The 230,686-nt window shown below is 53.5% G+C and carries 197 protein-coding genes, 2 tRNA genes and 1 pseudogene (2 of these 200 cut by a window edge); 114 read left to right on the plus strand and 86 right to left on the minus strand.

Annotated elements, in window-relative coordinates:
- Positions 1 to 1,614 carry the 5' portion of a glycerol-3-phosphate 1-O-acyltransferase PlsB gene (plsB, locus tag Q0824_RS10050; protein WP_298449983.1) on the minus strand. Its footprint begins 855 nt before the window's first position, so only the first 1,614 of its 2,469 coding nucleotides appear in the window; its start codon is at positions 1,612 to 1,614; its stop codon lies beyond the left edge, outside the window.
- Positions 1,615 to 1,755: 141 nt separating this feature from the next.
- Here plsB and nudC point away from each other — a divergent pair, with 141 nt between their 5' ends.
- Together nudC and murI are read left to right on the plus strand one after the other, a co-directional pair.
- Complete coding sequence (gene nudC, locus Q0824_RS10055) at positions 1,756 to 2,586, plus strand: NAD(+) diphosphatase (RefSeq protein WP_298449985.1); 831 nt, start codon at positions 1,756 to 1,758, stop codon at positions 2,584 to 2,586.
- Positions 2,579 to 3,412 (plus strand): glutamate racemase, encoded by an 834-nt coding sequence (murI, locus tag Q0824_RS10060; protein ID WP_298449987.1) that lies wholly within the window; start codon positions 2,579 to 2,581, stop codon positions 3,410 to 3,412. Before nudC ends, murI begins: the two co-directional genes overlap by 8 nt.
- Here the strand turns inward: murI and Q0824_RS10065 are convergent.
- From Q0824_RS10065 to Q0824_RS10080, 4 genes are all read right to left on the minus strand, one after another.
- Positions 3,407 to 4,414: a DUF2156 domain-containing protein gene (locus Q0824_RS10065; protein WP_298449989.1), complete on the minus strand. Its 1,008-nt coding sequence runs from the start codon at positions 4,412 to 4,414 to the stop codon at positions 3,407 to 3,409. The genes murI and Q0824_RS10065 overlap by 6 nt on opposite strands.
- A gap of 40 nt (positions 4,415 to 4,454) precedes the next feature.
- The gene (locus Q0824_RS10070; protein ID WP_298449991.1) at positions 4,455 to 5,108 is read right to left on the minus strand and encodes a class I SAM-dependent methyltransferase; all 654 of its coding nucleotides are present in this window, start codon (positions 5,106 to 5,108) and stop codon (positions 4,455 to 4,457) included.
- 241 nt (positions 5,109 to 5,349) lie between these two features.
- Positions 5,350 to 7,530, minus strand: coding sequence for an EAL domain-containing protein (locus Q0824_RS10075; protein ID WP_298449993.1), 2,181 nt, complete (start codon positions 7,528 to 7,530; stop codon positions 5,350 to 5,352).
- A gap of 23 nt (positions 7,531 to 7,553) precedes the next feature.
- Positions 7,554 to 9,536 (minus strand): HDOD domain-containing protein, encoded by a 1,983-nt coding sequence (locus Q0824_RS10080; RefSeq protein ID WP_298449995.1) that lies wholly within the window; start codon positions 9,534 to 9,536, stop codon positions 7,554 to 7,556.
- 208 nt (positions 9,537 to 9,744) lie between these two features.
- Between Q0824_RS10080 and Q0824_RS10085 the strand changes: the two genes are divergently transcribed.
- The 4 genes from Q0824_RS10085 to Q0824_RS10100 all read left to right on the plus strand — a co-directional run bounded on the left by Q0824_RS10085 (position 9,745) and on the right by Q0824_RS10100 (position 15,722).
- The gene (locus Q0824_RS10085; protein ID WP_298449997.1) at positions 9,745 to 11,061 is read left to right on the plus strand and encodes an AAA family ATPase; all 1,317 of its coding nucleotides are present in this window, start codon (positions 9,745 to 9,747) and stop codon (positions 11,059 to 11,061) included.
- Positions 11,062 to 11,277: 216 nt separating this feature from the next.
- Entirely contained in the window at positions 11,278 to 12,789 is a 1,512-nt protein-coding gene (locus Q0824_RS10090; protein ID WP_298449999.1) for a fatty acyl-CoA reductase, read from the plus strand.
- Positions 12,790 to 13,066: 277 nt separating this feature from the next.
- The gene (acs, locus tag Q0824_RS10095; protein WP_298450001.1) at positions 13,067 to 15,016 is read left to right on the plus strand and encodes an acetate--CoA ligase; all 1,950 of its coding nucleotides are present in this window, start codon (positions 13,067 to 13,069) and stop codon (positions 15,014 to 15,016) included.
- 40 nt (positions 15,017 to 15,056) lie between these two features.
- On the plus strand, positions 15,057 to 15,722 hold the full coding sequence (locus Q0824_RS10100) for a response regulator transcription factor (protein WP_100639981.1): 666 nt from the start codon (positions 15,057 to 15,059) through the stop codon (positions 15,720 to 15,722).
- Positions 15,723 to 15,786: 64 nt separating this feature from the next.
- Here the strand turns inward: Q0824_RS10100 and Q0824_RS10105 are convergent, their stop codons facing one another.
- Positions 15,787 to 16,770: a D-2-hydroxyacid dehydrogenase gene (locus tag Q0824_RS10105; protein ID WP_298450003.1), complete on the minus strand. Its 984-nt coding sequence runs from the start codon at positions 16,768 to 16,770 to the stop codon at positions 15,787 to 15,789.
- Positions 16,771 to 17,036: 266 nt separating this feature from the next.
- On the opposite strand from Q0824_RS10105, the gene Q0824_RS10110 reads away from it, so the two are divergent.
- The 3 genes from Q0824_RS10110 to Q0824_RS10120 all read left to right on the plus strand — a co-directional run bounded on the left by Q0824_RS10110 (position 17,037) and on the right by Q0824_RS10120 (position 19,131).
- Positions 17,037 to 18,263 (plus strand): pyridoxal phosphate-dependent aminotransferase, encoded by a 1,227-nt coding sequence (locus Q0824_RS10110; RefSeq protein WP_298450005.1) that lies wholly within the window; start codon positions 17,037 to 17,039, stop codon positions 18,261 to 18,263.
- Between the two features lie 9 nt (positions 18,264 to 18,272).
- Positions 18,273 to 18,464 carry a CPXCG motif-containing cysteine-rich protein gene (locus Q0824_RS10115; RefSeq protein WP_298450007.1) on the plus strand — a complete coding sequence of 64 codons (192 nt, stop codon included), beginning with the start codon at positions 18,273 to 18,275 and terminating at the stop codon, positions 18,462 to 18,464.
- 94 nt (positions 18,465 to 18,558) lie between these two features.
- Positions 18,559 to 19,131 carry a DUF1439 domain-containing protein gene (locus Q0824_RS10120; RefSeq protein WP_298450009.1) on the plus strand — a complete coding sequence of 191 codons (573 nt, stop codon included), beginning with the start codon at positions 18,559 to 18,561 and terminating at the stop codon, positions 19,129 to 19,131.
- 57 nt (positions 19,132 to 19,188) lie between these two features.
- Here the strand turns inward: Q0824_RS10120 and Q0824_RS10125 are convergent, their stop codons facing one another.
- A complete protein-coding gene (locus Q0824_RS10125; RefSeq protein WP_298450011.1) occupies positions 19,189 to 20,343 on the minus strand; it encodes an isocitrate/isopropylmalate dehydrogenase family protein in 1,155 nt (384 codons plus the stop codon).
- A gap of 183 nt (positions 20,344 to 20,526) precedes the next feature.
- Here Q0824_RS10125 and Q0824_RS10130 point away from each other — a divergent pair, with 183 nt between their 5' ends.
- On the plus strand, positions 20,527 to 20,883 hold the full coding sequence (locus Q0824_RS10130) for a hypothetical protein (RefSeq protein WP_298450013.1): 357 nt from the start codon (positions 20,527 to 20,529) through the stop codon (positions 20,881 to 20,883).
- Here the strand turns inward: Q0824_RS10130 and Q0824_RS10135 are convergent.
- Positions 20,877 to 21,770: a LysR family transcriptional regulator gene (locus Q0824_RS10135; RefSeq protein ID WP_298450015.1), complete on the minus strand. Its 894-nt coding sequence runs from the start codon at positions 21,768 to 21,770 to the stop codon at positions 20,877 to 20,879. The two genes, Q0824_RS10130 and Q0824_RS10135, sit on opposite strands and share 7 nt — an antisense overlap.
- A gap of 167 nt (positions 21,771 to 21,937) precedes the next feature.
- Between Q0824_RS10135 and Q0824_RS10140 the strand changes: the two genes are divergently transcribed.
- The 5 genes from Q0824_RS10140 (at position 21,938) to Q0824_RS10160 (ending at position 26,729) form a co-directional block, all read left to right on the plus strand.
- A complete protein-coding gene (locus tag Q0824_RS10140; RefSeq protein ID WP_298450017.1) occupies positions 21,938 to 23,149 on the plus strand; it encodes an acyl-CoA dehydrogenase family protein in 1,212 nt (403 codons plus the stop codon).
- Between the two features lie 185 nt (positions 23,150 to 23,334).
- The gene (locus Q0824_RS10145) at positions 23,335 to 24,156 is read left to right on the plus strand and encodes an SDR family oxidoreductase (RefSeq protein WP_298450019.1); all 822 of its coding nucleotides are present in this window, start codon (positions 23,335 to 23,337) and stop codon (positions 24,154 to 24,156) included.
- 31 nt (positions 24,157 to 24,187) lie between these two features.
- A complete protein-coding gene (locus Q0824_RS10150; protein ID WP_298450021.1) occupies positions 24,188 to 25,252 on the plus strand; it encodes a phosphotransferase family protein in 1,065 nt (354 codons plus the stop codon).
- A complete protein-coding gene (locus tag Q0824_RS10155; protein WP_298450022.1) occupies positions 25,252 to 25,941 on the plus strand; it encodes a histidine phosphatase family protein in 690 nt (229 codons plus the stop codon). Before Q0824_RS10150 ends, Q0824_RS10155 begins: the two co-directional genes overlap by 1 nt.
- A gap of 17 nt (positions 25,942 to 25,958) precedes the next feature.
- On the plus strand, positions 25,959 to 26,729 hold the full coding sequence (locus Q0824_RS10160; RefSeq protein ID WP_298450023.1) for an SDR family oxidoreductase: 771 nt from the start codon (positions 25,959 to 25,961) through the stop codon (positions 26,727 to 26,729).
- Here Q0824_RS10160 and Q0824_RS10165 read toward each other — a convergent pair whose 3' ends face one another.
- The gene (locus tag Q0824_RS10165) at positions 26,730 to 27,572 is read right to left on the minus strand and encodes a DUF6279 family lipoprotein (RefSeq protein ID WP_298450024.1); all 843 of its coding nucleotides are present in this window, start codon (positions 27,570 to 27,572) and stop codon (positions 26,730 to 26,732) included. It abuts the gene before it with no gap.
- A gap of 209 nt (positions 27,573 to 27,781) precedes the next feature.
- Here Q0824_RS10165 and Q0824_RS10170 point away from each other — a divergent pair, with 209 nt between their 5' ends.
- Positions 27,782 to 28,039, plus strand: coding sequence for a DUF2798 domain-containing protein (locus Q0824_RS10170; protein ID WP_298450026.1), 258 nt, complete (start codon positions 27,782 to 27,784; stop codon positions 28,037 to 28,039).
- Between the two features lie 33 nt (positions 28,040 to 28,072).
- Here the strand turns inward: Q0824_RS10170 and dacB are convergent, their stop codons facing one another.
- Positions 28,073 to 29,641 (minus strand): D-alanyl-D-alanine carboxypeptidase/D-alanyl-D-alanine-endopeptidase, encoded by a 1,569-nt coding sequence (gene dacB, locus Q0824_RS10175; protein WP_298450028.1) that lies wholly within the window; start codon positions 29,639 to 29,641, stop codon positions 28,073 to 28,075.
- Between the two features lie 257 nt (positions 29,642 to 29,898).
- Between dacB and Q0824_RS10180 the strand changes: the two genes are divergently transcribed.
- Both Q0824_RS10180 and Q0824_RS10185 read left to right on the plus strand, forming a co-directional pair.
- Complete coding sequence (locus Q0824_RS10180; RefSeq protein ID WP_298450030.1) at positions 29,899 to 30,672, plus strand: glutathione S-transferase N-terminal domain-containing protein; 774 nt, start codon at positions 29,899 to 29,901, stop codon at positions 30,670 to 30,672.
- Between the two features lie 115 nt (positions 30,673 to 30,787).
- A complete protein-coding gene (locus Q0824_RS10185; protein ID WP_366521655.1) occupies positions 30,788 to 31,201 on the plus strand; it encodes a GFA family protein in 414 nt (137 codons plus the stop codon).
- On the opposite strand, the gene Q0824_RS10190 is transcribed toward Q0824_RS10185, so the two are convergent.
- Together Q0824_RS10190 and Q0824_RS10195 are read right to left on the minus strand one after the other, a co-directional pair.
- The gene (locus Q0824_RS10190) at positions 31,195 to 32,319 is read right to left on the minus strand and encodes a PQQ-dependent sugar dehydrogenase (protein WP_298450034.1); all 1,125 of its coding nucleotides are present in this window, start codon (positions 32,317 to 32,319) and stop codon (positions 31,195 to 31,197) included. The genes Q0824_RS10185 and Q0824_RS10190 overlap by 7 nt on opposite strands.
- A 188-nt stretch (positions 32,320 to 32,507) precedes the next feature.
- Positions 32,508 to 32,969: a YaiI/YqxD family protein gene (locus Q0824_RS10195; protein ID WP_298450036.1), complete on the minus strand. Its 462-nt coding sequence runs from the start codon at positions 32,967 to 32,969 to the stop codon at positions 32,508 to 32,510.
- Positions 32,970 to 33,126: 157 nt separating this feature from the next.
- On the opposite strand from Q0824_RS10195, the gene Q0824_RS10200 reads away from it, so the two are divergent.
- Positions 33,127 to 33,465, plus strand: a complete 339-nt coding sequence (locus Q0824_RS10200; RefSeq protein ID WP_200201850.1) for a zinc ribbon domain-containing protein YjdM — start codon at positions 33,127 to 33,129, stop codon at positions 33,463 to 33,465.
- A gap of 17 nt (positions 33,466 to 33,482) precedes the next feature.
- Here the strand turns inward: Q0824_RS10200 and Q0824_RS10205 are convergent, their stop codons facing one another.
- Entirely contained in the window at positions 33,483 to 33,689 is a 207-nt protein-coding gene (locus Q0824_RS10205; RefSeq protein WP_298450040.1) for a hypothetical protein, read from the minus strand.
- A gap of 16 nt (positions 33,690 to 33,705) precedes the next feature.
- Here Q0824_RS10205 and Q0824_RS10210 point away from each other — a divergent pair, with 16 nt between their 5' ends.
- On the plus strand, positions 33,706 to 34,128 hold the full coding sequence (locus Q0824_RS10210) for a copper chaperone PCu(A)C (RefSeq protein WP_298450042.1): 423 nt from the start codon (positions 33,706 to 33,708) through the stop codon (positions 34,126 to 34,128).
- Between the two features lie 90 nt (positions 34,129 to 34,218).
- Here Q0824_RS10210 and Q0824_RS10215 read toward each other — a convergent pair whose 3' ends face one another.
- Entirely contained in the window at positions 34,219 to 34,395 is a 177-nt protein-coding gene (locus Q0824_RS10215; RefSeq protein WP_298450044.1) for a CCGSCS motif protein, read from the minus strand.
- A gap of 273 nt (positions 34,396 to 34,668) precedes the next feature.
- On the opposite strand from Q0824_RS10215, the gene Q0824_RS10220 reads away from it, so the two are divergent.
- Complete coding sequence (locus Q0824_RS10220) at positions 34,669 to 35,739, plus strand: GGDEF domain-containing protein (RefSeq protein WP_298450045.1); 1,071 nt, start codon at positions 34,669 to 34,671, stop codon at positions 35,737 to 35,739.
- Positions 35,740 to 35,827: 88 nt separating this feature from the next.
- On the opposite strand, the gene Q0824_RS10225 is transcribed toward Q0824_RS10220, so the two are convergent.
- Entirely contained in the window at positions 35,828 to 36,034 is a 207-nt protein-coding gene (locus Q0824_RS10225) for a cold-shock protein (RefSeq protein ID WP_071266268.1), read from the minus strand.
- Between the two features lie 294 nt (positions 36,035 to 36,328).
- Here Q0824_RS10225 and Q0824_RS10230 point away from each other — a divergent pair, with 294 nt between their 5' ends.
- A complete protein-coding gene (locus Q0824_RS10230) occupies positions 36,329 to 37,183 on the plus strand; it encodes a crotonase/enoyl-CoA hydratase family protein (RefSeq protein ID WP_298450046.1) in 855 nt (284 codons plus the stop codon).
- A gap of 6 nt (positions 37,184 to 37,189) precedes the next feature.
- On the plus strand, positions 37,190 to 37,786 hold the full coding sequence (locus Q0824_RS10235) for a CPBP family intramembrane glutamic endopeptidase (RefSeq protein WP_298450047.1): 597 nt from the start codon (positions 37,190 to 37,192) through the stop codon (positions 37,784 to 37,786).
- Here Q0824_RS10235 and Q0824_RS10240 read toward each other — a convergent pair.
- Positions 37,783 to 38,649, minus strand: coding sequence for a LysR family transcriptional regulator ArgP (locus Q0824_RS10240; RefSeq protein ID WP_298450048.1), 867 nt, complete (start codon positions 38,647 to 38,649; stop codon positions 37,783 to 37,785). The two genes, Q0824_RS10235 and Q0824_RS10240, sit on opposite strands and share 4 nt — an antisense overlap.
- A 92-nt stretch (positions 38,650 to 38,741) precedes the next feature.
- Here Q0824_RS10240 and Q0824_RS10245 point away from each other — a divergent pair, with 92 nt between their 5' ends.
- Positions 38,742 to 39,356, plus strand: coding sequence for a LysE/ArgO family amino acid transporter (locus Q0824_RS10245; protein WP_298450050.1), 615 nt, complete (start codon positions 38,742 to 38,744; stop codon positions 39,354 to 39,356).
- 9 nt (positions 39,357 to 39,365) lie between these two features.
- Here the strand turns inward: Q0824_RS10245 and Q0824_RS10250 are convergent, their stop codons facing one another.
- The gene (locus Q0824_RS10250; RefSeq protein WP_298450051.1) at positions 39,366 to 39,866 is read right to left on the minus strand and encodes an NlpC/P60 family protein; all 501 of its coding nucleotides are present in this window, start codon (positions 39,864 to 39,866) and stop codon (positions 39,366 to 39,368) included.
- Positions 39,867 to 39,959: 93 nt separating this feature from the next.
- On the opposite strand from Q0824_RS10250, the gene arfB reads away from it, so the two are divergent.
- On the plus strand, positions 39,960 to 40,373 hold the full coding sequence (gene arfB, locus Q0824_RS10255; RefSeq protein ID WP_298450053.1) for an alternative ribosome rescue aminoacyl-tRNA hydrolase ArfB: 414 nt from the start codon (positions 39,960 to 39,962) through the stop codon (positions 40,371 to 40,373).
- Here the strand turns inward: arfB and Q0824_RS10260 are convergent.
- Entirely contained in the window at positions 40,364 to 41,440 is a 1,077-nt protein-coding gene (locus Q0824_RS10260; protein ID WP_298450056.1) for an alpha/beta hydrolase, read from the minus strand. The two genes, arfB and Q0824_RS10260, sit on opposite strands and share 10 nt — an antisense overlap.
- Before the next feature lie 115 nt (positions 41,441 to 41,555).
- On the opposite strand from Q0824_RS10260, the gene Q0824_RS10265 reads away from it, so the two are divergent.
- On the plus strand, positions 41,556 to 41,873 hold the full coding sequence (locus tag Q0824_RS10265) for a DUF2007 domain-containing protein (RefSeq protein WP_298450058.1): 318 nt from the start codon (positions 41,556 to 41,558) through the stop codon (positions 41,871 to 41,873).
- A gap of 26 nt (positions 41,874 to 41,899) precedes the next feature.
- Here the strand turns inward: Q0824_RS10265 and rluF are convergent, their stop codons facing one another.
- Positions 41,900 to 42,847, minus strand: coding sequence for a 23S rRNA pseudouridine(2604) synthase RluF (gene rluF / locus Q0824_RS10270; protein ID WP_298450060.1), 948 nt, complete (start codon positions 42,845 to 42,847; stop codon positions 41,900 to 41,902).
- A gap of 137 nt (positions 42,848 to 42,984) precedes the next feature.
- Between rluF and Q0824_RS10275 the strand changes: the two genes are divergently transcribed.
- Positions 42,985 to 43,737 (plus strand): transporter substrate-binding domain-containing protein, encoded by a 753-nt coding sequence (locus Q0824_RS10275; protein WP_298450062.1) that lies wholly within the window; start codon positions 42,985 to 42,987, stop codon positions 43,735 to 43,737.
- A 16-nt stretch (positions 43,738 to 43,753) separates the two neighbouring features.
- On the opposite strand, the gene Q0824_RS10280 is transcribed toward Q0824_RS10275, so the two are convergent.
- From Q0824_RS10280 to Q0824_RS10290, 3 genes are all read right to left on the minus strand, one after another.
- Complete coding sequence (locus Q0824_RS10280; protein WP_298450064.1) at positions 43,754 to 44,578, minus strand: DUF6160 family protein; 825 nt, start codon at positions 44,576 to 44,578, stop codon at positions 43,754 to 43,756.
- Positions 44,579 to 44,669: 91 nt separating this feature from the next.
- On the minus strand, positions 44,670 to 46,481 hold the full coding sequence (locus Q0824_RS10285; RefSeq protein ID WP_298450066.1) for a choice-of-anchor D domain-containing protein: 1,812 nt from the start codon (positions 46,479 to 46,481) through the stop codon (positions 44,670 to 44,672).
- A gap of 259 nt (positions 46,482 to 46,740) precedes the next feature.
- Entirely contained in the window at positions 46,741 to 47,763 is a 1,023-nt protein-coding gene (locus tag Q0824_RS10290; protein WP_298450067.1) for an AraC family transcriptional regulator, read from the minus strand.
- Positions 47,764 to 47,969: 206 nt separating this feature from the next.
- Between Q0824_RS10290 and Q0824_RS10295 the strand changes: the two genes are divergently transcribed.
- Positions 47,970 to 48,662: a class I SAM-dependent methyltransferase gene (locus tag Q0824_RS10295; RefSeq protein WP_366521650.1), complete on the plus strand. Its 693-nt coding sequence runs from the start codon at positions 47,970 to 47,972 to the stop codon at positions 48,660 to 48,662.
- Between the two features lie 38 nt (positions 48,663 to 48,700).
- On the opposite strand, the gene Q0824_RS10300 is transcribed toward Q0824_RS10295, so the two are convergent.
- The 7 genes and pseudogenes from Q0824_RS10300 to Q0824_RS10330 form a co-directional block, all read right to left on the minus strand.
- Complete coding sequence (locus tag Q0824_RS10300) at positions 48,701 to 50,008, minus strand: short-chain fatty acid transporter (protein WP_298450068.1); 1,308 nt, start codon at positions 50,006 to 50,008, stop codon at positions 48,701 to 48,703.
- 155 nt (positions 50,009 to 50,163) lie between these two features.
- Entirely contained in the window at positions 50,164 to 51,609 is a 1,446-nt protein-coding gene (locus tag Q0824_RS10305) for a phospholipase D family protein (RefSeq protein ID WP_298450069.1), read from the minus strand.
- A gap of 18 nt (positions 51,610 to 51,627) precedes the next feature.
- Positions 51,628 to 52,341, minus strand: a complete 714-nt coding sequence (locus tag Q0824_RS10310) for a glutamine amidotransferase (RefSeq protein ID WP_298450070.1) — start codon at positions 52,339 to 52,341, stop codon at positions 51,628 to 51,630.
- A gap of 29 nt (positions 52,342 to 52,370) precedes the next feature.
- Complete coding sequence (locus Q0824_RS10315) at positions 52,371 to 53,096, minus strand: YebC/PmpR family DNA-binding transcriptional regulator (RefSeq protein ID WP_298450071.1); 726 nt, start codon at positions 53,094 to 53,096, stop codon at positions 52,371 to 52,373.
- 98 nt (positions 53,097 to 53,194) lie between these two features.
- Positions 53,195 to 53,995, minus strand: a complete 801-nt coding sequence (locus Q0824_RS10320) for an MBL fold metallo-hydrolase (protein ID WP_298450072.1) — start codon at positions 53,993 to 53,995, stop codon at positions 53,195 to 53,197.
- Between the two features lie 149 nt (positions 53,996 to 54,144).
- Positions 54,145 to 54,573, minus strand: a complete 429-nt coding sequence (locus Q0824_RS10325) for an SRPBCC family protein (protein ID WP_298450073.1) — start codon at positions 54,571 to 54,573, stop codon at positions 54,145 to 54,147.
- A gap of 126 nt (positions 54,574 to 54,699) precedes the next feature.
- A pseudogene (locus Q0824_RS10330) lies at positions 54,700 to 55,621 on the minus strand (AraC family transcriptional regulator).
- Between the two features lie 120 nt (positions 55,622 to 55,741).
- Between Q0824_RS10330 and Q0824_RS10335 the strand changes: the two are divergent.
- The 9 genes from Q0824_RS10335 (at position 55,742) to Q0824_RS10375 (ending at position 66,110) form a co-directional block, all read left to right on the plus strand.
- Entirely contained in the window at positions 55,742 to 57,235 is a 1,494-nt protein-coding gene (locus Q0824_RS10335) for a CoA-acylating methylmalonate-semialdehyde dehydrogenase (protein ID WP_298450074.1), read from the plus strand.
- A gap of 26 nt (positions 57,236 to 57,261) precedes the next feature.
- On the plus strand, positions 57,262 to 58,428 hold the full coding sequence (locus tag Q0824_RS10340) for an acyl-CoA dehydrogenase family protein (RefSeq protein ID WP_298450075.1): 1,167 nt from the start codon (positions 57,262 to 57,264) through the stop codon (positions 58,426 to 58,428).
- 26 nt (positions 58,429 to 58,454) lie between these two features.
- Complete coding sequence (locus tag Q0824_RS10345) at positions 58,455 to 59,234, plus strand: enoyl-CoA hydratase (RefSeq protein WP_298450076.1); 780 nt, start codon at positions 58,455 to 58,457, stop codon at positions 59,232 to 59,234.
- Between the two features lie 43 nt (positions 59,235 to 59,277).
- The gene (locus tag Q0824_RS10350; protein WP_298450077.1) at positions 59,278 to 60,378 is read left to right on the plus strand and encodes an enoyl-CoA hydratase/isomerase family protein; all 1,101 of its coding nucleotides are present in this window, start codon (positions 59,278 to 59,280) and stop codon (positions 60,376 to 60,378) included.
- 62 nt (positions 60,379 to 60,440) lie between these two features.
- Complete coding sequence (gene mmsB, locus Q0824_RS10355; protein ID WP_298450078.1) at positions 60,441 to 61,328, plus strand: 3-hydroxyisobutyrate dehydrogenase; 888 nt, start codon at positions 60,441 to 60,443, stop codon at positions 61,326 to 61,328.
- 195 nt (positions 61,329 to 61,523) lie between these two features.
- Complete coding sequence (locus Q0824_RS10360) at positions 61,524 to 62,456, plus strand: EamA family transporter (protein ID WP_298450079.1); 933 nt, start codon at positions 61,524 to 61,526, stop codon at positions 62,454 to 62,456.
- 128 nt (positions 62,457 to 62,584) lie between these two features.
- A complete protein-coding gene (locus tag Q0824_RS10365; protein WP_298450080.1) occupies positions 62,585 to 64,804 on the plus strand; it encodes an OsmC domain/YcaO domain-containing protein in 2,220 nt (739 codons plus the stop codon).
- 5 nt (positions 64,805 to 64,809) lie between these two features.
- The gene (locus Q0824_RS10370; RefSeq protein WP_298450081.1) at positions 64,810 to 65,796 is read left to right on the plus strand and encodes a diaminopimelate dehydrogenase; all 987 of its coding nucleotides are present in this window, start codon (positions 64,810 to 64,812) and stop codon (positions 65,794 to 65,796) included.
- Between the two features lie 20 nt (positions 65,797 to 65,816).
- Entirely contained in the window at positions 65,817 to 66,110 is a 294-nt protein-coding gene (locus Q0824_RS10375; RefSeq protein ID WP_298450082.1) for a YkgJ family cysteine cluster protein, read from the plus strand.
- A gap of 3 nt (positions 66,111 to 66,113) precedes the next feature.
- Here the strand turns inward: Q0824_RS10375 and Q0824_RS10380 are convergent, their stop codons facing one another.
- Positions 66,114 to 66,380, minus strand: a complete 267-nt coding sequence (locus tag Q0824_RS10380; RefSeq protein ID WP_298450084.1) for an RNA-binding protein — start codon at positions 66,378 to 66,380, stop codon at positions 66,114 to 66,116.
- Between the two features lie 183 nt (positions 66,381 to 66,563).
- Here Q0824_RS10380 and Q0824_RS10385 point away from each other — a divergent pair, with 183 nt between their 5' ends.
- From Q0824_RS10385 to Q0824_RS10420, 8 genes are all read left to right on the plus strand, one after another.
- Entirely contained in the window at positions 66,564 to 67,460 is an 897-nt protein-coding gene (locus tag Q0824_RS10385; RefSeq protein ID WP_298450086.1) for a DMT family transporter, read from the plus strand.
- Between the two features lie 119 nt (positions 67,461 to 67,579).
- Positions 67,580 to 69,664 (plus strand): type VI secretion system tip protein TssI/VgrG, encoded by a 2,085-nt coding sequence (tssI, locus tag Q0824_RS10390; protein ID WP_298450088.1) that lies wholly within the window; start codon positions 67,580 to 67,582, stop codon positions 69,662 to 69,664.
- Complete coding sequence (locus tag Q0824_RS10395) at positions 69,661 to 70,524, plus strand: DUF4123 domain-containing protein (RefSeq protein WP_298450089.1); 864 nt, start codon at positions 69,661 to 69,663, stop codon at positions 70,522 to 70,524. The genes tssI and Q0824_RS10395 overlap by 4 nt, the downstream gene beginning before the upstream one ends.
- Positions 70,525 to 70,543: 19 nt before the next feature.
- Positions 70,544 to 73,384: a toxin VasX gene (locus tag Q0824_RS10400; protein WP_298450090.1), complete on the plus strand. Its 2,841-nt coding sequence runs from the start codon at positions 70,544 to 70,546 to the stop codon at positions 73,382 to 73,384.
- A complete protein-coding gene (locus Q0824_RS10405) occupies positions 73,359 to 74,234 on the plus strand; it encodes a hypothetical protein (RefSeq protein ID WP_298450091.1) in 876 nt (291 codons plus the stop codon). Before Q0824_RS10400 ends, Q0824_RS10405 begins: the two co-directional genes overlap by 26 nt.
- Before the next feature lie 605 nt (positions 74,235 to 74,839).
- Positions 74,840 to 75,508: a VWA domain-containing protein gene (locus Q0824_RS10410; RefSeq protein WP_298450092.1), complete on the plus strand. Its 669-nt coding sequence runs from the start codon at positions 74,840 to 74,842 to the stop codon at positions 75,506 to 75,508.
- A gap of 1 nt (position 75,509) precedes the next feature.
- A complete protein-coding gene (locus Q0824_RS10415; RefSeq protein WP_298450094.1) occupies positions 75,510 to 76,247 on the plus strand; it encodes a PP2C family serine/threonine-protein phosphatase in 738 nt (245 codons plus the stop codon).
- Complete coding sequence (locus Q0824_RS10420) at positions 76,234 to 78,918, plus strand: hypothetical protein (protein WP_298450096.1); 2,685 nt, start codon at positions 76,234 to 76,236, stop codon at positions 78,916 to 78,918. The genes Q0824_RS10415 and Q0824_RS10420 overlap by 14 nt, the downstream gene beginning before the upstream one ends.
- Before the next feature lie 126 nt (positions 78,919 to 79,044).
- Here the strand turns inward: Q0824_RS10420 and Q0824_RS10425 are convergent, their stop codons facing one another.
- The 3 genes from Q0824_RS10425 to Q0824_RS10435 are packed head-to-tail and all read right to left on the minus strand — an operon-like array spanning position 79,045 to position 80,536.
- Positions 79,045 to 79,374 (minus strand): hypothetical protein, encoded by a 330-nt coding sequence (locus Q0824_RS10425; protein WP_298450098.1) that lies wholly within the window; start codon positions 79,372 to 79,374, stop codon positions 79,045 to 79,047.
- A 47-nt stretch (positions 79,375 to 79,421) separates the two neighbouring features.
- Positions 79,422 to 80,117, minus strand: a complete 696-nt coding sequence (locus tag Q0824_RS10430; RefSeq protein WP_298450100.1) for a PspA/IM30 family protein — start codon at positions 80,115 to 80,117, stop codon at positions 79,422 to 79,424.
- A 14-nt stretch (positions 80,118 to 80,131) separates the two neighbouring features.
- Positions 80,132 to 80,536 carry a DUF2170 family protein gene (locus Q0824_RS10435; RefSeq protein WP_200370071.1) on the minus strand — a complete coding sequence of 135 codons (405 nt, stop codon included), beginning with the start codon at positions 80,534 to 80,536 and terminating at the stop codon, positions 80,132 to 80,134.
- Positions 80,537 to 80,741: 205 nt separating this feature from the next.
- Here Q0824_RS10435 and Q0824_RS10440 point away from each other — a divergent pair, with 205 nt between their 5' ends.
- The 3 genes from Q0824_RS10440 (at position 80,742) to Q0824_RS10450 (ending at position 88,762) form a co-directional block, all read left to right on the plus strand.
- Complete coding sequence (locus Q0824_RS10440; protein WP_298450104.1) at positions 80,742 to 81,368, plus strand: hypothetical protein; 627 nt, start codon at positions 80,742 to 80,744, stop codon at positions 81,366 to 81,368.
- Positions 81,369 to 81,411: 43 nt separating this feature from the next.
- Positions 81,412 to 83,415 carry a hypothetical protein gene (locus Q0824_RS10445; protein ID WP_298450105.1) on the plus strand — a complete coding sequence of 668 codons (2,004 nt, stop codon included), beginning with the start codon at positions 81,412 to 81,414 and terminating at the stop codon, positions 83,413 to 83,415.
- 85 nt (positions 83,416 to 83,500) lie between these two features.
- Positions 83,501 to 88,762 carry a DNA repair ATPase gene (locus tag Q0824_RS10450; protein WP_298450107.1) on the plus strand — a complete coding sequence of 1,754 codons (5,262 nt, stop codon included), beginning with the start codon at positions 83,501 to 83,503 and terminating at the stop codon, positions 88,760 to 88,762.
- Between the two features lie 29 nt (positions 88,763 to 88,791).
- Here the strand turns inward: Q0824_RS10450 and Q0824_RS10455 are convergent, their stop codons facing one another.
- Both Q0824_RS10455 and Q0824_RS10460 read right to left on the minus strand, forming a co-directional pair.
- Entirely contained in the window at positions 88,792 to 89,376 is a 585-nt protein-coding gene (locus Q0824_RS10455; protein ID WP_298450109.1) for a biotin transporter BioY, read from the minus strand.
- Positions 89,377 to 89,421: 45 nt separating this feature from the next.
- Positions 89,422 to 90,516, minus strand: a complete 1,095-nt coding sequence (locus tag Q0824_RS10460) for a rhomboid family intramembrane serine protease (RefSeq protein WP_298450111.1) — start codon at positions 90,514 to 90,516, stop codon at positions 89,422 to 89,424.
- Between the two features lie 230 nt (positions 90,517 to 90,746).
- Here Q0824_RS10460 and Q0824_RS10465 point away from each other — a divergent pair, with 230 nt between their 5' ends.
- The 9 genes from Q0824_RS10465 (at position 90,747) to Q0824_RS10505 (ending at position 98,029) form a co-directional block, all read left to right on the plus strand.
- The gene (locus Q0824_RS10465) at positions 90,747 to 91,187 is read left to right on the plus strand and encodes a DUF4124 domain-containing protein (protein WP_298450113.1); all 441 of its coding nucleotides are present in this window, start codon (positions 90,747 to 90,749) and stop codon (positions 91,185 to 91,187) included.
- A 170-nt stretch (positions 91,188 to 91,357) separates the two neighbouring features.
- Positions 91,358 to 92,470, plus strand: a complete 1,113-nt coding sequence (locus Q0824_RS10470) for an AI-2E family transporter (protein WP_298450115.1) — start codon at positions 91,358 to 91,360, stop codon at positions 92,468 to 92,470.
- Between the two features lie 110 nt (positions 92,471 to 92,580).
- Entirely contained in the window at positions 92,581 to 93,723 is a 1,143-nt protein-coding gene (locus Q0824_RS10475; protein ID WP_298450116.1) for a zinc-binding dehydrogenase, read from the plus strand.
- On the plus strand, positions 93,723 to 94,760 hold the full coding sequence (locus Q0824_RS10480) for a proline racemase family protein (RefSeq protein WP_298450117.1): 1,038 nt from the start codon (positions 93,723 to 93,725) through the stop codon (positions 94,758 to 94,760). The genes Q0824_RS10475 and Q0824_RS10480 overlap by 1 nt, the downstream gene beginning before the upstream one ends.
- Positions 94,761 to 95,086: 326 nt before the next feature.
- Entirely contained in the window at positions 95,087 to 95,257 is a 171-nt protein-coding gene (locus tag Q0824_RS10485; RefSeq protein ID WP_298450118.1) for a DUF1328 domain-containing protein, read from the plus strand.
- Positions 95,258 to 95,335: 78 nt separating this feature from the next.
- The gene (locus Q0824_RS10490; protein ID WP_298450120.1) at positions 95,336 to 95,527 is read left to right on the plus strand and encodes a CsbD family protein; all 192 of its coding nucleotides are present in this window, start codon (positions 95,336 to 95,338) and stop codon (positions 95,525 to 95,527) included.
- Between the two features lie 264 nt (positions 95,528 to 95,791).
- Complete coding sequence (locus Q0824_RS10495) at positions 95,792 to 96,271, plus strand: PRC-barrel domain-containing protein (RefSeq protein ID WP_298450122.1); 480 nt, start codon at positions 95,792 to 95,794, stop codon at positions 96,269 to 96,271.
- 407 nt (positions 96,272 to 96,678) lie between these two features.
- Positions 96,679 to 97,200 carry a hypothetical protein gene (locus tag Q0824_RS10500; protein WP_298450124.1) on the plus strand — a complete coding sequence of 174 codons (522 nt, stop codon included), beginning with the start codon at positions 96,679 to 96,681 and terminating at the stop codon, positions 97,198 to 97,200.
- 133 nt (positions 97,201 to 97,333) lie between these two features.
- The gene (locus Q0824_RS10505) at positions 97,334 to 98,029 is read left to right on the plus strand and encodes a hypothetical protein (RefSeq protein WP_298450126.1); all 696 of its coding nucleotides are present in this window, start codon (positions 97,334 to 97,336) and stop codon (positions 98,027 to 98,029) included.
- A gap of 105 nt (positions 98,030 to 98,134) precedes the next feature.
- Here the strand turns inward: Q0824_RS10505 and Q0824_RS10510 are convergent, their stop codons facing one another.
- From Q0824_RS10510 to Q0824_RS10590, 17 genes are all read right to left on the minus strand, one after another.
- Positions 98,135 to 98,962, minus strand: a complete 828-nt coding sequence (locus Q0824_RS10510) for an ABC transporter permease subunit (RefSeq protein WP_298450128.1) — start codon at positions 98,960 to 98,962, stop codon at positions 98,135 to 98,137.
- A complete protein-coding gene (locus Q0824_RS10515; protein ID WP_298450508.1) occupies positions 98,955 to 99,854 on the minus strand; it encodes an ABC transporter permease subunit in 900 nt (299 codons plus the stop codon). Before Q0824_RS10515 ends, Q0824_RS10510 begins: the two co-directional genes overlap by 8 nt.
- A gap of 34 nt (positions 99,855 to 99,888) precedes the next feature.
- Positions 99,889 to 101,007: a polyamine ABC transporter ATP-binding protein gene (gene potA, locus Q0824_RS10520; RefSeq protein ID WP_298450129.1), complete on the minus strand. Its 1,119-nt coding sequence runs from the start codon at positions 101,005 to 101,007 to the stop codon at positions 99,889 to 99,891.
- A gap of 4 nt (positions 101,008 to 101,011) precedes the next feature.
- Complete coding sequence (locus tag Q0824_RS10525) at positions 101,012 to 102,118, minus strand: polyamine ABC transporter substrate-binding protein (RefSeq protein WP_298450130.1); 1,107 nt, start codon at positions 102,116 to 102,118, stop codon at positions 101,012 to 101,014.
- A 317-nt stretch (positions 102,119 to 102,435) separates the two neighbouring features.
- Entirely contained in the window at positions 102,436 to 102,666 is a 231-nt protein-coding gene (locus Q0824_RS10530; RefSeq protein ID WP_200201790.1) for a hexameric tyrosine-coordinated heme protein, read from the minus strand.
- An 87-nt stretch (positions 102,667 to 102,753) separates the two neighbouring features.
- The gene (locus Q0824_RS10535; protein ID WP_298450132.1) at positions 102,754 to 104,379 is read right to left on the minus strand and encodes an NAD(P)/FAD-dependent oxidoreductase; all 1,626 of its coding nucleotides are present in this window, start codon (positions 104,377 to 104,379) and stop codon (positions 102,754 to 102,756) included.
- 4 nt (positions 104,380 to 104,383) lie between these two features.
- Positions 104,384 to 104,995 (minus strand): TetR/AcrR family transcriptional regulator, encoded by a 612-nt coding sequence (locus Q0824_RS10540; protein ID WP_298450134.1) that lies wholly within the window; start codon positions 104,993 to 104,995, stop codon positions 104,384 to 104,386.
- Between the two features lie 152 nt (positions 104,996 to 105,147).
- Positions 105,148 to 106,833 carry an AMP-binding protein gene (locus Q0824_RS10545; protein ID WP_298450136.1) on the minus strand — a complete coding sequence of 562 codons (1,686 nt, stop codon included), beginning with the start codon at positions 106,831 to 106,833 and terminating at the stop codon, positions 105,148 to 105,150.
- A gap of 52 nt (positions 106,834 to 106,885) precedes the next feature.
- On the minus strand, positions 106,886 to 107,464 hold the full coding sequence (locus Q0824_RS10550; protein WP_298450137.1) for a peroxidase-related enzyme: 579 nt from the start codon (positions 107,462 to 107,464) through the stop codon (positions 106,886 to 106,888).
- Positions 107,465 to 107,473: 9 nt separating this feature from the next.
- Positions 107,474 to 108,373 (minus strand): hydroxymethylglutaryl-CoA lyase, encoded by a 900-nt coding sequence (locus tag Q0824_RS10555; RefSeq protein WP_298450138.1) that lies wholly within the window; start codon positions 108,371 to 108,373, stop codon positions 107,474 to 107,476.
- Positions 108,373 to 110,376: an acetyl/propionyl/methylcrotonyl-CoA carboxylase subunit alpha gene (locus Q0824_RS10560; RefSeq protein ID WP_298450140.1), complete on the minus strand. Its 2,004-nt coding sequence runs from the start codon at positions 110,374 to 110,376 to the stop codon at positions 108,373 to 108,375. Before Q0824_RS10560 ends, Q0824_RS10555 begins: the two co-directional genes overlap by 1 nt.
- Position 110,377: 1 nt before the next feature.
- Positions 110,378 to 111,202, minus strand: a complete 825-nt coding sequence (locus tag Q0824_RS10565; RefSeq protein WP_298450142.1) for an enoyl-CoA hydratase/isomerase family protein — start codon at positions 111,200 to 111,202, stop codon at positions 110,378 to 110,380.
- A gap of 14 nt (positions 111,203 to 111,216) precedes the next feature.
- Positions 111,217 to 112,824, minus strand: a complete 1,608-nt coding sequence (locus tag Q0824_RS10570) for a carboxyl transferase domain-containing protein (RefSeq protein WP_298450144.1) — start codon at positions 112,822 to 112,824, stop codon at positions 111,217 to 111,219.
- Between the two features lie 285 nt (positions 112,825 to 113,109).
- Positions 113,110 to 114,276, minus strand: coding sequence for an isovaleryl-CoA dehydrogenase (locus Q0824_RS10575; protein WP_298450146.1), 1,167 nt, complete (start codon positions 114,274 to 114,276; stop codon positions 113,110 to 113,112).
- A 68-nt stretch (positions 114,277 to 114,344) separates the two neighbouring features.
- A complete protein-coding gene (locus Q0824_RS10580) occupies positions 114,345 to 114,791 on the minus strand; it encodes a MerR family DNA-binding transcriptional regulator (protein ID WP_298450148.1) in 447 nt (148 codons plus the stop codon).
- 194 nt (positions 114,792 to 114,985) lie between these two features.
- The gene (locus tag Q0824_RS10585) at positions 114,986 to 116,569 is read right to left on the minus strand and encodes a fatty acyl-CoA synthetase (RefSeq protein ID WP_298450150.1); all 1,584 of its coding nucleotides are present in this window, start codon (positions 116,567 to 116,569) and stop codon (positions 114,986 to 114,988) included.
- A gap of 133 nt (positions 116,570 to 116,702) precedes the next feature.
- On the minus strand, positions 116,703 to 117,716 hold the full coding sequence (locus tag Q0824_RS10590) for an AraC family transcriptional regulator (protein WP_298450152.1): 1,014 nt from the start codon (positions 117,714 to 117,716) through the stop codon (positions 116,703 to 116,705).
- 147 nt (positions 117,717 to 117,863) lie between these two features.
- Here Q0824_RS10590 and Q0824_RS10595 point away from each other — a divergent pair, with 147 nt between their 5' ends.
- From Q0824_RS10595 to Q0824_RS10615, 5 genes are all read left to right on the plus strand, one after another.
- A complete protein-coding gene (locus tag Q0824_RS10595) occupies positions 117,864 to 119,006 on the plus strand; it encodes an acyl-CoA dehydrogenase family protein (protein WP_298450154.1) in 1,143 nt (380 codons plus the stop codon).
- A 49-nt stretch (positions 119,007 to 119,055) separates the two neighbouring features.
- Positions 119,056 to 120,243 (plus strand): beta-ketothiolase BktB, encoded by a 1,188-nt coding sequence (gene bktB, locus Q0824_RS10600; protein ID WP_298450156.1) that lies wholly within the window; start codon positions 119,056 to 119,058, stop codon positions 120,241 to 120,243.
- A gap of 121 nt (positions 120,244 to 120,364) precedes the next feature.
- Positions 120,365 to 121,126 (plus strand): SDR family NAD(P)-dependent oxidoreductase, encoded by a 762-nt coding sequence (locus Q0824_RS10605; protein ID WP_298450158.1) that lies wholly within the window; start codon positions 120,365 to 120,367, stop codon positions 121,124 to 121,126.
- Positions 121,127 to 121,151: 25 nt separating this feature from the next.
- Complete coding sequence (locus tag Q0824_RS10610; RefSeq protein ID WP_298450159.1) at positions 121,152 to 122,300, plus strand: acyl-CoA dehydrogenase family protein; 1,149 nt, start codon at positions 121,152 to 121,154, stop codon at positions 122,298 to 122,300.
- A 176-nt stretch (positions 122,301 to 122,476) separates the two neighbouring features.
- Positions 122,477 to 123,658: an acetyl-CoA C-acyltransferase gene (locus Q0824_RS10615; protein ID WP_298450160.1), complete on the plus strand. Its 1,182-nt coding sequence runs from the start codon at positions 122,477 to 122,479 to the stop codon at positions 123,656 to 123,658.
- A gap of 46 nt (positions 123,659 to 123,704) precedes the next feature.
- On the opposite strand, the gene Q0824_RS10620 is transcribed toward Q0824_RS10615, so the two are convergent.
- Positions 123,705 to 123,986: an ACT domain-containing protein gene (locus tag Q0824_RS10620; protein ID WP_298450161.1), complete on the minus strand. Its 282-nt coding sequence runs from the start codon at positions 123,984 to 123,986 to the stop codon at positions 123,705 to 123,707.
- A complete protein-coding gene (gene ilvG, locus Q0824_RS10625; RefSeq protein ID WP_298450162.1) occupies positions 123,983 to 125,683 on the minus strand; it encodes an acetolactate synthase 2 catalytic subunit in 1,701 nt (566 codons plus the stop codon). The genes Q0824_RS10620 and ilvG overlap by 4 nt, the downstream gene beginning before the upstream one ends.
- Before the next feature lie 333 nt (positions 125,684 to 126,016).
- Here ilvG and Q0824_RS10630 point away from each other — a divergent pair, with 333 nt between their 5' ends.
- From Q0824_RS10630 to Q0824_RS10645, 4 genes are all read left to right on the plus strand, one after another.
- Positions 126,017 to 127,099, plus strand: a complete 1,083-nt coding sequence (locus tag Q0824_RS10630) for an efflux RND transporter periplasmic adaptor subunit (RefSeq protein ID WP_298450163.1) — start codon at positions 126,017 to 126,019, stop codon at positions 127,097 to 127,099.
- A gap of 5 nt (positions 127,100 to 127,104) precedes the next feature.
- The gene (locus tag Q0824_RS10635) at positions 127,105 to 130,191 is read left to right on the plus strand and encodes an efflux RND transporter permease subunit (protein ID WP_298450164.1); all 3,087 of its coding nucleotides are present in this window, start codon (positions 127,105 to 127,107) and stop codon (positions 130,189 to 130,191) included.
- 80 nt (positions 130,192 to 130,271) lie between these two features.
- Positions 130,272 to 130,583, plus strand: a complete 312-nt coding sequence (locus Q0824_RS10640) for a 7TM-DISM domain-containing protein (RefSeq protein ID WP_298450510.1) — start codon at positions 130,272 to 130,274, stop codon at positions 130,581 to 130,583.
- Positions 130,565 to 130,912: a GGDEF domain-containing protein gene (locus tag Q0824_RS10645; protein ID WP_298450165.1), complete on the plus strand. Its 348-nt coding sequence runs from the start codon at positions 130,565 to 130,567 to the stop codon at positions 130,910 to 130,912. The genes Q0824_RS10640 and Q0824_RS10645 overlap by 19 nt, the downstream gene beginning before the upstream one ends.
- On the opposite strand, the gene Q0824_RS10650 is transcribed toward Q0824_RS10645, so the two are convergent.
- Both Q0824_RS10650 and djlA read right to left on the minus strand, forming a co-directional pair.
- The gene (locus tag Q0824_RS10650; RefSeq protein WP_298450166.1) at positions 130,903 to 132,372 is read right to left on the minus strand and encodes an amidase; all 1,470 of its coding nucleotides are present in this window, start codon (positions 132,370 to 132,372) and stop codon (positions 130,903 to 130,905) included. The genes Q0824_RS10645 and Q0824_RS10650 overlap by 10 nt on opposite strands.
- Positions 132,373 to 132,526: 154 nt before the next feature.
- Complete coding sequence (djlA, locus tag Q0824_RS10655; protein ID WP_298450168.1) at positions 132,527 to 133,300, minus strand: co-chaperone DjlA; 774 nt, start codon at positions 133,298 to 133,300, stop codon at positions 132,527 to 132,529.
- 143 nt (positions 133,301 to 133,443) lie between these two features.
- Here djlA and alkB point away from each other — a divergent pair, with 143 nt between their 5' ends.
- Positions 133,444 to 134,094 (plus strand): DNA oxidative demethylase AlkB, encoded by a 651-nt coding sequence (alkB, locus tag Q0824_RS10660; protein WP_298450511.1) that lies wholly within the window; start codon positions 133,444 to 133,446, stop codon positions 134,092 to 134,094.
- Positions 134,095 to 134,104: 10 nt separating this feature from the next.
- Here the strand turns inward: alkB and Q0824_RS10665 are convergent, their stop codons facing one another.
- A complete protein-coding gene (locus Q0824_RS10665) occupies positions 134,105 to 135,385 on the minus strand; it encodes an MgtC/SapB family protein (RefSeq protein WP_298450170.1) in 1,281 nt (426 codons plus the stop codon).
- 193 nt (positions 135,386 to 135,578) lie between these two features.
- Here Q0824_RS10665 and Q0824_RS10670 point away from each other — a divergent pair, with 193 nt between their 5' ends.
- Both Q0824_RS10670 and Q0824_RS10675 read left to right on the plus strand, forming a co-directional pair.
- A complete protein-coding gene (locus Q0824_RS10670) occupies positions 135,579 to 137,066 on the plus strand; it encodes a SulP family inorganic anion transporter (RefSeq protein WP_298450172.1) in 1,488 nt (495 codons plus the stop codon).
- Position 137,067: 1 nt separating this feature from the next.
- Positions 137,068 to 137,961: a universal stress protein gene (locus tag Q0824_RS10675; protein WP_298450174.1), complete on the plus strand. Its 894-nt coding sequence runs from the start codon at positions 137,068 to 137,070 to the stop codon at positions 137,959 to 137,961.
- Positions 137,962 to 138,085: 124 nt separating this feature from the next.
- Here Q0824_RS10675 and Q0824_RS10680 read toward each other — a convergent pair whose 3' ends face one another.
- The 4 genes from Q0824_RS10680 to Q0824_RS10695 form a co-directional block, all read right to left on the minus strand.
- Positions 138,086 to 139,846: an Ig-like domain-containing protein gene (locus tag Q0824_RS10680; RefSeq protein WP_298450176.1), complete on the minus strand. Its 1,761-nt coding sequence runs from the start codon at positions 139,844 to 139,846 to the stop codon at positions 138,086 to 138,088.
- Positions 139,847 to 140,080: 234 nt separating this feature from the next.
- Positions 140,081 to 141,274, minus strand: a complete 1,194-nt coding sequence (locus tag Q0824_RS10685) for an NAD(P)/FAD-dependent oxidoreductase (protein ID WP_298450178.1) — start codon at positions 141,272 to 141,274, stop codon at positions 140,081 to 140,083.
- A gap of 61 nt (positions 141,275 to 141,335) precedes the next feature.
- On the minus strand, positions 141,336 to 142,142 hold the full coding sequence (locus Q0824_RS10690; RefSeq protein ID WP_298450180.1) for a PhzF family phenazine biosynthesis protein: 807 nt from the start codon (positions 142,140 to 142,142) through the stop codon (positions 141,336 to 141,338).
- Complete coding sequence (locus tag Q0824_RS10695; protein WP_298450182.1) at positions 142,139 to 142,420, minus strand: hypothetical protein; 282 nt, start codon at positions 142,418 to 142,420, stop codon at positions 142,139 to 142,141. The genes Q0824_RS10690 and Q0824_RS10695 overlap by 4 nt, the downstream gene beginning before the upstream one ends.
- A gap of 230 nt (positions 142,421 to 142,650) precedes the next feature.
- Between Q0824_RS10695 and Q0824_RS10700 the strand changes: the two genes are divergently transcribed.
- Complete coding sequence (locus Q0824_RS10700; RefSeq protein ID WP_298450183.1) at positions 142,651 to 144,063, plus strand: PLP-dependent aminotransferase family protein; 1,413 nt, start codon at positions 142,651 to 142,653, stop codon at positions 144,061 to 144,063.
- On the opposite strand, the gene Q0824_RS10705 is transcribed toward Q0824_RS10700, so the two are convergent.
- Complete coding sequence (locus Q0824_RS10705) at positions 144,049 to 144,693, minus strand: response regulator (protein WP_298450184.1); 645 nt, start codon at positions 144,691 to 144,693, stop codon at positions 144,049 to 144,051. The two genes, Q0824_RS10700 and Q0824_RS10705, sit on opposite strands and share 15 nt — an antisense overlap.
- On the minus strand, positions 144,686 to 146,164 hold the full coding sequence (locus tag Q0824_RS10710; protein ID WP_298450512.1) for an ATP-binding protein: 1,479 nt from the start codon (positions 146,162 to 146,164) through the stop codon (positions 144,686 to 144,688). Before Q0824_RS10710 ends, Q0824_RS10705 begins: the two co-directional genes overlap by 8 nt.
- Before the next feature lie 187 nt (positions 146,165 to 146,351).
- Here Q0824_RS10710 and Q0824_RS10715 point away from each other — a divergent pair, with 187 nt between their 5' ends.
- From Q0824_RS10715 to Q0824_RS10735, 5 genes are all read left to right on the plus strand, one after another.
- Entirely contained in the window at positions 146,352 to 147,980 is a 1,629-nt protein-coding gene (locus Q0824_RS10715; RefSeq protein WP_298450186.1) for an acyl-CoA synthetase, read from the plus strand.
- 98 nt (positions 147,981 to 148,078) lie between these two features.
- Complete coding sequence (locus Q0824_RS10720; RefSeq protein WP_298450188.1) at positions 148,079 to 149,455, plus strand: solute carrier family 23 protein; 1,377 nt, start codon at positions 148,079 to 148,081, stop codon at positions 149,453 to 149,455.
- 258 nt (positions 149,456 to 149,713) lie between these two features.
- Positions 149,714 to 150,544 carry a metal-dependent hydrolase gene (locus Q0824_RS10725; RefSeq protein ID WP_298450190.1) on the plus strand — a complete coding sequence of 277 codons (831 nt, stop codon included), beginning with the start codon at positions 149,714 to 149,716 and terminating at the stop codon, positions 150,542 to 150,544.
- The gene (locus Q0824_RS10730) at positions 150,541 to 151,491 is read left to right on the plus strand and encodes a DegV family protein (RefSeq protein ID WP_298450192.1); all 951 of its coding nucleotides are present in this window, start codon (positions 150,541 to 150,543) and stop codon (positions 151,489 to 151,491) included. The genes Q0824_RS10725 and Q0824_RS10730 overlap by 4 nt, the downstream gene beginning before the upstream one ends.
- Before the next feature lie 167 nt (positions 151,492 to 151,658).
- A complete protein-coding gene (locus Q0824_RS10735; protein WP_298450194.1) occupies positions 151,659 to 152,690 on the plus strand; it encodes a hypothetical protein in 1,032 nt (343 codons plus the stop codon).
- A 109-nt stretch (positions 152,691 to 152,799) separates the two neighbouring features.
- Here the strand turns inward: Q0824_RS10735 and fdxA are convergent, their stop codons facing one another.
- Entirely contained in the window at positions 152,800 to 153,123 is a 324-nt protein-coding gene (fdxA, locus tag Q0824_RS10740) for a ferredoxin FdxA (RefSeq protein WP_298450196.1), read from the minus strand.
- A gap of 148 nt (positions 153,124 to 153,271) precedes the next feature.
- Entirely contained in the window at positions 153,272 to 155,890 is a 2,619-nt protein-coding gene (gene mutS / locus Q0824_RS10745) for a DNA mismatch repair protein MutS (protein WP_298450198.1), read from the minus strand.
- Between the two features lie 82 nt (positions 155,891 to 155,972).
- Here mutS and Q0824_RS10750 point away from each other — a divergent pair, with 82 nt between their 5' ends.
- The 3 genes from Q0824_RS10750 (at position 155,973) to Q0824_RS10760 (ending at position 158,172) form a co-directional block, all read left to right on the plus strand.
- Positions 155,973 to 156,473, plus strand: coding sequence for a nicotinamide-nucleotide amidohydrolase family protein (locus Q0824_RS10750; protein ID WP_298450200.1), 501 nt, complete (start codon positions 155,973 to 155,975; stop codon positions 156,471 to 156,473).
- A gap of 164 nt (positions 156,474 to 156,637) precedes the next feature.
- The gene (recA, locus tag Q0824_RS10755) at positions 156,638 to 157,681 is read left to right on the plus strand and encodes a recombinase RecA (RefSeq protein WP_298450202.1); all 1,044 of its coding nucleotides are present in this window, start codon (positions 156,638 to 156,640) and stop codon (positions 157,679 to 157,681) included.
- A 20-nt stretch (positions 157,682 to 157,701) separates the two neighbouring features.
- Positions 157,702 to 158,172 (plus strand): flavodoxin family protein, encoded by a 471-nt coding sequence (locus Q0824_RS10760; RefSeq protein ID WP_298450204.1) that lies wholly within the window; start codon positions 157,702 to 157,704, stop codon positions 158,170 to 158,172.
- Positions 158,173 to 158,180: 8 nt separating this feature from the next.
- On the opposite strand, the gene Q0824_RS10765 is transcribed toward Q0824_RS10760, so the two are convergent.
- Positions 158,181 to 158,555 (minus strand): PilZ domain-containing protein, encoded by a 375-nt coding sequence (locus Q0824_RS10765; RefSeq protein WP_298450206.1) that lies wholly within the window; start codon positions 158,553 to 158,555, stop codon positions 158,181 to 158,183.
- A 249-nt stretch (positions 158,556 to 158,804) separates the two neighbouring features.
- Between Q0824_RS10765 and Q0824_RS10770 the strand changes: the two genes are divergently transcribed.
- The 3 genes from Q0824_RS10770 to Q0824_RS10780 are packed head-to-tail and all read left to right on the plus strand — an operon-like array spanning position 158,805 to position 163,506.
- Entirely contained in the window at positions 158,805 to 161,213 is a 2,409-nt protein-coding gene (locus tag Q0824_RS10770) for an ATP-binding protein (RefSeq protein ID WP_298450514.1), read from the plus strand.
- Positions 161,214 to 161,252: 39 nt separating this feature from the next.
- On the plus strand, positions 161,253 to 161,879 hold the full coding sequence (fixJ, locus tag Q0824_RS10775) for a response regulator FixJ (RefSeq protein ID WP_298450208.1): 627 nt from the start codon (positions 161,253 to 161,255) through the stop codon (positions 161,877 to 161,879).
- Positions 161,880 to 161,925: 46 nt separating this feature from the next.
- Positions 161,926 to 163,506: a response regulator gene (locus tag Q0824_RS10780; protein WP_298450209.1), complete on the plus strand. Its 1,581-nt coding sequence runs from the start codon at positions 161,926 to 161,928 to the stop codon at positions 163,504 to 163,506.
- Here the strand turns inward: Q0824_RS10780 and Q0824_RS10785 are convergent.
- Positions 163,503 to 164,378: a MaoC/PaaZ C-terminal domain-containing protein gene (locus Q0824_RS10785; RefSeq protein ID WP_298450211.1), complete on the minus strand. Its 876-nt coding sequence runs from the start codon at positions 164,376 to 164,378 to the stop codon at positions 163,503 to 163,505. The two genes, Q0824_RS10780 and Q0824_RS10785, sit on opposite strands and share 4 nt — an antisense overlap.
- A 310-nt stretch (positions 164,379 to 164,688) precedes the next feature.
- On the opposite strand from Q0824_RS10785, the gene Q0824_RS10790 reads away from it, so the two are divergent.
- Both Q0824_RS10790 and Q0824_RS10795 read left to right on the plus strand, forming a co-directional pair.
- Positions 164,689 to 165,720 (plus strand): AraC family transcriptional regulator, encoded by a 1,032-nt coding sequence (locus tag Q0824_RS10790; protein ID WP_298450213.1) that lies wholly within the window; start codon positions 164,689 to 164,691, stop codon positions 165,718 to 165,720.
- Between the two features lie 141 nt (positions 165,721 to 165,861).
- Positions 165,862 to 165,938 (plus strand) — tRNA-Asp (locus tag Q0824_RS10795).
- 92 nt (positions 165,939 to 166,030) lie between these two features.
- Here Q0824_RS10795 and Q0824_RS10800 read toward each other — a convergent pair.
- Positions 166,031 to 166,906 (minus strand): LysR substrate-binding domain-containing protein, encoded by an 876-nt coding sequence (locus Q0824_RS10800; RefSeq protein ID WP_298450216.1) that lies wholly within the window; start codon positions 166,904 to 166,906, stop codon positions 166,031 to 166,033.
- A gap of 196 nt (positions 166,907 to 167,102) precedes the next feature.
- On the opposite strand from Q0824_RS10800, the gene Q0824_RS10805 reads away from it, so the two are divergent.
- Together Q0824_RS10805 and fghA are read left to right on the plus strand one after the other, a co-directional pair.
- Positions 167,103 to 168,230, plus strand: coding sequence for an S-(hydroxymethyl)glutathione dehydrogenase/class III alcohol dehydrogenase (locus Q0824_RS10805; protein ID WP_298450218.1), 1,128 nt, complete (start codon positions 167,103 to 167,105; stop codon positions 168,228 to 168,230).
- A 53-nt stretch (positions 168,231 to 168,283) separates the two neighbouring features.
- Positions 168,284 to 169,123 (plus strand): S-formylglutathione hydrolase, encoded by an 840-nt coding sequence (fghA, locus tag Q0824_RS10810; protein WP_298450220.1) that lies wholly within the window; start codon positions 168,284 to 168,286, stop codon positions 169,121 to 169,123.
- A gap of 2 nt (positions 169,124 to 169,125) precedes the next feature.
- Here the strand turns inward: fghA and Q0824_RS10815 are convergent, their stop codons facing one another.
- Positions 169,126 to 170,178 (minus strand): AraC family transcriptional regulator, encoded by a 1,053-nt coding sequence (locus tag Q0824_RS10815; protein WP_298450223.1) that lies wholly within the window; start codon positions 170,176 to 170,178, stop codon positions 169,126 to 169,128.
- A gap of 147 nt (positions 170,179 to 170,325) precedes the next feature.
- Between Q0824_RS10815 and Q0824_RS10820 the strand changes: the two genes are divergently transcribed.
- From Q0824_RS10820 to Q0824_RS10920, 21 genes are all read left to right on the plus strand, one after another.
- Positions 170,326 to 172,395 carry an NADPH-dependent 2,4-dienoyl-CoA reductase gene (locus Q0824_RS10820; protein WP_298450225.1) on the plus strand — a complete coding sequence of 690 codons (2,070 nt, stop codon included), beginning with the start codon at positions 170,326 to 170,328 and terminating at the stop codon, positions 172,393 to 172,395.
- A gap of 94 nt (positions 172,396 to 172,489) precedes the next feature.
- On the plus strand, positions 172,490 to 173,734 hold the full coding sequence (locus Q0824_RS10825) for a DNA repair protein (RefSeq protein WP_298450227.1): 1,245 nt from the start codon (positions 172,490 to 172,492) through the stop codon (positions 173,732 to 173,734).
- A gap of 105 nt (positions 173,735 to 173,839) precedes the next feature.
- The gene (locus Q0824_RS10830; protein WP_200370018.1) at positions 173,840 to 174,724 is read left to right on the plus strand and encodes an NAD(+) kinase; all 885 of its coding nucleotides are present in this window, start codon (positions 173,840 to 173,842) and stop codon (positions 174,722 to 174,724) included.
- Between the two features lie 2 nt (positions 174,725 to 174,726).
- Positions 174,727 to 175,746 carry a metallophosphoesterase gene (locus Q0824_RS10835; RefSeq protein ID WP_298450229.1) on the plus strand — a complete coding sequence of 340 codons (1,020 nt, stop codon included), beginning with the start codon at positions 174,727 to 174,729 and terminating at the stop codon, positions 175,744 to 175,746.
- 50 nt (positions 175,747 to 175,796) lie between these two features.
- A complete protein-coding gene (locus tag Q0824_RS10840; RefSeq protein ID WP_298450231.1) occupies positions 175,797 to 176,660 on the plus strand; it encodes a rhomboid family intramembrane serine protease in 864 nt (287 codons plus the stop codon).
- Positions 176,661 to 176,824: 164 nt separating this feature from the next.
- Positions 176,825 to 177,118, plus strand: a complete 294-nt coding sequence (locus Q0824_RS10845; protein WP_298450232.1) for a DUF1315 family protein — start codon at positions 176,825 to 176,827, stop codon at positions 177,116 to 177,118.
- The gene (locus Q0824_RS10850; protein WP_298450234.1) at positions 177,115 to 177,954 is read left to right on the plus strand and encodes a DUF2797 domain-containing protein; all 840 of its coding nucleotides are present in this window, start codon (positions 177,115 to 177,117) and stop codon (positions 177,952 to 177,954) included. Before Q0824_RS10845 ends, Q0824_RS10850 begins: the two co-directional genes overlap by 4 nt.
- A gap of 83 nt (positions 177,955 to 178,037) precedes the next feature.
- Complete coding sequence (gene pepN, locus Q0824_RS10855) at positions 178,038 to 180,689, plus strand: aminopeptidase N (protein WP_298450236.1); 2,652 nt, start codon at positions 178,038 to 178,040, stop codon at positions 180,687 to 180,689.
- Positions 180,690 to 180,865: 176 nt separating this feature from the next.
- Positions 180,866 to 182,254: a DUF1329 domain-containing protein gene (locus tag Q0824_RS10860; protein ID WP_298450238.1), complete on the plus strand. Its 1,389-nt coding sequence runs from the start codon at positions 180,866 to 180,868 to the stop codon at positions 182,252 to 182,254.
- Between the two features lie 160 nt (positions 182,255 to 182,414).
- Positions 182,415 to 183,563, plus strand: coding sequence for a YCF48-related protein (locus Q0824_RS10865; protein WP_298450240.1), 1,149 nt, complete (start codon positions 182,415 to 182,417; stop codon positions 183,561 to 183,563).
- A gap of 46 nt (positions 183,564 to 183,609) precedes the next feature.
- Positions 183,610 to 185,994, plus strand: coding sequence for an MMPL family transporter (locus Q0824_RS10870; protein WP_298450242.1), 2,385 nt, complete (start codon positions 183,610 to 183,612; stop codon positions 185,992 to 185,994).
- A gap of 183 nt (positions 185,995 to 186,177) precedes the next feature.
- Positions 186,178 to 187,161: a TAXI family TRAP transporter solute-binding subunit gene (locus tag Q0824_RS10875; protein ID WP_298450244.1), complete on the plus strand. Its 984-nt coding sequence runs from the start codon at positions 186,178 to 186,180 to the stop codon at positions 187,159 to 187,161.
- Positions 187,162 to 187,248: 87 nt separating this feature from the next.
- Positions 187,249 to 189,858: a TRAP transporter permease gene (locus tag Q0824_RS10880; RefSeq protein WP_298450246.1), complete on the plus strand. Its 2,610-nt coding sequence runs from the start codon at positions 187,249 to 187,251 to the stop codon at positions 189,856 to 189,858.
- Positions 189,859 to 190,035: 177 nt separating this feature from the next.
- Complete coding sequence (gene thrS / locus Q0824_RS10885; RefSeq protein WP_298450248.1) at positions 190,036 to 191,961, plus strand: threonine--tRNA ligase; 1,926 nt, start codon at positions 190,036 to 190,038, stop codon at positions 191,959 to 191,961.
- Between the two features lie 2 nt (positions 191,962 to 191,963).
- On the plus strand, positions 191,964 to 192,503 hold the full coding sequence (gene infC / locus Q0824_RS10890) for a translation initiation factor IF-3 (RefSeq protein WP_200204081.1): 540 nt from the start codon (positions 191,964 to 191,966) through the stop codon (positions 192,501 to 192,503).
- Positions 192,504 to 192,599: 96 nt separating this feature from the next.
- Positions 192,600 to 192,791 (plus strand): 50S ribosomal protein L35, encoded by a 192-nt coding sequence (gene rpmI, locus Q0824_RS10895; protein ID WP_100639828.1) that lies wholly within the window; start codon positions 192,600 to 192,602, stop codon positions 192,789 to 192,791.
- A gap of 44 nt (positions 192,792 to 192,835) precedes the next feature.
- Entirely contained in the window at positions 192,836 to 193,189 is a 354-nt protein-coding gene (gene rplT / locus Q0824_RS10900; protein WP_200203762.1) for a 50S ribosomal protein L20, read from the plus strand.
- 159 nt (positions 193,190 to 193,348) lie between these two features.
- Complete coding sequence (gene pheS, locus Q0824_RS10905; protein ID WP_298450251.1) at positions 193,349 to 194,347, plus strand: phenylalanine--tRNA ligase subunit alpha; 999 nt, start codon at positions 193,349 to 193,351, stop codon at positions 194,345 to 194,347.
- 60 nt (positions 194,348 to 194,407) lie between these two features.
- Complete coding sequence (pheT, locus tag Q0824_RS10910; RefSeq protein ID WP_298450253.1) at positions 194,408 to 196,780, plus strand: phenylalanine--tRNA ligase subunit beta; 2,373 nt, start codon at positions 194,408 to 194,410, stop codon at positions 196,778 to 196,780.
- Between the two features lie 3 nt (positions 196,781 to 196,783).
- Positions 196,784 to 197,086: an integration host factor subunit alpha gene (ihfA, locus tag Q0824_RS10915; protein ID WP_071264800.1), complete on the plus strand. Its 303-nt coding sequence runs from the start codon at positions 196,784 to 196,786 to the stop codon at positions 197,084 to 197,086.
- A complete protein-coding gene (locus Q0824_RS10920; RefSeq protein ID WP_200203768.1) occupies positions 197,067 to 197,432 on the plus strand; it encodes a MerR family transcriptional regulator in 366 nt (121 codons plus the stop codon). Before ihfA ends, Q0824_RS10920 begins: the two co-directional genes overlap by 20 nt.
- 173 nt (positions 197,433 to 197,605) lie before the next feature.
- On the opposite strand, the gene cysA is transcribed toward Q0824_RS10920, so the two are convergent.
- The 8 genes from cysA to Q0824_RS10960 form a co-directional block, all read right to left on the minus strand.
- The gene (cysA, locus tag Q0824_RS10925) at positions 197,606 to 198,742 is read right to left on the minus strand and encodes a sulfate ABC transporter ATP-binding protein (protein ID WP_298450259.1); all 1,137 of its coding nucleotides are present in this window, start codon (positions 198,740 to 198,742) and stop codon (positions 197,606 to 197,608) included.
- Positions 198,742 to 199,611: a sulfate ABC transporter permease subunit CysW gene (gene cysW, locus Q0824_RS10930; protein WP_298450261.1), complete on the minus strand. Its 870-nt coding sequence runs from the start codon at positions 199,609 to 199,611 to the stop codon at positions 198,742 to 198,744. Before cysW ends, cysA begins: the two co-directional genes overlap by 1 nt.
- Positions 199,612 to 199,615: 4 nt before the next feature.
- Positions 199,616 to 200,497, minus strand: a complete 882-nt coding sequence (gene cysT / locus Q0824_RS10935) for a sulfate/thiosulfate ABC transporter permease CysT (RefSeq protein WP_298450263.1) — start codon at positions 200,495 to 200,497, stop codon at positions 199,616 to 199,618.
- Between the two features lie 3 nt (positions 200,498 to 200,500).
- On the minus strand, positions 200,501 to 201,514 hold the full coding sequence (gene cysP, locus Q0824_RS10940) for a thiosulfate ABC transporter substrate-binding protein CysP (RefSeq protein ID WP_298450264.1): 1,014 nt from the start codon (positions 201,512 to 201,514) through the stop codon (positions 200,501 to 200,503).
- 125 nt (positions 201,515 to 201,639) lie between these two features.
- Entirely contained in the window at positions 201,640 to 203,799 is a 2,160-nt protein-coding gene (locus tag Q0824_RS10945) for an ATP-binding protein (protein WP_298450265.1), read from the minus strand.
- A gap of 20 nt (positions 203,800 to 203,819) precedes the next feature.
- A complete protein-coding gene (locus Q0824_RS10950) occupies positions 203,820 to 204,458 on the minus strand; it encodes a response regulator transcription factor (protein WP_298450268.1) in 639 nt (212 codons plus the stop codon).
- 254 nt (positions 204,459 to 204,712) lie between these two features.
- Positions 204,713 to 204,789: transfer RNA gene (locus Q0824_RS10955), tRNA-Pro, on the minus strand.
- A 148-nt stretch (positions 204,790 to 204,937) separates the two neighbouring features.
- Complete coding sequence (locus Q0824_RS10960; protein WP_298450270.1) at positions 204,938 to 206,581, minus strand: FMN-binding glutamate synthase family protein; 1,644 nt, start codon at positions 206,579 to 206,581, stop codon at positions 204,938 to 204,940.
- Positions 206,582 to 206,843: 262 nt separating this feature from the next.
- Between Q0824_RS10960 and Q0824_RS10965 the strand changes: the two genes are divergently transcribed.
- Positions 206,844 to 208,436 carry a BCCT family transporter gene (locus Q0824_RS10965; protein ID WP_298450272.1) on the plus strand — a complete coding sequence of 531 codons (1,593 nt, stop codon included), beginning with the start codon at positions 206,844 to 206,846 and terminating at the stop codon, positions 208,434 to 208,436.
- Between the two features lie 60 nt (positions 208,437 to 208,496).
- Here Q0824_RS10965 and Q0824_RS10970 read toward each other — a convergent pair whose 3' ends face one another.
- The 4 genes from Q0824_RS10970 to Q0824_RS10985 form a co-directional block, all read right to left on the minus strand.
- Positions 208,497 to 209,444 carry an alpha-L-glutamate ligase-like protein gene (locus Q0824_RS10970; RefSeq protein WP_298450274.1) on the minus strand — a complete coding sequence of 316 codons (948 nt, stop codon included), beginning with the start codon at positions 209,442 to 209,444 and terminating at the stop codon, positions 208,497 to 208,499.
- A gap of 1 nt (position 209,445) precedes the next feature.
- Positions 209,446 to 210,963, minus strand: a complete 1,518-nt coding sequence (locus Q0824_RS10975) for an inactive transglutaminase family protein (protein WP_298450276.1) — start codon at positions 210,961 to 210,963, stop codon at positions 209,446 to 209,448.
- Positions 210,964 to 210,965: 2 nt separating this feature from the next.
- Positions 210,966 to 211,664 (minus strand): RimK/LysX family protein, encoded by a 699-nt coding sequence (locus Q0824_RS10980; protein WP_298450518.1) that lies wholly within the window; start codon positions 211,662 to 211,664, stop codon positions 210,966 to 210,968.
- 263 nt (positions 211,665 to 211,927) lie between these two features.
- Entirely contained in the window at positions 211,928 to 212,302 is a 375-nt protein-coding gene (locus Q0824_RS10985; protein WP_298450277.1) for a hypothetical protein, read from the minus strand.
- A gap of 284 nt (positions 212,303 to 212,586) precedes the next feature.
- On the opposite strand from Q0824_RS10985, the gene rmuC reads away from it, so the two are divergent.
- A complete protein-coding gene (gene rmuC, locus Q0824_RS10990; protein WP_298450278.1) occupies positions 212,587 to 214,005 on the plus strand; it encodes a DNA recombination protein RmuC in 1,419 nt (472 codons plus the stop codon).
- A gap of 5 nt (positions 214,006 to 214,010) precedes the next feature.
- Positions 214,011 to 214,889 carry a hypothetical protein gene (locus tag Q0824_RS10995; RefSeq protein ID WP_298450279.1) on the plus strand — a complete coding sequence of 293 codons (879 nt, stop codon included), beginning with the start codon at positions 214,011 to 214,013 and terminating at the stop codon, positions 214,887 to 214,889.
- On the opposite strand, the gene Q0824_RS11000 is transcribed toward Q0824_RS10995, so the two are convergent.
- Positions 214,886 to 215,911, minus strand: coding sequence for an AraC family transcriptional regulator (locus Q0824_RS11000; protein ID WP_298450280.1), 1,026 nt, complete (start codon positions 215,909 to 215,911; stop codon positions 214,886 to 214,888). The two genes, Q0824_RS10995 and Q0824_RS11000, sit on opposite strands and share 4 nt — an antisense overlap.
- 175 nt (positions 215,912 to 216,086) lie before the next feature.
- On the opposite strand from Q0824_RS11000, the gene Q0824_RS11005 reads away from it, so the two are divergent.
- Both Q0824_RS11005 and Q0824_RS11010 read left to right on the plus strand, forming a co-directional pair.
- Positions 216,087 to 217,193, plus strand: coding sequence for a CaiB/BaiF CoA-transferase family protein (locus tag Q0824_RS11005; RefSeq protein ID WP_298450282.1), 1,107 nt, complete (start codon positions 216,087 to 216,089; stop codon positions 217,191 to 217,193).
- Positions 217,194 to 217,317: 124 nt separating this feature from the next.
- A complete protein-coding gene (locus Q0824_RS11010) occupies positions 217,318 to 220,032 on the plus strand; it encodes a penicillin acylase family protein (RefSeq protein ID WP_298450284.1) in 2,715 nt (904 codons plus the stop codon).
- Positions 220,033 to 220,354: 322 nt separating this feature from the next.
- On the opposite strand, the gene Q0824_RS11015 is transcribed toward Q0824_RS11010, so the two are convergent.
- Positions 220,355 to 223,660, minus strand: a complete 3,306-nt coding sequence (locus Q0824_RS11015; protein WP_298450286.1) for a hypothetical protein — start codon at positions 223,658 to 223,660, stop codon at positions 220,355 to 220,357.
- 371 nt (positions 223,661 to 224,031) lie between these two features.
- Entirely contained in the window at positions 224,032 to 224,805 is a 774-nt protein-coding gene (locus Q0824_RS11020) for an enoyl-CoA hydratase (protein WP_298450288.1), read from the minus strand.
- Between the two features lie 186 nt (positions 224,806 to 224,991).
- On the opposite strand from Q0824_RS11020, the gene Q0824_RS11025 reads away from it, so the two are divergent.
- Positions 224,992 to 226,506 (plus strand): fumarate hydratase, encoded by a 1,515-nt coding sequence (locus Q0824_RS11025; protein WP_298450290.1) that lies wholly within the window; start codon positions 224,992 to 224,994, stop codon positions 226,504 to 226,506.
- A 75-nt stretch (positions 226,507 to 226,581) separates the two neighbouring features.
- Here the strand turns inward: Q0824_RS11025 and Q0824_RS11030 are convergent, their stop codons facing one another.
- On the minus strand, positions 226,582 to 228,036 hold the full coding sequence (locus Q0824_RS11030; RefSeq protein ID WP_298450292.1) for a protein adenylyltransferase SelO: 1,455 nt from the start codon (positions 228,034 to 228,036) through the stop codon (positions 226,582 to 226,584).
- A gap of 72 nt (positions 228,037 to 228,108) precedes the next feature.
- Here Q0824_RS11030 and Q0824_RS11035 point away from each other — a divergent pair, with 72 nt between their 5' ends.
- The gene (locus Q0824_RS11035; protein ID WP_298450294.1) at positions 228,109 to 229,065 is read left to right on the plus strand and encodes a hypothetical protein; all 957 of its coding nucleotides are present in this window, start codon (positions 228,109 to 228,111) and stop codon (positions 229,063 to 229,065) included.
- A 46-nt stretch (positions 229,066 to 229,111) separates the two neighbouring features.
- Positions 229,112 to 230,080, plus strand: coding sequence for an NAD(P)H-quinone oxidoreductase (locus Q0824_RS11040; RefSeq protein WP_298450296.1), 969 nt, complete (start codon positions 229,112 to 229,114; stop codon positions 230,078 to 230,080).
- 27 nt (positions 230,081 to 230,107) lie between these two features.
- Here Q0824_RS11040 and Q0824_RS11045 read toward each other — a convergent pair whose 3' ends face one another.
- Positions 230,108 to 230,686 carry the 3' portion of an NADP-dependent oxidoreductase gene (locus tag Q0824_RS11045; RefSeq protein WP_298450298.1) on the minus strand. 447 nt of this gene lie beyond the right edge of the window, so 579 of the gene's 1,026 nt are visible here — the last part of the coding sequence; its start codon lies off the right edge, out of view; the stop codon is at positions 230,108 to 230,110.

Genomic DNA, 230,686 nt, shown 5'->3' on the forward strand with positions numbered 1-230,686 from the left:
CAATACGGTTGCGATCATGCCAATGGGGTTTACTGCTACCGAAGCGTTAATGTTGGAGGCAACGCGCTGTGATAGCTCGCCAACCGCCTCGTTGAGCCAGGCAGGACGATACTCTGAGCTGTAAGCCTCATCGCGCCAGCTGTCGCGGACATCGTCCAGCACTTCAGACAAATGTATGGCCTCGCCAAAGTTGAGTGCAACTTTGCCGAAGGAGCTGCCAAGGTTGCGGGCGGATTTTGCCAGCCCGAACACGCTTTCTTTCTGCTTTTTCTTACCCCGGAGTTCGCCCAGGTAAGATCGCCCTTCCATAACCTTTTCATACCCGATGTACACAGGAACAAAAACAATCGGCTTGCGGTGATCGCGCAGAAAGCTGCGCACTGTCATGGCGAGCATGCCCGGGCGGGGTTGCAGCATACGGCCGGTGCGGCTGCGACCGCCTTCTACAAAATATTCAACTGAATAGCCACGGGTGAACATTACGTGCATGTATTCGTTGAAAACGGTGCTGTAAAGCGGGTTGTCCCGAAAGCTTCTGCGCATGAAGAAGGCCCCGCCCCTGCGCAGGATGGGCCCCAATATCGGCATGTTCAGGTTGATGCCTGCTGCGATGTGCGGGGGCATCAGGCCGTTTTTGTAGAGCACGTAAGACAGCAACAGGTAGTCGATATGGGAGCGGTGGCAGGGCACGTATATCACCGTGTTGTTCTGAGCCGTCTCCTTGGCCACGCGAATGTTGTTAACGGCAATGCCTTTGTAGATACGGTTCCAGAGCCAGGCAAGTAGCACCTCAAAAATACGGATGGTGACGATGGACATGCTGGCGGCAATTTCATCGGCGTATTTGTAGGCGCGGGCACGCACCTTTTCTGGCGCTATGTCTTCTTTGGCTGCGGTTTCCCGGATAGCCTCTTTAACGGCCTGAGTTCTTACCAGGCCCTCTACAAGCGTTCTCCGGTGCGATAAATCCGGGCCCAGCACTGCTTGTCGAACCTTGCGGAAGTGAGTTCGCAGAATACGGGCAAGCTTACGGTTGGCGCGCTCTTCGCTGTGGCGGTACTCTTCAACAATCTGCTTCAGGGGGAAGGGCTTATTGAATTGCACATAGGTGTTGCGGCCGTGCACCAGAATAATCAGGAATTTCTGCAGGCGGCCAGCAACAGACCAGGTGTCTGATAAAAGCAGTTTTACCAAGGATTTTTCTTTGTCCGGAGAGCGCCCCCAGAACAGGGATACAGGAACAATCTGGACATCCTTCTCCGGGTTTTCCAGGCCGTAGCGCACCAACGCCTGGAAATCAGGGGTTGGGACGGGCGCCTGGCGTTTTCGGAATGCTCCGCCCGCTCGGCGGTAGAGAAAAAAGAATGAGTGCGAGGGGCCATTTTTAACCGGAAGCGAGGTGGTTGCGCCGGGCAGTTTTGCTCGTATCACTTCCTGCTCAAGCACAAGGCGACTGGATAACGAGCTGTATTGCAGCACATAGCATACAGGCTTTTCAGGCGACAACCCCAGTGCTTCAGCGCTGTTCCCGCTGACATCTGTCCGAACCCATAAAAACAGGATTTTCCGGAAAAGTGTCAGGATCAGGCTTCGAATACCCTGGTAAAGACGCATAAAATGTCGCTCCGATGAAAAACAGCCGCCAAGTTTACTTGGTTGAGTGAGAGCCGGAAAGCCAATGCTTCATTCTTGAAGCTCTCTTCTGTGTGATACATTCCTGTTTGGCCCGTTTAACACTATAAGGTGCGATGCGAGATGGCGACGTCAACAATTCAGTGGAGCCCCGGATGGACAACCAGGCAGCCCGAGCGGGGAGACCTTGTGTTGGCACTGTCTGGATCTGGTGTACTCAAGCCGGATGATGGATGGTTGCAGCCGCTGGAACGGCTGCCTGCGCAGGCAGGTAATGCTCGCTTTGTCTCTTTGGGAAGTGTTGATGGTCGCCCGGTTTTCGTGACTGAGGTGCCGGAATCCATGGGTGCCGCCGGTGATGTTGTTTCCCTTCGCGACGCCTTAATGATGATCAGTGATGTACCTGCAGCCATGCTCAGCACCGGCTTTCAGGTTTGGCAGTGGTTTCAGGATCATCAATATTGTGGCCGTTGTGGTGGTAGCACGGGGTTTCATCGGCGGGAGCGGGCAAAGTGGTGCGATAGCTGCGGTATTCCGTGGTACCCGCGGCTTGCACCCTGTGTGATTGTGGTGATTCGCAAAGAGGATCACTATCTTTTGGCCAAGTCTTCTCGCGTAAAACGCCATTTTTACAGCCTGATTGCGGGTTTCGTGGAGCCGGGTGAGAGCCTCGAAGCTGCTGTTGTCCGTGAAGTAAAAGAAGAAACCGGCCTGGATGTCACCAATATTCAATACCAGGCGTCTGAGCCATGGCCATTTCCACACCAGTTGATGGCCGGATTTTTTGCTGATTATGCCGGTGGCGAACTGGTTCTGCAGGAAGATGAGCTGGCCGACGCAGGTTGGTTTTTGCCCGGTAGCAGGCCGCCAGTGCCACCGGATACTACGATTTCCGGGCGACTGATACGGGATATGGAAAGAGTGATTACTGGTGGAGTATCCGGCTTTGAGTGAGCGTGGCTTACCGCGGGTTCTGGTTTTTGATTCAGGCGTTGGCGGGTTAAGCGTTGCAGCCTGCGTCCATAAAAAACTGCCGCATGCTTCTATTGTCTATCTGGCTGATAACGCAGCCTTTCCTTACGGAAATCAAGCAGAATCTGTCGTCGTTGAGCGTTGTTGCTCGCTCATTGCGAAGGCGCTTGAACAATACCCTTGTGATGCGATTGTAGTGGCTTGCAACACGGCCAGCACGGTTGTCTTGCCGCACTTGCGGGCAATAACAGCTGTGCCCGTAGTGGGTGTTGTACCTGCGGTGAAGCCGGCAGCAGAACAAACCCTGAATCACCGGATTGGGCTTTTGGCCACGCCTGCAACGGTGCGCCGGCGCTACCTCGATGAGTTGGTGCGGGAGTTTGCCTCTCACTGCGAGGTTGAGCGTGTTGGGCACCCGGCGTTGGTTCAGTGGGCTGAGGATTTGGCCAGAGGGGTAGCGGTGCCTCAGGCTGAACTCGATAGCGCAGTTGCTAGCCTGCGAAATGCTAGAGTGGATACCGTTGTTCTCGGGTGTACTCACTATCCATTGTTGCTGGATAATCTTCGGTTAAGCCTGCCGGAAGTGAAGTTTTGGGTGGATTCCGGGGAGGCTATTGCCCGCCGAGTTGCCTGGCTTCTGGCGCAAGCCGAAAAGCCTTTAACTGCAGCGGCGCCCGGTGACGTTAAAGGCGAGCCTGTGGCGGCAGCCCTGTTCACCGGTAAGGCTCCGGACGGTGTGGCCAATTATATGGCAATCATGGGCCTGCAGCCTGCCGAGGTTATCGGGAATTGGCCCTCAGAGTCATAGCACCTGGGTCAGTTTGAACATGGCAATAAACTCAAGCGCCGGTATGCTCCGCTTGTGGCAGCAGTAGGTCTTGAAGTTGTCGCCGCGAAACCGTGATTTGGTGAACTCCAGTCCCTTGAAGTTATAGATAAAATTACCCCGGTTATAGATGCCGTGCAGAATGCGTTTTAGAAGCCGTCCTTCCTGATGTTCCGTGGTTGAGTCAAGGGACAGCGGGATAAGCCCTAGGTCCAGATAGGGAATGCCTTCGGCTTTAAATGCTTCCATTGCATGTGCCATCAGGGTATAGAAAATGCCCTGTTTGAAATCGGCGTTGGCACGGGAAATATTAGGGACGTAGCTGATAATCTCGTTGTCGCGATAAATCGGATCAAAGTAGATAAATCCGACCGCTTTGCCCTCCTGGTACGCATAAAATCGGCGTTCATTTTCGCGGTATTCCATGTCCATGGGGCGAATCAGAAAGCGGATTTCATTACTTTTGCATTTGCGTGTACGAATCCAGGCTTCCGAAATTTCGCGGGTGTGGTCGTCGCTGAAGCGTTCCTGCACCGTAATGGCACTTTTTTCAGCCTGATTCAGTGCCGTGCGCAGAATCTGCTTTTTCTTGCCGCTGAGAGACCACTTGCCCAGGTCGATCCGGGATTCACTGCCAAACTGTGTGCCGTACAAACCAAAGCGCTGGTGCAAGAAATCCACAACCGGCTTGGAAACCTGCACATAGGAAGCGTTAGGGAAGCGTTTTTGGAACAGTTCCAGAACCGCACCGAAGTTTTCCGGGGCGCAGACGGGGTCTGATAGAACGATGGTTGTGCCCCACTGGCGCATGTAGGCCACATAACCCATGCCCGGTACGTCAAAATATTGCATCCCCGGCTGCAGGGTAGAGAAAGATTGGGAATGGCCGCCAAACCTCTTCAGGTAACCCACCCGCTCACTGAAGGTAAAAGCGTTGCTTTCAAGCTCGGAGGCCTGGTGGAGAGCGAGAATTTGATCTGACATGGTGAATCTCCTCGGTTTTTATTATTTGGCAGATGACCTGTTATGCCTGCTTGCGGCCGAGAATTGACCAGTAACAATCCATATTCAGCAGTTTGAAATGCTTTTTCTCCGTTACTTCAAGGCCAAGGCTGCGCATGTGCTCCGGGTAGTTGTAAATTTTGTGGAACGCATTGTTGGCAAACAGCCAGAAGGTAAAAACGGCCATGTACCAATACAGCTTTTTGAATGCACGTGAGAGCACATTGCCGGTTGGGTAGCAGAAATCGCCAACAACAATGTGGGCGTCTTCCTTGCCTAGTTGGATCAGGTGCTCCAGGACCTTTACCATCATGGTTTCGTCGAATACGTTGAGGAAAAAGTTGGCCACAACCATGTCATATTGGCCTAACTCATCCACTTTCATGATGTCGCTGTGAATGCGGCGAATGTTGAGGTGGGGGGCTTCGCTTTCCTGGGCTTCTCCGAACTTGCGAAGCATGGTTTCTGACAGGTCAACAACGGTTACGTCAGCGCCCAGTTCCGCTGCACGTATGGCATCTCTGCCATGACCAACACCAGCAAACAGAATGCGGTCGCCGGGCTTAACTGTTTCTACGTCCAGCATGGCGGTTTTACAGCGGTGGATGTTTTTTCCGCTGTAAAGGTTGCTGAGGAAGTCGTATACGGGGCCGATGTAGCGATACTTGTCACGCATGATAACTGCTGCCTGTTCTTGTTAGCTTGAATGCTGCCATCGTTATTGTGTTTTTTTGCCATCCTGACTTGCCAGGATGTTTCGATGGCCAATGTCTTTGTGATTCAAGTTTATTGAGCGGAGCAGAGAAAGTATGTGCCGTAATCCCCATTTCGAGATACACAAAGTAACCTGAGGCAACACTTTGATAACAGATTCAAGGTTTGGGCTAGGATTGTAAGACAGTATTTTGGGGCGCTGATCAGCGTGAAACGGCGACAGCCATTTTGGTTTCGGGCTGCGCCAGCAGTTTGCTGATTTCTGCAGCGGGTTGTGCTGGGCCGTAGAAGAATCCTTGTACCTGATGGCAGCCGAGTGCACGTAGGTAATCGAGCTGTTTTTCCGTCTCTACGCCCTCTGCAACAATTTCCAGCTTGAGCCCGTGGGCCATGGCCACAATCGCGTTAACGATACAGGCATCGTCGATGCCACTGCGGATGGCTTTCACGAAGGATTGATCAACTTTCAGGGTGTGGATAGGCAGTCTGTGCAAGTAGTTCAGTGATGAGTAACCGGTGCCAAAGTCATCGATTGCGATGCGCACGCCGATATCTGCCAGCTCCCGGAGCTTGTGACTGATTTGCTCCAGGTCATTCATGATCACGTTTTCGGTAATTTCGATTTCCAGATTTTCAGGAGGAAACTGGTTGACGTTGACCCGTTCTATCAAGGTTTCCACAAACCGGGGATGCTCCACCTCAATAGGAGACAGGTTGACGGCCAGGCGCAAGTCTTTATGGCCGGCGCGGATCCACTGGCCAACATCCCGGCAGGCCTGATCAAGAACCTGCTCGCTCAGCAGCCCAATGAGCTTGGTTTCTTCGGCCAGGCTGAGAAAATCCCGGGGGTAGAGCAGACCGCGTTCAGGGTGCTGCCAGCGCACCAAAGCTTCGAGCCCGACAATTTGATCGGTGCGGGCACAAACCTGGGGTTGATAAAATACCCGCAGTTCTTTCTTATCAAATGCCATGCGCAGATCTCGCTCCAACAGCAAGCGATGAGTGCTGTCGATGCTCATGCTCTCGGAGTAAAAACGATAGCTGTCCTTGCCTCGGGCTTTAACGTGGTACATGGCAATGTCAGCATTCTGGATTAGCTGATCCATGTTGCACCCTGCCTCGGGATAGATAGCGATACCAATGCTGACACCCACATACACTTCATGCTCGCCCAACAGGAACGGTGCTTTGAGCGTCTTGATGAGCTTTCTGGCGATCTGGCTAGCATCTTCCTGACCATGAACCGACGGCAGTAACAGGGTGAATTCGTCGCCGCCGAAGCGTGACAAGGTGTCGCCCTTGCGCAGGCAGCCTTCCAGTCGCTGAGTTACGGCTTGCAACAGTCGATCCCCCATAGCGTGGCCAAGGGTATCGTTGATGATTTTGAAACGATCCAGGTCAAGAAACATCACCGCAAGCTTTTGTTTGCCGCGGCGCGCGTGGGTGATGGCTAATTCCAGACGATCTTTGAACAACGCACGGTTAGGCAGGCGCGTGAGCAGGTCATGGTAGGCTTGGAAATTTATAAAGGCTTCGGCTTCTTTGCGCTCTGTGACATCGCGGGCTGTGCCGTAATAGCTGGCGTTTTGACCACTTCCGCCGCCGTGGGTGCTGCTGTTGTGTGTCCATGCCTGGGATGAAATGGGAAACGCGGTTATCTCGAAATGCCGCGTGGCTTGGCGGCTACCCCGTGTTTTGAGGCGTATCTCAAGGGTGCGGGGGTTGTCTGCGCTGATGTCCGGCGCATTGAGTGCGTACACGCCCCTCGCGAGATCGCGATCGTCAAGAATGTTCCGGAAGTGCTTGCCACAGAGCTCAGCCGGCTTGTAGCCCAGCAGGCTTTCGATCTTGCTGTTGATAAAACAGAAGTGCCCCTTGGCATCCAGCATAAAAACGATATCAGGGGAGCTGTTTACGATGTAGCGATGCAGGGCTTCAGACTTCTCAAGCCGAAGTTGTATGTCTTCATGGGCTTTGAGAAGTGATTGTTTGCCAACCACGGCTTTGACTGTGGCAATGAGTTCTTCCGGATCAAATGGCTTACGAACGTAGTCCAGGGCGCCACGCCTGAGTGCGCGGCTAACGGCTGCAAACGAGCTCTCTCCGCTGATAACGATAATTGCGCATTCGGGCTGCCGACTGTCGAGGTGATTCATTACCGCAAAGCCATCTACCTCTGGCATGCGCAAATCGAGAAGGGCGAGATCAAAACGAAGGGAATGGGCCAGTTCACAGGCCTGTTTCCCGCCATGGGCCTCGGAAACGTTGTAGCCGCAACTGCGCAGCAGTGTAGCCAAAGCGCTTGCCAGACGTGGCTCATCATCAACCACTAAAATACGCGCTGCATTTTGCGAGATATGCCTGTTGGGCTGATCAGGTGTCATTGCTCTGCATCCGCTATCGTTTATCAGTCGGTCTTGGTGTGTTCGTGGCTGGCCGCAGGTAGCAATAGTCGGAAGGTGGTGCCTTCCTGCCCCGTGTGACAAGCAATGATGCCCTCCATGTCATCAACAAGCTGTTTTACAATGCTCAGGCCTAAACCGCTGTGGCCGTTTCCTTTTGTGGTTTTTCCCGGTGTAAACAGGGTTTCCCGTAAGCTCGCGGGAATGCCGGTGCCTGTGTCGGTCACTACCATCTCAACCCAGTTCCGGTGCCCTTGCCACACTGGAGCCGAGGTTTTGATTGTAACGGTGCCGCCTGTCTCGAACATGCTCTCAGCGGCATTCCTGACCAGATTGATCAGAATCTGGCGAGTAGTAGGCGGGCCGGCATCAACTAATGTTGGAGTGTTGCACAGTAGCACGTTCAAATTCAGGTTGCCGTTGCTGAAAAGACTGTCTTCCAGTACACGGGCGAGGCTCGATATTTCAGCATTCAGGTCGGCGGTACCGTCGCTGATGTTGCCAGCGTTGGGGTGGTTGAGTTGCAGTAGTAAATTACATGCTCTGTCCAGTTCGTCCCGTACCACATCCAGCTCTTCCTGCATTTTTGGATCGCTAAGCCGGCTCTTGAGCTGGTGAATGTACTGGCGAATGATGGTCAGAGGGTTACTGATTTCATGTACCTGTCTGTGCAGCTTTTCCAGCGCAATCTGGCGATCGAGGTCCGCTTTGTCGGTGCTGATCTCCAAGGTAAGGATCTTGTCCTGAAGAACAGCTGAAAGCTGTTGGATAAAAAGCCGGACCAGATCTGCAGATCTGTCGGGCATTTTGCCATCGGTGCCCATTACAAATACGCCAGGGCAGCGATTACCTGTGATTACTGGGACAGCGGTCAACGACGGTGTTCTGAGTAGCGATAATAGCTGGTTGTCGAGCACGTTGGGCACGTGTCCACTCAGGCTGGTGGGTCTTCCCGATGAAAAGGCCTCAGTCAGGGCGCTGCCGCCGGACTGTGCGCTTACGGACAGGCGGGGGGTGTCCCCGGTAGTACCAGACAGCAAAACAAGGCTGTCATCTTCAAGCCCAAAGCACAGTGCCGGTAACCCGGTAATCAACGTAAGACTACTGACAGTTTCCGCAAGAATGGCGCCGCCGGTGCCGGCTAAATCTGCAAAACCAAGGGCTTGCTGCGCGATGGCTTGCTGCAATACGGTCTCGCGGAGCTGTTCTGATCCTGGCTCGGCGCTGTAACTATTGATCAGCGGAATCCCCATAGATTCTGCCATTCGGGAAACGTCGTGGTTGATCCGCCGGTTGACCTCCCGGATCAAGTCTTCGCTAAGGCCGAACATGGTGCCCGCTGCTGCAATACCGGCAGAATCAGACAAGGCGAGGCGGGTGGCAAGGCCGATAACCTTTACGAGATGCCCTGCGTCCCGCAACTCTGAGGGCAACGCCTGTTGGTAGCGCATGGCATCTGCTGCCATTGATCCTAGCCCCCAGGAGGTAACCAGATCTGCTGCGATCTCGGACTGTCGATTCATGAATTCTTGCCGCGCCTCGATATCAGGCGTCTTGATTGCGATCAGCTCACCGATGTTGTGGAGCATCCCGAGCATGAAGGCTTCATCGGCTTCCGGGTAGCGGGTCAGGGTCGCCAATGCCCGTGCTGTAAGTGCGGTTGTCAGGGCATGGCGCCAGAAATCCCGCAATTGCTGCCAGGCGCCACCACCCAGGTCGAAGAGTATCTGGCGCAAAGCGACGGTCAGTATCAGTGTTTTGAAGCGCTGGGTTCCAAGGCGCATTAACGCCTGATCAATGGATCGTATTCCGGGTGTGGGGCCATACAGGGCGGAGTTGGCCAGAGCCAGGATCCGAACCACCAAGGCCGTGTCTGAGGATACGATTTCGCTGATTGCGCGGTAGTTATCATCCCGATGGCAAGCTTCAAGCGCGCGCAGAGTGACTTCCGGAAGGCTCGGGAGCTGAAGATCGGGAACTGTATTCATGGGCTTGCCTATAAGTAAGCGCGCTAAAATCAGACTGTGAAACTATGTTCATTTTTATTGTGCACTGGAGCTTAGTCAAAAACACAGGAAGATTAAACAACAACTGTTCTTTTTTTGATCGGCGTATGCATCGTAACGTGATGTGTGTACAATTTTTACAGACTAAAGCGCCGTTTGTTGTTTTTGCAAGGATGTAAGGTCGCCCGCCATGAGTGCTCAACATTCCCTGGTACACAAAGCGAACTCACCCAGAACCATCGCCATCACTGGCGGAAAGGGCGGTGTGGGAAAAACATCCGTGGCACTGAATTTGGCGCTCACGCTGGCGCGCCACGATAAACGCGTACTGCTTTTGGACGGCGACACAGATCTTGCAAATGTCAGCATCATGCTGGGCCTTTACCCCGAGCGCACACTGGCCAATGTGGTTGCTGGTGAATGCCGCTTGGAGGATATTCTTCTGGAGGTGAATTACGGCCTGCACATCCTGCCTGGAGCTTCTGGTGTTCAGGAATGCATGGATATGGCACCGGAGGACAGTTTTCGTATCCTGCGTGCGCTTTCAATGCTGGAGCGGCGCTACGATTACGTAATAACGGATACGGCTGCCGGTCTTCAGCCCACCGGTTTGCACATGATTGCAGCGGCGGAGCTGGCATGCGTTGTGGTAACGCCGGACCCAGCTTCGCTGACGGATGCTTTTTCCCTGATCAAAGTGTTAAGGCGCCGTGGCTATAAACGAACACCCAGTGTATTGATCAATATGGCACAAGGTGCCAGTCAAACCCGCTCAGTGTTTCAGCGCCTCGACTCCGCCGCACGACGTCACCTTAAGTGCTCTCTGCATTACATGGGAGGGATATGGCGCGATGAGACTCTGCGCCAGTCCGTGCTGAATCAAAAGCCTGTTGCACTCTTGCCTCAGTCAGATCCGTCATGCCGGCAGTTCGGTACACTGGCGGATATGCTTGAGGTGCGCCTCACGCAACTTCCTGCCCGAAAAGCCGGCATAGCGGCTTATTGGCATTCCGTTTCGAAGCGCCAGCAGACCCGCGAGCGGAAGATGGAGGCATCCAGCCCCTCGGCGAGCCCTCGTGAGCGTTGTTTGACGGCTATCAGCGAACTGGAAGCAGTGCTCGGGCCTGCAAATGAGTGCGCCATGCTGCGCTACGATGTTTTTATGCAGTTGTTTGCGTTGCTGGGGCGCAAGCCAGATAACGACGCCATTGAAATTATCCAAACCGGGCTCGGTGCTATTGCCTGGGAAAGTCTGAACCGAGAGCAGCGTGATCATCTCGCAGCCCACCTCAGGCATTTAGCGGAAGAAATCTCGCCCCCTGCTACGGATGATACCCGTGACGTTGTGAAGAGCTTGCCGCAACCTGTACTTCCTGAACCATTTTACGACCGCATCAGCTTTGGTGATCAGGAAAACCTGGTCAGGGTGTTGAAAGAGCAGCCTTCCGGTATTGCCCTGAGCCAGCTACTGCGGTCGTTGGTAGATGAGGAAGACAGTGGCGCTTAAGAAGGTTCGCCTTGGTGCATGAACATGCCGGTTAATTCGCCATTTCATCGGGGGAGTTTGTAGAGTAGCGTTTTGTGCTGGCGCTGTTGCGTGAGTTTTGGTGATAACCTTGCAGTTTGTCACCGTACAGCCATAGATGTTGTGCAAGGATTGGGTACCTCAAGCATCCATGGAAAAGGAGTGTTCGTCATCACAAATATAATAAAGGAGGCGGTAATGTCTTCGTCAAAGGTACTTGAACAGCTGCGAGGCAAGCAGGTCTTGATTACCGGCACCACGGGTTTTCTGGGCAAGGTTATTCTGGAAAAGCTGATTCGTACGGTGCCGGATATTGGCGGTATACACCTGCTGATACGGGGCAATAAACAGCATCCTGACGCCCGTGGGCGCTTTCTCCAGGAAATTTCCACCTCCTCTGTATTTGATCGTTTACGCCAGGAGAACAGCGAAGCGTTTGAGTCATTTCTGGAAGATCGCCTGCACTGTGTCACTGGGGAAGTCACTCAGCATGGTTTTGGACTGAAGCCTGAGGCGTTTCAAAAGCTGGCGGGCAGTGTTGATGCTGTTATTAACTCCGCTGCCAGCGTTAACTTCCGGGAAGAGTTGGACAAGGCGCTATCTATCAATACGTTGTGTCTGCAAAATATTGCGGAACTAGCACAGCTGAACCCCTCCCTTGCGGTGATTCAGGTTTCAACCTGTTATGTGAACGGAATGAATTCTGGTCAGGTTACTGAATCAGTGATCAAGCCTGCGGGTGCGGATATCCCTCGCAGCTCCTCAGGTTATTACGAAATTGAAGAACTGATCCGGGTACTTAATGACAGCATTGCAGATGTGCGCTCGCGCTACACCGGCAAATTGCTGGAGCGCAAACTTGTAGACTTGGGTATCCGTGAGGCAAACCGATACGGCTGGAGTGACACTTACACTTTTACCAAATGGCTAGGCGAGCAACTGCTGATGAAAGCGCTGGAGGGGCGTGCCCTTACCATTGTGCGCCCGTCCATAATTGAAAGTGCTTTAGAAGAGCCGGCACCGGGCTGGATTGAAGGCGTAAAAGTAGCAGATGCCATCATTCTTGCTTATGCGCGAGAAAAGGTAACTTTATTCCCCGGCAAACGCTCCGGTATCGTTGATGTTATTCCCGTTGATCTGGTCGCGAACACCATTATTCTTGCGGTTGCGGAAGCATTGGGCGAGCGCCCGGAAGCCAGGATTTATCAGTGCTGCAGTGGCAGCTCCAACCCGGTGTCAGTCGGTGAGTTCATCGATCACCTGATGGCGGAAGCTAAGAGCAACTATGCTTCCTACGAAAACCTGTTTTATCGTCGACCCGTCAAACCCTTCATTGCAGTGAACCGTGCTCTGTTTGACGCGTTAGTGGGTGGTGCTCGCATTCCATTGAGCCTTGCCAGCCGCATGAAGGGCCTGCTGGGGCAGGGGCGTGAGCTTAAAGCCTTGCAAAACCTTGATACCACACGCTCGTTGGCTACTATTTTTGGTTTCTATACCGCTCCGGATTATATCTTCCGCAATGACGACCTTCTGGCTCTGGCCGCGCGCATGGGTGAGGTAGACAAGGCGTTGTTCCCTGTGGATGCCCGCGAAATTGACTGGGCGGTGTATTTGCGCAAGATTCACTTGGCTGGCCTGAACCGGTACGCCCTGAGTGCGAAAAAAGCCCGACTTCCGCGAAGTTCCCGTGGGCGAAAGAAAGCCGCCTGATTCCACTTGGCCCCGTTCAATCGGGCTGGTTTATCTCTCGGAGACGCAGAACTGCCTTTAATTTGAAGTTCATGCTGTTTGGAAATTACCCTTGAATTCTTGCAGGTTACTGTACCTTTCAGGCTAAAAGTTCAAGTAGGTTAGGACGTTAGTCTAATTCATTGTGTGGTAGTTCACATGTTGAACTACGGCTATGAATCCGCGGGGTCTGTATACCCCACCGCTCTGGATTGACCAAATCTACAATGACAACAAACTCTGTTCAAAGGGGAGCACTATGACTGATAAAAACCTTTATCCGGTAAGCCCGGAGGTGGCCAAGCGGGCCTTGATAAACCGGGAGCAGTATGACGAAATGTATCGTCAGTCCATTACAGATCCAGATGCTTTCTGGGGAGAGCATGGAAAGCGAATTGACTGGATCAAGCCCTACACCAAAGTTAAGAACACCACATTCGATCCTAAAAACGTTTCCATCAAGTGGTTTGAAGATGGCGAGTTGAATGCGTCTGCAAACTGCCTGGATCGACATCTTGAAACCCGCGGCGATCAGACGGCCATTATTTTTGAAGGCGACGACCCAGCCGAATCCCGTCATGTCAGTTATCGCGAGTTGCACGAAGAGACCAGCAAGTTTGCTAACGTACTGAAAAGCCTTGGCGTAACAAAAGGTGATGTTGTCACGATTTATATGCCAATGATTGTTGAAACCGCCGTGGCCATGCTGGCATGTACCCGTATTGGTGCTATCCATTCGGTTGTTTTTGGCGGCTTCTCGCCTGAAGCATTGGGTGCCCGAATCGTGAACGGTAAGTCGCGCTTTGTTGTTACCGCCGATGAAGGGCTTCGCGGTGGCCGTAAGGTGCCACTCAAAAAGAACGTGGACGCCGCCCTGAAAGACCGGGAAGGCGTGGCCGTTGAGAAGGTTGTGGTTGTCAGCCGCACCGGAAACAAAGACTTGCCCTTCCAGGAAGGTCGGGATGTGCGCTACGAAGATTTGATGGCAACCGCATCCGCTGACTGCCCGCCAGAGCCAATGAATGCTGAAGATCCTTTGTTCATGCTCTACACATCAGGTTCTACTGGTGCACCCAAGGGCGTTTTGCATACTACCGGCGGTTATCTGGTGTATGCCTCCATGACCCATGAGTATGTGTTTGATTATAAAGAGGGTGATGTTTACTGGTGTACCGCAGACTTTGGCTGGGTAACAGGCCATAGTTACATTCTTTATGGCCCTCTGTGCAACGGCGCTACATCGCTACTGTTTGAAGGTGTTCCCAATTATCCGGATAGCTCTCGTATGGGCCAGGTTGTTGACAAGCATCAGGTCAACATTCTGTACACCGCCCCAACTGCTATTCGGGCGCTGATGGCTGAAGGCGAAGCCTGCATGGCAGGCACAACACGCAAGAGCCTGAAGTTGCTGGGTTCCGTGGGCGAACCCATAAATCCGGAAGCCTGGGAGTGGTACCACCGTGTAATCGGCAACAGCCAGTGCCCGATTGTGGATACCTGGTGGCAGACAGAAACCGGGGGCATTCTGATTGCACCGCTGCCCGGCGCCGTTGATTTAAAGCCGGGCTCCGCGACTGTGCCTTTCTTTGGTGTAAAGCCTGGCCTGATGGACAATGAAGGGAATCTGCTGGAAGGCAAAGCGGATGGCAATCTCGTTATTCTGGATAGTTGGCCCGGGCAGATGCGCACGATCTACGGTGATCATGAGCGTTTTATCCGAACCTATTTCAGCGCCTACCCCGGGATGTACTTTTCCGAAGATGGCGCGCGCAGAGATGAAGGCGGAGATTACTGGATTACCGGGCGCGTGGATGATGTGCTTAACATTTCCGGGCACCGCTTGGGCACTGCTGAGGTAGAAAGCGCGCTTGTGGCTCATGATAAGGTGGCAGAAGCTGCGGTTGTTGGCTTCCCCCATGACATAAAAGGCCAGGGGCTTTATGTTTACGTTACTCTGATGCAGGGTGAAGAGCCTTCAGATGAGCTCAAAAAAGAGCTGGTACAATGGGTTCGCAAGGAAATCGGCCCCATAGCCTCTCCGGATGTCATCCAGTGGGCACAGGGCATGCCAAAAACGCGGTCAGGCAAAATTATGCGCCGGATTCTGCGTAAAATTGCTGCTAACGAGCACGATCAGTTGGGAGACACATCCACACTTGCAGATCCAAGCGTAGTGGATGATCTCATCAGCAATCGTGAGTTTAAATAAGGTCTGAAAACAGGCCGAAAACCTGTGAGGAATCGGTTTAATGACACAAACAATTATCGTCGCTGATGATCATCCGCTGTTTCGGGCCGCCCTGAAACAGGCGGTCAGTCAGGCGGTACCTGATGCGGAAACCGTAGAAGTTGATAGCATCAAGGCACTCCAGGCGTCGGTAGATTCGCACCCGGATGCAGATCTGGTCCTGCTTGATCTGAATATGCCGGGTGCCCACGGTTTCTCGGGGCTGGTGTTCATGCGTGGACAATACCCCGGGCTACCCGTGGTGGTTGTGTCAGGGTCGGAGCAATTGCAGGTAATGCGTCGCTCGATCGACTATGGGGCGTCTGGCTTTATTCCAAAGTCGGCGCCACTGCCCACCATCACCGAGGCTATTCGAGCTGTGCTTGAGGGGGATGTGTGGCTGCCGGAAGGCGTAGCAGACAAGCTGGAGCGCATGCACGCCGACACCACCGACTTTTCTGAAAAGCTGGCATCACTGACCCCGCAACAATTCCGGGTGTTGGGCATGCTGGCGGAAGGCCTTCTGAACAAGCAGATTGCTTATGATTTGGAAGTTTCGGAGGCTACGATCAAGGCGCACATCACTGCCGTGTTCCGCAAGCTTGGGGTTCGCAATCGCACCCAGGCGGTAATCGCGATACAGCAGATGGAGATAGACCCTTCGGATCAGTCGTTGTCTGGTAGCTGAGGCTCAGTAAGTCAGGAGGCCGGACGGGGGGAGGTGTTCCCGTCCGACATTTGTGGGAACTCGGCTACTTGCTCCCAGCGTACCCCAACTCCTTATCCACCAGATTGAACAGCTCCTCACCACCGTGCCAGCGGTCAAAATTCTCCAGAAACTGATCGGTAAGTGCCCGGTGCCAGCCGATAAAGTCACCGGCCATGTGTGCTGTCATGATGACGTTTTCCATATCCCAAAGCGGGTGGTCTTCCGGTAACGGCTCTTCTTCGAATACGTCGAGCCCGGCACCGGCAATTTCGCCACTCTCCAGCGCAGCAATAAGATCGGCTGTTTTGACAATTGGGCCGCGGCCAACGTTAATCAGGCGTGCAGTGTTTTTCATCGCCTTGAATGCCTTCTCGTCAAACAAACCCTCTGTCTGCGGTGTCAGCGGTGCAGCAATCACCACGTAATCTGCCAGTTCCAGCTGGTGATATAACTCATCATTGCCATGAACCGCCACAAAATCCGGGTCTTCCGTGCGGGCTGTTCTGGCAATGCCGTGGGGCTTCATGCCAGCAGCGGCAACAAGACGTCCAATCTGCCGACCGATAGAGCCTGCGCCCACGACAAGAACCTGCTTGCCTGTCGCTCTTTCCGTATCCCGGTGCTTCCACTGGTGTTTCATTTGCAGGCGGATTGAGCCGGGAAAATCCTTGGCAAACATCAGGATGGTGCAAAGCACATATTCAGCGATGGTGCGGTCAAATATGCCTCTGGCGTTGGTGACAATCACACTGCTTTTTGTGAGGGCAGGGAACATCAGGGCATCTACCCCGGCGCTGGTGGCATGTATCCACCTCAGTTTATCCGCACAGCCCCAAGCCGCCTCAAGTGCCTCAGTTCTGAAATCTGTCACCATCATCACATCGGTGCCCGGCAAGGTACTTCGCAAGGTTGCCTCGTCGCTGGCGAAACGCACTTCGGCGCGAGCCCGAAGCGCATCCATTCCCGGTGGCTCCTGCTCTCCGGGAGCAGTAAGGACAGTTACAACAGGCTTGCTGAGATGGGACATTGAACCTCCGGGGCTTCGATTGCTGATTATCGAGAGTTGTTTTACGGGCCAAGCATTTTCCTCTACAAAACCCTTGAAGCCAGTCTGGTAGGCGGATGCCGTCTGGTCAACCTCAGCTCGCACCTAAGGTAGTGATCATCGTTGATCCTGGTGGGTACTTGTACCTATCAAGCCCGTCCCTGCATTACCTTGTATGCCCGGATTTTCCTGACTAACCTGCAAGAGGGTCTGTTTTGGCCCTCCCGTTCCCGTTGTAGGAGGTTGTTATGGCAAATGGCGCCAATAAAGATACCGGCGAGGATAAAGTGCGGAGAGTGAAATACCGGAAGGCGAAGGCCAGTTGGAACCCTGCGATGCAGGCGATTCCGGTACCGGGGATTCGGCGCATGGTCAATATGGCAGCCACTATGAAGGATGTAATTCATCTTTCGATTGGCCAGCCTGACCTCCCTACACCCAAGCATGTTATTGATGCTTATATTGACGCCCTCAATGCAGGACAAACTGGCTACACCATGGATGCCGGTTTGCCTGAACTGCTTGTGGCCTTGAGGGATTACTACGGCAAGCGATACAACCGAAAACTCACCAGGGATAATATTCTGGTGACCAGCGGAGCAACCGAGGCCATGTATCTGGCTATCTCGGCGACATCTGCACCGGGCCGCCAATTTATCGTTACAGACCCTTCTTTTTTGCTGTACGCGCCACTCATCCGCATGAACGGGGGGGAAGTGAAGTTTGTACCGACCCGTGTGGAAAACGATCATCAGCTTGATCCCGACGAAGTGATCGCAGCCATGGGGCCGCGTACGTTTGCCTTGATACTGAATAATCCGAATAACCCTACTGGGGCGGTATATCCCCGCAGTACCGTGGAAGCCATTCTGGAAGAGTGCGCCTATCGGGGCATACAGGTGTATGCCGATGAGGTGTACGACCACATGATTTTTGATGATGAAGATTTTGCCAGTGTTCTCAGTTGCTCTGTGGATCTGGACAACATCATGTGCATCAGTAGTTTCTCGAAAACCTACAGTATGGCGGGGCTGCGTGTGGGTTGGGTCATTGCCAGCCAGGCCACAATCAAATACCTACGGCGCTACCACATGTTCACCACGTCGGTTGCCAATACGCCCTCACAATATGCGGGTGTGGCAGCACTAACGAGTGACCAGCAATGCGTAACGGACATGCTGGCCATCTATCGGGAGCGCAGGGATAAGGTAGTGGAGCTGGTTGATCAGACCCCATACCTGACCGGGTATAAGCCAGGAGGAGCATTCTTTGTCTTCCCGGACTTGCCACCCCATGTTGATGGGTCAGATCTGGCCTTGCGAATGCTCAAAGAAACCGGCGTGTGTGTGGTGCCGGGAGATGCATTTGGCGAAGCCTGTACCAATGCCGTTCGAATCAGCTTTTCTACTACGTGTGAGAAACTTGATGCGGCGTTTGACCGTATCATTCCGTGGATGGCCAAACAGAAGTTCTGAGGAGTGCTTATGTCGGCTCTGGATTCGGTTCTTGTCCAGTGCCCCTATTGTTGGGAGGCGCTGGATATCAGCGTCGACCCTTCAGTGGCGGAACAGGAATATGTTGAAGATTGTCAGGTATGCTGTCAGCCCATTCTATTGCGTGTGGTTTTCGATGATAATCTTACCCCGCACGTAGAGGCCCGGGCCGAAAACGAGTAGTAAACCCCGGATTCTGACCGATCATTAATCTGCCAATCTTGTCTCGCCTCCCATGCTGCCGCAGGATAGGGGGTCAATCCACGGAGATTAAACGATGAAATATACACGCCTTAATGGCCTTTGGGGCTTAATGTTGCTGGCTTTTGCTCTGACGAGTGGCTGTGCCAGCATGTCCCCTTATGCAATATCGGAAGGTGAGCTTGAGCGGCATCTGCAGGATGTTGTGAGCGATTTTGACCGCACGCAGTTAAAGAATGGCTCTCCGCTTAGCATGAGCCTTAGTGGTGCCGACATTACCCTGGGGCCAGATGGTCGCGATGTGGCAGTGATAGACCTGAAGGGGCAGGTGGCTCTGAATGCTTTTCTGGCCAAACTTCCGGTTGATATCGCCCTGAAAGTGGAAGGCGCCCCGGTCTATGACAGCAAGGAAAAAGCCATCTATATTCGCAGAATCAAGTTGCTTGAAAGCAGCATTGATTCCGGCTTTTTCAAGGGTGATCTTGCGCCCGTTACCGACACCGTGATGGGCGTTGTGGCCCAAATGCTGGAAACCATGCCGGTATATCGTCTGGACGAAACCAACATGGCCCAGCGTATGTTTGGAATGGTGCCTATGGATGTTCGGGTAGCGCCCGGGCGCCTTGAATTTGTAATGGCTGACAAGTAAGCAATATTTAGTGGACCAGAGCCAGGTGCTGGTTTCTGGCTCTGGTTCAGCGGTCGGTCAGGCTGACAGGCGTTGGCAGATTGCCTCTCCGATCTCGCTGGTTCCCCTCCGTGCACCCGCATTTTCAGCCAGATCCGCCGCTACCGCGTCAAAAAGTTCCTTACCAGCTACTGCCATCACCGGATCTTTCCGGCCAAACCATTCCAGCATTCGTGCTGCGGTGAACAGCATGGCGGTTGGGTCTGCCAAGCCTTGGCCAGCGATGTCTGGGGCGCTGCCATGGGTTGGCTCGAACATGGATGGCATGTCCGGGTCTGTTGGATTCAGGTTGCAAGAGGGCGCAACCCCCATCCCGCCTGAGAGCACGGCAGCTAAATCCGTAAGAATATCCCCTTGCAGGTTGCTCGCTACCACCACATCGAAGGCCCAAGGGCTCTGTACAAACTTCATGCAGGCCGCGTCTACCAGTTCATGGTGGGTGGCTACATCCGGATAGTCTTTGCTGATTTCGTCGAAAGCTTCAGTGTACATATCGCCCCAATAGCGTAGGGCATTACGTTTAGTAATCAGGCATACCTGGCTTTCACAAGTGTCGCCATCCAGGGTGCGGAACTCTCTGGTACGACCTTCATTCGACCGTTCAGTCGCTCGGGCGCGGGCTTGCTCAAATCCATAGCGAATGATGCGATTGGTAGCCTTGCGCGTAAACACCTCCAATTGTGTCGCAATCTCATCCTCAGTGCCCTGACGCAAACGTCCACCCTGGCTCACGTACTCACCTTCAGAGTTCTCCCGAATCACCAGCATGTCTATGTCTTTTGCGCGCTCATCGGCGAGGTATTGGCGGGCACCGGGTAGCAGCCGGGCAGGGCGCTCGCACACCCATTGGTCAAAACCTTTGCGCATTTCCAGCAGAGGTGCCAGTGAAACGCTGTCGGTCAAAAGGTAGCGATTCGGGTCGTCCAGAGGCCCTGGATCACCCAGGGCGCCAAGCAGAATGGCATCGTAAGCTTTGAGCTGGGCTAAAGCATCCGCTGGCATGGATTCGCCATGTGCTTGGTGCCAAGCGTGAGAAGGCCATGGAAACTCATCCCATTCAAGGCTGAGGTTGTGCTTGGTGCGCAGGGTTTCCAGGCAGCGTATGGCTTCCCCCACAACCTCCGGGCCAATGCCGTCGCCCGGTGTCACTGCAATGCGGGTAGTCTGGGCCATTTTGGAGACTCCTTTTCAAATTGACTCGTATGGATAACCAACCCAGTTTAGTCAGGGAAACCGGGGTTGCCACCAGTGAGGGAAATAAACCCCTTTTACCCGCCCGCAGCCCGACGCTATAGTGTGTCCGCAATTGGCGCATTCGCGCTTTTTATTGGTTCCATCTACTACAGGACGGCAACTTTGCTTTACCGACTTCTTACCATAATTGGCGGCTTGGTATTTGTGGCGGCGCTCTTCGCGCTGGTATGGTTTTTCTGCAAGAAGTTTCTGCAGCGTCAGGGCGTTACTGAGAACCTTTCAGATCGCACTACCGAACTCGCCACATGGACCTTTGCGGGCATCAGTATTGGGATGGTATTTGCGGTGGTTGGGGCATTTGTACTCGGCCCCTGGGCGTTCTATCGCACCCTGCGAGGGCATGGCGTGGCTATTTCCGATGGCGCGGCCATTTGGTGGGGGTTTGGCATAGTGTTGGCGTCCCTGGGTATTACTGCCGTTGGCTTCTTCGGCTTTCTGATGGCCGTAGGGGCTTACTGAATTGCCTTGAGCTGTTCCCGAAACCAGATAAGCGCCGGCTCCTGACCGTAGGCTGTGTGCCAGTATAGGTGCACATCGACTGAGGGCAGGTCGGCTGGCGGGTTCATGATGGTGATATTTGCCCGCTCTGAAATGATCTGGGCGTAGGTTTCAGGCATGGTTAGCAACAAGTCTGTTTGTTCCACTACTCGACAGGCGGCGTAATAGTGCTGACAGCGCAGGCGGATACTGCGTTGAACTCCGAGCCTTGAGAGCTCAAAGTCCTCAATTCCCGGCCCTTCTGCGCGCGATGAAACCAGTACGTGACGCGCAGAAAGGTATCCCTCCATATCCAGTGTGTTTGCTGCAAGCGGGTGGCCTTCCCGCACCAGGACCACAAGCCTGTCCTGCCTGAGAAGTTCATGGGACGTTTGGTTGCTGACTGGCAGCAAAACATCCACAGCAAAGTCCAGTTTGCCTGCAGCCAGTTGTGTTTCCATATCCCGCCGGGGAATGCGCTTACTGGCTATTTCCAGCTCAGGATAGGGGTTTAGCCGTTGCATCAGTGGCGGCAGAAACGTTGATTCCAGAACATCCCTCAACCCCAAAGAATAGGTTTTACGCTGGTTTGCCGGGTCAAACGCATGGAATTGGTTCACTGCACCCTGAATCTGGGTAAGCCCCGGCTTCATGGATTCCAGAAAACGCCGCGCCAGAGGTGTAGGCACCATCTGGTTGCCCTGGCGGGTGAACAGCGGGTCGTCAAAATGTTCTCGCAATCGAGACAGTGAATGACTGACGGCGGGCTGGGTAAGGTGTAACGCCTTCGCTGCCCGGGTAAGGCTGCCTTCCCGGTAAATCGTGTCAAATACATGCAGCAGGTTGAGATCCAGACGATTCCCGGCCATAGTCATTAATCTCTATGCAGATTAGTTTGGTTAATAGTAAACGATAAGAATAATTCAGTCGCGTAATAGTTTGAGCAACTCTAGACTGGTTTCATCGTGCTTATATTCATCGCACCGTTTGCTAGTCTATCTAATAGATGTTGTTCAATTTCTGAGAGGGTTCGGCAATGGATTTCAGTATCTCCGAGAAGGGTCAGGATTATCTCGAGCGTGTTAAAGCGTTTATGGCAGAAGAGATTTTCCCGATAGAGGTTCAGTACCAGAAGGAATTGGCGTCTCTTGAAAATCGCTGGGTTGTACTGCCAATCATCAAAGAGTTGAAGGAAAAGGCCAAAGCTCAAGGTCTCTGGAACATGTTCTTCCCTGATGAAAAGCACGGGTGCGGCTTGCTCAACTCCGATTACGCTCTGATTGCAGAAGAAACCGGCCGCAGCTTTATTGCGCCCGAAATTTTCAATTGCAACGCGCCCGACACCGGCAACATGGAAGTGCTCATTCACTACGGCTCCGAAGAGCAGAAAGCTGAATGGCTGCCACGCTTGCTTAGCGGCGAAATCCGCTCTGCCTTCTGCATGACCGAACCTGCAGTAGCCTCCTCAGACGCCACCACTATGGAAGCAACAGCCGTAGTGGAAGGGGATGAAGTTGTGCTGAACGGCCGTAAGTGGTGGAGCACGGGTGTTGGCCACCCGGACTGCAAAGTTGCTATTTTCATGGGATTGTCAGATCCAGATGCCCACAAACACCGCCGCCACTCCATGGTGCTGGTTCCAATGGATGCACCAGGTGTAACCATTGAGCGCATGCTCCCAGTATTCGGTGAATATGACGAACCCTACGGTCACGGTCAGGTGCTGTTCGAAAACGTTCGCCTACCCAAGAGCGCCTTCATCGCAGGCCCCGGACGCGGTTTCGAGATTGCCCAAGGCCGCCTTGGACCTGGCCGAGTACACCACTGCATGCGCGCAATCGGCGCGGCAGAGCGCACGCTCGAGCTTTTGGTTAAACGGTCACTAAGCCGCGAAGCCTTTGGGCGCCCCTTGGCCAAGCTGGGTGGTAATCCGGATATTATTGCCAATGCCCGCATGTCCATTGAACAGGCGCGCTTGCTGACCCTGAAATGCGCCTGGGCACTGGATACCAAAGGCATTGCTGGAGCCATTCAGGAAGTCGCCATGATCAAAGCGGTGATTCCAAACATGCTGCAAACCATTGTTGATCAGGCTATTCAGATTCACGGCGGTGCGGGTGTGAGCGACGACGACTTCCCACTGACCCAATTGTTTGCCTACGCTCGGGTATTGCGTTTGGCTGATGGTCCGGATGAAGTTCATCGCGCAACAGTTGCGCGCATCGAGTTGCGCAAGTATAAAAATTGATGATCTAGCGCCAATGATGAGAGGAGCCGGTGGGGAGGGAGCTTCTGAAACTGTGCGAAGCCATGGATGGCGGAGCCAAGCCTACATGGAAGTATTCACGGCGTGTTTCAGAAGCTCCCTCCCCGCTGGCTCCGTCGTACTCTCATAGTTGACGTTTTTTTAAACAACAAACCACGGACAAACCCATGACACAAAGAGTATTCGTAACAGGCGGCGCAAGCGGCCTAGGCCGGGCCATTGCACTGCGTTATGCCAGAGAAGGCGCCAAGGTCTGTATCGGTGACATCAATCCCGAACAGGGCGTAGGTGTTGAGCAGGAAATTAACAATGCCGGCGGCGAAGGCTACTTTGTTGAGTGTGACGTTCGGCGCCTGACAGATCTCGAAAAAATCTGCGCCGATCTCACCGAGAAGTGGGGGGGCGTGGACGTAGTGGTGAATAACGCCGGTGTGGCCTCTGCTGGGTCCATTGAAGACACCACCATGGCCGACTGGGAATGGATCATCGACATCAACGTACTGGGTGTTGTGCGCGGCTGTAAGGCGTTCACGCCGCAGTTCAAAAAGCAGGGCTCAGGAACCTTCGTAAACATCGCCTCCATGGCAGGCCTCATGCTTGCGCCACTAATGGACAGCTACAATGTATCCAAGGCCGGTGTCATTGCGCTGTCCGAAACCTTGCGACAGGAACTGCGAGCTGACGGCATTCACGTAAGTTGTGTATGCCCGGCATTTTTCCAGACCAACCTCACGCAAAGCATGCGATCAGACATTCCCGGCATTCAGCAAAACGTGAACAAACTGATGAAGCGCTCCACAATTACGGCCGATCAGGTTGCCGACGATATAGTACGCTCGGTCAAGAAAAATGACTTCTGGGTGCTTCCCCACGTGAAAGAGCGTCGCTTGTGGATACTCAAACGCTATGCACCAGCGGTGTTCGACAAGCTGATGTATGAAGAGAGCAAGCGCTGGATGAAGAAGATGGGCAATAAGGCCAAAGCCTGATTAGCCCACGGGAACAAAAGGAGAGCAATGAATGACCCAGATTGACCAGGCAGCAGATATCCGCGAAGGCGAAGAGCTGGATCTATCCGCAGTAGATCGCTTCATGAAAGGTGCCATTCCGGATCTGACCGGCGAGCCAGTTATCCGCCAATACCCGGGCGGTGCTTCCAACCTGACCTATCAGGTGGACTACGGCGACCGTTCATTTGTGCTGCGTCGCCCACCCTTCGGCAAAATTGCCAAATCTGCCCACGACATGCTGCGTGAAGCCAGAGTGATGCAGGCGCTGAAGCCTGTGTACCCTTATGTGCCCAACATCATTGCCATTTGCGACGATCACGATGTGTTGGGTTGCGATTTTTACGTGATGGAGCGCCTGAAAGGCATCATTCTGCGCCAGGATTTCCCCAAAGATCTTGAAATGGATGAAGCCGACACCCGCAAGCTCTGCCTGAGCGTCATCGACAAAATGGTGGACTTGCATCGTGTTGACGCCAAAGCCGCAGGCCTTGATTCGCTAGGCAAGGGCGAGGGTTATGTGCAACGTCAGATTGGCGGCTGGAGCGATCGTTTCCGCAAGGCCCGTACAGACGATGTTGGCGATTTTGAGGAAGTGATGGCCTGGCTCAATGAAAAAATGCCAAACGATGTGGCCCAGGTTGTTATTCACAACGACTACCGCTTCGACAACGTTGTGCTCAACCCGGACAACCCCTTTGAGGTGATCGGGGTGCTGGATTGGGAAATGGCCACCATTGGTGATCCGCTGATGGATCTGGGCAATACGCTCGCCTACTGGATAGAAGCGGATGACGATGAATCCTTCAAGATGCTGCGTCGCCAACCTACGCACCGCCCCGGAATGCTGACCCGCAAGGAAGTGGTTGAGTACTACATGGAGAAGTCCGGCTTCCGGGCCGATAATTTCGATTTTTATGAGATCTATGGGTTGTTCCGTTTGGCGGTGATCGTGCAGCAGATCTACTACCGCTTCTATCACGGCCAAACCAGCGACAAGCGTTTTGCCATATTCGGCCACGCAGCCAACAGTCTGGAGAAACGCTGTAAGCGTTTGATCGCAGAGAGCTCTCTGTAATGGCTACGGTTTACCTTGTACGCCATGGCCAGGCCAGTTTTGGTAAAGAAAACTACGATCAGCTTTCCAAAAAAGGCTGGGAGCAGGGCAAGGTTCTCGGCCAGTGGATGGCCGATAAATTTGAACCTGCGGCGATTTTTGGCGGCGACTTGCAGCGGCACCGGGAAACCGTAGAAGCCATTGCAACCGGATATGGTGCAGAGCTGCCGGACATGCAGGTTGCACTGGGCTTTAACGAGTTCGATCACGAGTCCATCGTAAACGCTTTCCGGCCAGAATGGCGTGATCGGCAGGTGATGGCTAAGGACCTTGCGGCTTCACCGAAACCCGCTGCGGCCTTTCAGAAGGCATTTGTTGAAGCCGTACGACGTTGGGCGTCCGGTAAGTACGATGCAGAATACGATGAGACCTGGGCGGAGTTCAAAGCCCGGGTTCTCTCCGCCTTTGATGAAATGATTGAGTATGCAGACGGCGGTGATGTTCTGGTGTCCACATCCGGCGGCCCCATCGCCGTTATGTGCCAGCACCTTTTGAGCCTGAGCGACGAACGGACATTAGGGCTGAACGAAGTCATCGCCAACACCAGCGTTACCCGTGTGCTCTATTCCGCGGGGCGCCGCAGCCTGTCTGTGTTCAATAATTACAGCCACCTGGAAGCGGAAGACCCCGCCCTGGTGACCTTCCGATAACGAATTGAGGTGAACCAATGAGCAAGAAAGACCTGTTTGATCTGACCGGAAAAACGGCACTGATTACCGGTGCCAGCCGTGGCATTGGCGAGAGCATTGCTCGCACACTGGCGGATTACGGCGCCCACGTGATTGTGACCAGCCGCAAGATTGACGGCTGTGAAGCTGTAGCGAGCAGCATTCGCGAAGCGGGTGGCAGTGCCGAAGCTTATGCCTGCCATATTGGTGAAATGGATCAGATTGAAGCGATCTGGGCGCACATCGAAAAAGAGCACGGCAAGCTGGATATTCTGGTGAACAACGCTGCAGCCAACCCGTACTTCGGCCCGGTTGAAGATACAGATCTGGGTGCCTTCCAGAAAACCGTCGACGTAAACATTCGCGGTTACTTCTTCATGTGTGCCCGTGGCGCGCAGTTAATGAAGAAGCACGGCGGTGGCTCGATTGTTAACGTGGCGTCTATTAACGGTGTGAATCCTGGCCACTATCAAGGCATTTATTCGATTACCAAAGCGGCGGTAATCTCCATGACCAAATCCTTCGCGACCGAGTTGGGGCAGCAGAACGTTCGCGTTAATGCGCTCTTGCCTGGGCTCACAGATACAAAATTTGCCAGCGCGCTGACCACTAATGAAGCGATTAAAAAGCAGGCGATGGCACACATTCCTGTGAAGCGCATTGCCGACCCCGATGAGATGGCCGGCACTGTGTTGTACCTGGCCTCAGGTGCATCCAGCTATACGACGGGTGCCTGCATTAATGTGGACGGTGGTTACTTAACAGTCTGATCAATGGTAAATGTGCGATGCGACCTCAGAGCCAGGGACACAGGTAAGGGCTTTGAAGTCGCCGCGCAATTTCGATACCTGGCGTGCCAGATGGTCGAGATGTGAAGCGTCGCTTGCCTGTAACAGTTGCTGAATCAATGAACGCATGGCCGCCATGCTTTCGTCGATGCTCTGTGCAGAGGCATCGCCGCGGCCTGCTTCCGGGTTGCTGATCAGTTCGGTGACTGTTGCGTCAAAACCAGGATCATTGCGATTCTCAAGGGCATTCAGCAGGGCTTTTTGCCAATTGCGACGGCCCGCCAACCAGATTTCTGTCTGTCCTTTCCGGCTTTTCGACCAGTCTTTTATGAGGCTCTTTTGTGTGGCGTTCAGGCTGCCCAGCCAACGCTCGGCTCGCTCTTCTGTGCGCTCCGCTCGCGCTTGTGCAATCGTTTCGGCATCACCTTTCAGAAATTCCCCTTCCAGTTCCCGATGATTTTTCTCCATGTTGCCAGCCAATTCGCGCACCTGTTCATCACTTAAACTGGAGAGCAGGTTAACGGCAACGGGTGTGATTTTTTTCATCAAAAGCGGGAAGAAACCCGCAAGCTGGTTTTGAAGGCGGCTGACTGCCTCAGGGGTTGGTTTACCTGACGCAAGGTCGCTCTCGATACTGCTCAGCCAAGCTCTGTAACGCGGCAACTCGGAGCTACAGTGCCATCGTTTCAAGCTCTCAATATCGTCATCTAGCTGCTGCTCCTGAGTCTGAGAGAGCGAAATGAAATCCTCAACCCACCATACAATGCCCCAATCGGCGTAACGGTATGCAAGCCGGGTTGAGCTGCATCCTGAAATAAACAGCATGATAACAAGCAGGAGTGCTGCCGATCGTATGCTGTGTACTGTGGATAAATACCCATACTGATCCATTAGGCGCCTTGCTCGGTAAAAAAGCCTATCGAAAAATGATCGCAAGCTCACTACTATGGCTTGGCATCGTATACACAGTCTACGACATTCCGGGGTTTTCAGATGTGACTATCAGAAGGCCTGTGCCCAGATCAGGAGAGTTCATGAGCCGAATTAAACCCGCCCGTTTGCGACAATTAGTGTTCGGGTTTTATATGTCTGGAATGATGTCACTATTGATGTCTGGCGTAATCACCTTCATCAACACAGGGATGGATAGCGCTTTTATGTATCGCTGGATCCCGGCCTTTTTGGTGGCGTGGGCGGTTGCCTTCCCGTTGGTAACCTTTATTGCACCCATTGCGGTGAGACTCACGGAGATGACTCTGGGATCGCGCCTTAAGGATAGCAAGAGCGCGTGAGGGAATTGCCCCGGTTGCCCGGGGCCTATAGCGCTACTGTATGGACGAACTTGAGTTTCCTGAACTGGCTCGTGACAGGGCTGTGCCCGTAGGGGGGCGAAAATGCAGGGAATAGAGAATCCGGTCAAGGACCGCTTGGCCATTCCAGGCAGGGTCATTGTTCACCATGCCCACAACCGCCCAGGTTGTATTGTTCTCATCCCGTGTAAAACCAGCAATAGACCTCACATTTTCCAGATAACCGGTTTTAATGCGGCCTTCGCCATCCATACCTGTATTGCGTAAGCGACGAGCCATGGTTCCATCCATGGCGATGATGGGCATGGAGGCCATGAGGTCTGAAGCGTAGGGACTGTTCCAAGCGTGTTGCAGAATTTTCGTGCCTTGCCGCGCAGTGATTTTGCCATGGCGAGTCAGACCCGCACCGTTGTCGATAACCATACCAGCGGTATCGACACCTTTGCGCTCCAGCCAGTCATAAATAACGCGGATACCGGCAACCCGGTCGTCTTTTTCGTTATCCAGACGATTCTGAGCGCCAATGGTCAATAGCAGTTGCCGCGCCATTACGTTACTGCTCCACTTATTGATATCCCGCACCATAGTGACGAGATCTGGCGATGTGGTTTTCATCACCAGTCGCGCAGTTTCCGGGGTTAGCCCGGTCTGGTTTCCACCAGACACTATGATGCCCATCTCTGAAAGAAGGGTGCGGATCATCGAAGCGCTGTATTGCTCGTGGGGCAGGAGCGACAGGTAGGTTGTTGTGCGGCATCCCTGTGGCAGTTCGCCTGTTACCCGCACAGTTACCTTGCCGCCTGCCTGCGCTACTGGTTCCCAGTCAAAGCTGCGGCGTGATGGGCAGGGCCCTTCGGCTACTGCAGTCACCCTGTTGTCGATAACAACTTCGCCAAGAGCGGGTGTGCTCCAGGCTTGGGTGCCGCGCTCATCGGCTCGAATCTGGAAGTGTATGAGGTTGAGGTTGGTTAAGTAGGCAGACGGCTCAACCAGAAACGGCGCGTGTGGGTTGTCACCATTGTCTTTAAAGGCAGGGAAGCCGCCATCAATTTGGAAATAGCTGCCATCCAGTACCAGATGGCCATCAATGCGGTTAATGCCCATGTCACGGAGTTCCCGCAGGGTCGTCCAAAGTCGTTCGAAGGTGAGTTTCGGATCGCCACCGAAGCGCACATAAAGATTGCCTTGAAGGGTATCGCCGACCATTTGCCCATCAGTCAGAAAATCGGTATCCCAGTGATGCGTGGGACCAAGGATTTCTAAAGCTGCGTAAGTTGTGACGACCTTCATGATGGAGCCAGGGCTCATGGGCACGTCGGCGTTGATGTTTTGATCAAGTCCGGGGCCGTTCAGCGGAACCGCGGCCATGCTCAAAGCATCGTCACTGTTGAGGGACTTCATGGCGAAATCCCTCATCTGGCTGGCCCAGAGGCGGTTGTCGCTGTAGCTGGTGTCGCCACTGTCAGCAGCCAGTGCTGATGGAAGGTTTGCCAAAGCTGGAGTCAAGGCAAGCGCCGCGGCCAGAACCAAGGCAGGACGCTTTGGCCGACGAGTGACTATTCCTGCGTTGTTTGTATGCGGCATACCTGAAATCATCCTAATGGCCACGCGATAAAATGTGCGGAGACGTTCGCTAATTAAACAATAGCCCATCTTTGGTAAATGTACTATGCAGAAAACCTCTACATGACGTTAATAAATGCCAGTAGACTGGTTGTTTGTATTGGGGTTTGTCACGGGGTGTAAGTTGCGTTGCGGTCAGTATCTGGTGGTAGTGTTGGCCAATGTAATAATGGCATGTTTGGTGATAATGACGGTGTTTTCAACAAAAGGATGGATCTATGGCTAATGTGCTGGCTCACCATGCAAAGGTACTGGGGTCTGTGGCCACCTCATCGTTCACAGCCTGGCGTGGGTGTCTCGTGGTAAAGGCCGTACCCCAGCCGGAGCAAGCTCTGGTGCTTTACGATATGGAGGGGTGCCCATACTGTCGGCGCGTTCGCGAAGCATTGACAGCCCTCAACCTTGATGCAGACATTCGGCCTTGCCCCAAGGGCGGCCGCGTATTCCGCAAGCATGCAGAAGCGATCGGTGGAAAACAGCAGTTCCCCCTGTTGGTTGACCAGAACACCGATACCGTAATGTACGAGTCGGAAGCCATCATCGAGTACCTGTTTCGCCAATATGCTGGTCGTTCGGTACCCGGGTACTACCGTGAACGGGTCTGGCAGCCGGTTCTAGGTTCCCTGGCTTCCGTTGCAAGCGCTATGAGAGGCCTGCGAGCCAACGCCGGAAAACAGCCGGAGCAACCGCTGCATTTATGGAGCTTTGAAGGCAGTCCATTCTCCCGCCTGGTGCGAGAGAAATTGTGTGAGCTGGAAATTCCCTACACTCTGCATAATCTTGGCAAAGAGCATTGGACGGAAATCGGCCCAGCAGCACAGCGAATCAAGCCAGGGCCCTATACGCCAATTCCGGGTGGCAAGAGAGATGCATTTTTCAAGGCTCACGGCCGGGTTCAGGTGCCTTACCTTGAAGATCCGAATACCGGCGAAGGGCTGTTTGAATCTGCTCGCATACTGGACTACCTGAATGCGCAGTATGGACAGCGATAAAAGATAGATGGCTATTCCAGTTGGCCGCCCTGGGCGGCAACTCTGTTTCATGGGCTGCAAGGCAGGTATTATAGCCAGCCATTAATGCGCTCATGAAACGATTATCAGGATGCCTATGTTTACTGGCCAGTGCCTGTGTGGCGATGTTACGTTTGAATACGACGGACCTTTGGGGCCTCTATCCCTGTGCCATTGCAGTCAATGCCGGCGGGCCCATGGCAGTGCATTCTCTGCCAGTTCGCCGGTGCAAAAGGTGCGTTTCCGGTTTTTGTCCGGAGAGCCTCAACTTACGGAATATGAGTCGCGTCCCGGAAAATACCGGGCTTTTTGCAGCCGCTGTGGCAGCCAATTATACAGCCGCGTAGATGCGATTCCCGGCATTCTTCGCCTGCGTGTGGGCACCATCAACGAACCCATAGAAAAGGGGCGGGTGCAGCATGTCTACACTGGCTCAAAGTCGGGCTGGTTTGAAATTACTGATGATCTGCCTCAGTACGAAAAAACCGAACGTACCGGCGATCCTCACTGAACGGGCACAACCCGGTAGACTTTCCCTTGGGACGAATCCGTCAGCAACCAAAGGCTGCCATCTGGCCCTGCACGAACATCACGAATTCGTTCGTTCAGGCTGGTGAGCAAATCTTCCTCCTCGACTACCTGTCCATTTTCGATTTCCAGCCGAACCAGTTTGCGTAGCTTGAGCGCCCCTACGAACAGGCTGCCTTGCCACTGAGGGAAGTCGGTGCCGGTGTAAAGCGCCATGCCTGATGGGGCGATGGATGGGTCCCAATAGTGCAAGGGCTGAGCCATGCCCTCTTTTTCGGTACTAAAGGTTATTGGAAGTCCGGAGTAGCCAATACCGTAGGTGATTTCAGGCCATCCGTAATTGGTGCCGGCTTTCAGGATGTTTATCTCATCGCCCCCACGCGGGCCATGCTCGTGAGTCCAGAGTTCTCCGGTTTCAGGATGCAGGGTCATGCCCTGGATATTGCGGTTTCCCCAGGTGAAAAAGGTGTTATTAATGTTTGGGTCATCAAGCCCCGGGTTGCCGGGAGCCGGTTCGCCATTCACCGAAATACGATGGACGCCGCCGGCGTCGTCCCGGGTATCTTGGGCCCGATCCATCTCGCCGCGGTCACCAACGGATACGTAAAGGTGGCCGGATGCATCGAATACCATGCGCCCACCAAAGTGACGGGACGTATTGGAGCGAGGGCGCGCTTCGAAGATGGTCGTGACATCTTTCAGACGCTCTCCTTCAAAAATCCCACGGGCTACGCGAGTAGTCATTCCCTGGCTGGAGCGATGCGCATAGCTGAGGAAGAGTGTTTTATTGTCGACAAACTCCGGGTGCAGAACGACATCGAGTAGTCCGCCCTGGCCGGACACTACAAGTGATGGAAGCCCAGGAATGGCTTGGGGCCTTAGCGTTCCGTTCTCGATGAGTCTCAGGCGGCCCGCTCTTTCCGTCACAAGCATGGATCCATCGGGGAGAAAGGCCAGGCTCCACGGGTGTTCGAGGCCATCAGCAACGGTTTTCAGGCTGAATTGAGCGTCATTACTTGTAAATGACTGGGCTGCCACGGCGAAGGGGAGGAAAAGCAGTAGCAAGCCGCTCTTCGGGATCAGGGATGGTATAAGGCGCATGAGTTGTCCTCCTAGTATTGCAAATGATAATCAATATCATTAATATGGTTCTGTGCTTGTTCATGCAGCACAAATAGTCCTCACAGGATCTGTTTACACCATAAGCACAGGGAGATACAGCCATGACGGCAGAGCAGGAAATGATGGAAGGGCTAAAAATTGCGGCTGGTGCTGGCCTGTTTGCTGCGCTAGTTGTTATCGGCCTTGCGGTTGCGCTGTAACCAGCTGTCCAGTTTGTCAGCGAACTCTTTTCGATCGGTCTGATTGAACGGTGCGGCGCCCCCTGTAACCTGCCCGGCGTTACGAATCTCTTCCATGAAGTTCCGCATAGCCAGGCGCTGGCGGATGTTTTCCTTTGTGAAGGCCTGGCCCCTTGGATTAAACACATCTGCACCTTTCTCAATGGCTTCAGCCGCTAGCGGTATGTCCTGGGTGATCACCAGATCACCTGCGCTGAGCTGATCCATAATCTCGTTATCCGCCACATCGAAACCCTGCATTACCTGCCTGGCTTTGATATATGGGCTGGGCGGTAGCTTGATCACGTGGTTGGCAATAAACGTTGTCTGAACTTGCCAGCGGGTGGCTGCGCGGCAGAGAATTTCCCGGATGGGTACGGGGCAGGCGTCGGCATCGACCCAGATTGCCATGGCGTATTCCTTTGAGCGGTTTTGTATAGCGGGTGAAGGATGCAGGGAGTTTACCTGTTGTAGCATCAGGCGTGGAAGAGGGTGCCAAACCACACCGCCAGAATAGAAATATTCCAGGTGGTATAATCCCTGTAAATTCAACCAACAGGAAACTCCAATGTCTCAACTTCCCCCTTGTCCCCAATGTGCTTCTGAATACACCTATGAAGATGGTATTCAGTTCGTTTGCCCTGAGTGTGCCCACGAGTGGACCGAGGCCGAGTCGGCCGCTGCTGCAGAGGGCAAGGTTGTACGTGATGCCCACGGTAATGAACTTCAGGATGGTGATGCGGTGACCGTCATCAAGGATCTGAAGGTCAAGGGTTCCAGCTCTGTCGTAAAAGTGGGTACCAAGGTGAAGAGTATTCGTCTTGTTGAGGGCGATCACGATATCGATTGCAAAATTGATGGTATTGGCGCCATGAAGCTGAAATCCGAGTTCGTCAAGAAAGCTTGATGCCCAAGGTTTCGGGTTCAGTCTCGCTCGCTGCGACCATTCGCCGCACCGTATTTCTTGCGCTTGGCTGAGCGGAAAGCAACACTGTGAACGTTATTACCTTCACTCCTGACATTAGCCACTTTCAGTTCAACAGTAGCGACGCGAGACATCATGAGAAAACTAATTACATTGTTGTATGTCAGTAGCGCATTGATCGCATCGGTCTTTGTCAATGCTGTCATGGCTCACGAGTATTCTGTGGGAGATATTGAAATAGGGCACCCATGGAGTCGACCAACGCCACCGGGCACGCCTATGGGTGTGGGCTATCTGGTTATCAGCAACCATGGTGACAAAGATATCAAACTGGTGAGCGCTAATACGCCCCGAGCGAATCATGTGTCAATCCATGAAACCCTTATGAAAGACGGTGTGATGCGCATGCAATCGCTTGAGAGCGGGCTGACAATACCGGCTGGGAAGCATGTTGAACTCAAGCCTCTCAGTTATCATCTGATGCTGGAAAAGCTGACGGAACCGCTGAAAGTGGGAGAGAGCATTCCGCTTACGCTGCAGTTTGAAGGCGCAGAAGTGATTGAAGTTGAGCTAAGCGTACAGTCGCTGGACGCTGACACGGAAGAGACGGAAATGGACCATTCAGGACACGGAATGGAGCATTGAACCAAATTTAGAGAGAAACGCCGGTGGCGTTTCCTGCAAGCAGCGCATGCATCAGAAACGTCACCGGTGATTATTCTATTTGCTGCTCGCTTACGAGCAGCCACCACAGCAAACGCCCGGGTCCCCGTGCTTTCCTTTCTTTTCAGTATTTTTCTCTGTGCTTTCGACAGCGTTAGCAGTTTGCGCAACAGCACCGTCTTTTAGTTGGTTTGCGTTCGTGTTGGCGCCGTTGTTCGGGGTGGTCACTTCTTCAAATAGCTGTGTCATTTGATATTTCCTGTTTGTTGAGCTTTAAGATTCATTTTAAATGGATGTTATGACGAGTTTGCGAGAGTGTCAATGCATGTTTTACGTAATCCGCCTGCTGAAATGGACAGCACACGCCGCCATCCAAAAAATGAGTGCGGATTCATTTGTGTGCTAAAGTCATGTGCTACCAAGAGTAAGTTCAAGCTCAAAGCGTCAAGAGTGTTTGCCAGAGGTTTCACGGGGAAAGCTGAGGCCGAACTGATCATTTAATAGCCAGGGATTTTGCAGCTTATGTCTGACCACAGTGATGCTGTGAAGTCCGCGTCGCGGCGCGAGCGAGGCATGAAGTTCTGGAAAGTTGTCCGCCGGGTGTGTCAGCTTGCGGCGACGATTGATATTTCTTTTTTCTTCCTGTTTCTTTTCCTCGGGTCGCCGGTTCTGGCGTGGATAAACGTTGCCAGTGTGGCTATGTATACGGCTGCGTACTATGCAATCAAACGCAGGCAGAATCGCCTTGCGATTGCGCTCATCTGGCTAGAAGTCATTGTCCACTCGGCGTTAGGATCCCTGATGATCGGATGGGAAAGTGGCTTTCACTACTACCTGCTGATGTTCATTCCGGCTGTATGTATCAGTTCGGTGCGCTTGGGCACCATTATTTCTTTGATAGTCGTGATCTGGGCCTACTACGTAGGGCTCGATATTCTTATGTGGTTCATGGAGCCTCTCCAGCCAATACCATCGGGCGCCCTGCTCGGCGTTCACCTGTTCAATCTTAGTGTTGTGTTGGCGATGCTTGCTTACCTGTCATTCTTTTATATGAAGATGGTGGTGTCGGCGCAGCGCAAACTCCAGAAGCTCGCTACGGTAGATTCGCTGACCGGGCTGTTTAATCGTCGCCACGGAAGTGATCTGGCTGAAAATGAAATCGCCCGTTTCCGCAGGGTGGGGCACCCTGTTGCGTTTATGTTGCTCGACGTGGATCACTTCAAGTTATTCAACGACCGGTACGGCCATGAAACAGGTGACACAATTCTGGCTGAGATCGGACAGGTTATTCCGGCACAATTAAGGTCCCAGGACATCGCTGCACGCTGGGGAGGCGAGGAGTTTCTGGTTATTCTTCCCGACACCAAAATTGAAAGTGCACTGGCAAGCGCCGACAGGATCAGGGTTGCACTTCGCAGTCATGACTGGAAACAGGCTACAGGTGAGTCCATTGATGTAACCGTCAGTGTTGGTGTGAGCGAGGTCTGTGAAAACGACGATCTGGCATCTGCTATCGGTCGTGCGGATCGAGGGTTATATCGCGGTAAGGCTGGCGGGCGCAACCGTGTAGAGCATGAGGAAGAGTTATCGTGATAAAGCAGGATAACGAGGTGGCGGCAGAGGAATTTCAGGCAACAAAAAAGGCAGCCGAAGCTGCCTTTTTTTTAACGCTGACTGTCAATTAAACAGCAACAACGTTCTCAGCCTGAGGACCTTTCTGGCCCTGAGTCACGGTGAAGTCAACTTGCTGGCCTTCAGCCAGAGTCTTAAAACCGCCGCCCTGAATAGCGCTGTAGTGAACAAATACGTCGGGGCCGCCTTCACGAGTGATAAAGCCAAAACCTTTTGCTTCGTTGAAAAACTTAACAGTACCGGTAACAGTAGACATAATATAATCCTGATTTCAATCATTTAATGTGCCGCCAGATCATCGTGTTGATGGCTGGTCAGCGGTATGCGGAAACAAACAACGGGCGTGATCAAAAACAGGACGTACAACTACTGGAATGCGTCATATTGATGAAGTGCTTTGCTAAATCTTTCCAACGAGGGCCACTGTACCTGCTGGCCGATGAAAAGCAAAGGACTTTCTTGTACGCATAAACCCGACATTTTCAGCAACATGAGGTATGTTTGCGTCAGCAATTTGAATTAATAATCAATTAACAAAGGAGTTTCCGCTTTGTCTGAGCTATCCACCTACGAAAGTTTTGCTGTCAGTGTTGAGAACAATATTGCTCATGTGCAATTCAAACGCCCGGAAGCACTGAACTCCATGAACAAGGCCTTTTGGCTTGAGCTGCCCAAGTGCATGCAGGACATCGAAGCGAACACTGATGCCCGGGTCATTGTAGTGTCATCCACGGGTAAGCATTTTTCAGCTGGTATGGACCTTGGCGTTTTTACAGATTCCAAAGCCGTGCCGATGAGTGGCGATCCTGGTCGAATGGCGGAGAATCTGCGCCGTGTTGTAATGCAACTTCAGGACACTCTGACCTCTCTGGAGAATGTTCGCTTGCCAGTGCTTGCAGCCATTCATGGAGGTTGTATAGGTGGCGCACTGGATTTGGTGTGTGCGGCAGATAGCCGCTATTGCACCGAAGATGCGTATTTTACGATCAAGGAAACCGAGCTGGGCATGACGGCGGATGTGGGCACTTTGCAACGCTTGCCCAAGCTGATGCCGGAAGGTGTCGTACGTGAGCTGGCTTATACCGGCCGTAAGTTCACTGCGCAGGAGGCCAAAGGGCTGGGTTTTGTGAATGCGCTTTATCCTGACCAGGAATCGTTGCTTGCCGGAGTTATGGAGGTTGCCGCGCAGATTGCCGCCAACTCACCGCTGGCGGTTACGGGGTGCAAGGAAATGCTGAACTACAGCCGTGATCACACAGTGGCTGACAGCCTGAAATACATGGCAACCTGGCAAGCCGGCATGTTCCGCCCCACGGACATGATGAAAACCTTCCAGGCGAAAGCCCAGAAGCAGGCACCACAGTATGATGACCTGTTCCCCGTGAAGAGCCTCTTTGAAAAGTAACTGGCGGTGACGAAACGGAGCAGGGCAAACCTGTCGTCCTATGCTGCCCTGGCGTTCCAGGGTGGCATAGGGGTGGTCGGATTGCTGGTGATCCTGGTTGCAGATATTCCGGTGCAGTTATTCGGCGCCGGCATTCTGCAAAGCATGTTGTTGGGTGTTCTGGGTGCCTTATGCACGTACGGAGCGTTATTGCTTCTTACACAGATTCCAGGTCTGTTTCCGGACAACCTTGGCCAGCAAATGCGCGGGCTGCACCGGTTTGCCTCAGGCTATTCCTGGTTTGTTCTTTTGCTGCTCTCGGTTTTTGCCGGTGTGGGGGAGGAGTTGCTGTTCCGGGGAGCGGTACAGGGTTGGCTTGTGGAGCACACCAATACTGCAACTGGCGTACTGCTGGCCTCTGTACTGTTTGGCTTGGTGCACTATGCCTCTTTCACCTACTTTTTAGTGGCTACCTGCCTGGGATTGGTGCTGGGTGCGGCTTACGCAGTAACCGATAGCCTGCTTCTGGTGATGGTCTGGCACGGAGTTTACGACATGCTGGCGCTGTTCTTTCTGCTCAGGTTTCCTGAGTGGTTTGGTGTAAGTGTGAATCGGAAAGCTTAGGCAGATGCCGCTTGCAATGCTGCGGTTAGCCGCTCCATGACACGGCCGCTGTGGCGCCAGAAATGCCAGTACAGTTTCACATCAAGTGATAGGCCGGGAGCAATGTTCACCAGCTGCCCTGTTTCAATTTCCCGCCAGGCCTGAATCTCCGGAATCATACCGTACCCCATGCCAGCCAGCGCCAGTCTTACAAAACCTTCGGAGGAAGGGCAGAGATGATAGGGAAAAGCGCCGTGATATCCGCTCTGGGCTAAAAACCGGTGCTGTAATTGGTCGTTGGGCCCGAATATGATCGCCGGCGCGGATTGCAGGCTTTGTTCGTTGAAACCCTGGCTGAAGTGTTGTGCCCTATAGGCGGGTGTGGCTAAAGGCAGATAGGTCATGGTGCCCAGGGGGACGCAGCGGGCTCCGGCGGCCGGCTGAGGATTGCTGCACAGGCAGGCCGCTACATCCCCTTCCCGCATCCTGCGCAGAGCGATATCCTGATCTTCCACTACGATATCCAGCAACAGGTCTTCTCTGGTGCAGAACTGGCCTATTGCATCGGCCCACCAGGTTGCCAGGCTGTCTGCGTTCAGGGCGATGCGTAGCCGGGTGGCCGGCTCTGAAAGAGCCGGAAGCGACTTTGCCAGGTCCCTTTCAAGAAGCTGAACCTGTTGAACATGGTTGAGTAACTGTTGCCCGGCAGGTGTGGCCCTCAGAACCGGGCTGCGCAACAGAACCGGTTGGCCAATGCGAATTTCAAGGGTGCGGATCCGCTGGGAAACAGCGGATTGGCTCAGCCCCAGCACAACCCCGGCGCGCTCAAATCCGCCTGTCTCGATAACCGTGGCAAGCGCTTCAAGTAATTTGTAATCAATCATAAGGTCAGCTTATGCACTATTACGAGTATGAATTTTAAGTATAGCGTTATGTGAGTATTCTTGCGGCATCTGAAACAGCGGAGTTCGTAACTGTGTTTGAAAGCTACCTTACGGGGTTAATTGTTTGCGGTGGCCTCATCATCGCTATCGGAGCGCAAAACGCTTATGTACTGAGCCAGGCGATACGGCGCGAGCATCACTGGTTGGCAGCGGGCTTGTGTATGGTTTCAGATGTAACACTCTTTACCTTGGGTATGTTCGGCGTAAGTGCAGCGTTGATGGCGATGCCGGAAGCCCTGGAGATTTTGCGCTGGCTTGGGGTGGCTTTCCTTGGCTGGCTTGCCGTTCAGGCATTTGTGAGAGCGGGCAGGGGAAGAGGAGCGCTGGAAGTTGGAGAGGCAAAGCGAAGAAGCTTGAAAGGCGTTTTGTTTACCACGCTGGCGGTGACCTTGCTGAACCCCCAGGTGTATCTGGATACGCTTTTGTTGATTCCAGCGGTAGGTGCTCAGCAGGAGAATGCAACGACCTTTGTAGCGGGGGCCAGTAGCGCTTCAGTTATGTGGTTTGGGTTGTTGGCCTGGAGCGGGTCCGCCATGGCACCGATACTGTCACGCCCAATGGCTTGGCGAATCATTGATGGTGCAATCGGTGTGATGATGGCGGCTATTGCTATTCATCTTGCTGCAAATGGCAGTTTGCAGGGCTAAGTGCCCCGTTTAATCGAAACGGCGGGCCTGGGAAAGGCGGTCGCGCCAATAATAGCCATTCAGATCTGACATGATGACCCCGGACGATGTTGAAGCATGAATGAAGCGATTGTCTCCCATGTAAATGCCGGCGTGTTGATCCTTGCCCGCTATCCGGAAAAAGACAATGTCACCCGGTTCAATGTTCTCAGTGGAAACCGCCTTGCCATGGCGCAGCATGAGTGAGGTGGAACGTGGCAATTGCTGGCCGAGGCTTTCATGATAGGCGGTGGTTATAAAACCCGAGCAGTCAAACCCGCTACCCGTGGTTCCGCCGTAGTGATAGGGCGCACCTTGATAGCGCTCGAATACCTGCCACAGTTTATCGGCTTTCACCGAGCCGGGCGCAGCTTCTTCCGGCTGATACTGTGAGTATGGGGCGGTAGATTGCAATTGTTGGTTGCTGGCGCACCCGCCCAATATAAACGACACGAGAGCCACCACCATGGCATGTTTGGCAAAGTAGGCCATTGGAAGTCCTGAGCAAAGATTCTGTTTGGATACTGTATTATCTTAACCCGGCTATGTCAGGTTACGGTTTGCGCGATTTGGTATCCTAGCGAAATGTTGAAAATATCGAATGCTGTTGAAATTGCGGAATGGGAAATCGAAATTACCCAAATTCGGTCTCAAGGCCCTGGTGGCCAGAATGTGAATAAAGTGGCTTCTGCGGTACACCTTCGCTTTGATGTACCAAACTCTGCGCTGCCGCCGTTTTATAAGGAGCGCCTTATGGCGCTGCAGGACCAGCGCATCAGCAAGGAAGGTGTGGTTGTCATCAAGGCCCAATCGTTTCGTACACTGGAGCAGAATAAGGACGATGCGCTTGAGCGCTTGAAAGAACTGATACTCGAAGCGGTCAAGGTACAGAAAGTGCGCCGTGCTACCAGGCCTTCAAAATCCGCCCGGCGTAAACGGGTGGATAAGAAGACGCAAAAAGGCAGAACCAAGGCGCTGCGCGGCAAGGTTCAGATGTGAGTTGTCTCTGATGCACGTTTTGGGGCTTCGATCTGTTTGATAAAAGCTTGCACGTCAAGAAACGCCTCCTCAGCTTCCGGTAGCATGGGTGTGAAAATCTGCCATACGTGAACCATGTCCGACCAGGTGTGCAACTTCACCTGTGAGCCTGCGGCTTTGGCCTTGGCGGCGTATCGCCGAGCATTATCCAGTAGCATCTCTGAAGTGCTGGCCTGGATCAGTGTCGGGGGCAACTCTGCAAGGTTACCCAGCAGTGGCGATGCAACAGGACTGGTTGGCGAAATTCGGAAAGCCGCCAGTGTTGCCCACCAGATAACCGGCTTTGGAATCTTCGATAAACCGCCGAAAACTGGCCCCAGCATAGGATCTGTAGCGATATTGCTCCGGTTGCTCGGCGCTGAAAGTGTGAGGTCTGTGGACGGTGAAAACGCCACCGCTGCGTTCGCTTGGCGCAGGCCACTGTCACGAATCCAGGCCAGCAGGCCAAGGGTATGGCTGCCACCCGCAGAATCGCCCGCTACCAGAATGAACGAAGCCTCTCCGGCACCCTCCGGGCCGTTATCAATGAGCCAGGCGTATGCTTCACGACTATCTCGCACGCCATCCATAAAACGATGCTCGGGCATCAGGCGATAGTCCACAGCAAAGACGGCGGCATTAGCTATGTGGGATAGACGATCCGTAATGGCTCTGTGGCTGCGTGGACTCCCGGCGGCCCATGCGCCGCCATGAATGTAGAGAATACGCCTCCGGGCATCTGCACCCGGTGCGATCACCCACTCACCGCGGGGGCTATCGCACCGCCGGAATTCGGACTGGAGTTGGAGGCCATCACTCAACCCGTCCATGTGTTTGCGCAGTGCCATGAGTCTTGCTTTACCTCGAAGCCCGTACCCAGCTTTGCGCATCTCTTTTAGCCGCTCGAGCACGTTCTGGTTCTCTGCACTGGGGCTTGTTGTCTTTACTGAATAGGTTTCCTCATCCAGATGAGAGAGATCCTCTATGCGAAAAAGCAGAAAAGTCAGTGCAACGATAAGTAAAACAACAGTGGCGATAATCCAGAACATGAGTAGCCCGTATCCTGAGAGTTGGCCCGGATGCTCCGGGCACACTATGCTTTGTATCAAAGCATCGCAGATTTTTGCGATTGATACCTTCAAATGTCACAGAAGGAGAAGGGCGATGCAAATAGCCTATCGGGCCAAGGACATCACAGAAGCGCATATCGTTGCCGGGCTACTGAACGCCCGCGGCATTGAAACCCATGTAGGTGGCCTTTATCTGCAGGGTGCAATGGGCGAGATTGGTGCTGCGGGTTTCAGCAATGTTCATGTGGGCGATGAGGATCTCTACCCGGCCCGGCAGGTGATTGCAGAGTATGAGGCAAACGGGCAGGGCGCTCCCGCTGCGGAAGCTCGTGATGGCAAACCCGACTCTTATGCTCGCTGGTTTTTGTTGACCGTGTCAGTTCTGGCACTAATTTGGTTAAACCTTCGCTGATGCATCTGCCTTGTCGTGCTTGTTGATCACCGCTTGACGCTACGCTGCCTTGGCTTTCCGGCTTTGGGGCGCTTTGACGATACAGGTCTTTTTCCTGCAGGGGGCCTTGTGTTTGATGGCCCCGGCTTTTTCCTGCCTTTATTGCCCTCCCGTTGGCCTGCTTTTGGCCCAGGTGCAGGCGGGCGCGCGGAGCCCTTGGGTTTGCCAGTCGCCTTTTTCCTGGCGGTGGCGGGCTTGTCTGGCGCGCCATCTGATGATGAATCACGTATGGCATTAAACAGGCCTGCCAGTTCTTTCTCCGTAAGATCCCGCCATTGACCTACCGCCAACCCTTTCAGATTGACGTTCATAATACGGACGCGCTCAAGCCGGGTGACCTCAAATCCGAAGTGCTCGCTCATTCTACGAATCTGTCGATTCAGCCCTTGCACCAATATTATGCGAAATACAAAACGGCTCTCTTGTACTACTTTGCATTTTTTGGTCATGGTGCCGAGGATGGGTACGCCCCCTGCCATGCCTTGGATAAAAGACTTGGTGATGGGCTTGTCGACCGTTACCACATATTCTTTTTCGTGATTGTTCCCGGCACGAAGGATTTTGTTGACCAGATCGCCGTTGCTGGTCATGAAAATCAGGCCCTGGGAGTCTTTGTCGAGGCGGCCGATTGGGAAAATACGCGTACTGTGACCAACAAAACGCTGTATGTTGTACCTTTCCGCATCGTCGGTTGTGCTGACAATACCCACGGGTTTGTTGAGAGCAATAAACACCAGATCTTCTTCTGCCCGCGGCTCGATCACCTGGCCGTTAACTCTGACCGTATCGCCGGGTAATACCTGATCCCCCACGCTGGCGCGCTTGCCATTGATGTAGACATTGCCCTGCTCAATGTAACGATCCGCTTCCCGGCGGGAACACATGCCGCTTTCGCTGATGTATTTGTTAAGGCGCGTGGAATGATTGCTGGTCATTTACTGTCCGGTTGTGAAGCTGAGAGCGGGCATCATAGCAGGCAGCTGATTCTCTCGCAGCCCACCGGTTGGTGCTTTATTGCGCAGTCTGTCATTATTTTCCAATGTATTTCTCAGCCCTGAGGGCGCAGATATCAATGAATGATACCTATTATTTTTTCGCAGTGTGGCGGGTGTGCTTTTGCAGAGTCTTCGCTGGCCTCGCTCTGCTGCTTGTCCTGCCTGCTTCCGCGCAGACGCTTCACCTGGTAACGGAGGAGTGGCCGGGCCTGATTAACGATACACCGCAAGGGCCTGGTGGTGTGCTATGGGAAATATCAAGAGACGTGCTGGAAAGCATGGGATATCAGATAAAACTGGATTTTGTTCCTTGGAAGAGGGCTCAGCGCCTGGTGGCAGAGAATGCGCGCGACGGTATTATTGGCATGGGCATAACCGATGAGCGAGAGAAAGTTTATCAGTTCCCGGATGAGGCACTTCTGGTGAGTGAAACTGCGGTCTACACGCTGAAAGACAAAAGCTTCGAATATGACGGCCTGGATTCCCTGACAGGAATGAACGTTGGGGTTTCCCCAGGCTATACGTACTCGCCTGAGGTCAGGGCTGCCACCCATTTTGAGCAAGTGAGTATGCCAACTATAGAATCTGGGTTGAAGATGCTGCTGCTGGGGCGGATCGATGCCATGTTGGCAAACCGGAATGTTGTCTGGAAACAGGGCGAGCAGCTGGGTATTGAAGATCAAATCAAGGCTTCCGGAAAACCTGTTAGTGGGGGCCCGGTTTACCTGGCTTTTAGTCCGGAAATTTCTGGTGAGTTTTTGGAGGCATTTTCTCAGGCACTGAAGCGCTACAAGGATACAGAGGCTCATGCAGTTGATGGCCTCCGGTAAACCGGAGGCCATTTTTTCAGTGCCCGTAAATCCGCATGCTTGTGTTCTGGATTGCGAGGTTATCCAGAGCAACTGAGCCAATCGAGGTGCCGCCTACGAGCACTTGCCCGATGGTAATGTCGGCCTCAAAGGTGTTCAGATCAATTGCCAGAGCTGAACTGCCGTTGGCCCGTGTACCGTTATAGATATCCAAATCTACTTTCGCGCCAAGGCGCGTGATAAGCGGGTTGTTTGGATCGAAGTCGGCGCCAGTCACGCGCATGTCACGAATGCCAAGAGCGAGGAACGGGATATCGACATCCAGGTCATCTATGGCAAACATGGTTTGCACATTCATCTTGTCGGTTGCTGTGTCGATGCGAATTTTCAGCTCCGTCAGGATGCCATCCATGGCGAAATTATTGGCCAACAGGGTGGAGTCGGTGTGTCCCTGTAGTGACCATTCGCCAGTCGTCACAGAAAAATCGATTGGTGCTGCAACCAATGGGAATACGTTGATCAGCGCATCACCATCATCTGCAATATCAATTTCCACCTTGATGTTATCGATCAAGGTACTGGACTGACCAAACAGCAGATTCCGGATTCCGGGATCTGTAAATTCAGCAAACATGTCGGTGCGATTGGCACCGCCAATGAAAATATCTTTTACGGACAGTGAACCTTCATCCGTGTAGCGGAACTCTCCAATATTGACCTGGGTTTCCAGCTCAATAGTGACACCGGCCTGGCCGGTGATATTACCCATGTGGGTATCTTCAAGTGGCTTTAACTCCGCGTGTGCCGCGAACGACAGACTTGAAATTGCCAGCACCAGTACTGATTTCTTCAGGCTTTTCATAACGATTCCTTTTTTTGCTTTTGTTATGTAGGTCAGCCGGCTTTTACGCCGGCTGACCTGTTGGGGCTATATTTAATTAGCCCTCTTTTCCTTACAGTTCCGGAGTCAACGTCAGGTCGATGGTGTTGCCGGAACCAGTCAGGAACTGGTTAAGAACGCTTGTCAGAAGACCACAGTTTTCCAGTGGTGGCAGGTCGTACACGCCGCTCACGTCGCCGCCGGTTGCAGGCGAGAAGTTAGAGCCATCTTTGGAGGTCAAAGTAATATCCACAGGCTGGATTGACTGGCACTGATCGCCGCCGCCAACTTTGATAGGCAGGCCGAACAGCTTGAGCTGAACCTTTGGCACCTTGATAAACAGGTGCGAGTTTGCGGTCAACTTGCCGTTTACCAGGCTGCCAGTGGTCATTTCAGACTGCTGGAACTCAACATTTGCTGTCGCTTTCAGGCGGCTGAACAGCACTTTGATTGAGAAATGACCAACGGTAGGGTCAACGTTCAGATCGGCTTCGAAAGTGCCGCTTGCCAGTTCCAGAAGCGTTGCGATGCTGCCGGTCAGAGGCAGGCTGCTGTCCGACGACTTGATGTAGGTAGAGCCTGAAAGGCCCAGCAACAGCTCGATTTCATTCGTAGGTGCTTCAAAGCCTTCGGCGCTCAGGGTTACGGAAACCTCCGGGTTCTCAGCGTCGTTAGAAGAAATCACCAACTGTGCATTGCGCACACCCGCTGAAGCGGCTGTGAAGCCAACATCGATAGCACAGGTCTGCGAAGGAGCCACGGTGGTGCAGTTGTTGGTCTGCAGGAACTCGCTCGCGTCTGGGCCCGCAACGTTGATGCTGTTGATAAGCAGGGTGTCAGTGCCATTGTTGGAAATGGTGACCTGAGCAGATTTGCTCTGGCCTAGCTGAATCCGGCCAAGGTCCACAGAACCGGGTGTTACAGCAATTTCAGGCACTGGTGCCAGAACACTGCGGCCAGTCAGTGCAACGTCGACAGAACTGTTTTCTGCGTCGGTTGAGTTGATGGTCAGAGTTGCACTCTGTGGGCCTTCGCCATCTGGAATATAAGTAAGGTTTACGTCACAGCTTGCGCCGGCTGCGATGGTGTTGCAGCTGTTGCTTTGCATGAATGCACTGGCGTTTGTGCCGGCAATCGAGATGCTGTTGATGCCCAGAGCGGCATTGCCAGTATTGCTCAGAGTAATGGTTTCATCTTTGGTAAGACCTGCCTGCACATTACCAAAGGCCACGTCGGTGCGGTTTACTGCGATACGTGGTGTTTCGACAACGTCACCTTCTACGGTAACGTTTTGCAGCAAGTTATCCTGACCCGCGAGCAGGGTACAGTTGGTCGTGATTTCGCCAATCGGTGCAGGTGCAATGTCACCATTGGCTGTGCGAGCCACCAGATTCAATGTCAGTCCGCCAACGCGAATTTCTGCATTGCCGATATCCTGCTCGGTAAAGGTGAACTCCGGGGCCTGGCCATTTGCTGGAACAGTGAACGGACCTGATTCTGACGGAATGGGGCTGGGGGGAATTGTAAGAGTAACGGTCTGCTCGACTGTGCGACCCGCAGTAATAATCTGGTTGGTGTTTACTGCTGTGCCTTCCACAGTTTCTGAACCGACCAGTTTAAGACCGGTACGGGAGTCCTCGTTTACCAGCGTCATCGCGGTTACCGAAAACGCGGGTAAAGGAGTACCAACGACGGCGCTTGTTGGAATATCGGCGCTGATTTCAGCACTGATGGGCTGCTCACCGATCAGTGGGAATGGGCAGCTGAATTGGAGGTTGGTGGAAACCGGGGCTGCGATAGCGCTCCCGGCGCCGGACATTAATGCCGCCGCTGCCAGGGCGGGCGCAATTACGCGACCGCGGGGGGTGGAGTTCCTGAGTTTCATGAGTTCGTCCTCTGTAAAGCATCGTTGTTATAGGAGGGCGCGCAGACTGCACCGACTAAGGACTGCTCGATCGGACATGCAAAAGACCCTATTGCCACGCGTTTAAACGCAAGTGTGCCCGAGTATTAGGCCTTTGAAGGTGGTTGTGGGTCATTGCCGTTCCCGGCATGGTCTTTGTTCAAAGCGGAGATATAGCGCAGAGAATGTCGAAACCGTGACCGGATTCAAATTGCTCCGGTCACGCCTCGCTAGTCAGGGATCAGGTTGTTTTGCGGGATTGCTTTCGAACATCGCCGGGTGTTTTGCCGGTCCATCCACGGTAGGCTTTGGTAAAGCTTGCCTGATCGCTGAACCCGAGTTTTTCGGCAATGGATTCCAGTGGAACGTTAGTGTCGTTCAGATAGAGAGTTGCGAAGTTTTCGCGAATTTCATTTCTGACTTCACGAAACGATGTGCCAGCACTGGCCAGGTGCTGGCGCAACGTGCGAGTGCTGATGTCGAGACGCCGGGCAATATTGGTGGTAGTGCACGGCCGGCCGGGCTGGGTCATGATCATGTCTCGAACCTGCATCAGTGTTTCATCAGCCAAACCGGTTTTTTCTTCCTTGCTTTTCCGGCTGCGGGCCAGCAAAAATCGCAGGCTGGCTGTATCCTTTTGAGTAGGCTGCCCCTTCAGTGCCATGGAAATCTGATTGAATGGTGCATCGAAACGGAATTCGCAATCCGGCGCCAATGATTGCCAAGAATGGGTGTCGCGGTTGGAGGGAAAGGCAAACTGAATATCGAAATGCTCGCATACCTCCGCTGATACGCGATGAATACTGCCCAGGTACATTTTTGTTACGCAGGGGGCCAGCTCACCAAGCCCCCACGTATCGAGCAGTCGGATGTGGAAGGTTGATCCGGTAGAGTGCAGTTCCATGTCCATCAGCGGAAGCCCTACCCGGAGGTATTGCACGATCATGCTGATGAGTTGTCGGGGGTTGTCTTGGCCGAGTACGGCAAATCCCAGAAGCCCATGGCTTGGCAGATCCAGCTGTTGCCCGAACTGAAATGCCGCCCGTTCGTCATTCATCAGCCAGTCGGCTTTTTGCAGCGCTGTTGTTATTTGCTGCATGCTGACGCTTGCGTCCGGATCGTCCAACATGGCGTCGGTTATGTCGGTGTCGTTGAGAAGGGCTGCCCGCTTCACGCCTCTTCGCTCCATGAATTCGATGAACCGACGAACATAGCGAGCAGAAATCAGCGGGACTTCAAGCGCCATACTATTCGAAATATCCATATTCCTGTCCCTGGGGCGAGAATAGCCCTTCACATCGTCATGAATTACGATTGCTATTGTTTGCGAAAATCCGTTACTGCAGGCTTTCTTCGGCGGGCAGTATAGGCACGTTGGGTTGAAGATATTTTTGGGGCCCGTCACGAAATAGTTGTCATGGCCGGAAATGACAATGAAACATTTGTCAGGTTTGAGGGTGCGGAACAGACATGCATTTGCAAAAATTTACTGGGATGTCAGAGAAAAAGCCGGATGCCAGTGCGGGCGCAATATGCAGTGTGTGCGGGCAGGGCGAGTTGGCAGGATTTCAGACCTTGGGTGATAAAGAGTACCTGCGATGCCCACACTGCAGTGCAACAATTATGGCCCGGAAAAGCTGGCTTGGGCCGGACGAGGAGCGTGCGGTTTATGGGCTGCACGAGAATGATCCGGGTGATACAGGCTACCGGTCTTTTCTTGAGAAACTTGCTTTGCCCATGCTTGAGCGCATTCAGCCAGGGGCTTCCGGGTTGGATTTCGGCTGTGGCCCTGGCCCAGCACTGGCAGAAATGATGCGGGAGGCGGGTATGAAAGTGGCGCTTTACGATCCGTTTTTCCATCCGGCCGAGTCTGCGCTGAGCCACCAGTATGATTTCATTACCTGCACCGAGGTTGTGGAGCATTTACATCACCCGGCCGAGGTGTTCCGTCAGCTGGATGGTTTGTTAAAGCCCGGGGGGTGGCTAGGTGTGATGACCTGTTTTCAGACCTGCGATGATCGATTTGATAAGTGGCACTATCGGCGGGACCCCACTCATGTTGTGTTCTACCGAGAGGCAACATTGAAGGTTGTTGCTGAACGTATGGGCTGGGCTATGTCTGTACCATGCAAGGATGTGGCAATGTTTTATAAGTCGTTATAGAAACCGGGGGCAATGCGCCCCCGATTTGTTTTAAGCCTTTAAAGCCAGGTAAGACCCACGCTGATGATCGCGCCGGTGATGAACAGTAGCATCAGGCAGTATCCCATGATGTCTTTTGCTTTGAGCCCTGCAATAGCCAGTACCGGCAATGCCCAGAAAGGTTGCAGGAGGTTGGTCCAAGCGTCGCCCCAGGCAACTGCCATAGCCACTCGTGGAATGCTTGCGCCAAGCTCCTGGGCTGCCGGTAGCATGACCGGTGCCTGCACGGCCCACTGGCCGCCACCAGAGGGAACAAAAATGTTCACCAGGCCTGCACTGATAAAGCTCCAGAACGGCAGGCTTTCTGCAGTGGCCATGGATACAAACCCCGAGGAAATACTGGCGGCCAGCCCCGAGGCCGTCATTACTCCCATGATTCCGGCATAGAATGGAAACTGGATAACAATGCCTGAACCGCCTTTAACGGCTTCATTCAAGCTATCAAGCAGCCGTTTAGGCGTTTGGTGAAGAATGATTGCCAGGAACAGGAACATGAAGTTGACGATGTTCAGGTTCAGGCCGCCACCGTCCATAAAATACTGGAAAATGAATGCCAAGCCACTGAAGCCAATCAGCCAAGCCAGTATTCTGCTGTTTTCGAGATGGTCCGCAGGGCGGAGGATGGATACGCGGGTGTCTGGCTCGTCATCAAGTACCGCAGGATCAACGTAAACGCTCTCTTCTTCTGAGGGTAGCATCAGTCGGTTTACCGTAGGCACAACAATAAATAGCGCTACGATGATTGCCAGGTTGAAGAAAGCAAAGATGGTTTCGCTGGTGCCAATTACGCCAATGACGTCAGCGGTAAAATGTCCATCGGTTGCGATGACCAGCGGAATTGAGCCCGCAAGGCCGCCATGCCAAACAATAAAGCCTGAGTAGGCACTGGCTATCAGCAATGGATAGTGAACCCTTACTTGCCGTGCAAGTGCTTTGGCAAAAAGGGCACCTACCACCAGGCCAAAGCCCCAGTTGATCCAGCTCGCGACAAGTGCCACGAAGGTAACCAGAACAATCGCCTGGCCGGGTGTGCTTGCAAGAGACGCAATCCGATTCAGTATTCCGCGAACAAGTGGTGTGCTAGCCAACATGAATCCGGTAACCAGAACGAGCAGCATCTGCATCGAGAACGTGAGCAGGCTCCAGAACCCGTTGCCCCACATTTCGACCACAGCCATTGGGCTGTGGCCTTCGAATACCATGGCGGCAATGAAAGCAAAAAGAGAGAGAATCAGGACAAAAATATAGGGATCAGGCAGGTACTTATCTACCAGGCTGACCATTGGCCGAGCGGCTCTATTGAGCATTGGGTATCTCCTTGTTCTTGTTGATTTTGACCTATAGCAGCTTAGATGGTCGCGAGATAAAAACCAAACTAAAAGGCATAAGCGAAAGGTATAGGGAGACTTTCGCGAACGAAGGTGCTTTAGGCGAGAGGGGGAAGAAGAGAGGGCGCTTTAATTCAGAACGTGGATAGCCCGGTGGCTTCCATTAAGCGATAACGCCAGTAGCGTAGCCGGGAGTCATCGGCCCAGCGCTCATAGGGCAGGCTCAGTACTGGATCGCTGCCTGGGCCCGACTGCCACTGTGTTTCAAAGAAACTAACGGATTTAGTGGCCACTTCAGAATCAGCTGGTACGGATACCCAGGCGTTGGTTTCCAGGTTCAGATCATCAAGGTTGCGCCGGGTAAAGTTGGCGGAGCCCAGCAGAAGTTCAGTCGGGCCCACCAATGGGCGGAACATCAACAGTTTACTGTGGCACTGCTCGCCAAAGGTGTTGCACCAGCGTACCGGGATGCCGGCTTTGTGAAGTTCCAGGGCAACCTGTCGGTTGGGTATGCCGCTTTTCTGGTGGCCGAACGCTTCGTTATTGGCGTCGAGAATTACCCGCACCTGTGCGCCGCGCTTATGGGCATCGAGCAGGGCAGCAACAATCTCCCGGTGTGAGAGATAGAAAAAGGCGAGATCCAGGTGGCTTCCGCTCTCGGCCTTGGTGATCATCTCTAGTGCGGCATCCCGAATTGCAGATTCTGTTTTAATTGCAACGGTGCCGGTGGCACTCTCATCAGGTAGTTGATGCGAAGCCGTCTGGTTGATCAGTTCGTCCAGTATCGGGTTGGGCTGGCCAGACATTGCCAGAACCGCTTGCTCAGTTTTCAGAACATCGGCAACCGCAGGGCCAGTAAAGCTGATGGCAATGTTGCTGTGTCGGCTGCTGCCATCGTGAGGGTTCGCAGATGTTATAAGAGCGCGCAGTTTATCCCCTTCATCTGTAACCAGAACCTTGCGATGGTTTGCTTTGAAGTTGGGCAAGGCAAGGTAGCTGCGAACAGTGACAGGCTCTGTGCCCAGAGCGTTTGGTAGCCAACCACCTTCAGAATTATTTCCAAACCATTGGCAGCAAACGCGCCAGATTGCAGACCATGCGGGGTTGCTGTCACGAAGTGGCCGCAAATTTGTCTCTGTTACCGCAATGCTAGCTTGACGTAGCGCTTGAAACCAGGGCGACACTGAGCCTCCGTAAAGGGTATTCAGCGGGTCTGAGATAACAATAATTTCCAGCTTTGGCCGCTCTGCCTTCCGGTTGATCAGTGCCTGGGTAAGCTGCTCGGAAAGACGACGATGCTCCACGCCCTCTGGGCTGCTGCTATTGAAGAGAAACATGTCGACCAGAATGAGGGATTGAGCCTGGCTTATGAGGCGCAGGACTTCGTCGAATATTTCATGGTCGCGGGTTTCTGAGCCATCGCTGTGATGGTAGGTCGAATCCGTCAGTAGCGTTGCGTCGTTGAGGGGATAGGTGTCGCCGTTGTGGCTGATCCCGGGGGGCAGGGGCTTGTAGGAGTGATACAAGCCCACACCAACCAGTGTCAGAATTATGAATGCGAGCAATATCTTCAATGACATAAGCGGCCCGGTGCAGTCTTAACCAGCGTGGTTTTCTTTTACAAGAGTAGAAAAGCGCTCTAGCAGCCCTGAAGCTTCCGGTGCATCGGTAACGGAATCGATCATGGCGCTTGGGTCAAATCCCTCGCGCTCCAGATCAGGTGTCTGCACACCGAGATATGCTCTCATAACAGTGCTGGAGAACTCCGGATGGAATTGCACGCCCCAGGCGCACTTGCCAACACGAAACGCCTGGTGTGGCTCAAACTCGTTGCGGCCAAGCAAAACAGCGCCCGGTGGCAGGCTTAAAACTGACTGCATATGGGTGAGCTGTGCGCTGAACGTGTTTGGCATGTTGCCAAACAGCATGTCATCTTTGGCACTGGCGAGTAGCTCGACATTCCTGGTACCGCTTTCGCGGCCCTTCGGGTGAAAGCCTACCTCTCCACCCAAGGCGTGCGCCAAAAGCTGGTGCCCGTAGCATACGCCGAGCAGTGGGATCTCTTTCTCGACAACGCGGATCAGCCATTGAGCGGCCCTTTCACTCCAGGCTTCCCGATCACTGACCATGGCGGGAGAACCGGTTACGACAACGCCGTCCCAGTCGGCCGGGTTGTCAGGAAGTTCGCCGGCTACAGCGTTGAATACTGTAACGTCGAGACCGGGTGACAAACCGCGCAGAAACCATTGGTCGAAATCACCGAATTGCTCTTCGATAGCCGGGTAGGTGCTGCCAGTTTTCAGGATCGCCACTCTTGGTTCTTGCGGGTTCACTTTTCTGGCTACTCTTCAGGCAGTTCGGCGTTGTGGAAAATATTCTGCACGTCATCCAGTTCGTTCAGCATGTCGCAGAATTTCTCGAACATGGGAATGTCATCGCCTTCCACTGGCGTACTGGTTTTCGGCAGGAACTGAATTTCGTCTACTTCGAAGTCGATATCGGCAAAAGCTTCTGTCAGTGCCTGGCGAGCCTTGGCGTATTCGGTGTTTGGTGTAAATACTGTGATCTGGCCTTCTTCGTTTTCAATGTCGGTAACGTCGACATCTGCTTCCATTAAGGCTTCAAGAACGGCTTCGTCGTCTTCACCTTTGAAAACGAAAATCGCACTGTGGTCGAACATGTGTGCCACGGTGCCGGGTGTGCCGATTTTGCATTTGGTTTTTGTGAAAGCGAGGCGAACATCGCCAAACGTACGGTTTGGGTTATCGGTCAGGCAGTCGACAATTACCATGCAGTTGCCTGGGCCGTAGCCTTCGTAACGAGCGGGAGAGTAGTCTTCCCCGGCACCACCACGGGCTTTGTCTATGGCTTTTTCAATAACGTGAGAGGGCACCTGATCTTTTTTGGCGCGCTCAATAAGCCCGCGTAGCGACAGGTTGCCGTCTGGGTCTGTGCCCCCGGATTTGGCGCTCATATAAATCTCGCGCCCGTATTTACTGTATACCTTGGTTTTGGCCTCCGCTGTTTTGGCCATGGATTGCTTGCGGTTCTGGTAGGCTCTGCCCATTTTTTGCGCTGCCTCATACTTGCTGGGGAAAAGGTGGGATTTTACGCAAGAATAGCAGTTTGGGACAGGCCTATTTGGCTGGCCTGTCCCTTAGGTGCTTATACGTAGTCAACAGGAGCGCGATAGTTGTCCTGTACCATCAGGTCGATTCCGCACTCAACACTGCTGACCCAACTCAGGAAACGATCGATCATTGCGGGCCCTTCGAAGCGCTTTCCGTGCTGAGGCACAATCATTTCAATGTCCATATCGCGGATCATATTGGCCCAAAGCTGGCACACTTTTTTTGACGCGATATAGCGCCGGTGAAATCCCATCATGTGTGGAATATGTCGGTCAAAATCCTTTACTGGCAAGTGGTCGTCTTCTGCGCCTATAGAGGCGCCGAGATCCCCTGAGAACAGAATTTTCGAGACCGGATCATAAAACTGCAGGTTGCCGACTGAGTGCATGAAGTGGGCAGGCAGGCATTGAAGGTAGGAATCACCAAGCCGTACGTTAGCGCCTGCATCCGGAATGCTGATGATGCGATCGTAAACACTGCCGCTCAGCTGATTGGTAACGTAGCTCGACACCAGATGAGGCAGGAATCTGGCCCACAGTTTTGATGTCACGATTTTCGCATTGGTATGGACAATCCATCGGTCTATTGCACCGATGATGTCCGGGTCCTGGTGCGACGCAAACACAAAGTCCATGTCTTTGATGTTCATGTACTTTGACGCTGCGACAGCAAGTGGTGTGTAGGTGAGGTCTCCTCCCGGGTCAATCAGGGCTTCGTGTTTGCCGTCGACTAGCAGGAACTGGTTGGATTGGACACCTTCTCCGGTGACCAGAGAATCGAACATCAGACACTTATGATGCCCGTTATCGAAAAGGATAATCGGCTCGTTTGCCATCTTGATCTCCGCAGTAAAGGAAGGCCGGCTGTTGCACCGGATATTGCAAGTTGCGCGGAGGGTACAAAATTGATGGATAGCAACAATTGCTTCAGGTCAATTATCTGATATCCATCAAGTAACAATTTGTTTCATATGACAAAAACCGCTTAGGCCAGCCTTGGAACCTTTTTCATGCCTTGGCGTATGGCTCGCTCAAGGCTTGTACTAACCAGTTTGCCTGTGTAGGGAACGCGGTCCTCAAAGGTAATCCGATAGCGCACGCGGGTGTGGCCTTCTGGCGTATCTTCAAAACGAATCCGGCCCAGGTGGTTGCGAATCGGGCTCATGCTGGTGATGGTGTATTCAATCAGTATGTCCGGTTCGAAACTGGTGACGGTTTCTTCCAGACCGATAGGGCCGATACCGATTTTACGCACAGAGCCAAGGCCATTTGGGTCGGCCTGATCGCTGTTTTTAATTCGCTTTACGGGTGCGCCCAATAGTTTCCCGAAGCTTTGGTGATCGGCAAACAGTGCAAACACTTTGCTGCGGGGTACATTGAAGGTTTCATCAATTTCAAACGTATGCGTAGCCATTTTGAGTGCTCTTTATTGTGTCTTTATCCCGAAGACTAGCGGTTTCGTTACTTCAACAAAAGTCGTAGATGGCGGCAGAGCAGTTACTGGCCTGCTGTGTCTAGCCGGTATGAGGCTAATTCACTATTAGTGTCTTGATGAATGACGGTAGTCTCTTGGCGACTGCCCCATAACTTTCTTGAATAATCGGGAGAAATAGTAAGCATCGTCATAACCCAGGCGATGGCTTACATCAGTAAAGCTGAGGCTTGTTGTGTCGAGCATTTGGCAGGCGCGCTCTACCTTCAGATGCAGGAAGTGCTGAATGGGAGAGGTTCCTGTCTGCTCTTTGTAGCGAGTAGCGAAGTGCGCGGGAGAAAGCCCGGCAAGATCCGCAAGTTGCTCCAGAGTAATGCGCTCGTCCAGATGCTCATGCATATAGTTATTGATGGTCTCCAGTTCGGATTTTCGTTCATGGCTAGTTTCATCAATACTTATCGGAATGGCTGCAAACAGTTGCCTTAAACGATTGGCCGCATGAATCAGCCCGCGTGCACGGAAGCCTGTCTGGCGAACCGATAAAAGGCCATTGAAGTCCACCAGAAGTCTGGGTTGCCGCCCAAGTTGGCGGACCGGTGTAGAGTCATCAAATCCCATGTATTTGTGAAACTCGCTAGCCAGCGGCCCTGTGTAGTGAACCCAGTGAATTGTCCAGGGATTATCGGGGTCTGCTGTGTAGCGGTGGCTGGCGCCAGCGGGTAGTAACAGAAGATCTCCCGCCTCCAGTGTGTAGGGTACACCTTTCACATTCAGAAATGCCCGACCTTCAGTACAGTAAATCAAAAGATTGTCGCGATGATTCTCCCGATGCATATGGTGCCCCGTCGCCCGACGGTAATGGCCGAAGGCCAGAGGATAGAGGTCCCGGGTAAGAGGGTGCTGCGACAGGAGGTTAATAATAGGGGCAGGCACCACATAGCGAATGCTGTCTTTGGGTACTGGCCATTGGGAGGTTTGAATCATGATTCTTACTGTTACCTTCGGTATAGCTAATCGAAAGATAGTCCATCAAGGTCGAAATTTAGTCAATCACCAAGTGCGGGTGGGCGTGCTAAGGTCTATCCATACATAGCCAGAGTGATCCTGCTTTTGGCCACCCTCTCGCACAACAAAAAACAGGGATACCGACATGAAAAATGTTCCACTGTACCTCGCTGGTGAATTTGTTCAGAGCCAGACCAATGAATGGATTGATGTGACCAATCCGGCCAATAACGAAGTGATCGCCCGAGTGCCATGCGCAACCAATGCAGAAATGCGTAAGGCGATCGATACGGCCGGCGAGGTGTTTAAAACCTGGAAAGAGGTTCCGGTTTCTGAGCGTGCCCGTGTGATGATGCGTTATCAGGCCCTGCTGAAGGAGCATCACGACGAAATAGCTGAAATCCTGTCACAGGAAACCGGCAAAACCTTTGATGACGCCAAAGGTGATGTGTGGCGCGGCATTGAAGTGGTTGAGCATGCGGCCAACGTCCCTTCCATGATGATGGGGGAAACGGTTGGCAACGTAGCACGTTCAGTTGATACCCATTCCTGGATTCAGCCGTTGGGCGTTTGTGCAGGTATTACGCCGTTCAACTTTCCAGCGATGATCCCGCTTTGGATGTTCCCCCTTGCTATCGCTTGCGGTAACACGTTTATTCTCAAGCCTTCCGAGCAGGACCCGCTGACCCCGATGCGCCTTGCTGAGTTGTTTGAAGAGGCTGGTGCGCCGAAAGGTGTTCTACAGGTTGTTCACGGTGGCAAAGAGCAGGTGGATGTTTTGCTTACCGATCCCGCCATTAAAGCCATCTCTTTTGTAGGTTCTGTACCGGTTGGCCGTTATATCTACGAAACCGGTACCCGCCACATGAAACGCGTTCAGAGCTTTGCTGGCGCCAAAAACCACATGGTGATCATGCCCGATGCTGATAAGCAGCAGGTGCTTAATGCCCTGGTGGGTGCGTCAGTTGGTGCGGCGGGCCAGCGCTGTATGGCTATCTCTGTCGCTGTGTTCGTGGGTGAGGCCCAATCCTGGATTCCCGAATTGAAAGAAGCCATGGAGAAGGTTCGCCCAGGTGCCTGGAATGATTCCGGCGCCAGCTATGGCCCGGTGATCTCTGCCAAGGCCAAGGATCGGGTTGAGGCACTTATCGCCACCGGAGAGGCCCAAGGTGCGAACCTGCTTCTCGACGGCCGTGGCTGTACGGTAGATGGTTTGCCCGATGGCAACTGGGTTGGCCCAACTCTGTTTTCGGGTGTGACCACCGATATGGACATCTACAACGAAGAAATCTTCGGCCCTGTGCTGGCCTGTATGGAAGAGAACAGTCTGGAAGATGCCATCGACCTGATTAACAAGAGCCCTTATGGCAATGGCGTGTCGATCTTCACCGGCTCCGGTGGTGCAGCACGCAAGTTCCAGCATGAAATTGAAGTGGGGCAGGTGGGTGTGAACATCCCCATTCCTGTGCCCCTGCCGTTCTTCTCGTTCACCGGCTGGAAAGGCTCGTTCTACGGTGATCAGCACGCATACGGCAAGCAGGCCGTTCGCTTCTACACTGAGACTAAAACGGTTACCTCCCGTTGGTTCTCCAGCGAGGCAACATCATCTGAGGCGAACTTCTCTATTCAGTTGCGTTAATTGCGATCTTCACCAGGAGCCTGACGATGGATTTTAACCTGACTGATGATCAGCTGGCGTTCCGGGAGGCCGCTCGAGCCTTTGCTGAAAAAGCCATGGCACCCCACGCAGCCCAGTGGGATGACGAGCATATTTTCCCGGTAAGTGTTTTGAAAGAAGCCGGCGAAATGGGTTTCATGGGTATTTATACCCCGGAGGCGCTTGGCGGTATGGGCCTTTCCCGGCTGGATACCTCTGTGATTGTTGAGGAGCTGGCATCTGCCTGCCCCTCAACGGCCGCATTTATCACGATTCACAATATGGCGACCTGGATGGTTGCAAGCTTCGCGCCTGATGATCTTAAACGGGAGCTTGTTCCGAAGCTGGCCAGCGGGGAGTTGCTTGCATCTTACTGCCTCACAGAACCCGGTGCGGGTTCTGACGCGGCCAGCTTGCGTACGAAAGCAGTGCGGGATGGCGATAGCTATGTAATTAATGGCAGCAAAATGTTTATCTCTGGCGCCGGCGAAACGGACATTCTGGTGTTGATGGCGCGCACGGGCACGGCGGATTCTGGCGCCAAGGGTATTTCCACCTTTGTGATTCCTGCCAATGCTGAAGGTATTACTTACGGCAAGAACGAAGAGAAAATGGGTTGGCACAGCCAGCCTACTCGCACCGTTAACCTTGAGAATGTGCGTGTTCCGGCAACCAACCGCGTGGGTGAAGAAGGCGACGGGTTCGCCATTGCCATGAAGGGCCTTGATGGTGGCCGCCTCAACATTGCCACCTGCTCCTTGGGTGGTGCACAGGCGGCATTGGTGCGAGCCCGCAACTATATGCACGAACGGCAACAGTTTGGAAGGCCACTGGCTGCGTTCCAGGCACTGCAATTCAAACTGGCGGATATGGCAACCAACCTTGTTGCAGCCCGGCAGATGGTGCGCCTCGGTGCGTTCAAGTTGGACAGCGGAGACCCCGAAGCCACGTTGCACTGTGCCATGGCCAAACGTTTCGCGACCGATGCCTGCTTTGAAGTGGTAAATGATGCACTGCAGTTGCACGGGGGCTACGGTTATATACGGGAATACCCTTTGGAGCGCTTCCTGCGCGACCTGCGTGTGCACCAGATTCTGGAAGGCACCAACGAAATCATGCGTCTGATTATTGCCCGTCGCTTGTTGGATGACGGTGTGGCCGAGGCCATTCAATAAATCGCAAAAATAACAGGAGAAGGATGATGAGCGATTTGATTCAGCTCGAGAAACGCGGACACATAGCAATACTGACCATCAACAATCCACCGGCCAATACCTGGACAGTGGATTCTTTGGCTGCACTGACCAACATCGTCCGTGAGCTTAATGAAGACAAGAATATTTTTGCATTGGTTCTGACCGGGCAGGGCGAGAAATTCTTCTCTGCTGGCGCCGATCTTAAAACCTTTGCCGATGGCGATAAGGCTCGAGCCAATGAAATGGCTCAGCTCTTTGGTCAGGCATTTGCAGCGTTGACCAAATTCCGTGGCGTATCCATTGCTGCGATTAACGGTTACGCCATGGGCGGTGGCCTTGAGTGCGCGCTGGCCTGTGATATCCGCATTGCGGAAGAGCATGCGCAAATGGCATTGCCGGAAGCAACCGTAGGCTTGCTGCCCTGTGCTGGCGGCACCCAGAACCTGCCTTGGATTGTGGGAGAGGGTTGGGCAAAGCGCATGATTTTATGCGGTGAGCGTGTGAAGGCCGACAAGGCTTTGCAGATTGGCTTGGTTGAAGAAGTTGTACCCAGTGGGAAAGGCCTGGAAAAAGCTTTGGAATTGGCTGAAATGGCGTGCAAGCAAAGCCCGTCTTCCGTAGCCCGCTGCAAAACGCTGGTGATGAGTTCCCGCGATGGCCGCAGTCATTCCGATAGCTGGCGCATGGAGCGTGAGCTGTTTGTGGAGCTGTTTTCAACCGAAGACCAGAAAGAAGGCGTCAATGCCTTCCTTGAAAAGCGCAAACCAGAATGGAAAAACCGTTAAAGGCTTCTGAACTCCTGAGGCAAATCGGTTTAAGGGATTTTTTATGAGTCATCAACCTGTTAAAAGCCATCAACCTGTTGTTTTTGAAGAGTGGAAGACCGCTGACGGTGCCGTTATCGCGGTGGCGAGGCTGAATACGCCCAAATCGCTGAACGCACTCTCCCTTGAGATGATTCGGATGCTGGTGCCACAACTCAAGAGTTGGGCAGAAGATGATCGCGTTCGTGCCGTCTGGATCGAAGCTGAAGGCGACAAGGCATTTTGTGCTGGTGGCGATATTGTTGCGCTCTATAGGAGCATGACCGAGCCCCAAAGTGGCGGTGGTGCCAGCGCCGGTGAGACCTTCTTTACAGAAGAATACGAACTGGATTATTTGATCCACACCTACCCCAAGCCGGTTATCTGTTGGGTGCACGGCATTGCTATGGGCGGTGGTATCGGCATTCTGGCCGGCGCATCCCATCGGGTCGTAACAGAAACGTCCATGATGGCAATGCCTGAAACCAGTATCGGGCTTTACCCGGATGTGGCGGCAGGCTGGTTTCTGAATCGCGCTCCCGGTCGTACCGGGCTATTTCTGGGATTGACTGGCGGGCGCATGAACGCAGCCGATGCCATCTTTGTGGGTTTGGCCGATCGCTTTATCAAGCACGAAGAAAAAGCTGCGGTAGTCGCTGATCTGGCCGCGCACAGCTGGCAAGGGGAAGATGCTTTTGCGGTAGTAGGCAGTGTGCTCAGGCAGCATGAAAATCAAAGCGCAGATGCCTTGCCGGAATCCCGAGTACGGGCTCATTTCGATGACATCAACCGGGTAACCGATGCCGACAGTCTGGCCAAGATGGTTGCCCAGATGAAAGAACTGGCTGGCGGTGACGGCTGGCTGGCGAAATCAACCAAACCCTTGGCATTCGCCTCGCCAACCTCACTGGCGTTGTGTTGGCAGCACTTGCAAAACTGTCGCCTGGACAGTCTCCGCGAGGTGCTCGACAAAGAGCTCGTGCTCTCCAAAAACTGCCTGATAAATGGCGAATTTGCCGAAGGTGTTCGTGCCCTCCTGATCGACAAGGACAAACAGCCCCGCTGGCGTTACGCGTCACTGGAGGAAATGAACAGCGAGTGGATCGACAGCTTTTTCGAACAATAGCCTAACAGGCCGCCTGAGCAAGGGCGGCCCACTCAACCGAATACAAAAACAAGGGGATGATTATGGCAACGATTACCTTTATTGGCCTGGGCAACATGGGTGGCCCCATGGCCAGCAATCTTGTGCGAGCCGGGCACGATGTAACCGTTTTTGATCTGTCAAAAGATGCGGTAGCTGCGCTGGTATCAGAAGGTGCCAAAACGGCAGACACAGCCCACGACGCGGCCAAAGGCGCTGAGTGTGTGATCACCATGCTGCCGGCAGGCAAACACGTAGAGGCTGTGTATCTGGGTGAAGATGGTTTATTGGCGGCTCTGCCCGAGGGCACGCTGGTTATTGATTCATCCACCATCTCACCAGAAACGGCGTGCAGTGTTGCTGAGCAGGCTGAAGCCAAGCGCCTTCCATTCCTCGATGCGCCTGTTTCCGGCGGTGTTGGTGGCGCGACGGCGGGCACGCTGACCTTCATTTGTGGCGGCGATGAAGAGACCTTTAATAAAGCAAAGCCGATTCTGGAAGCCATGGGCAAGAACATCTTCCACGCTGGCGATCATGGTGCTGGCCAGGTCGCGAAAATCTGCAACAACATGCTGCTGGCTGTACTCATGGCGGGTACCAGTGAAGCCTTGGCGCTGGGTGTGAAAAACGGACTGGATCCCGCGGTTCTCTCTGAAATCATGAAGCAAAGCTCTGGCGGCAACTGGGCGCTGAATGTGTACAACCCTTGGCCTGGCGTAATGGACGGCGCGCCCGCATCCCGGGGCTACGAAGGGGGCTTTCTGGTCAATCTGATGAACAAGGATCTTGGCCTTGCCTTTGATAATGCCGTGAAAAATCAAGCAGCCATTCCCATGGGCTCGCTCGCCCGTAACCTGTTCACACTCCATGCTGAGCATGGCAACGGGGCACTGGATTTCTCAAGTATTCAGCGTTTTTATAAGCCCGAGTAGCGCCTGCGGGGTACGATCTTTCGTGCCCCGACATTCATCCCCAGTTGAATTTATCCCTCCTTTGGAGTTGCCGGATTTGATGCCAAAAACTGTTGAGCAAGGTAACTATAAGTAGGACAATGAACGCCAATACGCTGGATCGGTAGCGAGTAAAACGTAGCCGGTTTTTGATCACGGCTGCAGGCTGCCTTCCCTATGCTGACGAACACTTTTGTACTCTATTTGTCGACCGTTCTGATCTGGGGGTCGACGTTTATAGCGATACCTCTCCAGTTGGGTGAAGTACCGGGCGACGTGTCCATTGCCTACCGCTTCGGGCTGTCTGCGCTGGTGCTCATGGTTTGGTGCAGCCTTACCCGGCGGAATCTGCGATTTGGTTTCCGGCAGCATCTCTGGATGGCAGGTCAGGGGCTGATGCTGTTTGGCTTTAATTACATGCTGGTTTATCAGGCAGCTGCAGATATCACCAGCGGATTAATTGCCGTGGTGTTCTCCACAATCATTGTGATGAACATCATCAACGGCGCTCTGTTTTTCGGCAATCGAATGCCCCGCGCAGTGATTGGGGGCGCGGCGCTTGGGCTTGTGGGGATTGTCCTGGTGTTTTTGCCGGAAGTTCGCGCGCTGGACGCAGACGGCACCACCTTGCGGGCTATCATTCTGAGCTTGGCGGGCACCTTCATCACCTCGTTCGGTAACATGCTCTCTGCCCGCAATCAGTCCTCCAAACTGCCTGTCATGCAAACCAACGCCTATGGCATGGCTTATGGTGCTCTTTTGCTGGCGCTCATTGCATGGGGTAGGGGTGAGGCATTCGTTTTCGAAGCCACCTGGAGCTACACCGGCTCTTTGGTCTACCTGGCTTTGATCGGCTCAGTCCTCGGTTTCGGCAGTTTCCTTACATTGCTCGGGCGAATAGGGCCGGAGCGTGCAGCCTACTGCATGGTGCTTTTCCCAATCGTGGCACTTGCGCTCTCAACGGTATTCGAGAATTACATCTGGACAATTGAGGCGGTTGCCGGCGTATCCCTGGTACTTGCCGGTAACCTGCTGGTCATTCTGCCCAAAGAAAAACTGCAACGGGTGTGGCGAGTTTTCCGGCCAGCTGCTGCCAGCCCTGCCGAGTAGGTGTGTTGCGGAGGTAGTGATTGGTACTAGGTATGAGTAGCCAGGCGTTAGGTCTATAATGGCCGCCCTGAATGGCCCGCACTCTATGGTCAAGGCGCGCCGAAATCTCTAAACCGAGTACCCTCGCAATGGAAATCAACGTCAATTATCTCGACAACCTCCGAGTTGAAGCCAAGTTTGATGACTTCTCGGTGATTGCCGACCAGCCTGTTCGCTACAAAGGCGACGGCTCGGCACCAGGCCCTTTTGACTACTTTCTGGCTTCATCAGCCCTGTGCGCCGCTTATTTTGTGAAGGTGTACTGCGTGGCGAGGGATATTCCAACCGATAACATTCGCCTGTCCCAGAACAACATTGTTGATCCGGAAAACCGCTACAAACAGATTTTCAAGATTCAGGTTGAGCTGCCGGACGACCTGCCCGAGAAGCATCGCCAGGGCATCGTGCGCTCAATTGACCGCTGCACGGTTAAAAAAGTGGTGCAAACTGGTCCGGACTTCCAGATCGAAATTGTCGACAATCTGGATGAAGATGCCCAGGCGCTCTTGACGATCAAGCCAGAGGGCGAGGCTGATACCTACATTGAGGGTAAGGATCTTCCGCTGGAGCAAACTATTGCCAACATGAGCGGCATTCTGGCCGGTTTGGGCATGAAGATTGAGATTGCCTCCTGGCGCAATATTGTTCCCCATGTGTGGTCATTGCACATGCGGGATGCCGCATCGCCCATGTGTTTCACCAATGGTAAAGGCTCCACCAAAGAAAGTGCTTTGTGTTCGGCATTGGGTGAGTTTGTAGAGCGTTTGAACTGCAACTTCTTCTACAACGACCAGTTTTTTGGTGAGGAAATCGCCAACAGCGAATTCGTGCATTATCCAAGGGAGCGCTGGTTCAAGCCTGGCCCCAACGATGAATTACCGGAAGGTATTCTGGATGAGCATTGCTTGGCCATCTATAACCCGGATGGCGAGTTGCAGGGCTCCAACCTGATTGACACAAACTCCGGCCGTGCGGATCGCGGTATATGTGCGCTGCCCTACGTGCGCCATTCTGACGGCGTGCCCGTGTACTTCCCGACCAACCTCATTGAAAACCTGTTTTTGAGCAACGGCATGAGTGCGGGAAATACGCTGGCAGAGGCGCAGGTGCAGTGTCTGTCGGAAATTCTCGAAAGGGCCGTAAAAAAGCAGATCATTCAGGAAGAAATCGCTCTGCCGGATGTGCCTATGCATGTTCTGGAAAAGTACCCGAGTATTCTTGAAGGGGTGCGGGCTCTGGAAGCCCAGGGCTTCCCCATACTGGTAAAAGACGCCTCTCTTGGCGGCCAGTTCCCAGTAGCCAACGTTACCCTGATGAACCCGAAAACCGGTGGGGTATTTGCCTCTTTCGGGGCGCACCCAAGCATGGAAGTCGCTTTGGAACGCAGCCTTACTGAGCTGATGCAAGGCCGCAGTTTTGAAGGCCTGAACGATTTTCTGCCCCCCACGTTCAACAGCCTGGCCATCACCGAGCCCAATAATTACGTAGAACACTTTATTGATTCCAGCGGCGTGATGTCCTGGCGTTTCTTCAGTGCCAAGGCGGATATAGCGTTTGAAGAGTGGGACTTCACTGGCACCACGGAAGAGGAGGCCGCTACACTATTCAGTATCATTGAAGACATGGGCCACGAAGTCTACACCGCGATTTATGATGACCTGGGTGCCCCGGTTTGTCGCATGCTGGTGCCGGGCTATTCCGAGGTGTATCAGGTAGAGGATCTGATCTGGGATAACACCAACCGGGCTTTGGATTATCGCGAAGATATTCTTAATCTACACATCCTGAGTGATGAACAGCTAGCGGCTTTGGTAGAGCGCCTGGACGATAGCCAGATAGACGATTACACAGACATCATTACCCTGATCGGTATCGAGTTTGATGAAAACACCGTGTGGGGCCAGCTCACCATACTGGAGTTGAAGCTGTTGATTAATTTGGCGCTCAAGCAATACGAAGACGCCCTGGAAAGGGTGGAAATGTTCTTGCAGTTCAATGACAACACAGTAGAGCGCGGCTTGTTCTATCAGGCCATGTGCGCGGTACTGGAAGTCACTCTGGATGACGAGCTTGAGCTGAGTGATTACGTGTTTAACTTCCGGCGCATGTTTGGTGATGAGGTCATGGATGCCGTGGTCGGCTCAGTGGATGGCAGCGTTCGTTTCTATGGTTTGACCCCGACCAATATGCAGTTGGAAGGACTGGACAGGCATCTGCGCCTGATTGACAGCTACAAGAAGCTGCACGCAGCACGTGCGGCCAAAGCCGGGATTGAGTTGCCCACGCAAATTTTAAACGTTACAGGATAATCATCATGGCAGACAAAATTAGGGTAGCCATTGCCGGGTACGGCAATCTGGGCAGGGGTGTGGAATCTGCGTTGGCGCAGAATCCGGATATGCAGTTGGTTGGCGTGTTCAGCCGCCGCGATCCCGCCAGTGTTGCGCTTCTGGACAGCAAAGTGCCGGTTTATGCCATGGCCGATATTGAGCAGTACCAGAACGACGTTGATGTAATGATCCTTTGCGGCGGCTCAAAAACCGACCTGCCTGAGCAGGGGCCGTATTTGGCGCAGTTCTTCAATACTGTTGATAGCTTCGACACCCATGCCAAAGTAAACGAATACCACGCGGCACTGGATGAGCCAGCACGCAAAGCGGGCAAGCTTGCGCTGATGTCAGTGGGTTGGGATCCCGGCCTGTTTTCACTGAACCGTCTGTTTGGTGAAACCATCCTGCCGGAAGGCGAAACTTATACCTTCTGGGGCAAGGGTTTGAGCCAGGGTCATTCGGATGCAGTGCGCCGTGTTGACGGTGTTAAAAAAGGCGTGCAGTACACCTTGCCCTCTCAGGATGCTATTGCCCGTGTACGCAACGGTGAGCAGCCCGAACTGACTACCCGTGAAAAGCATGTGCGTGAGTGCTTTATCGTCCTGGAAGACGGTGCGGATGCTGAAACCGTACGCAACAGCATTGTCACCATGCCGGACTATTTCGAGCCCTTCGACACCACGGTTAACTTCATTGATGAGGCTACCTTCACGGCAGAGCACAGTGCCATGCCCCATGGCGGCTTCGTGATTCGCAGTGGCGAAACCGGCACCCAAAGCAAGCAGACTATCGAATATTCACTGGCGCTTGGTAGTAACCCGGAATTCACCGCCAGTGTGCTGGTAGCCTACACTCGGGCAGTCCATAAAATGGCCCAGGCAGGCGAAACCGGTGCCAGATCTGTATTTGATGTGGCTCCGGGTTTGCTGTCACCCAAGAGCCCGTCACAACTGCGCAAAGAGCTGCTCTGATAGAGTAGCGCCAACGCCTTATGGAAATAACTGCCATGTCTGATCCCGGTATTAGCTGCTCAAACTGCCAGGCCTGCTGTTGCCGCCTGGAAGTGATGCTGATTACCGAGACAGGCGTGCCAGAGCGGTTTATTGAAACCGATCAGTGGGGCGGCAGAACCATGGCGCGCTTGGATGACGGCTGGTGTGCGGCGTTGGATCGCCGCACCATGTCGTGTTCAATTTACGACAAGCGACCGTTTATTTGCCGGGAATTTGAGATGGGCGGCTACGAGTGCATAGAAGAACGCGCAGCCAATGAGCCTGCAGCGTAAGAGTTAACTATTGGTGTCTGCTTGCTGTTCCTTATCCTGAGCGACCTTCACCCGTATTTTGTTTGACCCTACACGAGCGTCGTTCAGGTGGGCCTTGGCCATTTTTGCTTCCTTCGCGTGTGGCATTTCCACAAATCCAAAGCCTTTGGATTTTCCGGTTTCTTTATCTAAAACCAGTGTGCACTCGGTGACAGTGCCATGAGCAGAAAACAGCTCCATGATTTCCTGTTCTGTTGTCGTGCGTGCGAGGTTACGGACTAAAAGTTTCATGACGGGCCATTTTTAAAAGTAAGTATGATCACATTGCTTATGGATACGGTGCAGCGTGGCTTGGCAAGGTTCTGCATGCGTTTATATCCAAGCTGCGAGCCGTAGAACCCAGTATAGCCTTTAATAGGTACAAGCGGATAATGGCGTTCCGGTTTAATCACTCGTTTTCTGAGGTTTGTGACTATGTATTATGCGTTTCCGCTACTGGCAGTCATTTTCTGGGCGGGAAATACCGTAGTTAACAAACTGGCCGTGGGCGTTATTTTTCCGGCAGAAATTGGCTTTTATCGGTGGTTGTTTGCTGCCGTCATCCTCACGCCCCTGCTATTGCGTCCAACGCTGAGGTCCTGGCCCGTAGTGAAGGAAAACCTGGGCAAAATTTTTGTGTTAGGTGTGCTGGGCATGGCGATATATCAAAGCCTGGCCTATTTTGCCGCGCCGAAAACCTCCGCGACCAACATGGGCATTGTACTGGCGCTCATGCCTGTGATGTCGCTGATCCTGGCCATATTGGCACTGGGCCACCGCCTTACAGTCGGAGCCATAGTCGGATCACTGTTTTCCTTTCTTGGCGTACTGATTGTAATCACCTCGGGGGATCTGACAGCGATTGCCCAGCAGGGGATTAATGCCGGCGACGGCATGATGCTGGTCGCCGTGGCTGCCTACGCCATATACAGCACTTTGCTGAAAAAATGGCAGATACCTCTGCCTGCAATGCAGTTACTGTATGCACAGGTGCTTGTGGCCGTTGTGGTGTTGTTTCCACTGTTTGCTGCGCTGCCACAAACAGGGCTGAACAGTGATAACTTGCCACTGGTGCTGTTCGCCTGTGTGTTTGCATCTATTGGAGCACCCTTGGCATGGATGACGGGCATAAAGCACCTTGGACCCAGCCGGACTTCTGTATTCTTCAATCTGATTCCGATTTTAACGGCGCTGATCGCATCCGTGATGTTGAGCGAAACATTGGGGTCGCACCACTTTATTGGCGGTGGTCTGACCCTGTTCGGTGTGCTCTTGTCTGAGTGGTGGACGCGACCCTTCCGGGTTAAGGCGCAGGCGCCGGGTTCGGCCTGAGACTTTGTTTACATAGAACGGGTGCTCGTTTGGGGCAGGGAGCATTTGATTAACCGCCGCTTTTGCGACAGAATCTCTGCCCGAACTCATACAGAACCATACCTTCAAGGATTGAAGATATGCCCCAGGCAAGCGGACTGCAGTTTACCGCCCGTGTTGGCGAACTCCCCACTGATCTATTCTCTGTTGTTGGCTTTACGCTGACCGAGCGGCTATCCGAGCTGTTTCATGGCTGCCTTGAACTGGCCAGCACCGACCCGGACATAGATGCATCCGAAGTTTTGGAGCAGCCGGTAGATCTGGTGGTGTGGCAGGATGGCATGCCCCTTCGCCGCTTCACCGGCGTGGTCAACGAATTCGCCCGAGGCGATTCCGGCCATCGCCGCACCCGCTATGAAATTGTTATCGAGCCGCCTGTGTGGCGCTTGGGGCTGATGCACAACAGCCGCATCTTCCAGACCCAAGCCACAGACACCATTGTGCGCACCCTGCTGGAAGAGCGGGGCATTGTGGATTCCGTATTTGATCTGAAACGCGCACCTCAGGAACGAGAGTATTGCGTGCAGCACCGGGAAAGCGATCTGGCTTTTATCGAACGGCTGGCGGCAGAGGAAGGCTGGCACTACCGCTACCAGCACGGCAGCGTGGATGGAAACGAACAGCCCCGCCTGATCTTGGCCGATCACCATGGCGATGCACCAAGGCTGGACGCCGCCGAATACAACGGCAAAGCCGGTGGCAGCACCAAACAATCCGCCGTATTCCGCTTCCGCTACGAAGAGCGGGTTCGCGCCGCGTCTGCAGCCACCAAAGACTACACCTTCAAAAACCCGGCCTACGCCTTGATGCACGAACACAGTGCCACCGGTGCCAATCAACGGCAGGATTACCAGCACTTCGATTACCCCGGCCGCTTCAAAGCCGACGCCAGTGGGCAACCGTTTACCGAAGCCAGGCTGGACGCCCTCAGAAACGATGCCAGCACCGCCAACGGCGAAAGCAACCGCGCAGATTTCACATGCGGTGCCAAAACCGAACTCACCGAACACGACAACCCCAAGCTGAACCGGGACTGGCTGTTGACCGCTGTTACCCATACCGGCAAACAGCCCCAGGCCATGGAAGAAGAGGGCGGCTCCGAACCCACGAGCTACCACAACACCTTCAGCGCCGTACCCGCCGACAAAACCTGGCGGCCAAACATCACCCACCGCCCACTCATGGACGGCCCGCAAATCGCCATAGTCACCGGCCCCGAAGGGGAAGAGATTCACTGCGACGAATTTGGCCGGGTAAAAGTGCGCTTCCCCTGGGACAGATACAGTAAAAACGACGAACACAGCAGCGCCTGGTTGCGCGTAAGCCAGGGCTGGGCTGGCGGTCAGTATGGCTTCATGGCGCTGCCCAGAATCGGCAACGAAGTCATCGTCTCCTTCCTCGACGGCGACCCGGATCAGCCCATCATCACCGGCCGGACTTATCATGCGACCAACACACCGCCTTACGCGCTGCCGGAACACAAAACCCGCACCACCCTGAAAACCCAGACCCACAAAGGTGAGGGCAGCAACGAGCTGCGATTTGAGGATGAGGCGGATAAAGAACAGATCTACATCCACGCTCAAAAAGACCTGGACCTACTCACGGAAAATAACCGCACAGAAGTCATCAAGAACGACAGTCACCTGACCGTTGAGAATGACCGCTTCAGCCACGTAAAAGGCAGCAGTCACCAAAACATCGACGGTGAAAAACGCGAGCACACCGGCAAAGATCACAGCTTCAGCGTAACCGGCTCCTTGCACCTGAAAGCGGGCACCGCCTGGCTCAGTGATTCCGGCACAGAACTGCACATCAAGGCCGGGCAGAAAGCGGTTATCGAAGCGGGTGCCGAGATCACTCTCAAGGCGGGTGGCAGCTTTTTGAAGATCGATCCCAGCGGCGTTGCTATCGGTGGGGCTTCCATAAAAATGAACGCTGGCGGTGCGGCGGGCAAGGGGAGTGGGCAGAAGGTTCAGGTGGCGGGGCTGCCGGGGGTGGTGGCTAAAGCTGGTATTCAACGACCAGCCCCAGAAGCCTTACCTGAATTACCGGTCCGTCCGATTGCGAAAGCCGACCAGATCAGAGCAATCAAGAATGCTGCGGTTCAAGGTAAGGGTATTTGCCAGGTGTGTGAATCCGGCAATGAAGGAGGCGCTAGATGATGCCCAGAGGTTTATTGGATTCTGGTCGGACATTCCTCCTCATAGATGGCGCAAAGGTCGAGAATCTGGCGGAAACAATCTACAGGGAAAGTCCCGGCGCACCTTGTGATTCGCTTTATCGTGGGACTGAGCTGGCTGATATATTGGAGATTTCTCCTTGGCTGGTTGAGGCAAATATGAATAGCCAGCTCGCACAAAGGTGCTTCGATGACTGGAAGCACCTGGGTGCAGCCATCGCGCTCCAGAGTGACTGTAAATTTGACGAGCTGGTTGATCATTTGCGTGGGTTACTTATAGCGCAGTTGGAAACGGGGGATGAGGTTCTCTTTCGTTTTTACGATCCTGAAATCGCACGGCATCTGCTGAAACGAGATAAGGCTGGTGACGACGTAAGTCGTATATTGGGACCATGCGCAGTAATGGCTATTCAGGATCGCCGAACGGGTAAGTGGGAAAGCTTTTACAGTAACCAACCATCAAGCAAAAGGCGATGTGAGGCATTCAGTATTCGTGACGAACACCTGGTTGCGATGGAAAAAGCGGCTGAGCGTACAGCCCTCAGAAAGCTCGAACTCCATACGGAGAACTACTTCCCTCATTTGGTGGGACAAACCGAGGCCGCAGAACATGAATGGGAAGCGGTGTCTGCATTAATGAATGCAGCAAAGTCGCGAGGGCTGAGCAGTACCCGCGATATTGCATTGTATATCAACACAATCGGTTGGCTAGGGCACCATGCGTTCAAAAACGATGATGTGCAAAATATTTGGGAAGAGAATTCAGCTGCACCAAGCAGAGCAATAGCAGGCATTGCGGAGTTCGCCGAAATAAAGTCAATGGAGGGACTGAATCATGGGTAGCGCTAACAGCTCAGCTTTTTTGCAAGGTGCCGATGATATCGATTCAGCCGCGCAGGTGTGCCCGCTCCAGCTTAAAATTGTTGCGTTGTATCCGGTGCGTTGGGCAATCAGTCAGGAACAAATAGCTTTGCCTAAAAATCTCCAGGCACCTTCCGTCGAGCTTGGTAGCACTTATTATTGTGTTCGAAAACTGACGCCCGGTTGGGTCTACATGTTCTCGGAAGTCTTCGGAACGCTGCATGAATACCAAGTCAATGAGCAAGGCCTGATAACAGAGGTAAAACCCGGCGTAAATTCGGTACTGATTCCAGACGCAAATGCGCAAACTGCTTTACCCGCCATACACCATCCAGCTGAAGGGAGGGTGCTTCTGAAATTCACGCAGCACCGATGGACTGTGCGTTTGCAGGAGCTTGTGCGGACAGATTCACAGGTTCGTGAGGAAAATATGCAGTCGTTCGATTTGAGCGGGCTGCCTGAAAAACGAGAAGGCGTAAATATTAGTGAAACCGAAGTTATAAGTGAGGTTGTAGAGGACTTTCGACCAAAGCTAATGGATTTCGCATGGAGCCTGACCGAATTTGCACAAGGAATCAGTGAGCCAGACCTGCAAGGGCAGTGTAAAAAAGAAACAGAGTTTTCCTACAGCGTAGTTCTTAACGACGAAATCGGTATTACCTCCGAGTTGAGTCAACTGCACGCTCTCTACGTGAATCTGATCCTTAACCACGCGGAGGAAAACGCGTACGCATACACAGCATCGCAGTTGGTAGACGCGCTCATAGCAAAAGAAGCCAGTAAAAAGAAATCGGAACGTGACCAGCAAGAAGCCACAGAGGAATTGAAAGAGCGTGTTCGCTCAGCGGAGAAAGATGCATTTGTAGAAAGTTATCATAAACAACTTGAGGATTTTGACCAAGCTAGGGCGTCAATATTTGATGACTGGAAGAGGTGGGTCGATTCCGAGCTTTTAGCCAGAAAGCTGGAGTTCAACGACTGTTACAGTGCTGACGGGTTTAAGGCAGTCGAGCAGGAACTGGCAGATATTCTGGATGGTTATGTCGGTGCAGAAAAAGGTAAGGAGGACGTAGAAAAGTGGCTGGATGATGAGGAGGATCAGGCTGCAACGGTAGGGAAAATGGTTAAAACGGTACTGTTCCTGGCATCAGCCACGAACAGTATTGCCCAAAAGCTGAAAGGCCTTCCAGGCTTCGACTATGGCAATCTGAAAATCGTGGACAGCATATTTGATATGCCTGCGTTTGTGAGTGCCAGCAAAGCGACCGACGCTCTGATGTTGGAGTTTGCTGCCCCTGCAGCGAAGATGGGCCCTTGGGCAAAATCCCCTCAAGCCTGGCCGCAATGGAAAAGTTGGAGCGAGGCGGTTCAAAAACGGTATCGTATTAAGGTTCACCGGCATGGAATGACGATGAACACTGCAGCGGAGTTGCTACTAGAGGTGCACCGGAAGTCACTTGGGGCAGCTCGTTACAGCCTGTCTGATTTCACAATGACGCCCCTGGCGGCTGCCATGGCGGATGTAAGAATCAAAAATTATTTAAACAGAACTTTGATCGATACCTTCCATTTAACCCCCGACTTCAAAGATAACCCGTTTGGTTGGCTTCATACTCGGCTGGATCCAGTGGTCGAAAACATCAAACAGCACCGGGGCAAATTTATTGGAGCTGTGACATTTTTTCATGCGATTAATGTGGCAAGTCTGTTCTCTGGCCTCAAGGAGATGCACCAGGACGTGATGCTGGGAGATCGAACCCTTATTGATCGTTGGGGGTACTTTGTTTCAGGGCTATGGAGTATTGGCGAGGGCGTAGTTAACCTCAGTGGGTTGTTGATCAAGGAAGAGTATGCCAAAGCCGTGGGCGCTAACCTGTCGGCTGCCGGGTCAAGAGTTTCAGTGGTTCTCAACGGTTTTAGATTTGTGAGCCGAGCTTTCGATGTCGTGGCGAGTTTCGCGAGAGTCGCAGTGAAGCACCTTCCCTATATCGGTTCGGCATTGGCAATTGGTCTTGAAGGGCAAAGGGGATTAAAGGCTTTGGATACGGGCCATTCCACAATGGCTGCTCTTTCTGTGGTTCAGATTGGGCTTAGCATAGGTATCATCGGCCTAACTTCTTTGGCTGTGGCGGGGGCGGTTATCGGCGCAGGTGTGGCTGTTGTAATCATGGTGGGCGCGGCATTGGTTGCAGTCTCCCTAGCCATTAGCATGGTACAGCTATACATTGCGCGATCCCGTATTGAGGATTTCCTCTCAATGTCATTCTGGGGCAACGCGCCCACGTTGCGATTCTGGGGCGAGCTATCCAGACCACCGAGTGCAGAACTGTTGGAGTTGAGCAAAGCTATCGCGGCTCCGGAAGAGAGCAAAGAGATCCAAGAGTATTTTGAGGCCGAACTGGATGCCTTTTATTACATGCTATTTTCTCCCGTTGTTCGGATAACCGAGTACATGGCGAAGCATGGGGCTATCACCCTACAGGGTGAATATAAGGTGTTGGCGGAGTTCACGAGTCTCGCAGTGTATTTCCCGGGTTTTAGCAAAGGGGATTGCACGTATACCGTCGAGCTGTTCGAAGTAAATACGAAGTGGTTTAGGAAAGATGAGAAATACGATATCACAGATCGATTTAATAGCATGAAGCGAAAAGTAGACGCCGGCTCTGAAGAAGCGTACCTATTTACTCACTATAATCACAATAACTGCAGCCAGCTTGAAATGCGAATTCATTATGAGAAAGATGGTCGGAAAGTTACGGGTGAGAACGGGCTTCGTTTCATCCTGGATGGTAACGATGTAGAGGAACTGGGTGTCGATGAAAGACTCGCCGTTGAAGTGTGATTTTCCGGAAACAGACCTTGAGCAACAGCTAGAAAAGACGCTGTATCGCACTCATGGAGCGCGGCTCGCCAGCCCGCCAGCCAGGAAGGTGGCGGGGGTCTCAGATTCCTCGGACAAAATGGAGCATGGTTTCGCTCATGTCAGCGATAGGTTCATTGACATTCGAACGGCTTTTATGTCTTTTCGGTCTGGTCTGCCGACCATTGTCTCCTTTTTCATGATTATTGTTTTGGTGCTGGGTGGGATAGCTGAAATGTTCTATTCAGGCGCACTTCTAGCAGTTTTGGTTGCGTTCGGGCCAGTCTGGGTGGTCGTCTACCTCTTTGATATCTTCTTCCCACTCACGTTGCCGATCCGAGTTGACCGGCAGAAAGGGTTTGTTTACGTAGGGCACCGTGGCACCTTCTACCGGATTCCCTGGAATGAGCTAGAGGTTACCTTTTCGTACAACTGGCAGTATTTGGGATCAGGCGTTGTGTGGGAGCGTCAGTACTACTCTCACCTGTTTATGCGCGAAAAACATTACTTTTGCGGTAAAGTCCCCAAGATGCCCCTTCAGCGCAAGCGGATATCTTCTGGTTTTAATGAGGAAAGACTGTATAAATGGTGGAATTTTATAGTCAGGTATTACAAAGATGGAATTATAGAAGAGGATTCTATAAATCTCGCTTGGATTAATTACGGATCATTCAAAGAAGATCTGAAAAGAAAGTCGATTGGAGTCGCGATTGTTGAGTGCTTGGGTGTGATTGTTTTTTTACCAAGTGTTATATGGTGGCATTATTCTCCATTTAAATATAAGTGGCCAAAGAATATTGATGAGATTTTTGGGAAAACGAACTATCACTGATAGAAAGTTTGATTGATTGTTTTACCCGTGAATTCAGCCACCGTGATCTTCATTATTGAGCTGCTTATCGAATATGAAATAGGTGGCCCGAGACTCACCTGTGAAAACGGTCATAGTAGAGTTTTGAACGGGGCTGACATAGCGACCGAGTGTCGATGAAAGACTCGCCGTTGAAATGTGATTTTCCGGAAACAGACCTTGAGCAACATCACATCACTCAAGTATGAGCCCACTGCTTATCGCGGCAATAGGAAAAGCCTCGAACTCAATACACCTTCAGGACAGAACAAGCTGTTCTCTTGGACTCAGAGTAGTCAGCCTCTTGAGAAATGCAGTCGCTCTGGCATTTTTCCGCCTATGGCCTCTAGAGGCTTGGCCACCTGAAGCGAAAGTGGAGGCGGAAGATCTCAGGCATCAGTGCGAGCAAGAGGCTGCGAATGGTGGCGAACACGCTGTAGCATCCTTTTAGTCTGCAAGAAGAGGCTAGGGGCGCCCCACTCTTTGTTGCACTCGAACCGCTCTGCGGATAACATCCCACTCGGCCCCAGCTATGGCGCCTTTCATAAAAGGATTTTGATTTCAATTTGTCGCACAAGGAGTGTGTCATGTCCGCTATTCCCGGCGTTGAATTTGTAGATAATACCAATCAACGTACCCCCTGCGTTTTGCTTCTCGATATTTCAGGCTCTATGGTCGGAGAGCCAATCCGGCAGTTGAATGAGGGCCTCAAGGCGTTTGAGGAAGAGTTGAAAAACGATCCTGTGGCGGCGTTGCGGGTGCAGGTAATGGTCATTACCGTGGGTGGCCCCGAAGACGTTCGAATTGTTCAACCCTGGACAGACGCGGCCGATTTCAAGGCGCCCGTATTGCATGCCAGTGGCCTGACCCCACTGGGGCAAGGTATGGGCGTAGCATTGGATGAAATTGCCAGCCAAAAGTCGGTTTACGATGCAAATGGTATTTCCAGTACCCGCCCATGGGTGGTTATGATTTCTGATGGCTGCCCCAATGATTATGGCTGGGAGTCCTTCGCCGATCAGTCCCGCCAGGAAGAACAGGACAAGCGGGTTATCATCTTTCCTATTGGCACTAAGGGTGCCAACTTCGAAGCACTTGGCAGCTTCTCCACCAAAACCCCGAAGAAACTGAAAGGCCTGCAGTTCCGCGAACTGTTCGTATGGTTAAGCCGAAGTATGTCGACGGTATCCGCAAGCGTTCCAGGCGAAAAAATCAGCCTGCCTGCAACCGATTCCTGGGCTGAAATCGAGGTCTGACATGGCTTTTCAGGTGGCAGGTGCTTCGGCCACTGGTCGAAGCCACCTCGAAAAGGATGCTGGCTGTGAAGATGCCTGGCATGTCGTTCGCCGTGCTGAAGGCGTTGTTGCTTGTGTCTGCGATGGCGCTGGATCCGCTTCCCGTTCCGCCGAAGGCGCCAATGCTCTGGCCGTGGCTGTGGCAGAATCTCTGGCCAACCGGCTGACTGAGCTTCATACACACGATATTTCAAAAACCCTTGTTGATGCCATTGTTCAGACCCGCGACGAGCTCGCACAATTGGGGTCGCTTCCCGAGTTTCACGCTACCCTCTGCGGCATTGCGATAACTGCAGACCAGAGCCTTGTTTTCCATCTTGGTGATGGTCTGATCCTGGGTGTAAACCCTGACGACTGGTCGGACTATGTGGTTAGTGAGCCGGAAAACGGAGAGTTCGCAGAAACCACCTATTTTTTCACCTTGCCCCAATGGCAGTCTCATCTTCGAGTGTTCAGTGCGCCCAAGCGTTACCGAACCTGGTTTCTAATGTCTGATGGGTGTGCCAGTTTCGCCGCTAAATCGGCCCCTTGGCGGCCAACATCAAACTTTCTTGAACCAGTGCATGACTACCTTAGCGGACAAGCGAATTCAGAGGTTCGAAACCAGGCTCTGTTAAGCACATTGCAATCACCTGCTACCGACAAAATTACTGCCGACGATAAAACCCTCGTATGGGTGCATGAACATGGCGCCTTTTGATCTGGAGTTGCGGTACCCGGACGGCCACCGGGAGCGAGTAAGGCTTGGACGCAAGCCGCTAAATCAGGGAGCGGACGGCGCCATCTATGCAGTACCGCGAAAAAAACTGGCACTGAAGCTCTATCACGATCCCGCTAAGGATCCGGAACGGTTGGAGAAAATCCGGCAAATGCTGCTCGTGCCGCCCGACGACAAGGGTTTGCAGCATTTTGCCTGGCCGGTTGCTCAGTTGTTCAATCCGCAAGGTGGCTTTGTTGGCTATGCCATGCCTTTGCTGCCGGTTTCCAATTACGTCTCGCTTGACCTGCTGCTGACCCGTAAAGGCCGGCAACTGGGGAAATTGCCGGAAAGTCGGGATTTCCGTGTCAAGGCAGCCTCAAACCTGGCCCAGCGTGTTGCTCAGCTTCATGCTAAAGGCCACTGCATTATCGACATAAAACCGGCCAATCTGTTGGTACACCGGAAAACTGCAGAGGTCACAGTGGTTGACTGTGACGGCTTTGGTATTCAGGGCGAGAACGGATTTATACCGGGGCATCAGTTCACCACCGGCTACATTGCCCCGGAGGCCTGGAACAGTAAGCTCAAGCCAGAGGCGTTGGATAAAGAGCAGGATCTGTTTGCATTGGCGGTGATCATTTTCCAGCTGCTCAACGAAGGCCTGCATCCTTATCAGGGTATCCCTGCAGGCAAGCGGGCTATCCCGGGCGATACTCAGAACCGTATTGGTGCAGGTCTTTATCCCTATGGCGTAATACCGGATGCGCGCATCAAGCCGTCACCCTGGAGCTTGCACCGTGATTTCCCACCCGGGCTGAAGAGGCCGTTTGATCAAGTCTTCGCAAAACGCCCCAAACGACTTTCCGCGAATGGTTGGGTGCATCTTCTGGGTGAATTGTCCGAAGATCTCAAAACATGCAAAAAAAACCAACAGCACGTCTATTGGGGATCTCATTGCCCGATATGCAAGCAAAGCACTGTCACTATTGAGGTTAAAAAACCGAGAACAAAAAAACAGGCGAAACCGAAAGCCAATCCTCGCCCAATCGTTCGCCCTTACCAAAACTCACCAACGCGAAACCAGCGAGGCCAGAGCCCGAACGGCGGCAGTGCTCTGTTTAAAGGCGTAAGCATAGTATTTGCGATAATGCTCGGTATTGGGTACGTCTATCATCTGCTTGAAGAGGATAAACGCTCCCGCTACTACGCCGAGCAATGGGAGAAAAAACAGCAAGAAGATGCTGAGCGAGAGCGGCAAAGGGTGAAAGCGCTTGAGGCGGAAAAAGCTCTATATCCATGGCGAGACACCGGGGAGCCTGCTACTGCAACGACGGTCTATAATCAGGTTCACACTTTGCCGCCTCCGCTTGGTACCAGAGACGTGACTGTGGCTGAATCCAGGCGTCAAGTACCTTATTTTCAGCCGGGAGCATTCACTACAAACAACGCAGTTCCGCTCCTGATGTATTCTCCGGTCAGAATAGCCTGGGAGTACACCGCCAAACGCCCCGTATCGAGAGTTAATCTGGATTTTCGCTCAGATAAACTCGCGAAAAATGGCTCCCCTTATGCCTTGAAGGAACTTGGTGGCTACCAACTCAGGGACTGGTATGTTCATCCTGATAGTGACGCGCTATACCTGCGAAAATGCGGCTTTCAGATGAACTGCTACCAATTGGCGCGAATAACGCCGGATGGCAAGGAAACTGTCTTCCGGATTGAAGCTGAGCCGAAGAACGACGGCAGTGGCCACCGCCATAAACTAGTGGATCCCTGGTATTTTGCCGTTACAGGGGATGAGCGATATATCATCGTTGCAGGGCACGGTCGTTTGCTCGTTTATCGACCGGATCAACCTGAGCGCCCTCTTGCTGAGGTTGAGTATCCATTGAGCTATAGAAGGCATGAGGTCTCAGATCTGGCGATCACCCCGGGTGGCGAACGGATTTACGTTGGAATGACTTTAACCATTGCTAATCAACTTCAGCTCCATGGAAGCGTTCTCGAGTACTCTCTCAATGACCATGGCCAGGCCGAATTCAGGCATGATTTTATAGTGGGATGGCCGGATGATGGCTCCCTGAATGCAGGGACAGTAGATGTGAGTGATGACGGTAAAACCTTGGCTTTAGGCACCTATCATGGTTTGAAAACTAACGATGCCGTCCACACCAGGAATGGTAAAGCCCTAAACGCGAACACCGCCAAACCCGGAGTTTCGATCTGGCAGGAAAAGGAAGCAGAAGGAGGGTGGAGCAAAACAGGAGAATACGTTCTTGGGCGCAAGGTTGTCAGAATAAGCCCACCTCGCCCTGGTGTTTTGCCAGACAATATGGGAGTTGAATCACTGCCGAAACGTTATGGGTTCAATATCGGGTTCGACCTCACGGGAGATGGCAGCAGGCTGCTGAGTGGTATGGAGCTTGAAGAAGCTCTATATGATGGGCTCGTTGCCCGAGCGTGGGTATTGGACGTTGATGATGGGGCTCCCAAAATGCGAGCCCGTCTCCAGCGGGGTTACACGAAAACAAAAGCCTACCCAACAACGGCTGTCTCATCCGATGGAAAAGATGCGTTTATCGGGTGGGCCTATTTTCATGATAAGAAACTATATTCATCCATGGAGGACCAGCTACACCTTGTGTTGACAGCGTTTGATCTGTCGGAGTAAATCGCCCAAGACTGCCGACTATCGAGAGTTTTGAGCTCCCTTCAGCGCCTCCGGCTGATTAAACACCGCAACCAACGCGATCTTTCTCGGCATATATTCTGTTCCGAGGTCTGGCGAAACTGGCTATCACTCAGATTCGGTCAGATAATTACGAGCAAACACCTGTAAATCCTCCGAAACTCGCTGGCGAATCGTCGCCCGATCTTGCGGGTCAAGGTCGTACTTGCTGGCCAGCAACTCGAAGTCTTCATCTTTCAGGGTAATGGTCAAACGTGGCCTTGCACGGGTTTTCTGATAGGGCAGCTCCAGAACTTTGCGCACCATGTCGGAGGTGCTCATGTTCTGTATGGCTGCAGAGACCCGAAAGGCCCGCTGAATGTCATTGGAGAGGTCGAAGGCCATTTGTACGGCCTGAACGGCCTGCTCCTCTTTAGACCAATCCGGTTTATTTGCCATGGGAGTAACCTGAAGAGTTACGCCCCCGGAGTTCGGGGGCGCAGGGCTTACTGTGCGGGGCTGCCTTTGAGACGAGCCAGCACGTTGTCGATTGCATCTTGTTCGCCGTCAATACCGGCGGCTTTGAGCTTTTCATCCAGGTCAGCGCCTGTGAGTTCTTTTTCCAGAGTGGCACTGGCGGTCTGGCGGTCTTCTTCCCGGGCCTGGCGCTCGCGAATGCGCTCAAGGGTTTCCTTGGCAGTGTTCAGCGAGGACTTCTGGCTGTTGATGTTTGTATCAATCTGGGCAGTGGTGCGAAGTACCCGCTCATTGGTCTTCACCACTTGCAGCTCCCGGCGGTAATCGGCCAGTTGCTTCTCTGCCCGTTGAACGCGCTCTTTCAGGCCAGCAATCCGCTGCTGCAGCAATTCGCGGGTTTGGGTCAGCTCTACTGCGCGGCGCTCGTGGCCAACAATACGCTCGGCCACTTCTCTGGCAAGATCTTCCTGGCCGGCGGCAATGGCCTTGCGGGCATCCTGTTCGCGTTTGCTGGCGTTGTCCTGCTCAGAGCGAATTTGCCGGGCCAAAGAGGCAGATTCAGCCATCAGGGCAGCCAGTTCCTGTTTCGCCTGCTTCAGTTCCTGCTCGGAGTCGCGCAGTTCCTGTTCCAGAATGCGGTTGCCCTGGCCGTCGACTACGGCTTCACCCAGTTCGTTAACGCCACCGCGCATGGCGGTCAGAAGTTTGTTCAGTATGGATCTCATGTCTCAGCCCTCAATTAAGCCAGGTAGTCTTCAAATGTCTGTAACAGGTCGATGGCATTCTCTGCCAACGTCACCAGTTCCTGCATGATTTCGGCTGCGCCGGAGGTGGGGCTGAGAGCGCCATATACCACGTAGTGATCACCGGTTTTGCCCAGTGAGCTCAGGGGCATGGGCACACTGAGTCGCAGCATATTTTCATGCAGCTCATTCAGGCGCTCCGGGTTCAGTTCCTGCTCATCAAAAAGATACGCAAGGCACAGAATTTGAGTGTCGGTTACGGTAAGGTACACCGGCGTTTCTTCTGCACCGGAAACCGTTACCTGAAGCACCGGTTCGTCCCCGGTTATGGGCATAACATCGAAGCGTCGGCCGGCATGGGTAGAATCACCCAGGGCCAGGGTGAGAGTTTGAATATCCACGAATAGCTCCTTCCTGTGGTGTTGAATCGGTTCGGCCGATCCGGACGAACCTTGTCCTGTCGCTTGACATTTTATGTCAATAATTAGAGTCTATACTTCGCAATTAAACATTTGCAAGAAATAGTTTGTTTGCGTTATAACGGCGCTCTGGTTTGACACAAACTGTCAATTATTGGATTTACCAGAAAGGATAATCTGGTCGCGTATGGAAACGTTCTTCGCTGTAGCCTTCTCCTTTCCAACGGTGGTTTTCTCCGTTCTGTTGTGTGTAGCCATTATCTACTGGCTGATATCCCTGCTTGGTATGGGCGATATTGACGCAGATGGCGACATTGATGCCGGTGGCGATTTCAGTGGTCTGATGGTTACCCTCGGGCTGCAAGGTGTTCCCCTGCCTTTGGTGCTCACGCTTTTGTTCCTGTTTGGCTGGCTGGCCAGCTACTTTGTTGATCTTGTTTTTGGCACTCTTATTCCCACTGGCTTGTTGCACTGGCTATACGGGGCAGCTGTTATTTTTTCGGCGCTAGTCGCCTCAGTGCTAGTAACGTCGATCGTGGTACGCCCACTTCGCCCACTGTTTCGCCGTGCATTTTTGCAACCCCTTCAAAAGCGGATTGTTGGCACCCCTTGTGTGGTGATTTCTTCACGGGTTACCGAAACCTCTGGTCGTGGCGAAACGGTTCTTGATGGTGCCCATCTTGTCCTTCAAATACGCAGCCATTCGCCGCTTTCCCGTCGGGAGAGGGCTGTCATTATTGAACATATTCCGGATAAAAATGCCTGGTGGGTCGTTCCGGAATCCGAATTCCATTCCGGTGGCTCCACCGGATAACCCCGCACTCACTTATTTAAAACCAGCTCAGGAGAATGACTAAATGGACTTATCGTGGATGATGCCGGTACTGACGACCATCGGCGTTGTGGTGTTGCTGATATTGGGCGTGCTGACCCTGTTCAAGGCGTTCTATCGCAAGGTAGATCAGGGCCAGGCCCTGATCGTGAACGACCTGTCGCCTACACCCAAGGTGTACTTCACCGGCGCCATGGTGCTACCGGTCATTCATCGCGCCGAGACCATGAAAATCTCGGTCATTACCCTGGAGCTGAACCGCACCGGTAAAGAAGGGCTGATCTGTAAAGACAACCTGCGTGCCGATATTACCGTTGCTTTCTATCTGCGGGTAAACGAAACCTCAGAAGATGTGTTGCGGGTAGCCAAGTCTGTGGGTGTTGGCCGTGCTTCCGACCGCAATGCGGTAAACGAGTTGTTCAATGCCAAGTTCAGTGAAGCGTTGAAGACGGTTGGTAAGAAGCTGGAGTTCATGCAGCTGTTTGAAGAGCGTCAACACTTCCGCGATTCCATCATTGAAACCATTGGCGAAGATCTTAACGGCTACATCCTTGAAGACGTGGCCATCGATTACCTGGAACAAACGCCAAAAACCTCTCTGGATCCCAACAACATTCTGGATTCCGAAGGTATTAAGCGGATTACTGAAATCACTGCATTCCACAATGTGGAGACAAACCGTTTAGAGCGCGATCAGGAGCTGGAGATTCAGCGTAAAAACGTTTCTGCTCGCGAGGCCTCGCTTGAACTGGAGCGCAGTCAAGCAGATGCAGAAGCGCGCCAACGCCGTGAGATCGAAACCCTGCAAGCTCGCGAAACCTCCGAGACCGAGCAGGTGCGCGAACAAGAACGCGCCCGTGCCGAAGCTGCTCGCATTAAGACAGACGAAGAGCTGGCCATTGCAGAAGAGAACAAACAGCGCCAGATTGAGATGGCGATGAAAGCCCGCGAGCGAGCGGTTCAGATTGAAGAAGTGCGTATTCGCCAGGCCCGGGAGCTGGAAGACGTAAACCGTGAACGAGCGGTTGAAATCGAGCGTATTGGCATGGAAAAGGCGCTTGAAGGCGAGCGCAAAGAAATTGCAGATATCACCAGCCAGCGCATTGCGGTAGAGCGCAACGTGGCTGAAGAGGAAGAGAACATCAAGGATGTTCGCAACCGTTCGCAAGCTGAGCGCCTGAAGGTCACTAAAGTGGTGGCTGCTGAGGCCGACGCCGATGAGCTCAAGCTCAAGGACGTGAAGGCGGCCGAAGCTGCGTTTGAGCGCTCCAAGCTGGAGGCTGAACAGATTCGAGTTACCGCCCAGGCGGAATTGGATGCAGCAGAGAAAGAATCCATTGCCGATGAAAAGCGGGCTCGTGGTCGTCAGGCCTTGTCTGCCTCTGACGGACTGGCTGAAGCCCAGGTTAAGGAAGCCCAGGCGTCGGCTATTCGGGCTGATGGTATCGCCCGTGCCGACGTTAAATCGGCCACGGCAAAAGCAGATGAAGAAGCCGGCATGGCAGAGATTCGGGTTCTTGAGCAGCGCCTTGAAACTGAAGCTATGGGTGAAGAAAAGCTGGGTCTGGCGAAAGCGGATGCTCGCAAAGCCATGGTATTGGCAGAGGCCGAAGGTGAAGAGCGCATGGGGCACGCGAAAGCAGACGCCCGTGAAGCCATGGCCAAGGCAGAAGCGTCAGGCCTCGTGGAGAAACTGAAAGCCTACAATGACATGTCTGAAGAAGCCCGACACTTTGAAGAATTCCGGATGAACCTGGAAGTTCATGAGAAGGAAGTGTTGGCGAGGATTGAGGCCCAGCAGACAGGCATTCTGGAAAATGGCCGGGTAATGGCCGCCGCTCTGAAGGACGCCAAGTTTGAAATGATTGGCGGCGACGGCGGTATCTTCGACAAGTTCGCCCAGGGCCTTGGTTATGGCAAGAGCGTACAGGGCGTGCTGGATAATGCCCCGTCACTGCAAGCGGCTTTGGCAGGTATCGCCGGGCGTATTGCAGCGGACAAGCCCAGTAAAGCCTCTGAAACTGCATAAAACCCCGGGCACCACCTGCGCCTGAATAGGCGTAGGTGGTGCCTATCTCGTTCAGGTTTTCCCCCTTTGTTCAGGATGATTTGGTATGTCGACGGATCGCACCGGCCTTGAGAGCATTGTTCAGGAAGGTTCTGCCTTCGAAACCATTCAGCGTCGCCTGAAAGAGCAGGGCGGTCAGCTTCGCGAGCAGGTGTCGGGGCTGAATCAGGCCCGGGAAGATATTTTCGGAAGCGCCGGCATGAACGTGCTGGGGCGTGCCCGGGTCAGAACCGAAAATAACGCCATAGCCCGGGATGTAGTGCGCCTTGGTGACAAGCTGTTGTTCGGTTTTAACCTGCAACTGGGGTTACGCAAAACCCTGGAGCTTGAGGATGTCTTCTGCCTGTACCACCTGAATGATGGTGACGGTGGCTTTGAAATGACAGAGGCCGCGATTGAGGGCACTTTCCTGAAAGATGGCCGCTTTGCCACCGACTTCCGAGAGCTTCAGCAATATTACAACACCGCCACTCTGTCTCAGCTGACGATCCTTAAAGGCATGCTGCTGATGGTGTTTCGCATCGGCGACAAACTCGGTGACCTGCGGGTATTCCGCTGGGAGCTGAAGCCGAATGGTGAGGTAAACCGCTACATAGACAACCGGGGCGAGCGGGATCTTACCTTCCCCGACAGGTTCAGTTTTCCCTGGAAAACCGTCGGTCGTGACTGCCAGGTGCAGGGGCGGTCTCCGCATCTGAACATCGCCGACACCCTGTTCGTGGATAACCTCCGGGGCGAGATTACCTTCAAGGTGGAGAACAACACGGCTACCGGCGAGGGCATTTATGCAGATCCGGTAGAGTCTGATTCCCAGTCCCTGGACGACGCTACCTTTGAGTACGCCGATCTGGGTGAAATCCTTCTGGTACGAATTCTTCCGTTCAACGAAAAGGACTGGCGCTACTACCTGTTCAATCGCACCCAGCGGAAAGTTGAGCGGGTAGACAGCATGGCCGGCTCCGTGGTGTCGCTTCCGGATAACCACGGCCTCATTTTTCCGTCTGGGTATTACCTCACTACAGGGGAGCTGAAAACCTTCCAGATTCCGGAAGGGGATTTCCGCCTCAAGCGTTCATTGCGAGCGCCCAACGGTGAGGATGTACTCTACGTATTTTTCGAGCAGCTCACCGGGCAGGTGATTCTGTTCCGCTATAACCTGATCCGTAAGCAGGCCGATGTACCGCTGATTGGTCATGGTTTTGCGCTCTTTGAAAATGGCCACTTGGTGGTTTTCAGTGCCGACAACGAGCCAACTCTGGTCCACCCGCTGCAGGTTTGGGAAACGCCGTTTACCTCCGAGAACTTCCACGCGCAGGCCAGCGTTGCCAACGACTCGGAACTGGCCCGCATCGGCAACCCGGATTTGGTTCGAGGAATCGCCGAGCTGAACACGGTCATTACTTTGGTGGAAGCCAAGGGCGCCAGTGAGCGTCATTTTACCTCTTTGATTCGCACTGTAGACCGCGTTCTCGACCAATTTTACTGGCTGACTGCGAGGCAGGATGAAGCCTTGTTTGCGGGCCTGCATGAGCAGCTCTCCACCATTCGCAACACGGCCGAACTGGTGCTGGATGAGTACGAGAAAGTTCAGAGCATCCGGGCACAGACGGAAGCTGCAATCAGTGAAGTGGCAGATGTTCAGGGTGCCTTGATGCGGGATCTGAAACCGGACAGCTGGAAAGCGCCGGATCAGTTCGTGGGGTACCTGGCCAGGCTTCGGGAACACCGGGGCCGGGTGCGAACGCTGAAGGATCGCCGCTACGCAGACGAAGCACGAATAGACGGCCTTGAGCAGGAGTTGGCGGATGCAGAAGAACGGCTGACTGAACGCACCTTCCGTTTTCTGGCTTCCCCCGAAGCACTGGAGGGCTATCGCAAAACCCTGACAGAGCTTCAGACTGATCTGGCGGGTGCAGAAAGCCGGGATGCCCTGAAAAAGATTGTGGAGCGCTACCGAGAGCTGACCACTGGCCTGGATATGATTCAGGGCATGCTGGCGTCCATGGCTGGCGACGACGCTGCGCTGGAAACCGCCATTACCGACAATATCTCGGGCATATACGCCAGCATCAACCAGCAGCGCTCGGAAGCGGAAATCCGCCTGAAAGAGCAGGGCAGTGCCGAGGCTCGGGCCCAGTTTGCGGCTCGCATCCGGTTGTTTGAACAAAGCTTGGCCAACGGTGTCAGCGCGCTTTCCGATGTGCGGGAATGCGATGGCCTGATGACCCGAATGCTCGATCAGTTGCAGGAACTGGAAAGCCAGTTTGGTGAGTACGATGAGTTCCTGGCCGCAGTTCTGGAGCAGCGTGAAAACGCCCATGAAAGCATTGAAGCCCGGCGCCAGCAATTGCAGGACCAACGGCAGCGCCGGGTAACCACACTTACGGACGCCGCTGAGCGCATACTGAAAAACGTCAACCGCCGTACCGAACGCTTTACCACAGTGGAAGAATTGCATGCCTTTTTTGCGTCCGATGCCATGGTGGCGCGCCTGCGCAGCATGGCAAAGGAGTTGCGGGAGCTGGGCGCGGCCATGGAAGCCGATGATTGCCTGGGGCAGATGAAAGCCGCCCAGGACACGGCCCTGAGAAGTGTGCGGGACAAAGCCGATATCTTTGAGGATGGCGGCGCCGTTATCCGGCTTGGCAAGCACAAGTTCAGCGTCAACCAGCAGGAGCTGGATCTCACCCTGATCCCGCGGGATGACCATGTGCTGCTGCACCTGACCGGTACCCAGTATTACGAACGGCTGGACGAACCGGAACTCGATCGCCTTCGGGGCTACTGGAACATGAGCCAGCCGTCGGAATCTGCCAAGGTTTACCGGGGGGAGTACCTGGCAGCTCTGGTAATTGAAGAGTTCCGGAAATCACAGGATTTACCAGTTAACGTCGCCGATATTGAAGAACTTACCGGCTATATCCGCACATTTGCATCGCCCCGTTACCGCGAAGGCTATGAAAAGGGCATTCACGATCACGATGCCGCGCTGATTGTCAGCACCCTTTGGCCCGCCATTCAAAATGCCGGTTTGCTGCGCTTCAGCCCTAATGCAAGGGCGCTGGCGATGCTGTTCTGGGCGCAACTGGGTCAGCAGCAGGTTCACGCTCAACAGCTACGCTCCCGTTGTTTGTCTGCCGGCATACTCAGCCGCATGATGCAGTCCAGTGAATTGCTGCAGGCTCTGGAACAGGAAGTTGAGCCGAAGCTATCAGAGTTTGTTGAGACTAGTGGTCTCACCCTGACTGAAAAAGGCAGTGCCGAACGCACACTGTTGAAATCAGCCGCCGAGTATCTGGTTTTGCAACTGGCAGAAGAATCGGAAATCTTCGAGATCACCCGCTATGCCGGTGAACTGGCGGAAGGCTTTACCGAAGCGCTGAAACGGGATAACCAGTTTGCCCAGTACCAGAACGCCCTGAATGTTGTTGCCGACCAGCCGGCTGCACGCTGGAGCATCACCCGCCACTGGCTGCAAGCCTGGATGGGCAAAACAGACCGGCAACACCTGTTGCATTACTTGCCGGAAGTGGTGGCGGTATTGAATGCCGGGGAGGCTATCACCACGGCGGTACGCAGTGTGGAACTGGCTTTTGAGGTTGATGGGCTGCTGGGCCAGCACGCCAATATCAACGAACGTTCCCTGAGCCTGCAACTGGATGAATACGAAGAACGCCTGCGCTATCACCGGCAGGAGATCATTCCCGGCTGGCAGCAGTTGCAAGATGTTCGCCATAGCGTGCTGGAAAAATGGCGCAACCAATTGCGTTTGGACGAATACCGGCCCCGGCCGTTGTCTTCATTTGTCCGCAACAAACTGATCAGCGAAAGCTACCTGCCGATCATTGGCGACAACCTGGCCAAGCAAATGGGCACGGCTGGCGAAGACCGGCGTACCGATCAATCCGGCCTGTTAATGATGATCTCGCCGCCGGGTTACGGTAAAACCACATTGATGGAATACGTCGCCAATCGGCTGGGCCTGATCTTCATGAAGATCAACTGCCCCAGTTTGGGCCACGATGTCACCTCTCTGGATCCGGAGAAGGCACCGCACTCCACAGCGAAGGCAGAGCTGATCAAGCTCAACCTGGCCCTGGAAATGGGCAACAACGTGATGCTGTATCTGGATGACATCCAGCACACGCACCCGGAGTTCCTGCAGAAATTCATCTCCCTATGTGACGGCACCCGACGTATCGAAGGCGTATGGCGCGGCCGCACCAGCACCTACGACATGCGGGGCAAGCGTTTCTGCGTAGTCATGGCTGGTAACCCCTATACGGAAAGCGGCGAAGTGTTCAAAGTGCCCGACATGCTGGCAAACCGGGCCGATATCTACAACCTGGGTGATGTGCTATCGGGTATGGAACACGCCTTCGAGTTGTCCTATATCGAGAACAGCCTTAGTGCGAACCGGGTACTGGCGCCCTTGGCGACCCGTGGCATGGCAGACTTCTACCGGTTTGCGGATCTGGCGGAAGGCAAGGCTGTGGCAGATTCAGACTTCGAGCACGATTACAGCGCCGCCGAACGGGACGAAATTGTCTCCCTGCTGAAGAAAATGATGCGCGTGCGGGAAACTGTGCTGCGGGTGAATCAGGCATACATTGCTTCAAGCGCCCAAGCCGAGGCCTATCGCACGGAGCCGACCTTCAAGCTGCAGGGCAGTTACCGGAACATGAACAAGCTGGCGGAAAAGCTGTCGCCGGTGATGAGCGATAAAGAGCTGGAAGCGCTGATTGACGATCATTACCAGGGTGAATCCCAATTGCTGACCCAAGGCGCAGAAGAAAATCTTCTGAAGCTTAAGCAAATGCGCGGCACCATGACCGAAGCAGAAATCGCCCGCTGGCAGGCTATCTGTGAAGAATATCGGCGGCGCCAACAGGCGGGGGGCGATGAGGAAACCGGCGTTAAAGTTGTACGCCAGCTGGGCTTGATAGCGGAACAAATGCAGCAGTTGGGTCAACAGTTGGTCGCGGGCATGGCGAGTCGTAAAGACTCGGAGCCAGACCTCAATAAGGCCCTTGGTGAACTGTCACGCTCCCTCGAAACCGGTCTGGCCGAAGGCTTACAGACAGTACAGTTGAAGCCGGCAGTAACGGTAAATCTGGACAGCCCGCCTCAGGTAGGCGAAGCCCTCACAGCCTTCGCCCGAATCTTTGAGGAATCCATTGTTCCACTGGTAAAACTGATGGACGGCAAGCTGGGCCTGGATCTGAAAACCCAACGGGAAATGGGTAGAGTTTTGAGGGTGATTGGTGAACTGCAAGAATCCGTAATGGGGCGAGAGTCTGGGAAGTGAGTGTTGATACTTGAGATTTATATGGGGCCCTACAGGCTAGCGCCCCGGAATCTCAACAAGCGATCAACAACGAAAATCGTACCAACCGCAAGAGCTGACTTTATAACGCCCCCAAGCAAGAACGGCAGAACACCTTTCAGGAATGCTTTTTCTGGCCCAATGGTAAATGCCAGCCATGCGCCGCCAAACCCAAGGCAAACGGTATGGCCCAATAGCATTGCCAGGAAGGCCAGAGCAATATTCTTGGTGTTCCAGCCGCGCTCGAAAAGCACGCCAACCAGGGCAACGGCCAGAGGAAAGGCAAACAGGTAGCCTGCAGTTGGCCCTGCAAAATAATCCAATCCGCTGGAGCCCCCGGCAAGAACGGGTAGTCCCAGGGCTCCGAAACACAGCCACAGGATTGTTGAGGCGGCACCGAGTTTCCAGCCGAGAAGCCCTGCAACAGTGAGAAGTACATAGGTTTGCGCGGTAATAGGCACCGGCACCATGGGGATCTCGATGTAGGATGCTACAGATAAGCACAGAGCTGTGATTACGATGGCAATCAGTTTCCAGCTTACTGAACGCCCATTTGGATCGAGAGGGCTGAAACTTTGGCTTGGTACAGGCGTCATCATTTTCCCTTGTTTGGAATGTTGTGTCTCAATGAGTCATGCATCTCACCGACGCACCACAGCCTCTGGTTGGTTCAGCATCGCAATTAGTGGGTTCTTTCTTAGCACATAATCTTTGAGCAAGTAGCCTAGCAACAATCCAAGGCCAAATCCGCCCAAATGTGCGACCCAAGCCACACCGCCTTGGCCGGAGACCATCCCCGCAATATTGATCAGGCTCCAGATCAGGAAGTACCAATGGGGTGCGAGCTTCTTCTGATAAATAACAATCATGAAAGTCAGGCTGGCATGGCGGAACCACACCAGATAGAGGCCGAACAGGGCTGCAATAGCGCCACTGGCGCCAACCAAGAGCAGTGGACCTTGGCTGGTATTGAACAGTAGCAATTCAGCCAAGGCTGCCATTATGCCGGCAAACAGGTAGATCGCGAGAAACGCGCCGTGTCCCAGCGCGTCTTCAAGGTTGTCGCCAATAATCCACAAGAAATACATGTTGCCAACCAGATGCATCAGCCCGCCGTGCACAAACTGGTAGGCCAGAAGTTGCAGCACAAAGTGTGCGGGGTTCTGGATATCCGAGTTCAGAGCCAGGTTGGCAAAGATCCACTCATTGGCCTCTGGAGACAGCACGCCAACACCAAAGATCAGGCTGCACAGAACCACCAGTGAGCGAGTGACCCAGGGCGTGCGCTGAGGCGATACGTTGTATTCTGCGGGCATGGCAGTCAGGAATTGGAACAACCAGGATTTCCAGGACACTTTTTGATTCAGGTCCGTAAGCGCCTGCTTCAGTTTGGGTGAGTGCATTACCTGATCTATTTCATGCTTGTCGAGCCAAACGCCATCGCAGTCAGGGCAGCAATCGATCTCGGTGGTGTAGTGCACCAGAAGCTGATAATTGGTCATGGATACACGGCAACTGATGCACAGGCGTTCGCTGACCCGAAGCGCGGGGCCCAGGTGAAGCTCGTGGTCGTATTGGTCTATGCAATCGTGTTCTTGGGCAATGGCGTGGTTTAACGAGCCATCTTCAAACCACAACCCTTGGCATTGGCTGCAGCCAAGTATGGCGGGATTGCTGGTGGGTTTCAGGGTTTTGGTTGCACATGAAGGGCAATGGCGGGTGCGGGGTTGCGGCATGAAATCCTTTTCCTGGTTTAACGGTGTTTCTGTAGTAGCTCCGGAGCCTTCCGGAGCGAGCTGTTCCAAATTCTGATTTTCATTGTAATGGTCTGCGTATGCGCCGCCCAGTACTTTTAGTAAAGCGGATGAGGTTGATTTTCTGTTGACCAAAATAATGCGCGTGCGGGAAACTGCATTGAAGATAAACACAGGTTTATGTGGCTCTCGTAAAATCAGGAACAAACTAAATGAAAGGACTCGTAATACCGCTATTATTCGCGGCCTCTATTTCCCACGCAGGGACCTATCGCTGGGTAGATGAGAAGGGCCAGACTCACTTCGGTGATCGGCCTCCAACTAACGCAGTCACCAACGAAGTGCGGCTCGAATCGGCTCAGCCACCTATTGACACCAAAGCTCATGAGCGGAAGCAGCGGGTAAATCAGTTCCTTCAGCAAAGTGAAAAGGAACGAGCGGCCCGGAAAGATGCCGAGGCTCGACAGGAGGCGCAAGCTGCAAAGCTTCGGGATCATTGCGCACGCATGGAGGCGCGACTGAAACATCTGAATAATGTTTCGGGGATTTATCGGCTGAATAAAGATGGTGAGCGGGTCTTTGTAAACGATGAAGAAAACGAGCGTATCCGTGAAGAATTTCGAGCCCGTGTGCACAGCGAATGTAATAGTTGAACCGGAATGGTGGTAGTCTCGCGGCTCGGTTCCAAATAGATCAGTAATGCGATAAGGCGCCACCATAGGTACACTGTCAGGCCTGTACGCCGGTCTAAGCGTTCGGTGGCACCTCCAATCAAACTGGCAGATTCCGTGAATACTGCCGGCTGACAGGTTACGGATATCCTATGGAAAACGAAAAAAGCCTGATCGCGCAGAGCAAGAGCAAGCCGGAAAAAACGCTGACCGATCTTTCTACACCTATCTACGGGCTGTTTACTCTGGGTGTGCTTTACACCCTGTACCTTGCTCATCAAATTATCTTGCCGATTGTTTTGGCATTCCTCACAAGCTTGCTTCTGTCTCCGCTGGCTACTCGCATGTGTTCAGGGCTGCGTATTCCCAGGGTGGTCAGCTCGCTGATTCTCGTATTGTTGGTGCTTGCAGGTATTGCGGGTGTCTCCCTGGCTGTCGCCACGCCGGCTCTGGAGTGGGCGGGCAAAGCTCCCGAGGGTATTTCGCGTTTGCTGGTGGGCGAAAGCGAACTTAAGCGGCAAATCAGCAAGGTGACTGAGTCGGCACAAAAAGTGGAAGACTCCGTAAGCGAACTCTCGGATAGCGGTGATAAAAATACAGCGGTAGAGCCAACAACCGTGGTTCTGCAGACGGAATCCTGGCGCGCCCAACTTATGAGTAAAGCCCGGGATGGCGTTGCGGGTCTTGCGCTTGCCATGGCGCTTACGTATTTCTTGTTGGTTAGCGGCGACAGATTGGTGCTCAATTTTGTGCGTCAGTTGCCGAGACACCACCGCAGAACGGTGCTGCGCATTAGCCGGGACTCCCAGCATCAGATTGCCCAGTACCTCGCGGTATTGGGCATAAGCAATACATCGGTCGGCGTTGCAACTGGTCTTATGGCTTGGGCTGTCGGCCTGCCCGACCCAGCAGTGTGGGGCCTGGTGGCTGCTCTTGCGCGTTTTATTCCTTATCTCGGTGTTATTCTAACCATCCTGTTGTTGGCGGTTGTTTCCGCGGTAAGCCTGGATACCTTGTGGATGATGGCGATTGCTCCAGTTGGCTATCTTGCCTTGACCACTATGGTGGGTTTCTTCATCGAGCCGTGGATACACGGCTTTCGTATGTCGATCAACCCGGTGATTATTTTTGTTTCGATCTTCTTCTGGGGCTGGCTCTGGGGTCCTGTGGGGGTATTACTTGCCGTGCCACTGATGACCGTAATTCAGGTGGTTCTTAAGCAGATTCCCAAATTGCGGCCCATCTATAAGGTGATTGCCCGATAGTGTCGGGTTAGAGAAGAATGGATGCCCTCGCCACTCCCTGACACATGAGTGAATGTCTCCTATCCTGAAGAGATACTTTACATTTCTCAGGCAGGGACGACTGTTCACTTATGATCCCGAATACCATGAAAGCCATGGTTCTTACCGGTCATGGCGATATCGACAAGCTTGACTATACAAGTGTGCCCACGCCATCCCCCTTGCCAGGAGAGGTGCTGGTTCAGGTTACCGCGACCGCAAAAAATAACACCGACCGCAAAGCCCGGGAAGGGCTGTATCCCACCAAAAAGGGTGAAACCACGTCGTTTCAGATGGGTGGCAAGCCCACGCTGATCTTTCCCCGTATTCAAGGTGCTGACATTGTCGGTCATGTTGTGGCCGTAGGCGAGGGCGTCGATCGCAGTCGTATTGGCGAGCGAGGGCTGCTGGATTTCAATATTTATGCAGACAGCCGTAGGGATATCAACCTTACCCCGGATTATTACGGCCATGGTGCAGACGGTGGCTACGCAGAATACGTCGCTGTTCCTTCAGACCAGTTCCACTGTATACCGAATGAACATCTTGGGGATGCGCAGCTCGCCGCGATGGGGATGTGCTCGTATCAGACGGCTCTGCATATGCTTACCTCTGCTCATGTGACTGCGGGAGAGCGAGTTCTGGTCACCGGAGCCAGTGGTGGTGTTGGTACCGCGCTGATTCAGCTTTGCCGGGTCATGGGGGCCATACCCTATGCCTTGAGTACTGGGGATAAAACCGCAGCGCTCTTGGAATTCGGGGCGGAATCCGTGCTCGATCGATCCGATATGGATAGTTTTGTAGAGCGGGTAAAAGCGCAAACTGGTGGCAAGCCTTTTGATGCGGTTATGGACCTGGTGGGTGGCGATATGACCGACCGCTTCATAGACGCCATGATTTTTGACATGAACGCCCGCGAAACATACCCCCGCCTGAGCATTGCTGGTGCCAGCGGCGGAAACATTAGTGAAATCCTGTGGACGAGAATTTACCTGTATCAGGTGCAAATTTTTGGTGTTTCCCACGGAACCCGAGAGGAGGCGGAGCAGTTGGTAGGGTGGATTCGCAGCGGGCAGCTCAAGCCGGTTCTCCACGGCGCATTCAGACTTTCAAAGTTGCATGATGCGGAGCGCTACTTCATGAATCGCGGCAGCAATTATCTCGGCAAAATTGTCATTGTTCCGGATTCCCAGTGGAAGGCGCATGGAAAATCCTGGTCGCTGGAGGGCGATTGATGAAACCGGAACTGACAATTCAGCTTATGGACACCCATGCAGGCGGCGATGTCAGTCGTATTGTGACCGGTGGTATTGATGCCTTGCCAGGTAACAGTGTGCGAGCACAAATGGAGTATCTTCGTGATCACGCCGATGGCTTGAGAAAACTGTTGCTGGAAGAGCCCTATGGCATTCCCGAAATGTCTGTGGACTTGCTGGTTCCACCTTCCGACCCGCAGGCAGCGGCCGGCTACATCATCATGGAAGTGATGGGTTACCCGATTTACTCCGGCTCCAACACAATCTGCACCGCAACGGCCGTGCTTGAGGCGGGAATCGTGCCCAAGAAAGAGGGTAAACAGAGCTTTTTACTGGAGTCTCCTGCTGGCTTGGTTCGCATCGATGCACTGGTTAAAAACGGCGTTGTTGAAGCGATCACCTGTGAAGGTTTGCCAAGCTATATCCATACCTATCGCGCGACTATTGAGGTGCCCTCACTCGGCCCCGTCACATACAGCGTGGCATACAGTGGCGGGTTTTACGCTCTGGTGGATGCCGAAGCCCTGGGCTTTGACCTTGTCCTGAGTGAAGAGCGCAAGCTTGCTGACACGGCTTATGCGATTGTTGAGGCAATTCAGGCGGAAAGGGGCTTTTCCCACTATACCTTGGGTGATGTCGGGCCTTTGCCCTTTCTGCATTTTATGGGGCCAGTGCACCAAATCACAGAGGGCTATTATCGCTCCCGTTCCACGACCTATGTGCACCCGCGTGTTATTTGCAGAAGTACGACCGGAACAGGCACTTCGGCTCGGTTAGCCCTAATGAATTATGAAGGGCGCATCCGCCCAGGAGATAAGCTTGAAACCATCTCACTACGAGAGACTGGCTTCATTGGCGAGCTCTCTGGCATAGGGCAGGTTGGTGGGTACCAGGTTGTGAAAAACGACATTATCGGTAGAGGTTATGTTTTAGCGCGTTCAGACATTGTGGTGAACTGTGACGACTTAATGGTGGACTGCGATGGGTTACGCCATATTCTCACCAGCCGTTGGTAGCTCTTAACGCTGATGACCGCCGTAGTGAATCTTGCATTTCGCAGGTGTGTATATTGCCGGTATCTTAACTAATCATAATCAATGAGGTTATTATATATTTATCAGTATCTTATAACTCGTCTTTGCGGTCGGGGTCAGGGATTGTCGAGAGAGAAGGTTGTCTGAATTTATACCATGTGGCAAGTTAATTGTAGATGTAGCGCAGTAGTAGTTGAGCCTAGCTGCCTTATATCTGGAAAATGTCAGTCTCAATTCACTAAACGTCAGGCGAGGAGTTCGTTACTTAATAAGTCGAATTTGGCCTGTAAAGGGAAAAGGAGTTACTGATGCTTTATTGGACTATAGTGTGTTTGATTATAGCGATCGTGGCGGGTGTGCTTGGTTTCGGTGGAATTGCGGGCACCGCTGCCGGGATAGCTAAGATACTGTTCTTTGTTTTCATAGTATTGCTCGTTGTCTCACTGGTGATGAATGCTATGAAAGGTCGCGGACCATAATTGTGTATTCATATTAGCATTTATGAAGTTGTCGATTATGTAGAGCTATTATAATTGCCTTATTGAAAGGAGAACGATATGAATAACGATATTCTGGAAGGTAACTGGAAGCAGCTTAAAGGTAAGGTGCGCGAGAATTGGGGTAAGTTGACGAATGATGATGTCGATGAAATCGGAGGCAAACGAGAGAACTTCATTGGCAAGATTCAGGAAAAATACGGCATGAAGAAAGATGAGGCAGAGAAGGAGTGGGATAAGCTCACTAAATAATTATCATTTCTCCACGCACCAAACGCTTCAGTATTGTTACTGAAGCGTCATTTGGGCTGGGTCGTGGCCTTTGCTAAGTTTTAAATCGTGACATGGTTCGCCGAACCGGTGGGTATAGCCATTGATCACATTTACTTGGAGAAACGTCCGAAAAGTATCGTCGATTCGGGCGTACGCATGAGTAACTTGATAAAGGAGTACGAGACAATGCGGAAACTTATTACTCACACAATGAGCGCTTCCCTGTTGGCAGGTGGTTTAGCTATGAGCCTTTCAGCAGTTGCTGCAGGCGGTCTTTACAGCATGGATGAGCTTAAGGATGCAGATGTTTTTGACAGTACCGGCCAAGAGATCGGTGAGGTCGAGGATGTTCTGATGAGCAACGATATGTCGGTACATTCGTTGGTTATCGAAACTGGGGAGCTACTTGGCCTCGGTGGTAATGAAGTTGTTGTGGAACGCGGCACGTTTACTGTCGTGAGGGCGTCGGGTAACCGCGGCTTCGATGACATTGAGTATGAAGTCCACGTTGAAATGACTCAGGAAGAATTGAAAAAATTGCCGACGTACGATGAGGATTGGTGGAACCAAACGAGCCAGAGTTTGCAGCAGGCGTGGGAAAACACAAAGGAAATCAGTGAGAGCGCCTGGGAGAGTACTAAGCAGGCTACCTCTTCAGCTTGGTACAACGTCAAACAAGGCGCTGAAGAGATGGGTGACGAAGCCGAGCAGGCGACTGAGTAAGGCACTGTTCCGGGAACGGTTCAACCGGGCGCCTCCGGCGCCTTTTGAGTCAAGGAGAATGATATGACCAATGTCAGCTCTGATGGTACTTATCAGTGTGCCCAAGAGGGGTGTGACTGCAGAGTCGCGGATGATGAAACGCACTTCAAAACAGCAACTGGAATATTCTGCTCAAAAGAATGTTCGGAAGGCAAGGGTTGCCAACATCCCGGATGCAATTGCGCGTCTAAGAATTAGCTGAATTAAGATCGAGAGGTCGCGTTATGTATTTGGCCTCTCGGTCAGAATAATAATATAAAAACATATTATTAGTAAAATAAATAAGCCTGCGAAGTTTCGAAAGTCTATATATTTACCTCTGTTGTTTGATGATTATCTATCATGCGAACTATACGGGAGACAAGACTATGGCTGATCACGATGGAGCTGTGTCAGGGGAAAGCTATTCCCATAAGATAAGCGCGGAGTTCGACAGTCAGATAGCTGCGGAGCGAGGCGCAGAATCTTTGGAAGGTTTAGGTATCCCCCTTGCTCAGATTCGTATCATTCAACCTGATGACCCCAATATGTCGAAAAAGATTGAGCCGGAGACACAGGGAATTGCGCGGTCGTTAGTCAAAGCGCATGTCCGGTTTGGAGTGGTAGGGCTAGTAGTTGGTCTTGCTGTCGCAGGACTTTTGGTGACGGTTGGCCCGGCGCTGACTCGTTCAAGCCCGGTAATGACGTTCGTTGCAGTGAGCTTCTTGTTTGCCGTGTTGGCTCTTATGCTAGCCGGTGCGGTTGCACTGCGGCCAGATCATGATGTCTTGATAGAAAAGGCGCGCATGGCAAAAAACGAAGGGCGTTGGACAGTGGTGGTGCATTGCGACAGCGTGGAGCAGCAAAAGTTGGCGCAAACGACAATGGGCGACAGTACCCACACCTTATAGTTTAATATAAAAGTGCGAGAATCTTTCGACCGGAGTTCTCGGTTGAGTGCTTGCCAAAGCTATACTATCGTTTAATTCTGTAATAAAAAGCAAAAACAATAGCTGACCAGGAATGTAGGTAAGGGGCGTCAGTGTGTATAAGTGGATAGCTGAGCATCACCAGGTACTTTCAATCGTTGCCAGTTTTGGCTCCTTACTTATATGGCTGGTATATGCGCAGCTCCTTTACCTTGGGTTCAGGAGGCAGAGAAGCCCGCGCTTGATTATTAATCGCGGTCGCAACAAAGATATCAATGCTCTGTGTCTCATCAGTAATATGAGCGCGGAATCTGTATTTGTTGAATACATCATAGCGAAGCTCGAAACTTCGGAAGGCGAGATCACGATGGACGTCACTGATTTCGAGCGAGAATACAGCGAAGGCGATGAGCAGAGTCCGCTGGACGTAAGAGAGAATACCAGGCAGGGACCAATCGAGTGTGGCGGCTTTTTACACATTGGTACTTTCTGCGAACTAATCCAGCGTCTTGCGCGCTATGAAAATATCGAGGTTGTCGATGGTCAGCCTCAAGGAGAGCTAGAATTCACCCGCCTGACGCTGAGTCTGATTGGAATATATGGCCCGGAAAATATGCCCGTAGGCGCTGAGCGAAGTTTCGATATAAGCGTTAGCGGGAGCCGTTTGGGGCTAAAACCTGCATCGTGGGATACTAAGCAGTTAGCGTCTATCCGTCAGCGTCGCAAGCTTCGGAGAACGGTCGAAGAACTGAATGCTACAGACTTTTCATCGTCATCCTCTCTTCGCCGTGTAGCCGCTATTCAAAAGTGATCCAGTCGACTAATGGGGCGGATGTATGCATAGACTGAATTGCTACTCCGTTAACCCACGCGATGAATCGCTATGGTTGGGGTATTGCCCTGCTGATTTTTCCGATCAGGAAAGGCGCCCACTGCGGCGCCTTTTTTCGTTTCTGCGCATTACATACCAGGCGATAAACGCCACCAAAGATACCGTCAGAATAATCAGCGTGGCCAGTGCGTTGATCTTTGGTGATACGCCCATGCGTACCGATGAGAACACCACCATGGGCAAGGTGGTGGAGCCAGGGCCGGATACAAAGCTGGCAATTACCAGGTCGTCCAGCGACAGGGTGAACGCCAGCAACCATCCGGACACCAGGGCCGGGGCAATCACCGGCAAAGTGACCACAAAGAATGTCTTCAAGGGTGTGCAGCCCAGATCCATGGCGGCTTCCTCAATGGAGCGATCCACCTCTTGTAATCGGGTACTCACAACCACCGCCACATAGGCGCTGCAGAAGGTGGTGTGGGCAATCCAGATGGTCACCATTCCACGATCTGCAGGCCAGCCGGTCAGCTCTGCCAGTTGAACAAACAGAAGCAGCAACGACAAACCGGTGATCACTTCCGGCATAACCAGAGGGGCGGTAATCATGCCAGACAGCAGTGTTCGGCGTCGCATGCGCTTGAATCGGGTGATCACAAACGCACACAGGGTGCCCAGGCACATGGCCATGCTGGCGGAGTAGAAGGCGATTTTAAGGCTCATCCACACGGCCGACAGTATTTGCTGGTCCTGAAACAGGGCGCTGTACCAGTGTGTCGAGAAACCGGCCCACACAGATACCAGCCGGGATGCGTTGAACGAATACACGATCAGCACAAACATCGGCAGGTACAAAAACAACAGTCCCAGAATCAGCATGATTTTGGAGAGGCTGATACCGCGAGCATTAACCATTCTTCGACATCTCCCGACTCTGGAAGCGGTGGAACAATATAATCGGCACCAACAGCAGTGCCAGCATGACAATGGCCAACGCAGAGGCAACGGGCCAGTCGCGGTTGTTGAAGAACTCTTCCCACAACACCTTGCCGATCATCAGCGTATCCGGGCCGCCGAGCAGCTCAGGAATTACGAACTCACCGACAGCGGGAATGAATACCAGCATACAGCCCGCCAAAATACCGGCCTTGGATGAAGGCAGGGTAATGGCCCAGAAGGTCGTAATGCTGCGGCAGCCGAGGTCTGATGCTGCTTCCAGCAGGCGCAGATCCAGCTTCACCAGGTTGGTAAAAATGGGCAGCACCATAAACGGTAAGTAGGCATAGGTAATGCCGAGGATTACCGCAAAGTTGGTGTTCAGCATTTTCAGCGGCTCGTCGATCAACCCGAGCCAGAGCAGGAAGCTGTTCAGCAAACCCTGATTGCCGAGGATGCCCATCCAGGCGTAGACCCGAATCAGGAACGAGGTCCATGAGGGCAGCATCACCATCAACAGAAGCACTAACTGCCAGTGTTTTGGAGCCCGGGCCATAGCGTAGGCCATTGGGTAGCCAATCAGCAGGCAGGCGATGGTGGAGATAAACGCGGTTTTCACCGAACCCCAATAGGCTGCAACGTACAGGCTGTCGGACAGCAGGAATAAATAGTTGCCGAAGTTCACCACCACCGACAGGGTGTTTTCTGCCAGCCGGAATACCGGCTCGTATGGCGGTATGGCCATCACGGCCGACGTCAGGCTGATCTTCAGGATCAGCGCGAACGGCAGCAGGAAAAACAGCAATAGCCACGCGAACGGAATGCCAAACAGCACCCGACGGTGGAACAGCAATGTACGCACCCGCGCCATCAAGGGCGCGGGAATCGGATTCCTGTTCATGGCATTAATTCCAAAGCAGGATGGGGCTGGAGGCTTCCCAGGAAACGAACACGGTGTCGCCCCAGGTTGGCCGTTCACCGCGGCGTTCCACGTTCGCCATGGTGGCCTGCACACGCTTGCCGCTGGCCAGCTTCACGTAATAGGAGGTGATGTCGCCCAGGTACGCGATGTTCTCCACCGTGCCCTTGCTCCAGTTGAACTCACCTTCAGGCTTGTCTGGTGTCAGGTAGATTTTCTCCGGGCGCAGGGCAATCAGCGTGTTGGTATTTTCTGCCGATGTGGTCACGCCGCGGTCAATAAATACCTGTGCGTCCAGCAAGCCGCTGGATAGCAGAATGCTGTCGGAGTTGTCTTCCTCGATGCTGGCCTCAAAGATATTCACCGAGCCAATAAACTCCGCCGTCATGCGGCTGTTCGGGCTTTCGTAAATATCGATGGGTGAGCCCACCTGCGCAATCTGTCCAAAGGACATAATGGCAATGCGGCTGGCCATGGTCATGGCTTCTTCCTGATCGTGGGTCACCATCAGGCAAGTGGCACCCACTTTTTCCAGAATATCCACCAGCTCAAGCTGCATCTCTGTGCGCAGCTTTTTATCGAGCGCACCCATAGGCTCATCCAGAAGCAACAGCTTCGGGCGTTTTGCCAGAGAGCGGGCCAGTGCAACCCGCTGCTGTTGGCCACCGGAAAGCTGCTGCGGCCGACGCTTGGCGTAGGGCTCCATTTTGACCAGCTTGAGCATGGCTGCCACGCGGTCGCGAATCTCTTCCTTCGGCAGCTTGTCCTGTTTCAGACCCATGGCAATGTTCTGCTCCACGGTCATGTGCGGGAACAGTGCGTAGGACTGAAACATCATGTTCGTTGGGCGCAAGTAGGGAGGCAGGGCAGTTATGTCCTGACCATCCAGCACAATACGACCGCTATCTGGTGTCTCAAAGCCGGCCAACATACGCAGCAGTGTGGACTTGCCAGAGCCGGAGCCTCCCAAGAGCGCGAATATTTCGCCCTTGTGGATGTCCAGGCTTACGTCGTCCACCGCCAGTGTGCTGTCAAAGCTTTTTGATACACCACGAATGCTGAGTAGCACCTCCGCTTTCGCGGAGGTGCTGATTCCGTTAACCACGCCCTTAACGACCGGACTTAACGCTGGTCCAGGTGCGGGTCATCAGGCGCTGTGTGTCCTGAGGCCGACCTTCCATGATGTAGAGCTTTTTCATCACATCATCCGTAGGGTAAATGCTGGTGTCGTTAAAGATTTCTGCATCCACAAATTCATCGGCTGCCTTGTTCGGGTTGGCGTACCAAACATAGTTGGTCACCTCAGCGATGATCTCTGGCTTCATCAAAAAGTTGACCAGCTTGTGGGCATTCTCAACGTTCGGTGCGCCAGCAGGGATGGTCATCATATCGAACCACAACACCGCACCTTCTTTAGGAATGGTGTAGCGGATTTCATTGCCGTTTTTGGCTTCCTCGGCACGAGCAGCCGCCTGCAGAATGTCACCGGAATAGCCGGCAGCCACGCACAGGTCGCCATTAGCCAGGTCGCCAATGTAGCGGGACGAGTGGAAGTAGGTGATGCTCGGCCGCACGGCCTTGATCACGTCGCCACCCTTTTTGATGTCTTCGGCATTGTTGCTGTTCGGGTTCAAGCCTGCGTAGGCCATAGCAGCCCGCACCATTTCTTCGCCGGAATCCAACATGGCAATGCCGCAGCCGCTTTTGGCCAGCTTGGCGGTTACTTCCGGGTCAAACACCAGGGCCCAGGAGTCTGTGGGCGCACTGTCGCCCAGAATTTTCTGGATACGGCCAGCGTTGTAGCCATAGCCGTTGGTTCCCCACAAATAGGGAATCGAAAACTGGCTGCCAGAATCCACTTTTTCCAACTGGGTCATCAGGTCGGGGTTCAGGTTGACCATGTTCGGCAGTTTGTCGTGATCCAGAGCTACAAAAGCCTTGGCAGAGATCTGCTTGGCAACGTAGTGGTTTGAAGGCACTACCAGGTCGTAGCCAGAGCGGCCAGACAGCAGCGCGGCTTCGAGAACCTCGTTACTGTCGTAAACGTCGTAAACGACCTTGATGCCGGTTTCTTTGGTGAACTTCGCCAGGGTGTTCTCGGCGATGTAGTCAGACCAGTTATACACACGCACTTCTTCTGCTGCGATTGCAGAAGAGGCACACAGAGATAACGCAACGGAGGCGGCCAGCGCCTGTGGCTTACACAACTTGAACATTGGATAACGTCCCTCACTGAAAAGGGATGGATACAAAACGTGCAGGACGCACGCGGTGTTGTGCAGGTCTGCTGAGGGAAGGCCGCGGGTGCGACTCCTTTGAGGCTTGTCCTGGAAAACGGCGGTGGGGCTATAGCTTATGGAACCGACCGAATTCGCGCGATATTTAACACGAGAATGCGTGGCGCGCTACAACTATCTTGTTGGAGTGTGCGGAGGGTTGTACCTATGAGGACTTATCAGCTTCAGAAACTACTCCCACGGTGCGGGAGTTTACGGCTCTCGGGCACCGTGAAAGAGTGTTTGAGTGGCAGTTGTTATCCCCGCCAATAGTTGTTGGCCGCCGCTACCGTCTGAAAGTTTACAGCGATAACGTGGGAGGCAGCAGTCAAACCGTCGGCAGAGTTCGCGTATTCTGGCCGTAGCTTTTTCAGTGTATCCATATCCGGCTGAGTGTATTTCACGCCGCGACGGCTCAGGGTGATGGCAAGCTCATAGCCTTGCTGCGGAGTATCGGTAATCAACGAGGTTAGCCAAGTATCAGTCATTTTAAATACCTTTTTATTTGGGTTCGCCGAAAGAGTAGCAGACGACACGCGGTTTTGCGCATCGTCTATATCAAGGCAAGCTCTTTGTTAGCCTACAAACATCTTCTTCGCAAGCGGGATGCCTTTCAAACCGCTCACGGCAACGGTTGTCAGCAAACCACCTAGCATGGCGCCCACTACTCCGGCGGTCATGATGTCCTGGCCGGTGAGGTACAGGCCGGGTATGCGGGTCTTGGGCTTTAGCCAGTCCTGCTCGAAGCGGTCGGGAGTATGGTCGAGGCCATAAATTTCCCCTTCGCTGTAGCGGCAAAAGTAATCCGTAGAAAGGGAGGTGGACAGCTCGTAGTAATCCACTTTGCCTTCCAGATGCGGAAATTTCTCATACAGCTTGGTGAGCAAGCGCTGGGCGAATTCTTCCTTCTTGGCTTCATAGTCTTCACCGCGCTTGCCCCAAGGCTTGTCGGCCCACTCTTCGTACCATTTGAAGGGACCGGGTGCCACAATCTCAATGGTGGCCCGGTTAGGGTAGCGCTCCAGAAAGCTGGGGTCTTTCGCCGAGGGGAACGAAATATAGGTTAGCGAAATATCGTTGTTATCCGGATCTTCCTCGAACTCCCTCACATGCTTTTCGTAGTCTGTGCCGGGGTAAATCCAGTAGTTGGTTTTCGGCAGGCCCAGGTTCTCTGCAGTATCTTCCAGGCCAATATACAGGCAATTACTGGCCATGGAGCGCTTAACGGTTTTCAGTTTGTCCTGATAGTAATCCCATTCAGGCGCGTCTTTTGGCAGCAGCTTGTTGAAGGTGTTGAATACGCCTGCGTTGCTGATGACCAGTGGCGAGCGAATCTCTGCACCGTCGGCCATGCGAACGCCCACGGCTTTGCCTTTCTCGATGAGAATCTCAGTCACATCAGCGTAGGTAAAGACTTCACCGCCGCTTTGCTGAACCACCGGGATAATGGTCTTGGCCATTTCAGAGGCGCCACCAATTGGGTAGTAGCCGCCGTGCAGGTAATGGCGGGCGATCAGTGAGTGGACAATGAAGCTGGATTGGGCTGGTGGCAGGCCGTTGTCGCCCCACTGGCCGGTAAGCACGGCAATCAGCTCCTGGTTGCTGGTAATGCCTTCAAGCACTTCGCGGGTGGGCTTGTTCAGGAACTCCGGTGCCTTGCGTCTTGCCAGCATGCTCAGTGGACCGAGCGCGAGGCTTGGTAGCACTTTACTCAGAACAACGGCCGGCATGGCTTTGGATACCTGGCGCAGATAATCCAGGTAAGTGTCGATGGCCCTTTCTTCTTCCGGGAAGGCTTTAATCAGTTCTGCACGGAATTCTTCCGGGCCGGCTACCAGGTCCACGTACTTTTCGCCCATGTAGATTCGGTCGTAGTTGGCGTCCATTGGCGCCCATTTCAACTGACTGTCAGTGATGTGGTCGAACAGCCGCTTACCGAGAGTATGGTCTGCGCCCATGTCACCGATGTAGTGCACGCCCACATCCCATTCGTAACCGTTACGGTCGTAGCTGTGGGTGAATCCGCCGGCAGTGTAGTGCTGTTCAAGAACGAGCACTTTTTTGCCCATTTTGCTCATACAAGCAGCTGCGGTCAGGCCGCCGATGCCGGAGCCAATGATGATGGCATCGTAGGGGCCGTCCAGGCGTTTTTCACGATAACGTTTGCCAACGCGGAGGGTGCTGGGTTTTGGGCTGCTCATTTAGTTAATCCTGTTGTGATTGTTGTTGGTCAGACCGGGCGCCGTCCAGCAGTAAACTGAGAACGCCGTCGGTCAACATGGGTTCGGTCTTTGCGCTGGGCAAATGACCATCGATGGTTAGTTGCGACAGCCCGTGCACCAGAGACCAAGCGGCGGCTGTCATTAGTGAAACGGGGGAAGGTTTGAGGTAACCCAGTTCTCGGGCACGGGCAACGGTGTTTTCAAGAACCTGAAAAGCCCCTTTGCCAGCGGCATCCAAACGTGGGTGAGCCCCTAAAGGCAGCACGCGACCGCCAAACATAAGACGATACAGATTGGGCTCTTCCTGGGCGAAAGCGACATATACCAGCCCAATCTCAATCAACGCCTTGCGCGGCATTTTCTGATCTACAACCCGCAGGCGATCGCGCAGGGCCTCGAACCCTTCAATGGCAAGTTCGGCCAGCAGCGTTTCGCGGTCTGAGAAGTGGCGGTATAGCGCGGGTGCGCTGACTCCGAGTTGCTTAGCCAGGGCGCGCAAGCTGATGGCGGCATCCCCTTGGCTTCTGAGTATGTCCAACGCCAGCGACTGCGCCTGGGGCTGCAGGTCGCCGTGGTGGTAGGCAGGTTTCGCCATAGGTGTTCAGGTTCTCTGATGTTATCGGTGGTAACAATGTTACTGGTGATAACATCATGAAGTTGAGCAGCTGTCAAACAGATTTTGGCGTGTCAAAAAAAAGCCCCGGTGCTCAGCTAAGGAGAACCGGGGCTTGCGATTGCCAGGGGTTTTTACTTCAGCCCTAGTTCCTCAATGGAAATCTCGCGCATTTTGAACTTCTGAATCTTACCGGTGACCGTCATTGGGAATTCTTCCACGAACTTGTAGTTTCGCGGGATCTTGAAGTGGGCGATCTTGCCTTTGCAGAATGCCATCAGGTCGTCGGCATCCACCGAGTCTGCCTCAGGGCGCAGCTTTACCCAGGCGATCAAATCTTCACCATAGGTTTCGTGCGGAATACCCGTTACCTGGACTTCCTCAATGGATGGGTGGCTGTACAGAAATTCCTCAACCTCTTTCGGGTAAATGTTTTCACCACCACGAATCACCATATCCTTGATGCGGCCGACGATTTGTACATAGCCTTCTTCGTCCATGGTGGCCAGATCACCGGTGTGCATCCAGCCGGAGGCGTCGATGGCTTCGCGGGTCTTCTCTTCATTATTCCAGTACTTCAGCATCACGCTGTAGCCGCGAGTGCAGAGTTCCCCAATCTCGCCCCGGGGCAAGACGTTACCGGTTCCCGGGTCGACAATCTTGGTTTCCAGATGGGGCTGGGTACGGCCAACGGTGGTTACCTGCTTCTCAAAGGGATCGAGAGAGCTGGTCTGGGTAGACACAGGGCTGGTTTCGGTCATGCCGTAGGCAATCTGAACCTCCTTCATGTGCATCTTGGTGTTGACCTTTTTCATCACCTCCGCGGGGCAGATGGAGCCGGCCATGATGCCTGTGCGCAGGGTGGATAGATCGTAGGAATCAAATTCCGGCTCGGCCAGTTCTGCTATGAACATGGTGGGTACGCCGTAGAGCGCTGTGGCCTTCTCCTGATGCACTGCTTGCAGCACGGCTTTTGGGTCAAAGCCTTCGCCCGGGTAAATCATGGTGGAGCCGTGGGTAATGCAGCCAAGGTTGCCCATGACCATGCCAAAGCAGTGGTAGAGGGGGACTGGAATAACCAGTCGATCCTTCTCTGTCAGGCGCTGGCTTTCACCCACAAAAAACCCATTGTTCAGGATGTTGTGGTGGGTGAGGGTCGCGCCTTTGGGGTTGCCGGTGGTGCCTGAGGTGAACTGGATATTGATGGGGTCGTCGAACTGAAGCTGGCTTTGCACCTTGTCTACTTCATCCTGACTAACTTCACTGGCAAGGCTCACAAACTCCGCCCAGCTCCACATGCCAGCGTGTTTTTCCGTATCCAGATTGATCACTGCACGAAGATCAGAAACTCGCTGGGCTTTGATTTTGCCAGGGGTGCTCGCTTTCAACTCCGGTGCCAGTTCATAAAGTGTTTGGCGGTAATTTGAGGCTTTAAAGGTATCTGCAGTGACCAATACGCTGATGCTCGCCAGATTCATGGCGTATTCCAGTTCGTGCAGGCCGTAGGCAGGGTTGATGTTGACCAGAATGGCGCCCACCTTGGCGGTGGCGAATTGGGTCACCGTCCACTCGTAGCGGTTGGGCGCCCAAATGCCTACGCGGTCACCGCGTTCTACGCCGATGGCGAGAAAGGCACATGCTGCTTCATTAACCCGTGCGACGAACTCCTTGTAAGTCCAGCGGATGTCCTGGTGCAGGCATACCAGGGCTTCGGTATTTGGGAATTTAGCGGCGGTGCGGTCAAGCATCTCGCCGATGGTCATGCCCAGCAGCGGCGTGTTGGAGGTACCGCTGGTGTAGCTTGGTAGAGTCTGTTTCATTGGGCCGCCTCCGGTTGTTTTTGTGGTCGAGGTCCGGGATTGTTCAAGCCGGTTATCGGCTTTGGCTGTGGTACTCGGGATTTGGGCGCATGTCACTGGCAATGGCGACGCGGTTGGTCATGTTGTAAAAGCCCACAAGCTGGCTCAGATCCCAGATGGCACGATCGCTGAAACCTGCGTCTCTTAATGCTTGTACATCATCTTCGGTAACCGTTGCCGGGGTGCGGGTAAGCAGCGACGCAAAGTCGAGCATGGCACGCTGGCGCTTATCCAGCCTTGCTGTGCGGTAATTCATCACCAAATGCTCTCCCAACGTGGGATCGCCGCTCATAACCCGCACGGCTGCACCGTGAGCGACCAGGCAGTAGAAGCATTTGTTCTCTGACGAGACCACTACGGCGATCATTTCCCGCTCCAGCTTGCTGAGTTCGCTCTCACCCATCATCAACTCGTTGTAGAGACGCGAAAAACCATCCAGCTGCTTCAGGTTATGGGTAAAAACTGTCAACACATTGGGAACCATGCCCAGCTTCTCAATACAGATATTGAAGTAGCTTTTGACATCCTCCGGCAGGTCTTTCATGTCGGGAATATCGAGATCCAACGCGATCAAATCTTTTTTGTTATCCATGCCAGATCCTTAAGGTTGAAGAGCTTGGCCCACTTTTGAGCCGTTGTGTCGGTTGAGCACGTTGCTGATCCATCGGCCAGTGGCCACAAGCCTGTCCAGGTCTACGCCCGTGCTGATGCCAAGGCCGTTGAGCATATAGAGAACGTCTTCAGTGGCGACGTTGCCGGAAGCGCCCTTGGCATAGGGGCAGCCGCCAAGGCCGGCCACTGAGGCGTCAAAAACTGCGACGCCTTCTTCCAGTACTGCATAGAGATTTGCCAACGCCTGTCCGTAGGTGTCGTGAAAGTGAGCCGCCACGTGCTCCACGGGTACGTGTTTGGTGACTGCCTCAAGCATGCGCTTGGCTTTCAGTGGCGTACCAACGCCAATGGTGTCGCCCAGTGAGATTTCATAGCAGCCCATGTCGGCCAGATCTTTGGCCACCTTTGCTACCTGTTCTGGAGAAATTTCTCCCTCGTAGGGGCATCCCAGTACTGTAGAAACATAACCACGTACCGGGATCTTGTGCTTCTGAGCTGCTTCAACCACAGGCAGGAAGCGCTCCAGACTTTCTGCAATAGAGCAGTTAATGTTCTTCTGGCTGAAGGATTCTGAGGCTGCAGCGAATACCGCCACTTCGTCGACGCCCGCCGCCAGAGCATTCTCAAAACCTCTGAGGTTTGGGGTGAGCACCGAGTAACGAACGCCGGCTTTGCGCTTGATGCCCGCCATCACTTCAGCGGCATCGCCCATTTGCGGCACCCATTTTGGTGACACAAAGCTGGCGGATTCGATGTGGGTGAGGCCGCAATCTGCAAGCCGTTCGATCAGCCCGGTTTTTATGTCTGTGGCGATCACCGGGCCCGACTCGTTCTGCAGGCCGTCCCGGGGACTCATTTCAACCAGTCGCGCCTGTATGGGAAAGGCCATTAGCCTGCCTCCTCACTGTCTGACTCGTTGATCTCAATAGCAATCAGCTCCGCGCCTTCTGAAACCTGCTCACCTTCGGCGAAGAAGATTTCGCTGACCACGCCGTCTGCCGGAGCCTTGATGGCATGCTCCATCTTCATGGCTTCCATGATGACCAGAGTTTGGCCGGCTGTAACCGTGTCGCCCACCTTGGCCTGTACCGCCACAATTGCGCCGTTCATGGGTGCCGTCAGGCCGCCCTCCGGAGCCATGTCTTCTGACGCGTAGTTTTCCTGGTAGAGGATGCACTGGAAGGTGTCACCTTCGTAGAAGAGCACGAGCTGGTCATTGTGCAAGTTGCCGTGAATGCTGATCCTGTGGCCATCGACCACCGCCTGAAGAGCGTCGTCTTCAAGCTTTGCGGTGAGGTTGTATTCGCTGCCATCCACGGACACTTGGTAGCGATCATCCTTTTCCAGAATTTTCAGCTCGTGTATCTCGTCGCCTACCTGCAACTGCAGGGGCTGGGCGTATTCCGAGTTCAGGCGCCAGCTGTTGCGACGACCGAATGGCGACCAGGGATCGGTGCTCACAGACTCGACGGATTTGCGTTTTTCCAATACAAAACCAGCAGCCAGCACCAGCGCTTTATGGGTATCGAGTTTCGATTTCGGGAACAGCAATTCCCGGTGGCTGTCGATAAAGCCGGTTGTCAGGTCGGCTTCCCGGAAGGGTTGTGAGTCGGCCAGCGCGTGCAGGAAGCGGATGTTGGTTTTCACCCCGGCAATCCGATAATGCTCCAGAGCCTGAACCATGCGGTTGATGGCCTGCTCACGGGTTTCGTCCCACACGATCAGTTTGGCGATCATTGGGTCGTAATGAATGCTGATTTCATCACCTTCGATCACCCCGGTATCGACCCGCACATGGGCGCTTTCGTCAGGCGTGCTCAGGTAACGCAGGTTGCCGGTGGCAGGCAGGAAATCCTGATCCGGGTCTTCAGCATAAATGCGGGCTTCCAGGGCATGGCCACGGGTTTTCACCTGTGACTGTTCCAGCGGCAGGGGCTCACGCCAAGCAACTTTCAACTGCCATTCCACCAAGTCCTGGCCGGTCACCATTTCGGTCACCGGGTGCTCTACCTGCAGGCGGGTGTTCATTTCCATGAAGAAGAAGGAACCGTCCACATCGTAGAGAAACTCTACGGTGCCGGCGCCTACGTAGTTGATCGCCTGGGCCGCTTTTACAGCAGCATCGCCCATGGCTTTGCGGGTTTCTTCGCTCAGGCCCGGTGCCGGGGCTTCTTCCAGAACTTTCTGGTGACGACGCTGAACCGAGCAGTCGCGCTCGGCCAGATACACGCCGTTGCCGCTTTGGTCACAGAACACCTGGATTTCAACGTGGCGTGGCTGGGTCAGATAGCGCTCTATTAGCATGTCCGGGTTGCCGAAGGCGTTCTTTGCTTCGCGCTTGGCAGCGGCCAGAGCATCATCAAACTCACCGATGTTCTCCACTACCCGCATGCCTTTACCACCGCCACCGGCGACGGCTTTCAGCAGTAGCGGGAAGCCGCATTTTTCAGCCTCGACACGCAGGGTTTCGGGACTCTGGTCGTCGCCGTGATAGCCAGGCACCAAGGGTACGCCGGCTTTTTCCATGATGGCTTTGGCAGCGGATTTAGAGCCCATGGCTGCAATGGCTGAAGACGGTGGGCCGATGAATACGATGCCGTTGGCCTCACAGGCTTCGGCAAATCCGGTGTTCTCGGAAAGAAAACCGTAGCCTGGGTGGATAGCCTGTGCGCCACTCTGCTTGGCAATCTCAATGATTTTGTCACTACGCAGATAGCTTTCTGAGCTTGGCGCCGGGCCAATGTGGAAGGCTTCGTCTGCCATGGAAACGTGGAGGGCGTTGGCGTCTGCATCGGAATAAACAGCGACGCAGCGGATACCCATGCGGTGTGCGGTCTGGATAATCCGGCAGGCGATTTCGCCCCGGTTGGCAATAAGGATTTTGCTGAACATATCAGTTGCTCTCCGGAATCCAGTTGGCGCGGCGTTTATTTAGGAAGGCGCTTAGCCCTTCCTGACCTTCTTCGCCTACGCGAATATCAGCAATGCGGTGCGCAGTGTCGTCTATCACAGTGTTATCGATGGGCTTTTGGCTGACCGCAAACACAAGGTCTTTTGCGGCGTTCATAGCTTCCGGGCCATTCTGGGCAAGCTGCTTCAGCATCTCGTCACAACGGGCGTTCATGGCGTCAATGTCGTCGCAGACAATATGCACAAGGCCGAACTGCTCAGCCTCCCGGGCATTGAACACTTCCGCTGAAATGAAGTAGCGGCGGGCCTGTCGTTCGCCAATAGCCCGCACCACATAAGGGCTAATCACTGCGGGAATCAGGCCCAGCTTGACCTCACTCAGGCAAAAGCTGGATGTTTCTGAAGCAATCACAATGTCGCAACAGGCAGCAAGGCCGACGGCGCCACCGTAGGCTGCACCCTGAACAAGGCCGATGACGGGCTTGCTGAGATGATTGAGGCAGTCCATCAGGCGCGCGAGTTGGCGGGAGTCGTCGAGGTTTTCTTGCTGGCTGTTGTCTGCCATGCGGCGCATCCAGCCGAGGTCGGCTCCGGCGGAGAAGTGTTTACCTTCTGAGCGCAGGATGACCACGTTGGTTTCGGCGTCGGCATTCACTTCTGTGAATGCGCTGATCAGTTGCTGGATGATCACGTCATCAAAGGCGTTGCGTTTGTCGGGACGATTCAGCACGACTTCCGTCACGCCCTGGGCGCGACGATTGAGTAGAACGGCCGATTCCTGTTCATTCTGAACGTTGGTGTTTGTCATGGTCGTCTCCCCGATTACATCCGGAACACGCCGAAGCGCGTGGGCTTCGCCGGCCGGTTGAGGGTGGCAGAGAGGCTGAGGGCAACCACTTCCCGGGTTTGTGCCGGGTCGATTACGCCGTCGTCCCACAATCGGGCGCTCGCGAAGTAGGGGTGGCCCTGTTCTTCGTAGGTATCGGTAATCGGCTTTTTGAACGCAGCTTCTTCCTCGGCGCTCCATTCCTGGCCTTTTCGTTCCATTCCATCACGACGAACCTGAGCCAGTACGCCAGCGGCCTGTTCGCCGCCCATTACCGAGATGCGGGCGTTTGGCCACATCCACAGGAAATCCGGGCTGTAGGCGCGGCCACACATGCCGTAGTTGCCGGCGCCGTAGCTACCGCCGATCAGTACGGTAATCTTGGGTACGTTGGCGCAGGCCACGGCCATGACCATTTTGGCGCCGTGCTTGGCGATGCCTTCGGCTTCGTACTTCTGGCCAACCATAAAGCCGGTAATGTTCTGCAGGAACAGCAGCGGGATGTTGCGTTGGCAGCAGAGTTCAATGAAGTGCGCGCCTTTTTGGGCGGACTCACTGAACAAGATGCCGTTGTTGGCGATGATGCCTACGGGGTAGCCGTGTATGTGGGCAAAGCCGGTGACCAGGGTTTGGCCGTAGTAGCGTTTGAATTCGTCGAATTCGGAGCCGTCTACGGTGCGGGCAATTACATCGCGCACGTCGAAGGGTTTACGCAGGTCGGTGCCGACGATGCCGTAGATTTCGCTGGGATCGTACAGAGGTGCTTTGGGTTTGCGGATCTCTACCGGAACCGGTTTTTTGCGGTTGAGGTTGGAGACGCAGCGGCGAGCAATCTCCAGCGCGTGGGCGTCGTTTTCGGCGTAGTGATCGGCCACGCCGGAGGTTTTGCAGTGTACGTCGGCACCGCCGAGGTCTTCTGCAGTAACGACTTCACCTGTGGCAGCTTTTACCAGGGGTGGGCCGGCCAGGAAGATGGTGCCCTGGTTGCGCACGATGATGGATTCATCGGCCATGGCGGGCACGTAGGCGCCACCGGCGGTGCACAGGCCCATTACGACGGCAATCTGAGGGATGTCGTCGGCAGACATGCGGGCCTGGTTGTAGAAGATGCGGCCGAAGTGATCGCGGTCGGGGAAGACTTCATCTTGCCTCGGCAGGTTGGCGCCGCCGGAGTCTACCAGGTAGATGCAGGGCAGGCGGTTTTCCAGGGCGATTTCCTGGGCGCGCAGGTGTTTTTTCACCGTGAGCGGGTAGTAGCTGCCGCCTTTTACGGTGGCATCGTTGGCGATGATCATGCATTCGGTGCCGGAGACGCGGCCTACGCCGGCGATTACTCCGGCTGCGGGGACTTCTTCACCGTAGACGTTGTAGGCGGCGAATTGGCCGATTTCTAGAAACGGCGAGCCGTCGTCCAGGAGGCGGTTGATGCGGTCTCTTGGGAGTAGTTTTCCGCGGGCGATGTGGCGTTCCTGGTAGGAGGGGCCGCCGCCTTGCTGGATGGTAGAGACTTTTTCCTGCAGGTCTGCAACGGCTTCTGCCATGGCTGCCTGTTTGGCCTGAAACTCTTCAGAGCGGGGGTTTATTTTGCTTTGCAGTATCGTCATTTTTCCTGGCCTCGATTTTCGGGGCGGCGGGCCTGGCGGGGCGTCTTTCCGGGAAACGCTACGAGCACCCCTTGCGGGGTCCGGCCAGCAATCACAGATTGCTGTCGTTCGGCTGCGCATGAAGCTCCGCTTCATAAACGCTTGCCTTACCCATGTGCGCTTGACTGTGGCCGTCCATGGCCACAGACATTCCCGGAAAGACGCCCCGCCAGGCCCTCGTCGAACTTGGGTGCTGGCCGTCCAAAACTATTTCGCTTTGGCGGGTGTCTGGATCGAAGCTACAGCTTAGTTGTTCAGGAACAGTTCCCGCCCAATCAGCATACGGCGGATTTCGGATGTACCTGCGCCGATTTCATACAGCTTGGCATCCCGCAGCAATCGACCTGTGGGGTAGTCGTTGATGTAGCCGTTACCGCCGAGAAGCTGGATGGCATCCAAGGCCAGTTTTGTGGCCATTTCGGCGGAGTAGAGAATCGCGCCGGCGGAGTCTTTGCGGGTGGTTTCGCCTCGGTCTGCTGACATGGCCACCATGTAAACATAGGACTTGGCGGTGTTCATCCAGGTGTACATATCGGCTACTTTCCCCTGCACCAGTTGGAATTCGCCGATGGCTTTTTCGAACTGTTTGCGTTCGCGGATGTAGGGAACCACAACGTCCATGGCGGCTTGCATGAGGCCCAACGGGCCGCCGGAGAGGACGAGGCGTTCGTAGTCGAGGCCGCTCATGAGTACGCGGGCGCCGCGGCCTACTTCACCGAGTACGTTTTCTTTGGGCACTTTGCAGTCCTGGAAGACCAGTTCGCAGGTGTTGGAGCCGCGCATGCCGAGTTTGTCGAGTTTCTGGTGGCGGCTGAAGCCTTCGTAGTCGCGCTCTACGATGAAGGCGGTAACGCCTTTGGAGCCGGCTTTCGGGTCGGTTTTGGCGTAGATAACGTAAACGTTGGCGTCTGGGCCGTTGGTGATCCACATTTTGTTGCCGTTGAGCACATAGTGGTCCCCGGCATCTTTGGCGCTCAGCTTCATGGAGATTACGTCGGAGCCTGCGTTGGGCTCAGACATGGCCAGGGCGCCGATATGGTCGCCGCTGACGAGTTTGGGCAGGTATTTCTGCTTTTGCTCTTCGGTTCCGTTTTTGTGTATTTGGTTTACGCATAGGTTTGAGTGGGCGCCGTAAGACAGGCCAACGGATGCAGAGGCGCGGCTGATTTCTTCCATGGCGATCACGTGGGCGAGGTAGCCCATGTCGGAGCCGCCGTAGGCTTCATCTACGGTAATACCCAGCAACCCCATGTCGCCGAATTTTTTCCAGAGGTCCATGGGGAACTCGTTGGTGCGGTCGATTTCTTCAGCGCGGGGCGCGATCTCGGCGGCGGCGAAGCGGTTTACTTGTTCACGCAGGCTGTCGAGGGTTTCACCAAGGCCGAAGTTGAGTTCTGAGTATTGTGATTTCATGTGTTTGCCTTTTTGTTCTGTCCGATTCGAATTTGGGTGCAGGGCACTGCGCCAGCTGTTGGTTGATATCAGCTTTGTTCGGCGGGGTGTCCAGGTTGCTCGATTGTAGATTCGTGTTGCTGCTTCTTTTTCTGTAGTTCTGCAAGAGCTTCCCTGCAGTGGGCTTCTCTTGTATTGATTTCCAGTTCTGCCATAGCAATATCGGCTTTCTGCTGTTCGATGTGCGCTCGTTTTTCGTCCAGTATTGACAGCATTTTCAGGAGCTGCTTTTCGTTACCGGAGAGGGTCTCATCCCAGAGGTCGAATGTTTCTTTGGTTTCAGCAAGTGAAAAGCCCATGCGTTTGCCACGGAGGATCAGCTTCAGGCGAACTCTGTCTGTGGTGCTGAAAATGCGTGTTTGCCCCCGCCGTGTAGGCTTCAGCAGGCCCTGGTCTTCATAAAACCGGATGCTGCGGGTGGTCACATCGAACTCGCTGGCAAGCTCGCTGATGCTGAACGTTTGCTTTTCGGTCATGGTGGTATCCTCTTTTAAACTAGATTAGAGGAAGTTTACGTTAACGTAAAGTGGTTTGGCGGCGGAATCTGGCGCTCAAATGATTTGCGGTTGGCGGTGTTGAGGAGGGTGGCGGCTAAGGCCGAGCACAAAGGCTGTCAGTAAACTGGGCTCACCCCGAAGAGAAGGAGTGAGCCAAGCTAGCGTGTAACGTCTTAGGAGAGGTCTTCTCTGAGCTTTCTCTTCAGCAGTTTCCCCGCCGTATTTTTCGGCAGCTGATCTACAAAGTGGATGTGTTTCGGCACTTTGAAGCTGGCGAGTTTGGCGCGGGCATGGCTCATCAAGGCGTCTGAATCTTCGGTGTATCCGTCTCTGAGTACTACAACCGCGCAGATGGCTTCTATCCACTTTTCATCGGGTACGCCAATCACAGCCACTTCTGCAACGGATTCATGTTGATAGAGAGCTTCTTCCACATCACGGCTGGCAACCAGAACACCGCCGGTATTCACCACGTCTTTAATGCGGTCAACGATGTAGATATAGCCTTCTTCATCCTGGTAACCCAGGTCGCCAGAATGGAACCAGCCATCTTTGAAGGCTTCTTCGGTTGCTTCGGGTTTGGCCCAGTAACCGACCATCAATTGAGGTGACTGGTGCACCAGTTCGCCTTGTTCTCCAGGCTGGCAATCTTTACCGGTTACCGGGTCCACAATGCGGGTCATCACAGTTTGCATAGGGCGGCCGGCAGAGGAAGGCCGTTCCGCATGTTCCTCAGGTAGCAGTACCGTTGCCAGAGGTGCGATTTCACTTTGGCCGTAGCAGTTGTAGAGGCCTGCGCCCGGCAGTTTTTCACCCAGCTCCTTTACGACCTGGCCTGGCATGATGGAGGCGCCGTAGTAGAGCTTGTCCATATGCTGGAGTTTTTCCGGGTTGAACTGCGGGTTCTGCAGCAATGCAATCCAAACAGTGGGTGGCGCGAAAAAGGCATTGAGTTGTTCGCTGGCCAATAGCCCGAGAATGGCGTCCGGTGTTGGTGTATTGATCAACCGGCTGTAACCGCCACTGAGCAGCATGGGCATGGAAAACACATGCATTTGTGCAGAGTGGTACAGTGGCAAGGCCGCGAGAGAGCGGACACTGGCGCGAATATCCAGATGGTACTGGCAAGCGCTGTAGTGGCTCATCAGCGAGCGGTGGGTGTGCATGGCGCCTTTGGGATCGGAGGTTGTTCCGGAGGTATAAAGAATCTGCACAACGTCTGTATCTGAAATCTCAACGTCCGGTGCAGTGTCTTCGCCAGCCGCAAGTGCGAGCTCCAGGACATCCGGGGCGGTGTCGTTCTGCCCGCCGTGAAGGGTTCCGTAAACACTAACCTCGACTGTGCTTTTAACTGCATCCACCTGCGGTTGCAGATCCGTATCGAAAAACAGGGCCTTGCAACCAGATTGATTCACTACATAGGTTAGCTCTTTGCCAATTAGCGCGTAGTTAACAGGAACATGAATCAGCCCGGCTTGTGTGCAGGCAAGCCAAAGTAACAGGTAGGCGTCGGAGTTTTTGCCATAAGCACCAACACGATCACCTTTGGTGAGCCCGAGCTCGATAAGGCGGTGAGCCAAGCGGTTTGAGGCTGTGTGAATGTCGGTATAGGTCCAGGTTCTGTCGTCGAATGCCAAGGCGGTGCGCATGCTGTGAGTGCGCGCAGAGCGGGCGAAGGCATCGCCTATGGTGTTGCGCAGTGCCCGGGCAATGCCCGCTGGCAGAGAGCTGGAGGCAGTTGTGCTGTGGTTGTTCATGCAAGTACCTCTTTTGGTGTTTTTATATTGGTATGGCTGGCATTAACTCAAAGAAGCGCTAGCTTGGGGAATGACCTGTCAGGTCGAAATAATTGACCCAATCAGCCAAGTAGATGCGCTTCTCACATGATTGTTAGTCAGCCCATTGCGACGGGGACTTGCCCGTCCAGCGTTTGAAGGCACGGCAGAAAGAGGCGGTTTCCGAGAAGCCAACTCGCTCGCTGATGTCCGCGATGCTGAGGTTTTCTGTGCTCATGAGTTTTATCGCATACTCCCTCCGCAGGCTGTTTTTGATCAGGCGTAGGGAGGTGCCTTCTTCTTGTAACTTACGGCCTATACTTCTGGGTGTCATGTGCAATAGCTCTGCAATGTCACCCAGGCTGGGCATGTTGCTCAGGCTCTTGCTTGCCAGCAAGGCGCGAACACGGTTGCGCAGGCTATCGTCGTTGTCAGGCCTGTGCAGAATGTAGGCTGGAGCTTCCTTCAGAAAGGTTTCCAGCTCTGCTTCGCTCCGGGTAATGGGCAGTTGCAAGTATTTTTCGTGGAGAGAGAAGCCGCACACAGATTCTTCAAACTGCAATTCAGTCGGGAACATGGCGTGATACTCGTTAACATGTTTCGGCGCGGGATAACTGAAGCAGGTTGTCGCGAATGGGATCTGTTGGTCCACCAGCCAGCAGGCGAATCTTTGCCACATAAGAAGCAGGAACTCCTGAAGCATGTGGTCTGTATCCTGGCGGGCGTCTTCGAGGCTAAGGCGGAAAAACACCAGTTTGTTGCTGTCGCTTTCTCCCAAACCTATGTCGACATTATTGCAGGCGATGCTGTAAACCCGGGCACTTTTGCGAAGCACTGCCCCGAGGGAAGCGGAATCAAGGCAGTAGTCGGCCATCAATGCGAAGGTGCCGTTTTTGCAGGGGCTGGTGGATAACCCCAGGAACTCATCGCGGGTTGCCCGCCACACGCTCTTAATAAGCTGGGTGAGCTGTTGTTCCGTAATCAGCTTCTCGGGTTTATTCAGCCATCCATTAGGAATCCCGGCGCTAGCCAGCAGTGTACCTTTGCTCAACCCCTGCCTTTCGGCGCCGCGGATTGAGGCCTGGAGGTAGTGGTTCGCGATGTGGGCTACAGATTGCGATTTGGGCATGTCTACCGTTGATCAAGTGCGCATTGTGTCAATTTTTTCGGCTTGTACAGCCATTCCCGAAGAGCAGGATAACCCTTTAAATGGTTGGCTGCCTGAATAATCAGACGACTAACCGGTTTGCTAGCATGGCTATTTGAGAGGTTACCTATGTCCGGACACCAAGACGATACCGCGCTGTTTCATGAAATGATCAACCGGGTTCTTGATAAGGAAATTGCACCGCATTATGACGAGTGGGAGGAGCAATCCGCTATTCCACGCCCGGTTTGGAATACGCTGGGGCAAGCCGGCATGCTTGGTATTGATATGCCGGAAGAGTACGGAGGCGCAGCTGCCAGTTTCGAAATCTCACAGCTGGCGATCTCCGAAATAGCTCGAAAGGGTTTTGGTGGCCTGGCCGGTGGCTATAACATCCACGCCAATATAGTCATGCCCTATATTTTGCATCTTGGTACGGACGCCCAGAAAGAACGCTATCTCCCGGGAATGATCCAGGGTGACATTCTCAGTGCAATTGCCATGACAGAACCGGGTGCAGGCAGTGATCTGGCGGCTATGCGCACCACCGCGCAGCGCACAGATGATGGCTATGTCATCAATGGTGCCAAGGTGTTTATCACTAACGGTTTGCAGGCGGAGCTGGTGATAGTGTGTGCCAAAACCGACCCTCAAGCCGGCGCCAAGGGCGTCTCTCTCTTCCTTGTGGATGCCAGCCTGCCCGGGTTCTCCCGTGGTAAAGGCATCCGTAAAATAGGCCAGCATGCCAGCGATACGGCAGAGCTGTTTTTCTCTGATCTGGTGGTGCCCCACGACGCACTGCTTGGCGAGGAAGGCAAGGGCTTTGCCTATCTGATGCAAGAGTTGCCCCGCGAACGTCTGGGTGTGGCTGCCCAAGCGGTGGGCGCAACTGAGGGTGTACTGGCGTTGACTCTGGACTATGTGCAAGAGCGGCATGCGTTTGGTCAACGGGTTGCGGATTTTCAGAACACTCGGTTCAAGCTGGCCGAAGCGAAAGCGCGGCTTGAAGTAGGAAAAGCCTATCTGAACCAGTGCATCGGGAACTACCTGAACGGTGAAATGGGGCCAACGGAAGCTGCCATTCTCAAACTGATGCTCACGGAAATGCAGTGCGATATCGCCAATGAGTGCTTGCAGCTATTTGGTGGCTACGGGTATACCGTGGAGTACCCTGTGTCGCGATTTTTTGTGGATGCCCGCGTGCAGACAATCTACGCCGGCACCTCGGAAATTATGAAAGAAGTGATTGCCCGCTCCATGCTGGGCAAATAGATTATGCGCTCTGTGGAATTCCAGTCATCCAAATCTTGAGGAACGATCAATGAAACTTACTGATGTTGTCATTCTCGACGGTGCCCGCACCGCGATTGGCGGTTTTGGCGGTAGCCTGAGCTCTTTGACCCCGGCTGAGCTTGGAACTTGCGCAGCCAAAGAAGCGATTAGCCGATCAGGCGTGCCTGCAGAAGATATCGACCATTCGGTATTCGGCCATATTATCCCCACTGGCCCCGCGGATGCTTATGTAGCTCGCCACATTGGCCTGAACTCTGGCCTGCAGAAAGGATCTGCTGCATTCAACGTAAACCGCCTCTGTGGTTCTGGCGTTCAGTCGGTTATCAGTGCCGCTCAGATGATCATGATGGGCGATAGCCAGATTACACTGGCTGGTGGTGCGGAAAGCATGAGCCAGGGTGCCTATGTGCTGCCCAACGTTCGCAAAGGCCTGCGCATGGGTGACGGGAAAGCGGTTGATATGACCCTGGGAACCCTCACCGACCCGTTTGGCAGCGGCCACATGGGCATGACGGCTGAGCGTATTGCCGAAAAGTACGGTTTAACCCGTGAAGATCTGGATGCCTTCTCAGCAGAAAGCCACCGTCGTGCGAGCCAGGCCATTGAGAACGGTTACTTCAAAGAGCAGATTGTGCCGGTAACTGTAAAACAGGGCCGCAAGGAAGTCGTTTTTGAGCAAGACGAGCACGTGCGTGCCGGAACCACAGCCGAAAGCCTTTCAAGCCTGAAGCCGGCCTTTACTAAAGACGGCATAGTTACTCCGGGTAACGCCTCAGGAATTAACGATGGTGCGGCCGCCATGGTACTGACCAGCGCCGCCGAAGCTGAAAAGCGCGGCCTGAAAGCCCGTGCACGTATTGTAGGATATGCCTTTGCCGGGGTAGACCCCAGCGTAATGGGCCTCGGCCCCATCCCGGCGGTACGAACCGTATTGGAGAAAACCGGCCTCAGCGTGGTAGATCTGGATGTGATCGAGTCCAACGAAGCTTTTGCAGCCCAGGCACTGGCGGTTAGCAAAGAACTTGGCTTGCCAGCGGATAAAGTGAACCCGAACGGTGGTGCAGTTGCTCTGGGTCACCCTGTGGGTGCTACCGGTTCCATCCTCATCGTTAAAACCATGGCCGAGCTTGAGCGCACTGGCGGCCGCTACGGCCTGATAACCATGTGCATTGGTGGAGGCCAGGGCATTGCGCTGATTATTGAGCGCATTAACTGATTAATTAGTTGGATTTCTTTTTACGGCTGAATTGGGTACAGTTTACGTTAACGTAAAGTGCGAGCTAGCCCAATTTAGCCAATAGCTGCCGATTAAAACCCCGAAACGAAGGGAGAAGTTGATGGAATTCAATAATGTACCGGCCATTGTGACAGGTGGAGCCTCAGGGCTTGGCGAGGGCGCAGCCCGCGCACTGGCGGCTGCTGGCTGCAAAGTAGCAATCTTCGACCTGCAAAAAGAGCAGGGCGAGAAAGTGGCTGCGGACATTGGCGGAATCTTTGTGCACTGCGATGTGAGCTCGGCGGAAAGCGCGGAAGCCGCGATAGCTAATGCCCGTGAAGCCCACGGCTTGTGTGGCATTGCTGTCAACTGCGCGGGTGTTGGCTGGGCGGGTAAAATCCTCGGTCGTGACGGTGTTATGCCGCTGGAGAACTTCAGTAAGGTTATTCAGATCAACCTGATCGGCACCTTCAATATTTTGAGGCTGGCGGCTGCCGATATGGCCCAGCGCGAACCTAACGCAGACGGTGAGCGCGGAGTCATTATCAACACAGCATCGGTTGCCGCTTACGAAGGACAGATCGGGCAGTCAGCATACAGCGCCTCCAAAGGTGGTGTTGTTGCCCTGACCATTCAATCGGCCCGGGAGCTGGCCCGCGAAGGCATTCGCGTGAACACCATTGCACCTGGCCTGTTCATGACACCCATGATGGCTGGCATGCCGCAAGAAGTTCAGGACAGCCTGGCCGCAACCCTGCCGTTTCCCCAGCGCCTGGGTAAGCCCGAAGAATTCGGCATGATGGTGGACCAGATGGTGCGTAACCCTATTCTGAACGGCGAAACTATCCGCCTGGATAGTGCTTTGCGCATGGCACCCAGATAAATCCGATTAAATACAGGAGAGCGCAATGACTAACTCAGTGGATCATGAAGAACTCGCTCTGTTCAGAGCGTCTGTCATCAAGGCTCTGGAAACAGAAGTTGCGCCCCATTACGAGGCCTGGGAGAAGTCCGGCCTTGTACCCCGTGAACTCTGGAACACCCTCGGCGATGCCGGCATGTTGTGTGTGGATATTCCTGAAGATTGCGGGGGCTGCGGCGCGCCTTTCCAATACTCCGTGGTAGTTGGCGAAGAGCTGGCCCGCATGGGGTATGGTGCGCTCTCCACCAACGTAATGGTGCATTCAGATATAGTCGCCCCCTACATCAGCCATCTTGGTAACGAAGCGCAAAAGCAGCAGTGGCTCCCCAAAATGGTGTCGGGCGAAGTGGTTGGCGCCATTGCCATGACCGAGCCGGGTGCCGGCAGTGATCTGCAGGCCATGCGCACCAGCGCGGTGCGAGACGGCGACGACTATATTCTGAACGGTTCAAAAACCTTCATCACCAATGGCCAGCATGCCGACATGGTGATTGTTGCGGCAAAAACCGATCCCTCTGCCGGCGCCAAAGGCATCAGCCTGTTTCTGGTAGACACTAGCCTGCCGGGATACAGTAAAGGCCGTAACATCGACAAAATCGGCCAGCACAGTGGCGACACCTCCGAGCTGTTCTTTTCTGATATGCGCGTTCCAGCCTCCGCACTGGTAGGGCAGGAGGGCAAAGGCTTTGCCTACCTGATGCAGGAATTGCCAAGGGAGCGACTGGTTATCGGCGCATTGGGCGTAGCAGCAGCCAGAGGTGCCTTGGACCTGACCATCGCCTACGCCCAGGAGCGGGAGTTGTTCGGCCAGAAACTGGCGCAACTACAGAACACCCGTTTTGAAATCGCGCGCATGGAAACCGACTATCAGATAAACAAAGCGTTTGTCTCCCAGTGCATCAGTCAGTACGAAGCGGGTGAACTGGACGCAGCAACTGCCTCCATGGCCAAGTACAGCGCCACGGAAATGCAGTGCCGAGTAGCGGATGGTTGCCTGCAGTTGTTCGGCGGTTATGGCTACACCACTGAATACCCCATTTCCCGCGCCTTTATGGATGCCCGCGTACAGCGCATTTACGGCGGCACTTCAGAAGTGATGAAAGAAATCATTGCCCGGTCTGTTTTAGGTCGTTAACCCCTATAAATCCGGCGGACAGATATAAACGTTGGCGAGGCAGGGGCGGGGCGGCCTTTCAGAAACCGTCAAAAGCCAAGGATGGCTTTTGTCGAGCGTACAGGGACGTATTCACAGCGTGTTTCTGAAAGGCCGCCCCGCCCCTGCCCGAACACCAAACATTGAGGACAATCGCCATGACAAGCGCTGATGTAGTAATAGCAGGCTCCGCCCGCACCCCCATGGGCGGCATGATGGGCTCCCTGAGTTCTGTGCGCTCTCCCGAGTTAGGGGCCACTGCCATCAAAGCTGCCATTGAACGCAGCGGACTGCAGCCAGTGGATGTTCAGGAAGTAATTATGGGCTGCGTATTGCCTGCCGGACTGGGACAGGCGCCTGCTCGCCAGGCTTCCCGTGGTGCAGGTATTCCAGACAGCTCCGGTTGCACCACTGTGAACAAGATGTGCGGCTCCGGCATGCAAGCAGTGATCATGGCCCATGACCAGATCAAAGCAGGCACCAACAACATCATGATTGCCGGCGGCATGGAGAACATGAGCCAGGCACCTTACCTCTTACCAAAAGCGCGCGGCGGTATGCGTATGGGCCACGGGCAGGTGATGGACAGCATGTTCCTCGACGGCCTTGAAGATGCCTACGAAGGCGGCCTGATGGGTGTGTTCGCGCAAAAGAGCGCAGACGATTACAAGATTACCCGCGAGCAGATGGACGACTTTGCCATTCGGTCACTGGAGCGCGCTAACGCAGCCATTAACAATAGCTGGTTTGAGCCGGAAATCTGCGCAGTTACCGTTTCTGGCCGCGGTGGCAATACCCAAGTGAGCGTTGACGAACAACCCGGAAATGCCCGCCCCGAGAAAATCCCCACATTGAAACCGGCCTTTAAAAAAGACGGCACAGTCACGGCAGCCAACGCCAGTTCCATCAGTGATGGTGCATCGGCTTTAGTGCTGGCGTCTGCTGAAGAAGCCAAAGCCCGTGGCCTGACTGCGCAAGCCAGGATTGTTGCCCACGCCACTCACGCCCAGCTGCCGGCCGAATTTACGCTGGCACCCATTGGTGCGATTGAGAAAGTTTTGAAAAAAGCCGGCTGGAGCAAAGACGATGTGGATCTTTACGAGATCAACGAAGCCTTTGCAGTGGTTTCTTTGCTGGCCATAAATGAGCTTGGGCTGGATGCAGAGAAGGTGAATGTGTACGGCGGCGCCTGTGCGCTCGGGCACCCCATTGGCTCATCCGGTTCTCGGATAATAATCACGCTCATCAACGCCCTCAAACAGAAAGGCCTGAAGCGTGGAGTGGCGTCTCTGTGCATAGGCGGCGGTGAAGCCACGGCCGTTGCTATAGAGCTACTCTGATAGATAGCCGGTTTATCGCAAGTGTGGCGCTAAACCGGCTGCTATGTCAGGCGATACGACTGGCAGCGGCCACCACCGGCGCTGCAAGCTTTACCTCCGCAACCGTATGCAGTTTTTCCAGCTGAGATTGAAGCATGGCAACTGGGCGAGTGCCCTGAATTGTCAGAGCGATGTTCAGCGCTCCGTCTGCTGAATCTACCGCCATTTTTGCAATCCTGAAACCACGAACGCGGACCACCTGGCACAGGCGCTCGAGCGCGGCCGCTTCATGGCTCATCCGGCAAGTAATGTTGTAGCTGGGCGCTTTACAGCTGCTCTCAGTGGTCATGCGATCTTCTCCTTTTTGTCCGCGGCAGTGCGGCGGGTTTCATCAATCATTTCCTTGTTACTTCCACCTGGCTTTACGATCGGCCACACGTTTTCTTCCCGGGCAATGGCTACGTGCAGCAGCATGGGGCCGTCATAAGCCAGTATGGTTTCAATGCCGCGCCGAACCTGATCGGTGCGATCAATCTTCAGGGCAGGGATATCGAAGGCTCGAGCCATGGCCACAAAATCCGGGTTGTCGTCGAGATTGATTTGGCTTTCCCGGTTGTTATAGAACAACTCCTGCTGTTGGCGAACCATGCCCAGGCACTGGTTATCCATAATGATCAGCTTAACGGGCAGGTTGTACCGGCGAATGGTCGCCAGCTCCTGAGCATTCATCATGAACGAGCCATCGCCGGTTACATTGATGACGGTGCTGTTGCGGTTCGCAAACTGCGCACCAATCGCCGCGGGTAACCCAAAGCCCATAGTGCCCAGGCCGCCGCTGGTTAAATGGTGCCGTGGGTGATCAAACTGATAATGCTGGGCAACCCACATTTGATGCTGACCAACGTCGCACGCAATGATCGTGTCGTCTGGTGCAGTACGGGAAAGCTGGCTGATGAATGCAGGGCCGGTTATGGGTGCCAGCGGCTCTTCGTTGTCGGCCGCTTGAAACCCACCAGTAGTGCGCCAGTTTTGGCACTGTTTGCGCCATTCGTTGATCGCTAGAGGTGTGTCTCTCAGAGCTTGCGTCAGTTCCTTGAGAATGACGTTAAGATCGCCTCGAATTGTGATTTCTGCCTTTCGCAGTTTGTTGAATTCAGCTGCATCAGCGTCAATGTGGATTGTTCTGGCATTTGGCGCGAAGCCATCAAGTTTGCCGGTGGCACGGTCATCCAGGCGTGCACCGATAACCAACAAAAGGTCGCACTCGTCTACCGCCCGGTTGGCAGCCCGGGAACCGTGCATGCCCAACATTCCCAAATTGTGGGCGCTATGTTTGCCAGCGTTTCCTATTCCCTTAAGCGTTACTACGGCGGGCAGCTCTGAACACTTGGCAAATTCCCGGAAGCTGTCTTCTGCATGTGCCAGGTTAATGCCCCCGCCACTGTAAAGCAGTGGTTTACGCGCTGCGCAAAGCAGAGCAATGGCATCACTGAGCTCGGGGCAGGTTGCTTGGGGCTGTGCCGGCATAGGTTCAGGCAAAACGGTTGTCTCTGCGAGCAGTACATCCTTGGGGATATCAATCCACACCGGCCCGGGTCGTCCGCTTTGCGCAAGTTCTATGGCTTCTTCAAGAATTCCGGGTAGTTCTTCTGCACTCTCAATCAGATAACTGTGCTTTACGATGCCCAGGGTCATTCCCAGAACATCCGTTTCCTGAAAAGCATCGGTTCCGATCAGTGCCGAGGGAACCTGGCCGGTGATAACCAGCATGGGAATCGAATCCTGATAGGCGTTTGCAACGCCGGTTATCAGGTTGGTAGCACCGGGGCCGGATGTGGCAATGCAAACCCCCAGCTTGCCACTAGCCCGAGCGTAACCGTCGGCAGCCAGAGCGCAGCCTTGTTCGTGGCGGCAAAGCACGTGCTCCACGCGTACATCGTCCACCAGCGCATCGTACAGCGGCATGATGCAGCCACCCGGATAACCAAATACCGTCTGGATGCTGTGGCGATGAAACGCTTCAAGAATGTGCTGTGCGCCGTTCATTTTCGTATTCCCTATTTTTTCTTCCGTAAAAAAGAAACCCCCGGGACCTTGCGGTGCCGGGGGTTTCTGGTGTTTTTGTCAGGTTTGTCGCTATCTCACCCGCTTATCCACGCAAAATCCCCCGGAAGGTAGCACTACCACCAGGACGAGCATTGCGAGAATAATTACTGAGTTGATGTTCATAAAACGACTATCTGCTCTGAATTCGTAAAAAGAATCTGTGTAGAATCTAACCCACGATTTGATCAGGTTGCAACCGTTTCGACCGTTTATTTTCAAGCAGACGTCGTTTTCGGACCATCGTTCACCAAATACAGGTTGTGTAGGTACTTAATGAGCAAAGTAAAATGGAATTCTCTGGGCCTGTCTTTGATCGTTGTGGTTGCCCTGATCATCTGGATGGTGACCGGCGAGGTTAAAGTCGCAAGCACCGATAAGCCTGCCGAGCCCGAAGCTGTAGAGCAAGAACTCACGCGGGTTGAGATTACGACACTCAACGCGCAGCTATATGAACCAGGGCTTTTGCTTCAGGGGCAATTGGAGCCCTGGAGTTCTGTAACGGTGAGTGCCCGGGTTGCCGGAACGGTAGAAACCATTGCGGCCAATCTTGGCGACTCAGTTCAAGCTGACGACGTACTTTTAACCCTATCCGAAGATGGTCGGCGTGCCGGGGTTCAGCGTTGGCAGGCACGGGTTAAAAAGCTGGAAGGTGATCTGGCTGCAGTACGAAGACTGGGTTCCAAAAATCTTGCATCGCAGTCTGAAACCCTTGGTGTAGAAAGCGACCTTGCGGCTGCCCGAGCAGAGTTGGAGGGTGCACAGCTTGCGGTTGCCCATCTAACGCCCAGAGCGCCGTTTGATGGGTTGATAAACCGCAAGGAGGTTGAGGCCGGCAGCCTGGTTCAGGTTGGTTCGCCCTTGTATGAATTGGTTCGAATCGACAGGCTCAAAGCCAATGGACAAGTACCCCAGCAATCCGTTGCTCAGGTGGCGCCGGGCCAGAAGGTAAGGGTGCGCCCTTTGGATGGAGAAGCTCTGGACGGTGTGGTTACGTTTGTCGCGAGTGCTGCAAACCCTGAGACACGAAGCTTTGCCATAGAGATCGCTGTGGAAAATCCCGACCATAAACGTATAGCTGGCGGTAGCGCTAACTTTCGTGTTGCGTTGGAGGATGTCCAGGCCACGTTTATTTCCCCGGCTTACCTCACCCTTGGGGACGATGGGCGCCCGGGGGTGAAGTACGTTGATGACCAAAACAGGGTCGTATTTCGCACGGTGAAATTGCTCAGTGTGTCCACTGACGGTGCTTGGGTTACGGGCTTACCTGATGCGACCCGCCTGATTACTCGGGGCGCGGGCTTTGTTAATGAGGGCGAGCAAGTTGAGCCTGTAGACGCTTCCGACGAGCGGGGCTGAGCCGTATGCGCACACTTATTTTTGCGGCCATAAATCGCAGCCGCACAACTCTGCTTACGCTTTTTTTCCTGACACTTGGCGGCGTTGCAGCGTTCCAGATTATCCCCCGGGAGGCCAATCCCGACATTACCATTCCCATGATCTACATCTCCATGGGCCTGGAAGGTATAAGCCCGGAAGACGCGGAACGGCTGCTGGTTCGCCCCATGGAGCAGGAATTACGCTCTCTGGAAGGGGTAAAGGAGATGCGCGGTACCGCCTCTGAGGGACACGCTTCAGTAATGCTGGAGTTCGATGCCGGCTTTGACCCGGATACGGCCCTCCAGGACGTTCGCGAAAAAGTGGATACGGCCCGCAGCAAGCTTCCCCGTGAAGCCGATGAACCCCGGGTGAACGAAATCAACGTGTCTTTGTTCCCTGTGCTGTCTATCGGCTTGTCTGGGCCGCTGTCTGAGCGAGAGCTGATAACGGTTGCCCGCGGCCTTCAGGATGCCATTGAAGCGATCCCCGAAGTGCTGGAGGTGGATATTGGCGGCGATCGTGAAGATCTGCTGGAAATTGTTGTGGATCCTCAGGTGCTGGAAAGCTACGGCATAGACTTCGACCAACTCAGCAATCTGGTTACCCGCAATAATCAGCTGGTAGCGGCAGGGTCGCTGGATACCGGCAATGGCCGAATGACCCTGAAGGTGCCCGGTGTTATCGAAAATATCGAAGATGTTATGTCCATGCCGATCAAGGTTGACGGCAATACAGTAGTGACCTTCGGTGATGTGGCCATGTTGCAGCGTACCTTCAAAGACCCCACCGGGTTTGCGCGGATCAATGGTGAACCCGCTCTGGTGCTGGAAGTATCCAAGCGCAGTGGCGCTAACATTATTGAAACCGTGGCTCAGGTGCGCGAGCTGATTGCCCAGGCAAAACCGCTACTGCCGGACGCTCTGGAAGTGCGTTACATCATGGATCAGTCCGATGAGGTTCGCGATCTGCTCAGCGACCTGCTCAACAACGTACTGACTGCGATTGTGTTGGTTATTATCGTCATTATTGCTGCCATGGGGCCGCGCTCCGCCTTGTTAGTAGGGCTTACCATACCCGGTGCCTTTTTGACGGGCATTCTTGTTATCTGGTCCATGGGGCTTACCCTCAACATCGTTGTGCTGTTCAGTCTTATTTTGGTGGCCGGTATGCTGGTGGACGGTGCCATTGTGGTATCTGAACTGGCCGATCGAAACCTGTCTGACGGACATAGTGTAAAAAACGCCTGGGCAGAAGCGGCAAGCCGCATGGCCTGGCCGATTATCGCGTCTACAGCTACCACCCTTGCGGTGTTCGTGCCGCTTCTGTTCTGGCCTGGTGTAGTGGGCGAGTTCATGAAATTTCTGCCCATTACTGTAATTATCTGCCTGATCGCATCCCTCGCCATGGCGTTGGTGTTTTTGCCAGTCCTTGGGGGAGTGAGCGGTGGTCGTCGTGCCCGTACAGTCGGCGAAAGCGGCCGCATGATGCATGGCTACCGCAAACTGCTTTCCACACTCTTGTCTCACCCCGGCCTCACTTTGGTAGGTGTACTCGGCGTGGTTGTGGTGATCTATATCGCTTATGGCAAGTTCAATTACGGCGTTGAGTTTTTCCCCAGCGTAGAGCCGGATTCGGCCCAGGTTCAGGTTCGTGCCCGGGGGGATCTGTCTGTTCTGGAGCGGGATGCCATAGTGCGACAGGTTGAAGACCGACTGCAGGGCATGCCGGAAGTAAAAGCGGTTTATGCCCGCTCAATGCTGAGCGCCAGCACTCAGATGGCTCCAGATGTGGTTGGCGTGCTTCAGTTCCAGTTTACTGACTGGTTTACCCGCCGCCCCGCTAGCGCCATTCTCGATGATTTCCTTGCGCGCACCGAGGATATTCCGGGTATCGAGCTGGAATTTCGCAAGCAGGAAAATGGCCCGGCTGGTGGCAAACCAATAGAGCTTTTGATCAGTAGTCGAGATAGTAGCAAGCTCAACGGATACGTGGATCAGATCGAGGATCAAATGCGTGCTCTTGGTGGCTTTGTGGACATTGAAGATGACCGTAGCCTGCCTGGCATTGAATGGCGCCTTGAAGTGGATCGCGAAGCCGCCGCCCGTTTTGGGACTGATGTGCTCAGTATTGGCAGTGCCGTTCGCCTGGTTACCAATGGCTTGGTGCTTGCGACTTACAGACCCGAAGATGTGCGTGATGAGGTGGACATTGTTGTGCGGGTTCCCAACAACTGGCGCGAACTGGACCACTTGCAGCGCCAGACCATCAACACGGCGCGGGGGCAGGTGCCTCTTTCGCAGTTTCTTGATCTGCAACCTGGAAACAAGACCGGCAGCATTGCCCGGGTAGATGGCCAGCGTACGGTCACCATCAAGTCGGATATTGGGCCAGGAGAGCAAGTAGACAGCTTGTTGAAAGCCTTGCAGGCCGAACTTCCTGAAACGCCAGATGGCGTATCGGTCAAGTTTGCCGGTGAAAACGAAGACCAACAGCAGGCATCTAACTTTCTTGTAAGTGCATTTTTGATTGCGATTGCCATGATGCTGCTCATTCTGGTTACCCAGTTCAACTCGCTGTATCAGAGTTTCCTGATTCTTTCTGCGATTGTCCTTTCTACCGCGGGGGTGCTTCTGGGCTTGCTGCTGAACGGCCAGTCGTTTGGCATCGTAATGGTGGGCATGGGTATTATCGCGCTGGCGGGCATTGTGGTGAACAACAACATCATTCTGATCGACACCTACAATCAGATGAAGAAAGACGGGATGGCCGCGTACGAAGCGGCATTGGAAACCAGTTGCCTGCGTTTACGCCCGGTACTCCTCACCGCTGTTACGACTGTACTCGGGTTGATGCCCATGGTTCTGAGCGTCAACGTTGATCTGCTGACGCCGTCGCTCGGGTTGGGGGCACCGTCAACGCAGTGGTGGGCGCAGCTTTCCAGTGCGATTGCTGGAGGCCTGGCATTCGCTACCATTCTGACGTTGCTGCTGACTCCGGCGATGCTGGTGCTGGGTGATCGGGTAGGGGAGGCCTTGCGCCGGAAAATCCGACGCTTCCGGCCTTCAGAATAAGGTGTCAGGCACGATTTGATCGCAACGTTGTCCGCTTAAGCGAGGACGCCTGGACACGCAATGGCAGCGACAGCGTCAATCTGGGTTATGGCAAACACATCTACTGGTTTCGCGTGGCCCTTGAAAGCACCACCGGCAGTGAAGCTAACACTTTTCTTGAAATTGGCTATCCGGTTCTTGACCACATCGAGGTGTATATCAGCCCGGGCAATGGGAGCCAGACGGCCCTGGTACTGAGCGACAAACAACCGTTTTACGATCGCCCCATCCTGCACCGCAATTTCGTTCTACCCATTACGCTTGCACCCTTAAAGAAAGCGGAGGTTTACCTCCGGGTAAAAACCGCCAGTTCCATGCAGGTTCCGCTAACGCTTTGGAATCAGGCGAGTTAGTTACCCGGCCACAGGATCTGGCCGCCCGTTATGGTGGTGAGGAATTTGTTGTGCTACTGCCAAACACACCGCACAAAGGCGCTATTGATGTTGCCGAGCGCATCCGAAAAGCGGTAGCAGCTATGGCATTTCAGCTATCTGGCCAAACGCTTCATCTCACTGTCAGTGTGGGCGTGTGTACTGAGCTACCAGCCAGTGCAGATGCCACAGAAACGCTTTTCAGCAGGGCGGATGAAGCCTTGTATCAGGCCAAGGCCAGTGGCCGTAACTGTGTTGTGGCCTGGGCCGCGCCCAGTAAGGACGCGACGCCAGCTATTACTCAGGCGTGACTGTATTCCGCAGTGTCCACCGGAAAAGTCCAGGGTGAGAACTCGGACTCCAGAGCGAATGCAAGCTCCAACAGCGTGCGCTCATCCCCCAATTTACTCATAAGCTGTACCGAAACCGGCAGGTTCTCTGATGTCATCGCCATGGGGACTGATATGGCTGGCGTGCCGGTAACGTTTGCCAGGGGGGTGAAGTTGGCATATTGAGTCAAACGTTCAAACAGTGTGTCAAAGGGCACTGTTGAGCTCAGGTGGCCCAGTTTTGGAGTGGTGTGGCCCAGAACCGGTGTCAGCACCGCATCGTAGGTAGACATAGCCTCCGCAAACTCGAACCTGGCGCGGCGTAACCGCCACAGCACTGTCGGCATCTTCCAGAAGCCTCGCTTGAACATTTTGTCCAGCCCCTGAGTCAAGCCGTCTACCTGCCGCTTGTCAAAACCCGGGTGGGTTATTTTGCGCCCGTTGAGCTTCATGCCAAAGGCCAGCAGCCCCCAGTACATCGCAAAGTCATCGGGAAAGCTCGAGTTTACAGGCGTGTCCACCGGCTCAACACGGTGGCCCTGGGCTTCCAGTTTTCGCGCAGTGGCTTCAACAACCTGCCGTGTTGTGTCGTCGGTTTTGTGACCGTTAATGGAGTCTATTACCAAGCCAATCCGCATTGGCTTGCCAGATGGGCCCTCTACTTTGCCAATGACTGGCAATTTCGGGTTGCGGTAATAGCGCTCTGCTTCGTAGATGAAGTTGGCCGTATCCCGAACGGTGCGGGTGACTACACCATCACTGAGAATATCAATGGGAAGCGATTTTGAGGCATCGTTTTCGATCACACGCCCTCGGGACGGTTTGAGTCCGATGAGGCCACAAACGGCCGCAGGAATTCGAATGGAACCGCCGCCGTCGTTAGCGTGGGCAATGGGAACCGCACCGCTTGCCACGAGTGCTGCCGCGCCACCTGACGAGGCTCCGCAGGAGTAAGCCAGATTCCAGGGGTTGCGAGTGGGTGCATCATGAACCGGTTCGGTTGAAGCGTTAAATCCGAACTCCGGCATGGTGGTTTTTCCCATGCAGAGATAGCCTTGGGCCAGCATCTGTTCCGCGAAGGGGCTCGTGTGCTTTACGAGGTATCCGGCAGGCACCGCGGCTGAGCCCTGACGAGTTGGTAGTCCCGCCACATTGGTGTTGTCTTTGATAAAGGTGGGTACACCGGTAAAAAACGGTGCATTTGCCAGATCAGGTTGCCTATCCAGTTTGGCAGCGGCTTCCAGCATCTGTTGATAGCGTTCCGCAACAACGCCGTGAACCAGTGGTTCAGCCTTGTGCAATCTATCGATGGCGGCTTGGGTCACTTCAGTTCCCGAAACCTCCCGGCGGCGGATTCGCTCTGCCAGGGCAGTCGCATCGTCGTTCCCAAGCGCATCGTTAGTAAATGTATTGGCGGTCTGAGGGGAGTCTGAAGCTGGCATCCGAGGCATCTCCGTCTTAATGTCTGGCAGCTCGCTGCGTGCTGCTGTTCGGGAGGCATACTTTACTCGAAGGTAAAACCTGAGGACATGTCATTTCAGGTATGAGTTTACAAGCCCGCCAGACTCGACGGGCCGGTATGAACGTGGTGAGCGGTCAGGAGTTTTCCCGGGACTGCTTGATAACATCGTAGGCGTTGGCAATTTCCTGTGTGCGCTCTTCTGCCATTTCGCGCATGCTCTCTGGAAGACCCCTTCCTGCAAGCTTGTCTGGGTGGTTCTCGCTCATTAGTTTGCGGTACACCTTTTTCAGTTCTGCATCACTGATTGATGGGGTTACACCCAGAACCTTATAGGCATCATCGGTTTGCTGGGCCGTAGAGCGTTGGCCGCCGGCCTGACCCGCGTGTGCGCCGCGCAGCATGGCTTCCAATTGGTCTACCTGGCTCTCGGGCAGGCCGAGTCCGCGGGCTATACGAACCAACATTTCGTGCTCTGCCGGGTGCACTACACCATCTGCGGCTACTGCCGAAACCTGTACCTGGAGAAACATTTGCAGAAATGCTGGTTGCCGCCCACTAATGCTCAAAAAGTGGTTCAGCTCCGCATCCAGATCAAAATCTGCGGCCTTACCCCGACTGAACGCGGCTTTTGCGGTTTCTCTCTGGGCTTCGTTCAGGCGAAAACGCACAAACATGGCTTCGGCCATCTGAATTTCGTCTTTCGAGACAACACCATCGGCCTTGCACAGAGCACCCATAACGGCAAAAACAGATTCAATAAAACCGGATTGAATACCTTGAAGTTTGCCAATCAGGCGGCTTTTAGCGCGGTTAAGCAGAAAAGCGCCCAGAGCAGCACCCACTAAAAATCCGGGAAACTTGCCAAAGCTGTAACCAATCAAACCACCAATGATCATCGCAAACAGCATTAAAACGTCCTTAGGAGATAATGGATCAGACCACAGAATATACGTGTTTTTTAGAGGATCTTCATGAACAGGCTTTCATTCTGGACATCTGTTTTCTTGATCGTCGGTGTGTCGAGTCATTTTTCGTGTTAAAAATATCTGCGATGACTATCGACATGTTTTCAGACCAACCAATCAACGCGACTACGGAAGCTCTCTCAGAGGGGGCCGTCGTGCTCCGGCAATTTGCTTCTGCACTTGCGCCAAATCTGCTTCGAGGGATCGAACAGGTAACGAAAGTAGCGCCGTTGAGACACATGAAAACCCCCGGTGGGCACATTATGTCTGTGGCCATGAGTTGTTGTGGCAGCTGGGGCTGGGTGACCGATGGGCGAGGGTATCGTTATCAGGCGGAGGACCCTTTTACTGGCGTGCCCTGGCCATCCATGCCTTCTGTTTTTGATGATTTGGCCACATCGGCCGCCTTTGCCGCGGGATACCCTTATTTCACTCCAAACGCCTGCCTCATCAACCGTTATGAGCCTGGCGCAAAAATGGGGCTGCACCAGGACAAAGATGAGCGCGATCTCTCGCAACCGATAGTGTCCGTCTCTCTTGGACTGCCACAAGTGTTTCAACTTGGCGGGCTGACGCGTAGCGAGCGGCCAATGAACATCCCTCTGAGTCATGGCGATGTGGTGGTATGGGGTGGGCCTGCAAGGTTGCGCTACCACGGGGTGCTCGCACTAAAAGCCGGAGCACATCCGCTGACCGGCGCCTGCCGGTACAATTTGACCTTTCGCTGCGCCCGCTAACAGTTGCTCGCTACTGAAACCAGGCTACCAAAAGTCCCGCGCCCAGCGAGAGCAGCATGGGGCCCGCCACGTAAAGCCCTATCTGTCGGTTACCGATCACCCATGCCATACCGGATTTGACCAGATTATTGGTGGCCGCAGCAATCACGATACCGAGCACCGCAGCATCCATCGCCAAGCCATTGTGGGACATGCGGGTGAGGGACAGGGTGATAGCATCAACATCCGCAACGCCGGAGGTGGCAGCCAGCATATAAATACCGGTATCGCCCAGCCAGTCTTTCAGAAAGTCTCCAAGTAGCAGAATAGCCGTCAGCAGCATGCCAAAAACCACCGCGGATTTCAGATCGAGCGGGTTTTGGTTAAGTGTGGGCTGGCTGACCTCGCCTGTTTCGGAATTCCTGCGCCAGATGAAAATTGCGGGCACGTAAAGCAGCAGTGTCATAACGGCCACGGGCCAGACCAGACTCGGCAGCAAGTCTCGATTGATGACAAAGCAGTACACAAGGATGCGCGGAAACATGGTGCCGCAGGCAATAAGAATGCCGGTGGCAAATTGCGCATTCAGGGCAGGGTGTTTATCGGCCTGGCGGGCAAAGTGCAGGGTCAGGGCGGTGGATGAACTCAAGCCGGCAAACAGGCTGGTAAACAGAATACCTTTGCTGGTACCGGCCATCCGCATGGCGAAATAACCCACGAAGGAGATGGACGCAATCATCACCACCATCCACCAGATTTCCCGGGGGTTGAGCACGCCACCAGGCCCCATAGGCTCGTTCGGTAGCAGTGGCAGCATAACCACTGAAATAACCAGCAGTTTGAGTGCAGCATCCAGCTCGTGGGCTTTCAGCTTGTGTACCCACCCGTGAATTTCGTCCTTGTTATCCAGAATAATGGCAGTAATCACAGCAGCGGTCGTCGCTATCACAGGGTCAACGGCCACGGCTATGGCACCGAAGCAGAAGGTCAGCACCATGCTGACCATGCCGGTAATGCTGAAGTTGCGAATGTGATCAAGCCGCTCGCTGTAGGCCACAATGGCCATCGCTACAACGCTCAATAAAAGCACAGGAAACGCCCAGACGGTGATTTCCTCTGCCAGAACCGCAGAAATGCCGCCCAAAAGACCGATAAGAGAAAAGGTTCGAATGCCGGCTATGCGTTCGCCGGGTTTCTGTTCGCGGGAGCCCCAACCCCGCTCCAGGCCAATGATGGCCCCCAAAAGAAGTGCCACCGCAAGGTTAAGCGTGGTCTCATTTGAAGCCAGAAACTGGGATGCAACGTCATCCATGAACGAAGGTAGCTCATTGTTTGGTGGGTGTTGCCGTGATCATAGCAGTCAGCAAGGCTGAGAGAACAGGCGCCCTTACGCCGGAAGCGGTATTTTGGTAGAATTCGCGCCCTTTATTTTGCCGTAATTCGCAATTCATGTAGCGGCAATCCCTTGGTCATTAATCTGCGCAAATTTCCGGGTACCTAAAGCTATGGTAAATACAATGAAAGCCGAATGGTTTTCCAACATCAAGGGCGATTTGCTCGCCGGGATCGTAGTGGCCCTTGCGCTGATTCCGGAAGCGATTGCCTTCTCGATCATCGCCGGAGTTGATCCTAAAGTCGGGCTCTACGCTTCCTTCTGTATTGCCGTGATCATTGCGTTTGTAGGCGGCCGCCCGGGCATGATCTCTGCTGCAACTGGTGCCATGGCGCTGTTGATGATAACCCTGGTTAAAGAGCACGGCCTGGAGTACCTGATGGCCGCCACGCTGCTAACCGGTGTGATTCAGATAGTGGCTGGCTGGCTGAAGCTGGGCGGCTTGATGAGGTTTGTGTCCCGTTCAGTGGTAACTGGTTTTGTGAATGCTCTGGCTATCCTCATCTTTATGGCTCAACTTCCGGAACTCACGAACGTAACCTGGCATGTATACGCCATGACTGCAGCCGGTCTGGGCATTATCTATCTGTTCCCCTATGTACCCAAGTTGGGGAAGCTTTTGCCCTCGCCATTGGTTTGCATAGTATCCCTGACGATTGTGGCGGTAATCTTCAATATCGACGTGCGCACAGTGGGCGACATGGGTGAATTGCCCGATACGCTGCCTATTTTTCTCTGGCCAGATGTTCCTCTGACTCTTGAAACCTTGATGATTATCCTTCCGTATTCCATTCCACTGGCGGTTGTGGGCTTGCTGGAATCCATGATGACCGCCACTATTGTTGACGATCTGACGGATACGGAAAGCGATCGTAACCGCGAGTGTCGGGGGCAGGGCATCGCCAACATAGGATCTGGCCTGTTTGGTGGAATGGCGGGCTGCGCGATGATTGGGCAATCCGTTATCAACGTAAAATCCGGGGGGCGTGGTCGGCTTTCCACGTTTACCGCAGGCGTATTCCTGATGGTAATGATCGTGGTGCTGGACGACATACTGGTTCAGATCCCGATGGCTGCTCTGGTGGCAGTAATGATCATGGTGTCTATCGGCACCTTCTCCTGGGACTCCATTCGCAACCTGAAAACCCACCCTGTTTCTACCAATGTAGTGATGCTGGTCACCGTGTGCGTTGTGGTTGTAACTCATAACCTGGCGTTGGGTGTGTTTGCTGGCGTGTTGCTGGCGGCACTGTTTTTTGCCAACAAGATTGGCCACTTTATGGAAGTTAAGTCCACTCTTGATGAGGCCACGGGCACGCGTACCTACAAGGTAACGGGCCAGGTGTTTTTCAGTTCCTCGGAAAAGTTTGTTGCATCGTTTGATTTCCGCGAAGTGGTCGATAAAGTGGTTATAGATGTTAGCCGTGCGCATTTCTGGGACATTACCGCTGTGGGTGCTCTTGATAAGGTGGTTATCAAGTTCCGCCGCGACGGTGCAGAGGTGGAAGTGATTGGCATGAACGAGGCCAGCGCCACCATCGTTGACCGTTTTGGTGTGCACGACAAGCCGGAAGGCATTGATCAGTTGATGGGCCATTAATATGCAAGATGCGACAGCAAATTCCCGATCAGGCACACAGGACACATTGCAGGTTGTGGCCTGTATCGACGGCTCCCGCGCGGCCCCAGCGGTCTGCGATTATGCAGCCTGGGCCAGCAAGTACATGGACTTACCGCTGACCCTGCTGCACGTACTCGACCAGGAACGCTATCCTTCGGAACCGGACTTGGCCGGGAACATTGGCATGGGTAGCCGTGAGCATCTGCTGGACGAGTTGGCGGAATTGGACCGCAAACGTGCCAAGCTGGCGCTGGAACACGGCAACCACATGCTGGATGAGGCGTCGCACCGATTGAATAACGCGGGCGTCAGCGACATCAAAAAACGCCAGCGCCACGGTGATCTTACGGAATCATTGCTGGCCATGCAGCCCGAGATCCGCCTGTTGGTGATGGGGTTGCACGGAGAAAACAGCTCAGACGGTGAACAAAAAATTGGCAGCCAGCTGGAAACCGTAATCCGCAGCATGAGCCGCCCGATCCTTCTGGTGCCGAATGAATTTTCCATTCCCAAAAGCGCCATGCTGGCGTTTGATGGCAGCGCTACGGCGTTTCGTGGAGTCGAGCATCTAGCAGCTAGCCCGGTGCTCAAGGGTATGCCATTGCATCTTGTGATGGTGGGCAATGAAACTCCAGAAGCTATGGCGCAGCTGCACAAGGCTGAGGCTATGCTCGCGCCTTTGGAGTCGGAAATCACACTGGCCATCCGAAGCGGCGAGGTAGAGCCGGTATTGCACGGCTATCAGGATGAGTTTGATATCGACATTCTGGTGATGGGCGCCTACGGCCACTCGAAGATTCGCCGCTTTCTATTAGGCAGCACCACCACAAGTATGCTGACGTCTGCCAAGAAGCCGCTGGTGATTTTGCGGTAGGTTCGTGATCATCCGGGGTATTGGATAAGCAGTTGCAAAAAAGGCGAAGCCGCGGTTGTGGCTTCGCCGTCTTGTTAATGCGGCAGGAGTAATCTTTTACGGTACCCATGCCGCGCAAAGGCAGTTAGCAGGAAATGCAGAAGTGCCAGCTCATACCTTTGAATTTCTTGCCGTCAACATCCTGGATCTCATCCTCTTCCAGAGTAACCGTCACCTCACCCACAAGGTCGCGGCCGGGTTCAAGCTCAACGGTCATGCTGCCCACGCCGGATTGAATGCTGTTGATATTAACGATTCCGCTGTTATCCCGGATTACATAGTTGCTGCTATTGATCGTTGTTGTCTCATCCATTTCTCGATCAAAGCGAACCGTCAGCTTGGTGCTTTTATCAACCTGAGATTGGCCTCTTCCCGGAAGGATACGGGTTACCTGAGGTGCCAATGTGCTCAGCTTTCGTACAAACATTTTATTGGATTGCCCGCTGGTTGAGACAGCATAGGCTATGAGCGGGGTGTCGTCCGGTAGCAACGCCAGCCTGACAAAAGACACTGTGTCTGATGAAAAGCCTGATTCACCCAGATTGTTCCAGGCGGTGCCGTCATACAGCATTACCCGGGCTTTAAAGTCGACGTTTGCAGATCCATCGCTGAACGCGACCATGGGAAGCCCGTCCTGTGTCACGGCCAGAGCGAGTTCGCGCGTGATACGGCTGTTTGGCAGGTAACCGCCACCGACCCGTGACCAGCTAGTACCCTGATAGCGGGCTACTACGCCTTTTTTCTCATTCGCATCAACGTATGCGAGATAAGGCGTATCGTCTACCGGGGATAAAGCCAGTGAAAGATACTCCGCCTCGCTCGGAGAGAAACCGGCAATACCAATATTCACCCAGTTTGAACCATCATACTTTTTGACTGTAGCTTTGTTTGCATTAAGACTGTCGCTGAATGCAATGTAGGGACTGCCATCTGAAGCGACGGCCAAGGCGGCGAATCGCGCATTGCCGGTACTGGCGGTGGAGCCACCAACCTTGCTCCATGTTGTGCCGTCAAACATCTGGACAACAACTTTGTTGTCATCTCCCGTATCATGATACGCAAGATAAAGTGTTCCATCCGGCGCGATGTCCAAAGAGATATGACTTGCCTCATCGGCATTCAGGCTATCTGAGCCAACCAATACCCAGCTGGTACCATCAAATTTTTGCACTGCCCCGTTCGTCGAGATGTCAGAGTACGCTCGGTAAGGAGTTCCGTCGGGGTGAATGGCAAGAGATAAGTCTAAGTGAGCATAGTTGTTGCCGCCAACATCTTTCCAACTAATGTCGTTGAAGTTCAGAGTTGTAAGGCCGTTATTAGCGGTGCCGACGTTTCCTTGGTGGCCAACATAAGGCTCACCACTGGGCGCGGTAGCAAGCGAAAAACCATAAGAAACTGCGCCATCCGGCAGGTCATCAACAGCTAGCGGGCGCCAGATGTTGTCAGCTTCCAGGGTTACCGTATCGCTGACATTCCCGTTAACAGTTACCTTTAATTCGTAGCTACCAACAGCATCTGTAGTGAAATTGGCTTCCGCCTTATCGCTATTTGAAATAGCTCCGTTGTGAAGGTAACTACCTTCCGGCCGGGATTCGACAGTCCAGGCGTAGGTCGGATTGCTGGCATTGGTTGTCGCTTTTACAGTTGCTTCACGCTTGCCGTTCAGGAACGGTGTATCGGTACTGGCCGAAACGGTTGTATCCGGTGAGCTGTTGTCGCCCCCGCCACTGCCTCCGCCGCAGGCCACCAAGCCTGGTATTGCGAGGCATGTAATAAGCACAGTGCGAAAGTAACCAGATGCAGATGCCGGTTTTCGACCGTAAACTGATTGCGCCGATGAGATCATGTGTCCTTCCTTTTGAGTTTTTTCCTTTACCTTTCGATGCCTTAAAATTGGCTCTATTGCCTGTGGGATGTTAGCAAGCCAACTCTGGGGCAGGTATCACCCAAACGAGGGAAGGATAGGTCGGTTTTTTAGTGCAAGTTGGCGAGGGGAGGGGCAATCGCGGTCAAAATTTCAAAAGACTGGGCAGGCTCTATGGTTCTGATTGTTGAGGAATTACCGAAGGCATGGAGGGGCTTATGCTGACTGCCCGGCGGCCACGCCGGACGCCCATGCCCAATTGAAATTATGCCCGCCCAAGTGCCCGGTCACGTCCACAACCTCGCCGATAAAATACAGGTTCGGATGTTCCAGCGCCGCCATGGTTTTGGACGAAAGTTGGCGGGTACCCACACCGCCCAGCGTTACTTCCGCTGTGCGATAGCCTTCTGTTCCCGCCGGCTTGACTGTCCACTGCCCAAGCGTATCTGAGACCTGTTCAAGATCACTGTTTTTGTAGCCCTGAAGTGGGCCGCTCCAGCTATAAATCTCGTTAAATGCCTGTGCAAAGCGCTTGGGTAGATGCTGGGCCAGGTAGTGGGCAATCGTGGATTGAGGCTTCTGTTTGCGCAGGGTCAAAAGATCTTCGTGGATGTTGCGATCCGGTAGCAGGTTGATGGTCAGTGGGTCGCCAGGCTGCCAGAAGCTGGAGATCTGCAGTATGGATGGTCCGCTCAAGCCGCGATGCGTGACTAACATGGGCTCGCGGAAGTTCTGGTTGTTGCAGGCTGCATCCACCGGGCAGCTTACGCCGGAGAGAGGGGCCAGTTGTTGTTTCAGTTCCGGGTGAAGGGTGAAAGGTACCAGCCCCGCACGGGTGGGGAGAACGTCGAGACCGAACTGCCGCGCAACCTCGTAACCGAATCCGGTGGCGCCCATGGTGGGGATGGACAAGCCTCCGCAGGCGATAACCAGAGATTCACAGGTCAGGGAGCCTGATCTGGTATTAACACGGTAGCTGCCATCGCCTTGCACTATGTTCTGCACGCTGGTTTTCATGCGGATTTCAGCTCCGGCCCAGTCACATTCCGTGAGCAGCATGGTGACTATATCTTTCGCGCTGTCTTTGCAGAATAGCTGGCCGGCGGCTTTCTCTTCGTGCTCAATGCCGTGGCGCTCAACAAGATCCAGAAAATGCTGGGGGGTGTACCGCTTGAGGGCGGAAATACAGAAGCGTGGATTGTCCGATAGGAAGTTCGCGGGCGTGCTGTTGAGGTTGGTGAAGTTACAGCGCCCGCCGCCGGACATCAGAATCTTTTTGCCCGGCTTATTGGCGTGATCAATGACCAGTACTTTGCGCCCACGATAGCCAGCGGTGGCGGCGCACATCAGGCCGGCGGCGCCGGCGCCGATAATAATTACATCGTACTGGTTACTGGAACTTGCCGTCATTACTGCCCGCCGATTGGTTTGTTTGGCGCGCAGTATACCAGCCTAAGGGTGGCTGTATGGCTCATTCCAGATGAACTGTGCCTTCCATATAGAAAGCTGCTTGCCCGGCTATCGCAACGCGGTCGCCTTTCAGTTCACAGCGTAATAAGCCGCCCCGTGCTGACAGCTGTCGCGCCTCCAGCTTGTTTTTGCCGAGCCTCTCGGCCCAGTAGGGCACCAGAACACTGTGAATGGAGCCGGTAACCGGGTCTTCGTCAATGCCTGATCCGGGTGCAAAGTAACGGCTGACAAAGTCGGCGGTGTCACCGGGTGCGGTGATGATCACCCCTTGATTGCCCAGTTTTTTTAGCTTGCTGAAATCCGGCTGTGCTGCTTTCACGGCTGTCTCGTTTTCCAGAACAACCATGTAATTGGTGTCGTTCGGCACATAAAAGGCGGTTGCCGGGGCGCTATCCAGAGCTTGGCTAATTATTGGTGGTGTGTTCTGTTCTTCAATTTTCAGGTTCGGGAAGTCCAGAACCAGCCAGTTATCCGGGGTTTGGTGAACGCCTAAAATACCACTGCGAGAACCAAAGCGTATTTCATCTGACTGCCAGCCGAGTTTATTGAAAATAACCCAGGCACTGGCGAGAGTGGCGTGGCCGCAAAGAGGTACTTCAACACTGGGAGTGAACCAGCGGATATGGAAGTCTGCGCCATTAGTACCGGATTCCCGAACGAAGAATGCAGTTTCTGCCAGATTGTTCTCTGCGGCCAGTGCCTGCATGGTGTCGTCGGGAAGCCACGTCTCCAGCGGCATGACCGCGGCAGGGTTCCCTTTGAATATCTCGCTGGTAAAGGCGTCTACCTGATAAATGGGGTAATTCATGTTCTGTTCTCTGGGAGCAAGTGTCTAGCGTAGTGGTGGCCTTTGTAGCTGGCAAACTGCGCCAGCTCAGACTCACTATAAAAATGCAGTTCGGGCAATGGGTTGCTGTGTGTCACTACCCAGTGCCTCTGGCCTGACTGGCGTACAGAAAACCCGAGGTCTTCCAACCATTGGCGGTTGGTGTTCAGGTCTTCAACGTACAGAGCGGGTGCGCTGGGGTTAAGGCCAAAAAGATTGTTCCGGGTAGCGGTCAGAGCGTGACTGGTTGCGATGCCCATGATGAAACTCCTTCTTCTGATTTGCGATGTTGTTATTGTCTTCCTGAACTGACAGCCATAACAGATTCAGATAATCTGTTTTTGAACCGGCACAGAGCTAAATATTGTCGGTCTGTACCGGTCGATTTTCCGGGTATCTGTACCGTTCCGGTTCGGTGCGGATCTGTTGCAATGGGCATGCTGGCTGCTCGAATGGGCAAATGATTTCTTGAAAGGGTGAGGTGGGCAGTATGGGAGCTCTATACAACCAGGTGGCAGACAGGCTTCAGTCGCTGATTCAGGATGGTGTCTACCGTGATGGAGACCGCTTGCCGGGCGTGAGGGTGTTGAGCAAACAGTACGAAGTGAGTATTTCAACTGTGTTGCAAGCGCACCAAACACTCGAAGCTCGCGGCTACCTGCAGGCCCGGGAACGCAGTGGCTATTTTGTTCGCTTGCCTGCAGTCGATGCCCCGGAGCCTGTAATGGGCAGGCTCAGGATTCGCCCGGCGCCGGTAACAGCCCGTGAAATGACGCTGGAGCTGTGCGCTGATGAGCAAAATCGCATGGTGCCGCTGTCATCTGCTATCCCTCACGCCGACTTTCTGCCGCTACGACAGATTCAGCAGAGTACGATTTGGGCGGCACGGCGGGGCCTTGAGACACTGGATTACGCGTTTCCCGGAAAAACATCATTCCGCAGGCAGATTGCGCAGCGCATGGCGACGATTGGTGTTCCGGTTACACCGGATGATGTGCTCGTTACCAACGGCGCTCAGGAGGCCATCATTCTGGGCTTGCGTGCCGTGACTCAACCGGGGGATATAGTGGCGGTTGAGTCGCCTTCGTTCCCGGGTATTCTTCAGGCTTTGGAAGTCGTAGGGTTGCGGGCGATGGAAATCCCGACCCACCCATCCGATGGGCTTAGCCTTGAAGGCTTGCAGTTAGCCCTGGAACAGTGGCCGCTGAAAGCCTGTGTAGTGGTGTGCAATCACAGCAACCCCATGGGCGCGCGGATGCCGGACGAACGAAAAAAACAGTTGGTGTCTATGCTTGCTGCCGCTGGCGTGCCGTTGATAGAAGATGATATTTACGGAGATCTTTATCACTCCGGCGAGCGCCCAAAGCCTGCGAAAGCCTTTGATCGCACAGACAATGTTATCTACTGCAACTCGTTTTCCAAAACCATTTCGCCGGGGTTGAGGCTAGGCTGGATGTTGCCTGGGCGGTACATGGCCGGAGCTCGGCAGCAGAAGTATTTTTCCAATCTGGCGACGTCTTCAATTCCGCAATTGGCAGTGGCGCACTTTCTGGAGCAGGGTGGATACGATCGTTATCTGCGTTCTGCCCGTCAACATTATCGGGAAACCACGGAGCGAATGAGAGCTGCGGTGGCGCGGTCATTTCCTGTGGGAACTGCGGTCAGCAGGCCGCAAGGCGGCTTTGTACTCTGGGTGCAGTTGCCGGAAGGCATTTCAGGCACTCGGCTTTATCACCGGGCCCGGGCGGAGAATATAAACGTGGCTCCGGGCCTGATGTTTTCCATATCAGACAAATTTGAATCTTGCCTGCGGCTGAACGGCGGCAATCCCTGGAATGAGCGCATCGACCAGGCAATTGCCAGGCTGGGCGCGCTTGCCCATGAGGAGCTAGCGCAGATTTGATGGATCAAGCAGGCCAGCGGTGATGGCTATGCCCGTTACATCGGGCAGCCGCTCCGCACCCAGTCGCTTCATTACACGGGCCCGGTAAAGGTCGATGGTCTTCACACTGACACCCAGTTGGTCAGCAATTTCGCGGCTGGTGTAGCCTTGGGCCATAGGCAGGAATACATCACGCTCTCGGCGTGTAAGCGTCGAAATGATCGCATCAGAGCGTTCGTCGCCCAGCTGCGGCTGACTGGATTGATGATGAGCTTCCAATGCCTGCTGCACGCTGTCGAGCAGTAGCTGCTCGTTGAATGGTTTCTCGATAAAATCAAAGGCGCCGGATTTGAACGCCCGCACCACAATGGGCACATCCGCATGGCCAGACACGAAAATAATTGGTAGCTCAATGCCGCGTTTTTGCAGTTCTTCCTGAACGTTCAGCCCGCCGAGCCCCGGCATGCGCACATCCAGCACCACGCAGCCGCCCCGGTTATCGCCCAACGCATCCAGAAACTTGCGCCCGTCGCTGTACGCTTGCACCTTCAGGCCAACCGACTCCAGCAACCACTGGGTGGATTCCAGCATGCCGGCGTCATCATCAACTACGTAAACGGTGGAGTTATCCGGGGCGGATTCGTTACTCATCGGAAGCAGTCTCCGGGCTGTGGGTTCGTTTGTTAGCGGGTGTTGCCGGGAAGCGGCAGATCAGGGTAAGGCCACCGGTTGAAGCTGGGCGGGCATCCAGAAAGCCGCCAAAGCCTTCAATAATGGAGCGGCTCATGGAAAGCCCCAGCCCAAGCCCCTGGGGCTTGCTGGTGTAAAACGGCTGAAACATCTGCCTGATTTCCTGATCATTCAGGCCTGGCCCTTCATCCGTGACTTCAATCAGCGTTTCATCGTCGCTGTTTGTGGATATAGAGAGCGTCAGGCGGGAATCTGTGGTGGTTGCTTCAGCGGCGCGCGCTTCTACATTTGCCTCCATACCGTTACGGATCAGGTTAATCAGTACCTGCTCCAGCAATACCTGGTCTGCAATGATTGTTGGCTTGCTGTCAGCCGGGGTGCAGATTATCTCTACAACGTATTTATCAGCCTCCCACTGGCAGAGCTGGGCTACCTTTGAGAGGGTCTCATTTAGCAGTACTTCGGTGGTGCGATTTCGGCCTTTGCGCAGGAAAGCACGAAGGTGCTTGATCACTTCTGATGCCCGGTTGGCATGATGGATGATTTTCTCCAGGCCATCGTCGACACGCTCAAAATGTTCAGGATGTGTGCTGGCGCTTTTCAGGTAGCGCTGACTGGCACTGGCAAAGTTAACGATGGTCGCCAAAGGCTGATTCATTTCGTGGGCAATGCTGGAGGCCAGTTCGCCAAGGGCCGCGAGTCTTGCGGTACGCGCAAGTTCATCGGCCAGCCTGCGGTTGTTATCCTCGGAGGCAACTCTGGCGGTGATGTCTCTGGATACGCTTACCACCTCAACAACCGCCCCTGTGTAGGTTTCCCTGATGGCCCGGCTTGCGATTTCGAACCACCGCTTGCTGCCGTCTCGGTGTGTAAGGTCCAGAGTCATAGTGGCGTAGCCGTCATCTCGCAGGCGATTGCGGGTCTCCATCAGCTGCCGCATGGCACTATCACTTTGGAAGACGTCCTCCAGTAGCCGGCCTCGAAGCTCTTCCGGCCAGTAGCCGAGGAGGCGCCATGAAGCCTGTGTCGCATCGATGAAACGCCCGTCGGGAGCATGTCGCGAGATAAGATCCGTGGTGTTTTCTGTGATCACCCGGTAGAGACGGTTTGACCGGATGGCTTGATCCCGATTAAGGATTTCGGTCGTGGCATCTCTGCCACGAGCCAATACCTCGGCGGTTTTCAGGCAGGGGATAAACGTCCATATGAGGATAGTGTCGTTGATGCGAGTCTCGACATCCTCAATTGCCCGAGCTTGTGTTAGCGCAGCGGTAACCAGTGCCTGAACATTTGTTGGGAGGATGCCTGACGGTTGGGTCAGGTCATTCTTCACCCACAATGTTTCTGCGGCGAGATTGCTGTGCAACGTGTTGGCAGAGCTATCGAGTATCAGGCCGGGTTGCGGATCTGCATCGGGCAAGCTAAAGCTCATAGTAGTCATCGACTTAATCGCATTAGAATGTCTTATGGTATTTGTACTATAATACCTTGGTGTAATTTATAGTATTATTTCTATTAAATATGATTCTCACTATAATAAATCATAGCTACTCTTAACCACTCTAGCGGCTTTTCTAAATACGACACAAGAACAAAAGGCTCACAAAGAGGAACACCCCATGACCTCGATCTTCGATCAGGGCCTTGCGCCCCTTGATGCCAATTACGCTGTTCAATCCCCGATTGATTTTATCGAACGCACGGCAAGCGTCTACCCGGACTACCCCTCTATTATTCACGGAGCTGTTCGCTATAACTGGGCACAGACCTACGACCGTTCACGGCGTCTTGCATCTGCGTTAACAGGGCGAGGCATCAAGCGGGGAGACACTGTGGCGGCCATGCTGCCGAATATTCCCGCCATGGTGGAATGTCATTTTGGGGTGCCCATGATGGGCGCGGTTCTGAATACGTTGAACGTGCGCCTGGATGCAGAAGCTATTGCTTTCATGCTTGAGCACGGCGAAGCCAAGGTGGTGATTGCCGACCGCGAATTTGGTGAGGTAGTTCGCGATGCGGTGAGCCGTCTGGAAAACAAGCCACTGATTGTTGATGTGGATGATCCGGAATACGGCGAAGGGGTTCAGGTCAGCGATCTGGACTATGAAGCCTTTCTGCAGGAGGGTGACCCAGAGTTTCAGTGGAGCTTCCCGGACAACGAATGGGACGCTATTTCACTGAATTACACCTCCGGCACCACCGGCAACCCCAAGGGTGTGGTTTATCACCATCGCGGCGCATACATCAACGCGCTGGGTAACCAGGCTGTTTGGTCCATGGGGATGCACCCTGTGTATCTGTGGACGCTGCCGATGTTTCACTGTAACGGCTGGTGTTTCCCCTGGACAATTACCGCCATGGCGGGCACGCACGTCTGCTTGCGCCGGGTAGATCCGGAAAAGATTCTGCAGCTGATCAAAGAGCATCAGGTTACGCACATGTGCGGCGCGCCGATTGTTCTGAACGCATTGCTGAACGTTCCGCCTGAATCGAAGGCAGGCATTGATCACGAAGTTCGCTCCATGATTGCAGGTGCTGCGCCACCGGCCCAGGTGATTGGTGCCGTTGAAGAAATGGGCATCAAGGTGACCCACGTGTATGGCCTGACAGAAGTGTATGGCCCGGTAACCGTGTGTGCATGGAAATCCGATTGGGATGAACTACCGTTGCACGATCGGGCCAAAATCAAAGCCCGCCAGGGTGTGCGCTATCACACTCTCGCCGGCACCATGGTGGGCGATCCGAATACCATGAAAGCGGTGCCCAAAGATGGCAAAACCGTGGGTGAGATCTTCCTGCGCGGTAATACCGTTATGAAAGGCTACCTGAAGAATCCCAAGGCTACCGAGGAAGCATTCCGTGGCGGCTGGTTCCATACCGGGGATCTGGCTGTTTGGCACGAAGACGGCTACATGGAAATCAAGGATCGCCTGAAGGACATCATCATCTCTGGCGGTGAGAACATATCCACCATAGAAGTTGAAGACACTCTGTACCGGCACCCGGATGTTCTCGAAGCGGCTGTGGTGGCGCGTCCGGATGAGAAGTGGGGGGAGACTCCCTGTGCTTTTGTAACCCTCAAACCGGAAGCAGGTGATGTGAGCGAGGAAGACATTATCCATTTCTGCCGCGAGCACCTGGCTCGCTTCAAAGTACCCAAAACCGTCATTTTCTCGGAGTTGCCCAAGACATCCACGGGCAAGATCCAGAAGTTCCTGTTAAGGGATCAAGCCAAAGAGTTGAACTGACCTCCTGACCGGCAGTGCCGCTCCTGATGCTGCCGGATATTTCTACAAAAACAATACAAAGCATGCATGCGTAAATAACGTGTGCGGGAGACCTAGCTATGCAAATGTTTCACCGTAAAACCGGGGAAGAACAGCCCTATTGGCCTGCTGGTCCTTTTAAGGTTCGCCTACCTTTTGTTCATTACCGCTGGGAATTCGCGGAGATGGTTCAGGCTCTGATCATGTTTGTGGTCAGCTTGGCTATGATTCCTCTGCTGCAGAAATACCTGGGTGTTCCCTATGACGTAGCCTTGGCATATGCCGTAATCTGCGGTATCGGTTTTATGCTGCCCGCCCTGTTGGGTGTTCCTCTGGTACCAGGTTGGATAACACCGGGCATTCCCGTGGTACTGCTGTTTTTGAGCGACTATGAGCCCGGCCCCGAGGCCATTCAGGCAATGTTCGCTCTGCAGTTCCTTGTGTTTATCATCTTCCTTTTCCTTGGCATTACTCGCCTGGGAAGCAAGCTGGTGGATCTGATTCCCCGCTCCATGAAAGGCGGCATTATTATTGGTGCCGGTATTGCGGCTCTGATGGGAGAAATTGAAGTGGGCGGCCGAGTGGCCAACACGCCAATCTCATTGATTGTTGGTGGCCTTGTTTGTTTGTATTTGATGTTCTCTGTGTCGTTCAAAGGCTTTGTTGAAACCAACTCCTTCGCCCGTAAAATTGCTAACTACGGCATGGTACCGGGCATGATTGTGGCCATCCTCGTGGGCTTCGCCACTGGCGAATACGATGTGCCGAATGTTGAGTGGGGCATTACCAAGCCGGCTTTTAATGAGCTGTGGAACTACCTGCCGTTTACGGTTGGATTCCCCGACCCCAAAATCTTCCTGTATGCCGTTCCAACGGCGGTTATCGCCTACATTATTGCCTTCGGGGATATCGTCGTCGGGCAGTCCCTGATGAACCGTGTAGACCACCTTCGTAAAGACGAAGACATCGATAACAGCATCGACCGGGTGCACCTGGTAACCGCCATTCGTAACGGTGGTCATGCGTTCTTTGCGCCATACCCCGGCCTGGCAGGCCCTATCTGGACAGCTGTAACGGCGACTATGGCTGAGCGTTACAAGTATGGCCGCAACGCGATGGATTCAATCTACAGTGGCGGTGGTACCTTCTGGATCACTGGTTTTATTGCCCTGTTTATTCTGCCGCTGGTGAGCTTTTTTCAACCCGTACTACCCATTGCGTTGTCCCTGACTCTTTTGCTGACCGGTTATATCTGTTTGATGGTTGGTCTGGAGCAATTGGAGAACAATACCGAACGAGGTATTGCCGGCACTATGGGCGTGGTATTGGCGGTCTATGGAGCTGGTTGGGGCCTTGGCACCGGTGTGGTTCTTTATCTGTTGATTGAGCGAACCAAGCTACTTGGTTTTACCTCAGACCCGGAAGCCCCGGGTGCCACGAAGACCGATAAACTCTGAGTGTTTAGTCCCTGGTTTTGCCAGGGACCACCAAAAAATGATCTGCAAGACCTTGGGAGGCGAAGCGCCTCCCTTTTTTGTGTCAGCTTCCTAACTATCTCTGGTTCCTACTCACTGACGATGTGTCATTTTGTGACAATGTGTCCTTTTTACTGGCGCCACCCTTCCTTCTAGCTCACTCTGGGCATTAGACTGATGCTACTGGTGTTTTTTTGTTCAACAGTCAAAAATTATAATAAATAGAAGCAGGAGGCAGTCATGTCCATCAGTTCCACTCCCGAGGGTGTGTCGGTTAAACCACGGCACCTGCACTTTGATGTCAGTGAAGATTTAAAAACACTTTGGCACGGCGATGATGCATTTCGCACGGCATTCTTCAATGCGTTATCGCTTCAATTTCCGGATGGTGAGCAGCAGTTCATCAATGCAGTCCGGTTATATCAGGGCAAGATTGACGATCCGAAACTGAAAGCTGAGATCCGTGGATTTATTGGTCAGGAAGCACTGCACAGCCGCGAGCACAAAGCTTACAACGAGGACTTGAAAGCACGGGGCTATGACATTGACCGCCTCGATAGCCGTTTCCGCAAGCACATGGAGTGGGTTGCAAAGCTTTCTCCCAGCAGGCAGCTGGCAGGCACCTGCGGCGCTGAGCATTACACGGCGGTGCTGGCGAATGCCATTCTCAGCCACCCCGAGTGGCTGGAAGGAGCAACGCCGGTAATGGCGCAACTCTGGCGCTGGCATGCCATCGAAGAAACCGAGCACAAATCGGTTGCGTTTGATGTTTATCGGGAGTGTGTTGGAAATGAGAACCTGAGGCGGTTCATATTTCTGTTCGTGACCTGGAACTTTTTTAAGTACACCTTTTTGAATACTTGCAGCTTGTTGAAAACCGACGGCAAGCTCTGGAGCCTTCGCACCTGGATGGGTGGGCTCAATTTCTTGTGGGGAAAGCCTGGAATTTTGCGCCAGTGTATGCCGGAATTTCTGGCCTATTTTCGCAAAGGTTTCCATCCCTGGCAGCAAGATAACAGGGCACTTTTGGAGAGAAACCTCGGGGAACTGAAAGCAGGAGATTTGGTGTGAAAGTTGGTTTAATCGTCGATTCGGCGTGTGATTTACCATTCGAATTCAGTCGCAAGCACGACGTGTTCATTCTCCCCGTAACTGCGGTGATCGACGGCGAAACCTACATAGACCGGCACGACCCTGTCAGAACCCAAGAGTTCTATCAGAGTGGGCTCCTGCAAAAAGGTCGCCATGCTGAAACCCAGGCGTTTAGCGCCGAACAGATCCATGAGCTGTTCATGGAAAAGATCGTGCCCGAGTACGATGTGGCAATTTGTGAAACGGTCACCCGTAGCCGAAGCCTGATTTTTCAGAACGCATCTGAAGCTATGAACAGCGTGATGGCTAACTACGAGCAGGCCCGAGCTGCGTCGGGTCGAGAAGGCAAATTCTCCATGCGGGTGATTGATAGCAAGCAGATCTTTGCGGGGCAAGGCTTGCTGGCGGCTCATACGCTCAGGCTGATTGACCAGAAGCTCTCCAAGAACGCGCTGCGTAATGAGGTGGAGCGTTTTTCTGACAAGATCTACACCTGCGTTATTCCCCGCGATCTTCACTACATTCGTGAGCGCGCCAGACGCCGTGGCGATAATAGCATATCAGGTGTCGTGGCGTTTCTTGGCAAAGCCCTGAACATCACTCCGGTAATTTTTGGCCAGGGTGTTGAAGGTCAGCCCGTTGCCAAAACCCGTAGTTTCGATGCGGCGGTGGAAAAGGTAGTGAACTATGCCGTGGCGAGAGTTGAGGCTGGCCTGCTCACACCCTATGTGAGCTTGTCTTGCGGCCTTACTTGGGCAGAAATCGAAGCGTTGCCTGGCCTGAACAGGCTCAGAAGTGCCTGTGAGAAAAATGGTGTTGAGCTATTACTGTCGCAGATGGGCATCACCAGCAGCATCTATATTGGCCCCGGCAGTCTGTGTCTGGCGCTGGCGGCAGGCCCCCACAGTTTCAGCGACTATCAGTAACTGGCCACTCATCTGGCGGTACGGTTTAGCGCTGGGCTTATACTGGCCCAGCCGCTGCTAGCCCAACGTATCTATGGCGAACCCGTCTGCCTTGTCTTCGTGTTAGCCTTTCGGTATCCAGTGCAATTATAACTGTGTTTCTTCATATCAATAGGGCCACGAACATCATGACCAAGGACAAAAACGATCCAGCCAGTCAGTTGCTGGAATTGCATGTGAAGCACGAGGTTGCCTCGTTGAAAGGCACAAAGCTGCGTAAGTTTCTCACGCAAGAGGTTAACGAACTTCTTGATCATGCAGATACGATCACGCTGAATCGCATAGCCTCGGAAAAGCAGGTCATGGAGACCATTCAGCGAGTGGTTGTGGACATGGAACTGGATGCCGGGATTCCTGAATTGGCGGGTGAGATGGCCACAGAGGTGCTCAACGCATCCGTTCAGGCAAATACTGTATTAAGTGACATTATCACCCGTGAACAAGCCACGGGCTTTGTGGAAGAAATGCTTGAATTGCGCCAGCAGCGCGAACGTATAATCAGCGAAATTATGGCGCACCCGGTTTATCAGGAGCTGGTTTCGAATGTGGTGTATCAGGGAATTGTTAATTACCTCTATGAAGACAACCTGATCACCAAATCGGTACCCGGTGTGGGTTCCATGATGAAATTTGGCAAGCGCATGGCCAACAAAGCGGTACCCGGATTGGATGAAACCTTTGAGCGCAGGCTCAAAGCCTGGCTTTCAGTTAGCTTGCCGGGGCTGATCAGTCGCAGTGAGCAGTTCCTGCAACGGGCGCTCTCTGATGACGAAGTGCGGGATACGGTTATGGCGGCCTGGGTTGCCGTAGAAGACCGCACGGTTGATGAGCTTCGCGAAGGGCTTGGCGACGTTGAGCTGCAGGCATTTGTGGTGCTTGGGTATGAGTTCTGGTTGCAGTTCCGGAAAACCGACTATTTTGCCGGCTGCGCCCGGGCCGTGGTTGCCCATCTTTTTGTGAAGTATGGGGACCGACCACTTACCGACCTGCTCGGTGACCTGGGTGTTACTCGTGACGTGATCATGGCAGAGGTAGGCGCTTGGGCGATCCCGGTCATAGGCTTACTTCAAGAGGAGGGCTATGTTGAGGCGCTTGTGCGCAGGCGGCTATCGGCTTTCTATAAAACCGCAGCGGCCCGGAAAATACTCGAGCCATCATAATCGGCGGCATGGCGTTGTCAGTGCGGAATAGATAAACAACAAAGGGAAGCCGGTGCGGGCTTCCCTTTTTTGGTTCAGGTTTTGGCAATGTTGCCAGGCTTACCTGTAATTACTTTTCCAGATATTGCAGTTTGTCTGGCTTGCCGTCCCACTCTGCCGCATCTGGGAGAGGGTCTTTCTTTTCGGTGATGTTAGGCCACTTGCCCGCCAGATCGGCGTTAAGCTCTACAAACTGCTCTTGGTCTTTGGGCAGCTCATCTTCTGAGAAGATCGCTTCGGCTGGGCACTCGGGTTCACACAAAGCGCAATCAATACACTCGTCCGGGTCGATTACCAGAAAGTTAGGCCCCTCATAGAAGCAGTCTACCGGGCACACTTCTACACAGTCTGTGTATTTGCACTTGATGCAGTTATCGGTAACGATAAACGCCATAATCAGATCCCTGGTCCAGTGGTCAATCTCATTCGGAGCTTGTTGTCATGCTCCGTGGTTATATTTTAATGGGCGATATTGTAGGGAGCAGCCCGCACTGCCGCAAGCGTTTGACCGCTATAACCTTATTACCCAGATCAATTTGTCATCAGCTTTTCAGTAATTTCTTCAGTTCATACAGCCTGTTCATGGCTTCTCTGGGCGATAAATCGTCCAGATCAATGCCCTGAAGTGCTTCTTCTACAGCGCTGGGTTCTGTGCTGGCAAACATATCACTCTGATAAACAACCTGTGCAGGCATGGCCGGTTGCCTGCTGCGGTCTTCAACAGCAGGAGACGGCAGAGCCGTGGCGGGTACTGCGCTATTCTCAAGTAGCTTTAACTGGGCTTTGGCGTTGAGTATAACGTTCTGAGGTACGCCAGCGAGCTTGGCCACCTGCAGGCCATAGCTCTGGCTGGCTGGGCCCTCGTGTACGTTATGCAGGAACACAATGCTGTCGTCGTGCTCCGTTGCGGTCAGGTGCACGTTTACAGCGAGCTCCAGGTCGTCTGCCAATTGGGTAAGTTCGAAATAGTGAGTGGCAAACAAGGTGTAGCAACGAATTTCTTTTGCCAGATGCTCGGCTGTAGCCCAGGCCAGGGATAAGCCATCAAACGTGCTGGTACCCCGGCCTACTTCGTCCATCAGCACAAGGCTGAACTCGGTAGCGTTGTGCAGGATGTTTGCGGTTTCGGTCATTTCCACCATAAAAGTGGAACGCCCGCCGGCAATGTCATCTGAAGAGCCCATGCGAGTGAATATGCGATCCACCGGCCCCATCACTGCCCGGTTGGCGGGCACGAAACTACCCGTGTAGGCCAGTAGTGCAATCAGAGCGGCCTGGCGCATGTAGGTCGATTTACCGCCCATGTTGGGACCAGTAATGACCAGCATTCGGCGTTGGGCATCCATCAGTAAGTTGTTGGGCACGAACGGCTCATCCAGAAGCTGTTCGACGACCGGGTGGCGGCCATCTTCGACATCGAACCCCGGAGCGTCGCGAAATTCCGGTGCAACAAAGCGCAAGGTGGTGGCGCGTTCAGCAAAGTTGCTGATGACATCCAGCTCCGCCAGGGCCTGAGCAGCATCCTGCAAGGGCGCGAGCTGCTCTGCAACGGCTTCCAGCACTTCATCATAAAGTGCCTTTTCTCTGGCCAGAGCCCGGCTTTTTGCACTCAAAGCCTTGTCTTCGAATTCTTTTAGCTCGGGCGTAATGAAACGCTCGGCGTTTTTCAGGGTTTGGCGGCGAATGTAATCCACCGGTGCCTGTGCAGACTGGGCCCGGCTGATTTCGATGTAATAGCCGTGCACCCGGTTGTAACCCACTTTCAAGGTGCTTATGCCGGTGCGCTGCCGCTCCCGGGTTTCTACGTCCAGCAGGTATTGGCCGGCGTTTTCGCTGATATTGCGCAGTTCGTCCAGCTCTTCGTCAAAACCTTCTCGGATTACGCCACCTTCCCGAATCACTACGGGCGGGTTGTCGATAACCGCGCGATCCAGCATGTCGGCAAGCTCGGGGTATTCGCCAATGGTGGTGGCCAGCTTGGCGATATGATGGGAGTTAACCGGTTTCAGGGTCTCCTGCAGATCGGGCAGCGCCTGAAATGCGTCCCTCAGGCGGGCAAGGTCCCTCGGGCGTGCAGAGCGGAGCGCCACGCGGGCTAAAACACGCTCAATATCGCCCACGGCTTTGAGCAGAGTGTGTACTGGCTCGTAATGAAAACCTTCAAGCAGGGCCGATACTGCTTGCTGGCGCTGCTTCACAACGTAGATATCCCGCAGGGGACGGTTTAGCCAGCGCCTTAACTCACGGCCGCCCATGGAGGTGGCAGTTTTGTCCATTACCCAGGCGAGTGTGTGTTGATGCCCGCCCATGAGGTTAATATCAATCTCAAGGTTGCGACGGCTGGTGGCGTCGAGAATCACGGCTTCGTCCCGGCGTTCCCGGGTGAGCTTGCGAATGTGGGGCAGGGCCGTGCGCTGGGTTTCCTTCGCATACTGCAGCAGGCAGCCGGCCGCACAAATGGCCAGGCTCAGGTCCTCACAGCCAAACCCGGTCAGGTCGCGAACTTGCAGTTGCTGGGTTAGTACCCGGAATGCAGTGTCTGATTCAAACAGCCAGGGGCCTTGACGTCGAACACCGGTCAGCCCGGCCACGACTTCCTGGTAGGGGAAATCCTCGCTGATAAGAATCTCCGCTGGGCGTAACCGCTGCAGTTCTCCCTGCAGGGCTTCCAGAGTGTCCAGCTCTGAAACCACAAAGCGACCGCTGGAGATGTCCAGTGATGCAAAGCCAAACTGTTCACGGTGGTGATAGATGGCCGCAAGCAGGTTGTCGCGGCGGTCTTCAAGATAGGCATCGTCGCTTAGCGTGCCGGGGGTAACGATTCTGACCACCTGGCGCTCAACCGGGCCCTTACTGGTTGCCGGGTCGCCAATCTGCTCAACAATGGCAATGGATTGACCGGCACGCACCAGGCGGGCAATGTATCCCTCAGAAGAATGAAAGGGGATGCCCGCCATGGGAATCGGGTTGCCGCCGGATTGCCCCCTTGCAGTTAGGGTAATATCCATCAGCTCTGCAGCTTTTTTGGCATCGTCATAGAACAGTTCGTAAAAATCACCCATGCGATAGAACACCAGCTCATCCGGGTGTTGACCCTTGATCTTCAGGTATTGCTGCATCATGGGTGTGTGCTGGGGTTTGGTGTTCTGAGCTGCTGACATGGACAAGTCCGGATAATCTTACTTTGGATGAAGCCACGGATTGTAAGAAAATTATGCCCGTGATGAAACGAGGGAGCACATTATGCCTGCCAGTGACCACGAACTCGAACATGCTGGAGATCAATTAGCCACAAAGTTGGTACAACTTGGCTACACGGTAGTGACTGCCGAGAGCTGTACCGGTGGCTGGGTTGCCAAGGTGCTGACAGATAAACCAGGCTCATCCGCCTATGTGGTCGGTGGCTTGGTCACCTACAGTAATGAGGCGAAACAAGCGCTGCTTGGCGTTACCGAGGCATCTTTGGGCAATCACGGCGCCGTTAGCGAGCCGGTTGTGCGTGAGATGGTTGCAGGCGCACTTGCCGCGACCGGCGCGGATGTGGCGGTCGCTATCAGCGGTGTTGCCGGGCCGGGTGGCGGCAGTGAGAAAAAGCCCGTAGGCACGGTTTGGTTTGCCTGGGGCGCCAGCATTGAGAACACCAAAGCGGTTGTGCACTACTTCGATGGCGACCGTGATCAGGTGCGGCGACAAGCAGTTCTCTTTGCCCTGCAGGGGGTTAGCAGATTTTTGAAACAAACCTGATTGGTTTCACAATAACAGGGGTTGGCCTCTCTCCCGGGGTATGTTTTAATACTGTTCAAATATACAGGGAATTCGCTGTTACCACTGTACAGCCTCCCGCGTAATTACACCTCCACCGGCTTGACTATCTTGCCGTTGGCCAAGGCAACAGAGGGTTTGCACTGATGGAAGACAACCGCAAAAAAGCATTGAGCGCAGCGCTGGGTCAGATCGAGCGCCAGTTTGGTAAAGGCGCAGTAATGAAGATGGGTGATCAGCCCCGCGAGGCCATTCCTGCGGTCTCCACCGGCTCTCTTGGGCTGGACGTTGCTCTGGGTATAGGTGGGCTGCCTTACGGCCGAATTGTTGAGATCTACGGCCCTGAAAGCTCAGGTAAAACAACTCTGACTCTCCAGGTTATTGCCGAAGCTCAGAAAGCCGGTAAAACCTGTGCCTTCATCGATGCTGAGCACGCGCTGGATCCCATCTATGCTGAAAAACTTGGCGTTAACGTGGACGATCTTCTGGTGTCCCAGCCAGATACCGGTGAGCAGGCTCTTGAAATTGCCGACATGCTCGTACGCTCCAATGCGGTAGACGTCATCATTGTTGACTCTGTGGCCGCGCTGACTCCAAAGGCTGAAATTGAAGGTGAGATGGGCGATAGCCACGTCGGCTTGCAAGCCCGCCTGATGTCTCAGGCGCTGCGTAAGCTCACAGGCAACGTGAAACACGCCAACTGTCTGCTGGTTTTCATTAACCAGATCCGTATGAAGATCGGCGTAATGTTCGGCTCGCCGGAAACCACCACCGGTGGTAACGCGCTTAAATTCTACTCATCTGTACGTTTGGATATTCGCCGCATTGGTGCAGTGAAAGACGGAGATGAAGTTGTAGGCAACGAGACTCGCGTTAAAGTTGTCAAGAACAAGGTTGCACCGCCATTCCGCCAGGCCGAGTTCCAGATTCTTTATGGCAAGGGCATTTATCACATGGCCGAAGTGCTCGATATGGGTGTTAAAGAGGGCTTTGTGGATAAGTCCGGCGCTTGGTATGCCTATAACGGCGACAAGATCGGCCAAGGTAAGGCCAATGCTTGCAAATTCCTTGAAGAGAATCTGGAAATTGCCAAGGAAATCGAAGCCAAGGTACGCGAAAGCTTGATGCCAAAGCCGGTTGATAAGAAAAGCGCTGCAGAAGCAGAGGCTGCTGTCGACGAACTGCTCTAAAGCAATCATGGGAGTGTGATGTGGATCGTAAAAAGAGACTGCTTATTGTTTCCCATGCGCCCTCTCCGAATACCCTCACCCTGCGCGATGCGGTCGCGCAGGGTGCTGGCCACGAAGATATTGAGAACGTAGAAATAACCGTGCTGGCGCCCTTGGATGCCGGCCCGGATGATGTTCTTGCCTGCGATGCCATTATCCTTGGCACCACTGAAAACCTTGGCTACATGAGTGGCGCGTTGAAGGATTTCTTCGATCGCAGCTACTATCCCTGCCTGGAGAAGACCCAGGGCCTTCCATTTGCCTTTTATATACGAGCAGGCCACGACGGCACCGGAACGCGGCGCGCTATCGAAAGCATCACCACCGGATTACGTTGGAAGCTTGTCCAGGAGCCGCTGATGTGCCGCGGTAAGTATCAGGATGAGTTCGAAGAGCAGTGCCGGGAGTTAGGTATGTACGTTGCGGCAAGCCTGGATGCAGGGTTGGTCTGAGGAGCGCTCTAGCTGGCGAGGCGGTTGTAGAAGCCTTCGATACGTGACAAGGCGTTATCCACCGTTCTGGAGTAGCCTTTTTTGTTAAGGTAGTAGCTAAATTGAACGCTTACCCGATAGCCGGCCTGGAAAGGGCGGCACTCTACAACGCGGGCGCACACCTGCGATTCACTGATGTACTTCCCCTCAAAATCCATAAATAGGCGTGTGCCAGGCTCCAGTGGGCGCGGGCTTAGCAAAGCCATGCCGTAGCGGTTCAGATCGAGGCAGGTAGCCTGGAAAGAAGGCTTGTTCTTCTTGAAAAAACCGCGCTGACGAACCTGTACCTTGAGGCACGAAGCAGAATAGCGATCCTTGAGCCGGCGATCTTCGGAATCACTCATCGTAGATTGGCACCCATTGCTTATTATTTTGTTGTTATAGCCGACTATAAGACTAAAGGCTTAGAGTCGGAAGATGAAGTGTAGTGTTCGATGAAAGACGAGGGCAATGAGGAGATTGTGAAGCGTGAAGTGCGTCACAAAACGTCCCGCCTTTAAGCGTTTGTCACAATTCTTGTCCCCAAGCGCGACAGACTGGTCCACAGAACCTACAATGACCGGCCAATGAGTCAACCGTTACAGGACCCAACCTTGAAGTCACTGTCCCTGCATCAGCTTTACAAAGCCTGTGTTCTGAAAGATCTACCGTTCAAGTCGACCAGACAGCTGGAGCCGCTCGCGGAAATTGTGGGCCAGAACCGGGCTCAGGAAGCTGTGCGGTTTGCGCTTGCTATGCCACATGGTGGTTACAACGTGTATGCCGTAGGGCGGAATGGCTTGGGCAAGCGCACGATGATGTTGCGCTACCTTGAACACCACCTGGATACCGAGCAGCAAAGTCACGACTGGTGCTATGTCGCAGATTTTGAAGAGCCGCGCATTCCTAAGCTGTTGCAATTGCCTGCGGGCAAAGGTGTGGTGCTCAAGCAGGACATGGAGAAACTCATGAGCCGGCTGGTGAAGGTCATTCCGCAGACTTTCGATAGCGACAGCTTTCTGGAACGGTCAGAGCAGCTTAAAGAAGAGTATGGAAAAAAGCAGGAAGACGAACTTGAGAAAGTCGCAGCTCAGGCGCGCCGCAAAAAAGTCAGCCTGACCATCACGACACCAGGCGGGTATCGCTTGGTGGCAATGAAAGGTGATAAACCGCATACCGCAGAGACTTTCAAGGCGCTGACAGATGCACAGCGCGACAAGTTCGAAGATTCGATCAACAAGCTTGAGAAAAAGCTCCGACAGGCACTCCGGAAATTGGCGGACTGGGAACAGGAGTATGCAGATGAGCAGCAGGCCCTGAATAAGGAAACGCTTGAAGGCATTTCTGGCCACCAAATTGACGCATTAATTGAGAGTTACAAGAACCTTCCGGATGTGGTGGCTTACTTCGAGGCAGTACGCAAAGATCTGGTTGAAAATCTGGAGATTTTTCTCGACGACAACGAAGAGCAGGCAGCCATTGCCTATGCGTCGCTGGACAAAAAGATGCCCCGGCGCTATCTCGTTAATGTGGTGGTACACCAGAAGACCAATGAGGTGCCGATGGTGGTGGAAGATAACCCGACCTACCACAACCTCTTCGGATACGTTGAGAATGTTACCTACAAGGGTACTGTGTTTACCGATTTCTCACTGATTCGGGCGGGCAGTCTGCACCGTGCCAATGGTGGTTATCTGTTGATGGATGCCATAAAGGTGCTCGAGCAAGCCTTCGTATGGGACGGGATCAAGCGGGCGTTGCGTTCGAAGTGCATCCAGATCAACTCCCTTGAAAGAGAACTGACGCTCTCAGGCACCATCTCCATTGAGCCTGAGGCGGTGCCGCTGGATGTGAAACTTGTGCTGTTTGGGGATCGTGAAACCTGGATGCTGCTGCAGGATTACGATCCCGAGTTTGCAGAACTGTTCCGGGTGACTGCGGACTTCGAGAACGAAATGTATCGTTCCGAAGACAGCCAGGTTATGTACGCGAAGTTTATCGCCAGCGTTGTCAAAGAAAAAAAGCTGTTACATTGCACCAATAAGGCCGTGGCGCGGGTCATTGAACACAGTGCCCGTATGGCAGAGCATCAGGACAGGCTTTCATTGCATGCCGCCAATATTGCCAACCTGCTCCGGGAATCGGATTTCTGGGCTCGGCAGGCGAATGCCAAGATGATCCAGGATGTTCACGTGGAAAGAGCGCTTGAGAGTGCGAAATACCGCAGTAGCCGTATCCGTGACCAACTCTACGACTCAATCCGTGACGGCTCCACTTTCGTTTCAACCCAAGGCTCGGTTGTGGGCCAGGTCAACGCGCTGTCTGTGCTTTCCACTGGCGGGTTCGAGTTTGGGTTATCCAACCGCGTAACGGCCACCTGCTATTATGGAGATGGCGGGATAATGGACATCGAGCGGGATGTGAAATTGGGTGGCAACATTCACTCCAAAGGTGTGATGATTTTGAGTTCATGGCTAGCCTCGCACTTTGCGGTGATGGACCCTATGCACCTGTCCGCCAGCCTGACGTTTGAGCAGAACTACGGCGAGGTAGATGGTGACAGCGCTTCGCTGGCCGAGCTCTGTGCCCTTATATCTTCGCTTTCCGGTGTTCCGGTGCGACAAGATCTGGCCATCACAGGTTCCGTTAATCAGTTTGGCGAGGTGCAGCCGATTGGTGGTGTGAATGAAAAGGTGGAAGGCTTCTTCGCTACCTGTCAGCTCAAAGGCGTGCTTACAGGGACCCAGGGTGCCATTGTTCCTGCCAACAACGTCCAGAACTTAATGTTGGACAGCGAAGTGGTTCAAGCTGTCCGTGAAAATCGGTTTGCGGTTTACTCTGTTTCAAGTGTTGAGGAAGCGGTGACCCTACTGCTGGGCAAGCCGGCCGGTAAGGCAGACAGCAAAGGCAACTATCCGAAACAGAGTGTTTTTGGCATTATCCAGCAACGGCTTGAGAAGATGCGTGAGCATGAGCGCCAGGAAAACGCCCGGGACGATCAGAAAGATCCGTCGATTCATTGACCGATCGCCATAACAAAACAGACAGGAGATAGCACACCCATGACTGATATTCAGCAGACTGTATACGTGGTAGAGGACGACGAAGCCGTTCGTGACTCGCTGGAGCTGTTACTGAAAACTGATGGCAAATCGGTTAAACCTTATGAGAATGCTGCCGTATTTCTCAAGGATTATTCCGAGAAAATGGCTGGCTGCATCGTACTGGATATCCGTATGCCGGGCATGGACGGCATGGAATTGCAGAAAAAGTTGAACGAGAAACACTCGATTCTTCCAATTATTTTTGTGACCGGGCACGGCGACGTCCCTATGGCAGTTGACGCCATGAAAGAGGGCGCCGTGGACTTTATCCAGAAACCTTACCGCGAAGAGGCGTTGCTTGAGAAAATCGAAGCGGCGCTGGAGCAGGATCTGGAGCAGCGCAAAACGTTGGGTGAGAAGCAGGAAATCATTCGCCGGGTTAAAAGCCTGACTCCTCGTGAACACGAGATCATGGATCGAATGATAGAAGGCCAGGCGAACAAGGTGATCGCTATTGAACTGGAAATCAGTCAGCGCACGGTGGAAATTCACCGCTCCCGAGTGATGCACAAGATGGGTACCCATTCACTGGCACACCTTGTCCGCATGGTGCTGTCCGTAAAGAACCTTATCGACGCGAGGTAATCTCACCGGCATGATGCGGTTATATTTTTGACCGGCCTTTTATTATATGACTGAAGTTGTCAGCGAAAATTCAGAGGTGACGGTTCTGCTCGTGGATGACAATCCACAGAACCTGAAAGTTCTCTACGAGACACTGAAAGATAAAGGCTATCGGCTTCTGATCGCCAATGAAGGCGAAAAAGCATTGGATCTTGCCCATCGCCATCAGCCAGAAGTTGTCCTGCTCGACATCATGATGCCCGAAATGGACGGTTATGAGGTATGCGAACGTCTCAAAGCCGATCCTGAAACGGCCGATTGCGCGGTTGTATTCCTTTCAGCTCTGGATGACCTGCAAGCGAAAGTAAAAGGCTTCGCGCTTGGCGGGGCTGACTATATCTCCAAGCCTTTTCAGTCCCTCGAAGTGATCGCCAGGGTTAAAACCCATGCCCGTGTTATTCGGCTTGAACGTGAGCTTCAGGCGCGGAATCGGGAACTTCAAAGCGATCAGGCTCGTATCCTCAATTCCATCAGCGAGGGCATCTACGGGCTTGATGAGATGGGCTCAATCGAGTTCGCCAACCCTGCAGCAGGCATTATTATGCGGTGCCCTGTTGAGGATCTGATCGGCCGCAATTTTTTTGAGACCCACTTCAGTACAGCAGCCCAGTGCCCCAGCGGGCTCCCGGTTCATGCGACCTGCAGTCAAGGAGTTGCAGAAAACCAGCGCGACATCAGAATGCTGCGTGCAGATGGCACCGGCTTTCCGGCCGAATATCGCTCCACACCCAAACTTGAGGCTGACGAATTACACGGTGCTGTGGTTGTGTTCCGCGATATAACCGTTGAGCTTGATGGTGAACAGGCACTGGAAGAGGCGCGAGAGCTTGTGCAGGAGCAGCGTGACCAGTTGGCGCACATATCCCGTTTGACCACCATGGGAGAGATGGCCGCAGGTGTTGCCCATGAAGTGAATCAGCCACTGACGGCGATTGCCAATTACGCCCGGGTTTCCAAACGGATGATGTCCGTTGAAAACCCGAACTTGAGCCTGTTACAGGAAACCCTTGATAAAATCGAGGCGCAATCGCACCGAGCCAGCGAGATTATCCGCAGGATCCGGCGATTTGTAAAAAAGCCAGCGACCGGCAAGGAAGTGCTTGCTGTTTCTGCACTGCTGGAAGACACCCGGGAGTTCGCCGAAGTGGATGCGCGCAACAACGACGGAGCCATTGAGCTACTTGTACCTGAAGGGCTACCGGAGGTGTTGGCCGACCCGATTCAGGTTCAGCAGGTTGCTCTGAACCTGATTCGAAACGCGCTTGAAGCAACTCGCAGCAAAGAAGCTGCGCTGCCTGTTGAGGTAAGTGCGCAGCTCACGGATAAAGGTTGTGTTCGCATTGACGTTAGGGACTATGGTGAAGGGCTTGCGGAAGATGCTGAAGAAAAGCTGTTTCTGCCGTTCTATACCACCAAAGAAGAGGGCATGGGGATTGGCTTGCCCACTTGCCGCTCCCTGATACAAGCTCAGGGAGGGGAAATCGGCTTTGAGCGCCCTGAAGGTGGTGGGGCACGATTCTTCTTTACACTTCCTGTCGCAGCATCACCCTCCTTGGGTGACGATGAGAGCCCCTCTGAGGCAGTTTAGAGCCATTCTATGCGGCCGCTGAGGTGGGGCGCATCGCCTCGAGCATTCAGTAGTTGATAGTCCCAGGCAGTTTTTCCCTCCCGCCAGTTCAGTTGTGCTGTTCCGGGTAAAAAAACCGGTTTCTTGAACTGGCAGCTCACCTTAACTGGCCCCGAGCGCCATCCGTTCTGTTGTCCCATAATTGCCAGAGCCTGTGCCTTGCTCCACATGCCGTGGGCGATAGCGCGGGGAAAGCCGAAAGCTTTAGCGCTCAGGGCATGCATATGAATCGGGTTGCTGTCGCCGGAGACTTTGGCGTATTGGCGCCCAGTGGACTCCGCTACCTTGATATCGACCATGTTTGGGTAATGCTCGAGCTCTGGGGGAGCAGTCTTTTCCGCAGACTTGGAGTTAGGATCGGGTTGGCGGAAGAGCATTGTGCTATCACCCTCCCATACGACCGCGCCCGCGGAGCGAGCGGTGGTGTTTACGTCAAACTCGATTCCCCGGCTGGTGCGTTCCTGCCCACCCAGTTTAACCTCCAGTTCCAGAACCTCTCCTCTTCCGATTTCTCTGTGCTGGGTAATGCTGTTACGTAGGTGCACCAGCCCAAGCAATGGCAATGGAAAGGCTTTTTCAGTCAGCAGCTTCAAGTGGAGTGGGAACGCAAGAATGTGGGGCCAGGTAATGGGTATGTGGTTGCCGGGGTTGAATCCGCATACACGCTCATATTGATCCAAGTCATCGCTGGAGGTCTTTGCGTACAACAGCTTGGCAGAAAGTTCCGGGAGTTTAATGTCGCCTTCAGAACAGACTTTTTTCGGCAACACAGCCTTACCAAACAGTGGGAGAAGCTTCGGTGGGGTGTCTCTGTATACAAGTGTGTCTGACATAAATAGTTCTCTCTAGAGGCAATGCGATGATAGTTATGGTGCGAAAGATTGGTGAAAGTAGTTAGATGCAGGTACCTGATACGCATGGATTCTGTTACAACTGTGCGTCTGTGGCCTGATATGCTCTAATAAAAGACGATAGTCTAAGTAAGCGACTGAGCAAGTCGGGCAGTTTCAGGACTGATGCAGGTATTGATTTCAGGCCTGCCATCAGTCTGGCAAACCCGTCCAGATGACGCATTGACTTGGGGTGTTCCGGCGGGTGTCTGCCGGGCCAAAGCAGTATCCAATAGATACATAGCGGGATTATATGCAGGAACTACGTGACGCGGGCGTGATGCTGCGCCTTATCTACGAGGCAATGAAAAAGAAGGGTCTTGATACCGATCTTATTTTCAGCAGACTTGGCGTGAATGCGGAGTATGTGTACACCGAACAGCTACGCACGCCCCATAGTGCCCAGATGTTTTTCTGGCAGGCGGTAGAAGATGTATCCGGTGATCCTGATATCGGGCTCCACCTTGGGCAGCTTTTGCCAGTTTATAAAGGCCAGGTTCTCGAGTATCTGTTTTTGAGTAGCCCTACGTTTGGTGAAGGGCTACGCCGCGCACAGAACTACCAGCGCCTGTTAAGTGATGCCGCCAATACAGATTTCTTCATTGAGGGTGAGGAAGCCTGCATGGTTCTGGATGCAGCCTCTGATGAAGTCCGACGCCTGCGACATTTTAACGAGTGCTTTGTGCAGGGTTTGCTTACCTTTTTCCGATCTATCACCGATAACGAGTTCCGTCCGTCGCGGGTTGAGTTTGAACATGAGCGTGAAGAAGGGCGCGAGTACGTTGCGGAATTGCTGGGTTGCGACGTGGTGTTTGGTGCTCAGGAAAACCGCTTGTACTTTCCTGTAAGTTTGCTTGCTCACGCGTCGCCCCATGCTGAGCCAGAGCTCCTGGATTTGCATGAGCGCTTTGCCAGTGAGCAGGTGGCTCGGCTGGAGAAAAAGGATATTGTCGGGCAGGTGGAACGTATTGTTGCTGAGCTATTGGATAGCGGTGAAGTAACGCTGGACTCGGTAGCTACACGGTTGGACATAAAGCCTCGTACGCTGCGTACGCGGCTTACCGAGGCTGAAACCAGCTTTAACCAGGTTTTGGCAGACTTCCGTTACCGCCTGGCCCGGCAGCTGCTGGCAACCACAGATGAGTCGATTGATGAGATTGTCTACCTCACCGGGTTTTCCGAGCCGAGTACCTTTTACCGCGCGTTCAAACGCTGGTCTGGCATGACGCCGATAGAGTATCGGAAAACAGCTCAAGGCAAAGATGCGATGGTTGATGCCATGTAATAGGCGGGATTTATAGATTTTTTCAGAAAAGGCGTTGACTTAATCATGCACCTCTTTATAATGCGCTCTCGTTGTCATCGAGCAATCTTTTAGAGATTGCAGCGCTTTGAAAGTATTTGAAAAGCAATCGGTTATAACTGTGGAGCGGTAGTTCAGTTGGTTAGAATACCGGCCTGTCACGCCGGGGGTCGCGGGTTCGAGTCCCGTCCGCTCCGCCACTATTTTGAAAAGCCGTTAGCTGCATCGCAGTTAACGGCTTTTTTCGTTTTAGTCTCCCTGTTATTTCCTTGCGCCCGCCGATGCGATGCAGTCACTTCGTCTGCAGTGTTTCACTCAAGTAGTCCAGCAGCATCCGAACCTTGGGCGATAAATGGCGATTGTGTGGGTAAATGGCCCAGATGCCATCATCAGCTTCTTGGTACGGCTGTAACAGGCTAACCAGCTTGCAGGAAGCCAGCGCGGGTTGAACGTAGTAATCCGGCAGTTGCACTATGCCTATGCCTTTCAGGGCTGCATCCAGTAACGCCCAGCCGCTGTCACACATTATGTTGCCTTTGATTCGGACATTCTGTGGCTTTCCCATCACCTGAAACCGCCAGTAATCCAGATTACCCTGAAGACAATTATGCTTGTCCAGTTCTGAAAGGGAGTGGGGCGTACCGAAGGCTGATAGATAAGCGGGTGAGGCGCACACATGCAGAGTTCTTGAGGATAAGCGCTTTGCCATCATGCTGGAGTCTTCAAGCTTGCCCAAGCGTATTGCCAGGTCGTAACCGCCTGCCACCAAATCCAGTTTTTGGTTGGTCAGGTTTAGCTGTACCTGAAGTTCCGGGTAGCGCAGCACGAAATTGTTCACCAGTGGGGCAATGTTTTTTTCGCCGAAGGTCACAGGGGCTGTTAGCCTTAGCTGGCCTTTGGGCACCATCTGCAGGTTGGTCATGGTGCGTTCCGCTTCTTCTAGCCCGTCGAGCACTTGTCTGCATTGCTGGTAGTAAATCTGTCCGGCTTCGGTCACTGAAACCCTGCGGGTGGTGCGGTAAAACAATTTGGTTGAAAGTCTGGCTTCCAGCGCGCTGACCTGACGGCTTACTTGTGCGGTAGAAATTCCTAGTTGTTTCCCAGCGGCGGTAAAGCTTTCTTCTTCCGCCACTGCTACAAACTCACTTATTCCCTCCCAAATATGCATGCTCTGCTTCCCGTGCTGTGATTTGAACTCATCTGGAAAGAGCTAATGTTTCTGGAATTTGCTCTTCCTTATTGTTGCTCACTGGTAAAGGTGAGTTTATATAATATGGGATTATCAATCAGGGCGGTAGACTATAGTATGTTCTTCATGGTGGCAGAAACCTCTGCCAGAGCTAAAACATAGACCGGAGAGCCACATGACTAAAACAATCAAATCCAAAGCCGCTATCGCTTGGGGCCCGAAACAGCCTCTGTCTATTGAAGAAGTGGATGTTATGCCGCCGCAGGCCGGTGAAGTGCGAATTCGTGTTATTGCCAGTGGAGTGTGTCACACCGACGCCTTTACCCTGTCAGGTGAAGACCCCGAGGGCATCTTCCCTGCCATCCTTGGGCACGAAGGTGGCGGCATTGTTGAGTCTATCGGTGAAGGTGTAACCAGCGTTCAGGTGGGTGATCACGTAATCCCGCTTTATACCCCTGAGTGTGGTGAGTGTAAATTCTGTACTTCTGGCAAAACAAACCTGTGCCAGAAGATTCGTGAAACTCAGGGTAAGGGCTTGATGCCAGACGGCACCACGCGCTTCTCTATCAATGGGGAGCCTATTTACCACTATATGGGCTGCTCAACCTTCTCTGAGTACACAGTACTGCCCGAGATTGCGCTGGCAAAGGTCAACAAAGACGCACCACTTGAAGAAGTCTGCTTGCTCGGTTGCGGTGTGACCACCGGCATGGGTGCGGTGATGAATACCGCCAAAGTAGAAGAGGGCGCCACAGTGGCCATTTTCGGTATGGGCGGTATCGGCCTCTCAGCGGTTATCGGCGCCACCATGGCAAAAGCCAGTCGCATCATTGCCATCGATATTAACGAGAGCAAGTTTGAGTTGGCCCGTCAGCTTGGCGCGACCGATTGTATTAACCCGAAGGATTACGACAAGCCGATTCAGGAAGTGATTGTTGAGCTGACCGATGGCGGTGTCGACTACTCCTTCGAGTGTATTGGTAATGTGGATGTGATGCGTTCTGCCCTTGAGTGCTGCCACAAAGGCTGGGGTGAGTCGGTGGTTATCGGTGTTGCCGGTGCCGGCCAGGAAATATCTACCCGCCCATTCCAGCTGGTCACCGGCCGGGTTTGGAGAGGGTCTGCATTCGGTGGTGTGAAAGGGCGTTCAGAGTTGCCGGGTATTGTTGAGCAGTACATGAAAGGCGAGTTCAAGCTTAACGACTTTATTACTCACACCATGGGTCTGGAGAAGATCAATGAAGCCTTCGATTTGATGCACGAAGGCAAGAGTATTCGTACCGTTATTCATTTTGACAAATAACGAGGAGGGTCGTCTGCGCATGGCGCAGGCGACCATTTATCAGGGAGATTGCAATGAATATTGAAAATATTAGCAGAAACAAAAGTTTCGGTGGTTGGCACAAGCAGTACAGCCATCATTCAGAGACGCTGAATTGCGATATGCGTTTTGCTATTTATCTGCCGCCGCAGGCTGCCAACGGTAACAAGGTGCCAGCCCTATACTGGTTGTCTGGCTTAACCTGCACCGATGAAAATTTCATGCAGAAAGCGGCTGCTCACCAGATGGCTGCTGAATTGGGCGTTGCTATTATCGCACCTGACACCAGCCCTCGCGGTGATGATGTGGCAGATGACGAAGCCTACGACTTGGGTAAAGGGGCGGGGTTCTATGTAAACGCCACTCAGGCGCCCTGGAACCGGCACTACCGCATGTACGATTATGTGCTGAATGAACTGCCGAACCTTATCGAGTCTGTTTTCCCAGTGAGTGATAAGCGGTCAATTTTCGGTCACTCCATGGGTGGTCACGGTGCGCTGGTGCTGGCGATGCGCAATCCCGAGCGCTATCAGTCTGTATCGGCTTTCAGCCCAATCAGTAATCCAGTGGATTGCCCTTGGGGCAAAAAAGCATTCACCGCCTACCTGGGTGATGATACCGGCAGCTGGGCTGAGTATGACTCCAGCTTGCTGATGAAAAAGGCGACTGAGTTTGTGCCTGCGCTGGTAGATCAGGGTGAGGCTGATAACTTCCTGGTTGAGCAGCTCAAACCCGAAGCGCTGGAAGCGGCGGCCAAGGTGAGTGGCTATCCGCTGACACTGAATCGACACGAAGGCTATGACCACAGTTATTACTTCATTGCCAGCTTCATCGGGGAGCACCTGCGCTTCCACGCTGAGCATCTGAACAAGTAATGCTAAGGGGTGGCACGGAACTGTTTCCGGTGTTCCCCCGGGCTTATTTCAAACCAGCGGCGGTATGCCTTGTGCAATGCCGCTGGGTTGGAAAAACCCAATAGCCAGGCAATTTCTGATAACGATGTATCTGTTTCCCTAATATAGTCTCTCGCCAACTGCTTTCTGGTTTCGTCCATCAACTCTCTGAACCCTGTGTTTTCAGAAGCAAGCTGTCGCTGCAGTGTCCATGGTGTAACCCCCAACTTCGAGGCAATGGTTTCAAGGCTCGGTGTCTCTCCTCGAAATAACGGCGTTAACAGGCTCTTTACTCTATCGCCTGTTGTCCATCCTCTCTGAATCTCCCGCATTTCCACTTCGCACAGCAGTGTCAGCTTTTCATGTATTGCTGATTGTGCTTGCAGAGTGTCTTGTCTCCATATGTCTTGCCGCACCGTTATGCTGTTTGAGGCGGCCCCAAACTGTACCGGGCAGCGAAACCAGGCTTCAAACAGTTCATCCATACCAGTGGATGGGTATTCTATGGAGACTTTTTCCAGCACATCCCATTGCCCGCTCACCGTGCGTAGAAACTGAGTCCAGGCACTTAGCACTGAGTCCACAACAAAGTAGTTAAACGCGTTGTAAGGCCGGATAGAGTAAAACTGGATCAGACGTTTATCTGCCTCCACTTTTGGTATGCCACGGCTATTACGGCTGGTCAGAAGGGAGTAGCGGATCAGTGTTTGTGCAGCTTTGCCGACAGTGCTGGCGCATTCACCTGCAAGCCCTGCCAGGCCTGCATCTACAGGCCTCGTCAAGGCGCCGATGCGCAGCCCCAGTGTGGTGTTGTTGCAAGCTTGAATGGCGGCATGCCCCAGTCTCATAAAACGCGGAAGGCTGATACGAGTCTCAGGAGAGGACAGCGTTTGTTCATTGAGCTGAAAGTGGCGACTTAGCTCCTGCACATTGACACCTTCAGCGTCGGCAGCCCGGAGCAGTACCGAAACATAAAGAACGCTGATATCGCCGAGGGGGTTGCGGTCCAGGGGTGGTTGAGCGGGGGGTGTGTTCATGTGGATTCGCCACTCGCTGTCATCTGAGGATAATAGAATGTTATTCACGGATATTGTTGAACGCAACCCGCATGGGTACTTTAGACAGCATTAAAAAAGAGCAGGGCGGCCACGACTCTGCCAGTGACCATTCTGAGGAGACCGATGATGACCACCAATACCACACCAGGCCTTGCCAAGTATCCCAACCTGCTTGAGCCGCTGGACTTGGGTTTCACCAAGCTGCGCAACCGCACGCTGATGGGATCCATGCACACTGGTCTGGAAGAAGCCAAAAATGGCTTCCAACGCCTTGGCGAGTTTTACGCTGAACGCGCTCGCGGGGGTGTTGGCCTGATTGTAACCGGTGGCATAGCGCCCAACCCGGAAGGCGCCGTTTTCCAAGGCGCGGCCAAGTTGACCAACGACGAAGAAGTGGAAAAGCACAAGGTCATCACCAGCGCCGTGCACAAAGCCGATGGCAAAATCTGCATGCAGATTCTTCATGCGGGCCGTTACGCTTATTCCCCTGCATTGGTTGCCCCGTCTGCTATCCAGGCGCCGATCAACCCGTTCAAGCCAAAAGAACTGGATGAAGCCGGTATTGAGAAGCAGATTGAGGATTACGCTGTGTGTGCACAGCTCGCGCAAAAAGCGGGTTATGACGGCGTGGAAATTATGGGCTCCGAAGGCTATTTCATTAACCAGTTTATTGTGTCTCATACTAACCACCGCACGGATCAGTGGGGCGGCAGCTATGAAAACCGCATCCGCCTGCCCATCGAAATTGTGCGCCGTACACGTGAGCGGGTTGGAGAAAACTTCATCTTGGTTTATCGCCTTTCCATGCTCGACCTGATTGAAGACGGCAGCACTTGGGAAGAAGTGGTGCAGCTGGCCAAGGAAATCGAAAAGGCCGGTGCGACCATTATCAATACCGGCATTGGCTGGCATGAAGCCCGAGTTCCTACTATTGCCACCTCTGTTCCCCGGGGTGCGTTCACCAAGGTTACGGCGCGGCTTAAGGGCGAAGTCAGTATTCCTTTGGTCACCACAAACCGCATCAACATGCCGGATGTGGCCGAAAAGATCCTGGCAGAAGGCGATGCCGATATGGTGTCCATGGCCCGCCCCTTCCTGGCAGATGCCGACCTTGTACTGAAAGCTGCCGAAGACCGTGCCGAAGAAATTAACACCTGTATAGGTTGTAACCAGGCCTGCCTGGATCACACCTTCAGCGGCAAGCTGACGTCGTGCTTGGTAAACCCGCGCGCCTGCCATGAAACTGAGCTGACCTATGTAAAAACGGCTTCGCCTAAGTCGATTGCTGTTGTAGGTGCCGGCCCTGCCGGAATGGCGTTTGCGTCGGTGGCCGCAGAGCGCGGTCATAAAGTGACCCTGTTTGATGCGGGCAAAGAAATCGGTGGCCAGTTCAACGTAGCCAAGCTGATTCCCGGTAAAGAAGAATTTTACGAAACCCTGCGCTATTTCCGCGTAATGCTGGATAAGCACGGCGTAGATGTTCGCTTGGAAACACGTGTGAGCGTGGATGACCTGAAAGCAGGCGGCTTTGATGAGGTTGTGCTGGCAACGGGTGTAGAACCCCGCACACCGGATATCGAAGGTGTAGATCACCCGAAAGTGATTGGCTATCTGGATGCACTGCTTGAGCGTAAGCCGGTAGGGCAGAAGGTTGCTGTTATCGGTGCGGGCGGTATCGGCTTCGACGTATCTGAGTTCATTATCCACAAGGGTACTTCTGCAGCGTTGGACACTGAACTGTTCATGCGCGAGTGGGGCGTGGATCTTACCGCTGAACACCGAGGGGGCATCAAGGGTGTGAAGGCGGAAGTTCCTGAGCCTGCCCGTGAAGTCTTCCTGCTCCAGCGTAAGACCTCCAAAGTGGGTAAAAACCTGGGTAAGACCACGGGGTGGATTCACAGAACATCTCTCAAAAACCGCAATGTGCAGATGGTTCCTGGTGTCACTTATCGCAAGATTGACGACGAAGGCCTGCACATCACTGTTACCCCTAAAGGCGCAGAGCAGGGCGAAGATCGCTTGCTGTCAGTAGATACCATCATTATGTGTGCTGGTCAGGAGCCGTTGCGTGAGCTGCAAAGCGGGCTTGAAGCGGCAGGACTGCCAGTACACCTGATCGGCGGATCAGATGTTGCGGCAGAACTGGATGCCAAGCGTGCAATTGATCAAGGTAGCCGACTGGCCTCTCAGATCTGATCACAAAACGTTGCAGTTTTTACCTATGCATCGGAAACTCTCTGACTAGACTTGCAGTCTGTCAGAGAGTTTTTTTGATTTTGGGGAGTCTGTAATGGTATCTGCCCGCCAGGCAACGGATGATTATTCGGCGGTTTTCTTCATAGAGGGCAACGAGGTGGCTCGGCAGATGCGGGCCAGCGAGTTTGGCGCTTTTCTGGACGGCTACGTAGGGTTATCGGACCTTGCTGAAACCGATGTTAAAGCCGTTCTTGTGGAGCTTGGCGGCGACCTTCTCGTGCGTTCGCTCGTGTTTTTCCGCATCTGGTTTGACGAAGAAGGCAGAGCTGACAGCAGCTGGAATGTGCCCATCGAAGAGCTGGCTCGCAAGGGTGCAAAAGGTCCGAATATGGGAGGCGGTGCGATTCGCCTTGTCTGTCGCAGCCTTTGCCCCGATCCCCAGCACACTTCTGAGTTATGGGACCCGGATATGACGCCGGGCAACAACCATTTCCAGCTAATCCGAAAAGCGGTCAAAGCCAACGCCCTTAAATTTCGCCTTGTTGAGCCCGAAGAGGAGAATATCCCTGTGTTACGGGGCGGGGAGCAGGTTGCGGCAATGGATGACGAATCCCGCATCGGCGCCGATCGGGCGCGCCTTGCACAACTGATCCGTGAACAGCGCCTGCGCATCAAAACCCTGCAAAGCGTGCACCGGGACATGCTATCTGAAGTCAACAGGGAGCACAGGCTCGAGATCAAGACCCTGAGCAATGAAATAGCTGATCTGGAGCAAAAATATGAGCGCCAGCGCGTAGGCAATGAGCAGTTGAAGCAGCGGTTGGCGGAGCGTAATCAGCAATATCTCAGCATGCAGGAGCAAATGGCAACCGCTAACCCTGAAGCCAGTCGGGGGGATGCCAACGCAACAGCGGAGTTGGTTTTGCTAAGGGAGCAGCTCGACCGCAAACAGCGTGAGTTGGAGCACCGGGATGAAAAACTTGTTGCTCTGGAGCAGGAAGTGCACGAACTTCGGAACCGTGAACCACCTGAAAACAGTATTATGGGGCACCTGAAATCCGAATCTGTATTTCTGGTTGCCTACCACTCGGGTGTTGGTCACCTGACGGTGCCCTACCGGCAAATTGAAAACTACTTTGGTAACCCGACCGCTTATGCAGCGGAGCGTTGTGGCATGAACGAGCCGGCCTATCTTCAGTGGCTCGCCCACTATGAGAACCCGGTTTGTCAGCAGGCGCTCGACGGTGATACTTGCTGTGGTGAACCCTTGTTGAGAGTCAGCCAACCCGGGGAGTTTCAGCCTGGAGTCGACGACCGTTGCGAGAACCACCAGCTCTGAAACTAAACGGCCTGCCGAAGGGCGCCACAGAACAATTTTCAGTATCGGGGTGACTTTCGTTAGACTGTAGGTCAGATTGAAACGGGCGACACCACAGGATAATTCATGGACCAGTTCAGAAACATAGGCGTCATCGGCCGGATGGGCAGCGTTAAGGTGGTTGAATCACTGCGCCAGCTTAAACAATATCTGGTCGCCAACCATTACCACGTTATCCTAGAGGAAGACACGGCGAGCATGTTGCCTGGCCACGGTTTGCAGGTTGCCAGCAAAAAGCTGCTTGGCGAGATCTGCGATCTGGTTATTGTTGTTGGCGGTGATGGAAGCTTGTTGGGGGCAGCCCGGGAGCTGGCTAAGTCCAAGATTCCTCTGCTTGGTGTTAACCGCGGCCGCTTGGGCTTTCTGACGGATATTTCGCCCGTTGATCTGGAAGAGCGTCTCGGCAAGGTGCTTGAAGGTGAGTACATTGAGGAGACGCGGTTTCTACTTGACGGCAATGTAGAGCGTAATGGCCAGCCGTTGGGCTTTGGCACAGCTCTGAATGATGTCGTGCTGCATCCGGGTAAATCTACCCGTATGATCGGCTTTGATTTGTATATTGATGGGCATTTCGTTTACAGCCAGCGGTCGGACGGTCTGATTGTGTCGACTCCTACAGGGTCTACGGCCTATTCACTCTCAGCGGGTGGGCCGATTATGCATCCCAAACTGGACGCCATTGTCCTGGTGCCCATGTTCCCTCATACCCTCAGCAGTCGCCCGATTGTGGTAGATGGAAAGAGCGAGATTAAATTGGTTGTCGGGGAAACCAACGAAACCTATCCGCAAATCAGTTTTGATGGTCAGATGAATATTGCCTGCGCGCCGGGCGATATCATCCGAATTGCTAAAAAGCCCTTTAAAATTCGGCTGATTCACCCTACAGACCATAATTTCTATGCCACCTGCCGCGACAAGCTTGGCTGGGCAAGTGAAATAGCAGCGAGTTGATCATGGCTGGAATTAAGCATACTGCAAGTCGTGGTTACGACATTATCGGTGATATTCACGGCTGTGCGAATACGCTTGCGATGTTGCTCGAGCAGATGGGATACAGCAAGGTGAATGGCGTATACCAGCACCGCCGGCGGCAAGCTGTGTTCATTGGCGATATTATTGATCGTGGTCCGAGAATTCGTGAAGCGCTGCATCTGGTCAGGAACATGGTCGAGCGGGGTTCCGCGCGTATTGTGATGGGAAACCATGAGTACAACGCCCTGGGCTACTGCACACGGGCGCGGGCGGGCAGCGGTAAAACATGGCTGAGGGAACATAACCCGCGACATGACCGCCTGATCCGGGAAACCCTGGAGCAGTTCGAAGCCCACCCTCACGAGTGGAATGACTTCCTTGAGTGGTTTTACACCATTCCCTTGTTTATCGAGGAAGACGACTTTCGCGCAGTTCACGCCTGCTGGGATGACGAGCTCATTCAGAAGTTCAAGCAGGTTCAAGGCGGCGCCTGCATCGATGAAGATTTCCTGCACGCTTCTGCGGCAATCGATTCCTTTGCAGGGCAGGTTATGGACACCTTATTGCGGGGCACAGATTTACGCCTTCCTCAGGGTGTAAAAATAACCGGGCGGGATGGCTACGTCCGAGAGTTTTTCCGTACCAAGTTCTGGGCCGACGATCCCCGCACCTATGCCGATGTAGTCTTCCAGCCTGACCCCTTACCGCCAGAAGTGGCGGGGCGGCTTCTTAGCGACGACGAGCGCAAGCAGCTGATCAGTTACCCGCTGGATGCACCGCCGGTATTCGTTGGGCATTACTGGATGGATAGTGAGCCTGCGCCGCTTAAGTCCAACGTCGCCTGCATTGATTTCAGTGCTGTGAAATACGGCAGGCTGGTGGCGTACCGGATGGACGGCGAACGAGAACTTTCCCCCGACAAGTTTGTTTGGGTCAATGTGGCTCGGGATCATAAGGATTCCCCGGATTATCCCACCAGTGAGGACAGCGTCGCTCGCTAACACGGCGGTCCGAGTTGTCAGTCTGAATAACCCGCGAGGCAAGGTAGATTGTGTACCGAGTAAAGCAGTTAGATGCCAGTGTAGATCTTGGCGGGTTTAGCCAGTGGCTAAGGAGCCAGGGAGTGCCCCACAGAATCAGTGAAGAGGGTGGTTTCCAGGTGCTGTGGCTGGAGCATTCAGAGCATGCCGAGCCAGTTTTGGAGGCTCTGGAGCGATTCCTTGCCGAGCCGGGTATCCGTCAGGCTGTTGAGCACCAGAATCACTCGCCTGTATTCGTGGCAGGGCGATGGCAGCCGTCCCCCCGGCATGCGCCGCTGGTTCTTGGTATCATTGTACTGGGTGTGTTGATGGCCTGGTTTACAAGCCTGGGCAGCAATCAGTTCACGTTCAGCTTGTTGATCATCGATCCCCGAGCTTACGACTGGAGTCCCATGGCAGGGAGTCTGGATGCGCTTTCGGCAACGCTCGCCAGTGGCCAAATCTGGCGGTTATTCACCCCTGACTTTCTGCACTTCAGCTGGACTCACATTGTTTTCAATTCCGTGATGCTGTGGTTTCTGGGTAGCCAGGTGGAATGGTTTGATGGGCGTGGCCGGTTGATTGTGCTTTTTATCGTTACTAGTCTTTTCTCCAACGTGTTGCAATACGTTGTGTCGGGGCCGCTTTTTGGTGGCCTTTCCGGAGTGGTTTACGGCATCCTCGGTTATTGCTGGCTGAGCCAGCGAACGCATCCAAGATTCCAGTTCCCGCCCGCGCTGGTAACCTTTGCAGTAGTGTGGATGGTGATCGGGTTTACGCCCTTGCCCGAGATGCTGGGGCTGGGGAGTATGGCCAATGAGGCGCATCTGGGTGGCTTTGTTGCTGGCTTGGCGATAGCTGTTATTTTGCCGGCTGGCAATAAACAGAAAGCATAAAAAAACCCCACCAGAAGTGGGGTATAAAAGAAGCTTATTGCTCCTGATGAGAGAGACCAAATGATACGACCGTCGTCATTTGGTAGGGCAATGATAATCATTATCGTTTGCATCTGTCAAACGATTACTCTACTTTTTTATGAAGGTTTTTTCAGGAGAACCGGATGACTTACGAAGAGCTTATCGAGCGACTCGATCCTAATGTTTATCAGAGTCTGAAACAGTCTATAGAACTCGGAAAGTGGCCGGATGGTCGCAAATTAACGCCCCAGCAGCGGGAGATTAGCCTGGAGGCCGTCATTTATTATGAGAACCTGCATAACATCCCTGAGCAGGAGCGCGTAGGTTACCTCGATCGTGGGATCAAGGCAGGCACCGCATGCGACCCCTCCGTGCGTCGTAATCAGCCGGGCGAGAACAATGCCGATCCCAATCAGTTTGTTGAGGTCAAATCTTGAGCGATTTTGCGGATGTAACCGGGCGTCTCAGAAAAATGCCCGCAGAAGCTGGCGACCCAGTGTCCTATGTACTGGCTGTGGGTGACGCGCGAGTGGAAATGAATGAGCTCATAGGCCAGCCCTTACGCTTTGATTTCGAGGGTGTGATTCGCTGCGTAAACTGTGACCGGACAACGAAAAAGAGTTTCAATCAAGGGCACTGTTATCCCTGCTTCCGGAAGCTGGCTTCCTGCGACAGTTGCATCATGAGCCCTGAAAAGTGCCATTACCACCTGGGCACCTGCCGTGAACCTGAGTGGGGCGAAACCCATTGCATGATTGAGCATGTGGTGTATCTGGCTAACTCATCGGGCCTTAAAGTAGGCATTACTCGCGGTTCCCAGGTGCCAACGCGCTGGATCGATCAGGGTGCAGTGGATGCTATTCCCATGTTGAGAGTGGCTACGCGGTATCTTTCCGGCCTTGTTGAGGTGGCCTGCAAGAAACACGTTGCAGATCGCACAAACTGGCGCGCCATGCTCAGGGGCGATGTTGCGGAGTTGGATCTTGTGCAGGAGCGCCAGCGGATACTCGCGCTGATTGCAGAGGATCTCGCCGCGCTGCGTGAAGAGCACGGGCAGGATGCCATTCGCGAAGTGGATGAACGGGGGCTTGAATTGAGCTACCCCGTGCAGACCTGGCCAGAAAAAATCAAAACTCATAACCTGGATAAAACACCGGAAGTGGAGGGAGTTCTTGAGGGCATCAAAGGCCAATACCTGATCCTCGACACCGGGGTTATCAATATCCGCAAGTTTACCGGTTATGAAGTCCGTTTCCGGGTAATGGGCTCTTAAGATACCCGTTGTCCGTCCGATCTGATAACGCCTGACTGGCCCGCCCCGGGTCCTTCTCAGGCTGAGAAATCTGGAGACTATCAATGCGCACCAATCAGCCAACAACCATCCGCCTGAGCGAATACAAGGTACCGGCATACCTGGTAGATACCGTCGACCTTCGCTTCGAGCTCTTTGAAAATGGTGCACGGGTGCACAGCACTTTAGCCGTGCACCGAAATCCCGAGTCCACCGAGGAATCCGCGCCGCTGGAGTTGGATGGCGATAGCCTGAAATTGGAGCGGGTTGTATTGGATGGCCGGGAACTGGCAGTAGACAGTGACTATGATGAAACCGGTGCGCAGCTTGTTATCGCCAAGGTGCCCGCCCAGTTCGAGTTAACGGTCGTGACCTGGATTGAGCCACAGAACAACACTCGTCTTGAGGGGTTGTACAAATCTTCCGGAATGTTTTGCACTCAATGTGAAGCCGAGGGTTTCCGTTGCATTACCTATTTTCCGGATCGCCCCGATGTGATGGCGCGATACCGCACCCGTATTGAAGCAGACAAAGCCAGTTGCCCGGTGTTGTTGTCCAACGGTAACGACGTGGACAGGGGGGACCTTGAAGGCGGGCGCCATTTCGTAACCTGGGAAGATCCGTTCCCCAAGCCGAGCTACCTGTTTGCTCTGGTGGCGGGCGATCTGGTGGAAAAGCAGGATACTTTTACAACCTGTTCCGGTCGGGAAATCGATTTGCGTATATTTGTCGAGCCACGCAATGCTGCCAAGTGTCAGCATGCCATGGACTCGCTCAAGCGCTCCATGCGCTGGGATGAAGAGGTTTATGGCCGCGAGTACGATCTGGATATCTTCATGATTGTTGCCGTAGACGACTTCAATATGGGGGCCATGGAGAACAAGGGCCTGAACATTTTCAACTCGTCCTGCGTCCTGGCCAGCCAGGAAACAGCAACCGACCTTGCGTTCCAGCGCATTGAATCCATTGTTGCCCATGAGTACTTCCACAACTGGTCTGGCAACCGGGTAACCTGCCGGGATTGGTTTCAGTTGAGCCTTAAAGAAGGGTTCACGGTATTCCGGGATTCCACCTTCTCGGCGGATATGGGTTCACCAACGGTCAAGCGAATTGAAGACGTAACGCTTCTGCGCACAGCGCAGTTTGCTGAAGATGCCGGGCCAATGGCGCACCCGGTGCGCCCGGCTTCGTACATGGAAATCAGTAACTTCTACACCCTGACCATTTATGAAAAGGGTGCGGAGGTGGTGCGCATGATTCACACCTTGCTGGGGCCAGACTTGTTCCGTAAAGGCAGTGATCTGTATTTCGAGCGCCACGATGGCCACGCCGTCACCACCGATGATTTCGTGAAGGCGATGGAAGACGCGTCCGGTCGCGATCTCACCCAGTTTCGCTTGTGGTACGACCAGGCGGGTACGCCAGTGCTGACGGTGTCAGACGACTATGATGCCGAGCGCGGGATTTACAGCCTCAGGATACAGCAGGCAATTCCCGACACACCGGGGCAGACGAACAAGAAACCACAGCATATTCCTTTTGCCTTGGGTCTACTGGGCGCCGAAGGGGAGGCTTTACCCCTGAGGTTGGCAAGCGCAGACGATGCGGCGAAAGCGCCAACCGAACGGGTTCTTGAGCTAACCGAGGCAAGCCATACGTTTGAATTCCATGGGCTGTATCAGAAACCCGTGCCTTCGTTGCTTCGCCATTTCTCCGCGCCTGTGCGGTTGGTCTACCCGTGGAGTCGAGAGCAGCTTGTGTTTTTGATGAGCCACGATCCGGATGGCTTCAATCGCTGGGATGCCGGCCAGCGACTTGCTGTTGATGTAATTCAGTCACTGGTGGATTCCTCCGGGGCGGACGATATTGATTCTCGCCTGGTGGAGGCATACCGCACCTTGCTGGCAGACAGGGCGCTGGATCAGGCGCTGGTGGCGAAGATGCTCCATCTGCCTTCTGAGGCCTATCTGATTGAGTTGGCGGATAGCCCCGATGTGGCGGCTATTCACCGGACGCGCGAACAGGTGCTCAGCCATCTTGCAACCTCTTTGAGGGATGAGTTGGTCGCGTGCTATCAGCGTAATATGAGTGGCGGAGAGTACGAAGTAACACCGGAATCTGTCGCTCGTCGAAGTCTGAAGAATACGGCGCTCGCCTGGTTGTTGATGATCAACGACGATACCGGGCGTGATCTGGCTCTCCAGCAGCTCCGCGATGCCGATAACATGACCGATCGCATGGGTGCGCTGCGGGCGCTGGTTAACTCCGATTACGCAGAGGAAAGAAGTCAGGCTCTGGTAGATTTCTACGAGCACTTTCAGAGCGATCCCCAGGTTGTCGAGCAGTGGTTCTCCGTGCAGGCGTCCAGCGACCGGGCTGGCCAGTTACCGCAGATTCAGGCGCTTTTGAAGCATCCGGCTTTTGACTGGAAAAACCCCAACAAGATACGTTCCGTTATCGGGGTGTTTGCAGGTCAGAATCTGGCCGCGTTCCATAATCCCGACGGTTCGGGGTATGCCTTCCTTGCTGATCAGGTGTGTCGACTGGACGACAGCAACCCGCAGATTGCTGCTCGGCTGGTTGCACCGTTGACCCGCTGGAAGAAGTTTGCACCTGCCTACAGCGCACTGATGCGTACCGCGCTTGAACAGATTCGCGATAAGGCGGAGTTGTCCGCAGATCTCTATGAGGTTGTGCACAAAAGCCTTGAAACCTGAGGTTTGGTCGAAGGGGGCTGTGATTGAGCGAGCTTGATTACAGCCAGATACAAAATCGCACTTTCGATCGATAGACAACCTTGATGAATCGGCTAATCTGGTGGAAAGCCTGCCTTTCCATCAGGTAATAATAAAAAAGCCTTTCTATGGGCTTCCAGTTGAATTCAGGGCAAACTATGAATCATAAAAAGAGTGCGATACTCGGGGGCTTGCTCGCCCTCTCATTAGCATCATCACCCTCTTGGGCTGCAGTTTCTTCCAGTGAAGCTTCCCGCCTTGGCAAAGATCTTACACCGTTTGGCTCTATCAAGGCCGGCAACGAATCCGGTACGATCCCGGCCTGGACCGGAGGTATTACAAAGCCGCCGGCAGGATACAAAGGCTCGGGTCAGCACCACATTGATCCATTCCCGAACGATGAAGTACTGTTCACCATTAATGCGTCAAACAAAGACCAGTATGCGGAACACCTGACAGACGGTGCTCTGGCATTATTTGAAACCTATCCGACCAGCTTTCGCATTCCCGTTTATAAATCCCGTCGCACTCACGCAGTGCCTGACTGGGTTGCGGAAAATACCCGTGAGAATGCTGTTGAAGCAGAAGTCGTTGGCAAGGGTGAAGGCCTAAAAGGCGCCTATGGTGGCTACCCTTTCCCGATACTGAGTGGCAATGACGAGCAAAAAGCCTGGCAGGTTGTCTGGAATCACCTGACCCGTTGGCGCGGAATTTCAGGCACGCGTCGCTCCAGTGAAGTTGCCGTCCAAACTAACGGCGACTATTCGCTTGTTACCACTCAGCAGGAAGCGTTTTTCAACTTTTATAACCCTGAGGGAGACGAGAGTGAGCTCGACAACATCATTTTCTACTACCTTTCGTTCACTCAGTCTCCTCCGCGCTTGGCGGGTAGCGCCATTCTTATCCATGAAACCCTCAACCAGATTGTAAGCCCACGAAACGGGTGGGGTTATAACGCTGGGCAGCGCCGTGTAAGAAGAGCCCCGAACCTGGGTTACGACTCACCTATTGCAACGGCAGACAATCTCCGCACAGCGGATGACACGGATATTTTTAACGGTGCATTGGATCGTTACGACTGGTCTTACGAAGGTTTGAAGGAAATATATATTCCTTATAACAACTACCGCATCGGTGAAAAGGGGCTCCGTTATTCTGAAATACTCGGTATGTCCCACGTAAATCCGGATGTGACACGCTGGGAGTTGCACCGCGTGCACGTGGTTGAGGCGAACCTGAAAAAAGGGGCTCGTCATATTTACGGCAAGCGCCGCTTCTACGTTGACGAAGACAGCTGGAACACGGTTCTGTTGGATCAGTACGACGGCCGTGGCGAATTGTGGCGCGTAACCATGGGTCTTGCGAAAAATTATTATGAACTTCCGGGTGTGTGGACCGTTCTGGACGTCTATCATGATTTACAGGCCCGTCGTTATCACGTGATTGGCCTTGACACCGAAGAGCCAAATACCCGAGTTCTTACTAACGACATTCCGAACAAGCGTTACTATTCTCCGGCCTCTCTGCGCCGACGGAGTGTTCGCTAAGGCATATATTCTTTGTGAGTGGCGAGTTTATAACCCTTGCCTCGCTGCTTAAGGTCGCGTGATGATATGCCGGTAGCCTCAGGTGCCGGCATATTTGCCGTTAATTGCCGGAGCTACCGGCCAGAGACATAAAGTTAAAACAACACAATAGGCAATTTGAATGGCTAAAAGGTTGATGTGCAAAACGCTGGGGGCGGCCTGCCTCGGGCTTTCCATGGTTTGGTCCTCGCCAGCCGCATTTGCGGTTGCGGATCTCATTGAAACTCCGGCCCGTCAAACGGACCTGGCACCCACAAAGCTCCTCAACGACGCTGTACGAGCGGGCGATCGCATCGTTGCAGTGGGGGAGCGGGGACACATCATATACTCGGATGATGACGGGCAAACCTGGATGCAGGGCAGTGTGCCTGTGTCTGTTACCTTGACCGCCGTAGATTTCGGAACTGAAACACATGGCTGGGCCGTTGGTCATAGCGGTGTGGTGCTGCATACCGACGATGCCGGAGAGAACTGGAGTCTTCAGCTAACCGGAACCGATGCTTCCAAGCTGGCTATTGAGAGTAAGGAAGATCAAGTTGCCGCCATGGAAGAGCGCATCGAAGAGGCGCCTGAATCCGAAAAGGCAGATCTCGAGTGGGCAATGGATGATCTGGTGTTTGTCATAGAAAACATGCAGTCCGACCTGGATATCGGCCCGGTAAACCCGTTGCTTGGTGTCTGGTTTGAAGATGATCAACACGGCTTTGTCGTAGGCGCCTATGGCATGATCCTGCGCACGGAAGATGGCGGTCGTACCTGGAGTGACTGGGCATCGCAGATTCAGAACGCCCAGAACTTCCACCTCAACAGCATTGCTCGTATTACTGGCGGAGCCCTTGTTATCGTAGGAGAGGCTGGGCAAATTCACGTTTCTGTGGATGGTGGAGACACCTGGGAGCGGCGAGAAAGCCCTTATGAGGGCTCGCTGTTCGGAGTGATAGGAACAGGTCAGGTTAACGAGCTTCTGGCCTTTGGCCTGCGTGGCAATATGCTTTTTTCCGCTGATTTGGGAAAGACTTGGCGGATGGTGCCTAACAGCGCAGGCGCTACGCTTAACAATGGTTCAGTGGCTGATGACGGCCGGATAACCCTGGTTGGAAATGGTGGCGCGGTGCTGATGAGTACTAATGGCGCAGAGTCATTTCGTGAACACTTCCGGAATGATCGGGCAGGCATTATGAGCGTTGTTCCGGTATCTGGAACCAATCTTCTTGTCGTGGGTGAAAGCGGCGTGAAAATCACCGACGCGCGCGGAAAGAACCTTCAATAACGCCCTGATGTGGCAACAACCGAAAAAATAATAGAGGGGCTTTTGAATGTCCAACCCGAACCATGACAGGGGTGAACACTACCTGACAACGCCTAAGGCGGAACCGTTTCTGGAGCGCCTGATTTTCAACAATCGGGCCGTGATCCTTATCGGTTTCCTGCTGTTGACGGTGTTTTTGGGATATAACGCAGTAAAAATCCAGCCGGATGCGAGTTTCGAGCGAATGATCCCGCTTGAGCACCCGTATATCATCAATATGCTGGATCACCGGAATGACCTGGAAAACCTGGGCAACTTTGTACGCATTGCTGTGGAAACCAAAACCGGTGATATCTTTTCTGCAGAGTACATGGAGACTCTGAAGCAGATCACCGATGAGGTTTTCTATCTTAACGGTGTGGACCGCTCAGGCCTGAAAACTCTGTGGACATCAAACGTTCGCTGGGTAGAGGTAACGGAGCAAGGTTTCCAGGGCGGCAACGTTATTCCGGATGACTACGATGGTTCGCCGGCAAGTCTGGAGAATCTGCGCCAGAACATACTTCGTTCTAACGAAGTAGGGCGGTTGGTGTCAGATAACTTCCGGTCCACGATTGTTTACGCACCTCTGTATGAAAAGAATCCGGAAACCGGAGAGCCACTGGATTACGCAGCGTTTTCTCGGGACCTGGAAGAGAAAATACGGATCAAGTACGAAGAGCAAAACCCGAACATAGACATTCACATCGTCGGCTTTGCCAAGAAAGTGGGCGACCTGATTGAGGGTATTGGGTCGATTGCCTGGTTCGCTGGCATAACTATTCTGCTGACAACCCTGCTGCTGTTTTGGTACTCCCGCTGCATCACTGGCACGCTGGTGCCTGTGTTTACGTCGATTGTTGCGGTGTTCCTGCAGCTTGGTGCCCTAAGGCTTTTGGGATACGGGCTGGACCCATACTCGGTACTTGTGCCGTTCCTTGTCTTTGCCATCGGCATCAGTCACGGCGTGCAAATTGTCAATGCCATGGCGGTGGAGGCAGCTAAAGGTTTTGATGCTGTAACCGCCGCTCGTCTGGCATTCCGGGCGCTGTATATTCCTGGCATGTTGGCGCTGGTTTCGGATGCGTTTGGCTTCCTCACGCTGTTCTTCATCGAGATTGATGTTATCCGTGATCTGGCCATAGCGGCTGGACTGGGTGTAGCCTTTGTTATCATCACCAACCTGGTGCTTCACGTACTGATCATGTCTTACCTTGGTATTTCCAAAGGTGGCGTGCGCCACGTGCAGAACCACGGCGAAAAACAGGACCGCAAGTGGCGTATGATGTCCTACTTCGCGCACCCTGGGGTTGCACCAATTTCACTGCTTATTGCTGTGGTTGGCTTGGGTCTCGGCCTCTACTACAAACAGGATCTAAAAGTAGGGGATCTTGACCAGGGAGCTCCCGAGCTCCGTGCTGACTCGCGCTACAACCTGGACAATGCCTATATCATCGACAACTACTCTACGAGTGCCGATGTCTTGGTTGTGATGGTGAAAACTCCAGAAGAGCAGTGTACTCAATACAATGTTCTTCGGGCCATGGACTCACTGCAGTGGGAGCTTCAAAACACACCGGGGGTTCAGTCCTCAGCGTCGCTTGCCGATGTGTCTAAGATCGTTACCAAGGCTTTGAATGAAGGCAACTGGAAATGGTATGAGATTTCCCGTAACCAGACCATCATCAACGCATCCATTCGTGAGGCGCCATCCGGTCTTATCAACACCACATGCAGCCTGACGCCCGTGCTGGTGTTCCTTGAAGATCACAAAGCCGAAACGCTGGAAACAGTGGTTGAGCGGGTTGAAGAGTTTGCGAACAACAACAGCAATGATGAGCACACGTTCTTGCTTGCCGCCGGCAATGCGGGTGTTGAAGCGGCGACCAACGAGGTTATCGCCAACGCCAAGGATATGATGCTTATCCTGGTGTACAGTGTAGTGAGCTTATTGTGCTTTGCGACCTTCCGCTCTGTGCGGGCTGTGTTGTGTATTGTTGTTCCGCTTGGGCTGACATCGATTCTTTGTGAAGCGATCATGGCTGTGTCGGGTATTGGTATCAAAGTGGCAACCCTTCCTGTTATTGCGCTTGGTGTGGGTATCGGTGTCGACTACGGCATCTATATTTACAGCAAACTCGAGAGGTATTTGTTGGACGGCAAGCCACTTCAGGAAGCCTACTTCGAAACTCTGCGCTCAACCGGTAAGGCCGTTATGTTTACCGGCGTCACGCTAGGGCTTGGCGTAGTGACCTGGATCTTCTCGCCGATCAAGTTCCAGGCGGATATGGGCTTCTTGCTGTTCTTCATGTTCTTGTGGAATATGATCGGTGCGATCTGGCTACTCCCAGCGCTTGCGCGATTCTTGCTGCGGCCAGATCAGATGATCGCTAAGGCTCGTGCTGCCAAATAGGACTGGCTAGGACAAAAAAGCCCGCTGAAAGCGGGCTTTTTTGTTGCCCACTCAACTGGTTAGCGAGCTACCTCAAGCTTTATTTATGACGCAAAGTGGTCTATGTTCTATGGTGAGCGTGACACTTGCCCCCGTGCTCAGGCGGGCAGTTGATTACAACGATGATAATAAGGAATGATTCATATGACACTGAAACTTAAAGCCTCTGCATTGGCTATTGCTGCGGCTGTTACCTTGGGTGCTGCATCCACAGCGGTTTCCGCACAGGAGCAACGCTTTGTTACTATCGGAACTGGTGGCGTTACCGGTGTTTATTATCCGGCGGGTGGTGCTATTTGCCGCTTGGTCAATATGGATCGCAAAGAGCACGGCATCCGCTGCTCCGTGGAGAGTACAGGCGGTTCCGTATACAACCTGAACGCAATCCGCCAGGGCGAGCTGGATCTTGCAGTTGCCCAGTCTGACTGGCAGTACCACGCCTTTAACGGAACCAGCCAGTTCAAAGACGACGGCCCTAACAAGAAGCTCCGTGCTGTGTTCTCTCTGCACCCGGAACCGTTCACCGTAGTCGCCAGCAAAGGCTCAGGTATCAAGAACTTTGAAGATCTCGCTGGCAAGCGGGTTTCTGTGGGCAACCCGGGTTCGGGGCAGCGCGCCACAGCCGAAGTGCTGATGGACGAAATGGGCTGGACCATGGACAAGTTCTCACTAGCAGCCGAGCTCAAAGCGGCGGAGCAGTCCCAGGCCCTGTGTGATGGCAACATCGATGCGTTCTTCTACACCGTTGGTCACCCATCCGGTGCCATCAAGGAAGCGACCACTTCCTGTGACAGTGTTCTGGTAAACGTGTACAACGATTCAGCCAAAAAGCTGATTGATGACAACCCGTACTACCGGAAAGCCGTTATCCCCGGTGGCATGTACCGTGGTTCCGATAACGACGTAACCACCTTTGGTGTGGCAGCAACCTTTGTATCTTCAACGGATGTGCCCGATGAGGTTGTATACGAAGTGGTCAAGGCTGTATTCGAGAACTTTGATAGCTTCAAGCGCTTGCATCCTGCATTCGCGAACCTGAATAAGAGCGAAATGGTCGCTGATGCCTTGAGTGCGCCGTTGCACCCCGGTGCGGCCAAGTACTACAAGGAAGCTGGCCTGATCGATTAATTCGATCCCAAGCGCTTGAGTTAGCTGCGGGCAATCCCTGCCCGCAGCTTTAATTTCACTATCGTTTCCCTCTGACAGGATTCTGCTATGACCAATAGCGACCCGAGAGCCGGGGATGGCATCGATAAGCAGAAGGTAGAGGAGTTTCTTCAAACCGAATCCGGTGGAAGGGCTGCAACCGGATCTGCTGCGATCATTCTTTTTGGTGTTCCTTTGCTCTGGTCTCTTTTCCAGCTTTGGATAGCATCACCACTACCCTATATTTTCGAATTTGGCGTGCTTAACTCAACAGAGTCGCGTTCGATTCATTTGGCATTTGCCTCTTTCCTGGCGTTTGCAGCGTTTCCCATGATTCGGGGCAAACACACCAATAAAGTGCCTGTGTATGACTGGATATTGGCCCTCGCTGCGGCGGGTACAGCCTCATATCTCTATGTGTTTTATGACCAGCTGGCGAGTCGTCCGGGGTCACCTAATACCCAGGATCTTGTGGTCGCACTGGCCGGCTTGGTTCTATTGCTGGAGGCCACCCGCCGTGCACTGGGCCTTCCCCTTACGATTGTTGCGGGTGTTTTCATTATCTATTCACTTGCCGGCCCCTATATGCCGGATGTGATCTCCCACAAAGGGGCGAGCCTGAACAAGCTCGCATCGCACCAGTGGTTGGGCACCGAAGGTGTATTCGGTGTCGCTTTGGGCGTATCAACCAGCTTTGTATTCCTGTTCGTTCTGTTTGGGGCGCTGCTTGAGCGTGCCGGAGCAGGAAATTACTTTATCAAGGTGGCTTACGCCATGCTTGGTCACATGCGTGGAGGGCCAGCTAAGGCAGCAGTGGTCGCCAGTGGTTTGAGTGGTGTTATCTCCGGCTCCTCTATTGCCAACGTGGTCACCACGGGAACCTTCACCATCCCGCTAATGAAAAAAGTGGGCTTCCCCGCTACCAAGGCGGGCGCCGTAGAAGTAGCGGCCTCAACCAATGGGCAGCTGACGCCGCCCATTATGGGCGCAGCAGCGTTCCTGATGGTTGAGTACGTCGGTATTTCCTACCTTGAAGTGATCAAACACGCCATTCTGCCGGCGATGATTTCTTACGTAGCGCTTATCTATATCGTGCACCTTGAAGCCTGCAAGATGAATATGAAGGGTGTTGAGCGTTTGAATAAGCCAACCCTGGCCCAGCGGATGCTTGTTTGGGTAATGATCCTGCTGGGGCTCAGCGTGCTGACTCTGGCGGTGTATTACGGTGTGGGCTGGATGAAAGATGTGTTCGGCAGCGCAGCCATGTGGGTGCTTACCCCGTTGCTGATCGCGATCTACATAGCGCTTGTAAGTTATGGTTCGCGTTTTCCGGATTTGGAAGAGGATGATCCGGACTCGCTCATGGATAAGTTGCCTCCCGTTGGGGCGACCGTAAAAACCGGTCTTTATTTCCTGTTACCGGTAGTGGTTTTAGTTTGGTGTCTGACGGTAGAGCGTTTTTCGCCGCAATTGTCGGCGTTTTGGGCCACAGTGTTCATGGTGTTTATCATCATGACTCAGCGACCGCTAAAAGCGTTCTTCAAAAACAGCGGTGATTATCTGGGCGGCCTGAAGCAGGGTGGGGTAGATCTGGCTCATTCGCTGGTTACTGGTGCCCGTAACATGGTGGGCATTGGTGTGGCCACCGCCACCGCGGGCATTGTTGTAGGCACTGTCACGCTGACCGGCATTGGCTTGGTTATGACTCAGTTCGTTGAGTTCATCTCCGGTGGCAACCTGCTGCTGATGCTGAGTTTTACGGCTGTTATCAGTCTGATACTTGGTATGGGGTTGCCTACCACGGCCAACTATATTGTTGTGTCTACCTTGATGGCGCCTGTCATTGTCACCTTGGGTGCAGAAAACGGCCTGCTGGTGCCTTTGATTGCAGTGCACCTGTTCGTGTTCTACTTCGGAATATTGGCGGATGATACGCCACCTGTTGGGCTCGCGGCATACGCTGCAGCCGCTATTTCGGGGGCGGATCCGATACGAACGGGTATACAAGGCTTCACCTACGACATACGAACCGCAATTTTGCCGTTCATGTTCATCTTCAACACCCAGTTGTTGCTGATCGGGCTAACTGGCTGGTTCGATTTGTTGGTGACAGTTTTTAGTGCTGTGACAGCTATGCTGGTGTTTTCAGCGGCCACTCAGGGTTTCTGGTTCACGAAAACCCGCTGGTGGGAAACCATTGGTCTTCTGCTGATTACCTTCACTCTGTTCCGTCCGGGCTTCTGGTGGGATGAGATATACCCGCCCACCAACGACCGGCCCGGTTCAGAGTTGATGCAGCACGTTGATGAGGTTGCGCCTGGGCAGCCTATTGTATTGCAGGCAGCGGGCATGTCGCTTTCAGGTGATGACGTATCCAAGTATCTGCAATTGCCACTGCCCGCGGCCGAAACACCGGAGAAACGGTTGGCGGCAGCTGGGCTGGAGGTGTCAGCAGCGGGTGACGTAATGAACGTCGAGTTCGTCAACTTTGGCAGTGATGCAGAGAAAGCCGGGCTGAGCTTTGGCTGGACCATAGATGTGGTGCAGGTGCCTAACCCGCGCCCGCCCAAAGAGTTGATGTTTATTCCGGCGCTTCTCTTACTTGGCTTGTTGGCGTTTCTGCAACTTAGACGCAGGGCCGGTGAGGGTGAACGGCCTCCTTTTGTGCCGTCCCAGTAAGCCGGCAGTTCTGCGGTAAAGTCGACGGGCTCAGCGCCAAGTAAACCCCGACATTAACCTGTCGGGGTTTTTTCTGTTAAACTGCGCCCCGAAACGGCTCGCGGTTTGTATCGCGGAACGCCGTCACCATGTGATCTCTGGTATAGATCACCGCTGAGTACTTAACAGGAGCTTTTCATGCCCGTCATAACCCTGCCGGATGGCAGTCACCGTAGTTTCGCAGAACCCGTTACCGTACACGATGTTGCCGCTGACATTGGTGCTGGCCTGGCCAAAGCCGCACTTGCCGGCAAAGTAGATGGCCAGCTTGTGGATACCAGCTATCGGATCGAACAGGATGCCGAGCTTGCCATTATCACTGAGCGTGATGAAGAGGGTGTTGATGTAATCCGTCACTCTACCGCTCACTTGCTTGCTATGGCGGTTAAAGAGCTGTTTCCTTCGGCTCAGGTGACCATCGGGCCGGTTATCGACAACGGTTTCTACTACGACTTCAAATTCGATCGGCCTTTTACCAATGAGGACCTGGCCAGAATCGAGAAGCGCATGGAAGAACTCGCGAAACAGGATATGCCCGTATCCCGCTCTGTGCTTTCCCGCAGTGAAGCGGTAAAGCTGTTTGATGAGATGGGCGAGGAATATAAAGTTCGGATTATTGAAGATATTCCGGGTGATGAAGATCTGTCTTTCTATCGCCAGGGCGATTTTATCGATCTGTGTCGCGGCCCTCACGTGCCCAGCACCGGCAAGCTTAAAGCGTTTAAATTGACTAAGGTTTCCGGCGCGTTCTGGCGTGGCGATACAAATAATGAGCAGTTACAGCGGGTTTATGGCACTGCCTGGGGCAACAAAAAAGACCTCAAGGCCTACCTGCATCGCCTGGAAGAAGCAGAAAAACGTGACCATCGAAAACTCGGCAAGAAACTGGATCTTTTCCACATGCAGGAAGAGTCGCCAGGTATGGTGTTCTGGCACCCGGACGGCTGGACGGTGTATCAGGAAATCGAGCAGTACATGCGCTCAATGCTGCACCATCACGGCTATAAAGAAATCAAAACGCCGCAGGTGGTCTCCCGTAGCTTGTGGGAGAAGTCCGGGCATTGGGACAAGTTCCGTGATGATATGTTTACCACGGAATCTGAGAAGCACGATTTCGCCATCAAGCCAATGAACTGCCCTTGCCATATTCAGGTATTTAACCAAGGTTTGAAGAGCTATAAGGATCTTCCGCTGCGGCTCGCTGAGTTTGGCTCTTGCCACCGTAATGAAGCCTCTGGAGCGCTGCACGGCTTGATGCGGGTGCGTGGCTTTACTCAGGATGATGCTCACATTTTCTGCGAGGAAGATGCGGTTCAGCCAGAAGTGTCCAAGTTTATTGAGCTTCTTCATGAAGTGTATGAAGACTTCGGGTTTGAAGAAATTCTGTACAAGCTTTCTACCCGCCCTGAAAAACGTGTGGGCTCGGATGAAGTTTGGGATAAAGCTGAGGCTGCACTGGAAGAAGCACTTAATCGCGAAGGTGTGGACTGGGAGTTGTTGCCGGGCGAAGGCGCGTTCTATGGCCCGAAGATTGAGTTTTCTCTCAAGGACTGTATCGGACGGGTTTGGCAGTGTGGCACTATTCAGGTAGATTTCTCTATGCCTGGCCGCCTTGGTGCCCAGTACGTTGCAGATAACTCCGAGCGTAAAACCCCGGTTATGCTGCACCGAGCTGTACTTGGCTCTTTTGAGCGGTTTATTGGTATCCTGATTGAAGAGTATGAGGGCGCGTTCCCTACATGGCTTGCTCCAACTCAGGTCGCCATTCTGAATATTACCGATAATCAGCGTGATTATTGTCAGGATCTGGCGAAAAAGTTGGATTCTTTGGGCTTTAGGGTTAATGCTGACTTGAGAAACGAGAAGATCGGCTTTAAAATCCGCGAGCATACAATTAACAAAGTTCCCTTTCTTGCTGTTGTCGGCGATAAAGAAGTCGAAAACAACGCCGTTGCGGTGAGAACCCGCAAAGGTGAAGATTTGGGAACCCTATCGCTCGAAGCGTTCGAACAACTTCTGAAAGAAGATGTTGAGCGTAAGGGCAGAATCAAGACGGAGATTTAACTATTAAACAGCGAACGAATCGGGGTGGGCGTACTCCAAAGGCGCCGATCAATGAGAATATTGATGCAACTGAAGTCCGCCTGATAGATGCCGAGGGCACGCAGGTGGGTGTAGTTCCGATCGCAGAGGCCCTCAAGATGGCAGAGGAGGCGACCCTGGATCTGGTACAGGTTACAGATTCCGATCCGATCGTCTGTAAAATAATGGACTATGGCAAAAAGGTCTTCGACGAGAAAAAGGCGAAGGCTGCTGCCAAGAAGAAGCAAAAACAGACGCAAGTCAAAGAGCTTAAGTTCCGACCAGGAACTGAAGAAGGGGATTATCAGGTAAAACTACGCAACCTGGTACGTTTCCTTGAAGGCGGGGACCGCGGCAAGATCACTATCCGGTTCCGTGGCCGTGAGATGGCACACCAGGAAATTGGTATGAAGCTCATGGAGCGCATCGAGGCAGATATCGAAGCGCTGGCACAGGTAGAAATGCGGCCCAAAATGGAAGGCCGGCAGATGACCATGATTGTGGCTCCCCGCAAAAAGAAGTGAATCTGATTCAGTGATGAATCCCCTGCCTGACGGTAGGGGTTTTGTCGTTCAGGTTCATATTGATGTATTAAAAAACAGAATGCGGAGTTTTAAAAAATGCCTAAAATGAAAACGAAAAGTGGAGCGGCTAAGCGGTTCAAGAAAACTGCTACCGGCTTCAAGCACAAGTCAGCCTTCACCAGTCACATCCTGACCAAGAAGAGCCCTAAGCGTAAGCGTCAGCTGCGTGGTACTTCATTGGTTGCCAAATCTGATGTGGCATCCGTAAAGCGTATGCTCCGTAAGTAACGCAGCAAACACTCTCAACGGTTTTAAGGTAGAAGGATTAAGGTATGGCTCGTGTTAAACGTGGCGTGGTTGCACGTCGTCGTCACAAGAAGATTTTAAAGCAGGCCAAGGGTTACTACGGCGCTCGTAGCCGTGTATTCCGCGTTGCCAAGCAAGCGGTTATCAAAGCCGGTCAGTATGCGTATCGCGACCGTCGTAACCGTAAGCGCGCTTTCCGCGCACTGTGGATTGCTCGTATCAACGCTGGTGCTCGGGCTAACGGCCTGTCTTACAGCCGTTTGATCGCTGGCCTGAAAAAGGCAAATGTTGAGATCGACCGTAAGGTTCTGGCCGACCTGGCCATGAACGAGCAGCAGGCGTTTGCTGCTGTTGTTGAAACGGCAAAAGCATCCCTTTGATCGCTTAGCTCTTTCATCGATTACGAATCGAGCCGGTGCCAAGTGCTGATTTATCTGCGCAACAGGCACCGTTTAATAGGGGAAGGGCACGCTCTTCCCCTATTTTTGTTTCAAGAGTTCGTTTTTTGAATTCCTCATTTCTGGTTTGGAGCAGGGTCAATGGAAAACCTGGAGCAACTGGTTCAGGACGGTTTAACGGCAGTCGAAAAAGCCGACAGCTTGCAGGCGCTTGATCAAATTCGTGTTGAATACCTTGGTAAAAAAGGCGCAATTACCCAGCAGGCCAAAACTTTGGGGAAACTGTCTGCCGAAGAGCGCCCCGCCGCCGGCCAGAAAATTAATGAGGCAAAAGGACAGGTTGAGCAGGCGATTAACGCCAAGCGCAGCGACCTGGAGCGAGTTGCCATAGAGCAAAAGCTTGCTGGCGAATCCATTGATGTAAGCTTGCCCGGTCGAGGTCAGGATCTGGGTGGATTGCACCCGGTTACCCGCACACTGCAGCGTATAGAAGAGTTCTTCTCCCGGGCCGGTTATACCGTAGAACAAGGGCCGGAGATCGAAGACGATTACCACAACTTCGAAGCGCTCAATATTCCCGGCCATCACCCGGCCCGTGCTATGCACGACACCTTCTATTTCAATCCCGGTACCTTGTTGCGCACCCATACTTCTCCTGTGCAGATCCGTACCATGGAAGCTGGCAAGCCGCCGTTTCGCATGATTTGCCCCGGGCGTGTGTACCGGTGCGATTCAGACATGACCCATACCCCTATGTTTCATCAGGTTGAGGGGTTGCTGGTTGAGAAAAACGTCAGTTTTGCCGATCTGAAAAGCACAGTCGAAGAGTTTCTGCGGGTGTTTTTTGAGCGTGATCTTCAGGTTCGTTTCCGGCCATCTTATTTCCCGTTTACCGAACCCTCTGCTGAGGTGGATATCGAGTGGGGCCGGGAAGCTGATGGCAGCATCAAGTGGTTGGAAATTATGGGGTGCGGAATGGTTCACCCGAAAGTGTTTGGATACTGCGGTATTGATGCCGAGGAATATCGCGGCTTTGCATTTGGCATGGGCGTTGAGCGCCTGGCGATGCTCCGCTATGGCGTGAACGATCTGCGTATGTTCTTCGAGAACGATTTACGCTTTTTACGCCAATTCCGTTAATAACACGTTTTACGGCATCCAAATCAAACGTCGAAACCGCATCAGAACAAGGCATTTACCATGAAATTCAGTGAGCAGTGGCTGCGCGAGTGGGTTAACCCGGAAATCAACTCCCAGCAGTTGATGGATCAGATAACCATGGCGGGGTTGGAAGTTGATGGCTTCGAACCTGTGGCTGGCAAGTTTGATGGTGTCGTCGTTGGAGAGGTTCAATCCGTTGAGCCCCACCCGGACGCAGACAAACTGCGAGTGTGCCAAGTGAACGACGGCACCCAGGTTGTTCAGGTGGTGTGCGGGGCCCCCAATGTGCGCCAGGGCTTGAAAGTACCTTTTGCAGTGGTTGGTGCTGTACTGCCCGGTGATTTCAAGATTCGCAAAGCCAAACTTCGCGGCCAGCCTTCTGAAGGTATGCTGTGCTCGGAATCTGAACTGGGATTGTCTGAAAGCCATGAAGGCCTGATGGAGCTGCCTTCCGATGCACCGGTCGGCGCATCCTTGAGTGATTATCTCAAGTTGAATGACGTGGCGATCGATGTGGATCTGACGCCTAACCGTAGCGATTGCCTCTCGATCAAGGGCATTGCTCGCGAAGTCGGCGTGCTGAACAGCCTGGTTCCAGAAGCGCCGCAGATTGAACCGGTTGAAGCTGTGCATTCAGAAGTTCCCGATATCCGGGTGGATGCACCGGAAGGTTGCCCGCGTTACTTGGGACGCATTCTTCGAAACGTGAACCTTCAAGCCGAAACGCCCTTGTGGATGCAAGAGAAACTCCGCCGCTCTGGCGTTCGCTCGATCGATGCGGCTGTCGATGTGACCAACTTCGTGATGCTTGAGCAGGGTCAGCCCATGCACGCGTTCGATCGCGACGAGATCAGTAAGGGCATTGTTGTTCGTATGGCGCGTCCCGCCGAGAAGCTGGTGCTGCTGGACGGACAGGAAGTTGAGCTGACTGAACAAACGCTGGTGATTGCCGATCACGAAAAGCCAATTGCCATCGCAGGCGTTATGGGTGGTGAGCATTCGGGTGTGAGTGCAAAGACCCGTGATTTGGTGCTCGAGGCTGCCTACTTCGACCCGATTACACTTGCCGGCAAGGCTCGCCACTATGGCCTGCACACAGATGCCTCCCATCGGTTTGAGCGTGGGGTTGATTACGAGCTTGCCCGCGACGCTATGGAGCGAGCAACGCAGCTCTTGATGGAAATCGTAGGCGGTGAGGCTGGGGAAATAGTCGAGGTGTCCAGCGCCAAGGACCTGCCAAAGGCGCACTCAATAGATCTGCGTTCCAAGCGTTTGGCAGATGTGCTGGGTCTGGAGATCGACCGCACAACGGTTGAGGAAATCCTAACCCGCCTTGGCTTGCGTGTTGAGAAGCTTTTGAAAGATGGTTGGCGGATTCTAGTGCCAAGCTTCCGCCCTGATATATCTATTGAAGAAGATTTGATCGAAGAGGTCGGTCGTATCTATGGCTACAACAATCTTCCGGTAACCGAGCCTACAGGTTCACTTGGGTTGCGCGTAAATGACGAAGCAACTCGGCCAGTGTCGGCCATACAGAGTTACTTTGTTTCTCACGGGTATCAGGAAGCGATTACCTACAGCTTTGTGGATCCTAAAGTGCAGGCGCAGGTGGATCCCGAGCATGAAGGTATCGCCTTGGCTAATCCTATATCGTCAGATCTGTCTGTTATGCGAACTACCCTCTGGAGTGGCTTGCTGAAAACCGTCGCCCATAACCAGAATCGTCAACAACCCCGTATACGCCTGTTTGAGACAGGGTTGCGTTTCCTGCAGGATGGCCAGCGCATTGACCAGCAGCCCATGCTGGCAGGCGTGGTTGTCGGCCCGCAATATCCCGAAAACTGGGTGAACGGTCGCAGAACTGCCGATTTTTTTGATGTAAAAGGAGAGTTGGAAGGACTTTTCAGTTTGCTGGGCATTGAAATCGGGTTTGTTGGCAGTCGACACCCCGCTTTGCACCCGGGTCAGACTGCTGAACTCCTGAGGGATGGCGAGCATGTAGGCTGGTTGGGTACGCTGCACCCACAAGTTCAGAAAAATCTTGAACTTAATGGCACCATTCTAATGTTTGAGCTATCCTTGAATTCGATCATTACTGGATATGTGCCTAATTTCAAAGAAATTTCGAAATTCCCGGAAGTTCGACGGGATTTGGCGATCATTATTGGTGGTGATTTCTCGTTTGCTGACGTAGAGCGTGTAGCCCGCAAGCATGCTGGCGAGCGATTAACAGCGTTGCGTGCGTTTGATGTTTATGAAGGGGAAAGTCTGGGCGAGGGTAATCGTAGCCTGGCTCTCAGCTTGTTCTGGCAACATCCTGAACGCACGTTGAATGAAGATGAAGTGCATTCGCTCTTTAACGGTGTTATCGACGCACTGAAGGAAGAGTTGGGGGCAACACTGAGGAGTTGAGACATGGCGGCTTTGACGAAAGCGGAAATGGCCGAGCGCTTGTACGAAGAATTGGGTCTGAACAAACGCGAAGCCAAGGAAATGGTGGAAGCTTTCTTCGATGAGATCAGAGGCGCACTCAGCCATAACGAACAGGTAAAACTGTCGGGTTTCGGTAACTTTGATCTGCGAGACAAGAAGCAGCGACCTGGCCGAAACCCCAAGACCGGTGAAGAGATTCCGATAAGCGCACGGCGTGTTGTTACATTCCGCCCGGGACAGAAACTGAAACAAAAAGTAGAAGCGTATGTTGGAACCCAGTCATAACAACGAACTCCCCACGATTCCCGGGAAGCGCTATTTTACGATCGGTGAAGTAGCCGAGCTGTGTGCGGTTAAGGCACACGTGCTGCGCTATTGGGAGCAAGAGTTTCCGCAGTTGTCGCCGGTCAAGCGCCGCGGTAATCGCCGCTACTATCAGCGTGCTGATGTAATAACCATCAGGCAGATACGCAGCTTGCTGTACGAACAGGGTTACACCATCGGTGGTGCGAAGCAGAAGCTAAGTAGCCATGAAGTGAAAGATGACACAACCCAGTACAAGCAGCTTATCCGTCAAATGATTACGGAACTGGAAGACGTTCTGGACGTGCTCAACGCCCCAGTAAAATAGAGTGTGTTCGTAAAAAAAAGCCGAAGCGATGTCCATCACTTCGGCTTTTTTGTGCCTTGCATTCAGCCTTGCGACAGTCTGCCTATCGTGGACGAAGAGGCCGAGGCAAGATTGACGTCTCAGGCTAAAACAACAAGCGCCCCGGAGGTTTAGCCCGGAGCTGCCCAGGGTGCTCAGTTGATCAGGCGAATTCTGGGTGACAAATCAGCCTCATCCCAGTTAACAGTTACCGGCTGAGTGTCTTTGCCGGTAAACAAGTGCCCAACCTCTGGCACCGCATATCGCAGATCGCCGCGAGTAGGGCGTTGTTGGTTGAACTCTGCGTGGCTGATGCCAACTTCCCATATGTTATCAGACCCTTCACTTTCCCAGCCTTCCGGGCGCAACTCAACGCGCACTTCGGAGCCAATCAGGCTAACAGCCTCGATACGCAATGGTAGATTGGCGTGTGCGGCAGGCGCTGTGGCCAAGCGTACTTCATGGGGCCGCAGATAGAGCTGCGCGTTGCCTTGGTGTTCGATGCCCGGGATGGTAACCCACGCGCTTCCCTGGGTTAAACGGCTGTGTTTAACTTCACCAGACAACACGTTTACCTGCCCAAGAAAATCGAACACGAAGCGGCTATCCGGGCGGGCGTATAGTTCGGTAGGTTCGTTAACCTGCTCAACATTGCCCTGGCTCATTACTACCACCTGATCTGATAGCTCCAAAGCTTCTTCCTGATCATGGGTGACAAAGATGCTGGTGAAATGGAATTCATCGTGCAAGTTGCGCAGCCAGCGCCGCAGGTCTTTACGCACCTTGGCATCCAGTGCACCAAATGGTTCGTCCAAAAGTAGAATTTTGGGTCGCGTTGCTATGGATCGGGCAAGGGCTACGCGCTGTTTTTGACCGCCAGAGAGTTGAGCAGGGAAGCGATTAGCCAAATGGGGCAATTGAATCATTTCCAGCAGTTCGCCAACGCGCTTTTGAATGTCTGCTTTGGATGGACGCTGTTTGCGCGGCAGCGAATCCAGGCCAAACGCTATGTTCTGTGCAACGGTCATGTGCCGGAACAGGGCGTAATGTTGGAACACAAAACCTATGTTGCGGTCACGTACGTGCAGCTTCGTTACATCCTTGCCCGAGAAACTGACTCTTCCACTATCGGCAGACTCAAGACCGGCAATAATGCGCAACAGGGTTGTTTTCCCAGAGCCAGAGGGGCCCAGTAATGCGGTCAGTTTGCCTTCAGGAATATCCAGGGAGACGTTGTTCAGTGCCTGAAATTTACCAAAGCGCTTGTTGATGCCATCCACAGTGATAGTCACTACGCTGCCTCCTCTGTTTGCAGACGATTCAGAGTGCGCGTCTGTCGCCATTCCACGAACCCTTTAACAGCCAGCGTAAATACCGCAATGCCGGCCAGTAGCGAGGCGCTCGCAAAAGCGCCAACAATATTGTAATCCTGGTACAAAAGCTCAACATGCAGGGGGAGCGTGTTGGTTTGCCCGCGGATATTCCCGGACACTACCGATACAGCACCAAACTCGCCCACCGCCCGCGCGTTAGTGAGTACCACGCCGTAAATCAGTGCCCATTTGATGTTGGGGAGCGTGATTGTGCGGAATATCCTCCAGCCGGAAGCCCCGAGCACTACACCGGCTTCTTCTTCCTCGCTGCCTTGTTGTTGCATGAGCGGTATCAACTCGCGGGCAACGAAGGGGCAGGTCACAAACACAGTAACCATCACAATGCCGGGCCACGAGAACATCAGCTGCATGTCGTAATCCGTCAGCCAGCTGCCAACCCACCCATTGCGACCGTAAAGCAGCAGGTAAAGTAGGCCTGCTACAACCGGTGATACTGCAAACGGAATATCAATTAAAGTGATCAGCAGCTTGCGGCCCGGGAAGCGAAAGCGAGTTACCAGCCATGCCAGTGCGGTGCCGAAAATCAAGTTGAGGGGCACTGTAAGGGCCGCCACAAACAGCGTTAAGCCAATGGCGTGTAGCGTGTATTGGTCGGACAGATTATCTGCCAAGGTTCCCCAGCCTGCACCCAAAGCTTCAAAAAATATTACGATCAGCGGCACAATAAGCAGCGCAACTGCGGTGGCAACGGCAATACTGATAAGTAGCCACTTAACAAGCGGGCTATCACCAACACGGCGATGGCGGGAAGAATGGGGGCTATTCATGTAATTAGCGTCCCTCTATGCGTTTGAGATAGCGAGCCTGCCAAAGGGTGATAGCAAACAGCATCACTAGAGATACCAGCAATATCACTGAAGCAATGGCGCTGGCTGCTGCATAGTCGTATTCCTGCAAGCGTACAAAAATCATCAGGCTGGTGACTTCGCTCACGTAAGGCATGTTGCCTGCAATAAAGATAACGGCACCGAATTCACCAAGGCTGCGGGTAAAAGACAAGGCCACACCGGTCAGCAGTGCTGGCCATAGGGAAGGGAAGATTACCCGACGAAATACCAAGCCATCGCTCGCGCCCAGGCTAACCGCTGCCTCTTCGTCTTCAGGGGCGAGTTCTTCAAGAACCGGCTGTACTGTGCGCACCACAAACGGCAGGCTAGTGAACGCCATGGCTACAATGATACCTACAGGCGTAAAGGCAACTTCAATTCCCAGCTTACTCAGCCACTGTCCGTACCAGCCATTCTCTGCAAACAGTGTGGCGAGAACGATGCCGGCTACCGCAGTAGGCAGAGCAAACGGTAAGTCAACGACCGCATCAATCAGTCGCTTTCCCGGGAATTCATAACGCACCAGAACCCAGGCAAGAAGCAACCCGAAGATGCCGTTAAACAGTGAGGCGGCCAGTGCTGAAAATGCAGTGACTTTGTATGACGCAACGACCCGTGGATCAGTGATTACGAACCAGAACTGGTCGAAGCTCATGGCAGACACTTCCATCACCAGTCCGGTGAGTGGCAGCATCAAGATAAGGCTGATAAATAAAAGCGAAATACCGAGGCTCAAACCGAACCCCGGTAGTACCCGCTTGCTGCGGTTTCCGATCCGTGGCCAGCGCTGAGAGACTGCAGCGCCGGCCTGGTTAGCCGTGGACATCAATTACCGCCGGCGTTGCAGTTGGTCGAGTTTGCCACCACTGGCAAAGTGCTCTTTAGTGGCGTTTTCCCAGCTGCCAGCAATGGCGTCGATGGGCAGAAGTTTTACTTCTGGAAAGCGGTCCGACGTTTCCTGCTTTACCGTCTCGTTGTGAACCCGGTAGTTGAATCCGGCCAGCAGGCGCTGGGCGTCTTCACTGTACAGGTGCTCCAGATACGCTTTTGCAAGATCCTCGGTTTTATTCTGCTTTACGTATTCGTCGATCCAGGTAACCGGAAACTCAGCCAAAAAACTTACCTTTGGCGTTACAACTTCGTACTCACCATTCTCGTAGCGGTCAGCCAGATTCAGTACTTCGGACTCAAATGTCAGAAGTACATCACCAATCTCACGTTCGATAAAAGTGGTGGTTGCACCGCGACCGCCGCTGTCGAACACCTTTACATGAGAAAGGAAATCCTGCAGAAAGCTATCAATTTTCGTCTGATCGTCGCCAAAGCGGTCTTGGGCATAACCAAGGGCAGCCAGATAGGTGTAACGGCCGTTGCCTGAGGTTTTGGGGTTGGGCATAACCAGGGCAACATCTTCTTTAATCAGATCGTCCCAGTTTTGAATGTTTTTCGGGTTGCCCTTACGAACCAAGAACGCCATGGTGGAATAGTAGGGCGAACTGTTATTCGGCAGACGCTCGGCCCAGTTCTCTGGAATCAGGCCGCCGCGGGCGTGCAGGATATCGATGTCGGTAACCTGATTGAAAGTTGCTACGTCTGCTTTCAAACCCTGGATGATGGCCTGTGCCTGCTTGGAGGAACCGGCATGGGACTGGCTGACTTCAAGGGTTTCACCGGTTTTGTCTTCCCAGTACTTGCTGAAGTGCACGTTGTAAGCAGCAAACAGTTCCCGGGCAATGTCATAGGAGGTGTTAAGCAGCTCACGGTCGGCGGACAACGCCGGTTGTGCAAAAAGTGAAGCGCTCAGCGCAAGGCCGGTGAGCAGGCCCTTGAGTTTACTTGGCATGACAATCCCCTAAACCAAATGATGTGATGGCGTGTAATCTATCAAATCCAGAACAAATCCAGAAAGAATATAAAATCATCTGGTTAGATCGATTAAGAATATGCTAGGGGGGTGCTTAAGAAATTTTACCGGGAATTAAGAGGAACGGCGGACAGCATGGTGGCGAACCCGTTTTCAATACTGAACTCAAAATGCCCACCAAGTTCAGTGGTGCGCACTGACATGTTGTTGAGACCTCTTCCCCGCATAAGCTTTGTTTCAGGGTTTATTCGTGTGGCACCATCATTAACAATCGTGAGTGCTAAGCCTTTATCGTCGATTTCAAACCGGATTTGGATGTGATTCGAGTCTGCGTGCTCTACAGCGTTGTTAACCGCTTCCGATAGGATGTGGTTAATGTTGATTGCCTGGCGCATGGTTATTTCCAGAGAGTCATCGTTCAGGGACTGTCGCCAGGATAGTGCTATGTTGGTGTCGATCAGCTTCTCTTCTACTTCCGCTTTCATATCTTGCAGGCATACCGTTAAATCCTGAAGTGGGTTGCCATCCAGTATTCGCATGGATTCCCGAAGTGCTTTCAGCGCTTTGTGTGCTGGCTGTTCAAACTCTTTTGAGGGGGCGCGTCGCAGAAGGGTTAGCAAGTGGCCGCCAACGTTGTCGTGCAGATCCCTCACAATGCGCTCGCGCTCTTGCTGAACGGCAATTCGTTCGCCTTCATGTGCTGCAAGAATGCGTTTTGCAATAACCAGCAGCCCTTCTGTGTGCTTCCTGTCTTTGAGCGAAAATAGCCGGCGCCCGTGGTTTGGAAGTGTGAGGTGAACAGCGCCCACCGTAAGGAGTAGGGGCACGACCATTACTGCTCCGTTGTCATGCAGGCTGACAGATTCAGTTTTCTGGCTGCTGATGTTGGTGTTTGCGGGCTTGTAAGCATCTATCAAAAGCCGCATCCAGGAATGATCTGTGCGCTGCGGTGGCATAGCTTGAACAATCCGCTCAACTTGTGAGGTGAGTAGATCGTCTGGGTCTGGGGCATCCGGGTGAAGCTTTTCCCAGGCTATTTGCCTTAAAGGGAAGTAAATCCAGCCAACTGCTATCACGGCAATTGCCAGGGCGGCGCTTGGGTGAATGTTGATGATGCTGATCAGGGCGAAATCAACAACAACGATGGCCAGCCCTGCAAGAAACCAAGCCCAGATGGCAAGCCACCAGCGGTCTACATCAAACAACCGATACCTGACTATACCGAAAGCGAAACCGATGTAGAGGAGGCTGGCCGTTCCGACCATTGCCCACTGCGGAAAGGCCGCTTCTCCGAATAGAACAAGAGGCAGGAAGTAGATTGCCAATCCCAGCCCCATGATGATGAAAATGGAGACCAGCATCCACTTCAAGGCCGCTCTATCCAGTGGGACCTCGGCTGACATTCGCCATTGATAGACCGCAACAACTATCCCGGCCAGATACAGCAGCAAAACGGGCAGGTAATAGGTGTGAAGGGGCCATTCAATCCACTGAAAGGTTTCGTTTGCTTGGTAGAAAATAAAGAGCGGTATCAAATAAATTGCAGGAGAAGGCCGCGAGATCCGTCTGGGGTAATAAGCCATCAAGGCAAGGAGACTGAACAGCATGATGGCAAGCCCTAGATGGTTTGCCCTTGTGAATACCAGAAACAGATCTTGAGCAAGGGCGATCTCTCTGGATAGATAGATGCTATTAAATAAGGTAGCGAAGAAAAAGCCTGCGCCGGATGCGCACAGCAATCGTGCCGCGGTTTCGCGGGGGCGAATAGCCCAAACCGCCAAGCTGACATTCCAGGCAATCAAACCGAACAGGTTAAAGAGCCAAAACTCATAGCCCAGTGTTGCTATAGGGCGCTCAGGCAAAACGGTTAGTTCAGTGGTATTGCCAGCCTCGGTCGTTACCCAAACCTTCTCGTGCTTTAATAGGGATGCAACCTCCTCTTCACGTTTCAGCAGGGCATTGTGCTCTGCATAGTTTGCGTGGCTTGGTGGTTCCACATGCAATCGGAAACCTTTGAGGCTGACGGCATCGGTGGAATTCTCAACGCTCATGGATGTGAGGTGGTCGCCGACTTGTAAATGCAGGTTACTGGCTGGGCTGTGAACGACCTCAATCTGCGGTAGTTGTTGGCTCTCATCGTAACTTAAATCCAGGCCCAGCCAAGGTGTTTGGCAAGCTATATAGGTAGCAAAGGCTACGAGTATCAGAGACGCTACCGCGCCAGACAGCATCAGAGGGATAGGGGCTTGGATACGGTCAAACATAGCAGTTAGCAACTTTGGTGTTAAATACCCGGGATAAGCCCCATTCTTACGGCTTCGAGTGTTGCCTCCGCTCTTCCAGAGACATTGAGTTTGCGGTAAATAGCCTTGATGTGGCTGGCCACCGTATTCACTGAAACCCCCAGAAACTCCGCGATGTCACTGCGCCCAAAGCCTTTTGCCAGTAAAAACAGAACTTCTTTCTCGCGCTCGGAAAGGGCAACGGCTCCTTCGTTATCTTCGGGCTGCTGGAACTGTCTTAGCAGTCTTCGGGATACGGCTGGCGACAAAGGCGGTGAACCGGCGGCTATGCCAGACAGGCTATCGATGATGGCTTTGCTGGACTGGTCTTTCAGAAGGTAGCCATTTGCGCCGGCTCGCAGGGCTTCGAACAAGTGTTTGTCATCATCGAAGATGGTTGCTACTACAAGATAGGTGTCGGGTGAGTGGAGTTTGAAGTGTCGCAAGAGATCCGTTCCGCTACCGTCTGGTAAGCTTAGATCAACAATAGCCAGGTGCGCCGAGTTGTCTGAAAGCCAGCTGTAAGCTTGCTCCAGAGTACCGGATTGATGAATGCTGGAAGTGGGGAAGACGTCTTGAGCCAAACCGACGAGCCATTCCCTGGTTACTTCATGGTCTTCGATAACTAATACATTTTGCATCTACTGGTCGCCCCCAATCATTTCCTTTGAGCCGGCAGGTTCAGAGTGTAGCCAGTTGAATCTAGCAGTCCGATGTCAAAATTCCCAGAGCGGATGGCGGGAGTAACCCGTTTGTGTGATGTGTGGATGCCACGAGGCTAGCTAGACGAGCTGGTGGGGTGCTGGAAAGGTGGGGCAAAAAATGAGTCTGTCCGGGGTAAGCAGACATAAAAAAATCCAATCACCGCTAAGTGATTGGATTTTTTAGGGAATTTTGGTCGGGACGGTAGGATTTGAACCTACGACCCCTTGCACCCCATGCAAGTGCGCTACCAAGCTGCGCTACGCCCCGATTCGCTAATTACTATCTTTTCAAAGCCCAGCTTTGATGACGTGCGCCAAAGAGACTTAAAGAGGAATCTCAGTGGCTTAGCGGGAGCGAAGTCTACACTAGCCCGGAATGAAAATAAACAGGCATCGCATAAATCGCATCTGAATTTCTAGCGTAGCTTGGTTTCCCTGAGCTGTTGCACGAACTCGGGCGGATCAAAGCTATCCGGATTTGATGCAGCCCAGTATTTATCGAAGACTGCCATGCCGGTTTTACCCTCTAGCAGCGCCCCGGGTGCCAGGAACGGAAACAGGTCGATGTATGAGTGCACTCTCGTTTTCGATACCCGGCGGACAATGTGTTCCGGCCCAAGCTCTCCAGGGTGGCGCAGACCTGACGCTTGCAGCATGTTTTGCAGCGCATCCAGGGTGTTTTTATGAAAGTTGTATACCCTCTTGCTTTTATCTTCTACATCCAGCTTGCTGCTTCGTCTGGGGTCTTGAGTGGCGACACCGCTGGGGCAGCGACCGGTATGGCAATTCAGGGCCTGGATGCAGCCTAGCGAAAACATGTAGCCACGGGCCGAGTTGCACCAGTCGGCGCCCAGGGCCAGAGTGCGCGCGATATTGAAGGCAGAAGTGATTTTCCCGGCAGCCCCAATGGCGATATCTTCCCTGAGGTTGGTGCCCACCAATGTGTTATGCACCAGAAGGAGGGCCTCTGTCAGGGGCGTGCCTATACGATTGATGAACTCCAGTGGTGCAGCACCGGTACCGCCTTCGCCGCCGTCTATAACAATGAAATCGGGTTTGCGCCCGGTCTCCAGCATGGCTTTAACAATGGCAAACCACTCCCATGGGTGCCCGATAGCCAGTTTGAAGCCTACCGGTTTGCCTCCAGACAGTTCGCGGAGCTGGTCCAGAAATTCAAGCATTTCGATGGGTGTTGAAAAAGCTGAATGTTCGGCGGGCGAAATGCAGTCCTCACCTACGGAAACGCCTCGGGCTTCTGCGATTTCCGGTGTCACTTTCGCGCCAGGTAGAATGCCACCGTGGCCGGGTTTTGCACCCTGAGATAGTTTGACCTCTATCATTTTTACTTGATCGAGCGTCGCATTTAGTGCGAATTGGTCAGGGCTGAATGAGCCATCCTTGTTCCGGCAGCCGAAGTAGCCAGAACCGATCTCCCAGACCAGGTCGCCCCCGGGCGCTTTATGATAGCGGGAGATAGAACCTTCACCTGTGTCGTGGTAGAAGTCGCCCATTTTTGCGCCTGTGTTCAGGCTCAGAATTGCATTTGCCGAAAGCGAGCCAAAGCTCATGGCAGAGATATTGAAAACACTTGCGCTGTATGGCTTGGCGCAGCGCGAGCCAATCTGAACTCGGAAGTTGCTATCGACGATTGTTGAAGGCTTCAGTGAGTGGTTTATCCATTCAAAACCATCTTCATACATTTTCAGCTGGGAGCCAAAAGGGCGCTTGTCCAGCACGTTTTTAGCTCGCTGATAGATGAGTGCGCGCTGGTCCCTTGAAAACGGCTGCTCATCATTATCGGACTGGATGAAGTACTGGCGAATTTCGGGCCCTATGGATTCGAACAGGTAGCGAAAGTGCACCATGATGGGGTAGTTGCGGCTGATGGTGTGCTTCTTTTGCAATAAGTCGTAGGTGCCAAGAATGGTCAGGGCACCGAAGATGCCGGGGAAAATGTAACCCGCTTGAAAATGCAGGCTCAGAGCCAGCGAAAAAATGAAACCTGCAATACTCAAAACGTAGGCTGAGTACCGCATTGGGAATGTGGTTGTTTTCTCCATGAATTTCTCACTCGGCTCAGTAAATGCTGTGAAGGATGTGCACCATTCGATTGGCAACCAGTATATCGATGCGGTGGTTAACTTATAGTTGGTTGTTTAAGTTTCTTCTTTAAAGCTCCGTGTTTGGTCTATGCTCAAAAAGGGAATTGAGAGCGCTTTGATGTTTTGAGCTCAAAACATTAATATGGCGCGCCTGTAACATTTGAATCCAGATTATGACGAATTTCGGATACTAAATTCAAAAATCAGGAGGCGCCATCACGTGGGCGACGTAGTTAAAGACGAGTATCAAACGGATTACGTAGCCGGCCAGGATAACGTAAGACCATTCGGGCTGGATCTGCACGCACCGGTATTCCCGATTACGGCAATACTGGTTGTGCTGTTTGTAGTGGGGACACTCATGTTCCCCACAGCGGCGAATGAGCTGCTGGTTGGCACAAAGGACAGCATCATCGAAAACTTCGATTGGTTCTTTTTGCTAAGCGCCAACGTATTTGTGATTGTGTGTATTGCACTGATCTTTATGCCGGTGGGTAAGATCCGCTTGGGCGGTATGGATGCCAAGCCTGACTTTTCTACCATCTCCTGGTTTTCAATGCTGTTTGCAGCAGGCATGGGCATTGGTCTGATGTTCTGGGCTGTGGCGGAACCTGTCGCTTATTACACTGACTGGTTTGGTACGCCGTTTGGAGTGGAAGCAAACACGCCAGAGGCGCGTAAGCTGGCCATGGGCGGCACTATGTACCATTGGGGTCTTCACCCTTGGGCCGTTTACTCTATTGTTGCGCTTTCCCTGGCCTTCTTTGCGTACAACAAGAACATGCCGCTGACTATTCGTTCCGCGTTCTTCCCTCTTTTAAAAGACAAGGTGTGGGGCTGGCCTGGGCATATCATCGATACCTTGGCGGTTGTCGCCACTATATTTGGCTTGGCAACGTCGCTTGGCTTTGGTGCACAGCAAGCCGCTTCGGGCCTTAACTACTTGTTTGGTATGGGCTCCGGCATCAACGTTCAAATGGCGATTATTGTGGGCGTAACCGCTGTCGCGTTGTTGTCGGTTCTGCGTGGCCTCGACGGCGGCGTAAAAGTACTGAGTAACATCAACATGGCGCTGGCGGGCATTCTTTTGTTCTTCGTTATTTTTGCCGGCCCCACCATGAGTATCCTGGAAAACCTTTGGGCAACCAGCTCCAGTTATGTGAGCAATGTCGTAGCTTTCAGTAACCCATTTGGCCGTGACGATGAGGCCTGGATGCGTGGCTGGACTGTGTTTTATTGGGCATGGTGGATTTCCTGGTCACCATTCGTAGGTATGTTTATCGCACGTGTTTCGAAAGGCCGCACGGTTCGTGAATTTGTAACGGCAGTTCTGATCATCCCTACGGTTATTACCGCAGTGTGGATGAGCTCCTTTGGTGGTGCGGCGCTTGAACAGATTGATCAGGGCATTGGCGCGCTGGCAGAAGATGGCATCACAGAAGTGTCCCTGGCGATGTTCCAGATGTTTGCAAACCTTCCGCTGACTGAGATCCTGTCGTTTGTTGGCATTGTTCTGGTGCTGGTGTTCTTTATCACCTCATCGGATTCTGGCTCGCTGGTTATCGACAGCATCACGGCGGGTGGCAAAACCGACGCACCTACCGCGCAGCGTGTATTTTGGGTGATTATGGAAGGTGCCATTGCAGCGGCACTGATCTTCGGTGGCGGCGCGGATGCGCTGAGCGCTATCCAGGCGTCTGCAGTGAGTGCGGGCCTACCGTTCACCGTGATCCTTCTGATCATGACTTGGGGCTTGTTGAAAGGCCTGGCTCATGAGCGCAAGCTGTTGATTGCACGAGGTGAGATGTCATAGGAAGTGACGCATAAAAAAACGGAGCCAAGGCTCCGTTTTTTTATGTTCGTTATATTCAGCTCAAAGGCTTGCGAAGTTTTTCATGGCGTAGTTCGCGCGCTCTTTGGGTGTGAAGTGAGGGCGCTTGAGACGCTCAACAGCGCGCAGCCTGGGTAGCAAACCGCGGCCATTGGCCATCTGGATAGCCAAGCCTGGCCGTGCATTCAGTTCAAGGAGTTGTGGCCCATGCTGAGCGTCCACTACAAGGTCAACGCCCATGTAGCCCAGCCCTGTTGCCTCGAAGCAGCGTGAAGCCATCTCCAGCATTTCATCCCAAGCTTCAATTTGGATGTTTTCGAGGGGCAAGCCAGTATCGGGGTGTAGTGTAATGGGGCGGTTGAATTGCACCGCGTTCAGGCTTTTTCCTGTACCCAGATCCAATCCTACACCCACTGCACCTTGGTGCAGGTTTGCTTTGCCATCAGAGTCGGTTGTTGCAAGGCGCAGCATAGCCATCACCGGGTAGCCCTGGAATACGATTATGCGTATGTCAGGTACGCCTTGGTGTGAATAGCGAGCCAGCGATGGGGCAGATTCCACCAGATCTTCAACAATCGCTACATCCGGCGTGCCCGCAAGTGAGTATAGGCCAGCCAGAATGTTGGTCAGGTGCCGTTCAAGTACCGAGGCGCCCACTCTTGCACCGGAGGCCTTTACAAAGCTATCTCCGTCCCGGCCTGTGATCACCGTAATACCTTTGCCGCCAGATCCCTTCGCAGGCTTGATGGCGAAACCTGCAAGCCCTTCCGCCATTTCCCGGAAGCGAGAAATCTCGTGCTGCTGCTTCACAACCTGCAGCAGCTTTGGCGTTTTCACATCATACTCGGCAACCGCCAGCTTCGTTTTGAGTTTGTTGTCTACCAGCGGATAGGACGAGCGCTCGTTATAGCGGGCAATGTAGTCCACGTTGCGCCGGTTCATGTTCAGCATGCCCAAACGGTTCAGTGCGCGCGGAGAGATCCAGTCCATATCAGTCGTAGACCTTCATTGGAGTAAAGCGTCTGAGTTCGCTGAGCTTGTAACCGGTATATTGGCCCATCAAGAGAATCAGTCCCAAAATCGAAAAGTGCAGTTCCGGGAAGTTGAATGTCAGGTGGCCCGCCAAGGGCGCGCTCATCAGTAAGTAGGCGCAAATAGCAACAAAAAGACTGCCAGAGCCTTGGACCAGAACCTCCTGGCCGCCTTCCTCTTCCCAGAGAATGGACATGCGCTCGATAGTCCATGCGATGATGACCATCGGGAAGAAGGTTACCGTCATGCCTGTGTTGAAGCCCATTTGATAACCAAAAATACTCAGGCCGGCAGTTATGAAGATAACAAGGATAATCAGGGCTGATATTCGCGATACGAGAAGCAGGTTCAAACTGGACAGGTATCCGCGCATGGCCAGGCCAATGGCAACCACTGAGAGGAAAGCCACGAGGCCAGGGACGAGGGTGGTTTGAACAAAGGCAACTGCTATCAACACGGGCATGAACGTGCCTGATGTGCGAATGCCGATAACAATACGCATAAACGCAACGACAAGCGCCCCGAGCGGCAGCAGCAGAAGCATGCGGAACATGCTCTGCTCTTCAATAGGGAGTTCGTAGAAACTCAGGAAGCCCAAGCCATTGCCATCGGATTGCATGGCTGAAAGTTGAAGCGCCGGGATGGTTTGCCGAAGTATGGAGAAACTGATTTCGGAATTGTCACCGCCAACAACATCAAGCAGGGATTCAGAGCCCTGCCGCCAGAGCAGGAGGTCTTCGGGGATACCCTGGGCTGCAGTTTTCGGGTTCAAAGTAAGCCATTTTTCGCCGTTATATATCTGTAGGAAAGGCGTTAGCTGCTGCCGGCGCCGGGCATCCTCAAGCTTCAGGCCATCGGCCGTGCGAGCAGGAATCCCGGAATGGTTAAGCATGTTAACCAGCAGTTGCAGATAGTTTTCTTCCGACACGAGAAGCGTTGTGTTTTGAACGCGGGTATCTGGTTGCATCAACCGGATCAGCTCTCGCGTCATGCTCTCTGGCGTACTTGAGCGTGCTTCTGCCTGGGCCAGGATTTCCCGTACAGCAGTGGCTTGGGGTTCTTCCCAGAACAAACGTCGGGTTTTTGGTGGCTGGGCAGGAGGAGTTTGCTCTGCACCTGGGTCGGGTATGAATTGTGCTTTGAAGTACAAGGTTTGCGGGCCAGCCACTTCGCGCTTTGTCCACTCAGCGCGCCGGCTGCCAGCTTTATCTATAATTGAAAATCCGTACCCCGGGGATGCAGCTTGCTCAGTCAGAATTCGGAATCCGGGTGGGTGCTCGGGTACATTCAAGCTTGCCACGATTGGTTGATTTGACCCATTAAAGTCAACCCGGGCTTCAACCATCCAGACGGGATGCTGCTCCCCGGTGAGCCAGGGAATCCCCAGTTCTGCGTGGCGCCAAATGGCAAGTGAAATGCCTGCAGCAATAAGCAGGAAAACAGCAATATAAAACGGTAGGCGGGAGGGGCTATTCACGATTATTTCCCGTTGTCATTGTCTGTGCGGATGGACTCAGGCAGTTCCGTTACGTACTCCTTGCCGACATCAATCAGCATGACATCCCGGAGAACATTGCGGCCAACGAGTGCCTGGTAAGTGAGGTTGCTCCGATCTGATAGCGTAAATTCTGCTACCTGTTGATGGTCGCCTATGGAGAACTGAAGCTCGACCACTACGCGCCTTTCCGCACCATCTGCACTGGCCTGAATTACTTTTACGCGCCGGGAGATTTCTTTTTCCAGGGTAACGAAGTCTTTCGCGCCGGGAACCGGAACATCAAAGCGAACCCAATTGCTGCCGTCCCGCTCGAAGCGGGTAATGTTGCGTGCATCGATGGACGATGTTTCAGCGCCGCTATCGATGCGCGCTTTGTAGATCAGCCCGGGCCCGGCCAGAAAAAAGTTCTCTACTTCGCCAACGATCACTTTCCCTTTGAGCCGATCAGCCCTGCCTTTTGATCTATCGGTAGCTGGGCAGGCCTTCTGAGCCGGGATGGGTGGACAAGAGGGTTTGGCAACTTGCGTCGCAATGGCTTCCAGCACTTTCTGTGTTGCGACTTCGTTCTGTTCCAGAATCTTGTCGTGGCGAATCGTTGCGTTGTTTTCCATGGTCACCAGTGTCGCGCGCTGGGTCTGAACGGAGGTGTTGAGATCGCCAAGATCGGATTTTGGCACCATGAAATACCTGTCTGCCGAGCAACCCGTCAGCAGAACTGTGCCTGCCAGAACCACAACGGATAACGTCGATAGACCAGCTCGCAATTGTTTAGAACGCATTAAAAACCCCTGAGCCGGTTGCTGATCACACTTGGAATACGCTAGATGTGACAGTCATAAAAAAGAATAACGGAGAAGATCCGGGGCAGGAGTATACAGCAACTGACGTGTGTATTTGCTTTACAGTTGGTTAAGGCGGGTTCTCTATCCGCTCTTTTTACTGTTTAGCGGAATAGAAAGTGGCTGGTACCCAGAACCTCATCGGAACGCAAATATTCCTGAATCACCGGAGAGCAGTTGAGGTAAAAAAGAAGCAGTTCTTTTTGAATATCCTGATCCTGAATCCGTGCAGCGAAAACAATTAAATCGCGAATGGCATCGTCAGACCCGGCATCAGATGTTTCAGGGCTTTTGCCATACCGGCTCTTGAGCAAGAGGGTAAGGCGTTCAAGGTGGAACTCGCCGGTGTGGGTGATGTGAGGCAACAACCTGAAATCGCCCGAGCCATAAAAGTCAGGATCGTTTTCCCCGCACTCAGTGTAAGAGCACTCGGTCTGTCGAAAATCAGCGCCCAGCTTTCGCCAGAGTTCTTTGAGCATGATAGATGATCCAGTTTGGTTCGGTATCGATCCAAGAGGCGGTTAAAAAAGTGTAATCCACCGGTTTTGAGCGATATATACTCTTTTAGTGGATATTACGGGCCGCGTCCATAGTCGGATTCGAGTGCATTACCAAATTGCCAAACAGTCGTGATGCAGGCCGTGCATGTGCCTCACGGCAAAAACCATCGGCGAAAAGGTCATTGCGTTCCTATAGAATGTAATGCGTGGGTAAGCTCACGTTAATCCGAACAAATATTGAATCCACCAGAGGAGCTTTACCTGTGCTCGAGGCCGCCAGTGAATTTGTAGTGACCCGGCCAGAGATGTTGGTTGCATTGGTTGCTCTGCTGTTCGCAACTCTGGTTGTTATTGTCGGGCTTATGGCGAAGGCAAGAGCGGAAAACAGGGCGGCTGGCCTGCAATCTGATGTGGCGGCGCACAGTCGAAGGATTGAAGAGCTTTTAGAGGAGCGACAAAGCCAGCAAGTGAAAATTGACTCCCTCGGCAGTGAGTTGGGTGAAGCCCGTGCGTTACTGCGTGAGCAACAAGTTGTGCTGAAAGAGGAGCGGCGATCAGCGACAGAGAAGCTTGCGTTGCTGGAACGCAACCGGGACGCTCTGAAACAGGAGTTTGAAAATCTTGCCAATCGGATTTTCGAACAAAAAAGTGAGCGTTTCACCCAGCAAACCCGCACCAGCATGGACTCGCTGCTAAACCCTTTTCGGGATCAGTTGCAGGACTTTCGGAAGCGTGTGGAAGATGTCTACACCACCGAAACCCGGGACCGACAAGCGCTTCGCAGTGAAATCAAATCCCTGCAGGATCTTAACAGGCAGATTACCGAGGAGGCCGCCAACCTTACTCGGGCGCTTAAGGGGGATAAGAAGATCCAGGGCAACTGGGGCGAGTTGATTCTGGAGCGGGTTCTGGAAAAATCCGGGCTGCGTAAAGGTATTGAGTACGACACCCAGGGCAGTTACCGCGATGCAGATAACCAATTGCTCCGGCCAGACGTGGTTGTACACCTTCCGGATAGTCGTAATTTGGTGATTGATTCCAAGGTCTCATTGGTGGCGTATCAAACGTGGGCCACGGAAGAAGACGATAGCGCTCGAGAGCAAGCTCTTAAAGAGCACGTGGCAGCGGTGCGTACCCATATTCGCACTCTGAGCGAAAAAGACTATAGCCAATTGGGCGGCCTGCACTCGCCGGACTTTGTTTTTCTTTTTATGCCCATTGAACCGGCTTTTGTGGCAGCTTTTCAGCAGGACGAGAACCTTTTCTCAGAAGCCTTCGAGCGAAAGATTATTGTAGTAACTCCGACAACGCTGTTGGCTACCCTGCGCACGGTTGAAAATATCTGGCGTTATGAGCGGCAGAGCCAGAATGCTCGCTTGATAGCAGAGCGCGCAGGCGCGGTTTATGACAAACTCAGAGTATTCGTAGAAGCCATGGAGCGCCTTGGCGGGCAACTGCATACTGCTCAGGTTACCTACGATTCGGCCATGAACACGCTCACCAGAGGCCGGGGTAACCTCGTTTCCCAAGCCAACCGGTTTGTGGAGCTGGGTGTGCGGGTGAAAAAAGAACTGCCGAAGGTCATCATGAATCAGGCTGAGGTGGATTTTGAGCAGGAAGCGCCCCGCGAAGAGCCGGGTTCGGAAAATCAGGCAGTTGGTGCAGATAACGATCAGGAGTAAGTACCATGGCAGTATGTTTTGGGAATAGCGGTCTACTGGCCTTCGCATTTAAAGGTCGGCAGCTGGCCAAGGTGGCGATTCTCGCCTCGGCCTTGCTGGCAGGGCAGGCTGCGGCACTGGCACCGGAGCACGAAACCCGTCGCCTGATGCTGGCCACTGAAGAAGCAGTGACCGCTGAAAACTGGGCTGAGGCGAGTGAGTATCTCAATCGCTTACAGTTGCTGGATGCAGAAAAGCCCGCTGATTATTTTTACTACCGTGGCAGGGTGATGCTTCAGTCTTCGCATTTCAATGAGGCGCAGGCGGCACTGGAAGGTTACGTAACTAAAGCCGGAGCTGAAGGCAGTCATTACCAAAGCGCTCTGAAACTGATCACTGATATTGAACGGGCACGAAAAGAAAAAGCGCTGACCCCTCAAATTGAAGGCGAGGCTAAAATAGCAGTGATTGAGCCGGCTGGGGATAAGCGACTTGAATCTCTGCGCAAACTGTATCTGGCCGATACGGACCGCGAAGCTTTGGTGTTGCACCTCAACAGCCTTTTGGGAGTTGCCGGATGGCGGCAGGATCAGGCCATTGTGCGGCTTGATCGGCCGGCGGATATTGAATACCGCGTGAGCATCAGTGCAGATTCAATCGCCTATCAGGAAATTAAGCGCAATAACTCTGGCGGCGCTACACGGGTAGCCGGCCAGATTCCGGTGTATGGCGTCAACCCTCAGGTGGAGTGGCGGTGTGACACGGCCCTGGCGACCTGCTGGGTGTATGATCCACGCGACGGCTCTCGCTTGTTCCAGCTTTCACCGAACCGCAGCCAGGCAGAAGAGGTTGCCCAGACTCTGGGGCGGCTGATTCGCAACCTGCAGGCCCCTTCTGGCTCCTAGTTTTGGGTTTTGAGGTTGCCCCGCTCGCCTTCACGATAGGCGCCCGGGGTAACCCCTGTCCATTTCTTGAAAGCCCGGTGAAACGTTGAGGGCTCTGTGAACCCGACTTTTTCTGCAATATCGTTAATAGACAGTTCCTGCCGGCTTAAATAGTAAATCGCCATATCCCTGCGCAATAAATCCTTTATCTCCTGAAACGATGTGTTTTCCTGCTTCAGTCTGCGGCGCAGTGTTTGTGGGCTGGTATGCAGTTCGCTGGCAATCCACTCGAAATCGGGCAGTGGCTTTGAAAAATCCCTGCCGATGAGTGCCCTGATCTTGCCGGTGAAAGTATTGCTCTCGTCCGGACGGGACAGAAGGTCTGCGGGTGAGGTTTTCAGGAATTGCAGTATCTCCGGCTTGTCTCTTATCACCGGTGCCGATAGAAAGCGTTTATCAAACGTCAGCGCTGTGCGGTCAGAATCAAATTCCAGGGGACAATGGAAGATATGGCGGTATTCATCGCCATGAGCGGGCCGGGGATAGTTAAACTCGGCTTTTTCCAGCTCTACCGGTTGGCCTACCAGCCAGCTGCCCAAGCGGTGCCAGATAACCAGAATGCTCTCACGCAGAAAATAGTCGGGGTCGTGAATCTCGCCTTCAATGCGGGACACCAGTTGCGCTTTCTGACCAAAAGTTTCCAACTCCATTGTGGCCATGGGATCAAACAGCCGGGAGAACTGATACGCGCGGCGATAAACTGCCTCAAGGGTAGGGCAGTCGATAACCAGCGCACACATGGTGGCAAAGGTGCCGGCCCGGGCTCGCCGTGGCCCCATACCCAGAAACTCATCATCCATGCGGGACCAGGCAATCTGTAGTAGCGAACTGAATTGATCGCTATTGACCCGGGCCATCTCAATGCGCAAAAGATCAGGTGATATGCCTGCATCGCGGAGCATGTCTCCGGTATTAAGCCCCAAGCGTTCAGCGCCCGACAGGGCAGCCTGCACAAAGTGCCGTGAAACAGTCAGATCAGACATTAATTTCGCCATTCCATAAGAACCAGACCCATCATAAAACCCCCAAGCCACAATGCAACCGAAGCCGTTGTAAGAATTGGCTAATTGTAATGGCGTAACCGGCGGTTGGCCCCAATGGCAAAACCGTGCAGCATGAGGCGAGCCTTATAAACGCATTACTCACAAGGAGAGCACCATGGCAGGTCCTTTGACCTCAATGAGAATTCTGGACTTCAGCACACTGTTGCCGGGGCCATACGCCACCATGCTTTTGGCAGACATGGGCGCGGAAGTGTTGAGAGTTGAGGCGCCAGACAGGGTTGACCTTACCCGAGTGATGCCACCTCACGATGCGGGCGTAAGTACAGCCCATGCATTCCTAAATCGGGGCAAGCAGTCGCTGGCGCTCAACCTGAAAAAAGAAGGCAGCAAAGAAAAGATTCTGGAACTGGTGAAGGATTACGACATAGTGATCGAACAGTTTCGCCCCGGCGTTATGGACCGGCTGGGCATTGGCTATGAAACCCTGAAAGCCATCAATCCCAAGCTTATTTACTGTGCCATCACCGGCTATGGCCAGACAGGCCCGTACAAAGATCGGGCAGGGCACGACATAAACTACCTCTCCATAGCCGGCGTGAGCAGCCATTGCGGCCGCGAAGAAGGCGGCCCCCCACCAATGGGTATCCAGATTGCCGACGTAGCTGGCGGCTCTCACCACGCCGTTATGGGCATACTTGCCGCAGTGATCCATCGCCAGCAAACCGGAGAAGGGCAGTTTGTTGATATCAGCATGACCGACGCCGCCTTCGCACTCAACGGCATGGCTGGTGCCGCTAACCTGGCTGGCGGCCAGGAGCAGAAGCCCGAGGGCGCCATGCTGAATGGTGGCTCTTTCTATGACTACTACAAAACCCAGGACGGCCGGTGGCTCTCAGTAGGAAGCCTGGAGCCACAGTTCTCCGCAAGGCTTTGCGACATTCTTGAGCTGGCGGAGATGAAGAGCTTTGCCCTGAGCCAGAACCCGGAGCACCAGGTAAAGTTTAAAGCTGCACTGAGTGAAAAGATTCTGCAGAAGACGCTGAAGCAATGGCAGGCCATTTTTGCCGACGTGGATGCCTGTGTGGAGCCGGTTTTGAGTATTGCTGAGGCGGCTGAACATCCTCAGTTAAAAGCCAGGGATATGGTGATTGGCGTTGATCGGGGCGATGGCACACTGCAGCGGCAGATTGGGTTTCCGATTAAGTTTGAGAAGACGCCTGCGGCTAAGACACGTATTGGGCAGCCACTGGGAGGAAAGTGATTATAAAGTGTGATTTGTTACTAAACAGTCTGAATTAAAGTTCAGCTTTATGTAGCTTCTGCTAGGTTTAATAGTGTCGCCGGTAACGGCGAATCCCGTAGTTAACAATTATAAGGGTAACACTATGCAAACCTGGAATAATCGTGTCGCGCGCGTGACGCGCGGCGCAGCGCTGGTGCTGTTAGGCAGTACGATGCTAACAGGCTGTTTTGATAGCAACAGCTCATCATCTGGCCCCTCTGAGCCCCCTCTCGACACAAACCTGTTTCCGGCCGATGGTAAGTTGGAAGCAACCATACGGAGAACAGAGGGAGGTGTGCCACATATCAAGGCAGACAATCTGAAGTCCGCTGCGTTCGGGCATGGCTATGCTCAGGCGCAGGATAATGTATGTTTGTTGGCTGAGGCGATTGTTAAGGCGAGGAGTGAAAGAGCAAAGTATTTTGGGCCGGGCCAAGGCAACATTAATATCATTAATGATTTCAGTTACAAGGCCCAAGATATTCTGAGTGGCGCAAAAACTGAATACCCCCAGCTGAGCCCAGAAAGCCAGGCGTTAATTGATGGCTTCACCGCCGGATATAACCAGTATGTACTCGAGACAATTCCCTCAGATTTGCCTGTTGAGTGTCGAGAGCAGCCATGGGTTAAGCAGATTGAGCCGGTAGATTTGCTCGCCCATTATAGAATAATTGGCCAGTACGCCAGTGGTGATAGGTTTGCGACAGGCTTGGTCTATATGGGGGTTCCGCCAACTACCTCACCTCAGCCTGTGTTGGCAGGAAACTATGCGAAAGGGCAAAGTGATGGGTTCAATGTGGCTGCATCGGCGCGCAAGCACGTGGAGAGCATTGATACGTTCGCAGAAACCGAACTTGCCAGCAATGCTTGGGGAATCGGATCTGAACTGACTGCAGGTGGGAAAGGGGCTCTGCTTGCGAACCCCCACTTCCCGTATACCGGTCATCGCCGCTTATACCAAGCACATCTAACGGTACCCGGATACCTGAATATTAATGGCGCTGGACTGATGGGCACAGCCATTCCGCTAATTAACTTTAATGACCATCTCGCTTGGTCCCATACGGTTAGTACAAGCCGGCGATTCACATGGTACGAATTAGAGTTAAAGTCTGGAGACCCACTTACCTACATTAAAAATGGTGTTGAGAAGCCTATTACCTCGAAAACCTTCGAAATTGAGGTGAATATGGGTGGTCCTCAGCCCGTTGTAATGAAAAGAGAATTCTGGTTCTCAGAGTATGGCCCGATGCTCGCTGCTAACCTTGCGAATGCAGCTTTCCCCGCGTGGGGTGGTACAGGGCTGGTTAATAAAAAGCCTGCTGCCTACACATATCGTGATGCCAATACGAATACTAAAAAGCTGCTTGAAACGTGGCTGGGCATGAGTCGCGCAAGTAATCTGGAAGAGTTTAAGAATGTATTCCGCAACTGTGGTTCCACACTTTGGGTTAACAGTACCTATGCGGATGACGAAGGTAACGCATTCTACATAGACAGCAGCTCTGTCCCTTATCTCTCGGAAGCTGCGGAGGCAGTCGTTGCGGTTAAGCGCACGGACGCAGGGTATAACGCATTGTTCGAAGCCGGGATCACCTTGCTTGACGGTTCGAAGTCCCGAGATGATTGGGTAGAAGGTCAGTGTGGTGGGCTTGTTCCTTTCGACAAAAAGCCGATGCTGCAGCGTACTGACTGGGTTCAGAACTCTAACAGCAGTTACTGGGCAACCAACCCAGATGCCTTCCTGACCGGTTATTCCCAAATGTTTGGCGATGAAGAGACTGAGCTAAATCCTCGCACTCGACTCGGAATTAAAATGCTACAGAACCCAACGGACCCAGGGCTCGATGCGAGCGCCAAACCACCCGCTGGGGCTGATGGAAAGTTCAACGCGCGGGATCTGATTGATACTATTTGGAATAACCGGGCGTGGTACGCAGAACAATTTATGCCAGAACTGAAAACACGTTGCACAGCGATTGGTGCCACCCCGGTAAACGTGCCTCAGCGTTTGCTGCCGGATGCACCTGCTGTTAGTTCTCCTGGCACTCAGAGCGTGGATGCGGCTTGCGGCGTTCTAAACGGCTGGAATGGTACATATGATCTGACAAGTCAGGGCGCGCATCTATTCAGGGCCTTTGTTGATATATACCGTAGTGGGTTTGAGGGTGATTTGGCTACGCAGTTTGACCCAGTCGACCCGGTGAACACTCCAGCGGATCCTTCGATAACAAATTTGGGGACGGCAGATGACCCAATGCTTCAGTCTCTTGGTGCCGCGGTAGTGCTACTAAACCATGCCAATATTGCATTGGATAGTCAGTTGGGCAATGTGCAGTATTATCAGCCATCTGGTGGTGTTGTAGCCGGTGGGGATCCCGCAAACGCCACAGCTTCGTCAGCAAGAATCGCTTGGCACGGTGGCGACGGGAATATCGATGGTGCATTCAACGCGATTGGTGTTGTTAATAATGCCTATGCTGAAGATACCAGGATTCCGCGCGTTGTTACGCCGGCATATGTCGGGCAGGTAGGTACTCCTAAAGAATCATGGGTTGCTGCAGGCTTATCTGCTAACAACGGCGAAGGCTGGCTCATTGCTCGTGGTACAAGCTGGCATTTTGGCTTGGAATTCACGGAGCAGGGGCCTGAAGCTTATGGTCTGCTCAGTTACTCCCAATCTACGGACTCTGATTCGGATTTCTTTATCGATCAGAGCCAGCGCTATTCCATGAAAGATGCCCGTAAACTGTTGTTTACCGAAGATGAGATTGAAGCAAACTTGCTTCCGAACAGGACAATAACGATTAGAAACTAAAAGCTCCTCGAGCATCCCATGCTCGCAAGCAATACGAAAAACCCCGGCACCGATGCCGGGGTTTTTCGTTCAGGTCCAAGCACAGCAAACACCAATAGAGACGTGGAGCTGGATTCAGGGATATCATTATCCAAGATTGCTTGGTTGATTGCCTGCTGTATTGGTGAAATCAGAGTTCCTGTTTCTGCATGAGTTATTAAAGTAGGGCAGTGCCCATAAAGCCGATACCTGAGTTACAAAAAAACCCTCGCCAATGGCGAGGGTTTTCTCACTTATTAACAGCCATCACAGATAACCGTTAACGATTTCAGCTGCTAGATCTCTAGGGTTGTGGCATTTGTGATCCAATCAGTTGAAGCGTCTGCTGAATCATTGCACCAAAGGTTGCTTGAGCATCACCTTCGGAGACGACTACTTCGCCACCTTGAGCAATCGTACGATCCTTCAGAACATCTCCTGCCTTCGCAATCTCCTCCTGAGGCAGTGCAGGCGTGCCGTGCACCCCATTGGCATAGCGGGTGATTGCTGGTAAGTCACCACCGGTTACAGCCTCTGTTGGCGTGAGAGAGCTTGCGCCCATCAATGCCGCTAGCGCCTCAGAGCCCGTCAGCGGAGCGGGTAGAGATTTGACTGTGAGTCCATTCGGGAATGTGATGTTGAGCGGGCCATTGTCTGCACCAAAACGCACGTCTGCTGCGTTGGGTGTGGTGCGGTCACCTTCAACCTGTGCAAGTACCGTATTGGATACGGCCAGTTCATTTGCAAAGTTGATGGGGTCCACTGAGTCCAGCATCGCCTGGTTTACGTTCAGGAAGGTCTCGAGGTCAGCATCTCCCTGAGTCAAGCCAGCAGCTTGTTGCAGCCCGCCAAGAATGGTTGGTGCAAAGCTTGGAGAGTTCTCAAGAAGGCGAGTGGTTCCGGCTACTGGAGTCAACAAGTGTGCTGCTGAAATTAGTAGATCCGCATTCCCGCTGGCGGTTGATGCACCTACAAATGCACCGCCGTTGAGGGTTCCAAGCGAGTGGCCAATAAACGTAACGCCCATTGAGTTGTTAATACCAGGCATTACATTAATTGTTGCGGTCAGGTTCATCAGATCAACTGCACCTTGCCTGAGAATATCTCGGGTATTGGGGAAGTTGGTCAAGTTGATGAACAGTGACCCTGAGCTGCCGAAACCCTGGCCAAAGTCCATTGCAACCGGGTTGCCATCGGCGCCGGCGGTGAAGCCATAGTGACGCTCGTTAACCTGGCCGTCTACGAAGCCTGTAGAAGTGTTTGCAGGTGCAAGTCCAGGGATGGTGCTTCCAGCGCTAGCAACTGTTTTCTCAACGAGCATAGCGCCTTCAAGTGTTGCCTTGGCAGCGGCACCAGCTCCCCCGCTTAGCACCGTCGCAATAGCAGCCTGCAGTTGTGCTGGGTCAGTCGGATCAGAAATTCCCAGATTTGGAGCACCAGCCGGGTTCGCAAGGTCTAGTTCAGTCTGTATTTTGAACACGGTGCCAAACTTGAGTGTTCCAGCAACAGCTGCATCAATGGTTCCTTCTGCTTCTGGCGTCAGTGGGTCCAAATCAGCTGGATCCAGGGCGCCGCCTGCTACAAGAAGTTTAGTCGCAAGACCTTCTTTCTCAGCTACGGTGACGGGTGAAACGCCATGCAGCGGCTGGTCGATGGCAAATACAGCCAAGTTTAGACCAGCTCCGGCCGCTGATGCTACTAGCTGGCTACCAAATGCCAGAGCTGCGCTGCGGTCGGTAGTAATACCATGCTGGAAAATTACTGGTATCAGGTTCGATCCGGCAACGGTAGGATCCATCCCGCTTGGCGTAATGGTTAGCATAGGTACGGTGACTACATCTTGTTCTTTCGGGAACGGGAAGTTGTAGTTTAGAACCGTACTAACCGCCGGATCTTCTTGGGGAATAGTGGCGTTGAGCGCATCGCCAATGATTCCGGCTACTGCCGCATCTGGCTGCCAGCTCAGTGTACGGATGGTAGAGGTTGCACCAGTCTGTGTAGCATCCGGTACGGCGATGTACTGGGGCAATTCGATTGAGCCATTCGAGTAGATAGAGACATCACCCGGAGCAAAATTAAGTGACGTAAGAACGGCTGATGTGGCAAAAGCGTCAGCTGCTGTGCCAAGGCTATAGTTACGATCACCACGCGGCTCTGGAAGTGAGTATGGAGTTGCAGCCAATCCGCCTTTTAGGCTGGCTTCCAGTAAAGTGCCAACGCACAGGAACTGGTCAGTAAAGGTCCCTAGAGGTGTGGTATAGGGTTCCGCATCGCATGGTACCAGTCCTGGCTTTGGGTCTTCACTTAGATCAGTACTAGGCTTAAAGCTGCCAACTGCACCGGCTGTATAATATGCGGTGTCTGCAAAGCCAAACGAAGCTGGATCAGAATTTCCCGGATTCAGGAAGTCGGATGGTTCGACAACCTCGGTTGCAGGGTCTTTACCTAGTCCCATTATGACAGCGGCCTTCACCAGATCATCGGACGCGGTTTCTGGTAGACCGAAGATCGCTGGGGATAATCCAGTAGGCTTTCCGGTTACTTGGGATGAAAACACTTTTGCCGCTGCTACGCGAAGTGTTACTTCTGTCACCTGTACTTTCGCTTTAACTTGATCCGCAATCCAGTTTGCCGGGTTTGCAATATAGCTCAATACTTTTACGTCATCGCTTGTGGTGACGCTGTAAGACAGCGCGATGTTGTCTTTGGAAAGGGGTGAAAGCCCGAAACCGGCGCGGGACTGGTTGTTCAGCCCAAAGTATTTCTCGGTGACTGGTTCCCAGAGTCCTGTTGCCAAGGATTGAACCGATTTTAATGCCGGCGTGCCTACTGGCGCGTTAGGGGTGCGGACGTTCTGATAAACCGGGTCGCCAGTAATGGGGTCGCCATTAACGTCTTTTACGCCATCGGTAATAGCAATAATGTAGCGCTTACCTGGATTAAGTGGCTTGTTTGGTCGAATGCGAATGGCTGAGTCGCCATCGAGTTCTACAACATCATGATCGTATGCTGGTGCCACGGCCAAGCCGTAGAGGTAGCCCGCAGCAGCCTGCTGATTTCGACCCTGAAGGTCCGTGCCAGTGCCTAAGGGGTTTGCTCCACCGGCTACTTGCGCAGTAATCGCAAGAGGAATGGTTGGCGGCTCACCAAGCGAAAAGGTGCGTACGGGCGCCTCACTGGCGTATTGAAGTTCAATCAAGAACACGTTTTGGTTCGGGTTGGGGGCAACGCTGGCTGGATTGGTAGGGTCGGTCAGGATGAACGCACGGGAATCCACCGAGTCAGCATCAATTTTGCCACTAAAGCGAATAACAGAAGGTGCAACTGTAGAGGCTCCGCTCATTTTGTTGAGTGCACCAATAACCGGGTTCGTTAGGTCGCCATCAACTCCATAGGAGCCGTCTTTTGCTACTTGGTCGAAGTTCAGGTCAGAAGGCAGTGGAAGCTCTTTCTTAACTGGATTGAAAACCGGCCAGGTTTTTCCATCGATATCAGGGTTAGAAATCTGATAATCCGGATTAGCATTACCCCCGTCATCAGCGTCACTAAGACAGCCAGTCAGCCCAAGGGAAGACGCCACGGCAAGACTTATTAGAGTTTTCTTGAACATGGGTGGAACCTTTTCCTGTTGTTGTATCGTTATGTTCGGCAACTAACGGGGCCGGTCTGAAGCGGTAAACCCGATGTCAGTGGCCTGTTCTGCATAAACGGTTGTCTGAAATTGTAGCCAGCGCTTTAAGCCAATTTCTATATCTATGACTATAGCGCCACTATGGCCAGTGTTGATCAGCCAAAAGTGTGATTCTTGCTGTTTGAATCCTCCTCGCACAACCTCTTTAAACTCTCCTTGGAAGGAAACTTGGCCTTTATGGAAAATAGATGGCCGGGCGGCGTTTGTCGAGTCCAAGTTAAAGATATGCGGGGGTTTTTACAAAATGTATCAATTGCCCGCCAGAGCACGAGAGCTGGCGGGCGAGGGGATTATTTAAAGCGTGAGAAATCCGGTTTGCGTTTTTGCATGAAGGCCCCGAAGGCTTCTGCCGCTTCTGGCGATTTCAGGCGCGCTGAAAACAGTTCGCCTTCCGCCAGCATCGTTGCCTCGAGTTCCTGTTGGACGGGCTTGTTGAGAAGCATTTTAGTGGCTCGAATGGCGGCTGGAGCCTGGTTGACGAGTTTCTCACAAGTTTCCAGTGCGGCTTTCTCGGTGTCGGAGGGATCGCACACTCTATTAATCAGCCCCAGTCGGTATGCGTCTTCTGCAATGAAGGCTCCGCCCAGCATCAATAGCTCGGCTGCCCGTACCCGGCCGACCCAGGAAGGTAGTAGAAGGCTTGAGCCACCCTCGGGGCACAGGCCCAGGTTGGCAAACGGCATCTGAAAGCGCGCGTTAGTGCCTGCGAATACGAAATCACAATGCAAAAGCATGGTAGTGCCAATGCCTACAGCTGGGCCATTTACAGATGCTACGACTGGCTTTGTGGCTTTAGCCAGTAACATTAGAAAGCGGCCTACGGGAGTTTCTCTGAAGCTGCCTTTCAATCCACTGGCAAAATCACTGAGATCGTTGCCTGCGGTAAAGCAGTCTTCACTACCGGTAAATAGCACGCAGCGAATGCCGTCATCGGATTCAGCTTGCTCAAGGGCGTCGCCCAATGCTGTGTACATGGCGTGGGTAAGGGCGTTTTTGCGTTCCGGGCGATTAATGCGAACGGTCAGAATCTGATTACTGATTTGGGATTGAACGAAGTCTGTCACTGTGTCTCCTGGGTGCTTCCTGAAGTGCTTTTTGTCATTTGAGTAGGATGATACCTTTTTATAGGCGATTGTTAAGATAAAAGCTTTGCCTTTTGCCCAATCCCTCGCGCCCGCGAATTTCTGGTAAACTATGCCTCCTGTTTTTTGACGATCCGATCATAACGATACCAACCTGATGAGGCGCCTATGACCACCGTAATCCGCCAGGATGACCTGATTGAAAGCGTAGCGGACGCGCTGCAGTTCATTTCTTACTATCACCCGAAAGATTTTATTGACGCGGTTCATGAGGCTTACCAGAAGGAAGAGTCCCAGGCAGCCAAGGATGCCATGGCGCAAATCCTGATCAACTCGCGCATGTGTGCTGAGGGGCACCGCCCGCTGTGCCAGGATACGGGCATTGTGACCGTGTTCGTTAATATCGGTATGAATGTTCAGTGGGACTGCGAGATGCCATTGGACGACGTGATCAACGAAGGTGTGCGCCGCGCCTATGCCAACTCGGACAACGTGCTGCGAGCGTCGATTCTTGCGGATCCGGATGGCAAGCGTGAGAACACTGGCGACAACACCCCAGCAATTATTCACTACAAAATGGTGCCAGGTGATACCGTTGAGATCCACGTGGCAGCCAAAGGCGGCGGATCTGAAGCCAAGTCTAAATTTGCCATGCTGAACCCGTCTGATTCCGTGGTGGATTGGGTTCTGAAAATGGTGCCGCAAATGGGTGCTGGCTGGTGTCCGCCTGGCATGCTGGGTATAGGTATTGGCGGTACGGCAGAGAAAGCCATGCAGCTGGCGAAGGAGTCGCTTCTGGACCCCATTGATATTCACGATCTGCAGGCGCGCGGGGCTTCGAACCGTGCTGAAGAGCTGCGCCTTGAGTTGTTCGATAAGGTGAACGATCTTGGCATTGGCGCTCAGGGCTTGGGTGGCCTGACAACCGTGTTGGATGTGAAGATTAAAGATTACCCAACCCATGCAGCAAACAAGCCGGTGGCGATCATTCCTAATTGTGCCGCTACACGCCATGCGCATTTTACCCTGGATGGCACCGGCCCTTCTCTGCAAACACCTCCGAGCCTGGAGGACTGGCCGGAAATCACCTGGGAAGTGGGTGAGGGTGTGCGCCGGGTAAATCTGAATACGATTACACCGGAAGACGTAAAAGAGTGGCAGCCGGGTGAAACCGTTCTGTTGTCTGGCAAGATGCTGACCGGCCGCGACGCAGCCCATAAGAAGATGGTAGACATGATCAACGCTGGCGAAGAGCTGCCGGTGGATCTGAAAGGTCGCTTCATTTATTACGTGGGCCCAGTTGATCCTGTGCGTGAAGAAGTGGTTGGTCCCGCAGGCCCCACCACCGCAACCCGCATGGACAAGTTCACACGCACCATGTTGGAGAAGACCGGCCTTACGGGCATGATTGGTAAAGCTGAACGTGGTCAGGTAGCTATCGATGCCATCAAGGAATTTGGCGCGGTGTACCTGATGGCTGTGGGTGGGTCAGCTTACCTGGTCTCCAAGGCCATCAAGCACGCAGAAGTGGTTGCCTTCCCTGAACTGGGTATGGAAGCCATTTACGAGTTTGATGTGGAAGATATGCCGGTAACCGTGGCGGTCGATTCCAAAGGCACATCGGTCCACCAGACCGGGCCGGTTGAGTGGCAAGAGAAGATTATTGCTGCCAAATCGGTTTGAAGTTAGCTAAGCCGTAAATCCGAGGGTCAGGTTGCAACATCTGGCCCTCGGTTCTCCCTTCCTGTTTCCCCGCCGTTAACTCGAACAACTGATGTTTATGTGCTTGCCCCAGTCTGGCGGCAACGCAGCGTATTTCTGGTATTCCGGCTGCTCGTCGAAGGGCTTTTCCAGAACCTTGAGCAGTTCCTTCATAGGCTCGAAGTCGCCATTCTGGGCCTCCAAAATCACTTTCTGCGCCAAGTAGTTCCGCAAAATGTATTTTGGGTTCACTTTGCGCATCTCAAATTCCCGTTCATCCCGTGCGCGGGTTTCTTTCTCAAGTCGCTCCTCATAACGCGCAAGCCACTCATCGGCTACTTGGCGATCCACAAACAGGTTCCGTAAGGGTGCATGGCCGCGATCATATAGGCTTGAGAGTGCCCGGAAGAAGGTGGTGTAGTCGGCATGGTGTTCGTTGAGCATGCTGAAGGTGTTCATGACCAAGCCAAGGTCGCCTTCGTCTTCCTGAGCAAGACCGAGTTTGTCACGCATGTTCTGCAAAAAACGCCCGTTGTAGGCGGTCTCATAGCGCTGCAAACCGTTGCGAATAGTGTCCTCTTCCATAATGGGTAAAAGGGCATTGGCCAGGTATTGGCAGTTGGCAAAGCCGACTTGTGGCTGGCGGTTGTAGGCGTAGCGGCCGCCTTGATCGGTGTGGTTGCTGATGTAGCCGGCATCAAAATCGTCCAGAAACGCGAAAGGCCCATAGTCGAAGGTGTCGCCGATGATGGACATGTTGTCGCTGTTCATCACGCCGTGGCAAAAGCCCACGGCCTGCCAATCGGCAATGAGCCGAGCGGTTCGCTCCACCACTTCTTTGAACCAGCGGGCGTGGCGCTCTTCCTCGGGTAATTGAATCAGGTGTGGGAAGTGCAGGGATATAACGTGCTCCAGCAGGGTTTTCACGGCCTCTGGGCCTTCGTTGTGAGCTGCAAACTCGAAGTGCCCAAAGCGAATATGGCTTTGAGCCACCCGCATCAATGCGGCAGCGGTTTCGATGGACTCCCTGCGAACTGGGTCCCGGGCGCTGACCATAAACAGGGCGCGGGTCGTTGGAATGCCCAGCCCGTGCATGGCTTCGCTGCACAGGTATTCTCGAATGGTTGAACGCAGTACCGCCCGGCCATCACCAAAACGTGAGTAGGGCGTTATTCCTGCGCCTTTCAGGTGCCAGTCCCAGCGGCGGTCATCGGGGCCTACGGTTTCCCAAAGCAGCAGGCCGCGGCCATCCCCCAGTTCCGGGTTATACGTGCCAAACTGGTGGCCGGTGTATTTCATAGCCACCGGGTCCATGCCTTCAAGTAACTCGGCACCGCCACCAATCTTTGCCCAGTCGGCTTCGTTGGTAACGTGGAAGCCCATTTCCTGGGCCAGTTTGTGGTTGAAGCACGCCATTTTTGCGTCTTTGAGTGGAGTGGGCTGAACGCGGGTGTAGAAGCTGTCTGGGAGTTCCAGGTAGCGGTGCTCTACACGAAAACTTTTGCTGCTCATATAAAGGCCTATACTCCAAATCAATAAGACTGCTTGCTAACCACCAACTAACGTCGGGAATAAGCTCTGCTTGTGAATACGCTCGAAAATACTATCGCCACTTTAATAGACCAGGAAGGCCTTCCTGAAAGCTACGCCAACACGGTGCAAAAGATCATTGTGCCCTTGGTGCATTACGTCTCGCAGCTCCAAGAATCGGAGCAACGAACGCTTGTTATAGGTATTCACGGTGCGCAGGGAACAGGTAAATCTACTCTCGTGCTGTTCATGAAAGAGCTGCTCTCAAAGCGCTGGAATTATCCTACAGCCAGCTTCTCTCTTGATGACATCTACCTTACCAGAGCAGAGCGTCGGGAGCTTGCCGAGCAAGTGCACCCATTACTGCTAACCCGTGGGGTGCCGGGTACTCACGATCTTGAGCTTGGCCAACGAGTAATAGATCAGCTTCGCACAGCCCAACCGGGGGATGAAACGGCCATCCCTGGGTTTGATAAAGCAATGGATGACAGGGCGCCAGCAGGTGATTGGCCAGTATTCAAAGGCCGGCCGGCAGTCATTTTGCTGGAAGGCTGGTGTGTGGGAGCTCGCGCTCAAAGCAAGACGGCACTTGCAGCTCCGGTGAATCTAATGGAGGAGCAGGAAGATGCGAAGAGAGTTTGGCGCACCTATGTGAACCAATGCCTGAGCACCACTTATAAGGAGTTCTTCAGCCAGCTGGATAGCCTGATTATGCTTAAAGCGCCTTCCATGGAAAGCGTTCTGGAATGGCGTACCTTGCAGGAAAATAAACTGTCAGAGCGGATCAGAACTGCAGCTGGTTCTGCAGATAAGTCGCAGCCGTTGCGGGTAATGGGCAATGATGAGGTCGCACGGTTTATTATGCACTATGAACGGATAACCAGAGCATCCCTTGCGGAAATGCCCGCGAGGGCGGATGTGGTGATAGACGTATCGGAATCTCATTCCCTTAGCTTCAAAGTCGAACCACCCATCCACATGGGGTATCCTGACAAGACACGCGATTCATAGCTGGATATTCAATAGCTGGACACCCAAGAGTGCCGAGATTCGATACATGATGAAAGCAATCAAGATAGTCGGTGATTCCCTGGTGTGGGAAGACTATGCGAGCTCCGAAGAGCTGCCTGCAAACCACGTAGAAATCGATGTTGTCTGGACGGCCGTTAACCGGGCTGATTTGTCTCAGCGGGCGGGCGTTTATCCTCCACCTCCCGGAGCATCGGAAATTCTCGGGTTGGAAGTCAGCGGCCGTATTGCAGCCATCGGCGAAGCCGTAACGGGCTTTGAAGTGGGCGATGAAGTGTGCGCGCTTCTGACCGGGGGAGGCTACGCAACCAAGGTTGTGGTTCCCGCGGCTCAGGTGTTGCCCATACCCAAGGGGTATTCGTTGCAAAAAGCCGCAGCGCTTCCGGAAGTGTTTGCGACAGCTTGGTTGAATCTATATCAGGAAGCCGACCTTAGGCCCGGTGAGCGTGTGTTGCTGCACGCGGCAGGAAGTGGCCTGGGTACCACGGTTATTCAGATAGCCACAGCGTTTGGTAATCCGGTATTTGCCACTGCAGGTGACGACGACAAGCTGGAAGTGTGCCGCAAGCTGGGTGCAACGGGCACCTGGAACCGCAAGAACGGATCGTTTGTGGATGCGGTGAAAAGCTGGGGCGGCGTAGATATGGTGCTGGATCCGGTTGGCGGAGGGTACATTAAGGACGATCAGAAGGTCCTGAGTGCTGATGGCCGCATTGTTCTGATCGGTCTTCTGGGAGGGCGTTTTTCAGAAGTTGATCTGGGTCTCATGCTAATGAAGCGCCACAAGTTGATCGGCTCGACCCTGCGTTCCCGTTCAGTCGCAGATAAGGAACGTGTAATGCAGGATTTGTATCGTCATGTTTGGCCGTTGCTGGTTGCCGGGCAGATTGAGCCGGTGATTGACAGTGCCTGGCCCATTGAGCAGGTTGAAGACGCTATGGCCCATGTGGAAGCCAACAAAAATACCGGGAAGGTACTTCTCCAAATAGGGGAGTAGCCTTCCCGGCGCTGTGCGCCAGTTGCTTTAATCGGCGATGTGAACCAACTGCTTGCCGAAGTTCTTACCCTTCAGCATGCCCTTGAAGGCCTCAACAGCGTTTTCGAGGCCTTCAGCAACCGTTTCACGGTACTTGAGCTGGCCAGAGGCAATGCGACTGGTGAGAATGTCGGTAATCTCCTGGTGCTTGTCCTGCCACTCGGTTACCAGGAAGAAGCGGTGCTCCGGAACCGGGTCGAGACGCTTGAGAATATCAAACGGTGTCTCTACCTTATCTGTGCTCTTGGCGTTGTAAGCCGAGACGAAACCGCAAATGGGCACCCGCGCTCCGGGGTTCAGTAGTGTCGCAACGGCTCTGGTTACGTCACCACCTACGTTTTCATAATAAATATCGATACCGTCTGGGCAGGCGGCTTTCAAATCGGCTTCAAGATTGCCCGCTTTGTAGTCCACGCAGGCATCAAAGCCCAGTTCGTCTACCACATAGCCGCACTTCTCTGGGCCACCTGCAACACCCACCACGCGGCAACCCGCAAGTTTGGCGGTTTGACCAACTACTGTGCCCACGGGGCCGGAAGCTGCGGACACTACCACCGTTTCGCCGGA

Origin of the sequence: uncultured Marinobacter sp., from assembly GCF_947488835.1 — a bacterium.
Taxonomy (GTDB): Bacteria; Pseudomonadota; Gammaproteobacteria; order Pseudomonadales; family Oleiphilaceae; genus Marinobacter.

What these genes read in the sequence shown, in the direction of transcription:
- nudC (WP_298449985.1), top strand. Translation starts at nt 1,756, where the DNA reads ATGGCGACGTCAACAATTCAGTGGAGCCCCGGATGGACAACCAGGCAG.
- Q0824_RS10065 (WP_298449989.1), bottom strand. Translation starts at nt 4,414, where the DNA reads ATGTCAGATCAAATTCTCGCTCTCCACCAGGCCTCCGAGCTTGAAAGC.
- Q0824_RS10070 (WP_298449991.1), bottom strand. Translation starts at nt 5,108, where the DNA reads ATGCGTGACAAGTATCGCTACATCGGCCCCGTATACGACTTCCTCAGC.
- Q0824_RS10075 (WP_298449993.1), bottom strand. Translation starts at nt 7,530, where the DNA reads ATGACACCTGATCAGCCCAACAGGCATATCTCGCAAAATGCAGCGCGT.
- Q0824_RS10080 (WP_298449995.1), bottom strand. Translation starts at nt 9,536, where the DNA reads ATGAATACAGTTCCCGATCTTCAGCTCCCGAGCCTTCCGGAAGTCACT.
- Q0824_RS10085 (WP_298449997.1), top strand. Translation starts at nt 9,745, where the DNA reads ATGAGTGCTCAACATTCCCTGGTACACAAAGCGAACTCACCCAGAACC.
- Q0824_RS10090 (WP_298449999.1), top strand. Translation starts at nt 11,278, where the DNA reads ATGTCTTCGTCAAAGGTACTTGAACAGCTGCGAGGCAAGCAGGTCTTG.
- acs (WP_298450001.1), top strand. Translation starts at nt 13,067, where the DNA reads ATGACTGATAAAAACCTTTATCCGGTAAGCCCGGAGGTGGCCAAGCGG.
- Q0824_RS10100 (WP_100639981.1), top strand. Translation starts at nt 15,057, where the DNA reads ATGACACAAACAATTATCGTCGCTGATGATCATCCGCTGTTTCGGGCC.
- Q0824_RS10105 (WP_298450003.1), bottom strand. Translation starts at nt 16,770, where the DNA reads ATGTCCCATCTCAGCAAGCCTGTTGTAACTGTCCTTACTGCTCCCGGA.
- Q0824_RS10110 (WP_298450005.1), top strand. Translation starts at nt 17,037, where the DNA reads ATGGCAAATGGCGCCAATAAAGATACCGGCGAGGATAAAGTGCGGAGA.
- Q0824_RS10115 (WP_298450007.1), top strand. Translation starts at nt 18,273, where the DNA reads ATGTCGGCTCTGGATTCGGTTCTTGTCCAGTGCCCCTATTGTTGGGAG.
- Q0824_RS10120 (WP_298450009.1), top strand. Translation starts at nt 18,559, where the DNA reads ATGAAATATACACGCCTTAATGGCCTTTGGGGCTTAATGTTGCTGGCT.
- Q0824_RS10125 (WP_298450011.1), bottom strand. Translation starts at nt 20,343, where the DNA reads ATGGCCCAGACTACCCGCATTGCAGTGACACCGGGCGACGGCATTGGC.
- Q0824_RS10135 (WP_298450015.1), bottom strand. Translation starts at nt 21,770, where the DNA reads ATGGCCGGGAATCGTCTGGATCTCAACCTGCTGCATGTATTTGACACG.
- Q0824_RS10140 (WP_298450017.1), top strand. Translation starts at nt 21,938, where the DNA reads ATGGATTTCAGTATCTCCGAGAAGGGTCAGGATTATCTCGAGCGTGTT.
- Q0824_RS10145 (WP_298450019.1), top strand. Translation starts at nt 23,335, where the DNA reads ATGACACAAAGAGTATTCGTAACAGGCGGCGCAAGCGGCCTAGGCCGG.
- Q0824_RS10150 (WP_298450021.1), top strand. Translation starts at nt 24,188, where the DNA reads ATGACCCAGATTGACCAGGCAGCAGATATCCGCGAAGGCGAAGAGCTG.
- Q0824_RS10155 (WP_298450022.1), top strand. Translation starts at nt 25,252, where the DNA reads ATGGCTACGGTTTACCTTGTACGCCATGGCCAGGCCAGTTTTGGTAAA.
- Q0824_RS10160 (WP_298450023.1), top strand. Translation starts at nt 25,959, where the DNA reads ATGAGCAAGAAAGACCTGTTTGATCTGACCGGAAAAACGGCACTGATT.
- Q0824_RS10165 (WP_298450024.1), bottom strand. Translation starts at nt 27,572, where the DNA reads ATGCTGTTTATTTCAGGATGCAGCTCAACCCGGCTTGCATACCGTTAC.
- Q0824_RS10170 (WP_298450026.1), top strand. Translation starts at nt 27,782, where the DNA reads ATGAGCCGAATTAAACCCGCCCGTTTGCGACAATTAGTGTTCGGGTTT.
- dacB (WP_298450028.1), bottom strand. Translation starts at nt 29,641, where the DNA reads ATGCCGCATACAAACAACGCAGGAATAGTCACTCGTCGGCCAAAGCGT.
- Q0824_RS10180 (WP_298450030.1), top strand. Translation starts at nt 29,899, where the DNA reads ATGGCTAATGTGCTGGCTCACCATGCAAAGGTACTGGGGTCTGTGGCC.
- Q0824_RS10185 (WP_366521655.1), top strand. Translation starts at nt 30,788, where the DNA reads ATGTTTACTGGCCAGTGCCTGTGTGGCGATGTTACGTTTGAATACGAC.
- Q0824_RS10190 (WP_298450034.1), bottom strand. Translation starts at nt 32,319, where the DNA reads ATGCGCCTTATACCATCCCTGATCCCGAAGAGCGGCTTGCTACTGCTT.
- Q0824_RS10195 (WP_298450036.1), bottom strand. Translation starts at nt 32,969, where the DNA reads ATGGCAATCTGGGTCGATGCCGACGCCTGCCCCGTACCCATCCGGGAA.
- Q0824_RS10200 (WP_200201850.1), top strand. Translation starts at nt 33,127, where the DNA reads ATGTCTCAACTTCCCCCTTGTCCCCAATGTGCTTCTGAATACACCTAT.
- Q0824_RS10205 (WP_298450040.1), bottom strand. Translation starts at nt 33,689, where the DNA reads ATGACAGCATTGACAAAGACCGATGCGATCAATGCGCTACTGACATAC.
- Q0824_RS10215 (WP_298450044.1), bottom strand. Translation starts at nt 34,395, where the DNA reads ATGACACAGCTATTTGAAGAAGTGACCACCCCGAACAACGGCGCCAAC.
- Q0824_RS10220 (WP_298450045.1), top strand. Translation starts at nt 34,669, where the DNA reads ATGTCTGACCACAGTGATGCTGTGAAGTCCGCGTCGCGGCGCGAGCGA.
- Q0824_RS10225 (WP_071266268.1), bottom strand. Translation starts at nt 36,034, where the DNA reads ATGTCTACTGTTACCGGTACTGTTAAGTTTTTCAACGAAGCAAAAGGT.
- Q0824_RS10240 (WP_298450048.1), bottom strand. Translation starts at nt 38,649, where the DNA reads ATGATTGATTACAAATTACTTGAAGCGCTTGCCACGGTTATCGAGACA.
- Q0824_RS10250 (WP_298450051.1), bottom strand. Translation starts at nt 39,866, where the DNA reads ATGGCCTACTTTGCCAAACATGCCATGGTGGTGGCTCTCGTGTCGTTT.
- arfB (WP_298450053.1), top strand. Translation starts at nt 39,960, where the DNA reads ATGTTGAAAATATCGAATGCTGTTGAAATTGCGGAATGGGAAATCGAA.
- Q0824_RS10260 (WP_298450056.1), bottom strand. Translation starts at nt 41,440, where the DNA reads ATGTTCTGGATTATCGCCACTGTTGTTTTACTTATCGTTGCACTGACT.
- Q0824_RS10265 (WP_298450058.1), top strand. Translation starts at nt 41,556, where the DNA reads ATGCAAATAGCCTATCGGGCCAAGGACATCACAGAAGCGCATATCGTT.
- rluF (WP_298450060.1), bottom strand. Translation starts at nt 42,847, where the DNA reads ATGACCAGCAATCATTCCACGCGCCTTAACAAATACATCAGCGAAAGC.
- Q0824_RS10275 (WP_298450062.1), top strand. Translation starts at nt 42,985, where the DNA reads ATGAATGATACCTATTATTTTTTCGCAGTGTGGCGGGTGTGCTTTTGC.
- Q0824_RS10280 (WP_298450064.1), bottom strand. Translation starts at nt 44,578, where the DNA reads ATGAAAAGCCTGAAGAAATCAGTACTGGTGCTGGCAATTTCAAGTCTG.
- Q0824_RS10285 (WP_298450066.1), bottom strand. Translation starts at nt 46,481, where the DNA reads ATGAAACTCAGGAACTCCACCCCCCGCGGTCGCGTAATTGCGCCCGCC.
- Q0824_RS10290 (WP_298450067.1), bottom strand. Translation starts at nt 47,763, where the DNA reads ATGGATATTTCGAATAGTATGGCGCTTGAAGTCCCGCTGATTTCTGCT.
- Q0824_RS10295 (WP_366521650.1), top strand. Translation starts at nt 47,970, where the DNA reads ATGCATTTGCAAAAATTTACTGGGATGTCAGAGAAAAAGCCGGATGCC.
- Q0824_RS10300 (WP_298450068.1), bottom strand. Translation starts at nt 50,008, where the DNA reads ATGCTCAATAGAGCCGCTCGGCCAATGGTCAGCCTGGTAGATAAGTAC.
- Q0824_RS10305 (WP_298450069.1), bottom strand. Translation starts at nt 51,609, where the DNA reads ATGTCATTGAAGATATTGCTCGCATTCATAATTCTGACACTGGTTGGT.
- Q0824_RS10315 (WP_298450071.1), bottom strand. Translation starts at nt 53,096, where the DNA reads ATGGGCAGAGCCTACCAGAACCGCAAGCAATCCATGGCCAAAACAGCG.
- Q0824_RS10320 (WP_298450072.1), bottom strand. Translation starts at nt 53,995, where the DNA reads ATGGCAAACGAGCCGATTATCCTTTTCGATAACGGGCATCATAAGTGT.
- Q0824_RS10325 (WP_298450073.1), bottom strand. Translation starts at nt 54,573, where the DNA reads ATGGCTACGCATACGTTTGAAATTGATGAAACCTTCAATGTACCCCGC.
- Q0824_RS10335 (WP_298450074.1), top strand. Translation starts at nt 55,742, where the DNA reads ATGAAAAATGTTCCACTGTACCTCGCTGGTGAATTTGTTCAGAGCCAG.
- Q0824_RS10340 (WP_298450075.1), top strand. Translation starts at nt 57,262, where the DNA reads ATGGATTTTAACCTGACTGATGATCAGCTGGCGTTCCGGGAGGCCGCT.
- Q0824_RS10345 (WP_298450076.1), top strand. Translation starts at nt 58,455, where the DNA reads ATGAGCGATTTGATTCAGCTCGAGAAACGCGGACACATAGCAATACTG.
- Q0824_RS10350 (WP_298450077.1), top strand. Translation starts at nt 59,278, where the DNA reads ATGAGTCATCAACCTGTTAAAAGCCATCAACCTGTTGTTTTTGAAGAG.
- mmsB (WP_298450078.1), top strand. Translation starts at nt 60,441, where the DNA reads ATGGCAACGATTACCTTTATTGGCCTGGGCAACATGGGTGGCCCCATG.
- Q0824_RS10360 (WP_298450079.1), top strand. Translation starts at nt 61,524, where the DNA reads ATGCTGACGAACACTTTTGTACTCTATTTGTCGACCGTTCTGATCTGG.
- Q0824_RS10365 (WP_298450080.1), top strand. Translation starts at nt 62,585, where the DNA reads ATGGAAATCAACGTCAATTATCTCGACAACCTCCGAGTTGAAGCCAAG.
- Q0824_RS10370 (WP_298450081.1), top strand. Translation starts at nt 64,810, where the DNA reads ATGGCAGACAAAATTAGGGTAGCCATTGCCGGGTACGGCAATCTGGGC.
- Q0824_RS10375 (WP_298450082.1), top strand. Translation starts at nt 65,817, where the DNA reads ATGGAAATAACTGCCATGTCTGATCCCGGTATTAGCTGCTCAAACTGC.
- Q0824_RS10380 (WP_298450084.1), bottom strand. Translation starts at nt 66,380, where the DNA reads ATGAAACTTTTAGTCCGTAACCTCGCACGCACGACAACAGAACAGGAA.
- Q0824_RS10385 (WP_298450086.1), top strand. Translation starts at nt 66,564, where the DNA reads ATGTATTATGCGTTTCCGCTACTGGCAGTCATTTTCTGGGCGGGAAAT.
- tssI (WP_298450088.1), top strand. Translation starts at nt 67,580, where the DNA reads ATGCCCCAGGCAAGCGGACTGCAGTTTACCGCCCGTGTTGGCGAACTC.
- Q0824_RS10395 (WP_298450089.1), top strand. Translation starts at nt 69,661, where the DNA reads ATGATGCCCAGAGGTTTATTGGATTCTGGTCGGACATTCCTCCTCATA.
- Q0824_RS10405 (WP_298450091.1), top strand. Translation starts at nt 73,359, where the DNA reads ATGAAAGACTCGCCGTTGAAGTGTGATTTTCCGGAAACAGACCTTGAG.
- Q0824_RS10410 (WP_298450092.1), top strand. Translation starts at nt 74,840, where the DNA reads ATGTCCGCTATTCCCGGCGTTGAATTTGTAGATAATACCAATCAACGT.
- Q0824_RS10415 (WP_298450094.1), top strand. Translation starts at nt 75,510, where the DNA reads ATGGCTTTTCAGGTGGCAGGTGCTTCGGCCACTGGTCGAAGCCACCTC.
- Q0824_RS10420 (WP_298450096.1), top strand. Translation starts at nt 76,234, where the DNA reads ATGGCGCCTTTTGATCTGGAGTTGCGGTACCCGGACGGCCACCGGGAG.
- Q0824_RS10425 (WP_298450098.1), bottom strand. Translation starts at nt 79,374, where the DNA reads ATGGCAAATAAACCGGATTGGTCTAAAGAGGAGCAGGCCGTTCAGGCC.
- Q0824_RS10430 (WP_298450100.1), bottom strand. Translation starts at nt 80,117, where the DNA reads ATGAGATCCATACTGAACAAACTTCTGACCGCCATGCGCGGTGGCGTT.
- Q0824_RS10440 (WP_298450104.1), top strand. Translation starts at nt 80,742, where the DNA reads ATGGAAACGTTCTTCGCTGTAGCCTTCTCCTTTCCAACGGTGGTTTTC.
- Q0824_RS10445 (WP_298450105.1), top strand. Translation starts at nt 81,412, where the DNA reads ATGGACTTATCGTGGATGATGCCGGTACTGACGACCATCGGCGTTGTG.
- Q0824_RS10450 (WP_298450107.1), top strand. Translation starts at nt 83,501, where the DNA reads ATGTCGACGGATCGCACCGGCCTTGAGAGCATTGTTCAGGAAGGTTCT.
- Q0824_RS10455 (WP_298450109.1), bottom strand. Translation starts at nt 89,376, where the DNA reads ATGACGCCTGTACCAAGCCAAAGTTTCAGCCCTCTCGATCCAAATGGG.
- Q0824_RS10460 (WP_298450111.1), bottom strand. Translation starts at nt 90,516, where the DNA reads ATGCCGCAACCCCGCACCCGCCATTGCCCTTCATGTGCAACCAAAACC.
- Q0824_RS10465 (WP_298450113.1), top strand. Translation starts at nt 90,747, where the DNA reads ATGAAAGGACTCGTAATACCGCTATTATTCGCGGCCTCTATTTCCCAC.
- Q0824_RS10470 (WP_298450115.1), top strand. Translation starts at nt 91,358, where the DNA reads ATGGAAAACGAAAAAAGCCTGATCGCGCAGAGCAAGAGCAAGCCGGAA.
- Q0824_RS10475 (WP_298450116.1), top strand. Translation starts at nt 92,581, where the DNA reads ATGATCCCGAATACCATGAAAGCCATGGTTCTTACCGGTCATGGCGAT.
- Q0824_RS10480 (WP_298450117.1), top strand. Translation starts at nt 93,723, where the DNA reads ATGAAACCGGAACTGACAATTCAGCTTATGGACACCCATGCAGGCGGC.
- Q0824_RS10485 (WP_298450118.1), top strand. Translation starts at nt 95,087, where the DNA reads ATGCTTTATTGGACTATAGTGTGTTTGATTATAGCGATCGTGGCGGGT.
- Q0824_RS10490 (WP_298450120.1), top strand. Translation starts at nt 95,336, where the DNA reads ATGAATAACGATATTCTGGAAGGTAACTGGAAGCAGCTTAAAGGTAAG.
- Q0824_RS10495 (WP_298450122.1), top strand. Translation starts at nt 95,792, where the DNA reads ATGAGCCTTTCAGCAGTTGCTGCAGGCGGTCTTTACAGCATGGATGAG.
- Q0824_RS10500 (WP_298450124.1), top strand. Translation starts at nt 96,679, where the DNA reads ATGGCTGATCACGATGGAGCTGTGTCAGGGGAAAGCTATTCCCATAAG.
- Q0824_RS10510 (WP_298450128.1), bottom strand. Translation starts at nt 98,962, where the DNA reads ATGGTTAATGCTCGCGGTATCAGCCTCTCCAAAATCATGCTGATTCTG.
- Q0824_RS10515 (WP_298450508.1), bottom strand. Translation starts at nt 99,854, where the DNA reads ATGGCGCGGGTGCGTACATTGCTGTTCCACCGTCGGGTGCTGTTTGGC.
- Q0824_RS10525 (WP_298450130.1), bottom strand. Translation starts at nt 102,118, where the DNA reads ATGTTCAAGTTGTGTAAGCCACAGGCGCTGGCCGCCTCCGTTGCGTTA.
- Q0824_RS10530 (WP_200201790.1), bottom strand. Translation starts at nt 102,666, where the DNA reads ATGACTGATACTTGGCTAACCTCGTTGATTACCGATACTCCGCAGCAA.
- Q0824_RS10535 (WP_298450132.1), bottom strand. Translation starts at nt 104,379, where the DNA reads ATGAGCAGCCCAAAACCCAGCACCCTCCGCGTTGGCAAACGTTATCGT.
- Q0824_RS10540 (WP_298450134.1), bottom strand. Translation starts at nt 104,995, where the DNA reads ATGGCGAAACCTGCCTACCACCACGGCGACCTGCAGCCCCAGGCGCAG.
- Q0824_RS10545 (WP_298450136.1), bottom strand. Translation starts at nt 106,833, where the DNA reads ATGAAACAGACTCTACCAAGCTACACCAGCGGTACCTCCAACACGCCG.
- Q0824_RS10550 (WP_298450137.1), bottom strand. Translation starts at nt 107,464, where the DNA reads ATGGATAACAAAAAAGATTTGATCGCGTTGGATCTCGATATTCCCGAC.
- Q0824_RS10555 (WP_298450138.1), bottom strand. Translation starts at nt 108,373, where the DNA reads ATGGCCTTTCCCATACAGGCGCGACTGGTTGAAATGAGTCCCCGGGAC.
- Q0824_RS10560 (WP_298450140.1), bottom strand. Translation starts at nt 110,376, where the DNA reads ATGTTCAGCAAAATCCTTATTGCCAACCGGGGCGAAATCGCCTGCCGG.
- Q0824_RS10565 (WP_298450142.1), bottom strand. Translation starts at nt 111,202, where the DNA reads ATGACAAACACCAACGTTCAGAATGAACAGGAATCGGCCGTTCTACTC.
- Q0824_RS10570 (WP_298450144.1), bottom strand. Translation starts at nt 112,824, where the DNA reads ATGACGATACTGCAAAGCAAAATAAACCCCCGCTCTGAAGAGTTTCAG.
- Q0824_RS10575 (WP_298450146.1), bottom strand. Translation starts at nt 114,276, where the DNA reads ATGAAATCACAATACTCAGAACTCAACTTCGGCCTTGGTGAAACCCTC.
- Q0824_RS10580 (WP_298450148.1), bottom strand. Translation starts at nt 114,791, where the DNA reads ATGACCGAAAAGCAAACGTTCAGCATCAGCGAGCTTGCCAGCGAGTTC.
- Q0824_RS10585 (WP_298450150.1), bottom strand. Translation starts at nt 116,569, where the DNA reads ATGAACAACCACAGCACAACTGCCTCCAGCTCTCTGCCAGCGGGCATT.
- Q0824_RS10590 (WP_298450152.1), bottom strand. Translation starts at nt 117,716, where the DNA reads ATGCCCAAATCGCAATCTGTAGCCCACATCGCGAACCACTACCTCCAG.
- Q0824_RS10595 (WP_298450154.1), top strand. Translation starts at nt 117,864, where the DNA reads ATGTCCGGACACCAAGACGATACCGCGCTGTTTCATGAAATGATCAAC.
- bktB (WP_298450156.1), top strand. Translation starts at nt 119,056, where the DNA reads ATGAAACTTACTGATGTTGTCATTCTCGACGGTGCCCGCACCGCGATT.
- Q0824_RS10605 (WP_298450158.1), top strand. Translation starts at nt 120,365, where the DNA reads ATGGAATTCAATAATGTACCGGCCATTGTGACAGGTGGAGCCTCAGGG.
- Q0824_RS10610 (WP_298450159.1), top strand. Translation starts at nt 121,152, where the DNA reads ATGACTAACTCAGTGGATCATGAAGAACTCGCTCTGTTCAGAGCGTCT.
- Q0824_RS10615 (WP_298450160.1), top strand. Translation starts at nt 122,477, where the DNA reads ATGACAAGCGCTGATGTAGTAATAGCAGGCTCCGCCCGCACCCCCATG.
- Q0824_RS10620 (WP_298450161.1), bottom strand. Translation starts at nt 123,986, where the DNA reads ATGACCACTGAGAGCAGCTGTAAAGCGCCCAGCTACAACATTACTTGC.
- ilvG (WP_298450162.1), bottom strand. Translation starts at nt 125,683, where the DNA reads ATGAACGGCGCACAGCACATTCTTGAAGCGTTTCATCGCCACAGCATC.
- Q0824_RS10630 (WP_298450163.1), top strand. Translation starts at nt 126,017, where the DNA reads ATGAGCAAAGTAAAATGGAATTCTCTGGGCCTGTCTTTGATCGTTGTG.
- Q0824_RS10635 (WP_298450164.1), top strand. Translation starts at nt 127,105, where the DNA reads ATGCGCACACTTATTTTTGCGGCCATAAATCGCAGCCGCACAACTCTG.
- Q0824_RS10650 (WP_298450166.1), bottom strand. Translation starts at nt 132,372, where the DNA reads ATGCCAGCTTCAGACTCCCCTCAGACCGCCAATACATTTACTAACGAT.
- djlA (WP_298450168.1), bottom strand. Translation starts at nt 133,300, where the DNA reads ATGCTGTTTGCGATGATCATTGGTGGTTTGATTGGTTACAGCTTTGGC.
- alkB (WP_298450511.1), top strand. Translation starts at nt 133,444, where the DNA reads ATGACTATCGACATGTTTTCAGACCAACCAATCAACGCGACTACGGAA.
- Q0824_RS10665 (WP_298450170.1), bottom strand. Translation starts at nt 135,385, where the DNA reads ATGGATGACGTTGCATCCCAGTTTCTGGCTTCAAATGAGACCACGCTT.
- Q0824_RS10670 (WP_298450172.1), top strand. Translation starts at nt 135,579, where the DNA reads ATGGTAAATACAATGAAAGCCGAATGGTTTTCCAACATCAAGGGCGAT.
- Q0824_RS10675 (WP_298450174.1), top strand. Translation starts at nt 137,068, where the DNA reads ATGCAAGATGCGACAGCAAATTCCCGATCAGGCACACAGGACACATTG.
- Q0824_RS10680 (WP_298450176.1), bottom strand. Translation starts at nt 139,846, where the DNA reads ATGATCTCATCGGCGCAATCAGTTTACGGTCGAAAACCGGCATCTGCA.
- Q0824_RS10685 (WP_298450178.1), bottom strand. Translation starts at nt 141,274, where the DNA reads ATGACGGCAAGTTCCAGTAACCAGTACGATGTAATTATTATCGGCGCC.
- Q0824_RS10690 (WP_298450180.1), bottom strand. Translation starts at nt 142,142, where the DNA reads ATGAATTACCCCATTTATCAGGTAGACGCCTTTACCAGCGAGATATTC.
- Q0824_RS10695 (WP_298450182.1), bottom strand. Translation starts at nt 142,420, where the DNA reads ATGGGCATCGCAACCAGTCACGCTCTGACCGCTACCCGGAACAATCTT.
- Q0824_RS10700 (WP_298450183.1), top strand. Translation starts at nt 142,651, where the DNA reads ATGGGAGCTCTATACAACCAGGTGGCAGACAGGCTTCAGTCGCTGATT.
- Q0824_RS10705 (WP_298450184.1), bottom strand. Translation starts at nt 144,693, where the DNA reads ATGAGTAACGAATCCGCCCCGGATAACTCCACCGTTTACGTAGTTGAT.
- Q0824_RS10710 (WP_298450512.1), bottom strand. Translation starts at nt 146,164, where the DNA reads ATGAGCTTTAGCTTGCCCGATGCAGATCCGCAACCCGGCCTGATACTC.
- Q0824_RS10715 (WP_298450186.1), top strand. Translation starts at nt 146,352, where the DNA reads ATGACCTCGATCTTCGATCAGGGCCTTGCGCCCCTTGATGCCAATTAC.
- Q0824_RS10720 (WP_298450188.1), top strand. Translation starts at nt 148,079, where the DNA reads ATGCAAATGTTTCACCGTAAAACCGGGGAAGAACAGCCCTATTGGCCT.
- Q0824_RS10725 (WP_298450190.1), top strand. Translation starts at nt 149,714, where the DNA reads ATGTCCATCAGTTCCACTCCCGAGGGTGTGTCGGTTAAACCACGGCAC.
- Q0824_RS10735 (WP_298450194.1), top strand. Translation starts at nt 151,659, where the DNA reads ATGACCAAGGACAAAAACGATCCAGCCAGTCAGTTGCTGGAATTGCAT.
- fdxA (WP_298450196.1), bottom strand. Translation starts at nt 153,123, where the DNA reads ATGGCGTTTATCGTTACCGATAACTGCATCAAGTGCAAATACACAGAC.
- mutS (WP_298450198.1), bottom strand. Translation starts at nt 155,890, where the DNA reads ATGTCAGCAGCTCAGAACACCAAACCCCAGCACACACCCATGATGCAG.
- Q0824_RS10750 (WP_298450200.1), top strand. Translation starts at nt 155,973, where the DNA reads ATGCCTGCCAGTGACCACGAACTCGAACATGCTGGAGATCAATTAGCC.
- recA (WP_298450202.1), top strand. Translation starts at nt 156,638, where the DNA reads ATGGAAGACAACCGCAAAAAAGCATTGAGCGCAGCGCTGGGTCAGATC.
- Q0824_RS10765 (WP_298450206.1), bottom strand. Translation starts at nt 158,555, where the DNA reads ATGAGTGATTCCGAAGATCGCCGGCTCAAGGATCGCTATTCTGCTTCG.
- fixJ (WP_298450208.1), top strand. Translation starts at nt 161,253, where the DNA reads ATGACTGATATTCAGCAGACTGTATACGTGGTAGAGGACGACGAAGCC.
- Q0824_RS10780 (WP_298450209.1), top strand. Translation starts at nt 161,926, where the DNA reads ATGACTGAAGTTGTCAGCGAAAATTCAGAGGTGACGGTTCTGCTCGTG.
- Q0824_RS10785 (WP_298450211.1), bottom strand. Translation starts at nt 164,378, where the DNA reads ATGTCAGACACACTTGTATACAGAGACACCCCACCGAAGCTTCTCCCA.
- Q0824_RS10790 (WP_298450213.1), top strand. Translation starts at nt 164,689, where the DNA reads ATGCAGGAACTACGTGACGCGGGCGTGATGCTGCGCCTTATCTACGAG.
- Q0824_RS10800 (WP_298450216.1), bottom strand. Translation starts at nt 166,906, where the DNA reads ATGCATATTTGGGAGGGAATAAGTGAGTTTGTAGCAGTGGCGGAAGAA.
- Q0824_RS10805 (WP_298450218.1), top strand. Translation starts at nt 167,103, where the DNA reads ATGACTAAAACAATCAAATCCAAAGCCGCTATCGCTTGGGGCCCGAAA.
- fghA (WP_298450220.1), top strand. Translation starts at nt 168,284, where the DNA reads ATGAATATTGAAAATATTAGCAGAAACAAAAGTTTCGGTGGTTGGCAC.
- Q0824_RS10815 (WP_298450223.1), bottom strand. Translation starts at nt 170,178, where the DNA reads ATGAACACACCCCCCGCTCAACCACCCCTGGACCGCAACCCCCTCGGC.
- Q0824_RS10820 (WP_298450225.1), top strand. Translation starts at nt 170,326, where the DNA reads ATGACCACCAATACCACACCAGGCCTTGCCAAGTATCCCAACCTGCTT.
- Q0824_RS10825 (WP_298450227.1), top strand. Translation starts at nt 172,490, where the DNA reads ATGGTATCTGCCCGCCAGGCAACGGATGATTATTCGGCGGTTTTCTTC.
- Q0824_RS10830 (WP_200370018.1), top strand. Translation starts at nt 173,840, where the DNA reads ATGGACCAGTTCAGAAACATAGGCGTCATCGGCCGGATGGGCAGCGTT.
- Q0824_RS10835 (WP_298450229.1), top strand. Translation starts at nt 174,727, where the DNA reads ATGGCTGGAATTAAGCATACTGCAAGTCGTGGTTACGACATTATCGGT.
- Q0824_RS10845 (WP_298450232.1), top strand. Translation starts at nt 176,825, where the DNA reads ATGACTTACGAAGAGCTTATCGAGCGACTCGATCCTAATGTTTATCAG.
- pepN (WP_298450236.1), top strand. Translation starts at nt 178,038, where the DNA reads ATGCGCACCAATCAGCCAACAACCATCCGCCTGAGCGAATACAAGGTA.
- Q0824_RS10860 (WP_298450238.1), top strand. Translation starts at nt 180,866, where the DNA reads ATGAATCATAAAAAGAGTGCGATACTCGGGGGCTTGCTCGCCCTCTCA.
- Q0824_RS10865 (WP_298450240.1), top strand. Translation starts at nt 182,415, where the DNA reads ATGGCTAAAAGGTTGATGTGCAAAACGCTGGGGGCGGCCTGCCTCGGG.
- Q0824_RS10870 (WP_298450242.1), top strand. Translation starts at nt 183,610, where the DNA reads ATGTCCAACCCGAACCATGACAGGGGTGAACACTACCTGACAACGCCT.
- Q0824_RS10875 (WP_298450244.1), top strand. Translation starts at nt 186,178, where the DNA reads ATGACACTGAAACTTAAAGCCTCTGCATTGGCTATTGCTGCGGCTGTT.
- Q0824_RS10880 (WP_298450246.1), top strand. Translation starts at nt 187,249, where the DNA reads ATGACCAATAGCGACCCGAGAGCCGGGGATGGCATCGATAAGCAGAAG.
- thrS (WP_298450248.1), top strand. Translation starts at nt 190,036, where the DNA reads ATGCCCGTCATAACCCTGCCGGATGGCAGTCACCGTAGTTTCGCAGAA.
- rpmI (WP_100639828.1), top strand. Translation starts at nt 192,600, where the DNA reads ATGCCTAAAATGAAAACGAAAAGTGGAGCGGCTAAGCGGTTCAAGAAA.
- rplT (WP_200203762.1), top strand. Translation starts at nt 192,836, where the DNA reads ATGGCTCGTGTTAAACGTGGCGTGGTTGCACGTCGTCGTCACAAGAAG.
- pheS (WP_298450251.1), top strand. Translation starts at nt 193,349, where the DNA reads ATGGAAAACCTGGAGCAACTGGTTCAGGACGGTTTAACGGCAGTCGAA.
- pheT (WP_298450253.1), top strand. Translation starts at nt 194,408, where the DNA reads ATGAAATTCAGTGAGCAGTGGCTGCGCGAGTGGGTTAACCCGGAAATC.
- ihfA (WP_071264800.1), top strand. Translation starts at nt 196,784, where the DNA reads ATGGCGGCTTTGACGAAAGCGGAAATGGCCGAGCGCTTGTACGAAGAA.
- Q0824_RS10920 (WP_200203768.1), top strand. Translation starts at nt 197,067, where the DNA reads ATGTTGGAACCCAGTCATAACAACGAACTCCCCACGATTCCCGGGAAG.
- cysW (WP_298450261.1), bottom strand. Translation starts at nt 199,611, where the DNA reads ATGAATAGCCCCCATTCTTCCCGCCATCGCCGTGTTGGTGATAGCCCG.
- cysT (WP_298450263.1), bottom strand. Translation starts at nt 200,497, where the DNA reads ATGTCCACGGCTAACCAGGCCGGCGCTGCAGTCTCTCAGCGCTGGCCA.
- cysP (WP_298450264.1), bottom strand. Translation starts at nt 201,514, where the DNA reads ATGCCAAGTAAACTCAAGGGCCTGCTCACCGGCCTTGCGCTGAGCGCT.
- Q0824_RS10945 (WP_298450265.1), bottom strand. Translation starts at nt 203,799, where the DNA reads ATGTTTGACCGTATCCAAGCCCCTATCCCTCTGATGCTGTCTGGCGCG.
- Q0824_RS10950 (WP_298450268.1), bottom strand. Translation starts at nt 204,458, where the DNA reads ATGCAAAATGTATTAGTTATCGAAGACCATGAAGTAACCAGGGAATGG.
- Q0824_RS10960 (WP_298450270.1), bottom strand. Translation starts at nt 206,581, where the DNA reads ATGGAGAAAACAACCACATTCCCAATGCGGTACTCAGCCTACGTTTTG.
- Q0824_RS10970 (WP_298450274.1), bottom strand. Translation starts at nt 209,444, where the DNA reads ATGGACTGGATCTCTCCGCGCGCACTGAACCGTTTGGGCATGCTGAAC.
- Q0824_RS10980 (WP_298450518.1), bottom strand. Translation starts at nt 211,664, where the DNA reads ATGGTGCCAAAATCCGATCTTGGCGATCTCAACACCTCCGTTCAGACC.
- Q0824_RS10985 (WP_298450277.1), bottom strand. Translation starts at nt 212,302, where the DNA reads ATGCTCAAAGAACTCTGGCGAAAGCTGGGCGCTGATTTTCGACAGACC.
- Q0824_RS10995 (WP_298450279.1), top strand. Translation starts at nt 214,011, where the DNA reads ATGGCAGTATGTTTTGGGAATAGCGGTCTACTGGCCTTCGCATTTAAA.
- Q0824_RS11000 (WP_298450280.1), bottom strand. Translation starts at nt 215,911, where the DNA reads ATGTCTGATCTGACTGTTTCACGGCACTTTGTGCAGGCTGCCCTGTCG.
- Q0824_RS11005 (WP_298450282.1), top strand. Translation starts at nt 216,087, where the DNA reads ATGGCAGGTCCTTTGACCTCAATGAGAATTCTGGACTTCAGCACACTG.
- Q0824_RS11010 (WP_298450284.1), top strand. Translation starts at nt 217,318, where the DNA reads ATGCAAACCTGGAATAATCGTGTCGCGCGCGTGACGCGCGGCGCAGCG.
- Q0824_RS11015 (WP_298450286.1), bottom strand. Translation starts at nt 223,660, where the DNA reads ATGTTCAAGAAAACTCTAATAAGTCTTGCCGTGGCGTCTTCCCTTGGG.
- Q0824_RS11025 (WP_298450290.1), top strand. Translation starts at nt 224,992, where the DNA reads ATGACCACCGTAATCCGCCAGGATGACCTGATTGAAAGCGTAGCGGAC.
- Q0824_RS11030 (WP_298450292.1), bottom strand. Translation starts at nt 228,036, where the DNA reads ATGAGCAGCAAAAGTTTTCGTGTAGAGCACCGCTACCTGGAACTCCCA.
- Q0824_RS11040 (WP_298450296.1), top strand. Translation starts at nt 229,112, where the DNA reads ATGATGAAAGCAATCAAGATAGTCGGTGATTCCCTGGTGTGGGAAGAC.